We start from the raw sequence: 227,931 nt of genomic DNA on the forward strand, positions 1-227,931 counted from the left end.
ATCTGAAGATAGCCGTCGACCGCGGCCACCTTCGCGCCGCTGCCGGTCGACAGCGACGCCGTGCCCTGGTCGAACGGATGCACGGGCGTGTCGGTCGGCGTCCATGCATGGCGCGCCAGCAGTTCGCGATACCCGCCGCGAATCACGAAGCCGCCGCATTTTTCCGCGTACGCGTCGCGCCGCATCCGGTACGCGCGCGGCAGGTCGTACCACGGCAGCTTCGGCAGGTCGTGATGCACGAGGTGATAGTTGTTGTTCAGGTACAGCAGCCGCATCGCGAAGCCGGCTTCGTTGATCACGATGCGCGCCTTCGGATGTCGCGCCGCGCGGTGCTCGAACAGCGAACGGATCATCGCGAGCGACAGCGCCGGCCACGTGACCGCCAGCAGGTAGTACCACCACGGCACGCCGATCGCCCATTGCAGCCATGCGAGCAGCGCGACCACGCAGGCGACGTGCGTGATCCACATCCGCAGATAGCGGAAGTCGCCGCGCCGGAATGTGCGGAACGTGTCGACGAACATCGCGACGACGCTCACGGGCGGCCCGAACACGAGCCGTCCGACGAAGGTGGTGCGCGCAACCGTCAGTGCGCGACGCCAGCGCGGCAGCCGCGCCCACTGCTCGCGCGACACGTAGTTCGTTTCCGGGTCGACGCCCGGCACGGTCAGGTCCTCGTCGCGGTGATGATCGAGGTGCGTGTCGCGGTACAGCGTGTACGGATACCAGATCGTCAGCGGCGGATAGCCGAGCAGCCGGTTCACGAACGCGGAACGCGTCGGATGGCCATGCAGCAGTTCGTGCTGCAGCGACATGTGCCACGCGCCGAGCAGGATCAGCGGCGGCGTCGCGGCCGCGAGCGGCAGGCGTTCGGCGCGCACGAGCAGCAGCACGGCGAGCCAGCCGCCGTAGATCGCGACGACAAGCAGCCAGGTCGGCCACTCGGTGCGGGCTGTGAAGCGGGCGTCGAGCGTGGCGATCGCGCGCGCGTGGTCGACGTCGAAGTATTCGGCCATGGTGCTGAGGCGGGATGAAACGGGTAGTGCGGGCGATGCGGGAAGCGGACGAGCGCGCCGGTGCGGGGCGCGATGCGATGGGCCGACAGGCGTCGCGGCTCGCGATCGACCGCTACAGCGGCATGCGACCGCGTTGCGACAGTGGAACGCTAACCGGGCTGCATCGTCAGACCAACCAAGCAATTCGCATTTGCTTATCGCCGCGCGGCCGATAAGCATTGGCAGCCTCCGCCCGGTGCCGAACCTCGCGGAAATGTGGGCGAACCGGCTTTCTTACGGGCACATCCGATGCGTAGAATGCACGAATGAGCCAATGGATCGCCGGACTGCCGATGTACAACGTGACGCCGCGCCACGCCGCACTGTGGCGTGCGTTGCTGCGTGACGCGCTCGATGCATTCGCGCGCGCCGGCGGGCCTCCCGGCGTCGTGCTGCTGGATGAACCGTTCGGCGATCTGCACGCGCTGTGGCGGCGCAACGACCTGCTGTTGTCGCAGACGTGCGGCTATCCGTACCGGATGCTCGGCTTGCGCGATGCCGTGCACCTGATCGCGACGCCGGCCTTCGATGCGCCCGGCTGCGACGGCGCGCGCTACAGCAGCGTGCTTGCCGTGTCGGCGCGCGTGCATGCGGGCGGTGCGACGATGCTGGCGGCGTGTCGCGGATTGCGGGCCGCATTCAACGGCGACGATTCGCACAGCGGGATGAACGCGTTCCGGCATGCGGTCGCGCCGCATGCGCATGACGGACGTTTCTTCGGTTCGGTCATGTCGTTCGGCTCGCACCTGAACGTGCTGCGCGCATTGGCGGCCGGCGATGCCGATTGCGCGGCGATCGACTGCGTGACGTTCGCGTACGTGCGCGATGCGTTGCCCGAGCTGTTGAACGAGATCCGGATCGTCGGCATGACGGCGTCGGCGCCGGGGTTGCCGTTGATTGCGTCGAAGGCGCTGGAATGGGGGCGGGTGGAGGCGTTGCGGGATGCGCTCGATCACGCGGTCGCGGTCGATCCGGAGCGGGCGAACGTGCTGCGGCTGAAGGGATTCGAGCGCCTGCCGCCGGGCGCATACGACACGATTGCCCGGTTCGCACGGGACGCGGCCGCGCAGGGGTATCCCGAGCTGAGGTGATGCGGCGGCGCGGCTGCCGTGACAGCCGCGCCGCTCGAAATTACTCCTCGTCCATCAACCGGACCTTGACCCGCTTGCCCTTGATCTTCCCCGCATTGAGCTTGCGCAGCGCGTCGTGCGCGACGCCGCGCTCGATCGCGACATAGGTCGAGAACTCGGTCACGTTGATCTTGCCGATCTGCTTGCCGTCGAACCCCGCATCGCCGGTCAGCGCGCCGAGCACGTCGCCCGGCCGGATCTTGTCCTTGCGCCCGCCGAGGATCTGCAGCGTTTCCATCGGCGGCAGCAGCGTGTCGTTGCCGGCCGGCTTCAGTTCCGCGAGCGGATGCCATTCGACTTCGCGCTTCAGCGCCTGCTCGATCGCGCCCACGCGACCCATCTCGTCCATGCTGGCGAGGCTCAGCGCCCAGCCTTCCTGATCCGCGCGGCCGGTGCGGCCGATGCGGTGCACGTGCACCTCGGGGTCGGGCGTCACGTCGACGTTGATCACCGCCTCGAGCTGCGCGATATCGAGCCCGCGCGCGGCGACGTCGGTCGCGACCAGCACCGAGCAGCTGCGGTTCGCGAACTGGATCAGCACCTGGTCGCGCTCGCGCTGGTCGAGCTCGCCGTGCAGCGCGAGCGCGTGGAAGCCCTGCGCGTGCAGCACGTCGAGCAGGTCGCGGCATTGCTGCTTGGTATTGCAGAACGCGATCGTGCTCACCGGCCGGTAGTGGTTCAGCAGCTGGCCGACCGCGTGCAGACGTTCGGTTTCCGCCACTTCATAGAAGCGCTGGCGGATCTTGCTGTTGTCGTGGCGCTCCTCGAGCTTCACTTCCTTCGGATTGCGCAGGAACTGCTGGCTCAGCTTCGCGATGCCGTCCGGATAGGTCGCCGAGAACAGCAGCGTCTGGCGCGTCGTCGGACACATCCGCGCGACCTTCGCGATGTCGTCGAAGAAGCCCATGTCGAGCATCCGGTCGGCTTCGTCGAGCACGAGCGTGTTCAGCGCGTCGAGCTTCAGGTTGCCGCGGTCGAGGTGATCCATGATGCGCCCGGGCGTGCCGACGACGATATGCGCGCCGTGTTCGAGGCTCTGCGCTTGCGGACGCATCGGCGTGCCGCCGCACAGCGTCAGCACCTTCACGTTCTCCTCGGCGCGCGCGAGGCGGCGCACTTCCTGCGCGACCTGGTCGGCGAGCTCGCGCGTCGGGCACAGGACCATCGCCTGCACGTCGAAGCGGCGCGTGTCGAGGCGCGCCAGCAGCGCGAGCGAGAACGCGGCGGTCTTGCCGCTGCCCGTCTTCGCCTGCGCGATCAGGTCGTGGCCGGCCAGCGCGATCGGCAGGCTCGCGGCCTGGATCGGCGTCATGTCGACGTAGCCGAGCTGCGTAAGGTTCGCGAGCGCGGCGGGCGTGAGTGGCAGCGCGCTGAAGGGCGTGGCGGTCGGCTCGGTCATTCCACGTCTCCGAGGTAAGGGCGGCCGGCCATCTGCTCGTAGACGACCGTGCCGTCTTCCGCGTCGAAGCGCTCGAGATAGTTGCGCGCGCCGCATAGCGGGCAGCGGAACAGCAGCCCCTGGCCTTCGTCCTTGATCACGACGTCGGACGTCTCCCACTGCGTGCCGCAGCTCTGGTTTCTGCAGGTAAACACGGTCATTCTCCAGCTGAATTCGGTTGGTGGCGCGCCCGGCGGGCGCGGCAACGGGGTGCGGCGCTCGCGCGGTTCGGGCGCGGGCCGCACCGGCGGTCGCGTGGACCGCGTCGATGCGGATGGTGGATCGGGGGCGACAGCGTCGCGCGTGCCCGCAATTCTAGCGGATGCGGGCGGCCGGCGGCGGAGGGGCGGTAGCGGTCTATCGGCAATGGCCCGGCTGGCGGCGGAGGGGCGGTAGCGGATGACCGGTCGCGGACGGCCGGTCGCGGACGGTCGGCGGCGGCTGTCCAGCGGCGGAGGGCCGGCAGCGGGGTGCCGGTGCCGCTGGCGGAGGGCCGCTAGCGGTCCATCGGCAGTGCCCGGGCCGGCTGTCGGCAACCGGCGAGGACGCCCCGCCGATCGGTGCGTGGCGGCCCCCCACACCAGCCATGTAAAACGGCCGCCCCGGAGGGCGGCCGTGCGATGCGATGAAACGGGGCCGGACGCGTTACAGCGCCATGTCGGCCGATGCCTTCGCGGGGCGCGCCGGGGCCGAGCCCGTCGCCTGCGACGGCGTCGTCAGGTCGATCTTCGGCGGCGGCGACAACTGCAGCACGTCGCTCGTATAGGTCCATTCCTCGACGACCTTCGCCGGGCTGTCGTTCAGCTTCGTGCCGTAGCTCGGCACGATCTGGCGCATCTTCTGCTGCCATTCCGGCGTCGCGACCTTGTCCTTGAACACCTTCTGCATCAGGTTCAGCATGATCGGCGCCGCCGTCGACGCGCCCGGCGATGCGCCGAGCAGGCCCGCGATGCTGCCGTCCTGCGAGCTGACGATCTCGGTGCCGAGCTTCAGCACGCCGCCCTTCTTCGGGTCGCGCTTGATGATCTGCACGCGCTGACCGGCCTGCCACAGGCGCCAGTCTTCCTTCTTCGCGTCGGGGAAATATTCCTTCAGCGCGTTGAAACGGTCGTCGTCGGACAGCATCAGCTGGCCGGCCAGGTACTGGACCAGCGGGAATTCGTCGACGCCCACGCGCATCATCGGCGCGACGTTGTGCAGGTTGGTGCTCTTCGCGAGGTCGAAGTACGAGCCGTTCTTCAGGAACTTGGTCGAGAACGTCGCGAACGGCCCGAACAGGATGATCTTCTTGCCGTCGATGATTCGCGTGTCGAGGTGCGGCACCGACATCGGCGGCGAGCCGACCGACGCCTTGCCGTACGCCTTCGCGAGGTGCCGCTTCACGACCTCGGGGTTGTCGGTCACGAGGAACGAGCCGCCGACCGGGAACGCGCCGTAGTCCTTCGCCTCGGGGATGCCCGACGCCTGCAGCAGATGCAGCGCACCGCCGCCCGCGCCGATGAACACGAACTTCGCGTCGACGGCCTGCGGCGGTTCATCCGAGTGCAGCTTGACCCACGACACGTGCCACGTGCCGTCCGCGTTGCGCGAGATCTCACGCACTTCGCTCGACAGCGACAGCGTGAAGTTCGGCTGCGTCTTCAGGTAGCCGACGAACTGGCGCGTGATCTCGCCGAAGTTCACGTCGGTGCCGATCGGCGTCCAGGTGGCGGCGACTTTCTGCGAGCGGTCGCGGCCTTCCATCATCAGCGGCACCCACCGCTTGATCTGGTCGTAGTCTTCCGAATACTGCATCCCGCGGAACAGCGGGCTCGCCTGCAGCGCGTCGTAGCGCTTCTTCAGGAAGCGGACGTTGTCGTCGCCCCACACGAAGCTCATGTGCGGCGTCGAGTTGATGAACGAATGCGGGTTCTTCAGCACGCCCTGGCGCACCTGCCAGGCCCAGAACTGGCGCGAGATCTGGAACGACTCGTTGATCTCGATCGCCTTCGAGATGTCGACCTTGCCGTCCGCCTTCTCCGGCGTGTAGTTCAGCTCGGCGAGCGCCGAGTGGCCGGTGCCCGCGTTGTTCCAGCCGTTCGAGCTTTCCAGCGCGACGCCGTCGAGGCGCTCGACCATCGTCATCGACCAGTCGGGCTGGAGCTCGTGCAGCCAGACGCCGAGCGTCGAGCTCATGATGCCGCCGCCCACCAGCAGGACGTCGACCTTCTTCGTATCGGCGGCGTGCGCGGACGACGCGGCGACGCACAGCGCGAGCGCCGACAGTATTACCCGTAACGTTTTGATCACAACAGATCCCTCTTCAACTTTGAATGCATCGGTTTGCCATGCCGCCGGGCCGACGCCGAATCGCAACCGGCTCGCGCATCCGGAGATCCGGACCGCGAATCCGGAATTCCGGATCGACCGTGTTCGCCGTTGCATTTGCGCACGCGCAGCCGTCGCGAAGGACACCTTCGGATCGGCTTGCCGCAGGCAGGCGAATGCGTGCGTCGCGATGGCGCGCAACGCGCCGGGGCCCTCGCTGCAAGCCTGCGCGGAAGGCGCTTCGGGCTGCGTGGAAAGAGGCCGCGCGCGACGCGTTTTGCGGGGGCGGTATGGCAAGGGGCGCGTAATGTAACCGAACTCGTTTGCTGTGTCACAAACGAAAAATGCCCTTGTTTTTGTGGGGTTTTTTGCGTGTCCGGGATTCCGGAACGACGGTCGCCGGAACCGGAAAAGATGTGGATAACCGGGCGGGAGCGGGATGGAATGCGGGCGCGTCATGTCGCGGCATCGCGCCGCGACATGATCGCTTTACGGCAGGTCAGGTCACGTCACTTCGCGAAATTGTTGTGGCAAAACTGCTCGTACGCTTGCGCCGAATTCGCGAACCCCTTCTGCTTCGCGAGCTCCCACGGGCGTTCGCATTGCTGGGTCTGTTCGCACCACGAATAGCCGGCCGAGCCGATGCAGCCGTGCGCGTCGCGATCGCCGCCGACCATCGGCGGGGCGGCCGGCGTGGCAGGTTGCGCGGGCGTCGACGAAGCGGCCGGTGCGGACGATTGCGCCGCACAGCCGCCCAATGCGAGTGCGCAGGCGATCGTTGCGGCAAGCGAGGCGGAAGGTAGAAGACGTTTCATAGGATTGCGCTCCATGAAGTGACGATCGACAGCGGATGCCCGCGCGCGGGCGCATGACAACACGAACGATCACGCATCCGGCACCGGCACGCGCGACGAGAACTTGACCTCGCGCAGCGCGAGGCTCGACTGGATCGACGACACGCCGGCCTGCTTTCTCAGCACGCGTTCGACGAATTCCGCGTACGCGTCGAGATCGGCCGCGACGACCTGCAGGATGTAGTCGGCCGCGCCGGTGATTTTGTGGCACGACGTCACTTCGTCGTGACGCCGCATCACCTCCTCGAAGTGATCCGGATCCTGGTCCGAATGCATGTTGAACGTGACCTGCACGAACGCGAACACGTTCATGCCGAGCGCGCGCCGGTCGAGGTTCGCCTGGTAGCCGGTGATCACGTGCTCGTCCTCGAGCCGCTTGCGGCGGCGCCAGCACGGCGTGACGCTCAACGACAGCTTCTCGCCGAGCGTCGCGTTCGACAGCGCGCCGTCTTCCTGCAGCAGCCGGAGCATCGCGCGGTCGACGCCGTCCAGTTCCACCGAAGCGCGATTTTTGCTCATTGTCGGGTCTCCGTAGGCGGTTTTCTCAAAATTGTACGAAACGAAGGGGTGGAAAGCAAAGTTATTGCCGGCCGGCATCAATAGACTGTTTTCACCCTTCACAGCCTTCACTGCAACGGTCAACCATGCTCACGGTCTACAGCAGCGATCACCATCTGCATCGCGGCGTCGAACTGAAGGACGGCGCGATCACCGAGTCGTTCGAGAACCCCCTGCGCGCCGAGACGGTGCTCGCGCAGGTGCGCGCGGCCGGCCTCGGCGACGTGATCGCGCCGCGCGCGTTCGACCGCGCGTGCTATGCCGGCGCGCACAGCGCGCGCTATGTCGAGTTTCTCGTCGGCGCGTGGGACGAATGGACCGCGACCGGCCGTACCTGCCAGGCGCTGCCGCTCGTGTGGCCGGTGCGCGCGATGCCGTCGTCGGCGACGCTGCCCGAGTTCATCGACGGCAAGCTCGGCTTCTTCGCGATGGACGCCGGCGCGCCGATCAACGCCGGCACGTGGGACGCGGTGAGCGCGAGCGCGAACTCGGCGCTCACGGGCGCCGACCTGCTGTCGAACGGCGGCGCGCGCGCGGCGTTCGCGCTGTGCCGCCCGCCCGGCCACCATGCGGGCCGCGAGTACATGGGCGGCTACTGCTACCTGAACAACGCGGCGATCGCCGCGCAGCACGGCATCGCGAGCGGCGCGTCGCGCGTCGCGGTGCTCGACGTCGACTTCCACCACGGCAACGGCACGCAGGACATCTTCTACGACCGCGCGGACGTGCTGTTCGCGTCGATCCACGGCGAGCCGCCGGTGTCGTATCCGTACTTCTCCGGCTACGCGCACGAGCGCGGCAGCGGCGCGGGCGAGGGTTTCAACCTGAACCTGCCGCTGCCGAAGGGCACGCAGTGGGACACCTACGCGACGGCGCTCGACCACGCAGCCGCCGCGATCGCCGCGCATGCGCCCGACCTGCTCGTCGTGTCGCTCGGCGTCGACACGTTCGAGCATGACCCGATCAGTCATTTCCGCCTGCGCTCGCCCGACTACCTGCGCGTCGGCGAAGCGCTCGCGCGCCTGAACCTGCCGACGCTGTTCGTGATGGAAGGCGGCTACATGGTCGAGGAAATCGGTATCAACGCGGTGAACGTGCTGCTCGGTTTCGAAGGGCGTGCGTGACCGTATCGCTTTGCCTTTGATGAACGACGATCCCGTCACGAACGAAGCGCGACAACGAAGGAGACGAACATGAATCGACATCGGAACAAGGCGGCATGCGCAATCGCGGCCGCGCTGGCGTGCGCATGGTCCGCGCTGCCCGCGCATGCGGACGAGATCGTGCGCATCGGGCACGTCGCGCCGCTGACCGGTGCGATCGCGCACCTCGGCAAGGACAGCGAGAACGGCGCGCGGCTCGCGGTCGAGGAGATCAATGCGAAGGGGCTCGTGATCGGCGGCAGGAAGGTCACGCTGCAACTCGACGCGCAGGATGACGCGGCCGACCCGCGCCAGGCGACGCAGGTCGCGCAGAAGCTCGTCGACGACAAGGTGGTCGGCGTCGTCGGCCATCACAACTCGGGCACGTCGATTCCGGCGTCGAAGATCTACAGCGATGCGGGCATCGTGCAGATCTCGCCGGCCGCGACCAACCCGATGTACACGCAGCAGGGCTTCAAGACGACCTATCGCGTCGTCGCGACCGATGCGCAGCAAGGGCCCGCGCTGGCGATGTATGCGGCGAAGAAGCTGGGCATCAGGACGGTGGCCGTGGTCGACGATTCGACCGCGTACGGCCAGGGCCTCGCGAACGAGTTCGAGAAGAAGGCGAAGGCGCTCGGCCTGAAGGTGATGTCGCACGACGCGACCAACGACAAGGCGGTCGACTTCCGCGCGATTCTCACGAAGATCAAGGGCGAGAATCCGGACGCGATCATGTACGGCGGGATGGATGCGACGGGCGGCCCGCTCGCGAAGCAGGCACGTCAGCTCGGCCTGCGCGCGAAGATTCTTGCCGGCGACGGCGTGTGCTCGACCGACCTGCCGAAGCTAGCGGGTCCGGCGTCGGACAATGTCGTGTGCTCGGAAGCCGGCATCGCGCTCGAGAAGATGCCGGGTGGCGTGGCGTTCGTGAAGCGTTACGAAGCGCGCTATCACCAGCCGATGCAGGTGTATGCGCCGTTCTCGTACGACGCGGTGTACATCATCGTCGACGCGATGCAGCGCGCGAATTCGACGGACCCGGCCAGGGTGCTGGCCGCGATGCCGGCGACCGACTATCGCGGCGTGATCGGCGAAACGCGCTTCACGCCGCAGGGCGACCTGAAGCACGGCGCGATCTCGGTGTTCACGTACAGGAGCGGCAGGAAGGCGCTGCTCGATATCGTCAGGATGTGACGGAGGCGGGGCACGGCGCGCCGCGCGCCCCGACGTGTCATGACGCCTGGACGCGGCGCGGCTCGACCTGCTGCGGCCGCCGTTCGACGTCGTGCACGATGTGCAGCTCGCGCGTGCGGATCGGCAGCGCGCAGTCCGCGTCGGCGAGCGTCTTGCGCACCTGGCGCGCGAGGCGCCAGCGCATCGCCCAGAACTTGTCCGTGTGCGTCCACACGCGCATGTTCGCGACCGCCGTGCTGTCGTCGAAGCGCATCACCATCACGTCCGGCGCGGGATCCTGCAGCACGTCGGGATCGGCTTCGGCCAGCGCGCGCAGCGCATCGAGCGCGCGATCGATGTCGTCGTGCACGGACACTTCCACTTCGAGATCGAGACGGCGGGTCGGATTGCGCGTGTAGTTGCGGATCGCGCTGCCCCACAGCGCGCTGTTCGGCACGTATTCGCAGATGCCGTCCGGCTTCGTCAGCCGCGTCATGAAGAGCCCGACCTCGTCCACCGTCCCCGCGACACCCGTGCCGCCGTCGATGTAGTCGCCCACCTTGAACGGCCGCAGCAGCAACAGCATGATGCCGGCCGCGATGTTCTGCATCGTGCCTTGCAGCGCGAGCCCGATCGCGAGGCCGGCCGCGCCGAGCACCGCGACGATGCTCGCGGTTTCGATGCCGAGCTGTGAAAGCGCACCGACGATCGCGACGATGCGGATGCCCCACACGGCGACGTCGCAGAGGATCGGCCGCAGCGTGTCGTCGACGCGCTCCTTGTTCGTGAGCAGCCGGCTCAGCCAGTTGCCGATGCGCTTCGACAGCCACCAGCCCGCGACGAGTAGCGCGAGGGCGGCGCAGAGCCTGAGCGAAAGCGTGGACAACGCGTTCCACAGGAACGTCCAGCGTTCCGGATGAAGATGATCGAGAAACATGACGGGATTCCGGTTTGAGGACAGAAGGCACGACGGGTGGCGTCGTCCGCCGTGATCGGGCGGGCATCCGCTCGTGCGTCGGCCGCCCTCGACTGTACACGCCATGGCGTAGTTCGCGCGAATGCATGGGGGCCGGATCTCACGCGTCAGCGCCGTGAAAATCGCGATTTGGTGTGTGTACTAATCGAGTATTCAAACAAATCGGACTCGTCCTATTTAGCTATGTTGGCCGTGCCGATACACTCGCTTCCAGGCTACCGGATCGCGATGATCGTTCCTCCGCGATAACCGGTTTTCCCCCTCCTTTTTCATTGATAGCGAGTGACGACGCAATGCGGCTTGACCTGTGTTTACGTCTCGCACGCGAACAAGGTCGGCCCGCGCGCTGCGGCGCCATCCGCTTTCCGATTCGCCGCGCGCTGGTGCGCGGTGTCGTTGCCGCGGCGTGGCTTGCCGGCATGCAGGGTGCGGTGGCGTGGGCAGCTTCCGATGCCATGCCGTTTTCGCCCATGACTGCGCAAGCGGCCGACCTTGTCGACGTGCCTTTTTTCAATTCCGCCCGGACCATCTGGGGCGGCTTGCTGGCATCGACTGACGTGCCGCGTGTCGCGCTGGAGCCGCATGGGACGAGCGCTTCGGTCACGTTCACGATGCGTACCGGTGCATGTGCGCCGTACGTCGTCCTCTGCGATGCGGCGCGCGATGCAATCGAGCGCGATTACGCGGCCCGCTTCGCGTACGGTTTTGCGTCGCCGCTTCCGGCAATCGGCGCTGCGCCGGCGTCCGACGCGCGTCCTGTCGATCTGGCGTCCGCCGAGCCGTTCGTGCTCGCGGAGCAGGAGCGCGGCACGCGAGCCGGCGTGATCACCGGCAGCCTGCGCGCGTCGCTCGCGCGCGCCGATCTGCCCGCCGACGTCGCGGCGCAGGTCACGCGCATGCTGGCCGGGCGGATCGATTCGGCGCAGCGCGGCGCGATGGGCGATACCTTCCGCGTCGCCTTCGAACCGGACGACAGCGCAGCCGTGCCGGGCCGCGTGCGCGTGACTGCGCTCGACATCCGCTTTCGCGGCCAGCGTGTCGCGGCCGTGTGGTTCGCGCCGCAGGCGGGCTCGCCAGGCGCGTACTACGATCTCGACGGCATGCCGCTCGCCGGTGCGCAGTTCGCGATGCCGGTCAACGCGACGCGAATCAGCTCGCAATTTGGCGCGCGCGTGCATCCGGTCACGGGCGCGCGTCACGTCCATTCCGGTGTGGATCTGGCCGCGCCCACGGGCCGTGCCGTCCACGCGTCGGAGCGCGGGGTCGTGACTTTCATCGGCACCGAGCCGGGCGGCTACGGCAAGTACGTGGTGATTCGGCACGACGGCGGCTATGCGTCGTACTACGCGCACCTGTCGGCGTTCGAGCCGACGCTGCGAACCGGCGCGCGGGTCGTGCGCGGCCAGCGTGTCGGCGCGGTCGGCAGCACGGGCACCGCGACCGGCCCGCATCTGCACTTCGAGGTGCGGCGACATGCCCGCCTCGTCGATCCGATCGAACTGGTGCAGGCGGCCAGGGCGGCGAAACTGAAGGGCGAGCAGCGGGTCGCGTTCAATCGCGTGGCTCACGCCGCGCGCACGCAGCTGGCTGCGGCCACGTTGGCACCGTCGCTCGCGATGTCGCAGCACGGCGCACCGAGCGACGGCTGACCGTCGAGCTGGGGCGGTCGCCGCCGGGGGGGGGGCGGCGCGCACATCTATGCTGCGTACCGATGCGAACCGCCACGCCGGGCGGCGTGGCGATGATTGGCAGGACGCGGCTGCTTAGCCGAGCGGCCAGTTCAGGATTGCGATGCCGTCGTTGTAATCGCCGTCCGTTCCGTCTTCCGACCCGACGAGCCCGAAGTAGGTCTTCTTGAAGATGTCGACCTGACGCGAACCGATCTTCGACGGTTTGCCGTTCGCCGTCACCACCACGCGCACCTTCCCTTTGCCCGAGTTCACGATCTGCGTGTTCAGGTTCGCGTCCTGCGTGCCCGCGCCCTGGAACGTCGCGGCCGGCTTCGGGTTGTCGTCGACATAGACTTCGATCGTCTGCTGCGCGGACGAATTGACCAGCGCCGTCACGCCGAACGCGATGTTCGGCGGCAGGTTGAAGATGCCGTCGCGTTCGCCGCCGCCGGTCGTCGTGCCCGGCTGGGTGGGCTCCGGTTGCGGCGTTGCCTTCGAGAAGTAATTGACCACCGCGCCGACGCCGAACTTTGCCGCGGCCCCCGGCAGCACGCCGGGCGCGCCCGCCCACGTGACCGTGCAGGCGATCACCTGCCCCGCTGCATCGGCCTTCACCTTGTTCTGCCAGCTGCCGACGTCGAAGCTGTACGGGATGGTCGCGATGTCGACGAACACATCGTATTGCGGCAGCTTTTCCACGAGCTGCGTGGTCATGAACTGGCGCATCCGGTCGAGCACCGCCTGGTCGCCGTTCGCCTGTACGGCGGTTGCATCGTTGCCGGCGAGTTGCAGCAGTGCGTAAAGATCGTCATGGGTAAACGGTTGTGACATGTCGTCCTCGTCTCGATGATAGGTCTCGCGTCGCGCGGCCGGCGAGTGGTCCCGCCGTTGTCGCGCACGGAGTACAGCGTGGGACTGCAAATGACTGCTCGATTGAATCGATTCGCAATGCGTGGATGGCCCCGGCGCCATCGCGGGTTCGACAGCGGCGCGCGGGTTTTCGTCCTGCGCGCCGGCCGAGGTCGGTCGTCAAGCGCGCGTCAGGTCAGCCGATCGGCCACTGGAGCACGACGATGCCGTCGTTGTAGTCGCTGTCGTGACCGTCTTCCGACACGACGATCCCGAAGTTGACCGTGAACGGCGAGCCGTCCGACTTCTTGCCGGTGATCGGCGCGAGGCGCGCATCGGTGGCGGACGCCTTGCCGTTCACCGTCACTTCGAAGCGGAGCTTGCCGTTGCCCGAATTCAGCGTGGCCTCGCGCGGGCCGTCGCGCGTGGTCAGCTTGTGATAAGCGGCCGGTTCCTTGCTGTCTCCGATAAACAGCTTGATGTGCTGCTGCTCGGCGGCATTCGCGAAGAAAATCGCGCGGAAGTCGGTGTTCGGCGGGATCGAAAACTCGCCGGCGCGATTCGAGGATGTTTGATTGTCGGCCATGTTTCCTCCTGAAGATCGATGGATAAGGCACTTCACCGTGTCGCGCAAACGTTTGCTGTTTTAAACACGGCTCGGCCAGCATGGCGAAAAATAAATAGAAAAATATTCGGCCTGGAATGGAAATTGTTCAGAAAATCGAAAGCTGAAACAGTTCGATTTAATGGCGTGAATTCGATTGATTGTCGATCGACATAATCGCGAAATTATATCGACGCATGTCGCGAATTATTGAATGATGGGCGGCGCAGGCCGGAATGGAGGGAGGATCCGGCTTCGGAGCAGGCGCTCGGCGTTCGCATATGGCAGCGTGTTGTTTCAACATCGTCTTCTCTGTCGTGGCCGCGCCCACCGGCCACCACCGAACGCCCACACCGAAGCCGGATCGCAACGGGAGGGGTGTGCGGCGCCGGCGAAGGTTAGATGACCAGCTCACTCCGAACTTGAACAAGACATTCCGCCGACGCCACACCCGATAAGCATATCGACCCGCCGTCGCGGCGCCTATCGGACGAGGCTGATTCTTGCGTGCGATGTTGAAACGCGCCGGCCTGACATACCTGACAGGCGATCAATTTCGAGATTAGCGGTATCGTGCACGCAACGCGTGCGCCCGATGTTCGGCGCTTTTTTGATTCAACCGGCCCATTGCGGGGCCCTCACGAGGACAGTGCGATGACGAAACCCGATATTCTGAAAGGCGATATCAAGGAGCAGGCCCAGGAAGCAGACCGTCACAACCTGGCGCGGCCCGCGGTGAATGGCGCACTGTGGGCGCGCGGCCTGACGACGCAGCGCGTGGCCGACCTGTTCAGGACGCTGCCCGGCCTGCCGGGACACTGGATGCAGCTGCAGAACGAAGTCAACGCCGGGAATCGCTATTTCTATGGCGTTCAGAACGGTCACCAGACCACCGATGAAGGCAAGGAACTGATCCGCTGGATCGCCGACGCGGTGGTCAGCGCGGCGCAGAAGGCCGGGTTCGATTTTCCGTTGCAGCAGCTTCGGTTTACGGCCGATACCGGGTGGCTGAAGCTGCAGCGCGTGTCGGGGCGGGTGATGGTGTTGTCGCGGCCTTGAGATCGAAGGCGTACGCCGCGACGCCGGATCATCCGCGGATCGGCGGCGCTAGCGTGTCGATGGCGGTCTGTCGCGATCGTCGCGGTTGCCTGAGCACGAACGCCATCGGCAAGCCGAACAGCAGAATCCATCGCACCGTGTAGTACACCATGACGTTCGAGTCGAACAAAAAGAACAGGAACGGCAGCGGCCACATCACGGCCTGTAGCGGCAGCCATCTGCGAGAACGGATTCCCGTGTTGTTTTGCACGACAAGCAGAATGGCGGGAATCGCAAACGACAAAACGAACCCGGCGATGCCGAAGTTCACCAGGAATTCCCCCGGCATGCCGAACAACAGGGTTGTCTTGTCGAGCGCGGTGCGCTCGAAATCGCGCATGATCTCGGATTTTTCCAGCGCGAACGTGTCGGGGCGATCACTCCACAGCGCACTTGGAACGATCGACGCGATCGCACCGACGAAGCTTCGCCCCATCGGGTACGCATAGGTCGGTTGCGTGACCGTATCGATCGCCAGTGCCTGCACGTCGAAGCGCGACAGGTCCCGAAACAGGAACACGCTGACCGGCCCCATGCTCAACTCGAGATCGCGCTGCTCGGCAAACCGCTGCGACAGATTCGCGATGTCGTCGTAGCCGAGGCCGAATTTCAACGGCATCAGCAGCAGGCCGGTCAGTGCCACGCCGATACCGGCGATCCGGATCGTGCGCGGCCTGATTCGCGCGATGAAGCTGTGATGGATGAACAGTGCGAACACCAGCACGAAGACGACACCCTGGCGACTCCCCGCGATGCCGGACGACAGCCAGCCCAGCACGCCGAGCTGAACGAAGGCCACGGCCGTCAGCACGACGCTGCGACGGCGTCGCATCATGAGGCAGACGAATATCCATAGCGGCGACGTGTTGGCCAGCGCCTGTATGACGCCCAAACCGCGAAACGGATCGTTGTCGGTGCCGGTTTGCTCGACGCGTGTGTCGTACAACTCGACGATTCGTGCGTAACCGCCCAGCTTGACGTAGATGAACGCGAGCGCGCCGAGCGACAGCAGCGCGAACAGATAGGCGAGACTGCTGACGCGCATGCCGGGTTCGAACGGCAAGCGGGCGTTGCCGAGGCGGCTTGCGTTGAGGTCGAGCGTCAGCTTGACGACCAGCACGCCGGCGAGGCTCAGGAAATACCACAGCGCGACGGCCGGATCGTCTTGCGGCAACAGTCGCAGATAGATCTCGTCTACCGCCAGCAGTTGCCACAGCGGGAACACGCCGAGAATGAAGAACAGAAAGATCCGGAACCAGCGTACGGTCGGGGTTCTCGGACGAATGGCGGCGATCGCCAGCATTAGCGCGACGTTCAGTAGCAGCAGCACGCCATGCATGCGCTGGGTAATCAGCAGCGTCGCGACGATCGCGGCAAGTGCGCCGACGGCGAACGTCGTCCACATCATGTGCCGGTGGTCGCCTGTCCGGCGCACCGCGAGGTTCGAACGCAAGAAATTCATCGGGATTGTCCGTCGATCGCCCAACCGCTGTAGTAGCCGTACTCGTTGCCGCGGCCCGGTTCTGTCACCGGCAGCTCGCCCGCACACTCGAGCACGACCCGCTCGTCACGAACGATCGAGAACGTCGGCAGCCCGGGCGTGCTCGGGACATCGACGAACGAAATTCCGGCCGGTAGCGGCCGGCGATCCTCGCGTGCGTTCTGGCCGATCTTCAGCAATGCGGGGCCGGTCAGGAATACACACACGAAAATGCGATCGACGAGCGGCCCGTGCGGCATGCGCGGCGACCCGTATGTCGACGCCGAAGGACCATCGGCGGCAACTTCGCGTTGCCCCGCCAAGCCCGGACGATAGAAAAAGAACAGCTCGTCGCGCACGATCGGCGGTTCGCTGCCCGTCTTGAACCAGCGGATGTAATGACGCGACGCGCGCAGATAGCCTTCGTGGCTCAGGATCGGGCCGAAGCGCGCGTCATACACGCTGGCCTGCCGGGCGCCCCCGGTCGGCGCGACATACGTCGATTCCGCCCAGTCGTTCCAGGTCACGATCTGCACCCAGGTCGCGCGCGACTCGATCGCCGCGCGCCATTCTTCCGCCATGCCGGCGAACCCGCGCGTCTCGAACGCGCGATAGTTCGTGCCTTGCGGCAAACCCCGGTAGTAAGGCGTCACGGGCGCCATGAAGACCTTGCCGGCGTTGCGCAACGCGGGGGCCAGTGCGCGCGTGGAGCGGGCCAGCAGCGACGGTGCGCCCGCCGCACCGAAATAGAAATAGCCGTCCGCGGAACGGATTTTTCCGACGATCTCGGCCGCCACGCTTGCGTCGATTTCCCGTTCTCCGGTGCTCGGAGACAGATGCGGGACAAAATACGCACCAAGGCGTCTGGCGGTCTCGATCAGCGATCGTGCGCCGGCGCCATGCCGGCCGCCCAGCGCGTACGCGGACAGCACGGGTCGTCCGTCCACCGTCAGCTGCGCGCGGCGTCCGCGAACCGTCCGGATGATGTCCGCGAGTTCGTCCTGTGCGTTGCCGTCGGCGGACACGAACAACTTGAACGCGCCGTCGAACCGGTCGGCCGCGTCGTAGATCGTCTCGACCCGCCGCTTGTAGTACGGCTCGGAAGCGTGCCACCCGCCGCAATTCAGTGCGAAGCCGTCGATGCCGGCCGCCATCGCGTCACGCATTTCCTGCGCATATTGTTCGGGGCCGGCCGTCTTTCCGCCTCTCGGCCACGCCACCATGTAGTGGGCGAAAACCCGGCGAGGGCCCGGCGCGTCGCTCGTCTCGCGGGTACGTGCGCGAAGCAGCCCGCCCGGGGCCAGCGCGGTCGCGACCGTCGTCGTGATGAAGGATCGTCGTTTCATGGCTGCTCCCGCCCGGCGGTCGCCGGAAGCGGCGCGGCGTGCGTGGCGTGACGCGTCAGCAGGACACATGACGACGACAGGATGACGAACGCCGCCGCGCCGACGCCGCAAATCGCGCCATAGGCGCCCAACTTCCAGCCGAACGCCGCGACCAGCGCGAGCGTGAGGACAGCCTCGAACGACGCCATCTTCATGAACGCGCGCCGGCTCCGCGCATATAGCCACAGCGACAGGATCCTGCAGAGAAACACGAGGCAGGCGCCCAGCAGCACGGCGAACACGAACGCAAACTGATTGACCCGGCTGCCGAGCGAATGTACCGGAAACAGCTGTATCTCCAGCAATGCATACGATGCGGCGGGGAGAACGATCAACCCCGCCAGCACGCTCGCCGAGAGCTTGCGTGCGAACCCGGGTGCGCCGATCAATCGAAGCGCCCGCCCGCCGCTTCCACTGATCGCCAGCGAAACCGATTGGCCGAAATTGAAGGCCAGGTTGTTGAAGCCTTTGGCAACGCGATACAGCGCGGCGCCGGCCGGCCCGGCCACGGCGGAAACGATCAGCACGTCGAGGTGCTTGGCGCCGGACAGCACCGCGTTCGCATACCAGCTGCTCAGCATTTCGCCGCGCGCCTGCGCGATAAAGTCGCGATACCAACGCAGCCCGCCGCCAACGGTGGGCGGATATCGGCTCGGTTCCGGACCGGTCGTGCCGCAGCGCGTCACCCACAGGTAGGTAGCAAGCAGCAGCGCGCCATACGCGGCTTCGACCAGCAGCAGCAGATCGGGAAGATGGCTGCGCAAGCCGTGGTATTCGGCGAGCACCGCGATGACAGCCAGGCGCGAAAGCGCCGAGATCGTCGAGATGATCAACACGACGCCATTGCGCCGGGTCACCCGGAAGAATCCGAGCGCAAAGTGCGACAGCCCATAACAAACGGGCGCGAGGACAAGCATTGCGGTCCAGTTCGGCAGCGCGATCGAGCCGGTTCGGCCCAGCAGCGCGCAAGCCAGACAGAACAGCACGGTCGAACCGAATGCGCTGACGCAGTCGAGCCGAAGCAGGTTCGGAAACCGTGCCCGGATGCGATCGATCGTGTAGATGCGCGCGGACCCGAAGTTGAAGGCGTCGATGGCGACGTAGAACAGCGCCAGCAACGCATACGAGCGACCGACGAGCACGGGGTCGAGGAGATGCAGCGCCAGTGCCGCCACGACGAAATTCACCAGGGCCGGCAAGCCGGCGCTGGCGACGACATGGATCAAGTCGGCGTTCAGGCGGCGCATCGCTCGACCAGGTAACGGCAGTACACGTCGTACTTTGCCTGCAGCGCCGAATGGGAAAACGCGGCGGCTTTCGCCTGCTGCCGGATGCGCATGTCGACGAGCTGGGCGCGGTCGCGGGCGACCGCCTCGACCGCACCGACGATCGCGTCGACCGAGCCGGCCCGGATCACGTCGCTCGCAGGCAGCACTTCCGGTATTCCGCCCACGCCGGTTCCGAGCACGGGCGTGCCGACTGCCATCGCTTCCAGCATCGCGCGCGGCATCCCTTCCTGAAGCGAGGGCAGCACGAACAGATCGTGTTCGGCGACGGTCGCGCAGGCTGTTTCCGACGAGACCTGTCCGCGGAATGCGACGACGTTGGCGATGCCCAGCGTATGGGCCAGCGCCTCCAGTTCTCCGCGCAACGCACCGTCGCCGACGAGCGTCAGCACGACGGGCACGTTCTTGCGTTTCAGGCGCGACACGGCTTCTAGCAGCGCCACGTGCCCCTTGCTCCGGTTGTGCATCATCGAGACGTTGATCAGCCGCAATGACCCGGGCCGCGCGAGCGCGTCGGGGTCGCGGGCCGCGAAGAGTCCGTTCGGCAGGAAGGCGTCGCTGAAGCCGAACGAATCGGCGCGCGAGCGCGCCGGATACTTCGCCTGCAAATAGGTTTCGGTCACGTATCGCACGCTTTGCGCGCGCCGCGCGGCGAGCGCGGTCGAGCTGCAATGGATCCATTTCGCGACGCGGCGCAACGGATGGGTGGACGCATCCTTGCTGAAGTAATCCTCCGGATCGGCAACGATTTCGGCCGAGAACGGCTTTCTCGTGATCCAGCACAGCAGCAGTGCGAGTGTTGCCACATTGCCCGGAAAGCGGATCATCAGTGTTTGCGCGCTCCGGATGACGCGGAACAGCCGTACCGCTGTACGCGGCAAGCCCGTCAGCCAGCGGCGGCCGCCGCGAATGGCGCCCAGGTCGACGAACGACGTGCGCGGCCCGGTGACGACGGAGCCGATCGGCTGGGCTTTCGGAAACGCGCGTGCGACGATGCGCACCGCGTCGAAATGCTGCGCGAACCGGTTCGCGAACTTCTCGTGGCCCATATGAGGACTGTAGATTTCGTCGCCGACGCGCGAAAAATTACCGTCCATCACAAAGGTGATTGAACTGCTCGATTTCATGACGGATCCTTTCGATCATCTCGTTGTAGCGCGTCGCGTCTGCCGTGCGCAGCGCCTGCCAGTACGTGCCGTCGTCGTGCGCAAGCTCGCGAGCGAGCGCGGCGACGCGGCCTGCGTCGAAGTCGCTGGCGTGCACCACGTAGCGCGACAGGCCGAGGTCGTCGTATGCAGCCTGACCTTTGCGCTCGTACGCGATATGAATGCTCGGCACGCCGGCCAGCACGCTTTCGAGGCTGCCGTGCAGCCGGACGGAGACGACCACCGGGCGCTCGCGCGCGACGAGCGTCGCCAGATCGTCGACCTGCTCGACATCGAACGTGTCGCGATAGAACGTGTCGTCGCCGTTGCCGCGGCCGCTGCTTTGCAGCGCGAATCCCGCGTTCGGCAGCAGCTTCGCGACGCAACGCAGACGGCTGACGTAGTCGTCGCGATACGGTTTGCCCTTCAGGTCGCGGAACACGAACCGGATCGGGCGGGAGTGTTCGGCACGACGCTCCGCGTCCGGCTCGGTGCGCGGTGTCCGGCCGATCTCGAGCACGACGAGGTCCCCCGTGCGAATGCCGTGCGGGTGTGCAAGCTCGTCGACGCTCTGGTCGTCGCGCAGGAACACGACGTCCACGCAACGCCGGACCAACGCCGCCAGCAGCGTGCCCGGCAGCGACTTCAGCGGACCGATGCTCTGCGGCAGATAGATCGATCGCTTCGAGCGCCGCAACGCCGTGCAGGCCAGCTGGCTGCCGTGCGCGACGAGCGATTTCCAGCCCTCCATGCCGCTGGACGCGCGCAGGTAACCGCCGCCCACGCCGAAGAACAGCGCCGGCCTCGCGCGGCCGAAGCGGCGCACCGATTCGATGCAGAAACGGGCCAGCGACCAGAGGCGGATGTTCGCGTCGTCGAGATAGCCGCGGAACGATGCCGGATCGAGGCAGACGATCGTGACGACGCCGTCGATGCCGGCGGCGCGGATCGCCTTCAGGCTCAACTTGACCAGCAGGCCGTCGCCGCTGTTTCGCGAGCTGTATGCGTGCAACAGATAAACGTCAGGCTTGTTCATAGATCCGCATCAGCGATTTCAGGAAATGTTCCTGCCTGAAGGTCTGGTCGAACACGTGCCGGGCGTTCTCACCCATGCGCCGGCATTTGTCGACCGTCAGGCGGTTCAGGTTGTCGGCGAGGCATTGCCCGGTGAGCTCGGTGAGGATGATCCCGTTGTAGCCATGGATCACCTGCTCGGGCAGCGAGCTTTCGCCGGAGACGACGAGCACCTTGCCGGCGCGCATCGCCTCGATCGGCACGAGTGCGAGCCCTTCCCAGCGGGACGGCACGATCACGACGTCCATCGCCTGCATGGCGCTCTTGGTCGCGGCTGCATCGACCCAGCCGTGGTAGACGATCCGGTCGTCGCCGGCCCGCTCCGCCGCGACGCCGCCGCGCACCGCCATGCCGTACACGTTGATCTCGATGTCCGGCTTCAGCGCCGGCACCGCGTCGAGTACGACGTCGAAACCCTTCTGGTAATCGAGGCGGCCGAAATAGCCGACGCGTATCGTCGAGCTGCCGGACGGACGATCGAGAGCGGCCCTGGCCTCGTCGCCGGCAATGCCCGTGTAGACGAGGTCGACCTTCGACATCGGCAGCCGGTACTTGCGTGCCGCGCGCAATTCTTCCAGCGACATGCAGACGATCCGATCGCATCGAGTCGCCAGCAGGCGCTCGGTCAGCGCGTAGCCCAGCCGCGTGACGGAGCCGACGTCCTTCTTCAGGAACGCCCACGCGTGGGGGGTGTACAGGACCTTCGCGTGTCGATGCCGGCGCAGGCGCACGTACACGCCGGGGAACGTGCTGTGGCAATGGATCACGTCCGGACCGATGGCCTTCAGCAATGCGCGGATCTCGCGCGCGACCCTGGCGATGCGCGCCGGATGCCGGCTCGACCGGTATCCGATCAACGTCAGCCCGTCGACGCCGGGCGTGCCGGTCATCTTGTCGGGATCGCAAATCAGCAGGACCTCATTGCCCATCGCGATCTGCTCGCGAGCCAGCGCGCCGACATAGGTGGCGATACCGCCCACCCAGGTTTCCACGACATGCACGATCTTCATGACGCCTCCCGCTCGCGCGTTGCGGGCGCGTCGTTCGCTTCGGTCGCACCGTACGGCGCATAGCGATACGCGCCGTATCGGGTGCGATAGCCGAATGCGCGCGTGTCGATGCCGTTGAAGAGGACGCCGAGCAAGCCCGACGAAATCCTGTTCAGCTGCTTCGCCGATTCGGCGATCTCGTCGATCGTCGTTTGTCTCGCGCGGGTCACGAGGAAGGTCGTTGCGCAGTGCGGCGCCAGAATGCTGGCGTCCGCCACCGCGAGCACCGGCGGCGTGTCGATGATCACGACGTCGTAGGCGGCGCTCATCTCGTCGAGCAACCGGATCGTCGATTCACCCAGCAGCAGCTCCGAGGTGGATTGCGACGCGGCGCCCGTCGGGATGAAGTCCAATCCTTTGGAGACGCCGTGCCGCGTGGCGTCCTGCAACGAGACGCGGCCCGTCAGCAGGTCGGATAGCCCGGGTGCGCTCCGCACGCCGAACGAATCGTGCAGATGACCGCGCCGCATATCCGCATCGATCAGCAGCACGCGATGGCCGGCGGCGGCCATCACGGCAGCCAGGTTGGCCGACACGAAGGACTTGCCGACACCGGGGCTCGGCCCTGTCAGCAGCACCCGGTTGTTGTTCGCGTCGAGCAGGGTCAGGCCGAGGGCCGTGCGCAGGCTTTTCAGGCTCTCGATGGCGGCATCGGCGGGGCTCTCGTTGGCCAGCAGCGACGGGATGTACCCGCGCCGCGCGGCCGTTGCGGCGGCGGTCCGCTGCATCGGCGAATCGGGGATCGTGCCGTAGACGCTCAATCCGGTGCGGCGCTCGATGTCGCTCGAGTCCTTCACGCCGCCGAACAGCGACTCGCGCGCGACCGCTGCCGTGACGCCCAGCATCACGCCGAGAATGGCTGAGAGCGCGAGAATCAACGCCTTGCGCGGTTCGACCGGCTCTTCCGGGACGGGCGCGTTGTCCACTTCGCGAACGTTGCCCACCTTGCCGGCCGACACCAGCCGGAGCTGCTGGATATTGTTCAGTACGCCGACGTACATTTCGTTGCCGACTTCGACATCGCGACGAAGCCGGAGCTCGTCCTGTTCGATATCGGGGAACGCGCGCAGGCGTGCCGACAGCCCGTCGATCTTCTGTTTCGCGCCATCGATCTGACGATCGAGCGCCTGCATCTCGGGATGGCCGGCCGCGAACCGGGTCGACGCCTCCGCGCGCTTTTGCTGCAACGCCAGCAGCGTCGCCTGGGTTGCGATGCTGTCCTGCAGGTAGGCCTGCGCTTCGATGCCGAGGTCGAACGTGCCGCGCTTGCGCCGCATCGCGTTGTATTTCGCTTCGGCCTGTTCCAGGTTCTGTTTCAGTTGCGGCGCCACGTTCTCGAGGAACGCGAGGGACTTCTCCGCCTCAGCTGATTTCCGCTTGACGTTCTGCGCGACATACGCCGTGCCGATCGTATTCAGGATGTTCGCCACCGTGTCGGGATCCTCACCCTTCAGCGACACGTTGATGACGTTGCTCTGCTTGCGAATCTCCGACACGGTCAGGTGTTTCTGCAACCGCTGCAGCGTCTTCAGTTCGGAATGACGTTCCACCTGGAACACCGCACCCGGTCGCGCATGGAGTGCGTCGACGCGGATCCGGAACGTGCCGCCGGCCTGCGTCGACTCGACGAGCTGCCCGAGCGCGCCTTCGATCGGCTGGTCGAGATCGCCGTTTTCCAGCCGGAAGCGGCCATCGGGCAGCGCCGTCAGTTCGAACCGGTCGCCCTCGAAGGTTTTCGGCACGTCGAACGTGCCGATCTCGATCGACTCGGTACCCCAGCCGTATCCGCCGAACCCGAACAACCCGGGCCGGGACAGGCCGTGTGCGCGCGCGGCGATCGCCTTGCCGATCAACGGGAAGCGCTTCGGTGCCGCGTCGATATACAGGCGCAGGTTCTTGACGGCATGGCCGACGACCATTCTCGACTGGAGGATCTCGATCTCGGCCGCCGCCTGGATTTTGCCGTCGAAGAGCGACGACACGCTACCGAGCAGCGAGTCGGCCCCGCCCGTGCTGTCTTCGACCTGAATCAGCAGATTCGACGCGTAGATCGGGCGGGCCAGCAACGCATACGCCGCGCCCGCGGCGAACACGGCCGCCGCGATGCCGGCCACCAGCCAGCGGTTCGTCAGCAGCAGATCGACATACCGCACGAGTTCCGGCTCGTCGCCCAGGTCTGCTTCGGGTAACGGGTTCGGTGCTTTGTTCATGGAAATTCCGTTCATCATTCGATGCTCATCTCAGTGCCTGGATCTTCGGCACCCACGCGTTCACGCCTCGGTCGATCAGGGAATAGGCATGCCTGAACGCATCGATCGGCTTCAGGTACGGATCCGGCACATCGATGCCGTTCCGTCCGTCGAGCTGGAACACGCGCCCGAGCGAAAATGGATGGCGCTCGACGATCTCGCGCTGCTGGCCGGCTTCCATCGTCAGCACGATGTCCGCATGACGTACCAGTGCCGCGGTGAGCTGCTGCGCGCGATGCGCGGAAATGTCGATCCCGGCTTCGGCCGACACGGATGACGCGAGCGCGTGCGCCGGGGCCCCGACGAGCGCCGACGTGCCGGCGGAGACCACCTCGATACCCGGCAGTCGCGACCGCAGCAGCCCCTCGCCGATAGGGCTGCGGCAGATGTTTCCGGTGCACACGACGAGAATGGTTCGAATCATTTTTCCTCCGGCTTTTCTGTTGTGAATGCCGTATCGATGGCTTTCGGTCATTTCGTGACGATCGCGCCCGTCAACCCGGCATTGATCGCCGGCAACAACAGATTCAGCACGCGGCTGAAGCGGACGAGGCTGTTGCTGTCCACGTAGACGACATCCTTCGGCTGAAGGTCGAACTGATTGGCGAGCACCATCGCGACGGGCGAGCTTGCGTCGAGGTGGAACACGCGCGGCGCGTCGCTCGACGCACCGCGGATCACGTAGAGTTGCGCGGCGTCGGCGCTCGCGCTGTTGAAGCTGCCTGCTTGCGACAGCGCGTCGCTCAGCGTCAGCCGGCCCGTGCGCAACGGCAGCGCGGTGACCGGCCGGGTCACTTCGCCCATCACGTAGACGCCGTTCTCCTCGCGCGGCAGCACGCGCAACAGATCGCCGTCGCGCAGCAGCAGGCCGGCGGGATTCGTGCCGCGCGCCAGCATGCCGGGCAGGTCGAGCGGATACGAGACGCCGCCGCGCACCAGCACGAGGCGGCTCTGATCGGCCGCCGGCAGGAAGCCGCCCGCGCGGCCGACTGCTTCGTACAGCGTCATCGGCACGTCGTTGACCGGAACCGTGCCGGGCGTGCGCACCTCGCCGTCGACATGAACGTGCTTCGCGCGGAACGACGCGACGCGCACCGTGACCTTCGGCGTGACGAAGTAGTGCGCGAGCGCGGCCGAGATCGCGCGGCGTGCGCCGTCGACGGTCAGGCCCGCGACCGGCACGTTGCCGGCATAGGGCACCTGCACGTTGCCCGCGTCGTCGATCACGAACCCTTGCGGTGGATCGGACGGCCGCACGTTGGTCTGCTGCAACGGCCCCTGCGCGATGGTCAGCTCCGGGTGGTCCCAGACGGTCACCTGCAGCACGTCGCCCGCGCCGAGCGTATAGGCGGCGGGGCGGCCGAGCAGCGCATCGACCTGGTTCTCGGCGGCCGCGTGCGCGTCGGCCTTCAACTGGCGGATCAGCGTCGCGTCGATTTCGGAGATCGGTACCGGCGGCGTCGCGGCAGGTGCCGGCGCGTTGCCGTTCGAACCAGGCAGGCCGGTCGTGGCAGGCATCTTCATCCCGGGCGCGAGCGCACAGCCCGACAACACCGCGCAGCAAAGCACGCCGACGCAAGCGCGCACGGTGCCACGCGCAGGCGATGGGGCGTTCGCGGACGTGCGATGGCGGCGACCGCCGAAGGATCGGAACAGAGATAACTTCAAGATGGAGCCTATTCGGACGTGTGAAGCGGGTGGACGATCTGTATGCGGCACTCAGTACGCGTTCTGATGACCGAATCCGTGCAACACCGTCGCACCGATGATTCGCAGATCGAGCGCGAACGACCAGTTGCGCAGGTAGTAGAGGTCGTACTCGACGCGGGACTGCATGCTTTCGAGTTGTTCGGTCGCGCCGCGCAGCCCGTTGACTTGCGCCCAGCCGGTGATGCCGGGCTTGATCCGGTATCGGTGGATGTAGCCGTCGACGAGCGTGCGGTACTGCGCGTCGTGCTCCACCGCATGCGGGCGCGGGCCGACCACCGACATGTCGCCGAACAGCACGTTGACGAACTGCGGCAGCTCGTCGAGGCTCGTGCGCCGCAGGAACGCGCCGACCTTCGTCACGCGCGGGTCGTTGCGCGTGGCCTGCGCGACCGTGCCGGCTGGTTCGACATGCACGCGCATCGTGCGGAACTTGTAGATGTCGAAGGTCTGGCCATCCGCGCCGCGCCGCTTCTGCGTGAACAGCACGGGCCCCGGCGACGTCAGCTTGATGACCGCGGCGACGACGAGCAGCAGCGGCATCAGCCCGACCAGCACGACGGCCGCGAACGCACGGTCGAAGATCGCCTTCGCGAGCCGTGCACCGCGCGACAGCGGCGGTGCGGCCAGCGAGATCGCCGGTTCGCCGAGGATGTCTTCGACACGGCTGCCGAACAGCGCATGCTTGCTGACGTCCGGCATCAGGCGCAGTTCGACGAAATCGTGGCGGAATTCGTCGATCACGCGGGTGATCGTGGCGTCGTCGTCGAGCGGCAGCGCGATCCAGATCTCGTCCACGCGTTCGGTGCGGGCAAGGGCGGCGAACGAGGCAAGATCGGTGGCGACGAAAGCGCCTCCGCCGAACGGGGCCGCGTGCTCGGTGGTGCGATACGCGCCGACGAACCGGTAGCGCGACGCGCCGGCCGTGTCGATCGAATCGGCGAGGCGTTCGAGCCATTCACCGCCGCCGACGATCGCGACGCGGGATGGCGTGCACGGCACATGGAGGCTACGGTGGCGTGCGACGCTCAGCCCGAGCCGGAACACGGCGAGCGCGATCGCGACGCCGAGCGTCCAGCAGAAAAGCCAGACCAGCAACGTCATCGTGACGGATGTCAGTGCGATCATCATCAGTAGAACGAAGCCTTGAACGACAAACCAAAGCGCGAGGGTGCGCAGAGCGTAACGCGTGGCCGGACGCGTCCGGCCGTCGAGGCCGATGTCGGCCAGCCGCAACACGAACGCCGCGAGCAGCGCGCTGGCGCCGATCAGGATCCATTCGGTTCGGACTGCGGCGAGATTCCACATCGAACCTGGGTGCGTGATGCCCGCGATGACGATGATAAGGAGGACATCGACGGCGCATATGGCTCTTGTTGCGCTACCTTTTTCCTGCTTGCGTTTCATACCTATGTTCATTCAGCTTGATGCACGGTCAATCCGGTGTTGCGGCATGGACTGATCGCTGGCGTATCGGGTGAACCAGATCTGACATCGATATTTAAAAATGACAGTTGGCAAGGAAGAAACCGAGTTTATGGGGGGGGCCATCTCGGAACCATCAGACAACGTGTCGTCCGCCGAAGAAAACAGATAGGACAAGTACTATTTCGTTGCGCGTGCCTGGGCGGTGAAACAACGAAACGTCGGGGTAGGGGCGAGGGGAGAGCGGGCTCGATGTAAGACCCGTCCGATGAAGATCGGTGTCGTCTACGCTTCTAATACGAGCGTTTCATCCGACACGAAGTACTGAAAGGGGGTGATGCTGATTGCCGCGATTGATCTTCCACGCGACAACGTGCAACCACTCTAGCCGAGGTTGGGCGCTGTCAGATGTTGATTAGGTGCGCTTTCATTGGCGCGGGTCGTCGGCCGATGCCTTGCTTGCCCGCAGCCCCGTTGATTTCGGGGGAACCGCGCTGGCTGGCCGAATCGTCCATTCGTTGCAGATGTGTTAGAAACCGTGTCGGTCGAACGCTTCGGCACGTCGGCCGCACGTCGCACGAGGATGTCATTCGCGTCGTGCGACGTGCATTCGCACTCAGGCGCCAAGCGTGGCGATCAGGGATGCAAGCCCGCGCTCACGGTGTCCTTTAGCCGCGCGGCGGTGATCTCGCCCATGTGCGATTCGACGAGGTTGCCTTTCGCGTCGAAGAAGAGCGTCGTCGGCAGCCCGCGCGAACCGTAGGCCTGCATCGCGTGCAGCGTGCGATCGAGCAGCACGTGATCGAACCGCAGCCCTTTCTGTTCGAGGAACGCGCGCACTGTCTGCGCATCTTCGCCCTGGTTGACCATCAGCACCGTCATCCCCGGATGATCCTGCTGCGCTTGCGCGAGGATCGGCATTTCGCGCTGGCACGGCGGGCACCACGTCGCCCACAGGTTCACGACGACGGGCTTGCCCGCGAAGCGTTGCGCGGGCACCGGCGTGGCGTCGAGCGCCTCGAGCTGCAACGCGGCAAGCGGCGGCGCACTGCGCTGCAACGTCGCGAGCGTGCCTTGCGCGATGCCCCATGCGGCGAGCCCCGCGAGCATGCCGGCCATCACCGGGCGACGCAGCGCGGGCAGGCGGCGCAGTCGCCAGCCGGCGAACACGAGCGCGGCGGCGACGCCGATGCGCCAGTCGAAGCCGCCGTCGCCGAGCGCGACGATCGAGCGCGGGGCGGCTGAATACTCGGACCACCATTGACCGACGTAACCGACACGCGCTGCGATCAGGCCGAGCAGCAGCGTGTCGAGGATCAGGCTCGCGGCGCTCTTGTGCTGGCCGTCCGGCGGGCGGCGCTGCATGAAACGGGCGACGAGCCATGCGATCAGCGCGGCGACGGCTACAGCGATGACGCGGATCGAGAAGGGACCGATGCTCAACATAGGAAGGAAAGAGAATGACGTGACCGGGCTCGGGGCAGGCGGGAAGATTGTCGACCGCAGACAGAGAAGCCATCAACGGGCGGGCGGCGTTTCGACACGATGTCGTGCATGCGGGTTCCCTTCGCGGTCCGCGCGCGGCGCCGTCACCGGCATTGCCGCGTCGCTAGCCGCCGAGTCGATAGGCGGTAAAGAACTCGTACCACGGCGACCCTTGCGCGACCGGCACGCCGAGCGCCGACGTGCGCTGCTTCAACGCGGTGAACACGTCGTTGATGCGCGCGGCCTGCGCGGCCTCGCCGAACGGATGCGGCTTTGCCCGGCCGGCCGCGAATGCGCCGTAGGCGATCGCGAGCAGGCGCGCGCTGTCGTCGATCGCGAAGATCGAGCCGTTGATTGCTTCGACGAAGCGCGGCCGGTCCGCTTCGCGCGAGGTGGCGATGCACTGGAACACGATCGCCGACACTTCGTGGAGGTCGTTCTCACGCAGCAAATCGGGCAGGCGCGCGGCGATCCGGTCGGCCGGTTCGTCATGCAGCGCCGCGCCGAAATCGAGCACGGCGGCCATCGGATTGCGGTCCTGCTTCATGCGATCGAGCGCCGACGCAGTCGACGCGGCCGCCGCTTGCGCGTCGTCGCCAGGCGCGGCCCGCAGCACGTCGGCCACCTGCTGCCGCCACTCCGGAAAAATCATCCGCACGTTGCCGAACTGCTCGCCGCCCGGCGCGGCCGGATTCCACCGGTAGACGATCGTGCCGCCGTGAATGAACGGCGAATACAGGTGCTCGGCCGTTTGCGGCAGCGGCCGCCGGTTGATCGGCAGCCACGCGAGCGTCAGCCAGTCGTAGCGGCCAGTGGCGGGCACCGACGGGCTCGAACTCGCGACGACCTGCCAGGTGCCGCGGTTCGCGTAGCGCCGGCGTGCATCGGGCACCGCGACGGTCTGCTGTTTCGCGGTATCGAAGTAGGTGGTGCCGGTTACGTTTTCGCCGCTGTCCGGGGCCGGCGTGATGGTGGCGATGACCCACGAGGCGCCGTCGGCCGAACGATAGTCGGCCGGCTGCAGCGTGGCGACGTCGTGCACCATGCGCGTTTCGGCGGCGACGGGGCTCGGCGGGAGATGGGCGGGACCGGCGACGATGCTCGGCATGGACAACCCTCGGAATCGGGTGCGTATCGGCGGATGGGGCCGATACGTGGCGGCGCATGGTATTGCTACATAACTGTAGGACGCCGTGGCCGGAAACGGAAACCAGCCGAGATGGGCTCCGGCGACGCCAGCGACGGCAGCGACGGCAGCGACGCCAGCGGCTCCAGCGATGCCAGCGATGCCAGCGGCGCGGACAGCGCCAAGCCCCGCTCACGCGCTCCGCCACTTCGGCTTACCATGCGCACGTGGGCCGGAACGCCCCCCGCCGATCGAGATCGAACATGACCGACACGAAAGCCATCACAGCGCACTGGACGCACGTCGCCGACCAATGGATCGACTGGGCCGGCAGGCCGGGCCACGATGCGTTCTGGAAGTATCGCGAGGGGCTGGCCGCCTACCTCGGCCGCGGAGCGGGCCGCGCACTGGAGATCGGCTGCGGCGAGGGCCGCGTGAGCCGCGAGTTGAAGGCGCTCGGCTACGATGTGACCGCGAGCGACGCGGTGCCCGCGATGCTCGACGCCGCGCGTCGCGCGGATTCCGCGCACCGCTACGCGCTCGCCGACGCCGCAGCGCTGCCGTTCGATCCGGCCAGCTTCGATGTCGTGATGGCATACAACGTGCTGATGGACCTCGACGACATGGCCGCCGCGCTGCGCGAGGCGCGCCGCGTGCTGAAGCCGGGCGGGCTGCTGTTCGTGTCGCTCGTGCATCCGTTCCGCGATCGCGGCCGTTTCGCGGGGCCGCAACCCGACGCGCCATTCGTGCTGGAAGGCACGTATTTCGGCAGCGAGCATTTCGAAGGCGTGGAAACGCGCGACGGGCTGTCGATGCACTTCGCGGGCTGGTCGCTGCCGCTTCAGGCCTACATGGATGCGCTGGAGTCGGCTGGCTTCGCGATCGTGTCGCTGCGCGAACCGCTGCCCGACCGCGCCGACACGGACACGCTGAAGCAGTGGTCACGCGTTCCGCTGTTCCTGTGGATCAAGGCGCGGCCGCTGGATTGAAGCCGTGGCGGCCGCGCTGCGTGCCGCACGATCAGCGCGGCAGGACCTTCCGATAGATCACGAATCCGCTCTTTTCCGCGACCGTGTCGTACAGCCGCATCGCCGTGTGATTCGTTTCGTGCGTCTGCCAGTACACGCGTTCGGCGCGATGCGCCTGTGCGGCGTCGTACACGGCTTCGATCAATGCGCGGCCCACGCCCTTGCCGCGTTCGCTGTCGAGCGTGAAGAGATCCTGCAGATAGCAGGTCGGCCCGGCCAGCGTCGTGCTGCGGTGATACAGGAAATGCACGAGCCCAACGAGCCGGCCATCGCGTTCCGCGACGCGCGCATGCACGGGCTCGTAGCCGTCGAAGAAGCGCGACCACGTGAGCTGCGTGATCTCGCGCGGCAGCGCGGTGTCGCCGAAGCGGCCGTAGAAGCGGTTGTAGCCGTCCCACAGCGGCAGCCAATTGTCGAAATCGTCTTCCCGCACGGGGCGTACGGTCAGGCCGGCGTCGGTAGCGTTCATGGTCGCGAACCTCGTCGATGATGTTGGAATGAAGCGTTGCCAGCGCGGCCGGCAACGGGAGCAGATCGTTACGATAGAAAGTTCGTGGCACCATGTGTAGACCCATGACATCTACACAATCTGGAGCCACGATGGATTACGCCGTGTTGCTGTCGACCTTCGAGCGCGAGGCGGGGCCGCATGCGGCTGCGCGGATGTCGCAGCAGCAGCGGCTGTACGCATGCCTGCGCGATGCGATCCTGGGCGGCCGGATCGCCGAAGGCGCGCGGCTCGCTGCGTCGCGCACACTCGCCGACGAGCTCGGCATCGCGCGCAACTCGGTGCTGTACGCGTACGAGCGGCTCGCGTCGGAAGGGTTCGTGACCGGCTCGCGGCAGGGCACCGTGGTCGCGCGGGTGGGCCTGCGCGGGTCGCGGGTCGCCGCCGCGGCGCCCGCCGGCGATACGACGGTGCTGTCGCGGCGCGTCGCGCGGGCCGAGCGCGCGACGAGCGGCCTCGACGAATCGCTGCCGTTCATGCCGGGCGCGCCGGCCGTCGACGAATTCCCGCTCGCGCAGTGGCGTCGCTGCATCGAACGGGCATGGCGCAACGCCGGGCCGGCGCAACTCGGCTATCAGTCGGCCGAAGGCGATGCGGTGCTGCGGGACGCGATCGCAGGCTATCTGCGTGCGTCGCGCGGCGTGCGCTGCGACGCCGCGCAGGTGATCGTCACCGACGGCACGCAAGGCGCGCTCGACCTGTGCGCCCGCGCGTTGGCGGACGCGGGCGATGTCGCGTGGATCGAGAACCCCGGCTATCAAGGTGCGCGCAACGCGTTTCTCGCGGCCGACCTGCGTGTCGAACCGATCGGCGTCGATGCGCAGGGGCTCGCGCCGCATCCGGACGACTGGCGCGATCGTGCGCCGAAGCTCGTCTACATCACGCCGTCGCATCAGTATCCGCTCGGCGCGGTGATGAGCCTCGAACGGCGGCTCGCGCTCGTCGCACAGGCACGCGCGGCCGGCGCGTGGATCGTCGAGGACGACTACGACAGCGAGTTCCGCCACCATGGCACGTCGCACGCGGCCGTGCAGGGGCTCGCCGACGATGCACCCGTGATCTATCTCGGCACCTTCAGCAAGGTGATGTTTCCCGCGTTGCGGCTCGGCTTCATGGTCGTGCCGCCCACGCTCGCGCAGCCGCTGCGCGACGCGGCGGGCGCGCTGATGCTGCAGGGCCGCGCGGTCGAGCAGCGCGCGCTCGCGGATTTCATCGACGCGGGGCATTTCACGCGGCATCTGCGGCGCATGCGTCGCGTCTATGCGGAGCGGCGCGACGCGTTGCACGATGCGCTGGCGCGGCGGCTGGGCACGCGGCTGACGGTGTCGGGCGGCGCCGGCGGCATGCATCTGTCCGCGCGGCTCGACGTGCCGGTGGCCGACACGGAACTGAGCCGCGTCGCGCAGGCGCACGGGCTGATCCTGCGGCCGCTGTCGTCGTTCTGCATGCCGGGCACCGCGCACGGCTACAACGGGCTCGTGCTCGGCTACGGCGGCGTGCCGGCCGAGCGGATGGACGCGCTCGCACGCCGGATCGGCGAGATGATCGACCGCGTGCTGGCCGCGCGGTGACGGGCGTCGCGCCGCGTTCCGATGGCGTCGCGGCGCGACGGCGCGCGGTAGCGCTTACCCGCGCATCGGCGGATTGACGCGCGCGAACGCGTCCTGCCGGCGATACGGGAAATACGGATACGGCGCTTCGACCGCACTCGCCGCATCGAGCTTCGCGATTTGCGCGTCGGTCAGCGACCAGCCCACCGCGCCGAGGTTCTGGCGCAGCTGTTCCTCGTTGCGCGCGCCGACGATCACCGACGACACGGTCGGCCGTTGCAACAGCCAGTTCAGCGCGATCTGCGGGACGGTCTTGCCGGTTTCCTCCGCGATCGCGTCGAGCGCATCGACCACGTCGTACAGCCGCTCGTCGTCGACCGGCGGCCCGAAGCCGGCCGTGTCGTGCAGGCGGCTGCCTTCGGGCAGCGGCGCGTTGCGGCGGATCTTGCCGGTGAGCCGGCCCCAGCCGAGCGGGCTCCACACCAGCGCGCCGAGGCCCTGGTCCGCGCCGAGCGGCATCAGGTCCCACTCGTAGTCGCGGCCGACGAGCGAGTAATAGACCTGGTTCGCGACGTAGCGCGACCAGCCGTGCCGGTCGGCCGCCGCAAGCGACTTCATGATCTGCCAGCCGGCAAAATTCGATACGCCGATGTAGCGCAGCTTGCCCGCGCGCACCAGGTCGTCCAGCGTCGACATCACTTCCTCGACCGGCGTGGCCGCGTCGAACGCGTGAAGCTGCAGCAGGTCGATGTAGTCGGTGCCGAGCCGGCGCAGCGCGTCGTCTACCGCGCGGATCAGCCTCGCGCGCGACGTGCCGGCGTCGTTCGGCCCGTCGCCGGTCGGCAGGCCCGTCTTCGTCGAGATCAACACCTGGTCGCGCCGTCCGTGGATCGCGGCGCCGAGCACGCGCTCGGAGGCGCCGTCGGAATACACGTCGGCCGTGTCGAACAGGTTGACGCCGGCATCGAGGCAGATGTCGATCAGGCGGCGCGCTTCGTCGACGCCCGTGTTGCCCCATGCGCCGAACAACGGGCCGGTGCCGCCGAACGTGCCTGCGCCGAAGCTCAGCACGGGAACCTTGAGGCCGGAGCGGCCGAGCGTGCGGTATTCCATGTCGTGTGCCCTCTCTGGATCGGAAGCCGGCGCGAGTGGGCGCCGGCAAGGTGGATCCTCACTCTAGCGCTTGCGGTTCGGCCGGATAATTGGGCAGACTTCGAAAATATCATTCGGAGAAAGCGAAGAATGCTGCTCGATAACCTCGCGCTGTTCCTGCGCATCGTGGAAAAGGGCGGGCTGGCCGCGGCCGGCCGCGAGGTCGGCCTGTCGCCGGCCACGGTCTCCGAGCGGCTGGCGGCGCTCGAGAGCCATTACGGCGCGGCGCTGCTCACGCGCACGACCCGCGCGATCAGCCTGACCGACGAGGGCCGCACGCTGGTCGCCGGCGCGCGGCGCCTGCTGGCCGAAGCGGACGAGCTCGAAAGCCGCGTGCGGCTCGGCGCGCAGACGCTGTCGGGGCCCGTGCGGCTCAGCGCGCCGGCCGACCTCGGGCAGGCGCGCGTCGTGCCCGTCGTCGACGCGTTCCTGGCCGAGCATCCGGGCGTCACGGTCGACCTGCATCTCGGCGACGGCTACGTCGATCTCGTCGGGCAGGGCCTCGATTTCGCGATCCGGCGCGGCACGCTCGCCGACAGCGCGCTGCGCAGCCGCTCACTCGGCCGTTCGCGCCGCGTGGTGTGCGCCGCGCCCGCCTATCTCGCCGCGCACGGCACGCCGCGGCATCCGGACGAACTCGCCGCGCACGACTGCATCGTGATGCGTTTCGGTCAGGAGCTGTATGCCGAGTGGCCGTTCCGCATCGACGACGCGCTGAAGCGCGTGATGGTGCGCGGCCGGCGCGTGGCCAACGACGGGGCGCTCGTGCGCGCGTGGTGCGTCGCGGGGCACGGCATCGCGCTGAAGTCGCTGCTCGACGTCGAGCAGGATCTGGCGTCCGGTGCGCTCGTCGAGATCCTGCGCGACTTCTCGCCGGGAGAAGTCGACCTGCAGATCGTTTATCCGGGCGGCGCCGCGCAGCCGCGGCGCGTGCGGGCGCTGATCGAGCGGCTGGCGCAGGCGCTGGCAGCAGCGGAATGATCGCAACCGGATCGCGTCGCGCCGGATGCCTCTGCGTACCGGACGCGACGTGATGACGGCGGATGCGGTGCGATGGCGGACGAAGCCGCTGCCAGCAACGACAGCGAACGCAGAAACCGCTGGCCGGACCGGTTGTCCACGTTTCGTCATTTAGCTAATATTCGAAACGTCAAACGAAACCGCAACCCATGGACGACGTCACCCGCATCAGCGCACTGGCCAACGAAAGTCGTCTCGCCGTGATGCGCTGGCTCAAGCAGCCGCGCGAGCATTTTCCGCCGCAGCCGCACGGCGACTTCGACGAACTCGGCGTGTGCTGCACCTACATCACCGAGAAGCTCGGCATCGCGCCGGCGACGACCACGCGGCACATGCGCATCCTCGCGGATGCCGGGCTCGTGCAGGCGACGCGCGTCGGCAAGTTCACGTACTACAGGCGGATCGACGATGCGCTGCATCAGTTGGGCCGCGATCTCCTGCAACTCTGACCTTCACCGAGGCAATTGACATGGATGAACTCGCCCTGCTGGCCGACGCCGACCGGCGCGCGCATGCGTATCTCGCAGCCACGAACGAACGGCGCGCGTATCCCGACGCGGCCGCGCTCGCCGGTCTTGCGGCGTTCGACGAGCCGCTGCCCGACACGGGCCGTCCGGCCGACGACGTGCTGCGCCTGCTCGACGAGCGCGGCACGCCCGCGACCGTCGCGTCGAACGGCCCGAACTACTTCGGCTTCGTGATCGGCGCGACGCTGCCGGCCGCGGCGGCGGCCGAGCGGCTGATGCTCGCGTGGGATCAGTGCGCGTCGTCGTTCGCCAATTCGCCGGTGGCCGCGACGATCGAGCGGCAGGCCGCGCGCTGGATCGTCGACGTGCTCGGGCTGCCCGAGGGCAGCGCGGTCGGCTTCGGCACGAGCGCGACGGCCTGCACGCTCGTCGCGCTGGTCGTCGCGCGGCGTGCGCTGCTCGCCCGCAAGGGCTGGGACGTCGACGAGGACGGCCTCATCGGCGCGCCCGAGGTCAAGGTGGTGGTCTCCGAGCTCGTGCACGTCACGGTGAAGAAGGCGCTGCGCGTGCTCGGCTTCGGGATGAAGCGCGTCATCGTCGCGCCGGTCGACACGCACGGCCGCATCGACCCGGCGCAGTTGCCGCCGCTCGACGACATGACGATCCTCTGCGTGCAGGCCGGCGAAGTGAACACCGGCGAATTCGATCCGTTCGCGGCGCTGATTCCGCCCGCGAAGGCCGCCGGTGCGTGGGTGCACGTGGACGGCGCGTTCGGGTTGTGGGCGCGCGCGTCGTCCAAGCGCGCGCTGACCAACGGCATCGACGGCGCGGACAGCTGGACGACCGACGGCCACAAGTGGCTCAACACGCCGTACGACGGCGCGATGGTGATCTGCCGCGACGCGGCCGCGCTGGCGACCGCGATGAACAGCGACGCCGTCTACCTGAGCGGCGCGCAGGACGCGCAGAAGAACCTGAACCTCGAATTCTCGCGGCGCGCGCGCGGCATTCCGGTGTGGGCCGCGCTGCGCGCGCTCGGCCGCGCCGGCGTGGCGACGATGATCGAGCGGCATTGCGCGCAGGCTGCGCGCGTCGCGGACGGCCTGCGCGCGGCCGGCTACGACGTGCTGAACCGCGTCGTGCTGAACCAGGTGCTCGTGCGCGCCGGCACCGACGACGAGACGGCGGCGATCCTTCAGGCCGCGCAGGATTCGGGCGATGTGTGGTTCGGGCAGACCGTGTGGCAGGGGCGGCCGGCGTTCCGGATCAGCGTGTCGTCGTGGCGCACGGAGGACGAACACATCGATCGTCTCGTCGCGTTGCTGACGAAGCTGCGCGGCGTGCACGTGGGCTGAGCGGCGGCGGCGCGCGACCTTGGCGCGGCACTTGCATTGCGCATGCGTCGCCAACCCGCGGAAGAAGCTGTCTCATTGTGCCTCAGACCGGGCAGTGGTGTGCGGCTATGCCGACGCGCGCATACACGTTTCTCATCCGCATGAAAATGCCGGACAATAACGCGGCATGCGCGCCGCGCCGGCCCGGGCGGCACGTTCAACCGCTGCATCACGCTGACGAGATCCCCATGTCCACGACACCTCCCCGGGAACTGCTGAAAGCCGCCGACATCGCGAAGATGGAACCGACGCGCGCGGTGCATTCGCTGAATCCCAATGCCGTTCGCCTCAAAAGGCAGCTCAGCGACCTGACCGGCCTCACGCAAATCGGCGCTCACCTGCTCACGCTGATGCCCGGTCACGAATCGGCCGAATATCACCGTCACCTGTACGAGGAAGAATGCGTGTACGTGCTGTCCGGCACCGGCACGGCCACGATCGGTGAACGCGCTTTCGACATCGGGCCGGGCGATTTTCTCGGCTTTCCGCGCGGCGGCGATGCACACACGTTGCAGAATACCGGCGACGTGCCGCTGCAACTGTTCATCGCCGGCCAGCGCCTCGAACACGACGTGTGCGAATACCCGAGAATCGGCAAGCGGCTTTACATCGCCGGCGAACTCGAGGATTTCGTCGATCTGCCGAAACGGCCGTAGACGGCACACATTCGCATCGGCCGCCGCCGCGCCTATGATGCAGGAACGCTACTCACGGGATTCCACGCCATGGACGCGCCGCATCCGCCGATGAATGCCCCGATTTCCGAAACGGAACCTGAAACCGAAACCATCGCCGAGCCGCGCGCGTCGCGTGTGCATCGGCCTGTCGCGCTCGTCACCGGATCGACGTCGGGGATCGGCGCGGCCATCGCACGGCGCCTGTCGGCGGATGGCTATGCGGTGATCCTGCATTCGCGCAGCTCCGCCGAGACCGGTCGCGCGATGGCGGCCGAGCTCGGCGCGAGCTACGTGCAGGCCGATCTCGCCGACGATGCGCAACGCGTGAAGTTGATCCGCGACGCGCTCGCGGTGCACGGGCGGCTCGACGTGCTGGTCAACAATGCGGGCGCGAGCCGCGTGATTCCGCACGACGATCTCGCCGCCGCGACGCCCGACGTGTGGCGCGAGATGCACGAGATCAACGTGATCGCGCCGTTCCGGCTCGTCGCGGAAGCGCAGCCCGCGCTGCTCGAAGCGGCGTCGAGCGGGCGCGCCGGGTGCGTGATCAACGTCAGCTCGCATGCGGGCGTGCGGCCGAAGGGCGCGTCGATTCCGTACGCGGCGGCGAAGGCCGCGCTCAATCACACGACGCGCCTGCTCGCGCGCACGCTCGCGCCGGCGATTCGCGTCAACGCGGTGGCGCCGGGGCTCGTCGATACGCCGCTGACGGCCGACTGGACCGAAGCGCAGCAGCTCTGGCACGAGCGTGCGCCGATGCGCCGCGCGGCGACGCCGGACGACGTCGCGCAGACGGTCGCGATGCTCGTCGCGTCCGACTACGTGACGGGCGAGATCGTGATGCTCGACGGGGGAATGAACCTGACGTGATGCGGTGCGGTAACGTCGTGATCCGGCGGCGCGGCGAGGCCGCCGACCGGTCTCGATCCGGCGTCGTTCGCCGGCGGCCGCTGCCTGCCGGCGCGATCGTACCGTTCAGCCCAGGTTCGCCCGCAGCCGCGCGAGCGCGTGGTCGTGCGTGCGTTCGAACTTCAGCGGCGTGACCGCGATATAGCCTTCGCCGAGCGCGACCGTTTCCGAATCCGCATCGTCGTCGCGCGGTGCGCGCGTCAGCTTCAGCCAGTGGTATTCGATATCGCGCGGATCGCGCCCCGACACGATGTCGACGCCCTGCAGCGTGCCGGCGCCCTGGTTCGTCACCTTCAGGCCGCGCACGTCGTCGGCCGGCCGGGGCGGGAAATTCACGTTGAGGCACGCATCGCGGTCCCAGCCGGCCGCGACGAGCCGGCGAATCACGTCCGGCGCGTGCGTGCGCGCCGTATTCCACGGCACGTCGTTGCGGTCGCTGAATGCCTGGCTCAGCGCGATCGCCGGCACGCCGACCAGCATGCTCGTCATCGCCGCGCCGACGGTGCCGGAGAACACCGTTTCGGTGCCGAGGTTCGCGCCGCGATTCACGCCGGACAGCACGAAGTCGGGCCGCGCGTCCTTCATCAGGTGGCTGACCGCGATCGCGACGCAATCGCCCGGCGTGCCGCGCACGGCGAAGCGGCGCTCGCCCTTGCGATGCACGCGCAGCGGTTCGTGCAGGCTCAGCGAATGCGACGTGCCGCTCTGGTCTTCCGCCGGTGCGACGATCCACACTTCGCGCGCCAGTTGCGTGGCGACCTGTTCGAGCACTTCAAGGCCGGGGGCGTCGAATCCGTCGTCGTTGGTGAGCAGGACGCGGTCGAACAGCGGGCGGGTTTCTTGCATCGGGATGATCCTCGCAGGTAGGCAATGAGAGGGGAAAGGCATCGCGGGTACACCCGGAAGGCTAGCATTGCGTCGTGATGCGTGTCGTGCCGTGCAGTGCCGCGCCCTGCGCGCGCATGCGAAAACGGGCGCATGACGCGAAAACGGGCGCATCACGCGCCCGTTCGTTGGTTCGATGTGTGCCGCCTGCGCGGCGGGCCGGACCGCGTTACCCGAGCAGATGCCGCAGCAGCCCGGCCGACACGACGCCGACGATGACGGTCGGCAGGATCGACAGGCGCGTTGCCGCGATCAGCGTGACGGCGAGCGCGAGCAGGTCGGCCGGGCGCGTCGACACGAAGGCCGGTGCGATCACCGAGATCAGCACGCAACCGGGCACGTTCTCCATCACCGATGCCATCCGCGGGCTCAGCGTGCGATTGCGCAGCAGCACGTAGCCGAGCACGCGCGACAGGTAGGTCGTCGACGCCATCAGCACGATGGTCGCCACCGTCGCGAAATCAGGCAGCATCGCGCGGCTCCCACAGCAGCGCGGCGATCAGCCCCGCGCACGCGCCGGCCGCGACGTACCACGCGCCGGGCACGGCCAGGTGCGTGGCGGCTGCGACGACGAGGCTCACGAACCACGGACGGCTCGCGCGCATGCCCTTCCACATCCCGCGCAGCAGCACCAGAAACACGGCCGTAAACGCCATGTCGAAGCCGTACTGCTCGACGTTGCCGATCGTCGGGCCGACCGCCGCGCCGAGCGTCGTCATCGAGATCCACGTCAGGTACAGCCCCGAGCACACGCCCGCGTAGTAGCGGACGCTGATGTGCGTGGCCGAGCGCGAGCGCGCGTCGGCGAGCGACATCGCCCAGCTTTCGTCGCACATGAAGAACAGCGCGGCGAACGCGCGGCGGCGCGGCAGGCGCCGGATATACGGCGCGAACGCAGCGCCCATCAGGATATGGCGCGAATTCACGAGAAACGACATCGCGACGATCAGCGCGATGTGCGGCGGCGACGTCCACAGATGGATCGCCGCGAATTCGGAGCCGCCGCCGAAATTGAGGCCCGTCATCATCGGGACCTCGAACAGGCTCAGCCCTTTTTGCGCGGCCTGCGCGCCGAGCACCAGCGCGAACGGCACGAAACCCAGCATGACGGGCAGCGCCGCGCGCAATCCGCGACCCATCTCGGCGACATGGGCGGACTTGTCGCGAAGCCCGGACGACGTTGAAACGCTACTGCTCATTACTCCTCCTTGGGGACGAGGATTGTCTGCTTTTTTGACTCGAATCGGGTTGCGTTGTGGCCAGATCTTCCGGAGAATTTGGCATTGAATCAGCGTTTTTCAATTTTTTTGGAATTGGGTGCCAATGAAGCTCGACGCTATCGACCGGCGGATCCTGAGCGCGCTGCAGCGCGATGGCCGCATGCAGAACGTGGAACTCGCGCACGAGGTCGGGCTGTCGCCGTCGCCGTGCCTGCGGCGCGTGCGGCTGCTCGAGGAAGCGGGCGTGATCGAGAAGTACGTGGCCGTGCTGAACCCGGCGAAGGTCGGCAAGGGGCTGACGATCTTCACGCGCGTATGGCTGAAGGGGCAGGACGCGGAGTCCGTGAACCGCTTCTCCGAGGCCGTCCAGCAGATGCCGGAAGTGGTCGAGTGCCACCTGATGGCCGGCGACTGCGATTTCCTGTTGCGCGTGGTGGCGGCCGACATCGACGACTACCGGCGCTTCCAGATGGAATACCTGACGCGCATTCCGGGCGTGCTGAGCGTGAAGACCGATATCCCGATGCAGAAGGTCAAGCTCACGTCGGCGCTGCCGACGTAAGCGGCGCGAACGCGCGACGACGATTCGGCGGATCGTCACCAGCCAGTGACAATCGGCCGATACACTGGCGGGACAAGCCGCTTCGCCGCGCACCGTTGCATCGCGGTGCGCCTTCGATGCTCTAGCAACTAACGGTCAACCGCAAGGCGATCGGACAGGCGCGCTGCGCGCGACGCGATCCGCCGGGCGGTGCTTTTTTCTGGTCGAGTCATTCATGCAGCCATTCAACACGCCATGGAATTCGCTGGAAATCGTCAAGCTCGTGCTCGGTGTGCTGACGCCGTTGTCGGTCGCGTGTCTCGGCTGGCTCGTCGCGCGCCGGCTGAAGCGGCTCGAGCTCGTGCAGTGGACCAACCAGCGGCTGATCGAGAAGCGGCTCACGCTGTACGACACGGTCGCGCCGCAGCTCAATGCGCTGCTGTGCTTCTACACGTGGATTGGCTACTGGAAGGACATTTCGCCGGACGACGTGATCCGCGCGAAGCGCGACCTCGACCGCACGTTTCACATCTACCGCTACCTGTTCGACGAGGACGTGTACGACGCGTATCACACGTTCATTCACGCGCTGTTCGAGATGCATACGGGGCCGGGGCGCGACGCGCGGATTCGTTCGCTGATCCAGGCGCCGGACGGTGACCGCAGCGTGCACGGCACGTACGAATGGAACGCGGCGTGGGCCGAGCGGTTCTCGACCGCGAACGTGACGGACAAGGCCGACGTGGTGCTGCACTACACGCGGCTGATGGAGCGGCTGCGCGTCGCGCTCGGCGCGAATCGCTGACGATCGCGCAGGCGCACGCCCGTGCGCTACGCGTCGGTACCGGAATTCGCTACCCGGCGGCGCGGATGGATTCCCTCACGCACATCGCGGATGCGCGATGCGGCCGCGGCTGACATGCTCGTGGCCATGTCCACTCGCGTGAGGTTCGCATGTTCATCGAAACGGGTTCTCGGTCGCCTGCGATACGCCGGCCGGGCGTGCGCAGGCGGCGCCTTTTCGCTGTGGGTACGGCCGGTCCGGACACGATGCCGTTGCCGGCCGAACCCGAGATCGGCGACATCGTCTTCATCCGCGTGACGGTGCGGCCGTTTCTCGAAGTGGCGAGCGCGACGCGCTCGTGGACGAATCACGTGGGGATCGTCGTCGGCGAGCGCGGCGGCGAGCCGCTCGTCGCGGAGAGCACGTTTCCGCTGTCGCGCGTGACGACCATGTCACGGTTTCTCGCGCGCTCGGATCGCGGCGCGTGTGTGATCGCGCGCTTGAAGCAGCCGCTCGACGCCGCGCAACGGCGCCGGCTCGTCGACGCGGCCATGCGCCGGCTCGGCGTGGTTTACGACACCGGCTTCAATCTCGCGTCGCGCCGGCAGTTCTGCTCGCGTTTCGTGCGCGAAGTGGTGCGCGATGCGACGCGGATCGTGCTCGGTGACGTTGAGACGTTCGATGCGCTGCTGCGTCGCAATCCCGACCATCCGCTGGGGTTCTGGAAGATCTGGTATTTCGGCCGGATTCCGTGGCAGCGCCGTACGGTGACGCCGGCGAGCTTGCTCGATAGCGGTGAGTTGCGCGTGGTGATGGATACGCGTGGGCGCGATGCCGGCGCGCGGGAGCCGCGAGGTTCGGAAGATGCGGAAATCGACGGCGCGTATGACCGTTGACGCGGCACTTTCCGGGTGTTGAACGACGGTGGCGTGTGGTGGGTAGGCCGCTCAAACGACGGGCGGCCGGGTACGACGCATCAAGCGAACGAGATCACGAGTTTCTTGCCGCAAGCTGCCGCGTATTTGCGCAGCGTATCGATGGACGGTGAATGCTGGCCCGTTGCGAGCGCGCGCTCGAGTCTTGTCACCGCCGGTGCTTTCGTCCCCATGCGCTCGGCCACGTCGGCTTGCGACAGGCCGGCGTCTCGCCGGGCAGCGAGCATCACGTCGAGCAGGGCGAGTTCTTCGCGGTTCAGCCGTTCGTATTCGGCGCGCACGTCGGGGTTCGACAACGCGCGCTCGCGCAGCTCCTTATACGTTGCCATCTTGAACCTCCTTGAGTCGACGTGATGCCCCCCGTCTACACGCGCATTGACGAGCTCAGGTACGAGGTAGGCCGAACAGTAACAAATATGTTATGTCGATGCAAATGGAGTGTCCGGCCGCGGCGTTGGTGGCGCAGCTTGGAAGCGCCGGCAGAGTCAATTCCGTCCCGCCACCGCGAGCCGCGCGGCGAGCCCGACGAATACCGTGCCGAGCAGATACTGCGGCAGCTTCGACGGCCGGCGGCGCGCGCCGATCCGCTGGCTCAACCGGCTCGCGGACAGGATCACCGCGCCGTTGACCACGAGCCCGATCAGGTTGAGCACCGTCGCGAGCATGAGAATCTGCACGGCGATCGAGCCGTGTTCGGGACGCACGAACTGCGGGAACAGCGCGAGGACGAACAGCGCCATCTTCGGATTCAGCAGGTTCGTCGTCAGGCCCTGGCGGAAGATCGCGGCGGTCGAATGGCGGCGCGGCGACGCGACCGGCGACAGCGCAGTCGCATCCGAACGGAACGTCTTCCACGCGAGATAAAGCAGGTAGGCGGCACCCGCGAAGCGCACGGCGTCATAGGCGAGCGGCACCGCGACGAAGAGCTGCGACAGCCCGAGCGCGGCAGCGAGTGCATGGCAGTAGGTGCCGGCCTGAATGCCCGCGAGCGTGGCGAACCCCGCGCGGCGGCCCTGGCTCACGCTGCGCGATGCGATCAGCAGCATGTCGGGGCCGGGTGTGACGGTCAGCGCGAGGCACGCGCCGGAGAACAGTGCGAGCGTGGAGAGGTCGATCATGGAAGTCCCGTCGTGCCGGAGTGGCGTGAAAGGGAGATCAGTGTAGGAGTGCGTCCGGCGCGGGTCAATTGACCGAACGGCCGATGATTCGATGTGCCGGCACAGCCGATCGAAAACGGATTCACTCCGTTTTCGGCGCGCCGACGAACTCATGCCAAGCGCGCCACGCGCGAATCGAGCGCACGCGCCGCCGCGCCCGTTACTGCTTCCTGCAAGCCACCTGATAATCGATCACGGTATTCGCCGACGGCGTGTCGGGCTCACCGCCGGCCGTCGTCACGCCGAGCACGCCGGCCGCGCTCCGATACCGCAGCGCGCAATACCCCATGCCGGTGCCCGAGCATGCTTCGGCTTCGATGATCCCGTGTTTCGCGAGCGTGGCCGCGCCATCCATCTCGTTCGGTTTTTCGTGCGGACGCAGCGGCTGCCAGCCGTGCGAGATCAGGATCTTGCGTGCCTTGTCGAGCGGTTTGCCGTACACGTTGGGCACGACTGCACGGCCGTGACAGTACGTGCGTTCCGCGGCAACCGCGGTCAGCCGCAAGCCGCCATTCTCCTCGCGCAACTCGCCGACCGGCGCCGACGGACCATCGCCGCCCCAGACCAGCAGCGCGCCGCTTTCCAGCGGCTCGACCGAGCCGAGTTGCCAGCCGGCCGCGCGCGCCGTATAGCCGAGCGCGACGAGCGTCGTGCCGTCGAAGACGCCGATATTTGCGTTGCGCGCAAAGCAGATCGCGCTCGTCCCCGGCTTGAACCCGCTCGCGAACGTGACGACCGTATAGCGGCCGAGCGGCGCCTCGGACGTCACGATCCAGCCGAGCTTCGTGACGTCGCGGCCGGCCGCGGTGGTGGTCTTCGCGCGATATTGCGCACAAAACGCGTCGAGCGTGCCGTTCTCGGGCGAGTGCGGCAGCGCGCCGAGCGCAACCAGCGACGCGCCGGCGATATCGGAAGCGGTCCGCAGCGCCTCGGCCTCGGCCGACGCCGCGCCGCCGAACATGACGCACGCGAGTGCCGCGAGCGATGCGACGCGGCGGGCCAACGGCTGGGCAGCGATGCGGCGCACGTCGGCTCAGCCCTGCGCGATCACGTCGATCCGCAGTGCTTCGCCACCGTCGACGATCGCCAGCAGACGATCGACGTTCGGGTGCGCACCCGGGCGGTTACGCGCGTCGGCGGTGTGCTCCGCGAACACCGCGAGACCGTGTTCGGCGGCCTTCGCATCGAGCGTACCGAATGCCTGCTTCAGATAGTTGTACACCGCGAGCGAACCCTGCTTGCCCGGCTGGTTCTCGATGCTCGCGACCACGTCGCCGTTCGCGCCGACGAGATCGATCCGTGCGATGCCGTCGATGGGCGGCAGTTGCGCGAGGTTGTCCTTGAATACTTGGGTCGGTTGAATCACTGAAACACTCCGTCGGTTCGGTCATGGGCCAATCGGGCCGTATCTTATCCGATCGTCATCCGGCCGACCGGCCGCGCTGCACCGGCGAGCTACGCCGCACTGTCCGCCACCGTCGGCATCGCGCGGGCTTTTCCGCTAGAGTAAGAGATCACCGGCCGCATCCGCCGCCCACGCCGGCACGCGGCGGCCACATCCCGCCATTGCATTGCACACGAGGGCCCCGATGGACATTGAGCAACGCTACACCGCCAATGCGCCGACGCGCGCGGAAGTCGACGCACTGGCCGGTATCACCGTCATCGAATTCGGCGCGAACTGGTGCGGGATCTGCGCGAGCGCGCAGCCCGCGATCGTCGCGTCGCTCTCCGCGCATCCGGCCGTGCGGCATCTGAAGATCGAGGACGGCCCGGGCCGGCCGCTCGGCCGGTCGTTCCGCGTGAAGCTGTGGCCGACATTGATATTCATGCGCGACGGGGTCGAAGTCGCGCGCGTCGTGCGCCCCGTCGACGCGAAGCAGATCGAAGCCGAAGGCTTCGCCGCACTCGCCTGAGGTGGCCATCATGCAACAGGCCATCACGCACATCGGCGTTGAAACGCACGGGAGCGGCCTCGTCGAGTTCACATCGCAGGCGCGTGCGTTCGTCGACCAGCAGGCAATCCGCACCGGGTTGCTGACCGTGTTCTGCCGCCATACGTCCGCGTCGCTGCTGATCCAGGAGAACGCGGATCCGTCGGTGCAGCGCGATCTCGAACGCTACTTCGCAACGATCGCGCCCGAGGACGACACGCGTTACGAGCACGACACCGAAGGGCCCGACGACATGCCCGCGCATCTGCGCACCGCGCTCACGCAGGTGCAGCTGTCGATCCCGGTCGAGCATGGACGCATGGTGCTCGGCACCTGGCAGGGCATCTACCTGTTCGAGCATCGTCGCGCGGCGCATCGGCGCGACATCGTGCTGCATTTGATCGGCGAATGAGCGCGGGAGCGCAAACGAACGGGCAGGCCGGCGTGCGCCGCAGCGCGGCCGCGTTCAGCCGAACAGCTTCTCGACGAGCGCGCCGAGTTCGCGCAGGTGAACGGGCTTCGGCAGGAACGCGTCGAACACCTGTTGCTTCTCGCGCAACGCGGCCGATTCGTACGCGCTGACGCCGAGGATCGACGCAAACCGGCCGTCGTCGTCCGGTTGCGCGACCATCCGGATGCGCCGCGCGACTTCGAAGCCGCTCAGGTCCGGCAGTTCGAGATCGAGCACGACGAGGTCGTACCGCGCGTCGCCGAAACGCGCGACGCCTTCGTGCCCGGTGCCGCACAGATCGGCGTCGACGCCGAGCGCCGACAGCATCGCGCCGAGCGTTTCGCGCGCATTGTCGTTGTCGTCGACCACGAGCGCGCGGCGGTTGCGACGCACGTCGACGGCTTGCCATGCGGGCGCGTCGCCGGCCGTGTCGGCGGCATCCGGCGCCTCGGCCGGCAGCGTGACGACGAACTCGCTGCCTTCGCCGACGGCACTGCGCACGTCCACATGGCCGCGCAGCGTCGTCACGATCTCGCGCACGACGGCGAGCCCCATTCCGATGCCGTCCACATGCAGGCCGACCGCGTCGTTCGCACGGTAGAACGGCTCGAAGATCTTCGGCAGATGCTGCTTCGCGATACCGGCGCCGGTATCGCGCACCGCAAGTTTCAACTGCCGGCCGGCCGGCGTGTCGACGAGCCGGATCGATACGTGGATCGATCCGTCGACGGTGTACTTCACCGAATTCTCGATCAGGTTGGACAGCACCTGCCGCAACAGCTTGCGATCGGAGCGGATCGCGAGGTCGTGCGGCTCGACCAGCTGCGAGATCGCGATCCGTTTGGCCGCGATCTTCGCGCGCAGCGGATCGAGCACCTCGGCGAGCAGCGACGCCATGCCGACCGTTTCGGCTTCGGCGAGACGCTTGGTCGAGCGCAGCTTGATGTAGTCGGTCAGGTCCTTGACCAGCGCCTCGAGCGACGACGCCGAATTCTGCAGCCGCCGGATCGTCTTCAGGTTCGCGTCGGATTGCGGCCGCGCGAGCAGGATCTCGATCGACCCGCAGATTGCCTGCAGCGGCGTGCGCAGTTCATGACTGACCATCCCGAGGAACGCATTCTTCGCCTCGATCATCTCGAACGCGCGATCGGATGCCTTGCGTTCCGCATCGAGCGCCGCGTCCTGGCGTTCGAGTAGGTCGTCGCGCGTGCGCATCGTATAGAACAGCAGCAGGAACAGCGCGCACAGGATCACGCCGAGGATGATGCCGAGCGACAGGATCGCGCGCTGCTTTTCCTTCAGCTGATGGAACGTGAAGTCGCGCTGCGCCATCTCGATCGCGCGGAAGTAGTTCGCGAGGCCGTTGACCTTCGGCCAGTGCGCATTGACCTCGTCGATCACGCGCTGTGCGTCGTTCGGTGCGTCGCGCAACAGCGGCACGTCGCGCTTCAGGCGCGCCATGAATTCGCCGAGCGCCGCGATCTCGCCGCGCGCGCGCGGGATGCGCAGCCAGTATTGGGACACCTCGGACGGCCGCTGCAGGAAGCCGAACGACACCGACAGGCTGTCGAGCTGCATCTGCACGTGGTCGTAGTTGTCGTCCACGTGCGTGGCATAGAGAATCAGCTGGCGGTCGAAGCGCGTGTAGACGTTGCGGTATTGCGCGGCGGTCCAGAACACGCCTTCACGCGGCCCTTCGAGCACGCCCTCGTTGACCGACGTCGCGAGCAGGTCCCACAGCAGGAATGCCCACGCGGCGAATCCCAGGATCCACAGCGATCCCAGGACCAGGATGATTTTTCTGTTCTTCCACCGCCCGCGCTTCATGTCGCCCGCTTACTTCACGGTCAGGCCGATGATCTGCCACGCGAACTTGGCTTCGCCGAGCGGCGTCTTCAGCTCGTCCGGATACTGGTCGCGCGGATACATGATCCACAGCGGCCCGTAGTTGTCGTTGCCGAGCACCTTGCCGTTCATCGTGCGCGCAAGGATCACGCCGTACTTGTCGGCATCCGACACGGGGATCGTGAACGTGTACTCGTCGATGCAGCGGAACTCGATCTGCGTGCCGTGCGCGTCGACGGTCTTCAGCACGTCGGACAGGCGCGGGCCGGTGAAGGTCGCCTTCGGCGTCCAGCTCGTCGACGTGACGATCGTGTACTGCGGCAGCGCCATCAGCGCCTGCTCGGAAAAGACGAACGTCGTGTTGCCGGGCTGGTTGCTGCGGCCGATCTTGCCGTCGACGGTGAACGTGAACGACGCGCCCCAGCACGCGGCGGCCATGCCGAGCAGGCCAGCCGCGACCAGGCTCTTGATCCGGATCGTCGAGATTCGCATGTGTTTCCCCTTGGTCGTGTTCGTGTTCGTGTGAAGGTGGGTGTTCGTTGTGGTCTCAGCTCGCGACGGCGGCGCCCGCGCCGCTCGCGGCGGCCGGCAGCGCGATCTTCAGTTCGCGTGCGACTTCGGCGAACAGGATCGGCAGGCGCACCGGCTTTTCCTCGCAGCGCGCGTTGTAGTGCGACACGATGTGCGCAATCTCGTCCTCGCTCGCCTCGCCGGTGGAGATCTTGCCGGTCAGCAGGAAGATCGGCGCGCCGCCGTTTTCGCTCGAGCGGATGCCGCGCACGAGTTCGGCGGCCGTCTGGTCGCCGAGCATCCAGTCGAGGATGTAGCCGTCGAAGTCCTCGACTTCCAGCGCCTTGCGGAACGACGCGCCGTCAAAATAGGGCACCGCGTTCACGCCTTTTTCGATGAAGTATTCGCACACGGTTTCGGCGACGTCCTGCGAATCGTCGACCACCGCGATCCGCGCGGCATAGACGGCCGGCTGGCTCGAGCGCAGCTCGATGACGTCGACCGGATAGGTGCGGCCTTCGCGCGCGTGCTCGCGTTCGGTGACGATCCATTCGCCCTGCCACTGCAACGCGACGAAATCCGTTTCGATCTGGCTGCTGGCCTTCGCCGAGATCGCCGCGCGGCAGCGAAAGCGGCGCGATTCGATCACGAGCGTCGCGTCGATCATTTCGGCGGCGGCCGGTTGCGTGCCCTTGTCGTCGAGCAGGATCGCGGGCGGCACGCCGAAGTGCGTCGCGATGTCCTGCAACTGCGACAGGTTCCACGGGATCAGGCCTTTCATCTTGCGCGTAACGACCGAGAAACTGAGGCCCAGCACGTTCGCGATCGTCGTGTTGTGACTACGCGGCGGAATGCCGTTGCGCGTCAGCAGATCGCGCACCTTGGTGGCGGTGATGAGATCGACGTTGGCCTGCTCGCTAGTGGACATCTCGAAAGGGTCTCCTGGGTTTTAGCGACGAAGAGCATATTCAAAAGTGACGCGATACGCAAACTTTGAAATCGCGATTGACCTTGACATGCCATATTTCTCCATTATTATTGCTCACCACGTCACTATTGTTTGTCGCGTCAGGTTTGGAGGCCGGTATCGAACACGGTCATCTGGCGAAAAGCGGCAGCCAGAGCGTGACTGAACGATTCAAAGAGAGAGCCTGAGAGAGCCTTGGACTGCGTGTCGGCGTTGGCGAATTGTATTCGCCTCGCCGCACGCAAACCGGGTACGCGCTCGCGGGGGTGGGATAGCGCGAAGCAGTGCGGCGCAGATAAAACGTGGGGAACGCACACATGTATCGCCGTTTGCTGGCACCGGGGCTGCTGTTGCTGTTGGCCGCGTGCGCGCAGGATCCGTCCGTTACACGCAACACGGTGCGGATCTGCGATGACACCGGTTGTTCCGATCGCCCTAAAGATCAGGTGTCCTATCAAAAAAGGGACGATGCGGACGACCGCGAAGATCCGCGTATCGTCGCGCTGAAGCAGGCCGCGAAGGCGCAGCCCAAGGCCGCCTACGACCTCGGCCTGCGTTATTTCCGCGGCGACGGCGTGCGCCAGGACAGCTATCAGGCACTGAAGTGGATGCGCGACGCCGCCGAGCGCGGCGACCTGAACGCGCAGAAGGCCCTCGGCAGTTTCTACCTGTTCGGCCTCGAGGAGATGGGCTCCGATCCGCGCGAAGCGGACAAGTGGCTGTCGATCGCGGCGAGCCGCGGCGACAAGGAATCGAAAAAGCTGCTCGAGCTCGCCCGCAAGGCCAAGAAGGAAGACGAGGAAGACTGGAAATGGCGCACGCAATGGCGTGACGTCTATTACGGCTACTGGTACTCGGGCTATCCGTACTACGGCGTCTGGAATCAGACGTACTGGTACTACTGACCGGACCGAAAGCAACGGGGAGCTGCAGCGGGGAGACCACCATCGCGCAGCCACGCCGGGGGGCTTATCGAAGTTCGCACGAACATATAAGCCGAACAACGACTCTATCGATCGATAACGACATGAAGACCAACCTTTCCCAACGTCTCACTCAAGGTGCGCTGGTTGCAGCGCTTTGCGCGTCGGTCGCCGGCTGCGGCGGCGTGGTGACGCCCGGCGGCCAGAACGCGGGCGTGTCCGGCGCCGCGGCGGGCGGTGCGAGCGCCGGCGCCGATACGACGCTGCAGCGCTGCACGTCGCCGCTCGGCACGATCGCCGTCGACGACGGCCGCAACGCCGACTGGTGGGGCCCGTTCGGCAGCGCGACCAAGATGACGACCATCGACCCGCTGCTGCGCCTGGCCGTGCAGCAGTCGAACTGCTTCGTGATCACGTCGATCGGCAACCAGAAGAGCGACGCGCGCCTGTCGCGCATCACGCAGTTGCAGCGCAACTCGGGCGAATACCGTGCGGGCTCGAAGCAGCAGAAGGGCCAGCGCGTCGCGGCCGACTACTACATGGAACCGCAGATCGTGATCAACGATTCGGCGGTCGGCGGCATCGGCAGCATGATCGGCGGGCTGATCGGCAACAGCGCGGTCGCGGCGGTGGCCGGCCATCTGCAGACGAAGGCATCGGTCGTGACGCTGACGCTGTTCGACGTGCGTTCGGCCGTGCAGATCGCGGCGTCGGAAGGCAGCTCGACGGCGACCAACTACGGCGCGGCGCTGGGCGGATTCGGCGGTGGCGTGGGCGGCGCGCTGTCGGGCTTCTCGGCGACGCCGGAAGGCAAGGCGACCGTCGTCGCGTTCATCGACGCGTACAACAAGATGGTCGTCGCACTGCGCAGCTACAAGGCGCAGGACGTCAAGGGCGGCCTTGGCCGCGGCGGCCAGTTGCAGGTCAATTGAGGTTCCGGGCCGGCGGTGCGTGCCGCCGGCGGCAATGCAGCAGGCCCCTTTCTATTTCAAGCCGGCGAACTGCACGGGTTTCCTGTGCACGACGCTGAATCCGTTCACGCAGAACTGAGCGGGCGCTACCGACCCGGCGCGCATCGCGCGGGCCGAACCGGGTACGTTGGGTGCGCCGCATCGTCCATGAATTGCATCTCCTGCCGTCGGCTTGCCGGCGCAATTGTATTGGCGCGCGCGGACGGGGAGCGATGTCACGACTTGTCCGAGGGGACAAGACGTTATGGGCGATTGCGCCGCTAGGATTCGTTCGAGTTCAAAACAAGCATTGAAACAAATCGGACATGTACTAAAAGGATAATACACAACTGATTTTCGCAGTGTCGTTTGGCATGATCGGGATGTCTCTATCCCGAATGCATCCATCGTGACGCCCAGCCCGGCAGGGAATCTGCCGCATGTCCGCATCCCCGGGCGCCGTCACGCCGAGCCATGCCATACAGCACGCTTCAGTCCATTCGCCGCTACCAGAGCATTTCGATGTTCGGTGGCGGCATCGTCGTCACGATCCTGATCCTGATCGCCTGCGGGCTCGGGATCACGTCGATCGTTTACGGCTATCTGGACGGTGAGCGGCGCAATTTCCTGAACGGCGTCGAAGAGGCAGTCGACGAGGTGCAGGTGGCCGAGACGTCGTTCCGCAACGGCGTCGCGAACACGCAGCTGATCTGGCACGAGCTCGGCGCGGCGCCTCCCGATGTCGTGAATGAGTTTTTCGCCAACGGCCAGCAGCTCGCGATCAAGCCGTATCCGTCGCTCGTGGTCGGCGTGCCGGGACAAACCGGGCAGCGCGACGAGGTGGCGCGTTATCTCGCGCTGTCGTTCCTGCTGTCGCGCATCGGCGCGGCGAGTTCACTCAATCGCGGGCGCACGCTCGAGGGCTACCACTACAGTACGCGCACGGGCATGTTCGGCTTCGTGCCGCATCTGTCGCGCGACAATCCCGCGCTCGCGACGCCCGACGCACGCGCGCGCGTCCTCGCGGCGCTGCACGTCGATTTCGACGGCCCGGCGCCGACCGACGGTCGTCCCCACGTTCGCTGGCTGCCGCCCTACATCAATCCCGTGACGGGGCAGGCGCGTATCCGGATCGCCGCCGAAGCGCGCGCCGACGGCCGGCCATTCGCGGTGCTCGTCACCGAATACGCACCGGAATACCTGCTGTCGTGGCTGCCCGGGCGCGGGCCGGCCGGCGTGTTCTTCATCGCGTCGGCGGACAACCGGCTGATCGCGATCGACCCCGGCGTCGAGCGGACCAACGCGCTGACCGAGCGCCTGCTGAATCTCGATGTCGCACATGCCGACCGGGCAGCCGACGAGCCGCTCTTTCGCGACGGCGCGATCGTGTTCCGCTCGCGGCTCGCGGCCACCGGCTGGACGATCGCCTATGTACTGTCGTGGGCCGACGTGGCGGCCGGCATCGGCGTGCAGGCCGGCGCGCTCGCGGCGTCGACGCTCGTCGCGATCGTCGTGATGTGGCTGCTGCTCGTGCGATTCCACCGGCGCGTGCTCGTGCCGGTCTACGCGCGTTCGGCCCGCGTGTTCGAGAGCGAGGCGCTGTGCCGCAGCGTGATCGCGATGGCGCCGGTCGGCATCGGCCTCGTGTCGCTGTCCGACCGCCGCGTGATGCTCGCGAGCGACGTGCTGGCGCAGATGCTCGTCCCGCACGGCGGCGATCACCACGCGTTGGCCGCGCAGGCGCTGGCGCAATACGACGCGTTCGTCGCGAACGGCGGCTCGGGCCGCACGATGATGACCGAGCTCGTGATCGATGCGCACGGCGACGCGCCGCTGCACCTGGAGGTCATCGCGCACAGCGCGCGTTACCAGGGCGAGGACGTGCTGATCGCGATTTTCGCCGATACGACCGCGCAGCGCCGGCTCGTGCATCAGCTCGAGGAAGCCGTGCGCGCGGCCGATTCGGCGAATGCGGCCAAGTCGTCGTTTCTCGCCGCGACGAGCCACGAGATCCGCACGCCGCTCAACGTGATCCTCGGCAACCTCGAGCTGCTCGAGCGCACGGCGCTCGATGCGTCGCAGCAGAGTCGCGTGCAGACGCTGCGCGCATCGGCCGAGGGCCTGCTCGCGATCGTCAGCGACATCCTCGATTTCTCGAAGATCGAGGCCGGTGCGATGACGGTCGAGTCGATCGAGTTCGATGTGATCGCGGTGATCGAGCGCGAACTGGCGGCGTTCGCCCCCGTCGCGAGGGCGAAAGGGTTGCCGCTGTTCGCCGATATCGATGCGAGCGCGGGGCAGCGTATGCGCGGTGATCCGACGCGGCTCGCGCAGGTGGTCGGCAACTTGCTCGGCAACGCGATCAAGTTCACCAGCGAAGGGCGCATCGTCGCGCGCGTGGCGGTGGGCCACGACGTGGGCGGGAGGCCCGAGCTCGCGATCGGCATCGAAGATACGGGCATCGGAATCGATCCCGCGCAACATGCGAGGCTGTTCAAGCCGTTCTCGCAGGTCGACGCGTCGATCACGCGGCGCTACGGCGGCACGGGGCTCGGGCTCGCGCTGTGCGATCGGCTGGTCGCGGCGATGGGCGGGACGATTTCGGTCCACAGCGCGCCGGGCATCGGCAGCCTGTTCACCGTCCGCCTGCCGCTGCGCATGGGCATCGTGCCGAAATCGCCGGTGGTTGCCGGCGACAGGCGGACGCTGATCGTCGTGTCGCCGGAGGACGCATGGCGCGCGTTCGCCTTTCCGCATCTGCGTGCATGGGGTTTCGATGTCGCGATGCATCCAAGTCCGATCGGGATAGCCGCCGGGTGCCTCGTGCGTGCTCATGCGATCGTACTCTTCGGCGATTCGGACCAATGGCGACGGGAGGAGCTCGACAGTCTCGGCGGCGGCACGCCGGTCGTGCTCGCCACGCCGGACGGTCCGCTGCAGCCCGACGTCGCGGGTCGCACGATCCGCGTGTCGAGCTATTCGCTGAACGGGCTGCGCACGGCGATCGAGCAGGCGCGCGTCGCGACTGCCGAGCAGCGGCCCGCGCCTGCCGGCAAAGCCGGTGATGGGCAACCCGAGACGGCTTCCGGCGCGCGTGTGCCACGCGTGCTGGTCGCCGACGATGCGTCGGTCAACGGGTCGATCTTTCGGGAGCAGCTCGATGTGCTCGGCTGCGTGGTGCGGTGCGTGTCGTCCGGGGGGGCCGCGCTCGATACGCTCGCGAACGGTGCATGGGACGTGCTGCTGCTCGGCGCCGACCTGCCCGACATGTCGGCCGGGGAACTGGCGGAAGCCGTCCATGCGCGCGCGCTGCCGTGCGACATGATCGTCGTCGCATCGCATCTGGCGCCCGACGACGCGCAGCGTTACGCCGCATCGAACGTCGAGTGCGTGTTGACGAAGCCGGTGACGTTGGCCGACCTGCGTCGCGCGCTCGCGCGCGTCGCGCGACAGCGCGGAATCGCGTTTTCTGCCGCCGCGGCGGACGAACGGCCAGCGTCGAGAGCAATGGCGGCCGCGGTGGCCCACTGGCCGGGAAGATAAAAAAAGCGACGCCATGGCGGCATAGATCGCCCAGCGTTCAAAACGGGGAAGGCAGACACGCCGCATCGCATAGATGCCGCGTGATTTCGACTGAAGAAGGAAGGGTAAGGCCGTGCGCTATATGGGAAAGGTGTTCGGGCTGCTGCTTGGATTTGCGACGCTGCCGGAGAAATCCAGACGGGATTTCCTCACGAAGCTGAATGAATTCATGATGATGTCGCCGTCGCAGAAGCGGCGGGCCATCACCGAGTGGCAGCATGTCGCGGATGACGGGTCGGGCGAACCGGACAAGTCCGTGGCCAAACGTTAGGAAGCGGCCAAGGCCGTTTCGCGGGACGGGATGGATCGACGGTATGGGGAAGGCCGTCGATCGGATGTGCGTGGGCGGCGAATCGGCGCACGTGCCGCCGCCGTTGCGATGCCGTGTCCGGGCCAAGCGTACGGCGCGCCGGCGGTTGTCGAAGCCCGGCGGGCGCGGTCCGGCGCAAGCGGCCGCACGTCGATTTCCCGCGGCGACGCGGAACCCGTCTATTATCTTAAAATTACGCTGCGCACCGCCCGATTCGCAGAACATCGCAACGCGACCGTGTCGCGAGATGGATTCGAATCCCGGCGCGTCGCACAACATCGCACGTCGGGCCGCGTGTATCGGGAGAAGAATATAGATGGATGAATTTTTTGTGCGAGTGATGGTGGCGGACGATCATCCTTCGTCCGCACTCGGGATGTCGCAGGCACTCGCGGGTAGCAGCACGATCAAGCTGCTCGGCACCGTGTCGAATTCGACCGACCTGGTGGCGATGCTCGACGTACAGCAGAGCGACGTGCTCGTCGTCGATTATGTGATGCCGGGCGGCAAGTATGGCGACGGTCTCGCGTTGTTGTCGTTTCTGCAGCGTCGCTATCCCGCGCTTCATCTCGTGACGATCACGATGATCGACAATCCGAGCGTGCTGCATGCGATTCAGCGGCAGGGCGTCGGGTGCATCCTCAGCAAGTCCGACGCGATCTCGCATCTGGTCGGTGCGGTTCACGCGGCTTATGTCGGTGCGAATTATCTGTCGCCGTTCGTCAAGCAATTGCTGGAGGGCACCGAGACGTCGCCGGGCACGCGCACGCTGACGGCCCGCGAAATCGAGGTCGTGCGACTTTACGGCGCCGGCCTGACGGTTGGCGAGATCGCCGTCCAGCTTCACCGGAGCAAGCAGACGATCAGCTCGCAGAAGTCGAGCGCGATGAAGAAGCTCGGCATCGTCCGCGACGCGGACCTGATCCGCTATGCGAGCGAGGGCCAGCTGCCCGAAATGCCCGGGACCGATGCGTAGACGGGTAACCGGCGGGCGGTACCGAGTGACCCGGCCGGCGCATGACGCCGTGCCGGCGCCGAGTCGACTTCGACGATCCGTATGCCCACCAAACTGAAAGCGCTGATTGCGAACGCCACCGCCACCGCGGGCCGCAAGCCGTTCGAGCCGGGGCGCGTGCGCCGCCAGCAGCAATGGCTGCTGTATGCAAGCGGCGCGGCGATCACGGTGTTCGTGCTGGTGTGCACGGCACTTGTCGCGCGACTCGACCTGCAGGAATCGCTTGCGCAGTACCGGTCGGGGTTCCTGATCCGCAAGGCCGAACTGCTCGCAGAGATGGAGGTGGTCAGGGCACTCCAGGTTCGCTACGTCGAAAACCTCGAGGTGATCGCCGGCCATGGCCCGACCGTGCCGCCCGATAGGCTCGGGAAGCTTGTCGACGATCGCGGCCGGATTGTCGCCGTCGGCCACGCGGGGCGTGTGGCGTTTGCCACTTTCGCGGTCGCTGCGTCACCGCAACCGGAGAAGGCCTACGCGCCGTTGCTTCTCAAGTTGCTCGCGCAGGGCGAGATCACGGGCAACATGCCGCCGCAACAGGCCGGCGACCCGGGAATGGGGGCGTATATCGTCGATCCGGACGGCAATTTTGTCGTGGTGACGGGGTATCCGCTGGTCAAGCAGGTGCTGGCGCTGCCGGCCGGCTTCGACATCAAGGCATTGATTCGGCAATTGCAACCGCCGCCCGACTTCGTGTCGATGGCGTCGGCATCGGATGGCCGGGAGGTTCTGCTCGATCGGCGCGACGATCCGTTGACCGGACGCCCGACACTGCGGTTCGTGCAGGCGGTGCGCGACCCGCAGGGCAAGCCGATCGCATGGTTCGTCGCGGTCAGCCGGCCGGAGATCGACGATTTTCTGCGTTCTTCGTCCGCCGGCAAGGATTACGCGCTCGTCAGCCCGGCGGGACAGGTTCTGACCGGCCGCGAGGTCGCCCCCGCGCTGACGGCCCGTGCGCTCGACTATGCGCGCAAGGCGGGCAGAGAACGGGCGGCCGCCCATCGCGTCGGCACGAATATCGTCATCGGCGACCGGATGCCGGGGTTCCGCGAGGTGTTGACCGCGACCTTCTCGTGGCGCAGCCTGTTCGATGACATGGCCGGCCGCCTGGGGATCGCAATCGGTCTCGCGCTGCTGGCGATCGGAACGGTGTGGTTCGCGATCGTCATGTTCGACCGGCGCGCGCTGCGCCCGGCGAACCGTCGTGCAATCCGGCTGATCGAAAGCGAGGCGCTGAACCGCACGCTGATTCGCACGGCGCCGGCCGGGCTCATGCTGCTGTCGCTCGCCAACGGCGACACGATGGTGCGCAACGAGGCCGCGCAGGCCTACGGCGACACCGATGCGGCGGCGTCGCTCGGCAAACGCATCTGGCAGGCCTATCACCGCAGTATCTCGGGCGGCCGGGCGCCGCGCGTCGTCACGCACGAATTGTCGGTCAGCCTGCCCGGCGGCGGGACGACCTATCTCGCCGCGCATATCGTCCGTACGCGCTATCGCGGCGTCGATGTGTTGCTCTGCACGCTGACCGACATCACCGCGCGCAAGCAGATGGAAGACAAGCTGCGCGAGGCCCGGGAGGCGGCGGACGATGCGAACAAGGCGAAGTCGACGTTTCTCGCGACGATGAGCCACGAGATCCGCACGCCGCTGAACGCGATCGTCGGCAATCTGGAATTGATGGAGCGCGCGCCGTTGCCGGCCGAGGAGCAGCGACGCCTGCAGACGGTGATGTCGTCGTCGGATGCGTTGCTGCGCGTGATCAACGACGTGCTCGATCTGTCGAAGGTCGAATCGAACCAGATGGTGCTGGAGGCCGTGTCGTTCGATTTGCGTGCGGTTCTGCGCGACGTCGCGGCGATTTTCCATCCGCTTGCCGCGGCCCGGCATCTCGCGCTCGAATGCAGGATCGACCCGCAACTGGCCGATGGCTATGTCGGCGACCCGACTCGCCTGCGTCAGATCGTGTCGAATCTCGTCAGCAACGCAATCAAATTTACCGAGCGCGGCAGCGTGACAATCGAGGCGCGACCGACGGGCACCGTCGGCCAAGCGCGTGGCGTCGAGGTGGTGGTACGCGACACCGGTATCGGCATCGCGCCGGAGAGCCTGCCGACGTTGTTCGACGTGTATGTCCAGACCGATGCGTCGATCTACCGGCGCTTCGGCGGCACGGGGCTCGGACTGCCGTTGTGCCGGCGCCTCGCGCGGCTCATGCATGGCGACCTGGCGGTCGAAGCCCGGCCGGGCCAGGGCGCGACGTTCATCGTGTCGCTGCCGCTGGCCGCCGCCCCGTCCGGATGGCGCGTCGCGTTCGACGAGACGGAATCCACCGCGTCGTCGTTGCCGGCATACGCGGACGACGAGACTCCGCTGCGCGTGCTCGTCGCGGAGGATCATCCGGCGAGCCGCGCGCTGCTGCGCGATCAGCTCGATGCGCTGCATTGCGACGCCATGCTCGTCGCGAACGGTGTCGAAGCGATGCGCGCGTTCTTCGCGCATCCGTTCGACGTGGTGCTCACCGATCTCGGCATGCCGGAACTCGACGGCTTCGCGCTCGCGAACTTCCTGCGCGAGCAGGGGGCGAAGGTGCCGGTGATCGCGATGACCGCGCATGCGACCGAGGAGGATCGGCGGCGCTGCGCGCAGACGGGCGTCGCGGAGGTCGTGCTCAAGCCGCTGTCGATCGATGCGCTCGACGCGGTGCTGAGGCGGCATGCGCTGCGGGGCGAGCGGGGCGGATCATCCACGGATCACGGCAAGCAGTTGGTGATCACCGAGGAGATCCGGCAGAAGCTGCGCGCGTCGACGCTGCATTCGCTGGCGGTGATCGGCGATGCGTTGCAGCGTGACGACGCCGATTCGATCAAGATCGAACTCCATTCGATGCGCGGCGGCTTCGCGATCGCCGGCGACATCGACGCGCGCGACGCGTGTGCGGATGTGGAAACGGCCGTGAATGCGGGCGGGGTGGATGCAGTGAAGGCCGGCTGGCCGGATTTCCAGGGCGCCATCGCGCGCGCGCTGGATCGGCTGCGTCACTGATGCCGCGCAGGCCGGCGCTTGAAGCGCGGCATCCCGACATCCCCGTCGGAACCATTCGACTGAATACTGTGCGGTGGCGCGCTGCCTGACGATTCCGGGTCGATTATCGACACCTGTCCGGGTGGGCGATATTGGACACGGCGGGGCAGAAGCCGGGACACAGCGATTCGTGATCGATGCGACGAGCAGGCGTGGCGAGGCACGCATGTCGGGCAGACGGGTCGTACGCCGTTGCCCGACACTGTGCAATCGGATGGTTTTCCGAACGACGAAGGAGCCGCGGAAGCCGGCATGATTCAGTTGCGCATCATGCGACTTCCGCGGTCTTCGTCGATCAGTTGATCGGCTTGCGGCCCGAACCGACGAGCGGCATCGACGGATCGCGCTGGGACGCGGTGTTGCCGATCAGCGTGCCCGCGTTGAAGCCTACCAGTGCACCGTAGTTCTGGCCGGCGTTCGCCGCGACCACGATCCGGCTGCCGGTCGACGATTGGCCGATGTAGCCAAAGCTGCTTCCGGCGAGCCCGCCGAGCGTCGCCGAGACGCCGCCCGACACCGTGCCGCTCGACGACGCGCGCAGGATGGTGCCGTAGTGCTTGCCGGCGAAGCCGCCCACGTGGCTGAAATCGCCGCCATGAACGTTGCCGGTGGCACTGGAGTCGGTGACGGTGCCGGCCAGTTGGCCGACCAGCCCGCCAACCGCGCTGTCTGCGCCCGCTTCGACGTTACCGGCGGCCTTCGATTGCGTCACCTGTCCGGCGTTCATCCCGATCAGTCCGCCCGCAGACGACGACCGGCCGGCTCGCACCTTGCCCGTTGCGGAGGACGCGGCGATCGTGCCCGTGTTGTGGCCGACCAGCCCACCGGCCTCGCCGTTGTTCCCCGTCGTCACGTCGCCCGATGCCTGGGATTGCCGGATCGTGCCGCGGTTGTCGCCCGCGAGGCCGCCCACGAGGCCGTTGTCGCCGGCCAGAACCGTGCCGGATGCACGCGACGCGTTGATGGTGCCGCCGTCGTTCGTGCCCACGAGCCCGCCGGCCGAGCTGCGGTTGGCCGCGTGCACGTTGCCGGTTGCGCGCGACGCGTCGATCTTGCCCCGGTTGACGCCGGCGAGCCCGCCGACGATGCTGTCGTCGTTCGCGTTGACGCTGCCTTCGGCCGATGCCGTATCGAGGTTGCCACTGTTCCAGCCGACCAGACCGCCGGCCCACGAGCGGCGGCCGGTCGTCACGTTGCCGTGCGCCTGTGCCGAATGGATCTGCGCCGTGTTGATGCCGGCGAGGCCGCCGGCTTTGCTGTCGTCGCCTGCGTTGACGTTGCCCGTCGCGGTTGCCGTATCGAGCATGCCGGTGTTGTTTCCGACGAAGCCGCCGGCACTGCTCGAACGGCCCGCCGAGACGTTGCCGTGCGCCTGCGACGCGCCGATCGTGCTGCTGTTCGAGCCGGCGAAGCCGCCGACCCGTGCGCGATCGCCTGCCACCACATCGCCGTCGGCGCTCGACGCGTCGATTTCGCCGAAGTTGTAGCCGGCGAATCCGCCCGCGACGCCATCGTTCCCGACCGTGACCTTGCCGCTTGCCTGGGCGTTGCGAACGGCGCCGAAGTTGAGCGCGACGAGGCCGCCCGCGCCGGCGTTGTTGCGCGCCGTGACGGACGAACGGGACGACGAGTTGGAAATGACGCCGTTGCCTTCGTTGATGCCGACCAGGCCGCCCGCCATCCCGGAGTCACCCGTCGCGATCACGTTTCCGGCGCTGGACGAGGCGTCGATCAGGCCGTCGTTGTCGCCGACGAGACCGCCTGCCGTGCCGGTGCCGTCGATGGTGACGCGCATGTTCGCATGGCCGTCGCGGATCGTCGCGACCTTGCCGTTCTGCCCGACGTTTTCGCCGACGAGGCCGCCCAGCGACGCCGTATTGTTATCGCCATAGACCTGCCCGGACGCGCTGACGTGCTCGAGCGTGCCGCCGCGATTCGCGCCGACGAGGCCGCCTGCGGCCGAGAGGTTGTAGGCATGAACGGACACGTCGTGTGCGGCGACGTTCGTGACGGTGCCGGTGTTGTAGCCCGCCAGCGCGCCGACGGTGCCACCCGTTCCGCCCGCCGTTGCCGTGATGTCGCGGAGCGCCAGATTGGCGATCTGCCCCGTGTTGGCGGCGAACAGGCCGACGTTCGCCGTGCCGTTGTAGATCGACAGCCGCTGGATCGTGTTGCCGAACCCGTCGAACACGCCGGAGAACGCGTTGTCGCCGCCGATGCTGCGGAATTTCGCGTTGGCGCCGTCGACTGCATTGCCGAGCACGTAGCGGCCCTTCAGGTTCGTGTCGACGTTGCGCAGGTCGGCGAGCGTATGCAGCACCTTGTAGTCCTCGCCGTTCGAGCGATACGACGCGTCCTCGCCCGACAGCGTCACGACGGCCTTGTCGTTCGAGAGCGTATGGCCATCGCGCGCATTCAGTTCCAGATGTGCGTGGCGACCGGTGAGGCTGACCGCGTCGTCGATCCGGATCTGCTTCGCGGCGTTCACCTGCAGGCGCGCAGCGTTCCCGGATGCGGACACGTTGTTGTGCAGGTTCACGTCGCCCGTGGCCGACGTCAGCGTGAGCGCGTTGTCGCTGTTCCACGCGACCGGGCCGCCGACCGTCAGGTCGTGCCGCGTATTCGTCAGTGCGACGTTGGTCGTGCCGAGGTTGCGCGACAGCGTGTCGGCCGCGATCGACTGGTCGGCGCCGTTCACGCCTGCGTTGGCGGCTTCGATCGCCCACGTGCCTGCGCCGTTGCCTGCACGCGTATCGACTTGCGCGTCGCCCGCGACGTTCACGCGTTCGCCGCGGGTCGTGACCGAGCCGGCCGGCGCGCCGGATTCGGCCGTGCTCGCGTCGAGCTTGCCGCCGACCTGCACGGTGCCGCCGTCGAGCGTGATCTTGCCGCCGCGCGCGTTCAGGCCGCGTGCCTCGATCGTGCCGGTGTTGTTGACCACCGAGTCGAGCAGATTGCCCGCCGCGCGCGCGGTCATCAGTACCTGGCCGCCGTCGGCCTTCAGCAGGCCGCCGTTGCTGGCCTGTGCGTCGACCGCGCCGCCGTCGACCTGCACGTTGAGCAGGCCGTTGCCGTCGAAGTTGACCGTGAAGGCGTTGCCGGCGCCGAGCGCGACGCTGCCCATTTTGGCCTGGATGACGCCGTTGTTGGCCACGCGCGCACCGAGCAGCGCGATGCTGCCGCCGTCGGCGGCGGTGAGCGTGCCGTGGTTGACCACGGCCTGCTTCGACGCGCCGGAGAAGCGGTAGTTGCCGGCGAGGAAGTCGGCGTCGGAGAGGTTCTGGGTCGATGCGACGAGGCCGCCGACGTTGACCTGGGCGCCGGCGCCGAACATCACGCCGTTGGGGTTGACGAGGAAGACGCGGCCGTTGGCGGAGATCTGGCCGTCGATCTGGCTGCCGTTGCCGCCGATCACGCGGTTCAGCGCGAGGGACTTGTCGGTGGGCTGGTGGAACGAGACGCGCTCGCCGTTGGCGACGCTGAAGTCCTGCCAGTTGGTGATGAGCTTGTCGGAGTGCTGGTTGATGTTCATCGTGCGACCGTCGTCGGTGCGCACGATGTCGGCCTTGCCGGAGGTGATGGCTTCGCCGGAAGGCAGCGCGAAGGCGGGCAGGGCGACGAGGCCGAGCAGCGAGGCGGTGGCGGCGGCGAGACGCTTGCCGCTACCGGTCTTGCCGCGACGTCGCGCGGTTTCCCCGACCGCGGTCCAGCATTGCTGCGTCTGGTTCCATACCAGTGCATAGGTCTTGTTCATCGTTCTCGTTTCCTTAACGTTGGGTGGGTGAAACGATTTGGCATTTTTCGAATAGAGGATCGAAGTCGATCGCTCGACGAGGGCCGGCGCGCCCCGGATGTCGAAACAATTGGTTTAGGGGTACGACGGGTTTTCTCCAGTGCGCTGCGACAAGAAGAACGGCCGGCAGATCGAGGGGGCGGCACGGATTCGCGATGAACCGCGAACCCATGCCGCTGACTGCGGGTCGGGGCGTTACTTCACGGGGCCCATGATCTTCTTGCCGTCGATCGTGCCGTTCGGGCTATTGGTGCCAATCGTCATGACGTTGGCAGCCGGGCCGGAGGTCGAGCTCGATTCGATGCTGCCGTCGTTAAACCAGACGAGACCGCCGACGAACGGCAAATTACCGGTGAAGGTCGCCGTCGACGTCGAATGACGGATCGCGCCATAGTTGGCGGCCACGAGGCCGCCGACAGCCGATTGGGTGCCGGCGATCGTTGCCGACGACGACGCGTACTCGATGCGCCCCTTGGCTTCGTTGACGCCGACGAGGCCGCCAATCATCGAGAGAGGCGTCGTGTAGTTGCCGCTCGCCGACAGTTTGCCGCTTGCCGTCGCGTGTTCGATCGTGCCGAAGTTGCGTCCGACGAGGCCGCCGATACTGCTCCCCGGGCCCCCCGAAGCCGTGACGTTGGCCGACACGTTGTACAGCGTGCCGTAGTTGCTGCCGACGAGGCCGCCGACGTTCATGTAGCCGCCGCCGGCCACCCGGCCCCGGCTGGACGAGTTCTCGATGGTCGCGCTGTTCTTGCCGACGAGCCCGCCGATGCTTTGCGCATTGGCTGCGGGATAGCTGGCATGCGCGAGCGAGATGTCGACGTTGGCGTGACTGTTCGTGATGGTCGATTTGCCCGTGTTCTCGCCGACGAGGCCGCCGATGCTGAGCGTGTCCGGCCGCCCGGACACCCGGCCGTCGAAGCGGAGGTTGTCGAGCGTGCCGTCGCGGTTGAGGCCGACGAGGCCGCCTACCATGCCGTACTCGCCGGCGTTGTTGGCGACGGTCATGTTCTTCGCATCGACGTTCCGGATCAGGCCGCCGATGTTGATGCCGACGAGGCCGCCGAGCATGGGGCTGTAGGCGCCCGCGGTCGTGCTCGCGGTGATGGCATCGAGCTTCAGGTTCTCGATCGATCCGATGTTCATCGCGAACAGACCAACCGCCATATTGCCGGGGTTCGTGACGTTCAGGCGGCTGAGCGTGTTGCCGAGACCGTCGAACGCACCGGTGAAGTAGCGATTGCCGCCGATGCTGCGGAAGTTTGCGTTGGCGCCGTCGATCGCATTGCCGAGCACGTAGCGGCCCTTCAGGTTCGTGTCGACGTTGCGCAGGTCGTCGAGCGTGTGCAGCACCTTGTAGTCCTGGCCGTTCGAGCTGTACGACGCGTTCTGGCCGGACAGCGTCACGACGGCCTTGTCGTTGGAGAGCGAGTGACCATTGCGCGAATTCAGTTCGAGATGCGCGTGGCGACCGGTCAGCTTGATGGCATCCTTCACGTCGATGCGATTCGCGGCGTTGACCGACAGGCTGGCGTTGTCGCCGGTTGCGGCAATGGCCTGCTGGAGATCGACGCTGCCGTTCTTCGACGTCAGCGTGAGCGCGTTGTCGCTGTTCCACGCGACCGGGCCGCCGACCGTCAGGTCGTGCCGCGTATTCGTCAGTGCGACGTTGGTCGTGCCGAGGTTGCGCGACAGCGTGTCGGCCGCGATCGACTGGTCGGCGCCGTTCACGCCTGCGTTGGCGGCTTCGATCGCCCACGTGCCTGCGCCGTTGCCTGCACGCGTATCGACTTGCGCGTCGCCCGCGACGTTCACGCGTTCGCCGCGGGTCGTGACCGAGCCGGCCGGTGCGCCGGATTCGGCCGTGCTCGCGTCGAGCTTGCCGCCGACCTGCACGGTGCCGCCGTCGAGCGTGATCTTGCCGCCGCGCGCGTTCAGGCCGCGTGCCTCGATCGTGCCGGTGTTGTTGACCACCGAGTCGAGCAGATTGCCCGCCGCGCGCGCGGTCATCAGTACCTGGCTGCCGTCGGCCTTCAGCAGGCCGCCGTTGCTGGCCTGTGCGTCGACCGCGCCGCCGTCGACCTGCACGTTGAGCAGGCCGTTGCCGTCGAAGTTGACCGTGAATGCGTTGCCGGCGCCGAGTGCGACGCTGCCCATTTTGGCCTGGATCACGCCGTTGTTGGTCACGCGCGCGCCGAGCAGCGCGATGCTGCCGCCGTCGGCGGCGGTGAGCGTGCCGTGGTTGACCACGGCCTGCTTCGACGCGCCGGAGAAGCGGTAGTTGCCGGCGAGGAAGTCGGCGTCGGAGAGGTTCTGGGTCGATGCGACGAGGCCGCCGACGTTGACCTGGGCGCCGGCGCCGAACATCACGCCGTTGGGGTTGACGAGGAAGACGCGGCCGTTGGCGGAGATCTGGCCGTCGATCTGGCTGCCGTTGCCGCCGATCACGCGGTTCAGCGCGAGGGACTTGTCGGTGGGCTGGTGGAACGAGACGCGCTCGCCGTTGGCGACGCTGAAGTCCTGCCAGTTGGTGATGAGCTTGTCGGAGTGCTGGTTGATGTTCATCGTGCGACCGTCGTCGGTGCGCACGATGTCGGCCTTGCCGGAGGTGATGGCTTCGCCGGAAGGCAGCGCGAAGGCGGGCAGGGCGACGAGGCCGAGCAGCGAGGCGGTGGCGGCGGCGAGACGCTTGCCGCTACCGGTCTTGCCGCGACGTCGCGCGGTTTCCCCGACCGCGGTCCAGCATTGCTGCGTCTGGTTCCATACCAGTGCATAGGTCTTGTTCATCGTTCTTGTTTCCTCATGGTTGAATCGATTCGGTATGTGTGTGGATATGATCTGCATACCTGATGAATCGATGGAGGCGGTCGTAAATGATCGCCCGTTCGGAGTGAGGCCGGCCCGGTTGAGGCCGCCCGACACTACTATCCGGCGGAGTGAGGCTCGTCGCCGGACAGCTCTTGCGGCCGCTCAGAAATACTGCGCGGCCTGTAACCAGACGCTGGGCCCTCGCGTGACCGTGGGTACGTCGTCGGCCGTACCGAGCGGCCACGCTGCCGTCAGGCTGACCTGATGCTTCGCGGCATACCAGGTCAGTCCGACACCCGTGGCGGAAAGCTGCAGCGTGTTGAGCTCGTTGCTGCGCCATGGCTGCTTGTTGATCTGCATCCGTCCGGTGTCGACGAACGTACTCAGTTGCCAGCCCGGCGCGGCGAGGTAGCGAAGCTCGGCCGTGGCCTGCCAGCCCTGGTCTCCGCTGCCCGCGCTGAGGGCATAGGCGCGCACGCCGTAGGGGCCGCCGAGGGTGAATTTCTCCGATGCGTCGAGATTGCGCGATGCGAGCTGTGCGCTGAACTGTGTATAGAACTGGAACCGGGCGCCGAGCGCTTGCAGGCGCAGCGCATTCAGGCTCAGCTTCGTGAAGCTGCCGTGCGTCTTCGCGAAGGTATTCATTTCAAGCGGATCGTTGCCGCGCATGCGGCCGACGCCCAACGTGGCCGAGAACGAATTGCGGCCGCCGCCGAATGCGTCGTCTTCGTTGTAGCCGCTGACGGAGAACGACCACAGGCCCACGTTCTTGTCGCCGACGAATTCGAATACGCCGTAGTCGTCGTGGAGGTTCTTGTTTTCGTAGAGCACTTGCGCGGTGACGTTCGCGCGGCGAGTGCGCACCAGCGGCTGCGTCACGAACGCGCTCTGGACGCTCGCGCGACCGTGATAGCCGAACGGCCGGAACGTGCCGTTGAGCCGATAGGCCATTTCGGAATAGCCGACGCCGACCCGTGTCGACGCCGGGCCGACCGGGAGCTGGTAAGCCGCGCGGTAGTAACGCTGGTTCGTATTGCTGGTCAGCCCGCGCAACGTGAGTTGATCGCCGAGTGTCAGCGGCGAATTAACGGTGAGACTGCCGGTTGCGCGATAGTGGCCCGTGAGCGGATCGCCGAAATTGTCGAGTTCCACCGAGCCGGTGGCGAATCGGCCGCGTTCCGCATCGATCACGAGATCGGTCGTGCCGGGCTGAGCGCCGGCGCGCAGCGTGCCTCGCGCATCGACGCCGGGCAGCTCGTCGAGCAGCATCAGGCTGCGCTCGAGATCGGCTCCGCGCACGACGGCGCCCGGCTGCAATGCCCCGAGCGGCTGGCCCAGCACGCCGTCGAGCACGCGCGAGCGGTTATGCAGTTCGATGTGCCCGTAGCGGCCTTCGGAGATGGCGATGCGCACGACGCCGTTTTCGATGTCCTGGTGCGGCAGGTACGCGCGCGCCAGGACGTAGCCGTGTTCGCGGTAATAGGTGGTGATGCGGCCGGCTGCCTGCTGTAGCTCGGCGAAGCTCAGGTCGCGGCCGACGAGATCGTCGAGCAGCGTGCGCAGGCGTGCGGTGTCGATCGCCCGGTTGCCTTCGATGTCGAACGCGTGGACCGACACGCGCGGGCCTGCTTCGGACGCGGCTGGGGCCGGCTCGTCGCGCCGGGCCGGAATCGCAAGATCGGGCGCGGCCGGAGCCGGCAATGCCGGGCGAACCGTTTCGACGTCGCGCAACGACTGGCCCGCGCCCGGCAATTGCGCATGCGCCACGCCGTGCAGCGAAAGGGCGGCGCCGGTCGCGCATGCCGCCCGGATCGCCGAACGGGTGAGCGGGCCGGCGCGCCGCACGGTCGGGCCGCGAAGCGATGGCGAGCGGACAGCGTGCGATGCGTGTGCCTGTGTGGGTTCGTCACGGACGCCGCGTAAGGCGATGACAGAGCTGACTGAGCGGATTTTCCACCTCGGATGCGTTGGCCTGCGAGCCGGTGCGTGGATATCCGCCCCGATCGATTGATATGCCGGGGATGCTACGGATCGGTGCCGCCCGTGAATATTGAACAAGTACGAGCGAAGTACGAAGATTCGTCGGTTTTGTCGGATTTTTTGAATTTTGATGCGATTCGCTACCGGGTGACGACGCCGAGGATCAGGACGGGACCGATACGCAGCATCCGCGCGGGCGCAGTTGGTTCAGTGTTCGATGCGCCGGCCCGTATCTCGAATACGGCGGCGAGGGCGGCGTGCCACGCCCTGTCCTGCACGCTGGTGCTGGTTGATGCGGGTAAGTGTGCCGACGGAAATCGGCATGCCATACGGCAGGCCCGATGCAGTGGTCATGACATCGCGCAGGTTGACGGTGGCAATGCGGCCGGCGCTTTGCAGGAACGGGCCGGCGCCGTCTGGCCGGGATCGAAGATGATCGGGCGGCCGATCGTGTCGCCGGGCACGCGGCGGTCGCCTGGATCACACGGAATGCCCATTCCAGTCCGCTTCGCTGCATCCGTTGGATGTGGAGCCGCTATCTGTCGACCAACAGCAGGTTCCTGGTGATGCTGGCGAGCGCGTATGTGTCCCGGTTGATTCGGCGAAAGGGAGCGTTCGACACACGGTAGATCCGTTTTGGCCGCATGCGTGCTGGTCGTATCTGCTTGCCAGACAGGTCAGCAGGAGGATTGCGCCACTATCGATCGAACTTCGGAGGTTCAGGTGCCTGCTTTGCAGGACAGCCATGAGTTCATGGAGCAACCCCGCCCGATCGCCTCAACCCTCCCGAAAAATCCCGCTATACGCGCTCAACGCCGGCACGCCGCCGAGATGCGCATACAGCACCTTCGACCCGGGCTCGAATTCCCCGCGCCGCACCTTGTCGATCATCCCGTGCATCGACTTCCCCTCGTAGACGGGATCGGTCAGCATCCCCTCGAGCCGTGCACACAAGCGAATCGCCTCCAGCGTGCCATCGTTCGGCAATCCGTATTCCGGGCCGGCATAGCGCGTGTCGAGCACCACGTCCGCTTCGGTGATCGGCCTGCCGAGATCGACGAGTTCGGCGGTGTGCCGCGCGATGCGCTTGATCTGCTCGTGCGTGCGCTCGGGCGTGGCCGATGCGTCGATGCCAATTACCCGATCCGCGCGCCCGTCGGCCGCGAAGCCGACGACCATTCCCGCCTGCGTGCTGCCCGTCACCGAGCAGACCACGACATAGTCGAACTTGAACCCGAGCTGTGCTTCCTGCTCGCGCACTTCTTCCGCGAAGCCGACGAACCCGAGACCGCCGAGCGGATGCTCGGAACACCCGGCCGGAATCGGATACGGCTTGCCGCCCGCCTGCCGCACGCTCTCCATCGCTTCTTCCCAGCTGCGGCGAATGCCGATGTCGAAGCCGTCGGACACGAGCCGCACGTCCGCGCCCATCATGCGCGACAACTGGATGTTGCCGACCCGGTCGTACACCGGATCGTCGTAGTTGACCCAGTGCTCCTGCACGAGCACGCATTTCATCCCGAGATGCGCGGCGACGGCGGCGACCTGGCGGGTCTGGTTCGACTGCACGCCGCCGATCGACACGAGCGTATCCGCGCCCTGTGCGAGCGCATCCGGGACGAGGTATTCGAGCTTGCGTGTCTTGTTGCCGCCGAACGCGAGGCCGCTGTTGCAGTCCTCGCGCTTCGCATACAGCTCGACCTTGCCGCCGAGATGCGCGCTCAGGCGCTTGAGCGGCTGGATCGGCGTCGGGCCGAACGTGAGCGGATAACGGGGAAAGCGTTGCAGGTTCATCGACAAGCTCCGGATAGCGGTGGGCGGAAGATCGGACCGTTCGGGCGCGGCTGGCGCGCCATGTTCCGATGGAAAAATGATAGGCAGGACCGCGAGAAATGAGCTTGCGAAATAAATGGCACAGACCTACGTTATCGATTGAACGAAGGTGAAACGAATAATTTTGATTCGTGAAATCAACAGGAGACGCAATGAAATTAGATCGAAGCAGCGCATCGCCGGCCGATGCCGCGCCGGCGCTCGATCGCATCGACCGAGCGATCCTCAGGCAGTTGCAGCAGGACGCGTCGATCTCGAACGTGAGCCTCGCCGCGAAGGTGAAGCTGAGCGCACCGGCGTGCCTGCGGCGGGTCGAGCGGCTGAAGGAAATGGGGCTGATCCGCGGCATCGTCGCGCTGCTCGATCCGAAGCCGCTCGGTGCCGGGATGCTGGTCGTGATCGGCTTCGTGCTCGATCGTTCGACGCCGGAGGCGTTCGCCGCATTCGAGAAGGCCGCGCAGAAAGTGTCGGGGTGCGTCGAATGCCACGTGGTGACCGGCGAATTCGACTATTTCATGCTGGTGCGCACGCGAGACAACGACAGCTTCAACCGGCTGCACGCCGAACAGCTGCTGTACCTGCCCGGCGTGCGGCAGGTGCGCTCGTTCATGGTGCTCAAGGAGATTCTGTCGACGCATGCGCTGCCGTTGTAGGCCCGACGGCGCGACTCGCACTCGCCGTCCCGACGAGCCGCCGACGGCCGGGGCCGGGCGCGGATCGACCTTCCGGCGCGACTCGCGACGCAACGATGACGCCTGCCCCACATCGCCAAAAACGGCCGAACGGCAGCGCTTCCGGGCACGATTGCGTCATCACGACGTTGCTTCGAACGATCGCGTATGCTCGTTCCGTCAGCGGCGATGGCGGCTGCCGTAGCCGGATCAATCGTGTAACGACCGAACGACGAGCGAGGGCATGATGGCAAGACAGACGATGGCGGAATACCTGGCGAAGACGCTGGCGGCAGCGGGCGTCGAGCGCATCTGGGGCGTGACGGGCGACAGCCTGAACGGGTTGTCGTTCAGCCTGAGCCAGATGGGCTCGATCCGCTGGATGCATACGCGTCACGAGGAAAGCGCCGCGTTCGCGGCCGGCGCGGATGCGGCATCGACCGGCCGGCTCGCGGTGTGCGCGGGCAGTTGCGGCCCCGGCAACCTGCACCTGATCAACGGCTTGTACGACTGCCACCGCAATCACCAGCCGGTGCTCGCGATCGCCGCGCACATTCCGTCGACCGAGATCGGTCTCGGCTACTTCCAGGAAACCCATCCGCAGGAACTGTTCCGCGAATGCAGCCATTTCGCGGAACTCGTGACCAACGCGTCCCAGTTCCCGCGCGTGCTCGCCCGCGCGATGCGCACGGCGATCGAGGAACGCGGCGTCGCGGTGATCGTGCTGCCGGGCGACATCGCGCTCGGCGACGGCCCCGAAGAAGCGCCCGCGTGGAGCGAATCGGCGCCGCCGTCGATCCTGCCGGCCGACGCCGATCTCGACCGGCTCGCGGCGCTGCTCAATGCATCGGACGCGGTCACGCTGCTGTGCGGCAGCGGCACGCAGGGCGCGCACGACGAAGTGGTCGCGCTGGCCGACACGCTCGGCGCGCCGGTCGTGCATGCGCTGCGCGGCAAGCAGTTCGTCGAATGGGACAACCCGTTCGACGTCGGGATGACGGGGCTGATCGGCTTCAGCTCGGGCTATCACGCGATGGAATCGTGCGACACGCTGCTGATGCTCGGCACGGATTTCCCGTACCGCCCGTTCTATCCGGCCAACGCGAAGATCGTGCAGATCGACTGGAAGGGCTCGCAGCTCGGCCATCGCGCGCCGCTCGCGCTCGGGCTCGTCGGCACCGTGAAGGAAACGATCGCGGCGCTGCTGCCGCGCCTCACGCGCAAGACGCAGCGGCGCTTCCTCGAGAATGCGCTGAAGCACTACGCGGCCGCGCGAAAGGGGCTCGACGATCTCGCGGTGGCGGAGCCGCCGGGCCGCGCGATCCATCCGCAATACCTGACGAAGATCGTCGACGAAGTCGCGGCCGACGACGCGATCTTCACGGCCGACGTCGGCACGCCCACATTGTGGGCCGCGCGCTACCTGACGATGAACGGCAAGCGCCAGCTGCACGGCTCGTTCAATCACGGCTCGATGGCCAACGCGATGCCGCAGGCGCTCGGCGCGCAGGGCGCGCATCCGGGGCGGCAGGTCGTGTCGCTGTCGGGCGACGGCGGGCTGTCGATGCTGCTCGGCGATCTGCTGAGCGCGCGGCAACTCAACCTGCCGATCAAGATCGTCGTCTACAACAACAGCCTGCTCGGCTTCGTGTCGATGGAACTGAAGGCGGCCGGCTATCTCGACACGAACGTCGACCTGAGCCCGACCGACTTCGCGGCGATCGCGAAGGGCGCGGGGATCTTCAGTGTGCGCGTCGAGCATTCGGAGAACGTCGAGCACGCGCTGCGCACCGCGTTCGCGCACGACGGGCCGGCGGTCGTCGACGTCGTCACGTCGAAGTACGAACTCGCGATGCCGCCGAAGATCGAGATCGCGCATGCGAAGGGGTTCAGCCTGTTCATGCTGCGCGCGATCCTGAGCGGGCGCGGCGACGAGATCGTCGAGCTGGCGCGGACCAACCTGCGGTGAGGTGGCGGGGCGGCGCGAACCGTCAGTCGGTCAACGTGTCGCCCCCTGCAGCCGTCCATTCGCGCACGGCCTGCACGAACAGTCGCAGTGCGGCCGGCGGATGGTGGATCCGACCCGATGACCGGTTGCGGGCGATCGCGGCGTCGTTCGTCGCGTTGTCGAGATCGGCGACGGCGGCCCGCACGCGCAGCAGCACGTCGGCGAGCGCTACCCCGCGCAGCTTCAGCAGCGCGTCGACCGCTGAGTGGGTGTTCGGCGGCGGCATACCCGCCTCGATGGCGCAATCAGGCACAATCTTCATGTCGCCTTAAGTTTGCGTTTCCTAGAATCCTTTGATCGCCGCTTCGCCGCGGCGGATCGATTTGTCGAGGAGGATGCACGTGAAAATGCCCGGTGTCGTCGTACCCCTGTTCCCAACCCTCATCGGCACCTCGAAGCTGAACGCGCAACCGCGCAAGGTGGGCCGATGATCTGGCCGAACGCGTTGCGCGTCTCGGCATTGTTCGTACGCGAGTGGGTCGGCCGCCCGGCCGCGGTGGGCGCGTTGTGCCCGAGTTCCCGGCATCTGGCGCGCGAGATGGCCGATGTGGTGCCGGATGGCGACGGGCTCGTCGTCGAGCTCGGCGGCGGCACCGGCGCGATCACCGCCGCGCTGCTCGAGCGCGGCGTCGCGCCGCGGCGCCTCGTCGTCGTGGAGCGGTCGCCGGCGTTCGTGCAGCACCTGCGGCGGCGCTTTCCCGGTATCTCGATCGTGTCGGGCGACGCTCGACAGCTCGAGCGGCTGCTGCCGAGCGACGCGCGGGTCGACGCGATCGTGTCGTGCCTGCCGCTGCGTACGCTGCCGCGCCAGGATGTGACGGCGATCGTCAGTCAGTGCCAACGCGTGCTGGCGGTCGACGGGGTGATGATCCAGTTCACCTACGACCTGCGCTCGCCCGACCGTCATCCGCTCGGCGATCCGGCATTTGTTGCCGACGCCAGCCGGATCGTGTGGGCAAATATTCCGCCCGCGCGCATCGTGACGATGCGTCGCGCCGCCATCGGAGAGGTGGCGTGATGCCGGTGTGATACCGCGCTTCCTTTCATCGACCCTGCAAGTGCTTCCGGATGCGGCTCATGCCGCAGCGTCCGGCATGCGTGCCGCAGGTCGCGACGCGGCCTGCCGAATGAAGCGGTCGAGCGGCGTTGCGTAGCCGCGCGCGATGACCGCGCTCAATGCAGCCGACAACACCAGATAGGCGACGAGCAACACGAGCTTTTCGTCGCCGTGCATGGCGGACGGCGGCCACACCGTGCGCAGCGCGCCGAGCGCGATCAGGTGGAACAGGTACAGCTCGTAGCTGAGCCGGCCGCTCCAGCGCAGCGGCGCGAGCACGCGGGGCTGCGCGCGCTCGCCGTGAGCATGCGCGCCGATCAGCAGCACGGCGGTGCCGAGCGCCATCGCGGATACGCCGAGCACATGGCTTTGCGCAATCGGCCATGCGAGATAAAGCACGGTCATGGCGATCGCCGTCAGCCATTGCACCGGCGCGGCCGCGAGCCGCCGCCAGCCTGCGCGCCCGGCCAGCAACGCGGTGCAGCAGCCGATCGCGATGCCGTCGAAGCACGCGAAATACGCATACAGAAACCCGCCTTCGTCGTCCGCATGCGTGAAGCGGTACACGGGACCGATCGCGGCGATCGCCAGCCAGAATACGAACAGGCGCGCGTCGCGGCGCAGCGCGATGCACAGCAGCGGAAACGACAGGTAGAACACCTCTTCGACCGACAGCGACCACAGCACGCCGAGCGCATAGTTGACCCATCCGTATGCGCCGATCAGCACGTTCATCCAGAACGTCAGCGAAGCGAGATTCACGAGCCAGAACGACACGGCGATACCCTGCGGCGCATGGTTCGCGAAGATCGGCACGCCGGCCGCCGCCAGCGCGTTGACGAGCGCGAGCAGCAGGAGCAGGCAGGGGACGATGCGCGCGATCCGCGAGATATAGAACGCGCGCACGTCCACCGCGCCCAGACTGCCCCAGCGGCGGCGTGCATTCGACGTGATCAGGTAGCCGGAGATCACGAAGAACATCGTCACGCCGTAGTTGCCGTTGCGGACCACCGCATGCACGGCATCCCAGCCGAACATGTGCGCGATGGACGTGTCGCGCAGCGAATACGGAATGTTGAAGTGATGCAGCAGGACGAGCAGGATCGACACGCCGCGCAGCATGTCGATCCGCGCATTGCGCGGGCCGGCGCTCATCGCGGCTGCAGGGCGTGCGCCTGCGGGAGCGCGTTGCCTGAACCGGGGCCAGTGTCGGGTCGTGCGTCGAGCAGCGTGAGGTGCCGGTGTTTCAAGCGAGACTCCATCGGATCGGGGCGGGGCTGAATTCGCCGGATGCAAGCGGGGTCCGGCATCGCGGACGCCGAACATCGAGGCGGCACACAGTGTATCGGCGCAGCGTGGGCGGTGGTCCTGTCAGCGTTGACGGGCACCGGCAGCGCAGCCCGCATGCCGTTTTTTGCACCGCAACCCCGTTTTTTTGCACGGTATTGATGCGGTGCCTTCTAAACTGGGTTCGTCAGGCCGGGAACACCGATTGCTTGCAGTCGATTCGTCGCCGTTTTATCGGCCGCCGGGCTCCGCCGGCCGGTCGCAGCGGACGTTTGTGCGCCGCGTCGAATGCGGCGCTGCCTTCGCCAAGGAGGATCCATGTACCTCACGGAAGAAGTACACACCGCGCGTCCCGCTAGCCGTCGCGTGCGCGTGGTGACACTGCCGTCGGGCAGACAGCTCGCCCGGCAGTTGCTGGTGACGGTTCGCGCGGCGGACGTGCTGCTGCGCCAGGCGATCCGGTTGCCGGATCGCCATCAATGGTCGGTCGACATCGAACGTGTCGACGCGGCCGGCGGCCCGCTGGCCGCGTGGGATTCGCACGTGACGTTTCGCGTCGCGAAGGTATTCGAGCCCGGCGTCGATGCGAACACGCGCGCCGGCGATCCCGAGCAGGTCGCGGTCGAGATCCGGCTGTTTTTGCCCGAGCAGGCGTATATGGGCGAGCAGCGCGTCGGCATCTTCGGTCGACGCCACGGCAACCGGTTCGGCGCGACGCTGTCGGTGACGGCCGGGTCGCAGTGGGGCGGCCGCCGCAACGAATGCGTTCCGCCGGCCACGCGGCACGTGCACGGCGACACGCTCGAGGCGCTCGTCGACACCGTGGCAGGCATCGTCAACGCCGCGTTGCTCGCAGCCGGCCATCCGCAGCCGGGCGGTTCGTGACGGCGCTGCCGGCGCCCGCCCGCTCACACTTCAGGCATCGCCGGCCTGACCGGTTTGCCGCTGCAGGTCTTCCATCAACTGATCCGCGAGAAAGTCGCATGGCGGACGCTTCGATTTCGTGCTGCGCGCGAGGATCAGCTCGAGCGGCGGCAGGTCGGGCAACCCGTGCGAGCGGCCGAGCATCGACAGTTGCGCGGGAATCGCGCAGCGCGCGAGCGGCGCGACCGCAAGGCCTGCCTCGACCATGCTGAGCAACCCGAGCAGGCTCGGGCTTTCATAGGAAGTGCGGAACGGCAGCTTCGCGCGTTCGAGGCTGCGGATCGCGTTCTCGCGCGCGACGCTGCCCGGCATGAACACCGCGATCGGCAGCGGCCGTTCTTCCCAAACGCGCGGCCCGTTCGTCATCGCGGCCCACGCCATCGGCTCGTGGCGGATGAAGTCGCCGGACAGCCCCTTGATGCGCGTGCCGCATACGAGATCGACGGTGCCCTCCTTCAGGAGCGGCGCGAGCGCGCTGCTCGGCAGCCCGATCACCTGGATCTCGACCTTCGGATAGGTCGCCGAGAACTTCTTCAGCACCGACGGCAGCAGCGACGACGCATAGTCGTCCGGCACGCCGATCACCACCTTACCGGTCACTTCCGGCCGCACCACGGCCGCCCACGCCTCGTCGCGCAGCGCCAGCATTCGTCTGGCGAATCCCAGCAGGACCTCGCCTTCGCGCGTCAGCACGATGCTGCGCGGCTTGCGCACGAACAGCGGCCGGCCGATCGCGTCCTCGAGGCTCTTGATCTGCATGCTCACGGCCGACTGCGAGCGGTTCACCGCTTCGGCCGCGCGGGTCATGTTGCCCGTTTCCGCGACGGCGACGACGGTGGCCAGCACGTCGTGATCGAGCATCTTCATCGGTATCAGGAAAACTGAACGTAACGATCAGCATTATGCGTTTTTATTGTCGCTATGTGTCTGCCATAGTGGAATCGAGCCCGCCGTATCGTTCGATGTGGTCGGGCAATCAAGCCGGCGTGCCGGCATGCGGCGTTGAACAGGGAAGAGTGGTGTACCGATGATGGATCATCCGTTGCGCGCCGCACTGGCCGCCGAATTGCATGCCCGGCCATTCCTGCGGCTCGCCGAGGCCGTGTCGCTCACGCATTACGCGATCTATACCGACGGCCAGCCCGACATCCACGAAACGCTGCTGCACGCGCTGTGCCGCGACACCGGCATCGCCGTGCCGCAAGACGGCGCGACCCACTACGCGGTGCAGTCGCCGTGCGGCTGGCATCTGAAGTGGGAGCGCCACACCGAATTCTCGACCTTCACGTTCGTCGCGCCGCGTCGCGACACCGGCTATTTCGACGATCTCGCGATCGACGGGATTCCGGCCGCCTGGTTCGCGCGGCTCGCGGGCATCCGCTTTGTCGCGGTGCGCATGGAGTTGCTGTCGGGCGACGCCGCGCGGCTCGTGTGCGGCGACCTGCGCCGCTGGATCGACGGGCCCGCGCTCGTCGGCAGCAACGTGCTCGGCGGCGGCAAGGTGTTCTGCGACTGGCATGTGCGCGACGACGGCTTCATGCGCTTTCTCGTCGTCGACGAGGATTTCCGCGAGGAGCAGGGCGGGCGGCTGCTGCAGCGTCTGTATGAAATCGAGACGTACCGGATGATGGCGCTGCTCGCGTTGCCGGTCGCGCGGCGGATGAGCCGCGAACTCGACGAGATTCACGCGGCGCTGCATGCGCTGATGCAGCGGATGGACGCGAGCGGCGCCGAAGGCGACGACGCTGCCCTGCTCGTGAAGCTCACGCATCTGGCGGTGCGGGTCGAAGCGCTGTCGGGGTCCGGAGGCCGCTTCAGCGCGTCGCGCGCATACGAAAAGCTCGTGCTGGCGCGCATCCACGAATTGCGCGAGGAGCGCATCGAAGGGATGCCGACGATCGCGGAATTCATGGAGCGGCGCTTCGCGCCGGCGATGGAAACCTGCCGCAGCGTGTGGGCGCGCCATGAGCAGATCGCCGCGCGGATTGCGCGAGCGGTCGACCTGCTGCGCACGCGCGTGAATCTTGCGCAGGAAAAGGACGTGACGCGGCTGCTGGTCGGTATGGAGCGGACCGCACGCAATCAGCTTCATCTGCAGCACGCCGTCGAAGGGCTGTCGGTGGCAGCCATTTCGTACTACGTGTTGTCGCTTGCGACCGCGGCGTTCAAGGCGCTGCACGTGATGAACCTGCCGGTCGATCCCGAACTGGCGGAAGGCCTGCTGATCGCGCCGGTCGTGTTCGCGGTGATTCACATCACGCGACGCACGCGCGCGCAGCTCGCGCGGTCGGAGGCCGCGCATGATGGTGCATCCGTGCCGACGGTGCATGCGGCGGCGTTGAAGCAGGCGAATTAGAACATCAATGACATATCAAAAGGAGTGGAGATGACTTTTACGCAAACGCAAGCTCAGTTTTTCACTGGCCTCGATGCATTCGACGAGCCGATGTGGGACGAATCCGGCGCGCCGGAAGAAGTGCACGTGACGTCGTATCAGGCCGTGCTGCAGGAGCCGATGACGTCGCTCGTCGGCAGCACGATGGATCGGCCGGATGTCGCGGCGGTGGCGATTCTTGGGTATAACTGACGCGGGATTGAATGTGGGCGCCACCCGGTCGCGTGCGCGCCGGGTGGTTTCGCATTGCCTGCCGGCGTGGCAGGGGATGGTATTGCTTCGGGCAGCTGCTCAGTCGCCGGAGAGATCGCCGATCGAAGCGCCGTGCGGAATCTGGCCCGATGTGACCTGCCTGACGTATTCGTCCTGCGTATCCTTGATGTTCTTCGACACATTGGCGAGGACTTTCTTGACGTAGTCCTTTGCCGCGTCGGTCTTGCGCGCGACCCAGCCTTTCTCCTCGATTTCGCGAAGCTGCATGAATACGCCGTCGCCGAGCGACACATTGTTGAGCCGGGTAATCGTGTTGTGCACGAAGTTGTCGAAGAACGCGATCACTTCTGGTGACAGCTTCGGCGGATGTACCCATGCGGTAGCCAATGCGCGCACCGTCTTGTCCGAAATGTCGTCGACCGTACGGCGCTCGCCGAAGGTGAGCTGCGGAACCTTGGAGGTAGGATCCTGGCTCTTGTAGTACCAGTCACGGCCTTCGTAGTTCGGCAACCCACCACCGTGCGGGAAGACGGCGTTGTAGACGTTGGCGTCCACGGTGTTGATGAACAGGTTGTTGCCGGTACTTTCGTGCGCAGTGCGATCGTGGACATGACGTGCCCATGACACGAACAATTTCTGGTGTTCGAGGAAGTGCGTTTCGAGTGGGCCGTTCGATTTCGGCAGCATGGCGGTATACGCGCCGAACAGGTCGTTGACGTTGAGATCCTTGCCGTTGACATTGACGGTCTTCCGATAGTCGAATTCGCGTGCGGCTATTGGCGAGACCGTCCGCAACTTCGCAAGCGGCAGCATCGGTACGCCGGCCGACCACGCGCGGTCCAGCATGTTGCGGGCGGATACGCGCGCGAGTTCGGCCGATTTCTGATCCTCTCCTTCAACGAATCCGCCGCCGACATCCGACTGACTGCCGGGATAGACGATTTCCTGAAGATTGGCGTGATCCGCCGATTTTCGGGGCGAATCCAGATTCTTGTAAAAGCGCAGCTCGGTCGCGGCGACGTGGTGGACGATCGACTTGAATTCCTTCTGGATATCGAATTGACCGAGCGATTGCTTGGACAGTGCGACGAAAAGGCTCAATCCCTTGATGCTGAGGCTGGCGACTTTCCCCTCTCCGGGAACGACACCCAGCACCGGCGCGACGACTTTGGCGAAAATCGAATCCGCGTATGAAGTCGATACGCAGTCGAAGAGTCCCATGAAATCGAACTGGACTTCGATTCCGTCGTAAGTGATTTTCCCGTCCTTCTTCTTGCAGGCCTTTTCGATCAGTTCGTTCGCGAACTTCCGGGCAATGACGCCGCCACGGTCATAGCCGAACAGTGACACACGGATGCGCTTGATTTCGCGATTGTCGGCTGCCCGTGCATGATCGACGTTGCCCTTGAAATCGGCGATCGCCTTGTTGACGCGTGCATCGAAACCCGTGCCCATGTAGCCGGCCGCGAATTCGCTGTCGCGGACGACCGGGACGGAGTCTGCCGCGATCGTCACGGCGGCCGGCAGCAGATCGGCGCCGACTTTCTTAGGCGTCAGCGATTTCCTGATCTGGCCTCGCGCGGTCTCGCCCGCATGGTCCAGTCCGTCCAGGATCGACGACTTGCCTCGCGTCAGCAGGCCTTTGTCCGCAGCGGTGTCGCGAAATCGCTGGCCAATGTCGGCGGCGATCTTCTTGCCCGGCTCCTTGATCACCTTGCTGTCGGCTTCCTTGAGGAGTGCGTTGCTGGAGTCGGTCACGATCTTCTTGGCCGTACCGACGGTTTTCACCGACAGGTCGCGACCCATGCCCTCGTAATACATCTTGTAGATGCCGAACTCGTCGCTGCTGTCCGCATGCGCGTTGAAGAGGCGCGCGATATTCGACAGTCGATCGGTGTCAGTCATTCCTTGCGCGAAACCGTCGAAGAAGAAGCTTTGATAGATCTCCTGATTGCAGCGGAAGCACGGACTCGGCGGATCGGCCGGCAATTGAGCACTGACGCTCGCGGCGCGTGCGATGCGAGACGCTGCGGCGCCGGATTCGGATTGGTTTTGCGTGGCACCTTGCGCGGCTGCGGTTCCATTCGGCATGATTTCCTCGCTCGACTAGTTGTTGGCGCGCATGCGCGGCATCGTCGGATACTTGACCCATTGGGCTTCAATCTTGCGGCCGGACAGAAAATGAAACTCGATATAGCCGTCACGCTTGTCCGGCAACTCCGGGACGGCGATGTCCGTCTCGTAGATTTCCGGCGACATGTTCTTTGCATCTTCCTCAGGCGTCAGATCGTATGTGACCTTGAGGTGCCAGGTCTTCTTGTTGCGCGGCACTTCCATGCAGCAGACCGTACCGCCGCCACCGCCGAACTGGCGGGCGTGCACGCTGCCGGCGCCGAAGCCGTCGACGACAAAGTTGTAGACGCCACGGTCGGTGTAGTTGAAACCCACCACGTGATAGGGGCCGTAGCTGGCGGTCTGTGCATGCACCCACCATGCGCCACCCAGCAGCACGACGGCGACGACGATCGGGTTGCGAATGAGGCGGCGAAGAAAATTCGGCATGTCGTTGTTCCTGTCGTTTAATTCGTCGCGAACGACGCATTGCTAGTTGTATTTGCGTTGCGTGGATCTGTCGGGGACTCGACCCATTTGGCTTCGATCTTGCGATCAGGCAGGAAATGGAATTCGATGTATCCCTGCGATTTGTTCGGCAAGGCTGGTACAGGAATGTCCGTTTCGTAAACGTCAGACGGCAAGTTGTTCTTGTACTGCTCCTGGGTCAACTCGTACTCGATCTTGACGTGCCAGATCTTTTTGCCCCGCGGGACTTCCATGCAGCATACGGACTTCCCGCCGCCGCCAGGTTTGTGGGCGGTAGAGCCGCCGGCCCCGAATCCGTCGATCGTGAAACTGTAGATGCTTCTGTCCGTATAGTTGTATCCGATGACGCGATACGGGCCGTAGTTCGCGGTTTGCGCATGCGCCCAACATGCCCCGCCAAGTAGCAGCACGGCGATCCCGATCGGGTTGTGAATGAGGCGGCGAAGAAGATCCTGCATATTGGTGTTCCAGCCGCTCAGTTCGTCGTGGACGACGCGTTGTGCGTTGTACTCGAGTTGTGCAGGCCCGCCGGATACTTTACCCATTTGGCTTCGATCCGGCGATCAGGCAGAAAATGAAATTCGATGTATCCGTCGTGTTTGTTGAGCAACGATGGGGCAGGAATGTCAGTTTCGTATACGTCGTTCGGCAAATCTTTTTTGTACTGCTCCTGTGTCAGTTCGTAGGCGATCTTGATATGCCACATTTTCCCGTTTCGCGGCACGCTCATGCAACATACCGTTCCTCCACCGCCACTGGATTCATGCGCGTTGACACCGCCGGCTCCGAATCCATCGATCGTAAAAAACGCAATGCTTCGATCGGTGTAGTTGAAACCCACGACGCGATAAGGACCGTAGCTTGCCATCTGCGCGTGCGTACCCCATGAACCCGCGAGCAGCAATGCCGCGATCGCGATCGGGTTACGAATGAGGCGGTGCAGAAAATTCAACATGTCGATGTTCTTGCCACTCAGTTCGCAGACAACGCATTGCCCGTGGTATTCGGGTTGCGTGGATCTGTCGGGGATGCTGCCCATCGCGCCTCGATCTTATGTTCCGGTCGGAAGTAAAACTCGATATACCCACCATGCTTGTCGGGAAGCGGCGGAATGGCGATGTCCGTTTCGAAAACGTCGTTAGGCAGATTGTTCCTGTACTGCTCGGGCGTCAATTCGTACCGAAGCTTGATGTGCCAGGTCTTCTTGTTGCGCGGGACTTCCATGCAGCACACGGTTCCACCGCCACCACCGGCTTGGTGTGCGCGAACGTTACCTGCACCAAATCCGTCAATGTTGACGCTGTAGATACTGCGATCGGCGAAGTTGTATCCGATGACGCGGTATGGGCCATAGCTCTGAATCTGAGCATGCACCCACCACGCGCTACCAAGTAGTCCGACGGCGACCACGATCGGTTTGCGAACGATACGGCGCATCACGCTCAACATGTCCATGATTCCATCGATCGATCCATCAAATTCGCCCGTCTAGCGGGTGTCCGGAACATGCGCGCCGATCGGGCGAGCAACCCATTGCGAGACAATTTTCCTGTCGGGAAGAAAGTGGAACGCGACTTATCCGCAATGCTTGCCCGGCAGTGTGGGTATCGGAATATCTGCCTCGTAAATTTCATTCGGTCGATTTCGTTGCGCCTCTTCGCGAGTCAGGTCGTACGCGATCCCGATGTGCCCGGTTTCTTTCCCGGCGGTACCTCGAGACAGCATACGATGCCGCTGCCGCCTTGTGACTCATTCGCATACGCGCCTCCGGCTCCGAAATCATCGATCTGATTGACGTAAGCCGCACGGACGTCGCGAGCGCCCCCGGGGCCGGAGGCGTACGCGTGGGCCGCGCACCCGCAAGCCCGCCTCGCGTCGCGCAAACGCCTGACGCGCTATAGTCGTGCGACACCCGCTGCGGACGCTCCGCAAGTCCGGCCGTCCATTCACGCACGCCTTCATTCCATGACCGCGCATCCCGCCGTTTCCGTTCAGTTGACCGACACCGAGCAGCCGTCCGCCCGCGACTTCATCAGCCGCAAGCTCGGCGAATTCAATCACGCGATGACGGGCCGCGCCGACACGGCGGCGCTCGACGTCTACGTGACCGATCCCGCGACCGGCGAGGTATTGGGTGGCCTCACCGGGCGGACGTCGCTCGGCTTGTTCTTCATCGATCTCTTCTACCTGCCGGAATCGCTGCGCGGCGGCGGCTTTGGCAGCAGGCTGCTGCACGACGCCGAAGCGGAGGCGAAGCGGCGCGGCTGCGCGCGCGCAGTGCTGTACACGATCACCTTCCAGGCGCCGGATTTCTCCCGCAAGCACGGCTACGAGGTATTCGGCGAAGTGCCGTGCGAGCCGGAAGGCGCGGCGCGCGTGTTCATGGTCAAGACGCTTTGAGCGACATCGCCCGAGTCACCGCCCCGGCGTCGCGCGCTCGACGATCATGTCATACAGCGCCTGCGCCGCGGGCGACAACTGCGCGGCTTTGCGCTTGACCAGCACGAGCGTGCGCGACACCGACGGTTCGACGAGCTCGATCGTGCGGATCATCGGATACGCGTTCTTCTGGACCGCGAGCTTCGGCACCACGGCCGCGCCAAGACCTTCCGCGACAAGCCCGAGCGCGGTCGAACTGCGCTGCACCTCGTAGAACGAATGCAGCGACACGCCGCTCGTCTTCAGCGCACCGTCGAGCAGCCCGCGATTGCCGCTCACTTCGCCCGCGAAGATCAGCGGATGCGGCTGCAGCGCCGCCCAGCGGATCCGCCGCCGCTTCGCGAGCGGATGATCGTCGCGGCAGACGAGCACGTACGGATCATGCGTGAGCGGCACGCTGACGAGTTCGGGATGCTGGTCGCCGGCGATGCTGATCCCGAATTCCGCTTCACGCCGCAGCACGGCTTGCAGCACCGACGCCGATGCATGATCGAGGATCTTCACGCGATCGTGCGGCCGGTGCCCGGAGAACGCGCGCAGAATGCGGGGGAGATACTGCACGCCGACGGTCGGCACACATGCGATCGTCACGTCGCCGCGCTGGCTCAGGCCCGTCTCGCGGATTTCGGTCAGCGCATCCGACAGCTCGTTCAGCAGGCGGCGGGCCTGCGGCAGGAAACGTCGGCCGATTTCGGTGAGGGTGGTGCGGCGCGTCGTGCGCTCGACCAGCGCGACGCCGAGAAACAACTCGAGCTTGCGCAACCGTTGCGTGATCGCCGTTTGCGTGACGTGCAGCGTGTCGGCGGCCTGCCTGAAGCTGCCGCCATCGGCGATCGCGACGAAAGCCTGGACACCAAGCGTATCGATTTTCATCAGAAATATGAATCAATGGCGATATTGAATTCATTTTACTGACGAACGCCGAAATCGCAGAATGTGTTGCATCGCCGGCTGTCTATCTCCCGACGCCGTCCACGCCGACCAGGAGGCCTACCGTGACGACCCCACCCGATCAATACGCGAAACAGTATGTGCGATTCGAAGACGAACGCACACGGCCTGTGCGCGACCTGCTCGCCGCGGTGCCCGATACGCCGATCCGTACCGCGATCGACGTCGGATGCGGGCCGGGCAATTCGACCGAGGCGCTGATTGCGCGTGCGCCCGACGCGACGGTCCGCGGCATCGACGCGTCGCCGGACATGATCGCGGCTGCACGCAAGCGCCTGCCCGCGCTGCGTTTTGATCTGGCGGATGTTTCGACCTGGAGCGATCCGGGCGGCTATGACCTGATTCTGTCGAACGCGGTGCTGCAGTGGGTGCCCGCGCACGACACGCTGTTTCCGTCACTCGTCGGCTGGCTCGCGCCGGGCGGCCATCTCGCGGTGCAGATGCCCGACAATCTCGACGAACCCGCGCACCGGCTGATGCGCGAGGTCGCCGCGGCCGGGCCGTGGGCGGACAAGCTGCAAGACGCAGCGCGCACCGAGCGGTTCGATGCGCGGTACTACTACACGTTGCTGTCGCCGATGTGTTCGCGAGTCGATGTATGGCGCACGACTTACTATCATCCGTTGAGCGGCGGCGCCGCTGCGGTCGTCGAATGGTTCAAGGGCAGCGCGCTGCGGCCGTTCCTCGCGGCGCTGGACGACGACAGCGAACGCGACGCGTTCATCGCGCGCTATCGCGATGCGCTCACGGGACCGGACGGCTATCCGGTGCTCGACACCGGCACCGTGCTGCTGCCGTTTCCGCGACTGTTCATCGTCGCGACACGGAAGTAATGCAACAGCAAGATTGATGTCGGGGCGGTAGGTTGTAGCGCGTCAGGACAACGGCCGCATCGATTCCGGATCGACGGTCCGGCTCTTCGCGGTCTGGCCGTCGCGCAGATCCTTGTACCAGAACAGCGCGACTTCCCCGTCGTTCACGCCGTCGGCGTACAGGAAGCGGTCGTGGCCGCCCACGACGAAGCCCGCGCGGGCGTACGTGCAGCAGGCCGCGACGTTGTTCGCCTGCGTTTCCAGCCGCATGAAGCCGAACCCACGGCTGCGCGCCCACGCTTCCGCGGCCGCCAGCAGGTACTGACCGATTCCTTGCCGCCGGCACGCGCGATCGACCGCGAGTTCCGCGATCTCGGCCATCCCGTTCCAGCTTTCGGTGATCGCGACGAAACCGGCGAGCCGCCCGCCTGCGGTCGCGCGGAACAGCGCGGTGCCGCCGCACGCCTCGCGCGCCCAGCCGGCCGGATCGAAGCCGTAGTCCTTGCGTCGCACGGGCAGCGCGCGCAAATCGAGCAGATCCCGGTACGGCGCGTTCAGTTCCCACGCGATCTCGAACGAGAAGTCGCATCCGTTCAGTTCGTCGGCGGGCAGATCGACCGCCTGTTCGATGCTGATGTGCTCGGCTCGGTCCATGTGTCGGTGTCCTGTCTCGAGTGGCTGCGCTCGCACAATCCTTCCCCCCCGCGGCGCCGTTCAACGCCCGATTATGCGGGATATCGGCGCGGACCTCGCCGCAGTTCGGTTGTCACCATCGGATTGGGATTTGTCGACGGTTCTGCACGCGCCTGTGGAAGAGGGTAGAGAGGAATCCGAATAATGGAATGCCGATTGATGCAAACTCGACGCGGCGGCGCTGCCGTCGTCGATCAACAGTGCAACGTACGGTTCGCGGCTCAGCAGCGGGCGGCCGATTCGGGCGTGTGCTGCTCGATCACGTGTTCGACGCATGGCCCGAGCAGCAGCACGTCGACGCGCTCCAGCGCGGTGACCGCGCCGCGCATCGCGGCAAGATAGCGGTACCGTGAATTGCTCATACCGTCATACCGAATCCACGCCACCCGATTGCTTGCGAACCTTGTGCGTGGCGTCCCGCCCTCCGACTATGCTGAATTGTCTGCGGCCGGATTTCCGCGCCGCAACGCGGGGAACCGGCGATGGCGGGAGGGTGCGATGAGCGAGCAAAGCAATGTGCAACTGGTGCAGGAGGCGTACGCGGCGTTCGGCCGGGGTGATATCGGCGGCGTCCTGCAGACGCTGTCCGAAAACATCGACTGGTTCATCCCGGGGCCGGCCGACGTCGTACCGTTCGTCGGCAGGAGACGCGGGCCGCGAGACGTCGCGACGTTCTTCGCTGCGCTTGCGGCGACGCAGACCGCGGAACGGTTTGAGCCGCTCGAGTTCATCGCCAGCGGCAAGCGGGTCGTCGTGCTCGGCACGCAGCGCTGGCATGTGCTGTCGACCGGGCGCACGTACGAGGACGACTGGGTGCACGTGTTCACTATCGAAAGCGGGAAGATCGCGAAGTTTGCCGAGTACCACGATACCGCCGCCGAAGCGGCCGCACATCGTTACTGACAGCGCCGCGCGCAGCTGGCTGCCGAGGAAACCCGGTCGTCGCCAACGGTCCGAACGGCCGCCCTGGTCAAACGATCGCCCGCATCGCGTGGCGCAGTTGCCGATAGCCGCGCAGGTACGGGGAAAAGCGATCGATCGTAGAGGGTGAGCGCGGGCGCGAAAATCTTGAAGTCACAACGTTCGCATCGACGAATCTCAACGCGCATGGCGCGTCGCAACCGTCTCATCGGCGCGCTCAGCCAACGAACGCGCCCCATGCGGCGAGCTCGCGCTTCGTGCGCACGCCGAGCTTCGCGAACGCGCGCTTCACGTACGATTCGGCCGACGCGACCCGCACGCCGAGGATCTCGGCGGTCTCCGGCACGGTCTTGCCGGAGATCAGGTGCTTGCAGGTTTCGTATTCACGCTTCGACAGTTTCACGCCGTCGGCCGCGATCCGCGCATCGAACTGCGCGAGCGGATGCACGTCGGGCGTCGGATGCGCGATGCGCCGCGCGGCGGTGGTCGACGCGTGCAGTTCGAGCAACGGGAACAGCACGTCGCTGATGCTGCGAAAGCGGCTCATCTCGGCGAGCGTGAACGGCGGACGGTCGCGGCCGCGTTCGAGCGCGATCGAATGCTGCGCATAGCGGGTGCCGCGCGCGAGCACGCATTCGTGGCCGATACGCACGTCGTCGAACAGTCGCTGGCGGAACTCGCCCGGAGGGATCGCCGCGATGTCGCGCACGACGAGCAGCGTGCCCGTCTTGCCGCGCAGCCCCGCGAACAGCGGATCGCTGTCGAAAAAGCGCTCGTAGTAGAGCGTCATCACGTCGGAGATTTCGGCGGTATCAGTCCCGGCGCCGATGCCGCTGCTGCCGATCCATTCGCAGCGATAGCCGGTCGGCATCGCGCCATCGACGCGCGAACGTTCGATGTGCGCGACGTCGAGCGGCACCACATCGTTCAGCAGTTGCGCGAGACGCGGCACGAAGTGCGGCGTGCCGACCGTCTCGATCAATTCGCCGAGCGCCTTGAACGACACGTTGAAGCGATCGGTGTCGCGGTGGGAGGAGTTCACGTCGGGCAGCATGCGGTTCGCCGATGAAAAGCGGGCGCGATTCTAGCGCCGGAAGCCGAAATCGTCATTCAGGGGAAATACCGGCAGGTGTCTTGTCAGCCGTCCTGCCCCGGAAAACGCAGCTTGTCCCCCAACGAAGGGGCATACCGGGGCAGTATAAATGGGTAACGACGAGCAACGTGGAATGCGACGCCGACATCGAATGGATCGGCGAGATGACGCGTGACCGCGAGCGCGGACGGCATAGCGGCGGCGACGATTCCGATCCTGTCGCGCGGGCATCACGGCTACCTGCCCGCGCATGATGCGGAGCAAGTCGAGCAGCGCGGGCTCGTGAAGGCCGTCGCCGGCACGACCTTCGGCTTCGACGTGTGCCGCTGCATCTCGCGATGGATGCGCAGCGCGAGCGACAAGCCGATCGTCAACGCGTTCGGAGCGAGGATCTGCTGCGCGCGTCCAACATCGACGCGGTCGCGCTGCCCGCGTAGCCCGCGCGACGACTCAGGCGTCGATGCGTTCGACCTTGCCGACCAGCAGCCCGTACGACAGGCTGCCCGCGAGCGCCATCGCGGCGATATAGGTGATCGCGCGCGAGAAGTCCGCGCCGTCGACGAGCAGGCCGATCACGATCGGCGTCGCGATCGCGGACAGGTTGCCGATCAGGTTGAACACGCCACCCGTGAGGCCGAGTAGCCGCGCGGGCGCGAGGCCCGACACGAGCGACCACGTGATCGACGCGAAGCCGTTGCCGAAGAATGCGATCGTCATGAACGCGATCACCCAGCCCGTCGACGTGACATAGTTCGCGCCGATGATGCAGGTCGAGATCAGCAGTCCCGAGATGATCGGCAGCTTGCGCGCGAAGCCCTGCGACGCGCCGCGCCGCATCAGCCAGTCCGACAGCACGCCCGAGCACAGCACGCCGACGAACGCGGCGAGAAACGGCAGCGACGCGAGAAAGCCCGACTTGATGAAATCCATCCCGCGATACTTGACGAGGTAAGTCGGGAACCACGTGAGGAAGAACCACAGCGTCGAGTTCAGCGCGAACTGGCCGAGATAGATGCCCCACAGCTTGCGCCGGCCGAGCACGACGCCGAGGTCGCGCCACGTCGACGGCGTGCGTTCGGTGCGCGCGGCGACGCGGTCCTCGAGATCGACGAGGCCGCCGCCGTCGCGGATCAGCGTGATCTCGGCCGTGTTGACACCGCGAAACGCGCGCGGCTCGCGATACACGGCATACCAGATCGCGGCCCATGCGATGCCGACGAGCCCGGTCGCGACGAACACCATGTGCCAGCCGAGATGCACTTGCAGCCATGCAAGCACCGGCGTGAGGAACGCGAGGCCGACGAACTGCCCGGACGTGTAGCCGCCGATCGCGCTGGCGCGCTCGCGGGTCGGGAACCACGTCGTGACCACGCGATTGTTGATCGGATAGGCCGGCGCTTCGAGCGCGCCCACCGCGAGCCGCAGCACGACCAGCCCGACGAACGAGCCGGCGAAGCCGAGCAGCAGCGTCGCGGCCGACCACAGCGCGAGCGCGCCCGCATACAGCACGCGCGGTGACACCTTGTCGACGAGCCAGCCGCCGGGGATCTGCATCAACGCATAGGTCCAGCCGAACGCGGAAAACACGAGGCCCGCGCGAACCGGGTCGATGTTCAATTCCTTGAACAGCGCGGGCGCGGCGATCGACAGGTTGCTGCGGTCGAGATAGTTGATCACCACCGTGACGAACAGCAGCGCGAGGATGATCAGGCGCTTGCGGCTCGGCGGCGTGGTGAAGGTGGCGGCTGCGGGCGCGGACGCGCGGGCTGCGGAATCGTGGGCGGTGTCAGCGCGCGTGTGCGCCGACGGGCTGGCATGCGTGCGTGACGCGGAATGGGCCACGGTCGTCTCCTGTGTTCTGTGCCGGCCGACACCCGCGAGGTGGTGCGGCCGGATCCAATGGCATTGGGCGAACGTTAGGGCCGTGGAGCGAAGCGCGTCAACATTTGGACAGGCATCCCTATTAATGGGACATGATGCGCTCAGTATGTGGGAAAGGGCGGTGCGCGTGGAGAAGGCCGGCACCGCATCGTGGCTCAGTTGCCGGTCGCTTCCTTCGCGCTGACCCAGCCCTGCGAGCTGCCGCCGCGCGGATTGCGATACAGCACCTTCAGCCACTGGAAGTCGGCGCTGGCGTCGATCAGTTCCAGCGTATCGCCGGCGACGACATAGCGGCGCGTCGGCGCGTCGTTCATCGCGTCGTGCAACGGCAGGCGCGCCGGGCGCACCTTGAACGTGACCTTGCCGCCGCCGTATGCGTCGGGGCGGCGCGAGACGCGCTTGCCGTGCGCGTCATAGGTCAGCAGCATCGACGGCGGGCCCGAGTCGCCGTCGAACAGTTCGTGCAGATCGTCCGGAATCGCGTCGCTGGACTGATGGAGATACATCCGGCCGGTGCCGTCGAAGCGGTAGGCGTCGGTGTACCAGATCGGCCCGCCCCGGCACGAGCTGTACAGCGTGCGCTCGTTCGGCTTCGCCTGGACGTTGATCAGATCGTCGCAGTTGCCGTGCGGCATGCTGGCCGCCGGCAGGTTCAGCGGCTCGAACCGCTGATGCGCGGCGTCATACAGGAAGATGCCGGAGCGCTCGTTGACCATCCCGAGCGGCGCATAGGCGGCGAGATCGCGGTGGCCGTCGAAGTTGTAGTCGTCGGACGTAAGCCGGTAGTGGCCTTCCTCGTCGGAGATGCCGACGTCGAGCACCTGCGTTTTGCCGCTCGGCAGGAAGCGGATCGTGATGCGCGTGCCGTCGGCGTGTTCGACACGGGCCGTGACGGCGTCGTTGACCTTGAACGTGAGCAGCGGTTTGGCCGCATGCGCGGAGGCAGCCGACGCGCAGCACGCGATCAGCAGCGCGCAGCGGCGGAGGAGCGGTTGGATTCGCGGAGTGCGTGTCATGAGCGGAGTTCGAACGCGTGGGCGGGATGGTGTGTCGAGCCGGCCAGCTTACGCGCTTGCGCTGTCGTCGCGATACCCGCTCTTGCCGTCGAAGATTTCCTTCAACGCGGCGCGCAGCGCGACCGGATCATGCTCGCCGGGCGCGAGATGGATCACGTAATGCGTATGGCCGTCGAGACGTGCTGCGGTACGTGCGTCGAGCTCGACGTCAATCGTGTCGCCCGTCAGACGCACCGACAGATCGTTCACGTGCGCGGTGAGCTGGTCGCGCACCATCACCTCGACCTTCGTATCCTCCGGAAAGCGCAGCAGCGAGAAGCAATAGTTCTGCTCCGCGTCGTGGCAATAGATGTTCGCGCAGCTTTCATCGTCGTCGATGTCGGACGCGGCCGCGCCGACGGTGGCGTGTAGTTCCATGATGTTTCTCTGATGTTGAGTCAATTGTGCAGGGCCGCTTGCGTCGCGACGCCGCAGTGCGCATCGCGCGCCTTCAGCCACAACCCGAATTCGCGCATGACCTCGACGACGGGCCGTAGCCGGTCGCCGTCCGCGGTCAGATCGTACTCGACGCGCACCGGCACTTCCGGATACACGGTGCGCCGTACGAAGCCGGCTTCCTCGAGCGCGCGCAGATCGAGCGTCAGCATCCGTTGCGAGATACCGGGCATGTCGCGGCGCAAGTCGCTGAAGCGTCTGGGCCCGTCGAGCAGATACGACACGATCAGCAGTCGCCAGCGGCCGCCGAGCATGCGCATCGCCTCTTCCACCGAACATCCTGTCGCACTCGTTTTCATGCTGCTGGCCCTGATAGGTAACCTTTTTGTGACTACGGCACAAACGACTGCCGTCTTTCGCGCGTCGCGCAGATGCGAGATATTAGCGCCCGCGTCGCGACGAATCGATAGTCCAACCACCAACCAACCCAGGAAAGCGCATGAAGCTCTATCACGCTCCCGGCAGCTGTTCGCAGGCGATCCGCATCGTGCTGCGCGAAGCGGGCCTCGACGCGCAGATCGTCACGGTCGACGCGCGCAAGCATCGCATCGACGACGGCCGCGACTTCCATGACGTCAACGCGCTCGGCTACGTGCCGCTGCTCGAACTCGACGACGGCACGATGCTGCGCGAAGGGCCGGTGATCGCGCAGTATCTCGCCGACCGACGCCCGGAAGCGGCGCTCGCGCCCGCGTACGGCACGCTCGCACGCTATCGGGTGATGGAGTGGCTGAACTTTGTCGGCACCGAAATCCACAAGGGCTTCATTCCGCTGTTATATGCGGTGCAGGCGGGGAAATATGTCGAGCCGGTGCGGCAGAAGCTCGACGGTCGTTTCGCGTGGATCGACCGGCAGCTCGACGGCAACGCGTACTTGACGGGCGACACATTCACGATCGCCGACGCGTACCTGTTCGCGGTGACGGGCTGGGGCAAGGCCGCTTGGATGCGCTCGGTGTACAACGCGGATATCGACCTGAGCCGCCATGCGAACCTGCGCGCGTGGTACGAGCGGGTGCGGGCCCGGCCGGCCGTACAGCAGGTGCTCGCCGCGGACGGCCTGACCAGCTAGCGAGCCGGGCGGCCCGGGAGACGTACGAAGCCGTACATATCGCCCGGCCCCGCCGCCATTCGCCGCGCTATAATCGCCGCCATGAAATGGCTTCGGACCTTCATCCTGCTGCTGCTTTGCGCGGTGCTGCCCGTCAGTGGGCTGGCAGCCAGCGGGCTGACCGGTGAATGTCCGATGCAGTCCACGATGTCGATGGATGCGGACGCGGGCATGAGCATGTCCGCCGACATGAGCGGCTGCGATTCGATGAAGGCATCGGCCGCCGACAGCACCAAGGCGAAAGCGAAAGGCATGGCCTGCAAGCTGACCGCCCAGTGTCAGTTCGGCAGTCTCTATCACCCCGCCGCTCGTGCCGACGTCGGCCGCCCCGCTGCATTCACCAGTACGATCGTCTTCCACTACGCGCAGTCCGTCCCGATCCGCGACCCGAACGGGTTGTGGCGCCCACCCCGCATCAATTGATCCCGATTTGACCGGTTCACCGCCGAGGCGGTGAGGTTCGTCCTGCATTCAGGACGTGGAGCCCATTCGGGTTCCGACTTGGGGTTACACCATGTCATTCGATCTCTGCACGCCGCACGCGCGGCGTGCGCGTCGGCGCGCGCCCATGCTTGGCGCGGCGCTGCTGGTTGCGGGCGCCGCCCACGCGCAGTTGGCGCCTGTCACGCTGGACGCCGCGCTGCAGTCCGCCACCGAACATTCCGCGTCGATGCAGGCCGCACAGGCTTCCGTGCGAGCCAGTTCCGAGGCAGCAGTCAAGGCCGGCCAATTGCCCGACCCGTTGCTGAAGGCCGGCATCGACAATCTGCCGGTCAACGGCGGGCAGCGATTCACAGTCGGCCAGGACTTCATGACGATGCGCCGCATCGGCATCGAACAGGAATGGGTGTCGGGCGACAAGCGGCGCCTGCGCACGGCGCTCGCCAACGAACAGGTCGGGCGCGAGCGCGCCGGCTATCTCGCGCAACTCGCCAGCGTGCGTCAGCAGACGGCCGCGGCGTGGCTGAACGCGATCTACGCGAAGCAGGCGCTTGCGCTTCAGCAGGTGTTGCTCGATCACATGAGCCATGAGCTCGAGGCGATCAAGGCGTCGTATCGCGGCGCGAAGGCGGGTGCGGGCGACGTCGTCCAGGCGCGGGCGATGCTCGCGCAGACCCAGGATCAGCTGCTGAAGGCGCAGGAGGCCTACCAGACCGCGCGCATCGCGTTGTCGCGCTGGACCGCCGCGCCCGTCGACGACGTCGCGGGAACGCCGCCGGCCGCGGAATCGTTCGTATCGTCGTTGCCGCCGGATGAATTGAGGTTGTCGCAGCCGACGCTCATCACCGCGGCGGGCGACATTGCCGTCGCCGAAGCCGACACCGCGGTGGCGAACAGCGAGCGCAGCCCCAACTGGACGTGGGAAGTCGCGTACCAGCAGCGGGGCGGCGCGTATTCGAACATGGTGTCCTTCGGCGTGACGATCCCGCTGCCGCTGAACCGCAAGAACCGGCAGAACCGCGACGTCGCCGAGAAGGCTGCGCTCGCGACGAAAGCGGGGCTGATGTACGAGGACACGCTGCGCCAGGTGCAGGCTGATATCCGCATGCAGTCGGCAACGCTCGCGAGCGGCCGCGCGCGGATCGCGAACCTGCGCGACGCGCTGCTGCCGGCCGCGGAGCAGCGCGTCCAGCTTGCCGACGCCGCATACCGCGCCGGCACGGGGTCGCTCGCCGACACGTTCGCCGTGCGCCGCGCGCAACTCGATGCGCAACTGCAGGTGCTTGATGTTCGCCGCGAGGTTTCGCAGACCTGGGCGCGGCTCGAATATCAGGTCGTGCCGCCGACCCTCGCCGCCGCACAATGAAGGAGAACGACATGACGAAGCAAACGCTCGTCCGCGCCGTCCTGCTGGCGTGCGCCGCCGTGGCGCTCGTCGGCGCGGGTTACGTCGCGGGCGCACGCCGTGCGGCAAGCGCGGCGCCAGAGGCCGCCGCTGCGTCGCCGGCCAGATCCGACCCGACGTCCGGACGCAAGGTGCTGTACTGGCACGATCCGATGGTGCCGAACCAGCACTTCGACAAGCCGGGGAAGTCGCCGTTCATGGACATGCAGCTGCAACCCGTCTATGCGGACGAAGGCGGCGGCACGTCGGGCGTTCGGATCGATCCGGGCCTGCAGCAGAATCTCGGCATCCGCTATGCGGCCGTCCGGCGTCAGGAAGCGGCCGGCGGATTCGATGCGGTCGGCACCACCCAGTTCGATGAGGCGCGCACGGACGTCGTGCAGTCGCGCGTGACGGGCTACATCGATCGCCTGTACGCGCGGGCGCCGATGCAGCGCATCGACAAGGGCGCGCCGATCGCGTCGCTGTACGTGCCGGACTGGCTCGCGCCGCAGGAGGAATACCTGGCGCTGAAGCGCGGCGGGATGGACCGCGACCTGCTGGACGCATCGCGCGCGCGCATGCGCGCGCTGTCAATTCCGGACGGCATGATCGCGAGTCTCGATCGCACGGGCCGCGTGCAGACCCACGTCGTACTGGCCGCGCCGGAAACCGGCGTCGTCAGCGAGCTGAACGTGCGCGACGGCGCAATGGTCACGCCGGGGCAGACGCTCGCGAGGATTTCCGGTTTGTCGACGCTGTGGCTGATCGTCGAGATTCCCGAAGCGCTGGCGTTGAACGTACAGCCGGGGATGCAGGTCGACGCGACGTTCGCGGGCGATCCGTCGCGGCACTTCGCGGGTCGCATCCGCGAGATCCTGCCGGGCATCAGCACGAGCAGCCGAACGCTGCAGGCGCGGCTCGAGATCGACAACGCATCGCTGAAGCTGACGCCCGGCATGCTGATGCGCGTACGCGTCGCCGACCCGAAGGCGGCACCGCGTCTGCTCGTGCCGTCGGAGGCGGTGATCGCCACCGGCAAGCGCACGATCGTGATCGTGAAGCGCGGCGACGGCAGCCTGCAGCCGGTGACGGTGACGCTCGGCAACGACGTCGGCAGCGATACGGAAGTGCTCGCCGGGTTGAGCGACGGCGATACGGTCGTCGCATCGGGGCAGTTCCTGATCGATTCCGAAGCGAGCCTCAAGTCCGTGCTGCCGCGACTGGCAAGCAGCGCCGGCGCCGGCGCGAGCGGGGCCGCGCCCGCGTCGGCACCGAAGGCGGCGTCGACGACGTATGAGACCACCGGCAAGGTCGAAAGCGTGACGGCCGACGACATCACGTTCTCGCATCGGCCCGTGCCCGCGCTCGGCTGGGGCGCGATGACGATGACCTTCGGCAAGCCGTCCGCGACCGCGTTCCCGGACGTGAAGCCGGGCCAGACGGCGCGCTTCGCGTTCGTGCAGAGCGACGACGGCTACCGGCTGACGAAGGTCGATCCGCTGGGGGGCAAGCCATGATCGCGCACGTGATTCGCTGGTCCGTCCGCAACCGCTTCCTGGTGCTGCTCGCGACCGTTCTGCTTGCGGCGTGGGGTGTCCATGCGCTGCGGCAGACGCCGCTCGACGCGCTGCCCGACCTGTCGGACACGCAGGTCATCGTCAAGGCGTCGTACCCGGGCAAGGCGCCGCAGATCGTCGAGGACCAGGTGACCTACCCGCTGACGACGACGCTGCTCGGCGTGCCGGGTGCGAAAACCGTCCGCGCGTACTCGTCGTTCGGCGATGCGTTCGTCTACGTATTGTTCGACGACCATACCGACCCGTACTGGGCACGTTCGCGCGTGCTCGAATACCTGAGCCAGGTGCAGAGCCGGCTGCCCGCGGGCGCGACCGTGTCGCTCGGGCCGGATGCGACCGGGGTCGGGTGGGTGTACGAGTACGCGCTTGTGGACCGCACCGGCCGCCACGACCCCGGCCAACTGCGCGCGCTCAACGACTGGTTCCTGAAATTCGAGCTGAAGGCGGTGCCGGACGTGTCGGAAGTCGCGAGCATCGGGGGGATGGTGCGCCAGTACCAGATCGTGCTCGATCCGGACAAGCTGCGTGCGTACGGCATCACCCAGGCGGCGGTCGCGGACGCGCTCGGCAAGGCGAACCAGGCATCGGGCGGCTCGGTCGTCGAGCTGGCCGAGTCGGAGTACATGGTGCGTTCGTCCGGCTACCTGCGCACGCTCGACGACTTCCGGCACGTCGTGCTGCGCACCGACGAGGCGGGCACGCCGGTGCTGCTCGGCGACGTCGCGCGCATCCAGGTCGGCCCCGCGATGCGGCGCGGGATCGCGGAACTGAACGGCCAGGGCGAGGTGACGGGCGGCGTCGTCGTGATGCGCTCGGGCAAGAATGCGCTGACGACAATCGACGCGGTGAAGGCGAAGCTCGCCGCGCTGAAGCGCTCGCTGCCGCCCGGCGTCGAGATCGTCACGACCTACGATCGCTCGCAGCTGATCGAGCGCGCGGTGGACAACCTCAGGGACAAGCTGATCGAGGAATTCGTGATCGTCGGGATCGTCTGTGCGGTGTTCCTGTTCCATCTGCGCAGCGCGTTGGTCGCGATCCTGGCGCTGCCGCTCGGCGTGCTGACTGCGTTCATCGTGATGCGTTATCAGGGCGTGAATGCGAACCTGATGTCGCTGGGCGGCATCGCGATCGCGATCGGCGCAATGATCGACGCGGCGATCGTGATGATCGAGAACGCGCACAAGCATCTGGAGGCATACGGCGATGCGCATCCGGGCGAGCCGATCACGACCGCGCGCCGCTGGGAGCTGGTCACGGCGTCGGCCGCCGAGGTCGGGCCGGCGCTGTTCTTCTCGCTGCTGATCATCACGCTGTCGTTCATTCCGGTGTTTTCGCTCGAAGGGCAGGAGGGCAAGCTGTTCGCGCCGCTCGCGTTCACGAAGACCTACACGATCGCCGCCGCGGCCGGTCTCTCGGTCACGCTGGTGCCGGTGCTGATGGGATATCTCGTGCGCGGCCGCATTCCGCTCGAGCACGCGAACCCGATCAACCGCGTGCTGATCCGCGTGTACCGGCCGCTGCTCGAAGCGACGCTGCGGCGCCCGTGGTTCGCGATCGGTGTTGCCGTCGTCGCGCTGTTGCTGACGGCCGTGCCGGTGTCGCGGCTCGGCGGCGAGTTCATGCCGCCGCTCGACGAGGGCGACCTGCTGTATATGCCGACCGCATTGCCGGGCATCTCGGCCGACAAGGCGAGCGAGCTGCTGCAGCAGACCGACCGGCTGATCAAGACCGTGCCCGAGGTCGAAACGGTGTTCGGCAAGTCGGGGCGCGCGGATACGGCGACCGATCCCGCGCCGCTCGAGATGTTCGAAACGACGATCCGCTTCAAGCCCCGCAGCGCGTGGCGGCCGGGGATGACGCCCGAGAAGCTCGTCGACGCGCTCGATCGCACGGTGAAGGTGCCGGGGCTGTCGAACGTGTGGGTGCCGCCGATCCGCAACCGGCTCGACATGTTGTCCACCGGCATCAAGACGCCCGTCGGCGTGAAGATCTCCGGACCGGACCTGCCGGGGATCGACGCGATCGCGACGCAGGTCGAGGCGGTGGTGAAGCACGTGCCGGGCGTCACGTCCGCGCTCGCGGAACGGCTCAACGGCGGACGCTACATCGACGTCGACATCGACCGGCTCGCGGCCGCGCGCTACGGGCTGTCGGTGGCCGATATCCAGTCGGTCGTGTCGTCGGCGATCGGCGGCGAGGACGTCGGCGAGGTGATTGCGGGGCGCGAGCGCTTTTCGATCAACATCCGCTATCCGCGCGAGATTCGCGATTCGCTCGAGAACCTGCGGCAGTTGCCGGTCGTCACCGCACGGGGCGCACAGCTTCGTCTCGGCGACGTCGCACGCGTCGTGATCGCCGACGGGCCGCCGATGATCCGCAGCGAGAATGCGCGGCTGTCCGGCTACGTGTACGTCGACATTCGCGGCACCGATCTGCGCACCGCGGTTCGCGCGATGCAGCAGGCGGTCGCGCAGCAGGTCGCGTTGCCGCCCGGCTATTCGATCGCATGGTCGGGGCAGTTCGAATATCTCGAACGCGCGGCGGCAACGCTGCGCACCGTGGTGCCGGTTACGCTCGCCGTGATCTTCGTGCTGCTGTTCCTCACGTTCGGCTCGGCAGCCGATGCGCTGCTGCTGATGTCGACAGTGCCGTTCGCGCTGGTCGGCGGCTTCTGGCTCGTCTGGGCGCTCGGCCACGCGGTGTCGGTCGCGACATCGGTGGGCTTCATCGCGCTGGCGGGCGTGGCCGCCGAGTTCGGCGTGGTGATGCTGCTGTACCTGGAGGGCGCGCTGCGGCGCCGCCTCGATGCCGGCGAGCCGCTGACCGATGCCGTGCTGCTCGATGCGATTCGCGAAGGCGCGGTGCTGCGCGTGCGGCCGAAGGCGATGACGGTGGCCGTCGTGCTTGCCGGCCTCGTGCCCATCATGATCGGACACGGCGCCGGCTCCGAAGTGATGCAGCGCATCGCCGCGCCGATGGTCGGCGGCATGGTCACCGCACCGCTGCTGTCGATGTTCGTCATTCCCGCCGCATGGCTTTTGCGGCAGCGCCGTCGGGTGCGCAGCGCCAGCCGCCGGCGGCACTCCGATGCAGTTCCTCACGGCATGAACGTGCCGTCCAACCCCACTGGAGAATCACGATGAAGATGAATCAACTGATCGTCACTGCCGCCGCCGCTCTCGCGACCGGGGCGTTCGCCGTACCCGCGCTTGCCGCGGGCGACATGTCGGGCATGGAGATGTCCGGCATGAAGATGTCGTCCGGCGGCGCGGCCGAATCGGGCACGGCGCTGACCGATGCGGAAGTGAAGAAGGTCGATGCCGCGAGCGGCAAAATTACGCTGAAGCACGGCGCGCTGCAGAACGTCGACATGCCGTCGATGACGATGGCGTTCAAGGCGAAGGACGCGGCGATGCTCGCCGAGGTTCATGCGGGCGACAAGGTGAGGGTGCGCGTCGAGCGCGTCAACGGCACGCTGACGATCGTCAGGCTCGAGAAGGCATCGTAAGCGCGGCAATGCGGGCGGCGCAGCCGCCGGCAGCGACGGCCGCGGCTCACGATGCGGCTTCGTGAGCCGCGGTCGGGCGCGTGGATGCGCCCGACGTTGCCCGATCGTGCGCGATGTCGCGTTTCAGCGCGTCAGCGTCACGAACAGATAGCCGACGTAACCAGCCCCGTTCGCGAGCAACGCCCAGATCGCGAGCCCGTGCGCGCGGGCATTGACGCGCAGCCACGCCGCCGCCGCGAGCGTGATGATCACGCCGGTCAGCACTTCGGGCCGCGGCTCCCACGGCGTCAGCATGATGCCGATCGCCGGCAGCAGCGTGCCCTGGAACACCATCGCGCCGGTGATGTTGCCGAACGCGAGCGTGTCTTTCTTGCGGCGGATCCACAGCACGCTGTTGACCTTCTCGGGCAACTCCGTTGCGATCGGCACGATGATCAGCGACAGCAGCAGCGCGGAGATGCCGAGCACGTGCGACACGCCTTCGACGCCGTGAATGAAGCCCTTCGCACCGCCGACGAGCAGCGCGACGCCGATCGCGAGCTGCAGCGCGATGGTCGCGAGGTTGGTGGGCAGCCCGATGCGCGACAGGAACATCGCGTGCGGCGCTTCGGTGCCGTGCCCGGCATCGACGAGTTGCGTCGACGCGCGGAACGTCATCACGACATACAGCACGTAGATGCCGACCAGCATCGCGGCGAGCAGCGCGCGGATGCCCCACACGTGATGCGGGACGAACATCGCGATGGTGGCGAGCGCGAACGCGGCGATGAAGTAGTTCAGGTCGCGCACGAAGCCGGTGCGCTCGGGCTTGATCGTGCCGGTCAGGCCGCGCGAACGGATCACGGCGATCGTCATCAGGAAGGTCGTCAGCGTCGCGAGCATCAGCGGCGCGCCGAGAATCGCGCCGACGCCGATTTCCTCGTTCACGGCCGCATTCGACGTGCCGCCCGCGAGCGCGAGCAGCGGCACCATCGTTTCGGGCAGCGCGGTGCCGACGGCCGCGAACAGCGAACCGGTGACGCCTTCGGAAATCTTCAGCCGTTCGCCGAGATGTTCGAGCGCGTTCGTGAAGAACTCGGCGGCGACCAGAATGACGATCAGCATGAACGCCAGTTCGACGAGCATCAACGTCATGCGGCACCTCCGCAGGCAGGCATGCAGGCGGTCATGGAACGGATGAAACGCGAAGGACAGGCAACGAGGAACATGGGGACTCCGTGGTCGGACGTGGACGAACCATGACGCATCTGCCGACGTCCGACCAGGAGCGGCGCGATGCGTCGATGGTCTCGCCAGACCGATTCGGCCGAACGCGCCACGGCCGCAGGCCGAGTATGTTGACGTGTTCGCTTTCCGGGGGATGGAAAGCAGGCTACTCCCCAAAGACGAAGGGCAGTCTAGCCGAGCCGGCCGCTTTCGGCAAGCTTGTGCGGCCACACCCTTTCATTCGGAAAGGCAGGTCGAGCGACAGCGGATGCGCATGCCGTAGCGGGGAAGCAATCGGCGTGCGCGGGCGTCACGCGCGTGTCACGCAGCGCGGGCCGGGAAATACAGCGCGAACGTCGTGCGGCCGTCGCGGCTCTCGACCTCGACCTTGCCGCGGTGCAGCTCGATGATCGACTTGACGATCGCAAGCCCGAGCCCGGCGTTGCGCGCCGCGCCGTGTCGCGACGAATCGATCCGGTAGAAGCGCTCGAAGATCCGCTCGATCTGCTCGGGCGGAATCGCGGCGCCCCGGTTCGTGACTTCGACGACCGCGTAGCCGGGCCGCGTCGATACGGTCAGCTCGATCGTCGACCCGGCTTGCGCGTGTTCGAGCGCATTCGACGCGAGATTGCTGACGGCGCGCCGGAACAGCGTCGCGTCCGCGACGACCGGCGCTTCGCCCTGCACGGCGAGATGCACGCCGGCCTCGTCGGCCAGCGCCTGGAAATACGACGCGAGCCGGCGCAGCTCGGCGCCCGCATCGAGTTCGACGGTCTTCAGGTGCTGCCGCGCATTGTCGGTGCGCGCGAGAAACAGCATGTTCTCGATCATCCGCTGCAACCGTTCGCATTCCTCGATGTTCGAATCGATCAGCGCCTCGTATTCCTCGGTGGTGCGGGCGCGCGACAGCGTGACCTGCGACGAGCTGATCACGTTCGCGAGCGGCGTGCGCATGTCGTGCGCGAGATCGGACGAGAACTGCGACAGCCGCACGAACGCGCGCTCGAGCCGATCGAGCATCCGGTTGACCGACGTGGCCAGCTCGTGCAGTTCGACCGGGCCGCCGCGTGCATCGAGACGCGCGTTCAGGTTGTGTGCCTCGATGCGCGAGGTCTGCCGGCCGAGACTCTCGACCGGGCGCAGGCCGCGGGACGCGACCGCGTAGCCGAGTGCGCCGACCAGCAGCGCGCCGAGGGCGGCCGCGAGCCAGATGTCGACGCGATAGCTTTCCAGCAGCGACTGACGATCGGTCGCCGTGCGCGCGAGCGCGACCTGGATGGTTTCGCCCGATGGCAGCGTGGCGCGCGCACGCACGCAGCGCGACGTGCCGATGCCAGGCGGCGCGCAGGTGAACGGGCTCGCTGCCATGGCCGCTGCGTCGGCCGGCCGCGGCCGCGCGATCACCGACGCGAGCGTGTTGCCGGCTTCGTCGGTGTGTTCGACGAGCGGACGGTTCGCGGCGTCGTAGATGCCGAGATAGACACCCGGATGCGACAGCAGCACTTCATGGAAGACGGCCGGATCGGCGCGCAATGCCGCCGTCGACCCGCTCGAGCGCGCGAGCTGCAGGAACTGGTTGAGCTTGCCGGCGATCTCGATGTCGTCGCGCCGGGTCAGCTCGGCGGACAGCGAGCGATACAGGTACGCGCCGGTCAGCGCGAACACGAGCGCGGCGACGGCGGCGAACGCGAGCGTCAGGCGCCGGAGCAGCGAATACGGCGCGGGGCCGCCGGTCACGAGCGATCCTCGAGCACGTAACCCATGCCGCGGATCGTGTGGATCAGCTTCTTCTCGTACGCGTTGTCGATCTTCGCGCGCAGGCGCTTGATCGCCGCATCGACGACGTTCGTGTCGCTGTCGAAATTCATGTCCCAGATCTGCGACGTGATGAAGGTGCGCGTCAGCACCTCGCCTTCGCGTTCCGCGAGCAGCTGCAGCAGCGCGAATTCCTGCGCGGTCAGGTCGATGCGGTTGTCCGCGCGCCGTACCCGGCGCTTGATCAGGTCGACCTCGAGATCGGCGACCTGCAGGAAGTCGCGTGCATTGCGCGGCGCGCGCCGCAGCAGTGAACGGATACGGGCGAGGAACTCCGCATACGCGAACGGCTTGAGCAGGTAGTCGTCGGCGCCCAGCTCGAGCCCCGTGACCTTGTCCTCGATCGCATCGCGCGCCGTCAGCAGCAGGACCGGCGTCTGCTTCTGCGCGCGCAGCCGCCGGAGCACCTCGAAGCCGTCCAGCTCGGGCAGCATCACGTCGAGCACGACGAGATCGAAATCCTCGTGCAGCGCGAGGAACAGCCCGTCCTTGCCGTTCTCGGCCACATCGACCGTATAGCTCGCCTCCGCCAGCCCCTTGCGCAGGTAGGACGCCATCTTGGGTTCGTCTTCGACTATCAGTATCCGCATGGTGGAGCAGGCCGTTCGTGATTCATCCGTGATTTCAGCCGGTCAGTGTAACGCGTGAGCTTAGGGCGCCGCGCGTGCGCGAAAGATGACCGGCGGATGACGGAATTGTCATGAAGCGCGCTCGCCGTGCGACGCCCGCGTTTCATGAAAAACCGGTCATGTTTCGGCCATGTCGTCGTCACGACGGCGGCGATAAGCTGCGGTGGTCTTGTGTCCGGAGCGCGCCGTCGCGGTGTCGCTCCCGTTCATCCGGTCGTAGCCTGCCTGATTCCGCATCCATGTCGTACTGGCGCAAATTCATCCTCGTCGTGCTGCTGGCGCTGAGCCTGCCGATCCAGTCGTTCGCGACCGTGTCGATGCAGTGCGCGGGCGCTGCCGCTGCCGTGCCGCATGGGGAGCATGAAGCGAGCGCCGATCATCCGGCCGCGTCGCTTGCGATGCAGAGCGCGCAGGGTGGCGAGCATGCGCACGACGACCACGCACGACATGCATCGTCGTGTTCGTCGTGCGGGGCCTGCTGCTTCGGCACCGGCATGGCCGATCCACCCGCGGCGTCCGTGGCGTCGGGTATCGGTATCGCGTTCGTCGCTTTCGCGCCGTCGCCGGTCGTCGTGTCGTTCCTGACCGGCGGCATCGAGCGGCCGCCGCGCCGGCTTCCCGTCTAGTCCTTGCCCTCTTCCGCGGCCGACCGGCCGCGATCCGCAAACCGTGCCGGCGGTCATTCGATGCCCGTCGCACGACACACGACGAGAAACACCCATGCGATTGATCATTGCGGCGCTGCTTGGCGCGGCGGCCCTCGTGCCGTCGCTCGCGCCTGCGCAAACTCCGCGTCCCGATCCGGCCGATGCCGCAGCGCCTGTGTCGGACGTCGCCGTGCCGTCCGCGTTCGACGGCTACGTGCGGTATCGGGACGATGCAGGCCCGGGCTGGAAACAACTGAATCGCGACGTGATGGAGCGGCCCGCGAAGGGGCACGCGAAGTCCGGAAGCGCGAAGCCCGAAAACACGGCGGGCGGAGCGGCCCATTCGATGCACGGAGAGGCCGCGCAATGACGAGACTTGCGATGTCACCGCGAATCGGCGCGACCGCGCTCGTGCTGGCCTTCCTCGCCGGCTGTACGACGTTCTCGAAGGACGGCGGCTTCGACGCCGTGTCGTCCGCCGCATCGGAGCGGATCGGGAAAGACGCCGTGATCGTCAGGACCGACGCCGACCGCGACGCCGTCGACGCGCGCACGAAGGAACTGCTCGCGAAACCGCTGTCGATGGACGACGCGGTGCAGCTCGCGCTGCTGAACAACCGCGGCCTGCAGGCGTCGTACGCGGCGCTCGGGCTGTCGGAGGCCGATCTCGTGCAGGCCGGCCGGCTGCCGAACCCGCGCTTCTCGTTCAGCCGCACGCGGGCCGGCGACGGCGAGCTGAGCCTCGGCCGCACGTTCTCGGCCAACGTATTCGCGCTGCTGACCCTGCCGCTCGCGACGAACATCGAACGCCGCCGCTTCGAGCAGACCAAGCTCGAGACGGCCGACGCGATGCTGAAGGTCGCGGCCGACGCGCGCCGCGCGTATGTCGAGGCCGTGGCCGCCGAACAGGCCGCGAACTATGCGCGGCAGGTGCGCGACGCCGCGAGCGCCGCCGCCGAACTCGCGCTGCGCATGCGCCAGGCCGGCAACTTCAGCCGGCTCGACTACGCACGCGAACAGGCGTTCCATGCGGACGCGGTCGCCCAGCAGGCGAAGGCGCAGCAGCAGGCCGTGGCCGCACGCGAGAAGCTCACACGGGCGATGGGGCTGTGGGGCGAGCGCACGCGCTACGCGCTGCCCGAGCGTCTGCCCGACCTGCCGAAGTCGCGTCCGGACCTGCCCGATCTCGAACGCTACGCGATGAGCAACCGTCTCGACATCCAGGCCGCGAAGCTGCAGACGCAGGGTGTCGCGTCGTCGCTCGGACTCAGCAAGGCGACGCGCTTCGTCAACGCGGTCGATCTCGGCTACGTGAACAACTACGAGACCGACAAGGGGCACGAGCACGGCTACGAGATCAGCGTCGAGATTCCGCTGTTCGACTGGGGTGGCGCGAAGGTCGCGCGGGCCGAGGCCGTCTACATGCAGTCGGCGAACCGGCTCGCGCAGACCGCGATCGACGCCCGCTCGGAAGTGCGCCAATCGTACGCGGCGTACACGACAAGCTACGACGTCGCGACGCACTATCGCGACGAAGTCGTGCCGCTGCGCAAGACGATCTCGGACGAGTTGCTGCTGCGCTACAACGGGATGCTCGCGAGCGTGTTCGAGCTGCTCACCGATGCGCGCGAACAGGTCGGCGCGGTCAACGGCTACATCGATGCGCTGAAGGACTACTGGCTCGCCGAAACCGATCTGCAGATGGCCGTCGGCGGCCGGCTGCCGACCTCGCAGCCGGCGCCGCAGTCGACCTCGCAGCCGACCTCGCAGCCGGCGCCGCGCGCGGCCGCGCCGGCCGCATCCGCACCCGACGCTGCACCGCAGCCGGCTTCCTCTCCCGTGGCGCAACCGGCGCCCGCAACGCATCCGGAAGGTCATTGACATGGTGTCCCGTCGACAATTTCTCAGCGGCTCGGGCGCCGCGCTGCTCGGTGCGGCGATGGTCAGCAAGGCCGGCGCCGCGTCGCTGCCCGAAGCGCCCACGATGGCGAAGGCCGGCACGCAGCCGCCGCTCGTGCCGCCCAACGGCCGTCCGTACACGCCCGTCGCGACGCTGAACGGCTGGACGCTGCCGTGGCGGATGAAGAACGGCTGGAAGGAATTCCACCTGACGGCCGAGCCGGTCGTGCGCGAGATGGCGCCCGGGATGAACGCGAACCTGTGGGGCTACAACGGCCAGTCGCCGGGCCCGACGATCGAGGCCGTCGAGGGCGACAAGGTCCGCATCTTCGTGACCAACCGCCTGCCCGAGCACACGACGATCCACTGGCACGGGCTGCGGCTGCCCAACGGGATGGACGGCGTCGGCGGCCTCACGCAGCCGCATATCCCGCCGGGCAAGACCTTCGTCTACGAGTTCCAGCTGGAGGCCCACGGCACGTTCATGTATCACCCGCACGCCGACGAGATGGTGCAGATGGCGATGGGGATGATGGGGATGTTCATCGTGCACCCGAAGGACCGCGCGACGATGCCGGTCGATCGCGACTTCGTGTTCCTGCTCTCCGCGTACGACATCGACCCGGGCAGCTACACGCCGCGCGTGAACGAGATGACGGACTTCAACATGTGGACGTTCAATTCGCGCGTGTTCCCGGGCATCGACCCGCTGCCGGTGCGGGCGGGCGACCGCGTGCGGATTCGTTTCGGAAACCTGACGATGACGAATCATCCGATCCACCTGCACGGCTACAGCTTCGAGGTTGCCGGCACCGACGGCGGCTGGATTCCGCCGGCGGCGCGCTGGCCGGAGGTGACGGCCGACGTCGCGGTCGGCCAGATGCGCGCGATCGAGTTCACCGCCGATCGCCCCGGCGACTGGGCGTTCCATTGCCACAAGTCGCATCACACGATGAATGCGATGGGCCATCAGGTGCCGAACCTCATCGGCGTGCCGCAGAAGGATCTCGCGCAGCGCATCGGCAAGCTCGTGCCCGACTACATGGCGATGGGCAGCACCGGCGGCGCGATGGGCGGCATGGAGATGCCGCTGCCCGACAACACGCTGCCGATGATGACGGGCACCGGGCCGTTCGGGCCGCTGGAGATGGGCGGCATGTTCACGGTGCTGAAGGTCCGGCAGGGGCTCGGCCGCAACGACTATCGCGATCCGGGCTGGTTCCGGCATCCGAAGGGCACCGTCGCCTACGAATACACCGGCGAATTGCCGGACGGCTGAGCGGCGGCCAACAGTGGCAAGCGGTGGCCGCGCGGTGCGGCCGCCGGTTTCATTTCACTCACTCTGGATGGAGCAGGCATGATGAAGAAGGGACTGGTTTCGATTGCAACGGGTTGCGTGCTGGTGTTTTCCACGGCGGCGTACGCGGCCGGCGACATGGCCGGCATGGAGATGGGCGGCAACGCGAAGCAGGGCGCCGACGCGACGCGCAAGATGTCGCACGGCGAGATCCGCAAGGTCGACACGGCCGCGGGCAAGCTGACGATCAAGCACGGCCCGCTCGAGAACCTCGGGATGGACGCGATGACGATGGTGTTCAAGGTCAAGGACCCGGCGATGCTCACGCAGGTCAAGGCCGGCGACAAGATCGACTTCGTCGCCGAGGACGTGGACGGCGCGTTGACCGTCGTCGAACTGCGCAAGCCGTGATGCCGGGGCGGAACATGCACACGAAGATCACGATGCTCACGCGGTTCGTCCGCGGCGTCCGCTTCGTCGCGGCCGGCGCGCTGATCGCCGCCGCGCCGGTTGCGGCCTGGGCGCACGGCAAGCTGGAGAGCGCGACGCCCGCGACCGGCAGCACGGTCGACACCGCGCCCGACACGTTGCGGCTCGCGTTCAACGAAGACCTCGAGCCCACCTTCAGTTCGGTGAAGGTGTCGGACGCGAACGGCAAGCCCGTCGCGCACGACAGCGCGAAGGTCGATCCGGCGACGCCGCGCGTGATGACCGTCGCGATGCCGAAGCTCGCGCCGGGTGCGTACACGGTGCAATGGGTGGCGATGACGGCCGACGCGCATCGCACCAAAGGCACCTATACGTTCAAGGTGAAAGGGTGAACGAAGGCTTCGTCGGCATGCTGCGGCTGGTTGCCGTGGCGATCCAGAACGCCGGGTTTGCCGTCGTCGTCGGCACGCTGCTCGGCAGCCGCTGGCTCGCGCGGGGCGAGTCGGCGTGGCAGCACGGCATCGCGCGGCGGCTCCTCGCGACGCTGCGCGGTGCGTCCGTCGTGTCGCTGCTCGCGAGCATCACGGCGTTCTGGGCGCACTGCGCGTTGATGAGCGAAGTGCCGCTGCTCGACGCGTGGCCGTCCGTGCGCGCGATGCTCGCCGGCACGGGGTTCGGTCATGCGTGGCTGGCCGGCGCCGTGTTCATGCTCGCGGTCGTGATCCTGTCGTTCGTTCGGCGCGCGACCGACACGCGCTTTCCGTTCGCGATCTGGGCCGCGCTCGCATGCGTCGCGCTGGCACGCAGCAACGGCGGCCATCCGGTCGACGCGGGGCTGTTCAGCGTGCCGGTGTGGGTCGACTGGCTGCATCTGCTGGCGATCAGCGCGTGGGTCGGGCTCGTGCTCGTGACGGCGTTCGGCGTGATGCCGCGATTCACCGGGATGCCCGCGAGCGAGCGCACGACCGGCGCGTCGTTCGTGCAGTCGCTTTCCGATGCGTCGACGCTTGCACTGGCCGTGCTGTTCGCGACCGGTGCCTACAACGGCTGGCGCGGCGTCGATACGCCGGACAACCTGCTCGCATCGACGTACGGGCAGATCCTGCTGCTCAAGCTCGCGCTCGTGCTGATCGCGGCGGCGCTCGGCGGACACAACCGGTTCTTCGGGATGCCGAAGCTGCTGGCCGCGCTGAAGGATCCGGCGGCCGCGATGCCGGTCGTCGCGTTGCGCGGGTTCGGCGCGGTGCTGCGGATCGAGGCGGTCGTGCTCGCCGGCGTGCTGATGGTGGCGGCCGTACTCGTGTCGAGCGCATTGCCGGGGACGGTCTAGCGTCGCGGCTGGCTGGGTGGTGACGCCGGCAGCGGGAAATCGTCGGAACGGGGCCGGCGTTTGTTGGACGATTTCCCGCTTTTCGAGCGCGAGCGCGCAGCGATACCGGCAATTACATATACCTGTCTTCCGGTTACTAAAAACTGTCACCGAGCGCCGCTAAGCTTTCGCCACCCTCACAACCGGGATTCCCCGTCATGCGCTCGACAATCCGCCTGTTTGCCCCGCTATTGCTGCTGCCCACGCTTGCCGCACCGGTCCTCGCGGCGACCGCCGCTCCCGTCAGCCCGAACTGCGGCGGCAGCACGACGCCGATCGCCGACATCCAGGGGCCGGGCGCGCCGTCGCCGCTCGCGGGCCAGAACGCGTCGATCGAAGCGGTCGTCACGGCCGATTTCGGCGGCACGGACGGCTTCGGCGGCTTCTTCGTCCAGCAGGCGGACCCGCAGCGGCGCAACCAACCGGGCGTGTCCGAAGGCCTGTTCGTCTATGCGCCGAAAGTACGCGCGAAGGCCGGCGATCTCGTGCACGTGACGGGCAAGGTCGAGGAGAAATACGGGCAGACGCAGCTCACGCTGTCGGGCGCGATCGCGGTGTGCGCGAACGGCCAGACGGTCACGCCGGCGACGCTCACGCTGCCGGTCGACAGCCCGAGCGCATTCGCCGCATATGAAGGGATGCTGGTGCGCCTGCCGCAGACGCTCACCGTCACCGACAACTACGAGCTCGGCCGCTACGGCAGCACGATGCTAAGCAACGGCCGGCTGCGCACGCTGACGAGCGTGGTGCCGCCGTCGCAGGCGCAGACGCAGATCGATGCGAACGCACGCAACCGGCTGATTCTCGACGACGGCTCGAACAAGCAGAACCCGGCGAGCGTGCCGTATCCGGCGCCGGAACTGTCGGCCGCGAACACGCTGCGCTCGGGCTACACCGTGCGCAACGTCGAAGGCGTGCTCGAGGTGCGCTACGGCGCATGGCGCGTGCAGCCGCTGCCCGGCGCGGCCGCGCCGACGTTCGATACGCGCTCGAACCCGCGCACCAACGCACCGGCACGCGATCCGAAATCGAACCTGCGCGTCGCGTCGTTCAACGTCCTCAACTACTTCAACGGCAACGGCATGGGCGGCGGCTTCGACGATCCGAACAATCGCGGCGCGAAGAGCTTCCAGGAATTCCAGCGTCAGGAAGCGAAGATCGTCAGCGCGCTGAAGGCGCTCGACGCCGACGTGATCGGCCTGATGGAAATCCAGAACAACGGCTACGGCGAACTGAGCGCGGTGCGCCAGCTGGCGGCGAAGCTCGGCAGCAACTGGCGCGTGGTCGATCCGGGCACGTCGCGCCTCGGCGGCGACGCGATCACGGTCGCGATGATCTACGACAGCCGCACGGTCGAACCGGTCGGCCGCGCGTCGACGCTCGCGATCGACGACAAGAACCGCCAGCCGCTCGCGCAGTCGTTCCGCCGCGTCGGCGGCAACAAGCAGGCGCTGACGATCGCGGTCAACCACCTGAAGTCGAAGAACTGCCCGGACGCGGCGAACGACGATCTCGACCAGGGCGACGGCCAGGGCTGCTGGAACCCGACGCGCACGCGCGCGGCGGCGAAGCTGGCCGACTGGCTCGCCGGCACGCCGACGGGCGTCGCGGGGCAGGGCACGCTGCTGATCGGCGACTTCAACAGCTACACGCATGAAGACCCGATCCGCCTGCTTGAAGCGCGCGGCTACCGCAACCTCGTGTCGCGCTGGATCGGCGCCAATGCGTACAGCTACGTGTACAACGGCGAAGCCGGCTACCTCGATCACGCGCTCGCATCGTTGCCGCTCGCGTCGCACGTGAAGGCCGTGCACGAATGGCACATCAACGCGGATGAGCCGCTCGCGCTGCAGTATACGCTCGCGTACAAGTCGGCCGAGCAGCAGAAGACGTACTACGCGCCGGATGCGTATCGCTCGTCGGATCACGATCCGGTGCTGATCGATATCGCGCTGCCGGGCGGCGGGCGCTGATCGCCGCTCGAGCGTTCGAGCGTTCGAGCGTTTGAATGATGGCGTGCGGCGTTGCCGCACGTCGTCGCGTGAGCGGGGGCGTCGCCGCTCGCTCGTGCGGCCTCTCCATTCTCCACGCATCACGTGCCCGATGCGCGATTGCCGCAATGCAATTCGCAATCCGCAATGCGCGGGGCGAATGATTGCTTCTTCCTTGTGAATAACCCGCGTCTTACGCAGCCGAGCGACGTTATTCCGATATCGGGTAAATAATTCCGTCGCCCATCCTGAAAATCGGTATTTCGTGGATAGAGCCGGATTTTATTCAGCAATTCGCGTCAATCGGCTTCAGGTAATTAAAATGAAAGAATAACCCTGTCGATTTGAAGGAATCCCACGCACGTGGCTAATGCCAGAAAAGGGTTATGCAACGTGCAACAAAGCCGCGGCATTCCGGGGAATACCACTCGCAGGGCGTGCCGGCTGCGAACAATCGCATTTTCTTTCAAAATCCAGACACTGATCTCCGTTCGCATCATCGGAGATTTTTTAATATCCGAATGATCTTTGACAACGCGCCGCAACACCGCCTATTTTTGTGGTGTCGTAAATTTAGGTAATACAAAAGTCGTCAAAACTGCAAGGGGGCGGCGTTCCCGCATCATTCTCCGCCAGCAGTTTGCTGTGTCTGTATCAAGTTCAGTCTCTCGAAGAAGTCCAATCCCCAACCGCCGTCTGCCGATCGTGCAACGCGAGTGGCGGGTGTGCCTGCGCGTTTTTCGCCGGCGATGGCGGCCTGTGTGTGAAGCGATATTCGACCCACAAGGACAGAGGCATGCAACCAGACAGGAGCAGTACCGGCAGCCGCCGCGAACGCCGCGGCCGGCTGGCCGGGCTAGGCGCATTGACCGTCTTGACCATGGTGCTCGCGAGCTGCGGCGGCGACGATTCGTCGTCGGTCGGCGCGTCGAGCCTCGCGCAGGCCACCGCCAGCCAGCAGGCCGGCGCGCAGCAGGCGGCCGGCAATCAGACGCCCGCGGCGAACCAGCCTTACGTCGACCCCGTTGCCTATTCGATGAACGCGACCGACGGCCTCGCGCCCGGGCAGGTGTCGGAGAAGGCTGCGGTAATGCATTACCAGTGGAAATCCGGCGGCACGACGGTCAACTACACGACGACCACCGGCCACCTGACCGCGCAGGACGCGAACGGCAACGCTGAGGCGTCGATGTCGTATGTCGCGTACACCGCGCCGAGCACGAACGGCAAGCCGCGTCCCGTCACGTTCGTCTATAACGGCGGCCCCGGCTCGTCGTCGATCTGGCTGCGGCTCGGCTCGTTCGCGCCGACGCGCGTCGCGACGCCCGATCCGCTGTTCGGCACCAACTGGCCGAACTATCCGCTCGTCGACAACGCGGAAAGCCTGATCGACACCACCGATCTCGTGTTCATCGACCCGCCGGGAACCGGGCTGTCGGAAGCCGTGTTGCCGAACACCAACCAGAAGTACTGGGGCTCCGACGCGGACGTCAACGTCATGCGCGACTTCATCCAGCGCTACCTGAACGTGAACGGCCGCGGCACGTCGCCGATCTACCTGTACGGCGAATCGTACGGCACGCCGCGCACCGACATGCTCGCGCTGGCGCTCGAATCGGCCGGCGTGCACCTCACAGGTATCGTGCTGCAGTCGGCGATTCTGAACTACTTCGCGGATGCGGTGGAGGCGGTGGCGATCACGCAGTCGACCGAAGGGCTGCTGCTCGACACCGATACCGTGGCCGGCTATCTGCCCGGCTATGCGGCGGTCGCGGCGTACTTCAACCAGGTGTCGCCGGCGCCGGTCAACCCATTCCTGTATGCACTGCAGACCGAACTGTTCACCACGCTAATCTACAACCAGCTGCAGAAGTATTCGCAGTCGTGGGTGCTGAGCCAGCTCGGCATTCCGGATGCGCTCGGCACGCCGGTGTTCCCGAGCGATGCGACGCTGAAGCTGTGGTCGATCCCGTCGAGCCTCACGCAACAGGCGCTGCGCGACTACTTCAACGCGAACCCGTTCGGCACGAACCTGGTGCCCGGCACGACGATCGGCCGCTACGACGGACGCGTGTCGTTGCCGAACAGCGATCCGCGGCTGCAGGCGGACGGCGACCCGTCGGACATCCTGATCTCGCAGCCGTTCACGAACGCGCTCGCGACGCAGATGCCCGACTACCTCGGCTACACCGCGCCGAACGCGACCTACCTGCCGTTGAACGACAACATCATCCAGGTGTGGGACTTCTCGCATGACGGCCAGCCGATGCCCGACACGATCCCCGATCTGCTCGGCGCGCTGCAGCTCAATCCGAAGCTCCAGGTGCTCGCGGAGAACGGCCTCCACGATCTGGCCACGCCGTTCTTCAACACGGAGAAGCAGCTCGCCCGTCTGCAGACGGTGAAGGGCCTGAATCCGAAGCTGCAGGTGAACTTCTTCCAGGGCGGACACATGACGTATCTGGATGACGTGGCGCGTCCGCAGATGAAGCGCGACCTGGCGACGTTCTACAAGGGCGCGCGGATTCCGACGGCGCTGACGCTGAAGACCCTGCCGCCGCCGTGGCCGGACGAGAATCCGGCCGGCACGCCGACCGGCAGCACGCCGGGCGCGACGGCCGCGACTTCGCTGGCAGCGGCACCGTAAACGACGGACTCCTTGCGAAAAGGAACCCTCTATTCATCCATTGAATGCGAGTGATCATGTCTCCAATCAACTTGATGCGACGTATGTGTTCGTTGATCGTCCTCGGTGCGGTGATGAGCGCCGCGCATGCGCTGCCGCCGCAGGCGGTGGCCCCGGTGAAGCTGCCGCACGGCGGCCACGGCGTCGACGGTCCGTTCTTTCCGTCGACCCGCGTGGCGCCCGTATTGCCGTCGACCGGCGCGACGCTGCAGCAGCAGGCGCAGAAGCGCGTCGATGCCCGGCTCGGCGGCAACACGGTGCTGGGCAACGGTGCGGCTGTGACGAAAGCGCAGGCGCAGAGCAGCGGACTCGGGTTCGTCGCGAAGCACTTCGACGAGATCGATGCGAAACACACCGGTCGCGTGACGATGAGCGATGTGCGGCAGTTCATCCAGCAGCGGCAGGTGCAGGCGCAGCAGGAACAGCAGGAGTGACGGTGTAGTGAGTTCGTGCGCGGGAGGGTGGCCGGTGCCGGTTCGGTGCCGGCTGCCCAACCGCGGCGGCGATTTGCTTTCAACCTGCCGCGGCGCACGTTCGGCTGCGGCTTTCTTCATGGAGGTTCGGCACGCACGCGCGTAACGCGAAGCCGCGTCACGTGTCACGCATCACGCCTCGCACGATCGACGCTCACGCTTCCCGCTGCGCGTAGCGCCTCGCCGTCGCCGACGGCAACTCGCCGAACATCGCGCGATAGTCCTGCGCGAAACTGCTCAGGTGCCAGAAGCCCCACTTCGTCGCGGCCGACGTCACCGGGCCGCCGAGCCGCAGCTCGCGGCGAACGTGATTGAGCCGAACGGCGCGCAGGTAGGCGATCGGATTCAGATTGAGCGTGTCGTGGAACGCGTATTGCACGGTACGCCGGCTGATGCCGAGCTGCACGCACAGCTCGGCGATCGACAGCGGGCACGTCGACGCATCCTGGAGCCGCGCCTGCGCCGCGTTGACGAGCGACCAGTACTTCGTCGAACGCGTCGCGAGGGCTTCCGCGTCCGGCGCGGGCATCGTCATCGCTTCGGAAATCGCATACAGCACGGTCCGCTCGAGCAGTTCGATCCGATCCTGCGTCGTCACGTCGTCGGCCGGCGTGCTCTTCGCGGCCGCGGCCATCGCATGGCGCAGCAGGTGACGCAGGCGATCCGCGACCTGGGCCGTCATCGGGATCAGCGGTGCGAAGGTGCGGGCCCGCAGCGACGCGGCGAACGTGCGCAGCGCTGGCGTCGACAGCTTGTCGGGCGCGATCTCGACGTTCACCAGCACATGCCGGTCCGGAGAATAGAACTCGAACATGGGCTGGCTCGAGAACACGTGGAGGCTGTCGCGCCCGCTCTTTTCGCCGCACATGCGCGCATGGCCTTCGAGCTCCAGCGGCACGGCCACGGCGACACGATCCGACGGCACCGCGCCCTGTTGCAGGATCACCTTGTCGAGGTCTTCGACCAGCAGCCGGATGCCGCCGAGCGACACGATGGACGACGAGCCATGAAACCGGCCGCCCGAGATCTGCGTGTAGTTGAGGTGCCAGCCGTCGAAGATCCGTGCCTGCTCCTCCACGTCGGTGAACGCGCAGAACGTCACCCTCCGCGCGAGCGGCGGCGCGCCGGAGTAATCGCTCGGATCGGCAGACGGCGTCATCGGAGTCGGGAGGGGAGCGGGCGGATCGATTCATTGTAGTCGCTGCACGCGCCGGTCAAAAAACCCCGGAGAAAACCCTCGCTTGCCGAAATCCGATAGTGCAAAGCCGGCCGGCGAAATATCGTTGGCGTGAACACGACGCATCGCGCCGGCATCGGGGCCGGCCCGCGCACTTCAGGAGAGACGTTGATGGAGCTTCCACGTGGCGGATTCTGGCGGAACTGGGTCGGCAATCAGTCGTGCGTCGCCGCGCACATGGCGGCGCCCACCAGCGAGGCGGAGATTGCCGAGCTGGTGCATGCCGCGACGAGCCGGGGCAAGAACGTCCGCTGCGCGGGATCGGGGCATTCGTTCACGCCCATCGTCGCGACGAGCGGCCTGCTGCTGTCGCTGAAGGACTACCACGGCATCGTCGCGGTCGACGAGCGGCAGAAGCGCGTGACGGTGAAGGCCGGCACGCGGATCAACGCGGTCACGCAGCATCTGAAGCAAATCGGCTTCTCGCTCGTCAACCAGGGCGACATCGATTCGCAGGCCATAGCCGGTGCGTTGGCGACGGGCACGCACGGCACCGGGACGACGCTGAGCAATCTGTCGTCGCAGGTGGTCGGGATGCGCATCATTCGCCCCGACGGCTCGATCATGGAAGTGAGCGACAAGCAGGACCTCGACCTGCTGCACGCGACGCAGGTGAATATCGGCATGTTCGGCGTGGTCTCCGAGCTGACGCTGCAGGTGACCGACGCGTTCTGGCTGCACGAGCGCGTGTGGCGCGAGGACTTCGACGCGCTGATGGAACGTTACGACGAACTCGCGGCGACGCACCGGCATTTCGGTTTCTTCTGGTGCCCGACGTCCGAAAGCCGCCACCTGTACTGCCTGCCCGACACCACCGCGGTGTCGAATTCGAAGAAGGACTACGACGTGTGCGAAGTGAAGGTGATGGACGTCACCGACGCGCGCACGTACCACGAAGGCGAGCACGAGAAGATCGCGTACAGCTCGGAGGTCTACGCGATCCATTACATCGCAAACTTCCACGAACTCGAATACGCGGTGCCCGCCGAACACGGCAAGGAAGCGCTGCGCCGCGTGCGTGACCTGATCCTCACGAAGCATCGGGACTGCATCTTCCCGGTCGAGTACCGCTTCACGAAGGGCGATCCGGCATGGATCAGCCCGTTCAATCACCAGGACAGCGTGACCATCTCGTGCTCGGGCGGTCCGAACGGCGTCGACTACTGGCCGTTCCTGAAGGATGTCGACGACATCCTGCGCGACTACGGCTCGCGTCCGCACTGGGGCAAGCTGCACTTCACGAACCGCGACGACGTGGACCGCTGGTTCCCCAAGGCCGAGGCGTTCCGCGAACTGCGCCGCAGCGTGGACCCGGAAGGCCGTTTCCTCAACGATCATCTTCGGACCCTGTTCAGCTGAGGGATCCTGACGAATCACACTGGAGAACGACGCATGAATGCCAAGATTGACGGTCGCCTTGCCGGCAAGGTCGCCATCGTGAGCGGCGGCGCGGGCGGATGCGGCGCCGCCGCGTCCGAGCTGTTCGCCGCGCAGGGCGCGAAGGTGGCGATCATCGACCGCGACGGCGACGCGGCCGACACGCTCGCGTCGCGCTTGCGCGATGCCGGCCTGCACGCGATCGGCCTGCAAGCCGACGTGTCGAAGCAGGCGGACGTGCAGAGCGCGGTCGATGCGGCCCGCGCGCAGTACGGCAACGCGGACATCCTGTTCAATCATGCGGGCACGCTGATCGTCAAACCGTTCCTCGACATCGAGGAGTCGGAATGGGACTGGCTGATGGGCGTGAACGTGAAGAGCATGTTCCTGATGACGAAGGCGGTGCTGCCGCAGATGCTGGAAAAAGGGCGCGGCAGCATCGTGTGTACGTCGTCGATCTCGGCCGTCTTCGCGACGCCCGGCGAGGTGCTGTATGACGCGACCAAGGGCGCATGCCAGATGTTCGCGCGGGCGATCGCCGTCGAATACCGCGACCGCGGCATCCGCTGCAACGCATTGGCGCCCGGGTTCATCCGCACGCCGCACGGGATGCGCGAGCTGAAGGATCTGCAGGCGATGGGCGTGGACGCGACCGAGGCGGCCATCGCGGTGCAGCAGGGCCGGCTGTGCGAGCCGTCGGAAGTGGCCGCGGCCGCGCTGTTCCTTGCGTCCGACGAATCGAGCTTCGTCAACGGTACCCAGCTGTTCGTCGACAACTGTTTTTCCGCCGTTTAGGCCCCCATATACGCAAGAAGCCGACGGGCTGGCGCGACCACTCCGGGAACGGCAGGTTCGGTCGAAGGTGCCGCAGCGATGCGGACCTTCGATTTTTTTTGGCCGGGCGTCGCGCGATGCGTCCTAGCGGAATGTCGCAATCCTTCTATCTGAACGCCGTGGCCTCTGCTGGAATGGCAACGACGAGTCACCGTTCAGCCGGCTTCGCGACGCGGCATGGTTGTCGACGTCATCGAGCGCCGGTTCGGCGCTCGGCTTCGCGGGTCCGGGCAAGTCCGGCATACCAGGATCAATCCATCACTCTCTTCTGATCAATCATCATGTTCAATCGCACTACCAGCACCGTCGCCAACGTCGATCCCGAACTCTGGACTGCCATTCAGGACGAGAACCGCCGCCAGGAAGACCACATCGAGCTGATCGCGTCGGAAAACTACACGAGCCCGGCCGTGATGGCCGCGCAGGGCTCGCAGCTCACGAACAAGTACGCGGAAGGTTATCCGGGCAAGCGCTACTACGGCGGCTGTGAATACGTCGACGTGGTCGAGCAGCTGGCGATCGATCGTGTGAAGCAGCTGTTCGGCGCGGAAGCCGCGAACGTGCAGCCGAACTCGGGTTCGCAGGCGAACCAGGGCGTGTTCTTCGCGATGCTCAAGCCGGGCGACACGATCATGGGCATGAGCCTCGCGCACGGTGGTCACCTGACGCACGGCTCGCCGGTGAACATGTCGGGCAAGTGGTTCAACGTGGTGAGCTACGGGCTGAACGAGCAGGAAGACATCGACTACGACGCGGCCGAGCAGCTCGCACAGGAACACAAGCCGAAGCTGATCGTCGCGGGCGCATCGGCGTTCGCGCTGAAGATCGACTTCGAGCGTCTGGCGAAGATCGCGAAGTCGGTCGGTGCGTACCTGATGGTCGACATGGCGCACTACGCCGGCCTGATCGCAGCGGGCGTGTATCCGAACCCGGTGCCGCACGCCGACTTCGTGACGACGACGACGCACAAGAGCCTGCGCGGCCCGCGCGGCGGCGTGATCCTGATGAAGTCGGAATACGAGAAGCCGATCAACTCGGCGATCTTCCCGGGCATCCAGGGTGGCCCGCTGATGCACGTGATCGCGGCGAAGGCCGTGGCGTTCAAGGAAGCGCTGTCGCCGGAATTCAAGGCGTACCAGGAAAAGGTGGTCGAGAACGCGCGCGTGCTGGCTGAAACGCTGGTCAAGCGCGGGCTGCGGATCGTGTCGGGCCGCACCGAAAGCCACGTGATGCTGGTGGACCTGCGCGCGAAGAACATCACGGGCAAGGCGGCGGAAGCGGCGCTGGGCGCTGCGCACATCACGGTGAACAAGAACGCGATCCCGAACGATCCGGAAAAGCCGTTCGTGACGAGCGGCATCCGCCTGGGTTCGCCGGCGATGACGACGCGCGGCTTCGGCCCGGCGGAAGCCGAACTGGTCGGCAACCTGATCGCCGACGTGCTGGAAGCGCCGGAAGATGCGGCGACGATCGAGCGCGTTCGCGGGCGCGTCGCGGAGTTGACGCAGCGTTTCCCGGTCTACGGCTGACGCGCTGCAATCGGGCAGCCGGTCGGGCGTTCAACTGCTCAGGCGGTTGAATCTCGTCCGGTCCGAAGCGATGTAAAAAAATCCGGCTCGCCGTGTATGTGCGAGCCGGATTTTTTGCATTGTAATCCTACGTATGAGCCGCTATCGCTTCACACCGACGCATCGACGTTCGCCTCGAGTTCGCGAATGCGCGCGTCGTTGTGCGTGTCCTTGAGCACCGGCGGGCCCGCGAACGACTTGCGCACACCGAAGCCGTACCAGATCACCATCAGCACGACCACGAACGCAACCAGCACGTAGAGCACCTTCTCGTTCGGCGGCTGGATGCCGACGTAAGCCAGCACGCAGGCGCCCACCAGCCCGAGCAACGCGCACGGCTTCGACCAGATGCCGAGCTGGAACGGGCCTTTTTCGGTCCACGTGCGCCCTTCGGCGAGCATCCCGGAGCCGATCGGCATCGCATACGAGATGAACAGGAACACGGCGCTGCCCGCGCTCAACACCGAGAACGCGTCGCCGTACAGCGTGACGACGATCGCGAGCACGGCGCACGTCCAGATCGCGGGGCCGGGCGTCCGATGGTTGTGATTCACGCTGCGCAGCAGTTTCGACGCCGGCAGCCCGCCGTCGCGCGCAAACGCATACACCATGCGCGACGTCGACATGATCGCGGCGAGCCCGCACACGTAGTTGATGAAGAACATCGCGAGTTCGAGGCACACGCGCAAGGTCTTCGGAATCGGCGCGAGGATCGCTTCGAAGAAGCCGGTGCCCTGTTTCATCGCGGCCGTCAGGTCCGGCATCACCAGCACGAACGTGCACACCATCACGTAGCCGAACACCGCGGACCAGAACACCGAGCCGATGATGCCGCGCGGCACGTTCTTCGCCGCGTTGTGGGTCTCTTCGGACGTGTGCGCGGACGCGTCGAAGCCCGTGATCGTGTAGGTCACCAGCAGCAGGCCGGACAGGAACGCGAGCGGCAGCGTCTGTTTCGGCCATGCGCCGCCGTCGACGCCGGTGAAGTTCGTGAAGGTGACGAGCCGATGCAGGTCGAACGCGACCGGCGAGTAGACGAGCAGCGACACGACCAGCGCGATCGTCACGACGAAGATCAGGTAGCCGGACAGGTCGGTGATCTTGCTCGCGATCTTGATGCCGCGTGCGTTCAGCATCGCCTGCGACAGCGTGATGAACGCGATGAACGCGGTCTGATGCCACCACGTCAGGCTGTCCGAAGTGACGCCGAACATCGGGGCGATCAGCGTCTTGAAGAACGGATCATAGGTGCCGAAATTGATCGCGGCGATCACGAAGATCAGGCCGATCAGGTTGAGCCACGCCGTCATCCACCCCCATTGCTTCCCGCCGAGGATGGCGCCCCAGTGATAGAGGCCGCCGGCGGTGGGGAACGCCGATGCGATCTGCGACATCGACACTGCGACGATCAGCGCGAACAGCGAGCCGAGCGGCCAGCCGAGGCCGATCGATGCGCCGCCGGCGGCGGAAAACGCGAGCTGAAACGCCGTGATGCCGCCCGACAGAATGCAGATCACCGAAAACGACACGGCGAAGTTCGAGAAGCCGCTCATGCGTCTCGACAGCTCCTGCGCATATCCCATCTTGTGGAGAAGGCTTACGTCACTGTCGGTGCCTGAGTCAGGCTGGATTTTCGCGTCCATGTTCGCTCCGTCACGAATGTCCTGCATGGCAGGACCGTCATCGCTGCCCGGGCCCGGCATTGCGGCCCGCCCCTGGAATTCGTCGGCGGCACGCGACGTCATGGGTGAATGACACGTCGCTTTCCGGTCCGATGCGGGAACGGTATGAAGCCAAATCTCGCGACGCTATCGGATTTCGGCAATGCACCGGAAAGTCTGGACGGATGCACCTTTCGGGGGCGTCGAGGGGGGGGCTGATGCGGCTTGGGTCGGCGATCGCCGTTATGTGATGGAGGGGAATGCGATGACGGCGACTGGCGTGGCCGCGTCGGTTCGCGCGTCGATTGCATTGGTGAATGCGTTGGCGGGATCGGCGGCGGGGCGCAACGTCGGCGCGGATGGATGGAGCGATGTGCACGACGGCAGCCGGGTCGGGTTGACCGCACGTGCCGTTGCGACTGCGCCGACGAATCGCGTCACGTTCTGGCGGTATCGGACCTTCGATTGGCCGGTCGCGAGCGGCTTCGACGAACTCCCCGATGGTGCTCACCGCCGATGCGTGGGTGCGGACATCGCGCAGCGATGTTGGCGCAACGGCGGATGCGCAAGTACGTTGCGACGCGCTGCTGCCCGGTGTGCTCGCAGACGTCGTGGCGCGCTACGGCGACGCGACGTCAGACTGGGTGGCGCTGCAACTGGAGCGGGTGAAGTAGGGGGAGAACTGGCGCGTCGCCCGACGCGAACCGCGCTTCGCCGCGCGGAAACGGCGTTGCGCTCAGGCCGTCGCCGTCCGCCGCGCCGTCAGCCGGTTCCACAGCATCCCGGAGCGGCTTCCGCTGCGGCAATACGCGAGCACGGGCTTCGGCAGCGCATCGACCAGTGCGCCGAACGCGTCGACTTCCGCATCGCCGATCCGGTCGCGTTCGACCGGCAGATAGCGCGCGTCGAGGCCGAGTTCGCGCGCGGCGGCCGCGATCTCGTCGAAGGCCGGTTGATCGGCGCCTTCGCCGTCCGGCCGGTTGCAGATCACCGCGCGAAAGCCTGCATTGCGGATCGCTTTCAGGTCCGCCGCCGTGATCTGTCGCGACGCGGTGAACCCGGTGGCGGCCGCGGCCCGGCATTGCTCGATCGCGCGCGCGAAACACGCGACCGCGAAATCGACGTCCTGCTCGGTCGTGAAGCGGCCGAAGCTGATACGCACCGTGCGGCCGGCGGTTTCCGCATCGAGACCGATCGCGGTCAGCACGTGGGACGGCGCGCCGCTCGTCGAATTGCATGCGGAGGTCGACGACACGGCAAGCGAATCGCCGAGCATGAACGGGAAGAAGCCCGGCGCGTTCACCGTGAGGCTCAACGTGTGCGGGATGCGGCGCGCCGCTGCCGCGTTGTGCGTGATGTCGCCGAGCGCGTGCAGCGCGTCCTTCAGGCGCGCGCTGAGTGCCGCGATCCGCTCGGCTTCGCGCTCGAGCTTGTCGGCGGCCAGCTCGCACGCGGTGCCCATCCCGACGATCTGATGCGTCGCGAGCGTGCCCGAGCGCAGGCCGCGTTCGTGCCCGCCGCCGTGAATCTGCGGCGCGATGCGATCGGCGATGTCGCGACGGACGAACAGCGCGCCGATACCCTTCGGGCCATACACCTTGTGCGCGGACATCGACAGCAGGTCGATGCCGAGCGCGCGCACGTCGATCGGCGTCTTGCCCAGCGCCTGCGCGGCGTCGACGTGCAGCAGCGCGCCCGCCGCATGCACGATGCGCGAGATCGCGCCGATGTCCGTCAGCGTGCCGAGCTCGTTGTTGACGAGCATCAGCGACACGAGGCCCGTATCGGGGCGGATCGCCGCGGCCACGGCGTCGACGGTGATTTCGCCGTCGGCGGTGGGGCTCAGGTAAGCGGCCGTCATCCCGCGCTTCGTCAGGTTCGCCATCGTGTCGAGGATGGCCTTGTGTTCGATGCGGCTCGTGATCAGATGGCGCTTGTCGGTCGCGGCTTCCGCGTAGCCCTTCAGCGCGAGGTTGTTCGATTCGGTGGCGCCCGACGTCCAGATGATCTCGTCGGCATGCGCGCCGATCAGCGCGGCAACCTGCGCGCGTGCGTGCTCGACTTTTTCCTTCGCCAGCCGGCCGGCGGCGTGCGAGCTCGACGCGGGATTGCCGAAGATGCCGTCGGCGCCGAGGCAGGCCGTCATCGCTTCGATCACGCGGGGATCCGCAGGGGTGGTGGCTGCGTAGTCGAGGTAGTGCAGCGGGGTGGTATCGCTCATGTCCTTCTCTTGCTCTTCTCTTCGGAATGGGAGAAATGATACGAGGTCGGGCGGGGAAAAAGGATCCAAAAGCGGCTGGGAATTTAGCTTGATATGGAATATGAATCTATCTGACTCCGATATTGGGGGATGAATTTCTTTCTTGGGATGGCGGGGCATCGGGGATTGGTCATACGGATGCCCGCATGGCGCGGCGCATCCAGGTTGCGCCTGGGCCGGCTTGCGACCGACCGAATGCCATTAGCGCGTCGGTCAGGCCGGCTCGTTTTGATCGGGCCGGTTGGATAAACGATACGCGTCCTGCACCCATGCGTGCAGCGCGCGCTCGTATTTCGCCGGGATCGTGATCGTCACCGTGGTGAGGCGTGTGACGTTACCCGGCAGGTCCAGATACCGCTGCCACGCCTTGCGAACGAGTTGAGACATTGCGGAGCGGTTCATGCCCAGCTTCGCGGCCAGTTCGCGCTGCGGGCGGCCCTTCACGAAAATCTCGTGCAGCGCCCACTGGTTCACCGGCTTGATGCGGGTATCTTGAAGCCGCAACAGCCGGAACTGTTCGGCGGTCATGCGTCGTGTCTTCTGCATTCAAATTCGCCCCGAATTCGGAAGTGAAGAAATCAGTTTCGCGCCGCAGGTCGTTTCGTCACCATCGAACGCGGCGGCTTGGCCTTCAATGTTGAAGGCCGGGTCGCCTGCCGCAATCGTGCAGGCGCCGTGGATCGGACACGAGCAGGCGTCGCCGAAGCGCGCGACCGCGCGCCCCATGACCTTGCTGATTCCGGCTCCGGATTCGACCCGGCCGCCGTGGGTATGCATGTCGCCTACGCGGATGATTCCTCGCATATGACTCGTCCTCCGAATGATTCGTGTGGTGGTCGCGTGTTGCTCGCGCTGTGCCGCGGAGCCGGTTTGCATCACCACGAATAACCCTGCATGCCGTAATCGACATCGTGTCGGCGTCCCCACCACGGCAGGTATGCATTGTTTCCGCCGCGCGCGCGGAACCAGTCCTTGGTCGGGTCGATCGGCGTGAGATTCGATGGCGGCCTGACGACGACGGCCACGGGGTGTTCAGCGTCGGTCGTGCCGGCGACCAATGCGTTGCCGCCGAAGTGGTTGATCCGGCCGATCGCGAGCGCGACGTCGGTCAATGCGCTGCCTGTTCCCATGTCGCCGAGCAGGGCGGCGGTGTTGAATGTCTGCTTCTTGTGGTCGTATTCCGGGAGCGTTTCGGTCAAGGTTTGCGCGAGGGCGGCGACGCGTGAGGACGCTGCATCGCTGCCGTGGCCTGCATCGTGAACGATGTAATTCAGGTCAGTGACCGCGACGCCGGCATTGCGGGCCGCTTGGGCGATGGTTGCCTTCCACGCCTGTACGGCGCGAGTCGTGCCGACCTTCGGGGCAAATGCTTTCGTGTCGCCGGCCGCGGCCTTGCCGATCCACGCGAGTGGTTCGCGCTCGGTGTTGAAGTTCGGGCCGGCGAGGAACAGCACGACAAGGTTTTCGTTGATCTGCGCATCCGTGGGCGGGAAGTTGGGGGCGTCCCAGTTCATTGCCCACGCGGTCTTGTCGGGGTTTGCCTGCAAGTAGTCCAACGCGTTGTTCAGCGATGTAAAGCCGGCGTTCGCGCCGCCTTGCGTGATCTGGATATCAGGGGGTGTGTCGCGGCTCCAAAGGGTCTTGGGTGATGGTGGACCGATTTCAAAGCATTGGAGAAACTCATTGGTGAAGTACGTCTTCGCTTCGATCGGATCAAGCCTTGGAGGCAGCGCGAGCTCGATATGTATTCCGGCAAGCTCGCGCCAATCTTTGGGATTCTCGGATTTCACGGTGTAGAAATAGCTCGCGTTCGCGAAGTAGCGCGAACGCATCAACACGAGAAACTTGCTTACGTACTTGTGGTAGAAACCCTTGAATGTTTCCGTGCCACGATTGCCGTACACCAACGCCCCGATTGATCGAAGCGACGAAAATTTTTCGGGTTTGGTGCGCACCATGTCGTCATTCTTGTTCGGTGTCGAAAGTCCTTGCGTCCACAACAATTGCCATTCGGTCGGATAGTCCATGCGTTGCAACGGATTCAACCACATCAGGCCGACGACCTGAGCGACAAACGGCTTGGCCAGTTCTTCAATTTCTGGTTCAGCCGGCTTTAGCGCAGGCGCGGCTTGCACCGGGCGCATCACCGCCGTAGTGAACAGAAACACCATGAGCGCGGCAAGGCCGGGAACGATAACGAATCGTTTCATCCAATCTCCCATTTCCAAATGTGCTGGGTCGGGTTGTTCGACATGCGCCATCAGCGAGGCCATGAGCACTGTGGTGATGAGCCATGTCGAAAAAGCGATGGCGACGCGTCGCGGCCGCGTGGCGATCAGGGACTTCATACGAAACCCCCGGCCTTCAAATAAAACTCGCCTTCACGTTCGTCCGTGATCGCCTCGGGTATCTTTCCTTCGCCATTCGTGGCATGTGCCCATTCGTGCATCGACATTCGATCAAGCATTCCGTATTTAAAGTAGTTGGCGTACGGCTTGTTCGGATTGGAATCGGGAATGCCGTCTCCCATCCGCCAATCGGCCTCGATCCGCAAGCCGTAAAGTTGATCGGGCGTCAAGTAGCACAAGCCCACCGCAACGTCATACGCAAGCGCCTTCTCGGCATGCTCCGGATTGGTCATCGTCGTAGAGTGGTTGGTCGGGCTATTGGTCGCACCACGATCGAGCCAGTCGACGATCTGCTTGTCGCGCCATTCCTTGTAGCCCTCGGGCATCGCACTTTTGCCGTCCTCGCCGATCACGTGCCCGTCGCGATCGAGCCATTCCGTATTCAGCGTTCGACGCGCTTCCATGCGCATCAACGCGCGATCTTCATAGCGCTGTCCGGCTTCCGTTTCCGCCGTACCCTGCGCGACGCTATCCGCGTTCTTTGCGTTGTATTGGTCGTACGGATCGTCGGCCCGCTTGTCCGCATCGGACTTGCTCGCGTCGCGCCACGCGGCTGGTGGATCGTTGCCTTCGTTGAAGTCACTTGTCGCGTCGCCGTCCTTTGTTTCGACGGGCTTGCCGAATCGCAGCGCCTTCGGCGGAAACGGATCGTCTAGTGCCGGCGCATCTGCCACCACGGTCCAGCCTTTCGGCGGATCGGCATTTACACGCAGCATGTTCAACGCGGAGCTGATACCGGTCACGACGAACATCAGGGGCGCTGTCACGAGCGTAGCGGCCACGCCCAAGACAGACTCATTACCCTTGATCGCGCCGATCAGATTGAACTTGGCGGGCGGCGATGGCGGGTACCAGAAGCCCGGTTTTGTTCCTTGCTTGCCATGCCGCCAGTCGTCTTCCCAATACCGATACGGTTTCTGCACGCCGACCGGAAAACCTGATGCGAACACGCGCTGTGTCAGGATGCCCGCCGCACCGATATCCTCAAGTTCGTGCTTGCTGATCCCGCGCCAGCCGATGCCTTGCACCGTCACCGCCGAAATCACCTGATCATGTGGACAGCAATACGCGGTGACGCGGCCATACGTCGACCCATTCAAGCCGTGCCGCGCGCGATCCTCTTGCGCCGCATACGACCGGTTGCTCGTGGGCGATACCCGCTCGTTTGCCATGTCTTCATCGATCTTGCCTGCTAGCAACTCATGCTCCTTGCGAGCGCCGATGATCGATAGAAACTTGCCGAAGGTCTTCGTGCGCGCGGCATAGGTCTGCCGTCCGCGATGACCGCTCGCGTCTTTCGTCGCGCGTTGAGACCATGTATCCATGAACGTGTCGGATTTGTACGGGCCGTCCGCATTCGCAAGGCTATACGGCGCATTCGCCAGTACGTAGGCATCTGCCACGCAATGCCCGGTGCGTCCCCACGGATCTTCGACATCGGGGAAGGTGTCGCCGAAGAACGCTGCTGTCAGGCCGACGATGTTGCCCTGGCTATGACATACGACGGTGATCGGTACATCAGCCTGCATGCGGCGGATCGACTCGATCAGCCTGGCCAATCGCAACGCCGCGAGCACGCCATACGCGCGAGGCGGCGCGCGGTACAGCGGCCGATTGGTTGGATTGATGCCCTGCACTGTCATCCACCCCATCGTTCGATCATCCAGACCGCCGTGCCAGAGATCGGGCAGGCTTGCGCAGCCGTTCGTGAATGGGCCGCCTCCCCAATAGTCCTTCTCGTTCAGAAAGATCTTGTCGCCATACTCCTTCAGTTCGGCCGCGGTCGCCCGATAGCCCCATCGAAAATGAATCACAGGCGAAAACGATGGATCCGGATTGATGTAATTGTCCGGCAGAAAATCGGGATTCAAGAACCCATCCGGCGTCACGCTTTCCGTGTACTTCGCGGGCGTCAGTTGCCCCGCATCGACGCCGTGATACATCATCTGATCGTCCAGCCGCCCGAGCCGCCGATTCATCCCTTTGCACAGCCCTTGCTCCGTTGCATCGAACCATTCGCCCTCCGAGTTGACGCCGTGCACGAAGATCACGATGCCGGGCAACGGCAATTGCTTGATGCAGATCAGCGGCGTGTTCTTTGCAAACATCGTTACGCCTTCGCCGCGGCCGACGACGATCTGCGGCGGCGCCGGCCGCGGCGCAGGAACGTCGGGAGCATCGGCTTTCGTCGCGGGTTGGTCGCCAGGAGTGGCCGCTACCGTCACCGGATCAAGAAATGAATCGCTCATTCAAACTCCTGCGCATTCCTATACGTTTTTCTTGATGAACCGCACCGCCAGTCTCTCGAACTGATCGGCATCGACCGCTGGCAGTTGGCCGGCCACGTCGCTCGATACGTTCGATACCGGCCCGGATGGCTTTTGAATTTCGCCTTCGAATCCCGTCGCCGCGTGGCCGTCCGTCGCGCGGACCAGCTTTGGCACGCGGCCAAGCGTGTCCTGAGCGAATATCGGCATGTCCGCGCTCATGCTCGCCGGACCATCCCACGCATGACCGGCCGACTTCACCGTGAAAGTGCCGGGACATCCCAGCTCGATATCGCCGCCGCGCAGCCGGAGATACGCGCCACCGGACGTAACGAGCACGACTTCATCGCTAGCGGTGCCGACGAGCTTCCCGCCCGCTGCGGTCAATTGAATGTTCTTCGCCGAGTCGACGCGCGTATCGTCGTTCTGCGACTGGATCGTGACCTTCCCCTGATTCGCGATCGCCGACACGCCGTCGCCGTGCGCAAACATCGCGACGCCGCGACCGGCATGCAGATTGATGCGCTCGCCGCTCGTGACTTGCACATGTTGCTGCGCGACCTGATCGATGTTCTCGCCCGCATGGATCACGTGCGTTTTGGGCGTGACGTGGAGCGCCCCGGACTGCGCGCCGAATGCGAGCAGCGCGCACGCATCGTCGGCCGCGCCGCCGGGCGTCCAGTTACGGAATGCACTGGCGACGTTGTCCTGACCGCTGGTGTCCGCGGCCTGCCCGCCGTGCTGGCCGGCGTAATCGCCGAGCGATTTGAAGAGTTCGGTGCATTGATCGAGCAGGCGAACCAGTTCATCGCGATCGAGCTGACCACCGCTGGCCCGTGTGCGCGCATAGGTCGACAGCAGGATGCCGCGGGCGGCGCGCAACGCGGCGGCGGCGTCGGTGCGCAGCTCCGCGCCTTCGCCGCGCGCCTCCGCATGTCCGTTTTCTCGCGGCTGCGTCAGATACCCGAGATTCAATTCGGTGTGCGCATGTTCGCTCGCCAACTGCGCCGAGATTTGCGACGGCGTGTCGTCCAGACGAAGCTGGTTATAACGCCTGCCGTTGATTTCCTTGGTCTTGATGCCGGAGAGGAAACGGTTGCCGGGAAGCGCGCCGGTATGACTGAAGGTCGCTGGCGGGTTCGCGCCATTGCTCAGGACACCGATGATGACCAACCGGTCCGGGTCGCCTGCAAGACATCCCAACAGGACTTCCATGCCGACGCGGGGCAGGAAGAGCGTCCCGAAGTTGCCACCCGCCAGATTTGCCCCGACACGAACGGGTGCACTGTCACCGGCCCGGCCGTTCGTTCCGGCGCCTTGCGCGTGCGCATGATCGGCCGGATCGTAACCGTGGATCCGCACGCGCACGCGGCCGGCGCTGTCGCAAAACACTTCCTCGCCCTGCATGCCGACGATCGTGCCGGTCAGCAGGTGAACCGGCGGCACATCGATCTTCGGATCGTAGGCGGGCTTGAGCGGCACGCCGCGCCGCACGCACGTGAATCGGTTCTCGTAGCGCGTGTCGGTTTGCTCCGACGGATCGGCAAGTGTGGGCGGAGCGGTTTGCGTCAGGTTACGGCTCGCTGCGAAAAGTCCCTGCGCCCGACTCGTCAGCTGCGTTGGCAGGTTGTTCCGGATATCGTGTCGAACCGACGTGACGACAAACCGACGATGCTCGATCGGCTTCATATCCAGCTCCGGGTCGCCCGTCAGCGTGAACCAGTGGCCGACCGGTAAATCGCGCACGTTGCTGACCCCGTCGTATCGCTCGGCTTCGAACTGGTGAGCCAGTATCCGGTCGCGCGTGATGCGGTCGTGATCGGTCCACGAATCGCCGACGTGCGGGATGTCGATTGCGACGTCGGTCAGCAGGTGTGCCAGATCGTTTCCCGATTCACCCTGATGGAGGCTGGCGACGGCCGTTGAATCGTCGATGCGAGCCGTCTTGTAGTCCCACGACGGACGGCGGACCTTGCCGGACGACAGGCGCTGGCGGTGCGCAAAGAGCGTCACCGTGTCGCGCTGCGCAGCGCCTGCGTCGCGAGGGTGAAGGCGCAGCGCACCGGCCGGTGCCTCCTTCAGGCAATGCGGATCGTCGCAAAATACGAGCGTGTGAACCGGCTGCTCGTCGGCCATGCCGTGCACGCGTCCGACTGGTTCGGCCTTCGCGAAGACCGTGATGCCTTCCCGGCGCAGCAGACGCCGGATGAAGCGCGCGTCCGATTCATTGACCTGCCGCGTGAGCTCGCGCACCGGATAGCGATCGGCCTGCAGCCCGGACAGGTCGAAATCGAATGCGCGCGCGAGTGCGTAGCTGCGCTGTTTCCATTCGTTCATCAGCGTCGTGAGGATTTCCGTCACGCTGCGCGAGCGGAATACGCGGGCGTTCGTGCGCCCCTCCATCAACGACAGCGCGTCACACACCTGCAATTGATAGACGGTCAGCTCGCCGTCGGATTGTCCGGTCCGCACTTCGCGCACGATCGCATTGATCGCGCGTACGCCGCCCCGATCGGTTGTCACCCGAACCGACACGGGCAGCCCGAGAAACAGCGCCGGCGACAGATGGTCGTGGGTGGATACGCAGGTCAGCTGCCCTTCGATTCCGGACATCAGCCCTTCATGGATATCGGCGTGATGGAGCGCCAGCAGATGGCCGACCGCGCGTTGCGCGCGCCCGAAATGGAGATCGACCGGCCGCGGGTTCCCGTCAATCAGACCAGACGCAAAATTACGGAGCGTTTTTGCTATCGACATCACGCTAATCTCATTGCTATGTTTCAGAATTCGGATTTATCTGAAATTGAATATCGGTAGGGTTAAGGGCGGAAATCCGATAAATCGCGCGGCGGAGATTAGCAAGTTTTTCTGGCTCGGAGAATATATTTTTATTTTGGGATTGCGAGATTTATCTTTAAGAAACAGTATTTTGCGTTTTTGGCGATCGGTTCGTTTTTTAAAAATCTTATGTCGATATGCGATTGATGCTGTCCCGACAATTGTTCGGGGAACCGAGAGGGTGAAATCGGTTTCTTTTGTCCGATTAAAGCAGGTGTGGATTTTTAAAAACTCGATTTGTCAGACATAAAGGCGAACGACTGCCTGTTGCAGTATCGGAAAAGACGCGAACGGGATCGCACTCGTGCCTGCGCAGGCAATGTGCGCGAACGCATGATGTCTATGAGGGATTCCCCCGTAACACGCCGGTGAACGTCACGTCGACGCCCGCAGCCCGTCGCCCGGCGCTTTCCCGCCGACGCTTCCACCTCCCGCTCCCGATTATTTGCGTTTCGCGAATGGCGCGTTCGCCGGTTGTTCCATACCCGATCGGCGGCCGCGCACCTATCGTTCGGGCGTCGGCTGATTGAATTCGACGCCTGCAACCGGAAAGGCGGCCGCCATTTCCTCGCGACTCGCGTCGCATCGCACACAAGACAACGGACCTGGCTTCATGCACCGACGCTGCGGCGCGTGCACGCGGACCAATCCACGGAGACAGACATGAAAGCAAACGAGTGGGATACCTCCTATGAGTGGAAGGCGGTGACGCTGCTGGCGCTCGGTTTCGGGCTGGTCGGCCTCGACCGCTGGCTCATCGCGCCGCTGTTCCCGTCGATCATGAAGGACCTGAACCTGACCGCGCAGGACGTCGGCAACTGCATCGGCGTGCTCGGCCTGTCGTGGGGCATCTTCGCGGCGCTGATGGGCGGCATCTCGGACAAGATCGGCCGCCGCAAGGTGCTGATCCCCGCCATCGTCGCGTTCTCGCTGCTGTCCGGCTTCTCGGGGCTCGCGGGCGGGCTGCTCGGCCTGATCGCGATCCGCGGGCTGATGGGCGTGGCCGAGGGTTCGTTCTGCCCGACCAGCTTCGCGGCGACCGCCGACGCGTCGCACCCGCGGCGGCGCGGCCTGAACCTCGGGCTGCAGCAAAGCGGCTTCGCGCTGTTCGGGCTGGCGCTGTCGCCGATCATCGCGACCCAGTTGCTCAATGTCGTGTCGTGGCGCTGGGTGTTCGCGCTCGTGGCGCTTCCCGGGCTGATCCTCGGCGCGATCATGTTCTTCGTGATCCGCGAACCGAAGCGCACCAAGGAGGTTGCGTCGGAACACGCGCCGGCCTCGCTCGGCCATGTGCTCAAGAGCCGCAACATCCTCGTCGCGATGGCCGCGCTTTGTTGCGCGATGACCGGCGTGTTCGTGCTCGGCGCGCTGCTGCCGCTGTACCTGACGGACTACCTGTCGCTCGGCACGCAGAAGATGGGCCTCGTGGTGTCGGCGATCGGCTTCGGCGGCTTTCTCGGGCAGTTCGGGCTGCCGGGCCTGTCCGACCTGGTGGGGCGGCGCCTCGCGAGCATCGTCGGCTTCGCCGGCACGGCGGTGATGCTCTACATTTTCCGCGGGCTCGGCCCGCAGCCGGTCATGTTGTTCGTCGTCCTGTTCGTCGCGTCGTTCTTCACGCTCGGGCTGGTGTCGCTGCTGTCGGGCCCGGTTGCGACCGAAGCCGCGCCCGTCGGGCTCGTGTCGACGTCGATCGGCGTGGTGGTCGGCTGCGGCGAGATCTTCGGCGGCGGCATCGCGCCGGCGCTGGGCGGCTACGTCGCCGCGCACTTCGGGATCCAGAACATTCTGTGGCTGCCGATGATTGCGGTGCTGCTCGGCATCGTGGTCAGCATGCTGCTGCGGGAAACCGCGCCGGCCGTGCTGCAGCGCCGCGTGGGCGTGCAGCCGGAGCTGACGGCGGGCGAGCAGCCGTAACGTGCCGCTCGGTCGCATCGGCGCCCGCGCCCGGCGGCCCTGCGAGATTGACACCTGCCGGGTGACAGTGTGACGCTTTGCGCATGCTCCAATCGGCCGGCAGGTGCGGTTAGACTGGCGGTTTCGCTTCCCGGAAAAGGCGCCGCATGGACCGCTTTCTGAGCATCGAGGCATTCGTCAGGGTCGCGGAGGCGAGCAGTTTTGCGGAAGCGGCGCGACAGCTTGGGGTCACCAGTTCGGTCGTGACGAACCGCATCCAGCAGCTGGAGAAGTTCGTCAACGCGCCGCTGTTCCATCGCAGCACGCGCCACGTGCGGCTGTCCGACGTGGGCGAGACCTTCTACCGCGAATGCGCGGAGGTGGTCGGGCGCGTCAACGAGCTGACCGACCAGATGCGCGAACTGCGCGCGACCCCGACCGGGCGGCTGCGCATCCAGATGCTGCCCGGCTTCGCGCTCGATCACTTCGGCGTGCCGCTTGCCGAATTCAATCGGCGCTACCCGGGCATCCAGCTCGACATCATCGTCAACGACCGTGTGGTGGACCCTGTCGAAGAAGGGTTCGACATCGCGTTCCAGATCTTCCCGCCGATTTCCGAGTCGCTGATCGAGCGGCGCCTGTTCGTGGTCCGACGCCTGTTCTGCGCATCGCCCGAGTATCTCGACGCGCATGGTGCGCCACAACATCCGCGCGAATTGCTGCAGCACACGACCGCGCTGTATTCGGGTTATCCATCACGCAACCGCTGGACCATGACGCGCGGCGACGAGGTCGTCGAAATGGAGTTGCCCGGCATGATCCGCTCGAACTCCGTGCATTTGCTGCGGGAGTACGCGCTGACGGGCGGCGGCGTCGTGTGCCTGCCCACGCTGGTCGCGAGCGAGGCGCTCGTCGCGGGCCGGCTGGTGCCCATCCTCACCGACTTCCAGATCGCGCCGTTGAGCTTCGCCGCCGTCTATCCCGCAACGCAGCGACAGGCGTTGAAGGTGAAAGCGCTGGTCGAATTCCTCGCCGAATACATCGGCGACGAGTCGCCGTGGGACCGTCCGCTGCTGGAGCGCGGCTGGGTCCGTTGAGCCGGGCGATTATTCGCGAAACGCAAATGCCGTAGTCGCGCTCCGTTGCCTTGTTGAGGGGCGCCCTTGCCCCTAGAGTTGAATCCAACAAGCGGTACAACTCAGGAGACAGCAATGACCGACACGGCATTCCACACCGTCTTTGGCTCGCTCGACAGCTACACCAAGGGCGAGATCGAAATCACCACCGGCAGCGCGCAGCACTACGCCTTCTCGAACGTGTTCGAGGTGGCATCGAAGTCGGCCCCCTACGAGAAAGTCGTCGCCGGCAAGAACCTCGAATACGTGATCGAAGTGCTGCGCACCGACGGCCAGTCGCCGTGGTTTGCCTGCGCGCACGACGAGTTCGCGATCCAGATGGACGGCGAAGTCCGCATCGAATTCATCAAGCTCGACAACCCGCCGACCACCGGCCGCGGCACCGTGAGCGCCGGCACGCAGCCGGCGGGCCGCGAGATGGGCTACGTCGTCCTGCGCAAGGGGCATCAGGCGCTGCTGCCGGCCGGCTGCGCGTATCGGTTCGCCGCCGACAAGCCGGGCGTCGCGCTCGTGCAGACCGTGCTCGGCGAACTGTCCGTCGAGAAGTGGGCCGACATCTGCCTGCACTGACCGATCCGACCGCCCCCCATTCGACTATTCCAGGAGACACGTGATGGCCACCCTCGAGACCCTCGATCTTTCCGCCGGCTTCGCCGCCGATCTGGTGCAAGCCACCGAAGCCGATGCCGTCACCGGCTACCGCCGCTTCCACCTCGGCGCGTTCGCGTTCCAGCGCGACGAGTACTTCGTGAAAATCAGCTGGCCGGCGAAGGGCAGCACGCGCACGCATGCGATCCCCGCGGACGCGTTTTTGCGCGCGATGATGCGTGACGTGGCGTGGGGCTTCTTCTACGGCTGGGTGAATTTCGATCACGTGTTCGGCACGCGCAATCACTACGGCAAGGTGGACGTCTATGCCGGCACATTCAACGGAATCCTGAAGGAAGCCGGCGTCGACTATACCGAGACCTTCGAAACGCCGACGATCATGGCGACCTTCAAGGCGATGCTGCACGACTGGACCAACGAAGGCTTCGACCCGTTCGCGGCGCCCGAGGAAACCGGCACGGCATTCGGCCGCAAGCATGGCGAGAACGGTGCGGCGATCGAGCGCACGCGCATCGCGACGCGCCGCATGCCGGGCCTCGAAGGCGACTCGCCGCTGCGCGACGAACTGCCGGTCAACCGCGCGTTCCGCGACGTCGGGCAGGACGAGCCCGAGGTGCATGTGAAGCCCGGCTTCGAAGGCGAGCTGCACGCGTTCAACCTGTTCAAGTACCTGTCGCGCTCGGACGTGACGTGGAATCCGTCGGTCACCTCCGTGTGCGGGCGCAGCCTGTTCTGCCCGACCACCGAGGAATTCATCCTGCCGGTGTTCCACGGCAACGACCGCGTCGAATGGTTCCTGCAACTGTCCGACGAAATCGTGTGGGACATCGGCGACAAGAACACCGGTGCGCCGCGCGCACGCATCACGATGCGGGCCGGCGACATCTGCGCGATGCCCGCGGACATCCGGCACCAGGGCTACTCGACGAAGCGTTCGATGCTGCTCGTCTGGGAAAACGCGACGCCGGACCTTCCGCAGCGATACGAGAGCGGCGAGCTTGCGCCGTATCCGATCGAATTCTAAGCAGCGCATGCGCGCGATACCGAGGACGATTCATGCAAACCCAACTCTTCATCGACGGCCGCTTCGTTGACGCCGTCGAGCGTGGCACGATCGACGTGCTCAATCCGCACGACGGCTCGCTGATCACGGCAATCGCCGCAGCCACCGCGGCGGACGTGGACCTGGCCGTCGCCGCCGCCACCCGCGCGTTCCCGAAGTGGTCGGCCATGCCGGCGGCGGAACGCGGCCGGCTGCTGCTGCGTCTGGCCGACGCGATCGAAGCCAACGCGGAGGAACTCGCGCAGCTCGAATCGCTGGACACCGGCCACCCGATCCGCGATTCGCGCGCGCTCGACGTGCCGCGCACGGCAGGATGCTTCCGCTACTTCGGCGGGATGGCCGACAAGCTGCAGGGCTCGGTGATTCCGGTCGAAACCGGCTTCCTGAACTACGTGCAGCGCGCGCCGATCGGCGTCGTCGGCCAGATCGTGCCGTGGAATTTCCCGCTGATGTTCACGAGCTGGAAGATGGGCCCGGCGCTGGCCGCGGGCAACACGGTGGTGCTCAAGCCGTCGGAGATCACGCCGCTGTCGACGCTGCGTATCGTCGAACTGATGGCCGAGGTCGGGTTCCCGGCCGGCGTCGTCAACATCGTCCCCGGTTATGGGCATACGGCGGGCCAGCGGCTCGCCGAACATCCCGGTGTCGGGAAGATCGCGTTCACCGGGTCGACGGCGACGGGCCGCCGGATCGTCGAGGCATCGCAGGGCAACCTGAAGCGCGTGCAGCTGGAGCTGGGCGGCAAGGGCGCGAACATCGTGTTCGACGATGCGAACCTCGACGCCGCCATCAACGGCGCCGCGTGGGCGATCTTCCACAACCAGGGGCAAGCGTGCATCGCGGGTTCGCGTCTCGTGCTGCACGAACGCATCGCCGATGCGTTCCTCGAACGTTTCGTGTCGCTGGCGTCGTCGATCCGCGTCGGCAATCCGCTGGACCCGGACACCGAGATGGGGCCGCTCACGTCGAAGCAGCATCTCGACCGCGTGCTGTCGTTCGTCGACGTCGCGCGCGAGCAGGGCGGCCGTGTGCTCACGGGTGGCAGCGTGCCGCAGGATGCGGCGCTCGCCAACGGCTACTACGTGCGCCCGACGGTCATCGAAGCGAAGAGCGCGGCGGACCGCGTCGCACAGGAGGAAGTGTTCGGCCCGTTCGTCACCGTGCTGCGCTTCGGCAGCGACGAGGAAGCGCTGTCGATCGCCAACGCGACCGAATACGGGCTCGGCAGCGGCCTCTGGACCAACGATCTGTCCCGCGCGCACAGGATGGCGGCGCGGATCGACGCGGGCATGTGCTGGATCAACTGCTACAAGCGCGTCAATCCGGGCAGCCCGTTCGGCGGCGTTGGCCAGTCTGGCTACGGCCGCGAGATGGGCTTCGAGGCGATGCACGACTACACCGAAGCGCGCTCGGTGTGGGTCAACGTCGACGGCAACGTGCCGCCGCATTTCAAACGCTGAGGCCGACATGGAGCGCTTCGTCTATCAGGGAACGCCGTCGCGCGTCGTGTTCGAATGGGGCGCGCTCGAGCGGCTGCCCGACGAGCTGTCCGCGCTCGGCGCGCACCGCGCGCTGATTCTGTCGACGCCCGAGCAGCAGCCGCTCGCCGAACGGGTCAGCGGCGTGCTCGGCGAGCGGGCGGCCGGCATATGCGCGCAGGCCGTGATGCACGTGCCGATCGAGGTCGCCCGTGCGGCGCGCGAGCGGGCGGCCGAGCTGGGCGCGGACTGCTGCATCGCGATCGGCGGCGGCTCGACGATCGGGCTCGGCAAGGCGATTGCGCTCGAAGCGTCGCTGCCGATCCTCGCCGTGCCGACGACCTACGCGGGCTCGGAGATGACGCCGATCTACGGGCTCACGGAAGGCCGGCTGAAGCGCACCGGGCGCGATGCGCGCGTGCTGCCGCGTACGGTGCTCTACGACCCGTCCCTGACGTTGTCGCTGCCGCCGGGGATTTCGGCGGCGTCCGGCGTCAACGCGATGGCGCATGCGGTCGAAGCGCTCTATGCGGAAGATGCGAATCCGGTGATCAGCCTGATGGCCGAGGAGTCGATTCGTGCGCTCGGCGAGGCGCTGCCGGCGATCGTGCGCGCGCCCGACGACCGCGAGATGCGAAGCCGCGCGTTGTACGGCGCATGGCTTGCCGGCACGTGTCTCGGCGCGGTCGGCATGGCGCTGCACCACAAGCTCTGTCATACGCTCGGCGGCACCTTCAACCTGCCGCACGCGCAGACCCACGCCGCGATGTTGCCGCATACCGCGCACTACAACCATGCCGCGGCGCCCGACGCGCTGCGCCGGGTCGCGAGGGCGCTGGGCGGCACCGACGCGGCCGACGCCGGCCCGCTGTTGTTCCGGTTGAATCGGCAGCTCGGCCTGTCGGCGGCGCTTGCCGATATCGGGATGCCGGAAGCGGGCCTCGACGAAGCCGCCGACCTCGCATGCCGGAACCCCTACGCGAATCCGCGGCCGATCGAACGCGCGCCGATTCGCGAATTGCTTCAGCGTGCGTGGCAAGGGCACGCGCCGCAGTGAGCGGCCGGCCGCATCCAAGGAGACGAACGTGACGAATGAACATCATGACGGCGACACCCGGCTGACCGAGCAGGTCGTCGCCAGCTTCGACGGTACGCCGAACCCGCGCTTGCGCGTGCTGATGCAGAGCCTCGTGCGGCACCTGCATGCGTTTGTCCGTGAAACGGAGCTGACCGAGGCCGAGTGGATGACCGCGATCCGCTTCCTGACCGAAACCGGGCAGATGTGCGACGACGTCGTGCGCCAGGAATTCATCCTGTTGTCGGACACGCTGGGCGTGTCGATGCTGGTCGATGCGATCAACCACCGTTTCGCCACCGGCGCGACGGAAACGACCGTGTTCGGGCCGTTCTACATCGAGGGCATGCCTGAGCGTGCGTATGGCGAGAACATGGCGTTCACGCCCGGCACGCCGGTCGTCGTGCAGGGTCGCGTGCTCGGCACCGACGGTGCGCCGGTGCCGGGCGCCGTGCTCGACGTGTGGCAGACCGCGGACAACGGCATGTATTCCGGACAGGACAAGGCACAGCCGCACGGCAATCTGCGCGGCCGCTACCGGACCGATGCCGAAGGCCGTTATGCGATCACGACGATTCTGCCGGTCAGCTATCCGATTCCGACCGACGGCCCGGTCGGCAAGATGCTCGATGCCACCGGACGCCATCCGTGGCGGCCCGCGCACCTGCACTTCATGATCGACGCGCCGGGCTACCGCAAGCTCGTCACGCACCTGTTCGACGAGGAGGATGCGTATCTGAAGTCGGATGCCGTGTTCGGCGTGAAGCCGTCGCTGATGGTCGCCTATCGGCCGCGTGCGGCGGACGATGAACTTGCGCGCCGGTTCGGGTTGAGCGGCGCGTACCGCGAAGCGACGTATGACTTCGTGCTCGACCGGAGCTGACCGACATGGCTCGATTTTTCGCGGTGTTTGCGACCGACCAGCCCGGGATGCGCGACGTGCGCGACCGCGTGCGCGCCACGCATCGGACCTACCTGCGTTCCGCCGCGCAGCACGGCGTCTATGTGCGGCTCGGCGGGCCGACGCTCGATCCGCAGGGCGATGCGATGAACGGCACGCTGCTCGTCATCGAGGCGGACGACATCGATGCGGTGATGCAGTTCGTCGGCAACGATCCGTACGTGAAGGAAGGGCTGTTCTCGCGGGTCGAGGTTCGTCCGTGGGACTGGAGCCTCGGCAATCCCGAGCGGAGAGTGTGAGTTATGGGCGCCACGCAACTCTGTCGCTTCTCCGAGGTGCCCGACGGCGGGGCGCGGGTCGTCGACGAGGCGGGCATCGGGCAACCCGTCATCGTCGTGCGGCGCGGGAAGCAGGTGTGGGCGTACGTGAACCGTTGTCCGCATTTTTCGGTTCCGCTCGATTTCGTGCCGGGCAACGTTTCCTGTTACCGGTCGCAGGTGCTGATGTGCGCGCATCACAGTGCGCTGTTCCGGTTCGACGATGGTGTGTGCATCGATGGACCGTGCTCGGGTGCCGGGCTGGAAGCCGTGGCGGTCGAGGTGGATTCTGCGGCGTGGGTGGTCTGTCGAGGCGCTTGAGTCGAAAGGTGGGATTGCCCAACCGTGTTCGGGTGATCGGACAAGCGAATCGAGGTGGATGAAATCGGGAATGAGCGGGATTTCATTCATTCTTTCCAATCAGTAAAACTAAGTAATTTTCCGACCCGGATGAAAGAGAAACCGGGCTGGGGAAGTCGTTGTTTCACGAAACATCGGTCGAGTACCCGCGACACAGTGGGCGGCCGTTCGCATTGACAGAAAAAAGACGGAGACACCATGAAACTCAGGTTTGGAGCAGCCGCGATGCTTGTCATCGCGCAGGGCGCGTACGCGCAAAGCAGCGTGACCTTGTTCGGTCTGATCGACAGCGGCATCTCGTATGTCAGCAACGAGGGCGGTGGGAAGAACGTCAAGTTCGACGACGGCATCTTCACGCCGAACCTGTTCGGCTTGCGCGGCACCGAGGATCTCGGCGACGGATATCGTGCGACGTTCGCGCTCGTGAACCAGTTCTCGATGGCCAACGGCAGCATCATCGGCACCGGGATCTTCGGCCGCAATGCGTACGTCGGGATCGAGAGCGACCGCTTCGGCAACATCACGCTCGGGAACCAGTACGACTTCATGGTCGATTCCCTGTTTGCGAAGGGGAACGCGATTTCGATGGATATCAGCGGGCTGTACGGGTTCAGGAATGGCCCGTTCCAGCGTCTTGCGCTGCCGAACAATCCGACCGGCGCATTCGATTGGGATCGAACGGCGGGCAGCAAGCCGGTGGCGAATTCGGTCAAATACAGTTCGCCGACGATTGCCGGTTTCTCCGGCGGCGTGATGTATGCGTTCGGCGGCGTGGCCGGTTCCATCGGCGCGGACAACGCCGTGAGCGCCGGGTTGAACTACGAAGTCGGTGCGTTCGGTATCGGCGCGGCCTATACGAACGAAAAGTACGGTCCGGCGCCCGGCACACCGTCGACCAGTGTGCGCAATTGGGGCGTCGGGATGCACTATGACTTCGGCGCGGTGACCGCGAAGGCGTTGCTGACCACCGTCCACAATTCGTTCAACGACGCCGGTGTGTGGATGGCTGAAGCCGGTGGCATGTGGCGCATCAGGCCGGACGTGTTTCTCGGCGCGAAGTACATGTACATGAAGGGCAACGAAGCCGTGAACGACAACCACGCGCATCAGGTCAGCGTCGCGCTTCAATACCTGCTGTCGAAGCGGACGATGGTGTATGTGTCCGGCGACTATCAACGCGCGAACAGCGGCGCGAACGCGCAGATCAACGGCGTGCTCGACCCGAACGGCGCGTCGAGTTCAGCGACCCAGGCGGTGGCGCGGATCGGGTTGCATACGATGTTTTGACGGACGCGGCGGCGGCGCGCGGGTCAGCCGGTGGCGGGGCGGAGCTTGCGTCAAGCTCCGCATGGCGCTGGGCTACCTCGCCGTCGCGGCGTTCTCTTTGGCTTTGTCCTGCTCCGCCGCCAGCGCCGCATCCGCGGCCTGTGCGCGCTGGATGGCCGGGCGTGCCAGGATGCGATCGATGTACGCGCGGATGCGCGGCGTCTCGGGGATCAGCTTGAACATCGTGGTCCAGTTCAGCGCTGCGCCCCACAATACATCGGCTGCCGTGAAGCGCTCGCCCAGCAGGTACGGCCCCTTTGCCAGTTGCGCATCGAGCGCGTTGATGACGGTATCGAAATCGCCGTAGGGCGACGTCGAGTAGGGTACGGGCGGACGATTCATCGAGCGATCGACGATGGCCGGCTCGAAGCACGAACCGTAGAACGTCATCCAGCGCAGGTACGGTCCGCGCAGCGCGTCGCCCGGCGCCGGCGACAGGCCGGCTTCCGGATATAGTTCGGCCGCGTACAGGTAGACGGCGGGCTGCTCGGTGACGATCACGTCGCCGTGACGCAACGCGGGAACCTTGCCCAGCGGATTGATGGCGAGGTAAGCGGATTCGTGATGCTTGCCGGTCGACAGATCGAACGCGTGCAGTTCATAGTCGGCGCCCAGTTGCTCCAGCAGCATGCGAACGCCCGCCGATCGGCTGCGTGGGGAGTGGAACAGGGTCAGGTGGCGGTCTTGCGGCATCGCGGGCTCCGGTGTGCATTCGGGACAAGGTTTCCAATGTAGGTGGGTTGCCGGCCGCCGTCTTGGAAAAATCCGCTGTGGCGGTGCATCATTACGCAATCCTTCCACCCGTTCGTCACCATGGCCGACTTGCGTAACGTGACCGACCCGCCCAAGGGCGTCGTCGGCCCGAAAGCCTTCAACCAGCGCTTCCGCCTGAATCGCTATTACCCGTGTGCCGAACTGGCCGGGGTGCTCGATCACCACTGGGTCGTCGAATGGGATCTGCGCGGCCAGCCGCCGTACGTGCAGCGCACGCTGCCGTATCCGTGCGTGAACCTGGTGTTCGACCGGCGACACACGGGGATCTTCGGTGTGGTGTCAGGCGCGTTCGAGACGACGCTGGCCGGGGCCGGGAAGGTGATCGGCATGCGGTTTCGGCCCGGTGCGTTTCGCGCGTTCCTCGGCAAACCCGTGCATGTGCTGACCGACAAGGTGGTGCCGGTGTCGACGCTGCTCGACTGCGGCGATGCGGAAGCCGAAAACGCCGTGCTCGGCGGCGAGGATGATGCCGCGATGGTGGCGGCGGCCGAGGCGCTGCTGTTGCGCGTGCTGCCGCCGGCGGATCCGCAGGTCGAGCGCATTCATGCCATTTTGCGGATCCTGCAGCAGGACCTCGCGCTGACGCAGGTGCGCGATCTGGCCGAGCGTGCGGGGTTGAGCGAGCGCACGCTGCAGCAGCTCTTTTCCACCCATGTGGGGGTGACGCCGAAGTGGGTGATCTGCCGATACCGCTTGCACGAGGCCGCCGACAAGCTCGCCGGCGGCGGGCCGGTCGATCTCGCGGAACTGGCTCATGCGCTCGGGTATTTCGATCAGGCGCATTTCACGCGCGATTTCCGCAAGCTGGTGGGGAAGGCGCCGGCGGAGTATCGGCGGGACGATCGGCAGCAGTGAGATGGCGGGTGCGGCTTCGTGACGGGCAACCGAATGTCATTGCCTGCCGCATGTCGGGCGGCTGCTCGCCGGTCGTGGATTGTCGGATTGTTGTAGTCCGGGCAATACGATAGTGTGGCGTGCTGGCCTGCCGCCGAGCTGCAATTGAACCTACGATGTGTCGCGTAGGCGACCGGTGAGCTCGAACGGTTGGCGCGCTGCCCATCAATTTCATCCTGCCGATCGCGTGGTCGGCCGGTCAGTCAGATAATCAGGAGTCTGTCGTGTTTTACCGGAAATCCATGTTGGGTCGTCGGAATGTCGTGTGCGTTGCCGCCGTGGCGATCATGCTGGCGCAAGTCGCGGCGCGTGCAGAGGCCGCCAATGTCGGCGACACGGCGAGCGCTGCGTCCGCCGTGTCGCCCGACACATCGCCCGCGCGGCCGATTGTCGGCGACGATCCGGTTGCCATTCGGGACGCGCTCCAGAAGCAGCACATCAAAAGCGCGGCCCCGTCCTTGAGCGACCGCGTTCGCAGCCTGGTGCCCGGTGGTGCCGACCAACATGGCCGGAACGCCGACCTGGCCGCGGTCAATCTGGATCGTGAGGTTACTTTCCTGGTGCCGGTGTCGTACGGGCTGCTGTATCAGTCGAAGAAGCATGTGTTGAAGGTGGACGTCGACCTGATCGACAGCGACGGCGAAGGCCGCAAAGGCATCCTGCTCAAAAAGAGCATCACCGGGAAGCGCGGGCGAGGGCTCGTGATCGCGGCCGAGGCGAAGGCGAAAGGCTATATCCAGCAGATCGACATCATCGAGCTCGATCCCGGAAAAGGCGGGAAGTCGACCGTTCGCGGGCGTGTGAACCTTTCGCCGGCCGCGTATGCACAAACGCATGGTCAGTTCGCGATCGCTATTTCCGGGCGACTGGTCCGGCCGTATCTGACGGAGCACGTCGAGCACGCCGAGCCGAGCAACGACGAACCGACCGACATCACGACGAGGACTTCCCGGTTGTATCTGGATGTCGAATCGATTTCGCTGGTGAGCCCGGCGAGTGGGGCGGTGGTGTTGAAGAAGTTGAGTTTGTCGAAGTAGGGGGGGCGTTGTGCGGGGTAGTTCGGGAGTGCTGATGCCGGGGCGTTAAGTGAAACTTTCCGAAGTTGCCAGTGTGCTGAGTTGCATTAGTTCTAGTTACACGTCACCATCGTTGAAAAGTCGACGGCTCGCTCGACATGTGCGGCCGCATCCAATCGGGTCGTTGTTTGCGTGCACGTCCTGAATATCAGTACCCGCGTCCTTTTCTATAGTTTCGGTTACGGCAGCCCCACGCTCGCATCAGCGGAACCGGTTGAGAGCACGATTTTGATGGTTGAAGGTAAGCCCTACCCTTTGAGGAAAGGCTTCACCACACTCCAAGATTGGGATTACGCGTTTCTTCAGCGCTTCCTCGACAGCGAAAAGGCAAATCTTTTCTTTGCTCGATCTGTCGTTATTGGCGAGAGCCCAGCAGAAGCTATTCTGCTCCTGACGCTAACCATCGCCGCTGGATGCTTGCTTATTGCTGATGCGTTTTCAAGCAAAGGTCCATTTGCTCGGAAAAGATTCCGACTGCCTGCCCGAATGCTTGCGCTAGTTCGCCTTGCTCTTCAGGTGATTTACCTCGAATTACACATACTCGGTATTCCCGCGAACTGCTCGGCGAGATTTTCGCTGCGGACGGAAGTACACACTGTGGCGGCGTCGTGGCCGAAGCGGACGATGCGGCACTAGCCGCTAAGGAAACTGCGGCCTTTTCGTCTATCACTCTAGTGTTTTTTACGGATAGCGATACCTTTGTGTGCAAATCTGACGTGTATTGGAGGGATTTACCTTGTGCGGTGGTGTAATTCTGCAGTGAATTCAGTAAATCCTGTTCCGACGGGGCACTGAGTGTTACAGCAGTTAGCGCAGCTCGGAGGTCAAGGCTTACTTTTTCAACATAACTATTAGTGAGATGAGGGATGGCGGCATAGAGAGACATTATCTCTGGGTGGATTTGTTGGCGAGCGTCTGCTGGAAGAGCATCCAGTAAAGCTGGGTCAATTGGATCGAGCAAATCCCTCGCGCAGCGCATTCTTTGAGCGGCTCGGTCGAAGGCCAACGACTGCACGCTGGGCTGGTAATGATTATCTAGTGCAACGCTGCCAGCAGCTATTCCGGCACCGACATTTCTCAAGGCGATGCTGCTCGCGGCGACACCGCCAACCGCAAGAAGACTCCCATAAAACAAGAGCTCATGCGTTATCATTTTTGCATAATCACGGTGCCGGCTTGCGGTATTCAATTTTTCAGTGAGTCCAAAAACCAGGTTTCTAGCATCATCTACGGTCAGAGGAACAGCGGTCAGCTTCGCTCCATCATTGACGAGCGCACGTTGGTCTTCGGCATTAAACATGGGATATAACCACGAATCCGACGCGCAACCACTAGCTAGGAGTGCAACTGAAGAAAGAAAAATAGTCTTTTTCATCATTGGCGCCGACAAATATGCGTCATATAGAAATCTTTGCGTACGACGAGAATCGCTATATCGTTGGCCACGCATTCTGGACCGTAATTTGAATCGATTGATTTGCTAGTCGAACCGCATTGATGCGGACCATCAGCGCGTCAAATGCAACTTTGCTATTAAGTATCTCGTTTTGAGCCATCAATGTGCCAACGAGAATGCAACCCTCAGTGTCCTTCGGAAAGTTTCCTACATGAATACGAACTCCGGAGAATCCGGGGACATTGTCTAGTAGAGGTGTGTAGTATTGGTCACGATAAAAATACGTCACTTCGACGTTGTATGTGCCAATAGGAATCGCAGTTGAGCCAAAAACCTTCCAGGCGCTCACTGGCACATTAGGCTGCTCGCGGTACACAGGCTCTAAGGTGTACGAGAAAAAACAGTCGTCAATGAATAGCTTTCCTTCAGTGGATTGCGGCGTCTTCGTGACGCGTTGCAGTAGAAGATTCACTGCAGTTCCCCTTTTCTTGTCGTTGTGATGCGGACGCCGGCGGTTTTGGATAACGTCCTCGGCCAAACTTGAATATTGGTGGTTGAACTGTCAAAGTTGAGAAATCGCATCCCAGACAAACTGGTCAACGGTATCGTCGTTAACGTAGAAGTGAATCTCGGTTATGTTATTTCTATCTGCGGCAGTGGCATATTGTCGAATTTCCTGAGAGCTATTTACCGAACCGAGCTCGCCGGCCATCGGGAATATTTTTCCAGTTTCGGCGCCGATATTTTTCCACGCATTTAGCGAGGCGATGTAGTTAGATAACGGGCCCGCGCCAACGGATATTGGCCCATGGTCTGTATCAGTCCTCCAGTAGGCCTGAGGGTAGACGGCGTCGGAATATTGCAGAAACGTAGTCCAAGGAAGAGTCGGATAAGGCTTTGCCGCCAAGTAGTGTGAGGTAACACCAAACAGCATCGCCGGATTTGCTTGGCGGATAGTTGAGCAATAGTCGTCTGCTATGTTAGCTAATCCAGATTGGTTCCAGTTGTAAAGCGAACGGCTATTCCCCTCTGGGTCAACGATAAATCCGTCCAACCCTAGTTGGACAATCTTTGCCGTATCTAGGGCCTGTCGATGTGCCGCATCGGCGTCGGTCGGCGGATATCGCCATCCGAGGACGTCGATGTTATTTTGTTTCATTCTCGGAATAAGATCAGAGAAATTGGTGTAGCTTGTACGGACGCAAACGGCTCCAAACCCACACTGATTTGCCTTTCGAATTAATGCATCAATATTGGGCACGTCGATTGCCCACAAAATTTTTCGATAAGGCATCGCTTTCTCCGAGGTGAGATGAAGGTCGAGTATGTGAGATATTTATCTTTGTATTGCATAATCTCCGGGGGGCTGCCTTCAACCCTATTTATGGATGCATTCATTGAGATAAGAGTATTGATAGGGTATTTGTGCGGCTTTTTCAAGTATTTTTTTCATGAAAAAGGTGGTGTCGGTAAAAATAACCGCATCTTTGTTGATGCTGGGTATGTGAAATATTAGTGAAATGTTTATGAAAGAAACATGAGAAATGGGGCTTGATGGTGGGTTCGTTGAACAGGCTGTTGAAATACGTTCCGCAGACGTCATCCGAGCGGAACGTAAACGATGAAGCAAGGAATCGAACAACACTGAGAGCGAAGCGATGCGCTGAGCGCACGGCTAAGCACGAGCGAAACTTTCGACTTCAAACGGCGATAGGGCTCCTGAACGAGACCGACATCCAAGTAGACGTTGGCCTCCCTTAGTGACAACATTGTCTATTGGCCGGAAAATATTGTCCCGACTGGCGAGACCGATGATAAACGTAAAGCGACGACTCAACTGTATCGCTCGTCCGACTGTTAGATAAACGACAAGAAAATGAGAGTAAAGCTAAAGAGTCCAGACAGACCACGATAATGCGACCGTAATGTCGTCGCCGACGCTGTTCGCCCTGACGAGGCTACGGCGCGACACGAACCACTGTCGATGTGGAGTTGGCGTCGACGTCGCGTTGACCGTGTTCGTCACGCTTGCCGGTGTAGATCTTCATTTCAGCGACAACGGATACCGTATCGCCGGCACGGACGACAACTGTTTGCATATCGTGCATTTCCGCGTTCGGCAGAAACTCGTAGCTATCTCCGGCAAGTTTCAGGAGGTCAACACTCGCAAGAAGTTGACCTTCATCTTCATGGAAGACCGTGCCCAGCTTCGCGTCGGCGCCAACCTACGAATACGAAGCTGATAAGAGTCGTGTTTGCTAGCGCTCAGCTCAAATGCCGCAGGCCTCGGATTTTTCGACGTCGCATGAATAACTAGCAGCCGGAGGCTGTCGTGGTGCGGGAGCAATTGGGTTTCCAGCGTAATGTTGTCCTGCCAGTCCGTCGAGCCGCCGAGCCAGAACACCCCGAGCGCCCAAGTGCCCGGGCACAAGATTGCGATGCAAGAAAGTCCCTTCAGAACAAAGTCAGCGATTTCGACGGCCCGTTTCATGGTCGCTCTACTCTTTCGATGCAACCCTGCGCCGACTGTGTATCGGACAGCGCGTGTTCCCGACGCCGCAGCTCGGTGGCGCTTACTCGATTGCCGTCAGCCAACTCGAATACGCGCGTCGCAGTCTAGTACGTACAGTCGATGACAAACGGAGTTATTGACGCTGCGCCAACCGAAGCAGTACTGCAAGCTTCGGCCACGGCATTGACGCATGCTTCGAAAGTCTCGCCAGCAACGAGTCGTCGCGTGTCCGATTTCCGAGGGTCGTCCGTAGTCCATCTATTGCACATGAACCACATGACGAGGTAGATCGAAGGTGGCGTCGTATGCATTCATGTAATTGTCGCGCAATTGTATGGTCGGAGCGGTTAGCAATTCTGCATTCCAAAAACCTTTGACCTCAATTACAAGCCGCAGAATGCGGCACTCGCGTCGCATTGAGGCCGGGCAATTTCACTATGACAAGCGTGCGGAGCATTAGCAAATGCCCTTGTGGTGCGACCACGACGTGTATGACTGTAAAAGTAGAGAGACTCGCATGCGGCTTACCATTGACCTTACTTTTCCTTGTGCAACAATTGGTTGGCTACAAATTCGAAAAATAGAAGCCGCAAAATTTGCGTTATCTCACACGGCAAATTTGCGACTTCTATTTCATTTTTTCATGACTGCTGAGATACATTAATTCTGGTTACACGTCCCTGCTAGTTCTGGTTACGCCAGAAATGCATCGTAAAATCAATGGCTTACGCGCCCGGCGAGACAGCGTCAAATCGTACGGATGTTTGCCTGTCTACCGCCCACATCCGAACACGCGCTTTTGCATTGGTTTGAGTTACGTACTCTGGTAGCGGGAACTGCTCGGGCGGCTCTCCTGGACTGAGTTTCCCGTTACCGTCTTGAGTCATAGTTCGTTCGCGATTCATAGGTGTTGCCGAAATTGCTTTAGGGTCCGGCACATAGCAAGAAAATGAAAGCGACACCGCACCGCGTGTGCCAGCCCCGTCTATCTCGCCCACAGCGCAGCTTCGTTGGTCCAAAGCATCGCGGTTGGAGTCTCCGGTTTGAGCCTCTAGCGCGCACGCACTTATGGACAGACGCACTGTGCTCCTCCCACCGGAAGAACCTCAAGCAGCGATGATGCTTGATAGTCCTCCATCGCCGTGCGAAGAGTTCTACCGGCGCCCTCGCTCCGCCCTCTCGCCCGCACAATATCACCTACCCGTCGTACGCTGCCCGCTCCAATATGACAACAAGAGATTCAGATTCCGGCACGACCGCCGGTGGAACTGACGCGAGTAACAGTCCAACTCCGACATAAGGAAGGCCTCCGTCGGCGACCCCTTCAGGCTGCATGTGTGGTCCATGTTTCGGTTACGATAGCTTTCAATAGATAAATCGCACGCCACCTTTCCATGTTGACTGAAAGCACCGCAATTCAGCCTCCGAACACCTCGCAAGGGTTCGAGGATTTTTGCCACATTGTCTACGGCACTATATTCAATGACCCGACAGCGACCAAGAATGGGCGGTCTGGACAAAAACAATATGGAGTGGACGTCTTTGTAAGAGCCGGGGAGCGTCGCTTTGGGATTCAGTGTAAACAGAAATCATTTGCGAAGCTGACCCAAAAAATCATTGACGCGGAAGTGGCTGCCGCCGACAAGGGGCTCGTTGAGAAACGTCTCCCCGTGATAAGCGAACTCATCATCGCGACGACCGCCGCGAACGACGCAAAGCTGATTGCGTACGCCGCCAAACTTACGGACGACCGTAAGCAAGCAGGTAAGTTCGCAGTCAATCTAGCGTTCTGGGATACGCTCCAGGTGCTCGTCAAGAGCAATCCGTCGCTGCAATGGCAGTACGCCCCGCACATGGCCGGCGGCGCCATTTTCGAGTTCTCCCGCAAGCAGGATGAAATATCGCGGAAGCTGGATGACCATCGGGAAGTGCTCCAAGTCGTGGCGGCAGCCACCACCGCGGCGGCGTCAAATGGACGGGTATCAACCAACTCGATTCCAGATGCGCGCCTCGATTCGCTTGACAAGCTCGTAGACAGCCAGCTCGACGGCGTCAAGAAGATGCTAATGGAGGGTCGTTTTGCTGCCGCGCTAGAGTCACTTACATCTCTTGGGCAGAACCTCGGTGCCTTCGATATCTACCAGCGGTCCCGGTGGTTGAGCCAGCGTGCTCATTGCTATTGGCAGCAAGAATCCCTCGAGTTTGCCGCCAAAGATTTTGATAGCGCCTACGGCCTAACTCCTGCCGATGACAAGACCGCGAGCAACCACATTCGAAGTGCTCTGCTGCGTCAACAGTATGACCGTGCCCTAGAGTTGGCCAGTGAGGCACGTCTCACCTTTCCCGCGTCGGCCAACGTTTTTAGCGTCTGGGCCGAAGCGGCGGAGCGCTGTGGCAAACGCCCAGTCTGGGAGCACGACGTTCCGCCTGAATTCCGCGACGATGCGGACGTCCTGCATGTCTTCGGTTGGCAAGCACTTCTCGCCGGAGAACTTTCTGCAGCTGCGGAATTTTCAAAGAAGGTCGCTGACAAGGGTACGCCCACGTTTGAACAAGCTAGTTTGCGCCTGCTCGCATTGGTAAACATGGCAACAGCCAATGGCGTCTTTGCCGGCGCCGGGATTGTTTCCGAGCAAATGCTGCATGAACTGGCCGAGACGTTACAGTTTTTCGAACCCGTCGATAAGCACATCTGGAACCGTCAGGGCGGACTGTCGACAGCAATGACCGTCGCCTGCATTGGGTACGCATACCTAATGACAGGCAAGCCGGAAGAGGCGAAGAAATTTCTACTGAAAGGTGTGCAGTGCTTTCCCGCTGAAGGACAACTCGCGCGCATCTGTCTGGAGGCAATAGTCAAAGCCGACGGCAATATCACCGCTGGCTACAAGTTCGGCTCCGAACATGTCGAGGTCCTCGACGAACAGGGACAAATGATGGTCGCCGAAATGGCGGCCGAGACTGGCGACATCGCGACATTGGAGCGTATCAGTACGATTCTTCGTGAGCGCAATACAAATGACGTGGAATGCGACGAAGAGCTGCGGGCATTCGAATGGCTTGCTCTCGTAGCCAGCGGAAACGACGAGCAGCTTGACGCAGTTTTAACGTTCGATGCTTTTAGCTCCATGACATCGAAGGTAGCGAAAGTCATCGTAGCGAATATTGCATTTCGACGAAAGGCAACTTGGGCAATCGACGCAGTGCAGTCACTCGAGAAAACCTTGCATGACGAAAGCCCGACGCGCGAAGTCATCATGGTATCCCGCGCCTGTATTGCAGTTGGCCTCTATAGCGAAGCTGCCAAGCGGCTCGGCAAGATACTCCCGCGAGGCATCGTAAGCGAGCCTCACAAGCTTTTGTTCGAAGCGTTGGTAAAAGGTGGTTCTCGGCGGAAAGCACTGCGAATGCTCGAGGAGTTCCCCTCAACTGCTATCGATGATGCCGATATTCGCGCATTAGCGCTGGAGTTGGCGGAAGGCGCCAACGATTGGACGGAACTATCGCGGCTCAGTGACCTTCAATTGAAGGCGAACCCCGGGCGTGCTGAGGCCTGGACTTTCCGGGCTGCGGTACTGCTACGCCAGCGCCAACCCCAAGCGGTACAACGCCTCATCCGAGGGCAAATTCCATTGGACCTACAAGGCTCAACGAAGAGCCGTGCGCAATTAGCCAGATTTGAAATCGAGTTCGGCAATCCGGAGCGTGGCTTCAAGCGCCTATATCAAGTATTTCGCCGCTCACTTGCCGACGTGGATGTGGCAAGCATCTATCTTGGCAACGTCCTTACCATGCAGCCGGAACGGCGCCCGAGCAAACCTCTGGGCGTTGGTCCCGCCACGGCAGTCACGTTATCAGTCGGCAACACAACGCGTCAGCTCATCATCGACCCAGCCGACCTGACTGATTTGCCCAAGGCGGCTCACTTCATATCGGTTTCGGACCCGACCTACACCGTACTCGAAGGCAAAATGTTGGGCGACGCCATTCAACTTGTGGATGGACTAGGAATCGCCCACGACTATACCGTCGTCGACATCAATTCCGGGTATATGGCTCTAGCTGCACACGCCGAGAAACTTGTTCGCGAGTCGGTCGTCCCCGGTGGACCAATAACGTCCATCGAAATGCAGACGCGCGAGGACGGTCAGCTCGACCTTAGCCTGATGCAATCGATGCTTCGAGCACGCACCGAGCGAATAAAGCTAGCGCTCGACGGATACGCCCAAGGTCAAGCCACCATCGGAGTCGTTGCCAAGCTCCTCGGAGTGTCCCCTCTCGTCATGGCTGCTGACTGGCCTGCAGAGCCCGGACCAAAACTCTACGCCTGTAGCGGAGTCTTCGAGGAACAGGCCGCTTCTGAGGAATTACTCAAGTCATGGGAGGGTCCGCTCGTCGTGGACTTGACTGCCATAAACGAATTGGTCGTAAACGGCATGGAGTCAGCACTCTCGCTAGTTAAGCCGGTGTACATATCTACCTCCTCGGTAGAAGTGCTTGATAGGCTCATCGAGGTCGCGGCCACCGATAGAGCGGTAGGCCATATGAGCGAGACGAACGGGCAGATTACGATGGTTCATTATGGAGAGAGTTATCACGAAGGGCGTAGAGCCTATCTCGAGAAGCTTCGCAAGTGCGTCGACGAGCATTGCGAAATCGCTCCGTCCTGGGGCGCCGAGGAGTTACCTGAAGACCTTCCCCGTTTCGCGGAGGTGCTGGATAGCGAGTCCTACGACACGCTACTTCTCTGCCTGGAAAAACAGGCGCTGCTGTTGACGCTAGATGGCCGTCTGCGCGAGCTTGGCAAAGTCGTGGCAAACATTCGCGGAGTATGGCCTCAACTGTTTTGCAGCGTTGCAACTCAGCGCGGCCACTGTACTCGAGAGTCGTATCACCGGTTCGTAATGTCAGGAATCGCTAGACGAAGGACGCATACTGCAATCACGGCAGGTGACGTGGTATGGACTGCGCATGACCCATTTGGGCCCACGAATGGCACATTCGGCATGCTTCTGCGCTACATATCAGAACGCTCCGTTGAGGCTTTGAGCACTGCTCGCGTCATTGCCGACGCAGCGATATATATCCTCACTCATGGAGCAACCGCGCAAGCCGTATTTCAGTTCATCGAAACGGCATTCGCCCCCTTGTTTACAAGGGACGACGTAGACGCGGATTCTCTGGAGAGACTGTTGGCGATTCGCCTAGTCGAGGCCATACAGACGCTGTTTAATTCCAACACCCCTAACATCTACCTTCAGTCCGTACTAGATTCACAAAGCGAGCGGTGGCAAGGCTTCATTGAGGAAACAGTCCGAAAGGCTCGCATGCTAGCGACCGAGACCCCGGTAGACGCACTGTGCGACAAATCGGTTCCGGTCATTGCGATGTACGTCACGAGGTATCCGTGTTACATCGCCACGCGGTCAGCACAGGATTCCATGACATGAACCATGTAGCTGTCGGCGCGCCAAGCTCCCCGGAGCCATCCTCGCCCAGGACATAGTCTTCTCATTGTCCACCGAGTGTCGCCGCTCAAACTTTGGCGTTACGCAACCTCAGCGCGTTCGAGATGACAGACGCGGAACTCAAACTCATCGCAAGCGCCGCAATCATCGGCGAGAGCAGCAATCCTGTGAACGGATAAAGCACCCCGGCCGCCAACGGAACCCCAAGCGCGTTGTACACGAACGCGAAGCCGAGGTTCTGCTTCATGTTCGCGACAGTTGCCTCGGAAAGCTCTCGCGCCCGTGCGATGCCGCGCAAGTCGCCTTTGACGAGCGTCACTTGCGCGCTGCTCATCGCCACGTCCGTGCCTGTTCCCATGGCAACGCCGACATCGGCTTTCGCGAGCGCCGGGGCGTCGTTGATACCGTCGCCAGCCATCGCCACAACATGCCGGGCCTGCTGGAGCTTCGTCACCAAGTCGAGCTTGTCGGCCGGCTTGACCTCTCCGTGATATTCGTCGATACCGAGTCTCTCAGCAACGGCCTTGGCAGTTACCACCCCATCGCCGGTCGCCATAACGACTCGGATGCCGTTCTCCTTCAACGTCGCAAGCGCCTCCGGCGTGGTGGTCTTGATTGGGTCAGCGACCGCAAGCAAACCGGCCAAACGGCCATCGACGGACAGGTACATGACACTCGCACCTTGCGCTCGCATACGGTCTGCTTCATTCGCTAGCGACTCGACGGACACCTGGTCAGTCTGCATGAGCGCGGTATTGCCCAACGCCAGCTGTCGACCGGCGACCAGCCCGCGCACGCCGATGCCCGTCGCGGATTCGAATTTTTCCGCTCGGTCCAGCTGCAACCCTTTCTCGCGTGCCGCGGCGACGATTGCAGCCGCGAGCGGATGTTCGCTGCCTTGGTCTAGACTGGCGGCCAGGCGAAGCACTTCATCGGCCGAGTGTCCGTTCGTTCCGACGGCCCGCTCGAACGCAGGACGCCCTTCGGTCAGCGTCCCGGTCTTGTCCACAATCAGGATATCGACCTTTCGCAAATTCTCGATGGCAGCGGCGTCCCGAAAGAGAACCCCCGTGGTAGCACCTTTGCCACTCGCCACCATGATGGACATCGGTGTCGCGAGGCCCAACGCGCAGGGGCACGCAATAATGAGCACCGCCACTGCGTTGATGAGGCCGAACACCCAGCTGGGCTCGGGCCCGAAGATGCCCCATACGAAGAACGTCAGAAGAGCGGCGCTGACGACTCCGACGACAAACACGCCAGCCACCTTGTCGGCCATCCGCTGCATGGGTGCCCGGGACCGCTGCGCCTGCGCGACCATCTGCACGATTTGCGACAGCACCGTCTCGGAGCCGACCTTTTCCGAGCGGATGATGAGACTGCCTGTCGCGTTCATCGTCGCGCCGATGACGTGGTCGCCAACGCGCTTCGTGACGGGAATGGGCTCGCCGGTGATCATGGACTCGTCCAGCGAACTCGAGCCATCGGTCACCACGCCGTCCGTGGGGACTTTCTCGCCGGGCCGCACGCGAAGCAGGTTTCCGACATGTACATGGGACAACGGAATGTCTTCCTCGGAACCGTCCGGGTTGATGCGTCGGGCCGTCTTGGGGGCGAGCCCGAGCAGCGCCTTGATGGCGGCGGACGTTTGCGAGCGGGCCTTCAGTTCGAGCAACTGCCCGAGAAGCGTCAGCGAAATGATGACTGCCGCCGCTTCGAAATACACGCTGACTCGGCCGTGCTCGCTGTACGTTTCAGGAAACACGCGAGGGAAGAGGGTAGCGATGACACTGTAGATATACGCGGCACCTGTCCCGAGCCCGATGAGCGTCCACATGTTGGGGCTGCGGTTCATGAATGAGCGAATGCACCGCGCGAAAAACGGTAGGCCGGCCCACAGGATGACCGGCGTGGAGACGATGAACTCGACCCAGCTTTCGGTGCCGGCATCCATCAGTTTCAGGCGATGGCCGAACATCGCCAGCACGAAAACGACGACGGTCAGTGGCAACGTCCACCAGAATCGGCGTCGGAAATCGACCAGTTCCGGATTCTCGCCTTCGTCGACGCTGGGCAGAATCGGTTCCAGCGTCATGCCGCACTTCGGACATTGCCCCGGATGGTCCTGGCGAATCTCCGGGTGCATCGGGCACGTGTAGATGGTGCCCTCAGGCACTGCTCGTGGCTGTTCAATGGTCGAGGGCTCGACGTACTTGGACGGCGCAGCCTGGAATTTCGTCAAGCAAGCTTGGCTGCAGAACGCGTACCACTTGCCATTGTGTTCGCGACGGAAGCGTGACCCATCGGCCACCGTCATTCCACAGACGGGGTCGCGAAGCGTATCCCCGGTACGAACGTGCTCGTCCTGGCCCTCATGGTGATGAGCATGTGCGTCGTGTCCGTGCCCGGCGGAATGGTCGTGCTTGTCCGTCTCACGTGCGTGATGCCCGCCCGATGACAAGTGCTCGGAAATCCGTTGGCGGTAAAGCTTGTCTTCGCCAGGTTGACCGCTCATTTGACGCTCCTTTGCTCACCCATTCCGCTCCCATTGGACTCGTCGCCCTGCGCATTCGGTATTGCCGTGACGGCGGTGCTACCACGTGCGTCGCCTTTACCGAGGCCAGCCGGTAGTGAGACTATATTGCCAAATCATCAGAGGGCGCCATCGGCGACGCCTCGATGTGTTGAGCAATGCGTCAGTTCTGTCCACGGAGGCGGTTGTGTAACCACGCGAAGAAGGCGCCGGCTGCAAAGAACCAGACCGCAAACACGAAGGCCGGATAGATAACCAACCACCAGGACACTGGCTCGGCCGTCTGAAGGCGCCGGAAATCGAGTCCGTGAAAAAGAGCGTTCATGAAATTCATGAAGGGTTCAGGAAGTGCCATCCATACCAGTGTGCATAGGACATAGAAGAGCACAACCGTGGCTGAAAGCGTCACGCCAGTCTTGAAGGGCTTCATTGCAGCTCCTCATCCCGGAAGATTACGATTGAGTTCGGCAACAGCGGTCGGCTATGGGTGAGCCGCTTGATTTCAATGTACTTGGGCCGGGCGTTTCCCAAAAAAATTAGGTACAAAGCGCGGCGTGCGTGCTGCGTATTCACGCCACGCCGCGCCGAACTGCATTTCCGAATCGCGCTCCTCTTGTATGGCTAGTCGAACGTACATGAAAACCAGAATGGGAAACATAGCCAGGGTCACGAGCGTGGGCCATTGGAGCAGGAAACCCACCATGATGACGACGAACCCGACATATTGAGGATGTCGGATTTTCGAGTAGGGTCCGGTGGTGGCCAACTCGTTGCTATGCTGAGCCTCATACAGTACGTGCCACGCGGTGGACAACAAGTAGAAGCCGCCCAATATCAGGAAGAAGCTGAGAAGATGCGGAAGTCCGCCATGCGGGTCGCCGTGTCTGCCGGTCAAGGTCCACCAGAGGTGTCCTGCATCGTGCGACAGCAAATTTGTTTGCGGAAACCGCGTCTGCAACCAGCCCGACAGCAAATAGATGGTGAGGGGGAACCCATACATTTCGACGAATAGCGCGACGATGAAGGCCGAGAATCCGCCGAACGTTCGCCAGTCTCGCTTTGTCGCCGGCTTGAAGAAGCTGAACGCGAAGATGATGAAGACAAGAGAATTGATCGCGACGAGGCCCCATAGCCCATAACCGTCACCGATGGTGGTCATGACCGTCTCCCGAATCAGGACGCCCCTCGGTCGGTTTCGTCCCATGGTGCCCGTGCCCATGGTGCATAAACAGATGCATCAGCGGGCACGAGAGCAACAGCAGATATGGCAACACCCCAAGGAAGTGGGCGCGGTGTTCGGAAAGCAGGAGGAATAGTGCTATTGCAGCGAACGCTACGAGTGCAACGGCTGACCGCGATTTCCAGAACGGCCGAGCGCCATGTGAGCTGTCATCCATGTCCTGCCTCCCATCTGGAACGGTCTTACTTCTCGGCCGGATGCTCCTGCGCAGCCTGGCGGTCCATCATTGCCTGCATCATCATTTCCATCATGTCCATGCGCTTTTCCATGCTTTCGTGTCGCGACGACATCGGCATGCCGGATGAATTGGCACCCATCATTCCCATCATGCTCATACCGTTCTGCATGACTTTCATCTGCTCGTCCATCAGGGCGGCGCGCTCCTGAGGCGTCTTCGCGTTCATCATCTTTTCGTGCATGGCACGCATGCTCTGCATTTGGTCGTCCGCTTCGCGGTTCGTCTTGCTTGGCGCTTTTGCGGCCGCTTTACCGGGATGATGGGCGTCGTGGGCTGCATTGTCGGCGACTGACGGCGTACCGGCGATTGCAACGGCACTGACCATGCCGAGCGTCGCAATTGCGATTGCGAGTTTTTTCGGGAATGCCATCCTGTTCTCCACGAGCATAGTTTTAGAAAGCCAGTTGAATTCCGGAATCACTCTATGCTCGCGCCCCTTCGAGGGCTTGACGTGGCTCAACAAATCGCGAGCCGAATTCTTCATATGTAGCATGGTCGTGGCGCGAGCCTGCGACACGGCGGGGTATCGCCACAGCCATGCTCGACAACGCAGCATTGACGTGCATCAACGCTGCGCCCGCCCGGCTACTTACGATAGACAGTGCACCCGTGAGCGGAATGCCGCGGAATATCGAGCAGAGGCGCGTCCATGGTGGAAAAATCGGCAGCAATCTCCGCGCGGCGCAGTCTGGCCCGCGCACTTCTGGCGGCCGCACTGGCGGTGTCCCTGCTTGCTCTCGCTGGATGCGGCTATAACGCGATCCAGACTGAAGACGAGCAGGTGAAGGCCAGTTGGTCAGAAGTTCTAAATCAGTATCAACGGCGTGCCGACCTTGTCCCCAATCTCGTCAACACGGTGAAGGGGTACGCGAACCAGGAAAAGGAAGTGCTCGTCAGTGTGACGGAGGCCCGGGCGCAAGTGGGCTCGATTCGCGCCACGCCCGAACTTCTTGCCGACCCGCAGGCGTTCGCAAAGTTCGAGGCGGCGCAGGGGCAACTCACGTCGTCTCTGTCACGTCTGCTCGTGGTATCGGAGAACTATCCGCAATTGAAGTCGGATGCGAACTTCCGCGACCTGCAGGCGCAGCTCGAGGGTACGGAAAATCGTATTGCCGTCGCCCGCAATCGATACATTCGCTCCGTCCAGACGTACAACACGACGGTACGTTCGTTCCCGAATAATTTGACTGCAAAGGCGTTCGGCTATCTGGAACGACCCAACTTCTCGGTAAGCAACGAAGCCGAGATTTCCAAGCCGCCGCGGGTCGACTTCGGCTCGACGCCGGCATCTGCAGGCAGGGCTTCCAATTGAACGTGTTCCGACTGGCGATGGCCGTCGTCTTCGCCTTCTTTGTGTTGGGTGGAGTTCGCGCCCACGCGGACGCCGTTGTCCCGCCGCTGACATCGAGAGTAACCGATGAGACTGGAACCCTGACCAGCGACCAGAAGGCTGGCCTTGAGCAGACGTTGAAAGAGTTCGAAGCGAAAAAGGGAACGCAGATTTCGGTTCTTGTTGTTCCAACCACGGCGCCGGAAACCATCGAACAGTATTCGATGCGAGTCGTCGAGCAATGGAAGCTTGGGCGCAAGAACGTCGACGACGGGGCGCTCCTGATTATCGCCAAGAACGACCGAACGCTTCGAATCGAGGTTGGATACGGCCTCGAAGGCGTGCTCACCGACGCGACGAGCAATCGCATCATCAACGAGGCAATCGTTCCCCGGTTCCGAAACGGCGATTTCTACGGCGGCATCACTGCGGGCCTCGACGGCATGATGCGCGTCACAAGCGGCGAGCAGTTGCCCCCGCCGCAGCGGCGAGATCGGGCAAGCGACGGCGCCGGACGGTTACTTCCGGTTTTCTTCCTCCTGACGGTCATGGCCGGCGGCCTCCTGCGCGCCATGCTCGGGAGATTGCCGGGGGCCGCCGTTACAGGCGGAGTCGTTGGTGTACTCGCGTGGGTTTTGTCGGGGGCGCTTTTTGTCGCTATCGCGGCAGGACTGATGGCGCTGCTCTTCACGTTGCTGGGGGGCGGGATGGGAGCGGTTGGAGGGCGCTTCATTGGCGGTAGCGGTGGGCGTTTCGGTAGTGATTCGAATCGCGACATCTTTCGCGGAGGCGGTGGAGGCTTTGGCGGCGGTGGCGCATCGGGACGGTGGTGAGCATGGACCTGAAACGCCTCTTTCGGCATCTTTTCACGACCCACTGGCGGGTCAACAGCGCATTTTCATGGCAAGCACTTATCGCTATTGAAGAGGCTGTACGTACCAGTCATCGCGCGCACGTGGGTCAAGTCAGGTTTGCTGTAGAGGGGGCGTTGCACATCGGCGCCTTGCTGAAGGGCACATCTGCGAGGGACCGTGCCATCGAGGTGTTCTCGGACCTCCGGGTTTGGGACACGGAGCACAACAACGGCATTCTTATCTATCTGCTTCTTGCGGACCGCGACGTCGAAATCGTTGTGGATCGAGGCATACACGCCAAGGTGGATGGCCGCGAATGGGAGGCGATTTGCCAAGCCATGGAGGCCCATTTCCGGCAAGGAGATTACCGGTCCGGTGCGCTGCGGGGTGTCGAGCAGGTTACCGAGCTGTTGAGAAAACACTTTCCAGCTCACGGTCCGCGGCGTGATGACCTTTCGAGTTCGCCCGTCGTGATGTGAGGCCTTGACTTCATATCGCTCCTCCGGAGCGGTAATCTGCGAATTTTGTGAGAAACCGTTGGCTCCGAGGTTGCCAAATACCCAATCGCCCCCGCCCCCCTCATTCCACCGTCACCGACTTAGCCAAATTCCTAGGCTTATCAATATCCGTCCCCCGCGCCAACGCCGCGTGATAAGCCAGCAATTGCATCGGCACCGTATGCAGAATCGGCGACAGCGGCCCGTAGTACTCGTTGAGCCGAATGACCTCGATCCCTTCACTCGGCACCAACCCGCAGTCCACATCCGCGAACACAAAAAGCCTGCCATTGCGCGCACTGACTTCATGCATGTTCGACCGAAGCTTCTCGAGCAGCGCATCATTCGGCGCCACCGCAATAACCGGCATTTCATTACTGACCAACGCCAGCGGCCCGTGCTTCAACTCCCCGGCGGGATAAGCCTCCGCGTGGATATACGAAATCTCCTTCATCTTCAGCGCGCCTTCGAGCGCGATCGGATAATGCATCCCGCGTCCGAGAAACAGCATGTTGTCGCGTCGCGCGAGCAACTCCGACCAGCCCATGATCTGCGGCTCCAGCGCGAGCACCTTCGACATCGCATCGGGCAGATGCCGCAGCGCACGCAGATGCGCCTTCTCCTCGTCATCGCTCAACCGCCCGCGCACCTGTGCAAGCGCCAGCGTGAGCAGAAACAACGCGACGAGCTGCGTCGTGAACGCCTTCGTCGACGCCACGCCGATCTCGATCCCCGCACGCGTGACGAACTGCAGCGCGCATTCGCGCATCAGCGCACTCGTCGCGACGTTGCAGATCGCGAGCGTATGCATCATCCCGCGCTGCTTCGCAACATGCACGGCGCCGAGCACGTCGGCCGTCTCGCCGCTCTGCGACACCGCGACGACCAGCGTGCGCGGATTCGGCACGCTGTCGCGATAACGAAACTCGCTCGCAATCTCGACACTCGCCGGCAGCTTCGCGATGCTCTCGATCCAGTACTTCGCGGTCAGCGCCGCGTGATAACTGCCGCCGCACGCGAGCAGCAACACTGAATCGACATCGTTGAACACGCGCCACGCGCCGTCGCCGAACAGCTCCGGCATGATCGACGCGACGTCGAGCAGCGTATCGGCCACGGCCTGCGGCTGCTCGAAGATTTCCTTCTGCATGTAGTAGCGATACGACCCAAGATCGGCCGCGCCGCTGTGCGCCGCCACCCGCTGCACCGCGCGCTCGACGCGCTGGCCGGCCGCATCGACGATCCAGTAGCGATGCAGCTGGATATCGGCGACATCACCGTTCTCCAGATACGCGATGCGATCGGTGATGCCCGACAACGCGATCGCATCCGACGCGAGGAAATTCTCGCCTTCGCCGACACCGACGACGAGCGGCATCCCGTCGCGCGCACCGACGATCCGGTGCGGCTCGTCGCGGCACATCACCGCGATCGCGTAGCTGCCGCGCAGTCGCGCAACCGCGCGGCGCACCGCGTCGAACAGGTCGCCGTCGTACAGGTGATCGATCAGGTGCGCGATCGCCTCGCTGTCGGTCTGGCTCGCGAACACGTAGCCGTGCGCCTGCAGCTCCGCGCGCAGTTGATCGCAGTTCTCGATGATCCCGTTGTGCGACAGCGCGATGCGCGCGTTGTCGTCGCTCGGCGAGAAGTGCGGATGCGCGTTGAGCGTGATGGGCGCGCCGTGCGTCGCCCAGCGCGTATGCGCGATGCCGGTATAGCCCGACAGCGCTTGCGCGGCGATCTCGCGCTGCAGGTTGGCGACGCGGTCGACGCTGCGCGCGCGTGCCAGCGCTCGGTCGCGATAGACCACGACGCCGCACGAATCGTAGCCGCGGTATTCGAGCCGCTTCAGCCCGTCGACGAGGTTCGCCAGGATGTCCCGCTGGGCAACCGCCCCGACAATTCCACACATATCGCGCTCCGTTAATGTCCTGTCTGGACCCGTGACAGCGATGGTAGAGGCGAGTCTATGGAATTAAATTTCAAAATACGTCGATAAATGAAACGAGACGGCGATCGGCTATCATGTTGAAATTAAATTTCACACCGTGACCGGAAGGAGCCGCCGATGGCCGGCATCACGCTCGATGATCTCGACCTGCGCATTCTCGCGATCCTGCAGGACGACGCGTCGGTGTCGAACCTGCAACTGGCCGAGCGTGCGCTGTCGTCGCCGCCGACCTGCATGCGTCGCGTGCGGCGGCTGACGGAGGCGGGCGTGATCCGCCGCCAGGTCGCGGTGCTCGATCCGGTCGCGATCGGCACGGCGGTCACGGCGTTGATCGAGATCAGCCTCGACCGGCAGACGGCCGAAGACTACGACGCGTTCGAAGCCTACGTGTGTGCGGAGCCGGCGGTCACGCAGTGCTACCGCGTGTCGCCGGGGCCCGATTTCGTGGTGATTGCCGATCTGGCCGACGTCGCCGAATACGACGCGTTCGCACGGCGGCTGTTCACTGGCGCCTCGAACGTGCGCAACGTGCGGACGTTCTTCTCGACGCATCGCGCGAAGTTCGAGGCGAACGCGCGAGTCGCGCATGCGATGCGCAAGCGCGCATAGCGTGAGGTGAACGCGTCATTCGTCTTACGTCACACCGTTGCGCCCGCATCGGCCAGTTGCAGCGGCTTCCCATATCCGAAGCAATGCGCGGGCTCCGGAAACACGCGGTGCCGCACGTCATGCGCGTACTGGCGGATCGCGTCGCGCATCACCGCATTCGCATCCGCGTAACGCTTCACGAAGCGCGGCGTGTACGCATCGAACGCGCCGATCATGTCCTCGGTCACGAGCACTTGCCCGTCGCACGCGGGCGATGCGCCGATGCCGATCGTCGGGATCGTCAGCGTTCCGGTCAGGTGGCGCGCGAGCGCCTCGGCAATGCCTTCGATCACGACGCTGAACGCGCCGGCCCGTTCGGCCGCACACGCGGCGTCGAACACCTGCGCGGCCGAATGCGGGTCCATCCCCTGCGCGCGAAAGCCGCCCGTCGCGTTGGCCTGCTGCGGCATGAGGCCGACATGCGCCATCACCGGAATGCCGCGCTCGGTCAGGAAGCGGATCGTATCGGTCATCTCGCAGCCGCCTTCGAGCTTCACGGCCTGCGCGCCGGTTTCGGCGAGCAGCCGCGCGGCGGAGCGGTACGCCTGCGCGGGCGATTCCTGGAACGTGGAGAACGGCAGGTCGACGACGACGCACGCCTGCGCGGCGCCGCGCACGACGGCCGCGCCGTGTGCAATCATCATGTCGAGCGTGACGCGCAGCGTATCGGGCATCCCGTACAGCACCATGCCGACGGAGTCGCCGACGATGATCACGTCGGCCACGTCGTCGACGAGTTTTGCCATTGGCGCGGAATACGCGGTCAGCGACACGAGGCTGCCGATCCCTTTGGTCGAGCGGATCGCGGTGACGGTCTTGCGGGTGGTGCGGGTAGGAGCGCTCATGAACGGAAGCCGTGTGAAAGAAGAGCCGCCACGGTAGCATCGCGCTCGTTCGTGCAATGACCTTCGGAGGACGTCTTATGTTGCTGGCGGGACAACCCGGCGACCCATACGCAGTGCCGCCGATGGCGCGCCTGCCGAGGCCGCTATACGTGCGCGCCTTCGGGATTCCCGGCAACGTGAGCGTCGATGCGCACAGTCATCCGTGGGCCCAGCTCATGTATGCGACGAGCGGCGTGCTCGAGGTGTCGACGCCGTCGGGCCGGCAACTGCTGCCGCCGCACTATGCGATGTGGATTCCGCCGCACGTGCCGCATGCGGTATCGACGCGCGATTGCGTCGCGTTCCACAGCCTGTATCTCGATGCGGCGATCGCACGGAGCGACGTGAACGACGATTGCACGATCCTCTGCATGACGCCGCTGTTGCGCGAGCTGGTGATCGCGACTCGCGAATTGCCGGTGAATTACGACGAGACGGGGCCGGACGGTGCGCTCGTGTGCGTGATCGCGGACCGGATCGCCCGCATGCAGCCCGCGCCGCTCACGGTGCCGCTGCCGCGCGATCCGCGCCTGCTGAAAATCGCGCGCGCATTGCATGCGGCGCCGGGCGATACGCGCAGTCTCGACGAATGGGGCCATCAGGTCGGCGCGACGCGGCGCACGCTGTCGCGGCTGTTCCGGCAGGACACGGGGCTGTCGTTCACCGAATGGCGGCAGGCCGTGCGGCTGCTCGCGTCGCTGCCGCTACTCGACGCGGGCGAGCCGATCGGCACGGTGGCCGCGCGACTGGGTTACGACTCGACATCGTCGTTCATCGCGCTGTTCCAGGCGAAATTCCGCGTGACGCCCGGCGCGTATGCGAAGCGTGAAGCGCGTCGGCCCGTGTTGAGCGCGTGACGCGCGGCATGGTTCAGAACGCGAGCGTCTGCTGCACCGCCTGACGCTCGCCGCGCGCGAACCCGGCGCCTTCGAGCGACAACAACGCGCGTTTCCGTTCAATCCCGCCCGCATAACCAGTCAGGCTGCCCGACGCGCCGATCACGCGATGGCACGGCACCATGATCGACACCGGATTGCGGCCGACCGCGCCGCCGACGGCACGCGCGGCACTCATCGGCAGCCCGACGCGTTCGGTGATGTCGCCGTACGACACGAGCTCGCCGAACGGAATCGCGAGCAGTTCCTTCCACACGCTGCGCTGAAACGCGGTGCCGCGCAGATGAATCGGCACCGAGAAGGTTTCGCGCGTGCCGGTGAAATATTCGGCGACTTCTTCGGCAACCTTGCGCACGAGCGGCGACGCGTTGCGTGCGTCCGCGTCTGCATCCACCGCGATCGCCAGCGACGGATAGTATTTCTGGCCGACGAAGAACAGGCCCGTCAGCGCATCGTCCTCGATACGAATGGCGATGTCGCCCAGCGGGCTCGGAATCATATGAGCGAGAGTCATCGCGAAGCTTCTCCATGAAGGCGCCACACATGCAGTGCGGCATACGCGCGCCACGGCGCCCAACGCGCCGCATCGGGCGCGGATGACGCGGATGACGCGATGCGCGGGCGTTCGGCGGCGACGCGCGGCGCGAGCCACGCGTCGTCGGCGGGGAACGCGTTCGGCCAAGCCATCGCACGCATCGCGACGTACTGCACCGCGCGTTCGTCGAAGCCGGACAGCGCGCGCAATGCGGCGAGCGTCGCATCGAGCGGCGCCATCGGTTCGAGCGCGAGCGTGCCGTCTGCAACGACGCGGGCCAGTGACACGATCGCCCGCGCGGCCTCGCGTGTCACGCCGATTGCTTCGAGCGCCGGCGGCGGCGCGACCGCCAGTATCGCAGCTGAAGGCAACGCATGCGTGAGGCCGGGCGCGGCGTCGGCGACCGGCGTACCGAAGCGTTTGGCAACCCGCGTCAGCACCGGGCCTGCGTGCGTCGCGGCCAGATGCTCGCCCGCGAGCGCACGGATCGCGATCTCGAGCCCGTCGAACGCGCCGGGTACGCGCAGACCGGGCGAGCCGTGCGCGAGTGCGCCGAGATGCGCGTCGATCACGTCGGGGCGGCTGTCGAGATCGAACAGCCGCCGCACGCGCGCGAGCACGGCCGGCACGACGGGCGTCAGCGCGGGCGACACGGTGACTGCGAGCGCGAACCGCTGCGGCACGTGCGTGACGGACAGCCAGCCCGTCACAAGACCGCTGCCGTTCGGCAGTGCGACGACGCGCGCATAGCCCTGTGCGTCGATCCGCTCGACGCCGTCGATCTGCCGCTGCGCGAGAAAGCGCATCAACTCGGGCCACGCGAACGGCGGCCGGTACGGCAGCGGGAACGTCATGTCGCCGCCGGCCGCTGCGCCGGCGCCCTTGCGCAGGCGCAGCGGATTGAGGCCGTAGCGTTGCCGGAACAAGTCGTTCAAGCGCCGCACGCTGCCAAACCCGGCGGTCGACGCGACGACGGCCACCGGCAGCGCGGTATCGGTCAGGAGGCGCTTGGCCATCAGCAGCCGGTGCGTCTGCGCGAACTCGACCGGCGAGACGCCGAACTGCGCGGCGAAGATCCGGCGCAGGTGGCGCTCGGTCACGCCGACGCGCTGCGCGAGCGCGTTGACCGAGCGCTCGTCCAGGAAACCGTCCTCGATCAGCGTGGCGGCCGCGTCGGCGAGATTGCCGGACAGGTCGAGCAGCCCGTGGCCGGGCGCGAGCTCGGGCCGGCAGCGCATGCACGGCCGAAAGCCGGCTTTTTCCGCGGCGGCGGCGCTCGCGTAATAGCTGCAGTTGCGCGCCTTCGGCGGTTTCACCGGACAAACGGGGCGGCAATACACCCCCGTCGTGGCCACGCCGACGAAGAACCAGCCGTCGAACCGGCGGTTCCGCGAAAGCAGGGCTGCGTAGCAGGTGTCGGGATCGAGGCGCATGCGACGACTGTAAACCATCGCCGCCGCCGATTCTGGCCGGAATCGGACCTGTGTCTCGCCGCACGGGTTCGCGTCATGCCCCCGTTTTGCCCGCAGGAAAATTCCGGAAAAACGGTTAATGCCAATCTGCGAAACAGTCGTCTCTTTTTGCGCGGCCAATTTCGAGATGACTCATCGAAATCCCCGACTGACACGGCACCGACCCACGCCATATGCTTTGAAAAACGTTTTCCACGACTCGACAGGCAATCGGCCGCGCCACGAAAGGGCGGGCCGCCGCCCGTCCCGGCGCCCGTCGCCGGTCACGGACAGGCAACAATCTGCGGCGCGACGGGCGCGGCCGCGCATCGGAGACACTCATGCAATCTGCCGTCGTCGGCGCGGTGCGCGCCGCCGCCAGCCGCTACCGCTGGACCGTCTGTGCGCTGCTGTTCTTCGCGACCGTCATCAACTACATGGATCGCCAGATCCTCGGCCTGCTCGCGCCGATGCTCCAGCACGACATCGGCTGGAGCCAGGTGCAGTACGGCCGCATCGTGATGGCGTTTTCCGCGTTCTACGCGATCGGCCTGCTGTGCTTCGGTCGCATCGTCGACTGGCTCGGCACGCGCATCTCGTATGCGGTCGCGATGCTGGTATGGAGCATCGCGGCGATGATGCACGCGATGGTCGGCTCGGTGATGGGCTTCGCGGCGGTGCGCGCGTTGCTCGGGATCGGCGAGGGCGGCAACTTCCCGGCCGCGATCAAGACCACGGCCGAATGGTTTCCGCGCCGCGAGCGCGCGCTCGCCACCGGCATCTTCAACTCGGGCGCGAACATCGGTGCGGTGTTCGCGCCCGCGATCATCCCGGCGATCGCGGTGGCCTACGGGTGGCGCGCGGCGTTCGTGATCGTCGGCGCGATCGGCATCGTGTGGCTCGCGGTGTGGCTGGTGCTGTATCGCAAGGCCGACACGCGCGCACTCGCCGACGCCTACGACGAGCCGCGCGACGAAGCCGAAGCGCTCGACGCGGCGAACGTGAACGCCGGCGCGCCGCGCTGGGGCGAGCTGATCCGCAAGCGCGAGACGTGGGCGTTCCTGATCGGCAAGTTCCTGACGGATCCAGTGTGGTGGTTCTATCTGTTCTGGCTGCCGAAGTGGCTCAACGAGTCGCGCGGGATGGACATGCAGCATATCGGCCTGCCGCTCGTGTGCATCTATGCGCTGACGACGATCGGCAGCATCGGCGGCGGCTGGCTGTCGTCGGCGTTGCTGCGCGCGGGCTGGAGCGTGAACGGCGCGCGCAAGACGGCGATGCTGATCTGCGCATGCTGCGTGCTGCCGATCGCGTTCGTGTCGCAGGTGCAGAACCTGTGGATCGCGGTGCTGATCGTCGGCCTCGCCGCGGCCGCGCACCAAGGCTGGTCGGCGAACCTGTTCACGACGGCGTCCGACCTGTTCCCGCGCCGTGCGGTCGCGTCGGTGGTCGGCATCGGCGGGATGGCCGGCTCGATCGGCGGCGTGCTGTTCTCGGAAGTGATCGGCCAGGTGCTGCAACGCACGGGCCACTACTGGGTGCTGTTCGCGATCGGCGCGCTGGCCTACCTGCTCGCGCTGGCGGTCATGCACATGCTCACGCCGAAGATGAAGCCCGCGAAGCTCGACGCGTAATTGCATGTTCGCATGTTGGCAAACGAACGCGCCGCCCGGAGGCGGCGCGCTTTCATGTGCGGGGCACGCAAGCGCTGGGTGGCGCAGAGGGCGCGTGCGTCAGCCGACCGCGGCCGTCGATGCGCGCATGATCAGCCGCGGCTCGAACGTCGAATAGCTTGCGTCGGTGCGTCCGGCGAGCGCGTCGATCAACTTCTGCATCGCGAGCTCGCCCATGTTCTCGCTCTGGATGTCGATGGTGGTCAGCGCGGGCGCCGCGTATTCGCCGTACGGCACGTTGTCGACGCCGGCGACCGACACGTCCTGCGGCAGCCGGAATCCGAGCGACGCGGCTTCCTTCATGAAGCCGAGCGCGATCAGGTCGTTGTAGCAGATCACGGCCTGCGGACGCTGCGGCCCGAGCATCACGCGCGAGCATGCGCGCTCGCCGGCCTCGGCGGTGGGCGCGTGCGCATCGTGCACGTCGAGCGTGAGGCCCGCTTCGGCGAGACAGTCGCGCGCGCCCTGGATCCGTTCGTCGTTCACGCGCGCCGGCCCGAAGCCGAGGTACGCGATGTGCGTATGGCCGAGATTGAGCAGGTGACGCGCGAGCATGTAGGTGGCGAGCCGGTTGTCGATGCCGACGCTCGGAATCGACAGGCCGGGGCTGCGCCGCAGCAGCACGAGCGGCTTGTGCAGGTCGAGCATCCAGCCGGCTTCCTCGTCGGGCATCCGCGTGCTGACGATCAGCCCGTCGACGCGCTGCGCGAGCGCCTCGATCAGCGAGCGTTCGCGCGCCTGATTCTCTTCGGTATCGACGAGCAGCAGCGTGTAGTCATGCTGGAGCGCGACGCGGTTCGCGCCTTTGACGACGTTCGTGAAATACGGGTTGCTGATATCGAGGATCACGACGCCGATGGTGCGCGTGCGTCCGGTGATCATCGAACGCGCGAGCGGGTTCGAACGATAGCCGAGCCGCTCGATCGATTCCTTGAGCCGCGCCTCGACGGCCGGCGAAAAGCGCTGGGTGCCGTTCACGTACTTGGATACCGTCGCGACCGACACGCCGGCTTCCGCCGCCACGTCGCGGATCGTCGGGGAAACTTTTTTCATGAAGAGGGTAACGTTTTCGTTCCGTTGCCCCGGATTGTGGCAGAAAAAGCCGGCGCCCGGCCACCGGCCGATATCGGGAAAATGCGGATGGCTGCGGGCAGGTTCAAGCATTGACGGTCAGCTTTTGTCCCGCGTATAGTTGGAAAACGTTTTCCGCTTTCGGCTGATTTCACCGACTTCGGGCAACTTCCCGGACACCCTTCAGGACAGATTCAAGGAGACTCGATGAACGCCTCATCCACCGGCGCACGCAAGCCGTTCGGGCGCCTGCTGCTGACCGGCGCGGCCGGCAACCTCGGCCGCCAGGTGCGCGGCGCGCTGGCGAACTGGGCCGACGTCGTGCGCGTGAGCGACATCGCCGCGCTGGACGACGCGGCCCCGCACGAAGAAACCCGTGTCGTCGACCTGGCCGACCGGCCGGCGGTGATGGAACTCGTCGACGGCGTCGACGCGATCGTCCATCTCGGCGGCATTTCGGTCGACGCGCCGTTCGACGATCTCGTCGATGCGAACATCACCGGCACGTACAACCTGTACGAAGCCGCGCGCAAGCACGGCGTGAAGCGGATCGTGTTCGCGAGCTCGAACCATGCGATCGGTTTCCATCCGGTCACGGAAGTGCTCGATGCCGATTCGCCGCAGCGCCCGGACAGTCTCTATGGCGTGACGAAGTGCTTCGGCGAGTCGCTGTCGCGCTACTACTTCGACCGCTTCGGGATCGAGACGGTGTGCCTGCGGATCGGCTCGTCGTTCGAGGCGCCGAAGAACCCGCGCATGCTCGTGACGTTCCTCAGCTATCGCGACTTCATCGAGCTCGTGCGCTGCTCGCTGCTGACGAACCGCGTCGGGCACGCGATCGTCTACGGCGTGTCCGACAACCCGGTGAAGTGGTGGGACAACACGAAGGCCGGCTTTCTCGGCTTCCGGCCGCAGGACAGCTCCGCGCAGTTCGCGGGGATGTTCCCGCTCACCGCGCCGACCGCCGACTACGACGATCCCGCGCAGCGCTACCAGGGCGGCGGGTTCGTCGTCGGCGAGCCGATGGAGCGCAACGCGAAGTAAGCGCCGCGCACGGCGTGGCTCAGCGCAGGATGTCAGTCGCCTTGTGCCGTTCATCCACGCCGTCGATCAGGATCAACGGGCCGCTTGCGTGCCGCGCGCGCAGCGGCTGGATCTGCTGGTAAGCGTCCGATTCGTACCATGCGCGGGCGGTGTCGAGGTCGGGAAACGCGATCGCGATCAGGTCGCCGCGCCACTCGCCTTCGCGCACGTCGGCCCGTGCGCCGTGAATGACGAAATGGCCGTCGAACGGCGCGAGCGTGCCGTCGATGCGCTCGAGGTAGTCGACGATGTCGTCGCACATGTGAACGTCGTGCAGGTGGGCGATGGCGTAGGCGGTCATGGCGGGCTCCGGGGTGTCGATGCAATGCGTCGATCGATTCGTTGATCGATGCGGCCATGATCGGCGCGCGGGCGGCGCGCGTCGATTACCTGCGACGTAAGCAAATCCATCCGGCCGGGCGCGTCATGCGCGCTTGCGCATCAGTCGCGGATGCGGCACCGCCTCGGGTGCCGGCGCCGACTCAGCCGCTTCCTTGCCTAGCTTGTCGAGCATGCGTTGCGCGGCGCCCGCGCAATCCTCGACGGCCTCCGATCCGCTGGAAGAACAAGGCGCTGCGCGCGCTGGTGTCGCAGCAGATGGCCGCGCAGTGCCAGACGCGGCGCTACCGCAAGTGGATGGCGGGGCGGGCGGCGCGTTAGGCGCGACGGCGATGCGTCGTGCGGCCTGATGCGGGCTCAGACCGGATACGCATCGTCGACCTTCAGGTTCGCGAGCCGGAACAGCGTGCGCAGCGTCTGCGGATGAATGTCGCGGCGCGCGGCGAGCGACGTCAGCATGAAGTCGAGCACCTTCGCGTAACGCAGCAGCACGAGGCAGCGCGCGAGGTCCGCATTGCCGCCGCGCATGCCTTCGGCGAAGTGGACCATCTGGGTCGACAGCGAGCGTGCCATCTCGAGTTCCATCTGCTGTTTTTCGGTCCATTCGAGCTGCGGCTGTTCGAGCAGTTTCGCGAGAAAGAGCTGGAACGACGTATCGGATGAGTTGGGCAGCGCATCCATGGGGAGCCTCGTTGCTTGCGTGGATCGTTCGGGCGTATCCGCTGGACGGATCGCGATCCGGTTCATGTCCGCGCCGTCCGGTGACGCGGTTGTCGCTGCAATGCGAATGCAGGTTTCGTACCAGCGGCGCGATCCGAGTGTCGAGCCATGTCGACGCGGGGCGCGGCCGCGGTCATCGCGTCCCGCCGGTGCTGGCTTGCGTGGAAAATCGACGAAGGGGTCCATACGCTGCGCGCGGTCGCGATCGATCGCGCATCAGGGCCCGGACGGATGAAATGCTTCAGCGATGTAACGTAACGCCGGGTGGAAACCGGTTGCATGTTTCGGTCGACGGATCGCCGGCATGGCGCGACGCCTGTGTGTCGGCGGCGTCCCGCCGCCGCAGGCGGCTGCGTGCCGCGCGCCGCGACCACGTCCGCCGCACCATCGAATGTCGCGGCACCTGCGCCGGATGTTTCATATCCGAGACGTTTCCGCGCGAGGCGATCCCAATGCGTATGCGTATCCAACCGACGTCGCCCGCGCGATCCAACTGGCCCTGCGAATAACCGGACAATTGTGCATGGGCAGCCGCGCCGTGTTTGCGAACAATCTCCGCATCATCCCTGCGAGGTTCGACATGAGCGTCCACGCCTTCTTCTCGGCCAACCTGCTGCTCGCGTACACGGCTTATTTCATCGGCACGGCCAGCCCCGGCCCGAGCAATCTCGCGATCATGTCGGTCGCCGCGAACCATGGCCGCAAGGCGGCGCTCGCGTTCGCGCTGGGCGTCATCTCGGGATCGATGTTCTGGGCGACGGTGGCCGCGCTGGGTGTGTCGGCGGCGCTGCTCGCATGGTCGAAGCTGCTGGTCGCGATCAAGCTGTTCGGCGGCGCGTATCTGTTGTGGCTCGCGTTCAAGTCGGGCCGCACCGCGTGGTCGGCCAGATCGGCCGATACGCTGAAGGCGGCGCCCGAGCAGAACCTGTCGCGCCTCTACGCGCGCGGCGCGATGCTGCACCTGACGAATCCGAAAGCGATCCTGGTGTGGGTCTCGATCGTCGCGCTCTCGTCGAACGGCGCGGGCGCGTCGCACGGCGCTGTCGTGCCGGGCTGCATCGCGATCGGATGTGTGGTGTTCGGCGGCTACGCGCTGGTGTTCTCGACCGATAGCGCACGCCGGCTGTACGTGCGCGGCCGGCGCGCGATGGAAGCATGTCTCGCGGTGGTGTTCGGCGTGGCGGGCGTCCGGTTGCTGGCGTCGAACGTATAGGGCGGCGCGGCGCGAAACGGTGGCGCGCGCAGCGCCGCGTCGGCGTTCCCCGTCCGCGCGTGCCGCGCACGCGCAAAAAAGCCGCTGCACCGGCGCGGGCAGCGGCTTGTTCCGGGCACCTTGCTTCAGAAAATGAAGCCGGTGTTGATGAACTTCGAATAGTGATCCGACACGATCGAATCGAGCAGCTGCTTGCTGCCTTCGGTCTGCTTGGCCGCGACCATCGAGCGGATCGAGAACGCGCGCAGCGCATCGGTCACCGACAGCGTGCCTTCCGCCGAGTCCTTGCGACCCGCGAACGGGAACACGTCCGGCCCGCGCTGGCACTGGCAGTTGATGTTCACGCGGCAGACCTGGTTCACGAGCGGATCGACGAGCGCACCGATCTGCGCCGGATCCGAACCGAAGATGCTGACCTGCTGGCCGTGGTCCGACGTCGTCACGTAGTCGAGCGCGGTTTCGACGTCGTCGAACGGCGCGACCGGAATGATCGGCCCGAACTGCTCCTCGCGATACAGCTTCATGCCTTCGGACACCGGATACACGACGGCCGGATAGAACAGCGTCTTGCTGAACTCGCCGCCCGAGTGGTTGACGACCTGCGCGCCCTTGGCTTTCGCGTCGTCGATCGCGTCGGTCATGTACGCGGTGCGATGCATGCCCGGCAGCGGCGTGATGCTGACGCCTTTCTCCCACGGCATGCCGATCTTCAGCTGTTCGAGCGCGGCGGTGAAGCGCTTCAGGAACTCGTCGACGATCGAGCGATGCACGAGCAGCATCTTCAGCGCGGTACAGCGCTGGCCGTTGAACGACAGCGCGCCGAGCAGGCACTCCTTCACGGTGAGGTCGAGATCGGCGTCGGGCAGCACGATCGCGGCGTTCTTCGCGTCGAGGCCGAGGATCGCGCGCAGCCGGTGCGACTTCGGATGCTGCTTCTTCAGGTGATCGGCGACCTTGCTCGACCCGATCAGCGCGAGCACGTTGATCTTGCCCGACGCGAGCATGTGCGGCACGACCACCGCGCCCGGCGCGTAGATCGTGTTGATCACGCCTTTCGGGAACGCGTCGCGGAACGCCTCGAGCAGCGGCTCGAACAGCAGCGTGCCGTACTGAGGCGGCTTGAACACCACGGTGTTGCCCATCAGCAGCGCGGGGATCAGCGTCGCGAACGTTTCGTTCAGCGGATAGTTGTACGGCCCCATGCACAGCACGACGCCGAGCGGCGTGCGGCGGATCTGGCCGATCGTGCCTTCCGCGATCACGAAGCGCGAGTTCGCGTTGTCGAGCTCCTTCAGTGCGTCGATCGTCTGCGTCATGTACGTGACGGTGCGATCGAACTCCTTCTGCGAATCGGCGAGGCTCTTGCCGATCTCCCACATGATCAGGTTCACCACCAGCTCGCGCTGCGCGACCATCCGCTTGATGAAGTCCTGCATGCACGCGATGCGCTGCTCGACCTTCATCGTCGGCCACTCGCCGCGGCCCGAGTCGTACGCGCGCACCGCGGCGTCGAGCGCCGCGTCGCTTTCCGTCTCGCCCATCACCGGATAGCTGCCGATCTCCATCTGCGCGACGCTGCCGTCCGGCTGGCGCACGCACACGGGCGACAGCACCGTTTTGGTCGTGCCGTCCCACGGGCGCAACTCGCCGTCGACCAGCGACACGCGCTGATGGATCGGGGCGGCGAGCCGGAACTCGGTGGGGATGTCTTGATAGGCGGGAAATAGCTGCTGCAGGGAGGCGGAATCGGGCATGACGGTCTCGTTTGACAGGTGTCCGGAAAGGACGGGCGATGCGGAATCCTGAGCTGAATGATCCTCGATCCTTGAATCGGCATGATGACGCGCGCACGTCGTGACGTCACGCTACGTCACGCGATGGTGTGGCCGAAACCCGGATTGGAACCAGTTCCATTTAAAAGGAACGCCGAGCCGATTGCAACATTTACCGAACGCGATCGTTCGATGCGTAAGCATTCTGTAGGACTGTTTCCAAATGCCGGAAATAAGCCGATCGGTGCGTTCGCAAACGTTTCACGGCGGCCGGTTTGGGCGGATAATGGCCACGCGCGGCGCAGAAAAATTGCCCGGGGACCTGAGAGAAAACATAAGCAGTGAAGAAACGAGAGAAGGTGCCGCCGCGCTGCCGAAGCGAGGTCGGCTGCCCGGAGCGCCGGGTCGGGGTTGCCCGCCCGGCGCGCACCGGACCTGTCGCGGTACGCCGCGATCATTCGACGTCTTCGTCATCCTCCGCATCGAGATCGTCTTCCTCCCCGTCCCGCCCCGGCGCCGCATACGCGCTCGCCTGTTCCAGCAACCACGCGCGAAACGACTCCAGCGGCTTGCTGTGGCTGAGCTCCGTCGGATACACGAGGTAGTACGCCGAATCGCCGACCGTCGCCGCGTCGCACGGCACGACGAGGCCGAGTTGCTGCAACTGCTCCTCGACGAAGAACTTCGGCACGAGCGCGATGCCGAGCCCGGCCGCGGCCGCGCTGATCAGCATCGTGTGGAGTTCGTAGCGCACACCCTGCATCGTGCGGATGTCCTCGACGCCGTGCGTCTCGAACCATTGCGCCCATGCGCCGGGGCGCGTCGTCGAGTGGAGCAGCGGATACGCGAGCAGATCCTCCACGCGTTCGACCGGCCCGTCGAGCAGCGCGGGCGAGCAGATCGGCACGACTTCCTCGCCGAACAGATAGTCGGACGACGTGCCGGGCCAGGTCGGCTTGCCGTAATGGATCGCGGCTTCGAAGTGCGTGTCCTCGAACGAGAACAGGTCGGTGCGGCTGCCCATGTTCACGCGCACGTCCGGCGTGCGGTCGTAGAAGCTCTTGATGCGCGGGATCAGCCAGTGCGACGCGAAGGTGGGCAGCACGGCCAGCTCCAGATAGCCACCGCCGCTGCCGTGCGCGATGATCGACAGCGTGTCGCGATCGAGCGCCTCCAGCGCGCGCCGCACCTGCGTTCCGTACAGCTTGCCGGCGCGCGTCAGCACGACGCGCTGCTTCACGCGCGCGAACAGCCGCACGCCGAGGCTCGCTTCGAGCGTCGCGATCTGCCGCGATACCGCGCTTTCGGTCAGGAACAGCTCCTTCGCCGCGTGCGTGAAGCTCTCGTGGCGCGCCGCGGCTTCGAAAGCCACGAGCGCACCCATGTTGGGGATCTTGAATTTGCGCATGAATTTGTCTGACGAAGGAGCCGCCTGAAGCGGGCCGGCGAACGCGTGCGGGAACCGTGAATAATTCCAAAAACTCATCACATGTCAATTTAATCTCGCTTTACGCCCGGCTGCAACCCTTTGAATAATGCATCCCACGCAAGGTCAGGCGCCCGCTGGGCGGCCGGCCAACCGAGATGCCGGCACGTTTTTGCCGGCGATCCCCCGACACGAGAATCCTGATGCGCAATCCGAATATCGACAGCCTGCTGACGAAGCTGCTGGGACAGGCAAAGACCGACGCCCTGTTCGCGACCCTGAACATGCCGGCCATCCTCGACGAATGGGAAACCGACGTCGTCACGCGCGCGGAAATCGCGCAGGCGATGAACATGGCGCTGTTCGAAGGGCTGCTCGAGCGTTCGGCGAATGGCCGCGCGTACACCGCCGAAGCCATCGAAAACGGCGGTTCGGTCTACTTCGACCACGGCGCGCTGCGCACGGTGCGCTGGCCGCACACGGGTGCGCTGCCGCCGGGCGAGGCCGCGTTCACGCGGATCCTGCGTCCGCTCGGCTTCCGCCTGAACGGGCGTTATCCGCTCGACAAGCTCGGCATGACCGGCCGCGCGTACGCGCATGAAGACGCGCCGGACGAGATCGCGCAGTTCTTCGTCAGCGAACTGCATCCGGAACGGTTCTCGAAGGAATTCCAGCAGGCCGTGACGAACGTCGTGAGCTCGTCGCGCGATCCGCTGTCGCCGGCGGCCGTCGCGCTGCTGTGGGAGATCGAGCGCGAAGGCTGGCTGCCGCTCGACGCCGCGCATGCGCTGCTGCCCGAGATCGTCGGCGCGTTCGCGCGCCAGCACGACGTGCCGAACGAACTCGACTACGAAACGCTGCTGCTCGAATCGGCCGAGATGGCATGGATCGCGACCGAAGGCAATGCGTTCAACCATGCGACCGATCGCGTGACCGATGTGTTCAAGCTGTCCGACGACGAGAAGGCGAAGGGGCGGCCGATGAAGCCGGAAGTCGAGCGCTCGCGTTCGGGCCGCGTGTTCCAGACCGCGTATCGCGCGGACATCGTCGAGCGCGAGTTCCGCACGCGCGACGGCGGCACGGTGAAGCGCAACGTGCCGGGCTCGTTCTATGAATTCATCACGCGCCGTCGCACGTTCGACCAGGCGGCGCGGCGCTGGGTGACGGACCTGCGTTTCGACGCGGGCAACGCGCAGGGCATCTTCAAGATGACGGCGAACGCGGCGAAGTAAGCGCGACGCACGCAAGACAAAAGGGCCGGCGGCTGATGACAGCCGCCGGCCCTTTTGCGTTGCATGAGCGCGTCGAGCGTCAGAACAGATGCGTGATCAGGTAGAACAGCACCAGCACGCCGAGCGGTACGCCCAACAGCCATGCGATCAGATACTTGCCCATGTCGTGGTCCTCCGCGTGGCCGCGACGCGGGACGCGTCGCGGCGTGTGAGGAGACTGACGCGTTACAGCTCGCGATCGAACTCCTTCATTTGTTTCTCGGCTTCGTCGCGCGCGATCCCGTAACGCTCCTGGATCTTGCCGACCACATAGTCGCGATTACCTTCGGCGACGGCCAGGTCATCGTCGGTCAGCTTGCCCCACTTGGCCTTCAGCTTGCCCGACAACTGCTTCCACTGACCCTTGATCTTGTCTTCGTTCATGGTGTGCTCCTGTCGTAAAGGGAGAAAAGTGCGGCGCCAGGCCGCGTGACACCTCAGGCCTTCGCCTTCAGGCCGGATGCGTCGACGTGCTTCACGCCCTTCACCGAGCGTGTCACGGCGATCGCTTTCTTGACCGCGAGCTTCGAATGCAGCACGCCCGTCAGCGTGACGACGCCGTCCACCGTCTTCACGTCGATGTCCGTGCTCTTCACGCCTTTGGTGGTCGCGAGTTCGCTCTTCACCTTGGTCGTGATCCATGTATCGGTCACGGGCTGATCCGATTCGGCCTTCATGGATTTCTCGGTCGACGACGCCTGTGCGTACGCGGTCGTGAGCGGTGCGCCAGCGAGCAGGAAAGCCGCGCTGACGGCGAGCAGCGTCGAAAGGTGCGAGGTCTTGTTCATTGATGTTCTCCTTCGAGTGGCGTGAGTGAATGAATGCGAATGCAATGCGAGTGCAATGCGAATGCGGATCGCGCCGCGCGTTATCGCGTCATCGCGCGATCGGCGTGTCGTAGCCCGGCTCGCGCGGCGGCATGTCCGGGCGCGGTACGTCGGGTGGTTGGGGCACAGGCGGGTCGGTGCCGGGCGACGGTTCGGGCGGATGGTCCGGAGCCGGTTCGGGCCGCGTCGGATCAGGTGTCTGATGCAGCTTCATCGGGTCGTCCTCCTCTGCAGTAGTTCAGCGCGTGAGCGCCGATGCAGTACCAGCGTACCGGCGCGAACGCACGCATGCATCGCGCAAATTCACCGGGTTGCCTAGTGCGTTTGCACGGGGACGGAACGGCCGAGCGGGAACGGGAAATGCGCCGATAGACGTGCGAGGCGCGATGGCATGCGCGGGTGCCGCCATGCGCGCCGCTTGGCGGGATAGCGCACGCTGGCGGCGTGGCACGCGAATGTACTATTGCGCATGGTGCATCCAGGCGTGCCGAGCGCAGCGACGGCACGCGACCATCGCGACACGCGCCGGGCCGGCGCACGTCGGCGCCTGATGGCGCGGATGCAGCCGAACCGGCAACCATGCACACGACGTGGACGACCCTTCAATGGACGATCGAGTAAACGAACAGACGCTCAAGTCGCATACCGACCGGCGTCAGCTGTACCAGATCATCGCGGGGCTCACCGAAGGCGTGATCCTCATCGAACCCGACCAGCGCATCGTGTGGGCGAACGAGGCCGCGCTCGCGATGCACGGCGTGACCGAGCTCGACGCGCTCGGCGCGGACGTGACCGAATATCGCGAGCGCTTCCGGCTGCGTTACCGGAACAACAATCCGGTAGGCGACGGCCACTATCCGATGGATCGCGTGATCGCGGGCGAGGAGTTCAGCGACGTGACGGTCGAAGTCGAATCGGCCGCCGACGAGAACGTGAGCTGGGTCCACCGGATCCGCAGCCTCGTGCTGACGAACGCTGCCGGCGAGCCCGACTGTCTCGCGCTCGTGCTGCACGACGCGACCGAATGGGCGAGCGCCGAGGAGCGCTTCGAGCTCACGTTCAACGCGAACCCGGCGCCGGCCGTGATCTGCCGGCTCGACGACCTGCGCTACGTGAAGGTCAATCAAGGCTTCCTCGACATGACGGGCCACGCACGCGACGACGTGCTCGGCCGCTCCGTCTACGAAGTCGACGTGCTCGATCAGGCCGAACATCGCGAACTCGCGATCGAGCGGCTCGGCGAGGGCGCGACGATCCCGCAGATGGAGGCCGTGCTCAAGCGGGCGGACGGCGGCACCAAGGCGGTCGTCGTCGCCGGGCAGCCGATCGACATGAACGGCGAAGCGTGCATGCTGTTCACGTTCATGGATCTCGAGCCGCGCAAGCAGGCCGAGCTCGCGCTGCGGCAGAGCGAGGAGTGCTTCGCGAAGGCGTTCAGGATGGCGCCGGTCGCGACCGCGATCGTCACGGCCGACCGCTTCGAACTGCTCGACGTGAACGACGCCTTCGTCGCGATGGCCGGCCATGCGCGCGACGATCTGCTCGGCAAGTCCGCGGACGAGATCGGGCTGTGGGCCGAGCGCGGTGCGCGCCAGCAGATCGACAGTGCGCTTGCGCGCGACGGCAACGTGCGCAACGCGGACGTGCAGATCCGCACGGGCGATGGCGACGTGCGCGATTGCGTGGTGTCGGCCGAACCGGTCGCGATTCACGGGCAGGATTGCCTGCTGATCGCGTTGCTCGACATCAGCGATCGCAAGCGTACCGAGATGGAGCTCGTCTACGCGATCGAGACCGCGATGCAGGATGCGTCGTGGTTCAGCCGCACGCTGATCGAGAAACTGGCGAACGTGCGGCGCGAGAATGCGCCGGACGCGGGCGCGCAGCTGTCGGATCTCACCGCGCGCGAGCGCGACGTGTTCGACCTGCTGTGTCACGGCCTCGCCGACAAGGAGATCGCCGGCCGCCTCGGGCTCGCGCCGAACACCGTCCGCAATCATGTCGCGACGATCTACGCGAAGCTCGACGTGCATAGCCGCGGCGAGGCGATCGTGTGGGCGCGCGAGCGTGGGATCGTCGGTGCGGCCGATGCGAACGGCGCGCGTGGCGACAAGGGCGCCGAGAAGGGCGGCGCGAACGTCAAGGGCTGACGCCGAGCGCGGGCCGTCTCCCCATCGGTGCGAATGCACCATGCAGGCTGGTGCATCCGCATCTGCCGCGCGTGGCGCGCGGCTGCGATCCTGTCCACTCGGCGGGGCGACGCGGGCTGCGGCACCGTCGGCTCTCTCCCCAATTCGTTGCAGGAGACGACCATGGACAGGAATCGCATCGAAGGCAAGCTCAAACAACTGAAAGGTTCGGTCAAGGAAGCACTCGGCAAGGTGACGGGCGACCGCGCGACGGAGGCGGAAGGCGTGGCGGAACAGCAGGCCGGCAAGATCCAGGAGAAGGCCGGCGAAGCGGCCGACGAAGTGCGCCGTCATACGGGCAGCGACCGGCACTGAGCGCCGTTGACTCATCGCGCGTTGTGTCGACGCCGTGTGACGTAGCGATGATTCTCCATCGGCATCACCCCGCGCGGCCTTGATTCGAAGGCGTTTTCGCGCATTCCGCCCGATCTTTCTCCTTCCCGGCCCGCCATCGCGCGGGCCGGCGCCGTCCGTGCAGATGGAACTTGATGACAATTCCTCACAACGTAGTTCCGATATTTCGTTTGCTGCACGCGTATTGGCTACCCACAATCGGTTCACCTCTTTCGCGCTGACAGGTTCTTCGGAGACGGAACCGCGGTGATCGCCCGGCAAGCCATGCGCCTTGGCGCAGCTCCGGCGACAGCAGAATTCACCGGCACGCGGGAGGTCGCCGCCGCGCGATGGTCGTGCGGCGCATCCGACCCATACAAGAAGGATTGGCCGATGACGTTCCGCATTCGTTCGCTTTCCGGCATTGCACTGACCGCCGCGATCCTCGCGTTACAGACGGGCGCGGCCCACGCGCAGGAGACGGTCGTCAAGGTCGGCGTGGCCGTGCCGCTGACGGGCGGCGGCGCCGCGTACGGCAAGGACATCGAGAACGGCGTGCGTATGGCCGTCGACGAGGCGAACGCCGCGCATACGACGATCGGCGGCAAGCCGGTGAAGTTCGTCGTCGCGTCGCAGGACGACCAGAGCGATCCGCGCATCGGCGTACAGGCCGCGCAGCAACTGACCGACGCGCAAGTGGCCGTCGTGATCGGCCACTTCAATTCGGGCACGACGCTGCCCGCGTCGAAGATTTACGCGAAGGCCGGCATTCCGATGATCACGCCGTCGGCGACCAATCCCGACATTACGCGCGCCGGGCTCGGCACCGTGTACCGCGTGATCGCCACCGACGCGCAGAACGCCGGCAACGCCGGCGCCTATGCGGCGAGCGTGACCAAGGCGAAGCGCATCGCGATCATCGACGACCGCACCGCGTTCGGCCAGGGCGAAGCCGACGAGTTCGAGAAGGCCGCGAAGGCGAACGGCGGCACGATCGTCGCGCGCGAATTCACGAACGACAAGGCCGTCGACTTCAGCGCGCAGCTCACGAAGATCAAGAGCACGAATGCCGACCTGGTGTTCTTCGGCGGCCTCGACGCGCAGTCCGCGATGCTCGTCAAGCGCATGCGCCAGCTCGGCATCCGCGCGCAGTTTCTGGCGGGCGGCGGCGTGATGAACGCGAACTTCATCAAGCTCGCCGGCAACGCGGCCGAAGGCGCGTCCGTGTGGGAGTACGGTCAGCCGCTGTCGCGTCTCGCGAAGGGCAAGCAGTTCGAAACGAAATTCAAGCAGAAGTACGGCGTCGACATGCTCGCGTATGCGCCGTTCGCGTACGACGCGACGTGGATCGCGATCAACGCGATGCAGAAGGCGAACTCGACGAAGCCGGCCGATTTCAATGGCGCGCTGAAGGGCACGCGCTACGACGGCATCACCGGCACGATTGCGTTCACGAACACGGGCGACCTGAAGAACCCGAGCTCGACGCTGTATGAAGTGAAGAACGCCGCGTGGCAGCCCGTCACCACGCAAACGGCGGACTGAATACCCGAACGCGCGCGGACTTTCGCGGCGACGCCCAACGTGCTGAAATACCCAAGGCGATCGAATGCGGTCGCCGCGCATGTCGGGGCGATTCGCCGGGCGGTCCGCACGCCCGGCGCCGCGCGCGACGCGGCACGAACAACCTTCGGGCGCGGCCGGCTGGCCGCGCCTTTCACGTGTAACTGGAGTCAGTCGTGAGTTCTCAAGTCGTCATCGTCGGCGGTGGTGTGATCGGCAGCTCGATCGCCTATTTCCTGCGTGCTACCGATCCGACGGTGTCTGTGACCGTCATCGAACGCGATCCGACCTATGCGAGGTCGTCGTCGGCGTTGTCGGCCGCATCGATTCGCCAGCAGTTCTCCACGCCGCTGTCGATCGAGATGTCGCTGTTCGGGATCGACTTCCTGCGCACGATCGGCGAGCGGCTCGAGGTCGACGGCACGCGGCCGTCGATCGATCTGCACGAAGGCGGTTACCTGTTCCTCGCGACGCCGGCAGGCGATGCAACGCTGCGCGAGAACCATGCGCTGCAGACGAAGCTCGGGGCCGATATCCGCTTGATGGATCGCGATGCGCTGCGCGCGAAGTTTCCGTGGCTGAACGTCGACGATCTCGTGTCGGGTGCTTATGGCGCGAGCGGCGAAGGATGGTTCGACGGCTATGGGCTCGTGCAGGCGCTGCGCAAGAAGGCGCAGGCACTGGGTGCGCGCTACGTGCCGGCCGACGTGACCGGCGTGGTTCGCGACGGTCGCAAGGTCACGCATGTGATGACGAGCGACGGCGAGCGCTACGCGTGCGACACGCTCGTCAACGCGGCGGGCGCGTGGACGCGCACGCTGTCGTCGATGATGGGCATCGACATTCCCGTGTATGCGCGGCGTCGCAGCATCTTCAACGTGTCGTCGCCGGCGCAGCTCACCGGGTGTCCGCTGCTGATCGATCCGACCGGCGTGTATTTCCGGCCGGAAGGGCGCACGTATATCTGCGGGACGTCGCCGAGCCCGGATCGCGATCCGGACGATCTGCCGCTCGACGAGGTCGATCACGATTTGTTCGACGAGGTGATCTGGCCGACGCTCGCGAATCGCGTGCCGGCGTTCGAAGCGCTGCGCGTGGAGAACTGCTGGTCCGGGTACTACGAGTACAACGTGTTCGATCACAACGCGATCATCGGGTATCACCCCGAGCTCGATAACGTCGTGTTCGCGAACGGCTATAGCGGGCACGGGCTGCAGCAGGGGCCCGCGACCGGGCGTGGGGTGAGTGAGTTGATTCTGGGCGGGCGGTATGAATCGCTCGACCTGTCGTCGCTCGGCTGGGAGCGCGTGCTCGAAAACCGGCCGATCGTCGAAAAGAACGTCGTGTAGCGCGGCGTGACCGCCCGGTGTGGGGTGGGCGGGATTCTCCTTGTGTCTCAATCTGATTGGCCCGGCTTTGCCGGGCTTTTTTTGTTCTTTGGGGGTTATGGGTGGGGGGCCGGGAGGCGGTCGGCATTCGGGCAGGAGCGAACGGTCGCTATTACGAATACTCGAAGAAGCTCAGTTGCACGCATGCGCTTCAGAGATGTGCACGGGCTCCGTTGCCACTCCTGCATTGTCGGCGAGCAAACGTCGCAGATGAATCTGCGCGGAACCGGGGCCACTTATCAAGACCTCATAATCCCGACCAGCTTGCGGAACAAAAGTGCCAGCACCTGGTGCATAGGTTACCCAGTAAGCTTGGGCGTTGATCATGGTCGTCTCAGTGATTTGAGCGCTAATTGTCAACGGTTGGCCGGCAGGAACAATCCATTCTTGATAATAGCGATAGGCATCAGAAGGTAAGGGCATCCCGACAGTTTTATTGACCATTGCGGAAAGTCCTGGCTTAGATACCAGGCGGCTGGGTTCAGGATACCCACCCCAAAGCCCTTGCTTCGGCGTACAAGCCGTGTTGTAGTGAAAGTATACGGTTGCACCCCAATACACGCGAATTCGGGCTTCCCTATCAGGCTGCCAAGCGGTTGGGTTCGATTGAGGGGACGCACAGGCGCCGAGCACTATAGGAGCGAAGAGCGCGCAAAAGAATGTAATACGACTGTTCATAGAGAAGAACGGTGGTTATTCGTGGCGAGCGAAAATACCTTAGGCCGTGGTTACTGTCACTCAGCATCGATCGAGTGTGCGTCTGCTTGCGAGTGGTCCGACCGACCGCTTCGGCTCGGCGGCCGCCAGTCGCCCGCCACCCCGATGCGAACAGACCGGGTTCGGCCAGAAGGCGACCTTTGTTCGCGGCGCGGTCATGACAATCGGGCGCCAGTACCTCTTCGGAACCGGCCGTTCGAACCGCCAGAACCCCCACGTCGTCTCAGAGTGGGCTACTGCCGACTCACACTTGGGAGATGGCAATTCATGCACAATGTCGAACCGTCGCCCTTTTGGCCGGAATCGGCGTTCAAACAGCGTGAGGTTCCGCAGACGATTGTCCGTTCGTTCACACTTTCGCACGAACTGACTGCCCCAACTGAGCTGCGACCCAGCGATAGGGCCACCACTTTGCTGCCCGCTCCTCACGTGCGTGGGAACCGCGTATAAGCCCTTCAACTCATGCGAACGTTCTTGTTATGCCAGAAGATTTCGAAGTTCACGGCCCGCACGATCATGCAGTAGAGCACCATGCGGCGCATGGAGAAGACCACGGAGCGGCGCGCATCGCCGTGATGACTGCTGTCCTGGCCTGCATCGGCGCGATTTCCGCATACCAGAGCGGTGCGGACGAGAATTTCGCGCTGCTGCACAAGAACGAGGCCGCGATCCAGAAAACCGAGGCAGCTAACCTGTGGGCCTATTACCAAGCGAAGGGCGAAAAGCAGAATCTAGCCGAGCTCGGTGCGGCCTTGAGCCAGGAAGCGTCGCCGCAAAGAAAGCGTTTCGAAGCGGACGCGGCGCGGTATCGCGAAGAGAAGGAGCCGATCCGCAATCGCGCCGAAGTGCTCGAGCAAGAAGTCGTGAAAAGCAATGCTGCGAGCGAGGAGCGGCTACACCGGCACCATCGTTGGGCGCAGGCCACTACCATCATCCAGATCTCGATCGCGCTTGCTGCGATCACGATTCTCACGCGGCGGAAATGGATGCAACGCCTGTCGATGGGTGCTGCCGCGATCGGCGTCGTCTTGGCAGGGCTGGCGTTCTTCGGTGTGTAGCGGCCCGATGAGGGGCGTTTGTCGGCCAGTTTCAGACGCTCGATCAAGAGGGTTAAATCGCAGACAATCTTGAGCACCTGCTTGCCTTTGGTCAATAACGATGAAAGTTTCGAGAGATTTCGGGATCGTTGTCCGACGGGCTGCGCTAGCGGCCAAGAACGTCGAGCTATCCACGGTTCTGGCCGAGTTCAATTTTCGGGAATATTTTGACGCATCCGATAGCCTTATATCACTTGGCCCGTTCTTTGGGGGTGATGCGGCCGACGAGTGTACGAGATCACTGGAGCGGCTTGGGCTGACATACATCGACGACTTTTTTGTCTTCGAGGCGTTTGTGCCTGACTGGTGTTCGTTTGAAGTATTTTGACATGCGTGCCAATATCGAGCCCCCGAGGACGGCTATCGGCCAACTTCAGACGTTCGACAGCGCCGCCAGGCGAAGGGCAGCCGGAACGAGTACTGTGCATTATTTAGACGCGGCTTTTAGGCGTGAAGGGGAATAAGAGGTGGGCTCATGGGTCCGATGCAAGTGTGATCAACTCGTTCACAAAAACCTGTTTTGCGGAACAGGCATATCTCTGCTCGCGACGGAAGAGTTCCTCGATGACGATCATGTCGCAAAAAGCGCAGGTGACCTGATCTCTGATCTCATCCGGCGGTCGGAACTTCTGCTCACATGCTGGAACTGTGGACGAAAAATCTTGGTGAGGGAGACCAAAGACGTGTTCGAGGTCCGGTTCTTCAAGCCGGAACAAGACGGGTAAATGTAAATCTGCAGTGGACTCGCACGGCACATCGAACGGCCGCTTCGAGACTCATTGAAGGACCGCAATAGGTCGGCTACAGCCGAACGCATCGGGCGGCTTCCGGCCAGAACCGGACTGTCGACATCGATGTCCGGTTCATTGACAATCGTTACGTAAGTCGTCGGCGCACACGCCGAATTCCGATTTAGCAGAATCCCAGCCAAAGCCATGATCGGAGTGAGTCGAAGAAGATAAAGAGGAGGCTGACCCGTACTTTGAAATTGCCCCAGTGATGGGGTTTCCAGCGGGAGATGGCCTCCATGGTCGCGGAAGAAATTATATCTAGGTTTGAAAATGGTGCGCCAAGTGGATGCGTAAATCTTTTGTTTTTTGACCGTGCTGACGGAGAGACTGAAGGCAGCTATTACATACATGGGCAAAAGAAGGACTTCGAAAATGATACGGAGTTCTTGGTAAAGTCATTGCGCGACCTCGCAGTGGATATTGAATGGGGAGAGGCCCCCCTGATCGATCTTGAAATCCATCCGTGCGAGCGCGCGTTGCGGATGCCGCGATATGTAAAACCCGGCGAATTCCTGTGTTTTCCATCTCTTGAAATATTGGGCTTTATTCCGCCGGTAAAAATAGAGATGACGTATTTCGTCGAACCGAAAATTTATCGGTGTTGAAGAATGCTTTTTATGTGAGACGGATGACGAATATGTACTTTTATATTGGTACACGACAGGCTAACTCAGCGCTCGACACCGACGCTGTGCGTCTGCTTCGGAGCAAGACGACAGGCCCCCTCGCCGGGTTGAGCCAGTCGCAGTCCGCCGTGGCTGCGGCCGGCCGAGTCCGGCCACTTGCGGTCGCTCGACCGCGCTCTCGGGCGGACATTCGAACGTCAGTTCCGCTCAGCTATCAGACTCTGCCCTGTCGAAATGTGCCGTCCTGCTTCGGCGGCCCAATTGAGAGGCTCCAATCCTTCTCCCCGCCAGGGAAGTAGGGTTTGCAAATCAACGACCGGCAAGCTACGAGTTCGCGTCGGGGTGCTGGCTGTCGAAACTCCGCCTCGCTTCTCGGAAGCGGTCCGCATTCTCGACGATCCAGGTCCACAACGGGACCATGCGAACGAGCAGGTCCATGCCCGTGTCGGATAACTCGTATTCGACTCTAGGGGGCACTTCATCGAAATCGTGACGGAGCACCAGGCCGTCCCGTTCGAGTTGTCGTAACGTGCGCGTCAACATCCGCTGAGTCACCCCATGCATGCGCCTGCCGATTTCGGCATGGCGCAGCCTGCCGTACACGCCGAGCGTGTGGATGACACCGAGCGACCAACGACTTCCGGCGTGTGCGAGCACCTCCCGCCGCAGCCCGTCATCATCGTCTCGCAGGCCGTCGCATACGGTCTGCGAATATTGAAGAAGTTCGTCTCGGTCCAACTATCTGGCTCCCAGTATCACGCATGTACCTTCTTTCATACACGTCCACGCACCGCTAGACTGCGTGCAACGCATTCCTTAGCAGGCTAGACGATGAACCAAACAGATCCTAACGCTACGTCTCAAAACATTCTCGTGCTCGGTGCTGGCGAACTCGGCCTCCCGGTGCTACGCAATCTTGCGCGTCGAGCGAGGGACATCGCGGGCGCGAAGATCAGCGTGCTACTGCGCGCGAGCGCCGTCGAGTCCAGCGCACCCGCCAAGCGGCATGATATCGCGGAGATTCGAGATCTCGGGATCGAGATCGTCGTAGGCGATTTCGTGAAGAGCTCCGTCGACGAGCTCGCCGCCTTGTTTGCGCGATATGACACGGTAATCGGTTGCGCTGGCATTACAGCCGGAATCGACACGCCGATGAAGTTGGCGCGGGCTGCGTTGCAGGCGCGCATCCCGCGGTACTTCCCGTGGCAGTTCGGGGTCGATTTCGACGTGATCGGCCGCGGCAGTCCGCAGGACATCTTCGACGCACAGCTGGACGTGCGCGAGTTGCTGCGCAGTCAGCACGAGACCGAGTGGGTCATCATCTCGACTGGCATGTTCATGAGCTACCTGTTCGAGCCGGAATTCGGTGTCGTCGACCTGCAGAACGACGAAGTCCACGCGCTGGGCAGCCTCGACACCGCCGTGACGCTGACGACGCCCGATGATATCGGTGTGCTGACCGCCGCGATCACGTTCGCCCAACCCCGTATCCGGAACGAGATCGTGTATCTGGCCGGCGACACCGTGACTTACGCGGAGGTTGCAGACAAGCTGCAAGCGGGCCTCGGCCGGCCGTTCAGCCGTTCGGTGTGGAGCGAGCGGTATCTGCTGGATGAGCTGGCGCGCGACCCGAACAATATGATGCGCAAGTATCGTGCGGCTTTTGCTCAAGGGCGCGGTGTCGCATGGGACAAGAGTGGGACGTTCAACCAACGCCACGCCATTCCGGTCACCGACGTGGCATCGTGGATCAATGCAAGCCTTGTTTCGGGCCGCGGCGAGTAATCGTGAGCCCGGCCATCCAGGCTAACCGTATCGAGGATCGTTCCCCCGAGCAGAATAAGCCCGACCCCGACCGATGGGTGCGGGGTCCTGTATTCCGTACTGACTTCAGCCGAATTTTGCTCGGCGAAGTCGGGGTGTGAAAGCGATGCGGCAGCTGGCCGAAGATGCTTGTTAGCGGTCGTATGGCGCGGAGGATTAGAGGACGGGTTTGGGTCGGAAAGCGCCGTTCGTCTCCCCACAGCTAGCGGACCCTGAACGTCTGCAACTTAGCAGAGAGAAGCCGTTCCGCCGGCGCTCGTTGTCGCTCAACTCGGCACGGAAGAATACAACGGCCGTTCGCGTAGACCTTTGCTAGAAGAAGTCAGCGCAGAATGCGACGGTTCGACGATTGACTCGTGTGCCGCAGGTTCATCCATTCGAACGCACGTCTCACTCGACCGGCGGAACCGCGCCTTCTGACAAGGTTTTGACGAGCCTCTTGCGACGTCGTTCGAGATCCGCGATCTGACGATCGATAGCTTCGAGGCGTTGCCGCTGGATATCGGTGATCTGGTCGCACGAACGCGCGCCTTCGATCAGAAGCATGCAGTCCGGGAAGCCGAGAATGTCTTCAATGGTGAAACCGGTCGCGATCATGCGCCGGATCTGCTTGACCTGCGTGACCGCCCTGTCGGGGAACATCCGGTATCCATTGTCCGCGCGCACCGACGCGAGCAAACCGTGTTTGTCGTAGTGACGGATCGATCGCACGCTTACGCCGGTGCGTTGCGAAACTTCTCCGATAGTCAGCAGTTCCTTCGAGGGCATCTTGTTCATGAAAAGCAGACTAGCACAAAGCGCTTGACTCTGACATTAGTGTCAGGGTTCAGAATGGCCGGACGATTCACCTTGAGGCCTTCTTCATGCTCACCCGAATGCTCAGATACCTGCTGGCCGCCGCAGTCTCCGCGGCAACGTTATTTGCGGCGATACCTGCTACGGTCGCTGCTCCGACAAGCTATATGGTTACATCGAAGGATGGTGTAAGGCTTTCGGTTCAGGAAAGCGGCAACCCCAACGGCCCACCAGTCATTTTCATTCACGGCTTGCTTGGCAGTCGCCTGAACTGGGAAGCGCAAGTGCAAAGCCCCGAATTGCGCGAATACCGGATCATCACCTACGATCTGCGCGGCCACGGCCTGTCGGATAAACCATCTGGCGCCACGCCGTATCACGATGGACGCCGGTGGGCCGACGACCTCGAAGCAGTCATCGACGGCTCGCATGCGAGAAAACCCGTTGTGGTGGGTTGGTCGCTTGGCGGTGTGGTGATATCGAACTACCTCGCAACGTATGGCGATGACAACATCGCCGGCGCCGTATACGTCGATGGTGTCGTCGAACTCGCGCCGGGTCAGATCGTTGATCATCCCGCGGTCTATCGGGACATGAATTCGCCGGACCTGAAAACACATCTCGATGGCGAGCGTACCTTCATTGGGCTGTGCTTTAACCGTCGTCCGGATGCCGACACTTTCAGCCGATTGCTCGCCAACGCCGCGCTGGCATCGTGGGACATGCAGAAGGAAATTCCGACGATGACGGTGTTTGCCGCCGAGGCGCTCAGCAAGACACGCGTGCCGTTGCTATTCATATACGGCGGCCGCGATGCGCTGGTCGACACGCCCACGACGCTGGCTCGCGCGACGGCGTTGAATCCTCGCATCCAGAGCAAAGTGTACGTCGATGCGGGTCACGCACCGTTCATCGAGGAACCCGATCGCTTCAATCACGATCTGGCGGAGTTCGTCAGGTCGGCGTCCGGGAAATGAAGCACTGATGCTTTGACCCGCACGCACTTCACGCCAGCAAGCACGCGATCAGATCATGCGTCGTGCGCACCTCGTACTTCCGCAGCAAGCTCGCGCGATGGATGTCGACCGTGCGCGGGCTGATGTTCAGCTCCTTGCCGATTTCCTTGCTCGTCAGGCCGTGAACCAGGAATGCCGCGACGTCGCGCTCGCGATCGGTCAGCGTGCTCGTGACGTCGGGATGCTTTGCGCTCTCCGACAGATCGGTGAAGGTCCACACGGCCAGCTCGAACGGCCGCTTCGAGTTGTATCCGAAGCCGCACACGGTGACCCAGAAATGGCTGCCGTCGACACGGCGCATGATGCGATCGTCGCTGAACCCGGCATGTTTCGCGAGCAGCGGCGCGAGGCGCCGGCCGGTCGTAGCGAAGTCCTTCTGCTGCGGGTACAGCTTCGCGAACGACTGGTCGATGATGTCGTCGCGGGTCGCCCTGAACAGTTGCAGCGCCATCTCGTTGCACTCGACCATGATCCGCTCCCTGGCCACGATCGCCGCGACGGGCAGATGTCGGAAGAGATCTTCGTAATCGAGACGGGGCGTCGTGTCGGTCATGTTCGGCATCGTGTCGACGGGCCCGAACCGCGTTCGGACCAAGGCTATCGGGCAGGTTCGCTCCTGCCGGATTGTAGCGCTTGCCGAACACTCATCCGACTTGAAAGACGCAGCACTCGTGTCCTTCGCCCGCGCACTGGACTTCGGCCGAGTGCGCGCGCGGGCCCTTGGCAGCCGGGTCGGCCGCGGTGTCGTTGACCCAGTCCATCGCACCGGCGAACCAGCCCGCGAACATGTAGCACAGCTTGCCGTGCTTGTCGGGCTGGGCCAGGACGAACGACGAATGGTGCAGATGGATGCGCGCATGCGACGTTGCCGGATCGGCCTCGACGAGGGTGAACAAGCCCCAGCCGCGCTGCGACAGCCGCTTCAGATAATGCTCGAACACGGCCATGCCGCCGATTCCGTGCTGCGTCGCTTCCTTGTCGCACCAGTGATAGGCCGACTTGTAGCCGGCCGTGTAGAGAATCGACGCATAGGCTTCGCGGCCGAGCGCCTGTTCGACAGCGACATGATTGTTCGTGAAGAAGTGGCGCGGCACGTACAGCATCGGCAGCGCGTCGGTCGTCCAGACACCGGTATCCGGATCGACGTCGATGGGCAGTTGCGGGTGCATGGCGGGTGCGTTGATATTTGGGGAATTCAACCGTTCCAGACTTCCCCGAATACCCGCAGCCAGTTTTCGCCCATCACCTTCTTGATGCGCGATTCGCTCCAGCCGGCACGCTGCATCGCGGCCGTGAGGTTCGGGAATTCGCCGATCGTTCGGATACCTTGCGGATTGACGACCTTGCCGAAGTCCGTCAGACGACGATAGCGGCCCTTGTCGTGCGTGATCCAGTCGAAGAACTCGGTGCTGTAGCCCTGCGTGAAGTCCGTGCCGATACCGACTTTGTCTTCGCCGATCACGTCGATCACGTATTCGATCGCTTCGAGATAATCGTCGATCGTCGCGTCGGCACCGCGCCGCAGGAACGGCATGAACATCGTGACGCCCACGAAGCCGTTGGCCTCCGCGATCTCGCGCAGTTGATCGTCCGTCTTGTTGCGCGGATGCTCTTTCAGGCCGGACGGGCAGCAGTGCGAGTAGGTGACCGGCTTCTTCGAACAGGCGATCGCGTCGGACGACGTCTTCGCGCCGACGTGCGAAAGATCCACCATGATGCCGACCCGGTTCATCTCCTGAATCACTTCGCGGCCATAGCCGGACAATCCGCCGTCCGGTTCGTAGGAGCCCGTGCCGACGAGGTTCTGCGTGTTGTAGCAGAGCTGCACCACGTTCACGCCGAGTTCCTTGAACACTTCGATGTAGCCGAGGTTGTCCTCGAACGCATACGAGTTCTGGAAGCCGAAGATGATGCCCGTCTTGTTCTCTTTCTTCGCGCGCAGGATGTCGTCCGTCGTGCGCACCAGCGTGAGGATTTCACTGTATTCGCGGATGTGCTGCTTCATTTCCGCGATGTTGTCGATCGTCTTCTGGAAGTCGTCCCACACGGAGACCGTGCAGTTGACGGCCGTGACGCCGCCCTTGCGCATGTCTTCGAACACCGAGCGCTCGAACTTGGAAATGTTCAGGCCGTCGATGATGATGCTGGATTCATGAAGGCTGGTCATCGTGTCGCTCCGTGTGTTGATGTTGTGCGGGACGGCCGCTCAAACGGCGCGTTCGACGCCGCGCTTCGCGGACTGGGCGGCTCTCCCCGTTGCCGGGCCGGCTTCCTCGAGTGCCGTCTTCGACGTTTCCGGCAGCGACAGACCGCCGATCATCGCGAAGATCGACACGGCGATCAGGTAGTACGCAGGCGACAGGTTGGTTCCGGTCGCGGAGATCAGCCACGTGGCGACGAGCGGGGCGGTGCCGCCGAAGATCGTGTACGCAAGGTTGTACGTGATCGCGGACGCCGTATAGCGGGTTTTCGTCGCGAACACTTCCGACATCAACGGCGCCGTCACCACGCCCGAGAACACAGCGCCGATCGCGAGCAGCGCGACGCCGAGCAGCGAGTGCGACAACACGCCCGAGCCGCCCAGCGAGAAGGCCGGATACACCGACACGATGATGAAGATGCCGGTCGTGGCGATCGTCGCGCGGCGGCCGACGAGGTCGGAGAAGAGGCCGGCGACCGGGCACAATGCCGCGGCGAAGAGGAGAGCCAGCACCGTGACGAGGAGCGACGTGCCGCGCGACAGGTGCCCGGCCACTTGCAGGTAGGTCGCGAAATACGTGGTGAACGTGTAGAAGGACAGCGCCGTCACCGACACGAACGCGCCGAGCTTCAGGATATTCCTTGATTGCGAATGCAGCGTTTCCATCAGAGGGGCGTGCGCGATGTCGTGCTTGCCTTCGAGCGCCTGGAACGCGGGCGTTTCATTCAGGTTGACGCGCAGGTAGACGCCGATGAGGCCGACCGGCGCCGCGATCAGGAACGGCACGCGCCAGCCCCACTCGATCATCGCCTGCGACGACAGCGACGACTCGAGCAGATAGGCGACCACCGCCGCACAGGCAAACGACGAGAACGTCGATACCGGCACGAAGCTGCCGAAGAATGCGCGGCGGCGGCGCGGCGCATGTTCCATCACGTACGCGCATGCGCCGGCGTATTCGCCGCCGGCGGAAAATCCCTGCACGCAGCGGATGATCGTGAGCAGCAACGGCGCCCAGTAGCCGATGCTCGCGTAGGTCGGCAGCAGGCCGATCAACGTCGTCGAGCCGGCCATCATCAGAATCGTCAGCGCAAGCGTGCGCTTGCGGCCGATCCGGTCGCCGATGACGCCGAAGATGAGCCCGCCGAGCGGGCGGAATGCGAAGGCCACCGCGAAGACGGCGAATGTCTTCAGGAGTCCGATCGTCGGATCGCCGCTCGGGAAGAATTCGCGGGTCAGGATGGTGGCGAGAAAGCCGTATGCGGCGAAATCGAACCATTCGACGAAATTGCCGATCGACGCTGCAGCGATCACGCGTCGTAACGTTCTGGTGTCGACGTCCTGGGTGGTCATGGTCGTGTCCTCTTCGTGTGGGGCGCTTTGGGTCGCGTCGAAACCCATGGTAGGGAGGACAATTACCTAGGTCTATACGTGTCAATTACCTAGGTAATCGGGGGCGGGGTGGGGGCGTGCGGGCCGATGTCAGGTAGCTATTTACCGGAAGAGAACCTGAACATCGGCGCAAACCCGCCGCCAATTAATGACCAAACCGCAAGACCTAGTGCATAGATATCGTTTGCGGCGGCGTTAATGACTATCGACAATCGTGGCTCGAATTCCCGCCCATGCGCCAGAAGCGCCCTGGGCGGGCGGCACCTGTCGGCTATCCCGGCCGTCCGTGCGATCCAGCTCACGACGACATGTACGCGTTTACGCCCTCATTCCAGAATCCTGCCGGTTCGCCGATCCGCGAGCTGTTCAAGTACCTCTCCGAGCCGGGGATGATTTCGTTCGCGGGCGGCTATCCGGCCAGCGACCTGTTCGACGTCGACGGCCTGAACACGGCCGCCGAACGCGCGTACGCCCAGCCGGTGCGCTGCCTGCAATACGGCCCGACCGACGGCCTTGCCGAACTGAAGCAGCAACTGATTGCGTTGATGGCGCGCCGCAACGTCGCGTGCACACCGGCCGAACTGCTCGTCACGACCGGCTCGCAGCAGGGCCTCGACCTGCTGCTGCGCGTGATGGTCGCGTCGGGCGACGTCGTGCTGACCGAACAGCCCGCTTATCCGGCGACGCTGTCGGCGATGCGTCTGCAGCAAGCGCGCATCGTCACGATCCCGGTCGACGGTGAAGGCCTCGACGTCGACCGCCTCGCGTCGCAACTCGCGTCCGGCGCGATCGCGCAGCCGAAACTGCTCTACACCGTCCCGACCTTCGCGAACCCGACCGGCGCGACGCTCACGCGCGAACGCCGGCTGAAGCTGCTGCGTCTCGCGGTGCAATACCGTTTCCTGATCATCGAGGACGATCCTTACGGCGACCTGCGTTTCGCGGGCGAACCGGTGCCGTCGATGCTCGCGCTCGCGAACGAAGTCGAAGGCGCGCGCGACTGGATCGTGCATTTCGCGAGCCTGTCGAAAATCGTCGCGCCCGGGCTGCGCGTGGGCTGGACGATCGCGCCGGCCGAGATCGCGCGACGCTGCGTGATCGCGAAGCAGACGGTCGACCTGTGCAGCACGCCGTGGACGCAAGCGACCGCCGCCGAATATCTCGCCGACGGCGCGCTCGAACGCCATCTGCCGCGCATCACGGCGGCCTACCAGCGCAAATGCGACGCGATGTGCGACGCACTGCACGACGGTTTCGGCGATGCGATCACGTTCCATCGCCCCGAAGGCGGGATGTTCGTGTGGGCGCGGATTGGCGCGGTATCGTCGGACGTGCTGCTGCAACAGGCGATCGCGAACAAGGTCGTCTTCGTGCCGGGCAAGGCGTTCTTCGCGGACAACGTCGACCCTGCATCGCTGCGGCTGTCGTTCGCCGCGCCCGACGTCGACGCGATCCGGGAAGGCGTGGCGCGCCTGGTGCGCGCATATGGTGCGGCGCTGGCCGCGTGAGGAGACACACATGAACATCGTCATCAATGACACCGCATGGCTGGATGAAGCGCCGGGCATGGCCGATATCCGTCCCGTCGAGCACAAGTCGTCGCAGATCGGCGCGGGGCCGCAATACGTCGCGGACGTGCTCGGCCGCTTCGGCGCGGATTGGACCGACACGAGCGACGCCGCACCGGTCGTCCTCGGCTATAACTGAACCGCGCGGCGGCGGGTTTGCAACGGATATCGTGGGCGCGTCGCGAGCTTCGCCACTGAAGAAACGGTTAAGCTAGCGCGACCGAATCCCGCAAGATCGCCGCGCCATCATGTCCGATCCCGCTTCCGAATCGCTCACGCAAACCTACGACCGTCTCTGGTCGTGCCTCGAGTCCGGCGTCGGCACGCAGCGCTCGCCGTTCACGATGATGCAGGCCGCGACGCTCGGCCTCGACGGCGCGCCGAAGGTGCGCACGATCGTGTTGCGGCAAGTGAGCCGCGCCGATCGTCTGCTGGCGTTCCATACGGATGCGCGGTCGGAGAAGGTGGCGGAGCTGCGCCGCGATCCTCGCATCGCCGTCGTCGCGAACGATCTCGACGCGCTCGTGCAGATTCGCGCGGAAGGCGTCGCATCGATCTGCGACGACGAAGCGCAACGGCGCGCGATCTGGCAATCGAGCCGTCCGCATACGTTGCTGCTGTATCGCGCACCGTTGCGGCCGGGCACGCCGATCGAGTCGCCTGAAGAAGCGCACGTCACGCCCAGCCCGGGCGACGCCCCCACCGACGACGGCTATCGGAACTTCTGCCTCGTCCACGTCACGGTAACGCGCATCGACTGGCTCGAACTTGCCCGCAGCGGTCATCGCCGTGCGATCTTCGACGTGACCGACGACGGCTACGAAGGCCGCTGGATCGCCCCCTGACGTCGACGTTCGCCCGCCCGCTACAAACGGGTACAAATCAGACACATCCCGGATACATCAGACCTTTCAAATGGGTGAACGCCGCGTGAACGCCGCGTGCCCGAATGAAAGCGAAGGCGCGCCCGGGCGCGCGGCATGTTCACTTTCAACCTCACGAAAGGAGATGCCGAGCGATGTCTTCCACACCGTTTTCCCCGATGCGTCGGCACCTGCTGGCCACGTCCGTGGCCGCGGGTGTATCCGCGATGCTGCCCACCGCGCTGCATGCGGCAACCGGCGACACCGGCATACGCCCGTTCACCGCCCATATCCCCGATGACGCACTGGTCGACCTGCGCCGTCGCATCACCGCGACACGCTGGCCGGGCCGCGAGACCGTCGCCGACGAATCGCAGGGCGTGCGGCTCGCGCGCATGCAGGCGCTGCTGCGCTACTGGGGCACCGACTACGACTGGCGCAAAGGCGAGGCGCGCCTGAACGGCTTCCCGATGTTCATCACGGAAATCGACGGGCTCGACATTCATTTCATCCACGTCAGGTCGCGGCACGCGAATGCGATGCCGATGATCATGACGCACGGCTGGCCCGGTTCGGTCTTCGAGCTGGTGAAGGCGATCGGCCCGCTGACCGATCCGACCGCGCACGGTGCGAGTGCCGACGACGCGTTCCACGTCGTCGTGCCGTCGCTGCCGGGCTTCGGTTTCTCGGGCCGCCCGACGAAGACGGGCTGGGGCTCCGACCACATCGCGCGCGCATGGGGCGAGCTGATGGCGCGCCTCGGCTATACGCGCTTCGTGTCGCAGGGCGGCGACTGCGGCTCGGTGATCTCGCACCGGATGGCGATGCAGCGCGTGCAGGGCCTGGCCGGGATTCACGTGAACATGCCGGCGACGGTGCCGCCGGACATCGCGACGCTGCTCCAGGTCGACGCGCCGGCCCCGGCATCGCTGTCGCCGAAGGAGAAGGCCGCGTACGAGAAGCTCGCGACGTTCTATCGCGACAACTGCGGCTACTCGGCGATGATGGTCACGCGTCCGCAGACGGTCGGCTACGCGCTGGCCGATTCGCCGTCGGGGCAGGCCGCGTGGATGTACGACAAGATCTCGCAGTGGACGTACAGCGGCGGCGTACCCGAACGTTCAATTCCGCGCGACGAGATTCTCGACGATATTTCGTTGTACTGGCTGACCAACACGGCGACGTCCTCCGCGCAGATCTACTGGGAGGATCACTCGAACAACTTCAACGCGGTGGACATCTCGCTGCCGGCCGCGATTACGGTGTTTCCCGGCGAGATCTATCAGGCGCCGCGCAGCTGGGCCGAGCGCAGCTATCACAACCTGATCTACTTCAACGAAGTCGACAAGGGCGGCCATTTCGCGGCATGGGAAGAGCCGGAGCTGTTCGCACGCGAAGTGCGTGCCGGGTTCCGGCCGTTGCGTCGCGCGTAAGCGCGGCTCGACGGGCGCGCGCGGGCCGGTTGCGATGCCGGCCTGCGTCCGTTGCCGCATCGGTGCAAGCGGGCGCGTGTGTTGCGCGGCCCCCGAAACGCATCGCGTCGCGGGCGTTTTTTGAATCGCTCTGTGTCGTATCCGAACACAGATACGTTGGGATACAAAGCGTCTGAATGGTTCGGATATAAATCCGGTGAAGCGATTCACACGGCGGCGCGGAGCGATGCGCGGCCTGCGTGAACGGCGATACCGGAGCGCCCGCACCTGCCGTGGGCCCCTTACTTAGCGATCGACAATGGAGAACCAGTCATGCCTGATACCGTGAATAGCCGCCGCCGCCTGATCCTGGGTACGACAATCGCAAGCCTGAGCCTCGCCGACCTCGGCTTCAGCTCGCTGGCGCACGCGCAGTCGGCGCCCGATGTACCGACGAACCGCGCGGCCGGCGCGGCGTCGCTCGGCACCATCCACCAGATCGACGCGGGCGTGCTGAACGTCGGGTATGCGGATCTCGGGCCGAAGAACGGCCCCGTCGTGTTCCTGCTGCACGGCTGGCCGTACGACATCTACAGCTACGCGGACGTCGCGCCGCTACTCACGGCGGCCGGCTATCGCGTGATCGTGCCGTACCTGCGCGGCTACGGATCGACGACGTTCCGCTCGGCCGACACGCTGCGCAACGGCCAGCAGGCGGTGACGGCCGTCGACATCGTCGCGCTGATGGATGCGCTGAAGATCGACCGTGCGATATTCGGCGGCTACGACTGGGGCGCACGCACGGCCGACGTCATCGCGGCGCTGTGGCCGCAGCGCGTGAAGGCGCTGGTGTCGGTGAGCGGCTACCTGATCGGCAGCCAGCAGGCGAACACCAAGCCGCTGCCGCCGCAGGCCGAACTCCAGTGGTGGTATCAGTTCTACTTCTCGACCGAGCGCGGCGCGCTCGGCTATGCGGAGAACCTCGATGCGTTCAACAAGCTGATCTGGCGGCTCGCATCGCCGAAGTGGCAGTTCTCCGACGAAACCTTCGCGCGCAGCGCCGCGGCGTTCCAGAATCCCGACCACGTGGCGGTCGTGATCCACAACTATCGCTGGCGCCTCGGTCTCGCGAAGGGCGAAGCGAAATACGACGACATCGAGCGGCGGCTCGCGGCCGGCCCGGTCATCACCGTGCCGACGATCACGATGGAAGGTGACGCGAACGGCGCGCCGCATCCGGCCCCGGCCGCGTATGCGAAGAAGTTCACCGGCAAGTACCAGCACCGCACGATCACCGGCGGCATCGGCCACAACCTGCCGCAGGAAGCGCCGCAGGCGTTCGCAGAGGCGATCCTGCAAGTGGAGCATCTGTGATGCGGGCGCATATCGGAGTGGTGCGTCACGGCGCGCGCCGTGCGCTCGTCGCGGGTGTGTTGCTGGTCAGTGCGTTGTCGGCGAGCGGCCCGGCCGCGTTCGCGGAGCAGCCGAAGCCGGCCGCGTCGCCGATCTACGGTGTGACGATCCCGCCCGGCTACCGGAAGTGGGAAATGGTCGCGCCGGCCGAGGAAGCGGCGCCGCTCGACGAATTGCGCGTGGTGCTCGGCAACCCTGTCGCGATGCGTGCGCTCGAAAAGTCGACGCTGCCGTTTCCGGACGGCACGATCCTCGTGAAGCTCGCGTACAAGCGCAAGCAGTCGGACGAGTTCCCGCCGGCGACCGTGCCGGGCCAGGCGACCACCGTGCAGGTGATGGTGAAGGATTCGCGTCGCTATGCGTCGACGGGCGGCTGGGGCTTCGGCCGCTTCATCAACGGCGTGCCGGCCGATATCGGTCAGCACCAGACGTGCTTTGCGTGTCACCAGGCGCGCGTGAAGAATCACGACTATGTGTTCACGCGGTTGGCGCCGTGACGTGATTTGACGGGATCGGCTTGACGGAAGGGCGTGCCGCGCGAGGCACGCCTTTTTTTGTCGTGCGGGATGACGGGAGATGGATCCGCATGCGGGTTTGTATCGCACTGTGTCTGCGGCCCCTTCTGAAAAACTGGCATGCAGGAAGCACCGGTTTCGGAAACATGCCGGATACGTGGGCGGGTTCTACTGTCGACATGCAGGAAACATTCGATGCCAGCCATCTGGATCGGATGCCGAATGATCGATACACCCACTTCCTTCTAGGAGAACACTCATGAAAGTCGCTCGAATCCTCGCCGTTGCCGTCCTCGCTTCGATCCCCGCATTGTCGTTCGCCGATACCGGCCACGGCCTCACGCGTGCCGATGTGCGCGCCGATCTCGTCCGGCTCGAGAAGGCCGGCTACAGCCCGGCCAGCGGCGAAGCCAACTACCCGGACGATATCGCTGCCGCGGAGAACGCCGTTGCCGCGCAGCAGGTCGCGCGCTCGGACCAGAACGGTCCGTCGAAGTCGCAGGGCGACAACGTCGCCGCCGCATCGGTGCCGGCCGCCCGCTACGCCGCAGCCGGCGACGCACGCACGGATGCCGCCAACGGCCTGTACGCGCATTCGTGATCCGCTGCCGCGCCTGCCGAGCGCCGGCGCGGCCGCAACGTAAACATTTCAGATGTACAACACGACAGGAAGGAGCAAGACGATGGTCGGTTTGACGAAACGGGTGCTGGTGTCCGCGGCGGTGCTTGGCGGGTTGTTCGGTGCGGTCGCGGCGCAAGCTGCGCCGAAGGAGGACCTGAAGGGCACGAACGTCGTGCTGGTGCACGGCGCGTTCGCCGACGGGTCGAGCTGGAACCGCGTGATTCCGCTGCTCGAGGCGCGCGGCCTGCATGTCGTAGCGGTGCAGAATCCGCTCAGCTCGCTCGCCGACGATGCCGCCGCGACGAAGCGCGCGATCGACGAGCAGAAGGGGCCCGTCGTGCTGGTCGGCCATTCGTGGGCCGGCGTCGTGATCAGCGATGCGGGCAACGACGACAAGGTGAAGTCGCTCGTCTACGTCGCCGCGTTCGCGCCGGACAACGGCCAGTCGATCGCCGACGTCACGCAGGGGCTGCCGGCGCCGGCATGGGCCGGCGAGCTGCGCAAGGACACGGGCGGTTTCGCGACGCTGTCGGACAAGGCGATCGCGCAGGATTTCGCGCCGGACCTGTCGCCCGCGCAGCAGCGCGTCGTCGCGGCGACGCAAGGGCCGTGGTACGGTGGCTGTATTTCGCAGAAGGTCACGCAGGCCGCGTGGCATGAGAAGCCGTCGACGTTCGTCGTCGCGACGCAGGACCGGATGATCGATCCGAAGCTGCAGGAAACGATGGCGAAGCGGATCGGCGCGACGGTCGCGCGCGTGAACGGCAGCCACGTCGCGATGTTGAGCCAGCCGAAGGCCGTGGCCGACGCGATCATCGCGGCCGCGGAGCGTGCGAAGCACGATACGCAGTAAGCGATGCGGCGCCGCGATGCGAATGGCGCGCGGCGCCTCCTTCCGGCCATCCGCCTCGAAGGAAGTCCCGTTGGGGGCATGGCGGAGTTTCTCGGAGCACATTCTGATGACGCAGCAACTCTGGCAACTATCGGCGACTGAAATCGCGAAGCGGGTGCGGCAACGTGAAGTGTCCGCGCGGGAAGTGGCGGATGCGACGCTGGCCCGTCTCGATGCGGTGAACCCGGCGATCAACGCGGTGGTCGAGCATCGCCCCGACGACGTGCGGCGCCAAGCCGACGAAGTCGATCGCGCGATCGCGCGCGGCGACGATCCGGGGCCGCTCGCCGGCGTGCCCGTGACCGTGAAGATCAACGTCGACGTCGCGGAATTCGCGACGACCAACGGTACGCGCCTGCAGGAAAACCTGATCGCGAGCGCCGACAGTCCGTCGGTCTCGAACCTGAGAAAGGCCGGCGCGGTGCTGCTCGGCCGCACCAATTCGCCGACGTTCGCGCTGCGCTGGTTCACGTCGAATCTCGTGCACGGCCATACGTACAATCCGCGCAATCGGTCGCTGACGCCGGGCGGATCGAGCGGCGGCGCGGCGGCTGCCGTGGCCGCCGGGATCGGCCCGCTCGCGATCGGCACCGACATCGGCGGCTCGGTGCGTTACCCGGCCTATGCATGCGGCGTGCACGGCATCCGGCCGTCGCTCGGACGCGTGCCGGCGTTCAATGCGTCGTCGCCCGAGCGTGCGATCGGCGCGCAGTTGATGTCGACGACGGGGCCGATCGCGCGCACGATCGACGATCTCGCGCTGGCGCTGCGAGCGTTCGCCGCGCCGGACCCGCGCGACCCGTGGTACGTGTCGGTGCCGTTCGAAGGCCGCGCGGTGCCGAAGCGAGCGGCGCTGTGCGTGCGGCCGGGCGGCCTGCAGGTCGTGCCCGAAGTCGAGGCTGCGTTGCGCGATGCCGCGCGCCGGCTCGTCGATGCAGGGTGGACCGTCGATGAAATCGACGATACGCCGCCGATGCGCGAGGCCGCGTTGTTGCAGGAGCAGCTCTGGCTTGGCGACGGATTCGACGCGTTGACCAATGCGGTCGAGAGCGACGGCGATCCGGGCGCGGCCGCGGTGATCGCGGCTGTGCGCGGCAAGGTGCGCGATCTGCCGGCCGACGTGATCAGCCGCGCACTCGTGCGGCGTACGACGCTGACGCGGCAATGGCGGCTGTTTCTCGATGAATACGCGGTGCTGCTGCTGCCTGTGTCGTCGGAGTTGCCGTTCCCCGACGATCTCGACAGGCAAGGACCGGAAGGGTTCGAGCGCGTATGGGAGGCGCAGCTCACGCTGCGTGCGCTGCCGGCGATGGGGCTACCCGGGCTGGCGGTGACGACTGGGATCGTCAATGACGTGCCGGTTGGTGTGCAGGTGGTCGCCGCGCATCATCGCGAGGATTTGTGCCTGCTTGCCGGGCGCGACATCGAGGCGCGCGGCGCGGCGGTGACGGTGGTCGATCCGATCGTTTGAGGCGGCGACGGGCGTGGTGCGTCGGCGATGCACCGCGTCCGTCGGGATCGTTATTCAGGAAGCTATGCCTGTGTCCGTATCAGGAGCGGGGATGCGGCGAAAGCAGTTTCCATTCATCGTGTTCGCGGGCTGCGTCCACGACAACGCCGCTCAACGCCCCGTCAACATCCGCCCGCCAAGCCCCATCAGCAGCAGTCCGGCTGTCGTATCGAGCACGGCCTTGCGCTTGATCAGCAGCCGGCGCACGAACGGATGCGACGCGAGCAGCGCCATCGTGCAATACCACGCGCCCGAAATCCCGATCGACAGCGCGACGACCGTGAGATCGAACCATGCCGGTGTGTGGGTCGGCACCATCAGCGCGAAGACACTGCCGTAGAACGCGACGGCTTTCGGGTTCGTCATGCTGACCACATAGCCTTTCTTCGCGGCGTGCCAGCCGGAGGATGAAGCCGGCGCGGCGACGGACAACGGCTTGCGCGCGGTCAGCACCATTTTGAGGCCGAGCCAGATCAGGTAGGTCGCACCGGCCAGCCGCAGCGCGGTGTGCACCCATGCGACGTGGGTCACGAGCAGGCTCAGCCCGCCGATCGCGATCGCGGCCCAGGTGCCCGATGCGGCAGCGAGGCCGAGCCCGGTCATCACGCCGGCGCGGCGCTGCGCGACCGCGCTCGACGTGACGATCACGAAGTTCGGGCCGGGGCTGGCCACGCTCAGCAGCAGGACGCCGGCGAGCGGCAGCAGGGTGTTGATGGTGGTCGACATGGATTGGGGGCCCGTGACGCGGAATGGGCCTTCATCTTACCCCGGTCGACCTGCCGTCCCTGCGTGCGATCCAGAAAAAAACGCGTGACGACCGACGTCGCCACGCGTTGCATCACTTCGGAAACACCGCGCATGCCGGCGAACCGGCACGCCGCGGCACGTCGTCGGATCGTCGGCTCGTCAGAAATCGAACCCCGGCCCGCCGGCACCCGGGCCGCCCGGCACCGCGGCCGGCGCCGCATCCTTCGGCGCCTCGAACACCGTCGCATCGGTCGTCAGCAGCAGCCCGGCCACCGACGCCGCATTCTGCAGCGCGGTGCGCGTGACCTTGGTCGGATCGAGCACGCCCGATTCGACGAGGTCGCCGTATTCGCCGGTCTGCGCGTTGTAGCCGAAGTTGCCCGTGCCCTCCGCCACCTTCGCGACGACCACGCTTGCTTCCTCGCCCGCATTCGTGACGATCTGGCGCAGCGGTTCCTCGAGCGCGCGCAGCACGATCTTGATGCCCGCGTCCTGATCGGCATTCGCACCCTTGAGTTCGCGGATCGCCTGCCGCACGCGGATCAGCGCGACGCCGCCGCCCGGGACGATGCCTTCCTCGACGGCCGCGCGCGTCGCGTGCAGCGCGTCGTCGACGCGGTCCTTCTTCTCCTTCACCTCGATCTCGGTCGCGCCGCCGACCTTGATCACCGCGACGCCGCCCGCCAGCTTGGCCACGCGCTCCTGCAGCTTTTCACGATCGTAGTCGGAGGTCGCCTCTTCGATCTGCACGCGGATCTGCTTCACGCGCGCCTCGATGTTCTTCGCGTCGCCCGCGCCGTCGATCACGGTCGTGTTTTCCTTGCCGACCTCGATGCGCTTCGCCTGGCCGAGTTCGGCGAGCGTCGCCTTCTCGAGCGTGAGTCCTGTTTCCTCCGCGACGACTTGCCCGCCGGTCAGGATCGCGATGTCCTCGAGCATTGCCTTGCGGCGATCGCCGAAGCCCGGTGCCTTGACCGCGATCGTCTTCAGGATGCCGCGAATGTTGTTGACGACCAGCGTTGCGAGCGCTTCGCCTTCGATGTCTTCAGCGATGATCAGCAGCGGCCGGCCGGATTTCGCGACCTGTTCGAGCACCGGCAGCAGGTCGCGAATGTTCGAGATCTTCTTGTCGTGCAGCAGGATGTACGGGTTCTCGATCTCGGCGCTCTGCTTGTCGGGATTGTTGATGAAATACGGCGACAGGTAGCCGCGATCGAACTGCAACCCTTCGACGACGTCGAGCTCGTCGGCGAGCGACTTGCCGTCCTCGACGGTGATCACGCCTTCCTTGCCGACGCGGTCGATCGCTTCGGCGATGCGCTGGCCGATCGACTCCTCGCCGTTCGCGGAGATCGAGCCGACTTGCGCGATTTCCTTGTTCGTCGTGCACGGCTTGCTGATCGTCTTCAGCGCGTCGACGGCCGCTGACACGGCCTTGTCGATCCCGCGCTTCAGGTCGAGCGGATTGAGCCCGGCCGCGACGTACTTCTGGCCTTCGCGCACGATCGCCTGCGCGAGCACGGTGGCCGTCGTCGTGCCGTCGCCGGCGGCATCGCTGGTGCGCGACGCAACTTCCTTGACGAGCTGCGCGCCGATGTTCTGCAGCTTGTCCTTCAGCTCGATTTCCTTCGCGACCGACACGCCGTCCTTCGTGACGACGGGCGCGCCGAAGCTGCGCTCGAGCACGACGTTGCGGCCTTTCGGCCCGAGTGTGACTTTCACCGCGTTCGCGAGAATGTTGACGCCTTCGACCATCTTCGAACGCGCGACGTCGCTGAAAATGATTTCCTTTGCTGCCATGATTGCGCTCCGTTATTGATTGACGACCGCGACGATGTCTTCCTCGCGCAGCACGAGGAATTCGTTACCGTCCACCTTGACGGCCTGGCCTGCGTACTTGCCGAACAGCACGCGCTCGCCGACTTGCAGGTCGGGCACGAGGCGCTGGCCGTCCGCGTCCTTGCGGCCGGGGCCGACGGCGATCACTTCACCCTGGTCGGGCTTTTCCGCGGCGCTGTCGGGGATCACGATGCCCGAGGCGGTGGTGGTTTCCTGGTCGAGTCGCTTCACGATGACCCGGTCGTGCAAGGGGCGTAGGCTCATCTGTCCGTCCTGTTCTGTTGCGTCGAGATTGGTTGGCACTCTTTATCGGAGAGTGCTGACGAGTATAAGAACGCGTGGCGGCGCGATCCAATAACGGATTCGGAAAAGCATTTGCTTGGAGGCGCTATGCGGCCATCCAATGCCGAAGCCAGGCGACCGTACGCGTTTTCCCCGCCTGACGCACAATCGAGCGCGTCATGCATGCGCTGCGCGCGAGCGCGCACCGCACCGTCTTCGATTCTTTCGTCAGAGGCACGAATCATGTCATCCCGCACCTATCTCGTTACCGGCGCGTCGCGCGGCATCGGCTTCGCAACCAGCACGCTGCTCGCCCGGCGCGGCCATCGCGTCATCGGTCTCGCGCGGCATGCGCAAGGCATCGACTTTCCCGGCGAACTGATCGCGTGCGATCTCGCCGATATCGAACGGACGGCCGCGACGCTCGCCCGCATCGGCGCGTCGCACGAGATCGACGGCATCGTGAACAACGCGGGCATCGCGCTGCCACAGCCGCTCGGGAAGGTCGATTTCGCATCGCTGCAGGCGGTGTTCGACCTCAACGTGCGCGCGGCGATCCACGTCACGCAGCATTTCGCCGACGCGATGAAGGCACGCGGATATGGCCGCATCGTCAACGTATGCAGCCGCGCGATCTTCGGCAGCCTCGATCGCACCGCGTATTCGGCCGCGAAAAGCGCGCTCGTCGGTTGCACGCGTACGTGGGCGCTTGAACTCGCCGAGCACGGCGTGACGGTCAACGCGGTCGCGCCGGGCCCGATCGAGACGGAACTGTTTCGCCAGACGCGGCCAGTCGGCAGCGAAGCCGAACGCAAGGTGCTGGCAACGATCCCCGCACGCCGTCTCGGCACGCCGCACGATGTGGCCGCGGCGATCGCGTTCCTGCTGTCCGACGATGCGGCCTTCGTCACGGGGCAGGTGCTCGCGGTGGATGGCGGCGGCAGCCTCGGCGGACGCGGCTGACGCAACACAACCATCGCGGCGCAAGTCGTAAAACACGAGCCGTGCCGCATATTCCCCCACCCCCTTTGCATGTGACGAATCCGACTTTGGGCGCCGCGCAGGCGACGCTAAGATCGCCGATCCCGTAGATCGTGCGCTCAACAACAATGAAAAAGTCTGCTTCGCCCTTGCTTGCCTTCCGTTTCCGTGTGGTGAGCGCCGCGATCGCGGGTGCGCTGTCGCTCGCGTCGTGCGGCGGCGTCGACAGCGATCCGCCGCCGCAGGCGAATGCGACGCCCGCGGCCAAGCGCCCGAACATCCTCTACATCATGGCCGACGATCTCGGCTATTCCGACATCCATGCATTCGGCGGCGAGATCAACACGCCGAATCTCGACGCGCTCGTCGCGTCGGGCCGCATCCTGTCGAACCATCACACCGGCACCGTGTGCGCGATCACGCGCGCGATGCTGATTTCCGGCACCGATCACCATCTCGTCGGCGAAGGCACGATGGGCGTGCCGACCGACGAGCGGCGCGGCCTGCCAGGCTACGAGGGCTACCTGAACGATCGCGCGCTGTCGTTCGCACAACTACTGAAGGACGCCGGCTATCACACGTACATCGCGGGCAAGTGGCACATCGGCTCGGGGATCGTCGGCAGCGCGACGGGCAGCGGGCAGACGCCGGACCAATGGGGATTCGAGCGCAGCTACGTGCTGCTCGCCGGCGCCGCGACGAACCACTTCGCGCACGAACCGGCCGGCTCGTCGAACTACACGGAAGACGGCCGCTACGTGCAGCCCGGCCAGCCCGGACAACCGGGCGGCGCGGGCGGCAATCCGGCCGTGTTCTACTCGACGGACTTCTATACGCAGAAGCTGATCTCGTACATCGATTCGAACAAGCGGGACGGCAAGCCGTTCTTCGCGTATGCGGCCTACACGTCGCCGCACTGGCCGCTGCAGGTGCCGGAGCCGTGGTTGCACAAGTACGCGGGCGTGTACGACGCCGGCTACGACGCGATCCGCAACGCGCGCATCGCACGGCAGAAGGCGCTCGGTCTGATTCCGGCCGACTTCAGGCCGTTCGACGGACTGCCCGAAACGACGTCGGCGTCGCCGGCAACGGCGAACAACGGCACCGCGAACGCGAAGTACATCAGCGCCGTGCATTCGGCCGCCGACGGCTATACCGACTACGGCACCGGCAAGGTCGACAAGCTGTGGGCGAGCCTGAGCCCGGCCGAGCGCCGTGCCCAGGCGCGCTACATGGAGATCTACGCGGGGATGGTCGAGAACCTCGACTACAACATCGGCCTGCTGATCCAGCACCTGAAGGACATCGGCGAATACGACAACACGTTCATCATGTTCCAGTCGGACAACGGCGCGGAAGGCTGGCCGATCGACTCGGGCGCGGACCCGACGGCGACCGACACCGCGAACGGGCAGGAGCCGATCTATTCGACCCTCGGCACCGACAACGGCAAGCAGAACGCGCAGCGGCTGCAATACGGGCTGCGCTGGGCCGAAGTGAGCGCGGCGCCGTTCCGGCTCACGAAGGGGTATTCGGGCGAAGGCGGCGTGTCGACGCCGACGATCGTGCGCCTGCCCGGGCAGACGGAGCAGTTGCCGACGCTGCGCGCGTTCACGCACGTGACCGACAACACGGCGACGTTCCTCGCGGTCGCGGGCGTCACGCCGCCGTCGCAGCCGGCGCCGCCGCTCGTGAACACGTTGACCGGCATCGATCAGAACAAGGGCAAGGTCGTCTACAACAACCGCTATGTGTATCCGGTGACGGGCCAGTCGCTGCTGCCGGTGCTGACCGGCTCGGCGACGGGTGAAGTGCATACGGCGCCGTTCGGTGACGAAGCGTACGGCCGCGCGTACCTGCGCAGCGCCGACGGTCGCTGGAAGGCGTTGTGGACCGAGCCGCCGCTCGGCCCGCTCGATGGTCACTGGCAGCTGTATGACCTCGCGGCGGATCGCGGCGAGACGACCGACGTATCCGCGCAGAACCCGTCGGTGATCGGCACGCTGGTCGACCAGTGGAAGGCCTACATGAGCAACGTCGGCGGCGTCGAGCCGTTGCGTCCGCGCGGCTACTACTGAGGACGACACGATGCGGTTGCGCTTCTGGACGCTCGGCGCGGCGCTCGCGGCCACGCTGTTCGCGGCTGCGTTCGCGGCGGGCTATGCGAGCCCGTCGGCGTCGCCCGCCGGCGCCTTCGACGACGCGAATCGCGGCCGCCCGCTCGCGCCGCTCGGCTCGGAGCGGCAGTGCGAGCGCTACTCGGGCCTGCCCGCGGCGTGGCGTGACGATCCGAAGGCCGGGATGGTGCACCTGAGCGGCGGCGCGTTCGTGTTCGGCAGCACGCGCGGTTATGCGGACGAGCGTCCGGTCGGCGACGGCAGGACGCGCGTCGGCGGCTTCTGGATCGACCAGACCGACGTGACGATCGCGCAGTTCGCCGCCTTCGTGAAGGCGACCGGTTACGTGACCGAGGCCGAGCAGCAGGGCGGCGCGGCGGTGTTTCACGTGCCGACGCGCGACGAGCTGAATGCACGTGACCTCGCGTGGTGGAGCTGGGTGAAGGGCGCGTCGTGGCGGCAGCCGCGCGGCCCGGGCAGCAGCATCGACGGGCTCGGCAACCTGCCCGTCACGCTCGTCACGCAGCGCGACGCACTCGCGTATGCGCACTGGCTCGGCCGCGACCTGCCGACCGAAGCCGAATGGGAATACGCGGGCAAGGCCGGTCGCGACGACGCATCGCTCGACGCTGCGCCGCGCGACGCGCGGGGCAAGCCGGCCGCGAACTACTGGCAGGGTGCGTTCCCGGTGCTCGATACTGCCGAGGACGGCCATGCGGGCCTGGCGCCGGTCGGCTGCTACGCGGCGAACGGCTTCCATCTGTACGACATGATCGGCAACGCGTGGGAATGGACGAAGGATGCGTACACGGGCCCGCATCAGTCGCACACGAACGGCGACACGGCGGCCGTGGCGCCGCCGACGCGCCGGCACGACACGCCGATGGTGATCAAGGGCGGCTCGTTTCTGTGCTCGCGCGATTACTGCGTGCGTTATCGCGCGTCGTCGCGCGAACGGCAGGAAGCCGATCTCGGTGCGTCGCATATCGGATTCCGTACGATTCTGAGGGATGCATCGTGAAACGCGTCGTGCACTGCATCGCCGTGTGGCTGGCCGTTGCATGCGGCGTCGTTCAACCAGGTTCGGCCGTTGCCGCGGAAACCACCGTGCGCACGGTGCGCGTCGGCGTGACGCGCGGCGTGCATGCGGAGATTCTCGGCGCGGTGAAACGCGTCGCCGCCACGCGCGGGCTCGGTGTCGACGTCGTCGAATTCGACGAAGCGTCGCGCATCGATACCGCGCTTGCGGACGGCAAGATCGACGCGGCGAGCTTCGAGGATGCACAGCGCCTCGCCGCCACCCGCACGGAGAAAGGCTACGCGCTGAGCGCCGTCGCGCCGACCGTTACGCTGCCGATGGCGCTGTATTCGCGCAAGCTGAGGAGTCTGAATGAACTTCAGACCGGCGCGACGGTCGCGATCCCGGCCGATCCGCGCGGGATGGCGCGCTCGCTCGTGCTGCTGCAGAACGACACGCTGGTGACGCTGCGCGCGAAGGCCGGCCTGCATGCGACGCTCCGCGACGTGTCCGGCAACCGGCTCGCGCTGAAATTCGTTGCGCTGCGTCGCGACCGGCTCCATGCGGCGCTCGATTCGGCCGCGTTCGTCGCGATCGACAGTGACGACGCGACGCGCATGGGCCTGCAACCGGCGCGCGACAGCATCAACCTCGAGGACGCGCGCTCGCCGTATGCGAACGTGTTGACCGTGCGCGATGCCGATCGCACGAAGCCGTGGGTCGCGCAACTCGTCGCCGCGTATCACTCGGACGACGTCGCGCATTTCATCCTGACGCGCTATCAGGACTCGGTGCGGCGGCCGTGGTAGACGACTACCGCCTCACGGCAACGCGTGCGGCCGCTGCTGCAACAGCGCGCCGACGCTGTCGTTGCGCGAACTGTTCCGGCATCGGCATCGCTTCGTCGGCGCGCTGACGGTGCCGACCGCCACGCAGGCCACCCGCACGAATGCACCCCGCATCGACGCGTGGCTCGACGCCGTCGCGCTTACCGCGTGACGACAGTGGCACGCGATGCGTGCCTTACACTTGACGCTCTTTCAATCGTCTCCCAACGGAGCGCGCATGTACGCATCGACCTTCATTTTCCGCGCCGGGCAATACGACGACGAATTCCATCGGCTCGACCGGCAGATCGCCGACATGGCGCGCGCGACACCCGGCTATCTCGGCGAGGAAACCTGGGAGAACGCGGAAGCCGGGCTGATCCAGAATGTCTACTACTGGGAATCCGAGGCGGCGCTGCAGCAGCTGATCCAGCACCCCGCGCATCGGGAAGCGAAGGCGAAGCAGGCGCGCTGGCTGGACGGTTATCGCGTGGTCATCTCGCAGGTGCTGCGCGAGTACGGCGACGGCAAGCTCGCGCAACCGCACGCCGGGCAGCCCGCGTGACTTGAACGTCGAATCGGCGCGTCGGTCGTTCTGCGCGAACCGCTGCGCGTCCACGCACTGCGTCAAAGCGCCTCGACCAGCAACCGGTTGCTCTTTTCGCAGTACTCGTGACATGCGGCACGCGCGGCGATCGATGCGCCGTGCACGAACTTCGGCGCGTCGGCGCGGCGCGACATCGACACGACGATCGACGGCGGCGACGGCTGCAGCGGCAGCTCGACGACCTCGCCGCTCGCGATCAGCGCATCGACGAACAGCACCGGAATCGCGGCGACGCCGAAGCCGTCGCGCACGAGCTGCACGATCACCGAGATCGACGGCGAGCCGGTGATGCGCGTCTCCGACAGCGGCACGCCATGCGCGTGCGCGAGCGTGCGCACGATGTCCTCGAGCGCACGATGCGGCGCGGTGCCGCGCCCGTAGGTGAGGATCGGCCGGCGCAGCACCTGGCGCGCCAGGCCCGTGCGCGTGGTCGGCAGCAGCCCCGCGCGCGCGATCCAGCGCACCGGATAGTTCGCGAGCGCGTCGCAGACGACCGACGCCTCGTCGCTGCCCTCCACGCGAATGATCAGATCGAGCTCGCCAGCCATCAGCCGGCGCTGCAGCACGACGCTGACGTCGACGGTCAGGTCGACCTCCAGTTGCGGATAGTCGGCGGCGAGGCGGCGCAGGTAGTGCGGCAGCCAGCTGTGCACGACCGTCTCGATCACGCCGAGCCGCAGCTTGCCGCGCAGCGCGCTTTCGCCGGCCGCGGCGGCCTGCAGCTCGTGCGTCGCCTCGACGACGGCCTTCGCGTAGCCGAGCAGGTACTCGCCGTTCGGCGTGAGCCGGAACTCGCGGCTGTCGCGATCGACGAGCACGGTCTGCAATTCATCCTCGAGCGCCTTCAGGCGCTGCGAGATCGCGGCCGGCGTCGCGTGCAGCGCGGTGGCCGTCGTGCGGAAGTTGCGCAGCTTCGCGAGCGTGACGAAGGTTTCGAGAAAACGCGTGTTCATGGCGATCGGCGGGACGGTGGACGCGCAGCTTGCCGGTGAAGAAAAATGAACGGGACCGGGGAAAACCCGAGGATGCGTTAAGAAATTCTATACACCGGGCGCAAAAAAACTCGTTGGCGGCCAATTTTTTTCTTTTCTATTCTTCGCCGTAACCGCTGACGCAATTGCGTGAGCCCGACGACATCCCCGATCCGCCGACCACCATCATGACGCCTTCCGAATTCCGCCAGTCCGTACGCAGCGGCGCGTTCCGCCAGCCGACCGCCGGCCAGTGCGGCCCGTTCGCGCAAGCGAATCTCGCGATCCTGCCGAACGCGTATGCGCACGATTTCCTGCGCTTCTGCCAGGCGAACCCGAAGGCGTGCCCGCTGCTGGGCGTCGGCGAGCCGGGCGCGTTCCGGCTGGACGTGCTCGGCGAGGATCTCGACATCCGCACCGACGTGCCGAGCTACAACGTCTACCGCGACGGCCGCCTGACCGAGCGGGTCGAATCGCTCGAGGCGCTGTGGCGCGACGATTTCGTCGTATTCGCGATCGGCTGCTCGTTCTCGTTCGAGGACATGCTGGCGCGTGAAGGCATCGCGCTGCGTCATATCGAAGAGGGTCGCAACGTGCCGATGTACCGCACGTCGATTCCGAACCGCCGCGCGGGAATCTTCGGCGGCCAGCTGGTAGTGTCGATGCGGCCGCTGCGCGGCGCCGACGCGATCCGCGCGGTGCAGATCACGAGCCGGTTCCCGGGCGTGCATGGTGCGCCGGTCCATATCGGCCATCCGCGGGAATTGGGCATCGCCGATCTCGGCACGCCCGATTTCGGCGACGCGGTGACGGTGCGCGACGGCGAGCTGCCGGTGTTCTGGGCGTGCGGCGTGACGCCGCAAACCGCGCTGATGGAAGCGAAATTGCCGCTCGCGATCGCACATACGCCCGGCTACATGCTGATGACCGACATCACGAACGCGTCGCTCGCGGTGTTCTGACCCGGTCGACGCCCGCGGCCCGTACGGCCGCCGGTCCGGGCCCGACGCGGCGGAATGCCGCGAGGCGCAGACGATCCGCCCGGCCGGCGGGCGGCGGGCAGCTGCGGCCCGACTAGCGCGACGCATGTACGACCACACACGACACGCACCGCACGTACTACGAGCACGATACGCACCACAAGCACCACACGCACCACGAGCACGGCATTGACCGCACATTTCGACAGGAGCTTCACCATGGAAAGCAAGATCCTCGCGGCGCCCGCCGCCGACCCCGCGGGCCCCGCGCGCAACGGCCTGTTCGGATGGTATGCGGACGCGCAGCCGCGCGAGCGCCGCGCGTTCTGGAGCTGCAAGGTCGGCTACATGCTCGACGGGATGGACACGCAGATGCTGTCGTTCGTGATCCCGACGCTCGTCGCGACCTGGGGCATCTCGCTCGCGGACGCCGGCTTCATCGGCACGATGACGCTGCTCGCGTCGGCGGTCGGCGGCTGGCTCGCCGGCATCCTGTCCGACCGGATCGGCCGCGTGCGCACGCTGCAGCTGACCGTGCTGTGGTTCGCTGTGTTCACCGCATTGTGCGGACTCGCGCAGAACTACCACCAGCTGCTCGCGGCGCGCGCGCTGATGGGCTTCGGCTTCGGCGGCGAATGGACGGCCGGCGCGGTGCTGATCGGCGAGGTGATCCGCGCGCGCGATCGCGGCAAGGCGGTCGGCCTCGTGCAGTCGGGCTGGGCGATCGGCTGGGGGCTGTCGGCGCTGCTGTATGCGCTGCTGTTCTCGGTGCTGCCGGCCGAACAGGCCTGGCGCGCGCTGTTCCTCATCGGCCTCGCGCCGGCGCTGCTGGTGGTCGTGATCCGCCGCTACGTGAAGGAACCGGACGTCTACGAGAAGGAGAAGGCCGCACAGGCGCAGGTGGCCGGCACCCCGCGCCTCACGGAAATCTTCGCGCCGCAGCTGCTGTCGACGACGCTGCGCGCGGCGCTGCTGACGACCGGCGCGCAGGGCGGCTACTACGCGATCACGACCTGGCTGCCGACGTTCCTGAAGACGGAGCGTCACCTGACCGTGATGGGCACGGGCGGCTATCTCGCGACGATCATCATCGGCTCGTGGGTCGGCTACCTGACGAGCGCCTACCTGACCGACCGCCTCGGCCGCAAGCCGAACTTCATCCTGTTCGCGCTCGGCTCGATGGTGATCGCGTTCGCCTATACGTCGCCGGTGCTGAACCTCACGAACGCGTCGATGCTGTGGCTCGGCTTCCCGCTGGGGTTCTTCGCGTCGGGCATCTTCTCCGGGATGGGCGCGTTCCTCACCGAGCTGTTCCCGACACGGGTGCGCGGCTCGGGGCAGGGCTTCTGCTACAACGTGGGCCGCGCGGTCGGCGCACTGTTCCCGTTCCTGATCGGCGCGCTGTCGAAGCACTACGGGCTCGGCGCGAGCATCGGCATCTTCGCGGTCGCCGCGTACGGCGTGATGATCGTCGCCGCGCTGACGCTGCCCGAAACCCGCGGCCGCGAACTCGACGCCGCGTAAGCGGGCGCCGGCCCGCCGCCTAACCTCTTCCCTTTGATCGAAGCCCTCACGCGGCGCGCGACGCGCGCCGTGCGGCGGCGCTCGTCCATCGCTTCAACGACGCATCGAGTTCATCGCCATGACTGATCGACACACTTTCCCCGTTTCCTCCGACGCCGCGCGCTGGCAATTCTGGATCGACCGCGGCGGCACCTTCACCGACATCGTCGCGCGCCGGCCCGACGGCTCGCTCGTCACGCACAAGCTGCTGTCGGAGAATCCCGAGCAGTATCGCGATGCGGCCGTGGCCGGCATCCGCCACCTGCTCGGCCTGACCGACGGCGAGCCGATCACGCCCGAACGCGTCGACATGGTGAAGATGGGCACGACGGTCGCGACCAACGCGCTGCTCGAACGCAAGGGCGAACGCACCGCGCTCGCGACGACGCGCGGCTTTCGCGACGTGCTGCGCATCGCCTACCAGAACCGGCCGCGCCTGTTCGATCTCGACATCGTGCTGCCCGATGCGCTGTACGAGACCGTCGTCGAGGTCGACGAGCGGGTCGGTGCGCACGGCGACGTCGTCGTGCCGCTCGACGTGCAAAGTGCGGAAGCGGCGCTGCGCCGCGTGTTCGACTCGGGCGTGCAGGCGCTGGCCATCGTGCTGATCCACGGCTATCGCTACACCGCGCACGAGCGCGCGCTGGCCGAACTCGCACGCCGGATCGGCTTCACGCAGGTGTCCGTGTCGCACGAGGTGTCGCCGCTGATGAAGATGGTGTCGCGCGGCGACACGACCGTGGTCGACGCGTACCTGTCGCCGATCCTGCGCCGCTATGTCGAGCAGGTCGCGCACGAGATGCCCGGCGTGAACCTGCAGTTCATGCAGAGCAGCGGCGGCCTGACGCGCGCCGATGCGTTCCAGGGCAAGGACGCGATCCTGTCCGGCCCGGCCGGAGGCATCGTCGGGATGGTGCGCGCCGCGCGCGCGGCCGGCTTCGACCGCGTGATCGGCTTCGACATGGGCGGCACGTCGACCGACGTGTCGCACTACAACGGCGAATTCGAGCGCGTGTTCGAGACGCAGGTGGCCGGCGTGCGGATGCGCGCGCCGATGATGAGCATCCACACGGTCGCGGCCGGCGGCGGCTCGGTGCTCGGCTTCGACGGCGCGCGGCTGCGCGTCGGGCCCGAATCGGCCGGCGCGAATCCGGGGCCGGCCGCGTACCGGCGCGGCGGCCCGCTGACCGTGACCGACTGCAACGTGATGCTCGGCAAGATCCAGCCCGATCATTTCCCGCGCGTGTTCGGCCCGCATGCGAACGAACCGCTCGACCGCGACGGCGTCGCCGCGAAATTCGCGGCGCTCGCCGACGAGATCCACGCCGCGACCGGGCGGCGCGAGACGCCCGAGGCGCTGGCCGAAGGATTCCTCGAGATCGCGATCGGCAGCATGGCGAACGCGATCAAGAAGATTTCGGTGCAGCGCGGCCACGACGTGTCGCGCTACGTGCTGACGACCTTCGGCGGCGCGGGCGGCCAGCACGCGTGCGGCGTGGCCGACGCGCTCGGCATGACGCAGGTGTTCGCGCATCCGCTCGCGGGCGTGCTGTCCGCCTACGGGATGGGCCTCGCCGACCAAACCGCGATGCGCGAGCGCGCGGTGGAAGCGGTGCTGTCGGACGCGTCGCTGCCGGCGCTGAACGCGACGCTCGACCGGCTGACCGACGACGCGGTCGGCGCGCTGCTCGAACAGGGCGTGCCGCCGGAACGCATCGCGACCGAGCGGCGCGTGCACTTGCGCTACCAGGGCACCGATTCCGCGCTCGACGTGCCGGCCGGCAGCGTCGCCGCGATGCAGCAGGCGTTCGAAGCCGCGTACCGGCAGCGTTACGCGTTCCTGATGCCCGGCACGCCGCTGGTCGCCGAACTGGCCTCGGTCGAGGCGATCGGCCGCTCCGATGCGCCCGTCGAGATCGCGCCGCTCGCGCCGCGCGACGAGGGCGCGGCGCCGCAGGCCCACAGCGCGGTGCGGTTCCATTCCGGCGGTCAATGGCACGACGCGGCGCTGTACGTGCGTGACACGCTGCTCGCCGGCGACACGATCGACGGCCCGGCGATCGTCGCGGAGCAGAACGGCACGACCGTCGTCGAACCCGGCTGGCGCGCGCGAATGACCGCGCAGGGCAACCTCGTGCTGACGCGCACGACACCGCTGCCGACGCGCCGCTCGCTCGGCACCGACGCCGATCCGGTGCGGCTCGAGATCTTCAACAACCTGTTCATGTCGATCGCCGAGCAAATGGGGCTGCGGCTGCAGAACACCGCGTACTCGGTGAACATCAAGGAGCGGCTCGACTTCTCGTGCGCGATCTTCGACGGCGACGGCAACCTGATCGCGAACGCGCCGCACATGCCCGTGCATCTGGGGTCGATGGGCGAGAGCATCCGCACGGTGATCGAGCGCAACCGCGGCCGCATGCGCGACGGCGATGTGTTCATGCTGAACGACCCGTATCACGGCGGCACGCACCTGCCCGACGTCACCGTCATCACACCGGTGTTCGCGGACGGCTCGGACACCCCACTGTTCTACGTCGGCTCGCGCGGCCATCACGCGGACATCGGCGGCACGACGCCGGGCTCGATGCCGCCCGATTCGACGCACATCGACGAAGAGGGCGTGCTGATCGACAACTGGCAGCTCGTGTCGGCCGGCGTGCTGCGCGATGCGGACACGCGCGCGCTGCTCTCGTCGGGCCGCTACCCGGCGCGCAACGTCGAGCAGAACATGGCCGACCTGCGCGCGCAGGTCGCCGCGAACCAGAAGGGCGTCGACGAGTTGCGGCGGATGGTCGCCCAGTTCGGCCGCGACGTCGTGCTCGCGTTCATGGGGCACGTGCAGGACAACGCGGAAGAGGCGGTGCGGCGCGTGATCGGCGCGCTGCAGGACGGCGCGTACCGCTATCCGCTCGACAACGGCGCGGAGATTCGCGTCGCGATCCGCGTCGACCGCGCGGCGCGGCGTGCCGAGATCGATTTCACCGGTACCTCCGCGCAGCTCGACAACAACTTCAACGCGCCGAAGGCCGTCTGCATGGCCGCGGTGCTGTACGTGTTCCGTACGCTGGTCGGCGACGACATCCCGTTGAACGCCGGCTGCCTGAAGCCGCTCACCGTGATCGTGCCGGCGCGCTCGATGCTGAATCCCGAGTATCCGGCGGCGGTCGTGTCGGGCAACGTCGAGACGTCGTCGGCGGTCACCAACGCGCTGTACGGCGCGCTCGGCTGCGTCGCGTCGAGCCAGGGAACGATGAATAACTTCACATTCGGTAACGCTCGATACCAGTACTACGAGACGATCGCGGGCGGCAGCGGCGCGGGTGACGGCTTCGCGGGTGTCGGCGCGGTGCAGACGCACATGACGAACTCGCGTCTGACCGATCCGGAAGTGCTCGAATGGCGCTACCCGGTGCGGCTCGACTCGCACCGGCTGCGCGCGGGCTCGGGCGGCGGTGGGCGCTGGCGCGGCGGCGACGGCGCGGTGCGGCGGATCCGCTTTCTCGAGCCGATGACCGCGTCGATCCTGTCGAACAACCGGATCCATGCGCCGTTCGGCGCGGCGGGCGGCGAGGCCGGCGCGCTCGGCCGCAACACGATCGAGCGGGCCGACGGCACGGTCGAGACGCTCGCGCATATCGGCCGCGCGCAGATGGCGCCGGGCGACGTGTTCGTCGTCGAAACGCCGGGCGGCGGCGGCTACGGCGCGGCGGGCTGAGCGGGCGCCCCGCAACGCGTGCGGAAGCGGTGCGGCGGCGTGCACGCCGCACGGTTTTCGCGCGTGGCGGTGGGGCGGTCGTACCGGTTCCATTCAGGGCTGTGCAAAGCTGCGGGGGCCCCGGCGATATATTCACTTGCATTGATCCGCGCGCTATTGCCACGCGTATGGGAATAAAGACGGGCATTCCCGTCGTAAACGGAAATGGAAATTCCCCGCTTCCGCGCTCGACTCGAGGCGCCCCGACCCCTGCGGAACGCCTTGGGGTCGAGCGGTACGGGGCGGCCGGGATTCCCCGCAAACGCCCGTCCGACGGGGCACTCCGCCGATCCTGCCGCCCCGCTTCGGGGCCCTGCGCCCGCCCGCGCCCACCCCGCCAATCACGAAAAAGCCGCCGTGCCAATCGAGTCCCGATTCCTTGACACTCTCTGCCGAATGTGAGTGCCATTCTTGATCGTCATTTGATAAGATGGCTTACACATTCGTTTGGAAAACCTGCGCGCGAATGCGCAACCGCCGGGTCGCATTGGTTGGAAACAAATACGGAACGAGGGCCGCTGTCACGGCCATTACGACTGCCCCGCCGGATCCGCGCGCTGCGCGTCCGGGAATTGGGGTCAGCCAACTCGCCTCCGTCTACACTGTGCGTTTTTTCTGGATCGGGGCGTGTCCATGGATGACGAAAACGATAGCGAGGTGCTTGAAGCGCACGTCGGTACGCGCAGCCCCTGCTGGCGTCTCGGCAGCGACAGCAATGCGCTCGAGCTGGCGGCCGTCCGCGGCTTGACCAACGTCGCGGTGGCGCTGACCGGCGAGCAGGCCGCGCGAATTCGCGCGCTCACCGGCGTCACGTCGCACCTCGTGCTCGACCTTGCGCTGTTCGGCGACACGGTCACCCTCCACCTGGTCGGCAGGAAGGTCGATACGTCGAACTGGGCCGGCACGGCGTCCGCCTATTCCGATACCGCGTCGGTCGCGACCGACCTGTCGCACGGGCTCGCGTTCGCCGAGCAGGTCGTGTCCGAAGTGAATTCGCTCGTCGTGATCCTCGACCGCAACGGCATGGTGCAGCGCTTCAACCGCCTGTGCGAGGAAGTGACGGGCAAGCGCGAGGTCGACGTGATCGGCCGCAGCGCGTTCGAGCTGTTCATGAGCCCCGAGCAGGGCGCGCAGTCGCGCAGCAACATCACCGGCTTTTTCGCGAGCAACCGTTCGTTCGCGGTCGAGCGCTACATCAACACGGTCAACGGGCCGCGCCTGTTCCAGTTCCGCAACAAGTTCGTGCAGAGCGGCAGCGGCGCCGACGAGCAGTATCTGATCTGCTCGGGCATCGACGTCACCGAGGAGCGCAACGCGCAGCAGCGGCTCACCGAACTCGCGAACACCGACATGCTGACCGGCCTGCCGAACCGCCACGCGATCAGCGAGCGCATCGGCGCGGCGCTGGCCGCGGATCGCACCGACATGCGCGGCCAGGTCGGCATCCTGTTCCTCGATCTCGACAACTTCAAGCGCGTCAACGATCACTACGGGCACATCACCGGCGACCGCCTGCTGCAGGACGTGTCCACGATCATCAGCGGCTGCCTGCCGTCGGGTGCGACGCTCGCGCGGCTCGGCGGCGACGAATTCCTGGTGCTGTTCGAGCACGGCACGCGGCCGCTGCTCGAAGCGACCTCGCAGATCATCCTCGAACGGCTGCGCACGCCGATCCACCTCGGGCTGATGGAGATCTACACGAGCTGCTCGATCGGCATCGCGATGTATCCGCAGCACGGTGATTCGCTCGAAACGCTGATCCGCAGCGCCGACACCGCGATGTACGTCGCGAAGGAAGAGGGCAAGCATACGTACCGCGTGTTCTCGCTGGAGATGAACCAGAAGGTCGCGAAGTACATGTGGCTCGACACGAACCTGCGCAAGGCGCTCGAGGAAGAGCAGTTCGTGCTGCACTACCAGCCGGTCGTCGACCTCGCGAGCGGCGACGTACGCAGCGTCGAGGCGCTGATCCGCTGGCAGTCGCCCGATCGCGGGCTCGTCGCGCCGATCGAGTTCATCCACTTCGCGGAGGAGTCGGGGCTGATCGCGCCGCTCGGACGCTGGGTGATGCGCACCGCGGCAGCGCAGGCCGCCGCATGGAAGGCGAAGGGGCTCGGCGTGCGGGTCGCGGTGAACGTGTCCGCGCGGCAACTGCAGGACATGAACATCGTCCATCAGTTCGCATCGATTCTCGCCAGCGCGGGGCTGAAGCCGAGCCTCGTCGACATCGAGCTCACCGAAAGCAGCTTCATCGAGGATGAGGAAACGGCACACGAGCTGATGAAGGAATTCCGCCAGCTCGGCGCGAAGATTCACCTCGACGATTTCGGCACCGGCTATTCGTCGCTGTCGCAACTGTCGCGGCTGCCGCTCGATTCGATCAAGCTCGATCGCAGCTTCATCACGGGCATCGATCGCAATCCGCGCTCGCAGGCGCTGGTGCGCTCGGTCGTGTCGCTCGCGAAGGCGCTGAGTTTCGCGGTCGTCGCCGAAGGCGTCGAGACGCCCGGGGAGGCGGAATTCCTGAAGCAGGTCGACGTCGACTACGCGCAGGGTTTCTACTTCGCGCGGCCGATGCCGGCCCAGGCGTTCGAGGGCTGGCTCGCGGAAACGAGAAAGCTCAGGCTGATCGCCTGAGCCTGCCCGCATCACGGAGCGCGCCGCCCGCCACGCGGCGGCGCGCTCCATTCACATCACACCGTGCGCAGCTTCGACACGCGCCGGTTCTGCAGCATCACCAGACGTTCCATGTACGCGAGATCCTTCGGCTCGATCGTGAACGCCGCGTGAACCCATTCCTCGGTGATGTCCATGAGCTCGGAACGCGTGATCTGGAACACGCGCTCGCGTGCGCGCAGCATCGCGCGGATGCCGTTCAGCTTCGGCTTCGTCACGTCGATGAAGGTGCGCGTCGCGAGATACGCGTCGCCCGCGTCGAACGTCTGGTCGACCAGCCCGCGATCCTCGTACCACTCGGCCGCATGCGCCTCGCCGGACGAGATCAGCGATTCCGCGAGCCCGCGGTCTGCCTTGCGCGCGACCAGCGAATAGCCGCCCATGCCCGGGAACAGGTTGAACGCGATCTCGGGAAAGCCGAGCTTCGCGCCCTTCTGCGCAAGCATGTAGTGGTGCGCGAGGGCGGCCTCGAAGCCGCCGCCCAGCGCGCTGCCCTCGACCATCGCGATCGAGATCGAACCGGTGCCGAAGCCCGTGTAGATCTCGTACACGCCATCGATGCACGAGCGGGCATAGGCCATCAACTGATCGCGGCGACCGCTGCGGATCGCGTCGACGAAGAAGCTCAGGTCGCCGCCGACGTTGAACAGCTCGGGCACGAGCGAACCCGTCACCCAGAAGTCGAACGGCAGGCCGGAGTCGCGTGCGACGCGCGCGAGATGGATGATGTCGGTGACGAGTTGCTGGTTGAAGCACGGCCGCGGCTCCGATCGCAGCATCATCCACATGATGTTGCGGCCTTCTTCGTAGAACGCGGTGAGTTGCGTGAGTTCACCTGCTTCGTAAAACGGACGGCACGCCGGATGAGATTGGAGTTGCATGGTATGTCCTCGTGAGATGTGGTTTTGCAAAGAGCGCCGCGGCCGGTGCCGTGGACAACTGCCCCCGCACGGCGCCGGCCGCGAGGCACCGCCATTGTTGCGCGCACACAAAAGCCGAAATGCGGGGAAAAACGCACGACGGGGACGAGGAGGGGTATCGCGGTCGGTGTGAGGCGTGTGGACTGTGCGAATGGCGGGAGCGATGCGATCGATGGGATCGCTTGGCGGGAGGACGTGGGGGAGGTGTGGCACGGAAGTGTGACGATGCGGCGACAATCGATGCGCGCATGCCGTACGGAAGACGTGTCGCGTGTCGGTCGTTTACGCGATCAAAGCGATGCCGCGCCGTCGATCACGTCTCATGGAATGTGCGGACTGGTGCCGCGACTGTGCGTCGGTTAGTGTTGGAGGATGACGCCGCCGCTACCGCATGGCGTTGACCCGATGCGTGACCGACACGGACGCGAACAATCTGCGGAAGAGGATGGAGTTGCGGCTGCGACGCGACAACGTCGACTGCACGATCACGAACTACGTGGGCACCGCGCTGAAGTTCGCGCTGGCCTACGCGAACGAACAGGAGCGTGACAAGCGTGTCGGCGTCGCATGCTGATGCATCGATCTCGCGACACACACATACGCCCATTCCTGTGCCGGAAACTTGAATGCATCGCAACGTGACATAAAATAAAAGCAGGCATTCGTGCCATCCGGTTTCTACGCCGCAAACGAACCCGGCCGCGCGATACGCGCAGCGTGCCGGACGAATCTTCTATTGAGAAGAACGGAGGATGGCCACAGACCTCGCCGCGACCGGCGGTTGCTATCGCCGCACGATCTCGCGGCGATGACGAGGGAAAAACGACGATGATGGTTACATTCCGATCCTCCGCCGCCCCGGACATCGTGATGTTGCGCGATCTGGCGGAGTACCTGCTGGGCCTCGTCGGCAAGGCGCTCGACGTGCGCGGGGTCATTTCCCCTGACGAATTGCCGGACGCGATCGCGCGGCTCGAGCTGGCGATCACGGATGACGTGTCGCGGGAAAGCGCGCACGAGCATTCAACGCAGGCGCTGCGCAGCGAACTGTCGCCGCATGCGGGCGGGCTCGCGCAATGCGCGTGGCCGCTGCTGGACATGATGCGTGCGGCCCACGAACAGGGCCGTCACGTGATGTGGAGTGTGTAGGCGCGCGACGCGCGCCGGCTGCCCGGGAACCGGACCTCCGCTGCAAGGCCGACGGCCTGGCGTCGCAAGACGCCATACCGTCGGCCGATTTTTTTGCGCGGAGCGCTTTCCGCTTACGAATGGTGGTGCGTATGCGAGCGTGCCGAGCGCCGCGACGGGCGGTGCAAGAGCCGGTCGCGTATGCGCTCGCGGCTGCGCTGTTCCGCGAAGAACAGCACCGCGAACATGAGGACCGCGAGCAGCAGGATGGTCGCGACGATACCGTTTTCCATGTCGCCTCCGGTGGGTGGGGAGCGAGAGATGCCATGGCCCGGTGTCAGCCGACCGGCATGGGCATCAAGAGGCCGGCGAGCAGATGCGCGTTGCGCCGGCCGCGGCCGGCATCGCGCCAGCGTTGAAGCGCTGGGCCAGTGCAATCGCGACCCCGCACGCATCCGCGTCGTTGCGGAACACGTGGTGCGTGGGATCGAGCAGATGCGCGTCGCTCCGGCCGCCGCCGCCATCGCGCCAGCACATGATGACGCGCGGCGGGTACTTCACGCCGAGCGCGAAGCCTTCGCCGGCCACCGGATCGACCCGCACGTCCGCGCGGCTCTCATCTTGATGGTAGGTCACGGAAAGCGACGACTCCATCCCGATTCCCTGCACGGACGCCACCCGTTCCGACCCCGCGCCGCAAACCAGCACGTGCCGGCACGCGCGGGGCCCACGAACGAGTGCCGCGCCGCGTTCACGTCAGCATCGGCATCGCTTCGATCAGTGCAATCCCGAGCAGCGCGCCGATCGCGGCGCCGACCAGCTTCGGATGCCACCGCTCGAGATGCAACGCGGTGAGCAGCGCCCCGATCAGGATCACGCCCAGCAGCGCGAACGCGATCACGAGATAACCGATTTCGAAATCGTTGTTGATCAGCATGATGTCTCCTTCCCCATGTAAGCGTGTCGAATGCGCCGGATCGTCATTCGTTTCGGCGACGTCGCACGCACGCGTACCTGGCTGAATTATATATCACAACGTGATATAAAAAGCGGTCACACGCGGAGCAGGTCGTGAAAGTGCGGCAACGCCCCAGCATTCCCGCGTGCCGCGCTTCCCCGCCCGCATGTTGCGCCGCGGCGTGGCCGGCCGCCCAGCGGCTTGACGCTCGCGGACACGTCACCCACACTGAATTGAACGACCGGGCGCGGCGCGCGGATGCGTGCCCGTCGCGTCCCGACATGAACACGAACGCGCGGAGAGCTTCGACGTGGTGCGTTTTCCGTTCCGAGCGACCGGCCGCCTGCCGGGCCGCGCCGCCGCGTTCGCGGTGGCCGTCGCCGCCGTCGCGCTCGCGCGTCCCGCGTTGGCCGACTCGGGCGACGAAGCGCCCGTCACGCTCGTCAGCGATGTGCACCTGTTCGTGATCCAGCGCGACGGCTCGCTCGACGAGGAAGACGATTCGACACTGCGCGCGAACGATGCGAACGGGATCGACGCGATCGCGCAGCGCTATGTCTGGTTCGACAAGAACCTGGAGAAGGTCGAGCTGGTCGCGGCGGAAACGATCGATCGCGGCGGCGTCGCGCATCCGGTCGGGCCAGACGGCATCCGCGATGTCCAGGAGCCGCGTTCGGCCGGCGCGCCGACGTTCCAGGACGGCCTGCTGCGCACCGTCGTGTTTCCGGGCGTCGAGGCCGGGTCGAGCACGCGCATCGCGTTCCGCAAGGCGCGCACGAAGCCCGTCAACGCCGGTTACTTCGGCTACTACGTCGAACCGTCGCGCGAGCCGGTGGAGAACCAGCGGCTGATCTTCGACGTGCCGGCGGACATGCCGCTGCGTGCGGACGCGCGCGGCTACGTCGCGCTGCCGCCGGTCACGGCGAACGGCCGCACGCGCTACGAGTTCGCATACCGGCACGGCCCGTACGACCGGATCGAGAGCGGCTCGGTCGGCTATCCGACCTACGGCGACCGGCTCGTGGTGTCCACGCTGCCCGACTATGCGGCGTTCGCCGCGCGCTACCGCAACGCTGCCGTCGATCCGGGCTTGAACGATCCGGCCGTCGTGCAGCTGGCGCGCGCGCTCACCGCCGACGTCGCCGATCCGCACGACAAGGCGCGCCGCCTGTACGACTGGGTGCAAGCGAACGTGCGTTACGTCGCGATTTTTCTCGGTGAGACGGCCGCCGCGCCGCATCGCGTGACGGACATCCTGCGCAACCGCTACGGCGACTGCAAGGACCACGTCGCGCTGTTCGGCGCGTTGCTCGCGGCGGTCGGCATCCGCAGCGAACCGGTGCTGATCAACCTCGGCTCCGTGTACGCGCTGCCCTCCGTGCCCGGCTACGGCGCGGGCGCGATCAACCACGCAATCACGTGGCTGCCCGGTCTCGGCCTCTACGCGGACACCACGACGAGCGGCATCGCGTTCGGCTACCTGCCGCCGATCGTGATGGACCGGCCGGCGTTGCTCGTCGACACCGGCGTGCTGTCGCGCACGCCGGCCACGCAGCCGAAGCGCCGCACCGCGCGCGTGGAGATCGATGCGGCGCAACCGGGCGCCGCGCGGTTTCACGCGCTCGTCGTGGACGACGGCTGGACCGCGGAGCTCGAACGCACGCTGTTTCGCCGCGCGCCGCCCGAGCGCTTGCGGCAGCTCGCAAACGAACGGCTGAGGCAAAGCGGCTTGCGGGGCCGCGCACGAATCTCGACCGGCGATCGCCGCGCGACGGACGGGCCGTTCGACGTGACGTACGACGGCACGCTCGATCACGTCGTGTGGCCGGACGGCACGACCGCCGTGCCCGCGCTGTCGAGCATCACGGGCGGTATCGCGACGCAGGTCGAGGGGTGGCTGGCCGAACCGGTGCGCACGCAGCCGTGGGTGTGTCTCGGCGGCACGTTCGACGAGACCGGCGAGATCGCGCTGCCGGCCGGCGTCGCGGTGACCGACCTGCCGACCGATACGGCCGTGCACGACCGCTTCGTCGACTTCACGTCGCATTACGTGTTCGATGCGGCCGCGCACGTCGTGCAGGTCACGCGCCGGCTGACGGCGACGTTCGGCCGGCAGGTCTGCACGCCTGACGAGTTCACGGCGCTGCGCGCGTCGCTCGAACGTATCGAGCGCGACACGCAGGCGCAGATCGTCGTACGGGCAAGGCAACGTTGAACGCCGGGCGCGGCGCATGCGGCGCTCGGCACGATCGGACGCGCGGCCGAACTCGGCCGACGCGCGGGAGACGGACATGACGAAGCGGGAAGACGAGATCGCCGACCTGTCGAAGGAATTGCTGGGCCGGATCGTGCAGGGCGCGATGATGAGCGGCGCGCCGGTGGATGCGCAACAGTGCGCGGCGCTGGCCGTGCGCTGCGCGACGGCGCTGGTCGATCGGCTTGAAGCACGCAGCGGCTGAGCGGAATCGACGCAGGCGAAGACGGATTGAGCGAAGCCGGGGCGACTCGACAGATGTTCGCCAGGGCCCGCGTTGTACGTGACGCGTTACACGTCGGCGTGCGTGTCGCCTTCCGCGCGCACCGCGCCCGGCGGCCGCCCGACCACGCGCTTGAACGCCCGGCTGAACGCGGCGAGCGACCCGTAGCCGAGCCGGTACGCCACGGCCTCGATCGTCTCGCGGTCGCGTGCGATCCATTGCGCGGCGAGCCGCATCCGCAGCTCGGTCAGGTAGCGCACGGGCGTCATCCCGGTGGCCGCGAGAAAGCGCTCCGCGAATACCGAGCGCGATACGCCCGCTTCGGCGGCCAGTTCCGACACGCTCCAGTTGCGCCCCGGATCGCGATGCAGCGCGACGATCGCGCGGCCGAGCTTCGGTTCGCGCAGCGCCTGTACCCAGCCCGTCGCATCGCCGCATCCGCACTCGACCCAGCCGCGCACGATGAACGCGGCGACCACGTCCGCGAGCCGCGCGAGGATACCCGCGAAGCCCGCGCGTTCGGAGCACGATTCGCGCTCCATTGCGTCGAGCATCGGGCGGATTTCCGGGTAGCGCGCGAGCAGCGTGCCGACGTGCATGAACTCCGGCATCGTCCCGACGAGCGGCTGCATGCCGCCGAGATCGAGCTCCATGCACGCGCTGAAGATCAGCGCGTCGCCGGCGGCCGGCTCCGCCGCGGCGCACGACGTCGCGGCCACCGACGCGACCGTGTCGCAGATCTTCGCGACCTCGAACCCGCCGATCTCGCGGCACGGCGCATCCGGATCGGACACCAGCGCATGCGTGCCGCCGTGCGGCAGCAGGATCGCGTCGCCGGCCTCGAGCCGCACCGTCGTGCCGGCCGCGTCGCGCAGCAGCACGGGCCCGCGCCCGACGAAATGGAACTGCGCGCGGCCCGGCGCATGGCCGAAGCTCAGCCCGAACGGCCGCGGCACCTGGATCCGGCGATACTGCACGCCGCTCAGGCGCATGCCCAGCAGCAACTCGCTGACGAGGTCGTGCACGTTGGGCACGGGGGGAAGCAGGGGCTCGGCCATTTTGAGATTCGGACGATCGATCAATAAGAACGGATTGTATGTCATAGACCGTCCTGCCGTGGTTCCCTACGATAGGCCGTCATCAGTATTTTCCCTATCCCACTCGGAACGACGCATGAATCCCGGAATCTCCTCTGCCGCCGCCCCGGCGGCTCCCCGCGCCCCGGCCTGGGGTGCCGTCTTCGCGATGACGCTCGGCGTGTTCGGCCTCGTCACCGCCGAATTCCTGCCCGCGAGCCTGCTCACGCCGATGGCCGACAGCCTCGGCGTGACCGAAGGCGTGGCCGGCCAGGCCGTCACGGCCACTGCGACCGTCGCGCTCGTCACGAGCCTGCTGATCTCCGCGCTGACGCGCACGATCGACCGCCGGCGCGTGCTGCTCGCGTTCTCCGTGCTGCTCGTCGCCTCGAATCTCGCGGTTGCGTTCGCGCCCAACCTGACGACGCTGCTGATCGGCCGCGTCGTGCTCGGCGTCGCGCTCGGCGGCTTCTGGACGATGGCGACGGCCACCGCGATGCGGCTCGTGCCGACCGCGATGGTGCCGCGCGCGCTGTCGATCATCTTCAGCGGCGTGGCGGTCGCGACGATCGCATCGGCGCCGATGGGCAGCTATTTCGGGCACCTGATCGGCTGGCGCAACGTGTTCCTGATCGCGGCGGCGCTCGGCGGCGTCGCGTTCGTGTCGCAGGTGATGACGCTGCCGTCGATGCCGCCGAGCGG

Annotated in this window: 207 protein-coding genes, 3 pseudogenes and 1 riboswitch (2 of these 211 running past the window's edge); of the genes and pseudogenes, 109 read left to right on the plus strand and 101 right to left on the minus strand. The window is 65.5% G+C overall.

All coding sequences use genetic code 11. From position 1 onward, the window contains the following. Positions 1 to 1,016, minus strand: partial view of a fatty acid desaturase gene (locus ACP26O_RS23295; protein WP_175664421.1) — the 5' portion only. Its footprint begins 10 nt before the window's first position; only the first 1,016 of its 1,026 coding nucleotides appear in the window; the start codon lies at positions 1,014 to 1,016; the stop codon falls past the left edge of the window. 305 nt (positions 1,017 to 1,321) lie between these two features. Here ACP26O_RS23295 and ACP26O_RS23300 point away from each other — a divergent pair, with 305 nt between their 5' ends. Next, the gene (locus ACP26O_RS23300) at positions 1,322 to 2,146 is read left to right on the plus strand and encodes a phosphate/phosphite/phosphonate ABC transporter substrate-binding protein (RefSeq protein ID WP_175664422.1); all 825 of its coding nucleotides are present in this window, start codon (positions 1,322 to 1,324) and stop codon (positions 2,144 to 2,146) included. A 40-nt stretch (positions 2,147 to 2,186) separates the two neighbouring features. On the opposite strand, the gene dbpA is transcribed toward ACP26O_RS23300, so the two are convergent. The 5 genes from dbpA to ACP26O_RS23325 all read right to left on the minus strand — a co-directional run bounded on the left by dbpA (position 2,187) and on the right by ACP26O_RS23325 (position 7,303). Further along, the gene (dbpA, locus tag ACP26O_RS23305; protein WP_011660030.1) at positions 2,187 to 3,584 is read right to left on the minus strand and encodes an ATP-dependent RNA helicase DbpA; all 1,398 of its coding nucleotides are present in this window, start codon (positions 3,582 to 3,584) and stop codon (positions 2,187 to 2,189) included. Then, positions 3,581 to 3,778: a hypothetical protein gene (locus tag ACP26O_RS23310; protein WP_006756243.1), complete on the minus strand. Its 198-nt coding sequence runs from the start codon at positions 3,776 to 3,778 to the stop codon at positions 3,581 to 3,583. The genes dbpA and ACP26O_RS23310 overlap by 4 nt, the downstream gene beginning before the upstream one ends. Positions 3,779 to 4,268: 490 nt before the next feature. Beyond that, the gene (mqo, locus tag ACP26O_RS23315) at positions 4,269 to 5,912 is read right to left on the minus strand and encodes a malate dehydrogenase (quinone) (protein WP_175664423.1); all 1,644 of its coding nucleotides are present in this window, start codon (positions 5,910 to 5,912) and stop codon (positions 4,269 to 4,271) included. 527 nt (positions 5,913 to 6,439) lie between these two features. After that, positions 6,440 to 6,745 carry a hypothetical protein gene (locus tag ACP26O_RS23320; RefSeq protein ID WP_175659846.1) on the minus strand — a complete coding sequence of 102 codons (306 nt, stop codon included), beginning with the start codon at positions 6,743 to 6,745 and terminating at the stop codon, positions 6,440 to 6,442. Positions 6,746 to 6,814: 69 nt separating this feature from the next. Then, on the minus strand, positions 6,815 to 7,303 hold the full coding sequence (locus ACP26O_RS23325; protein WP_105833634.1) for an Lrp/AsnC family transcriptional regulator: 489 nt from the start codon (positions 7,301 to 7,303) through the stop codon (positions 6,815 to 6,817). A gap of 125 nt (positions 7,304 to 7,428) precedes the next feature. Between ACP26O_RS23325 and ACP26O_RS23330 the strand changes: the two genes are divergently transcribed. Both ACP26O_RS23330 and ACP26O_RS23335 read left to right on the plus strand, forming a co-directional pair. Continuing rightward, positions 7,429 to 8,466 (plus strand): histone deacetylase family protein, encoded by a 1,038-nt coding sequence (locus ACP26O_RS23330; protein WP_175664424.1) that lies wholly within the window; start codon positions 7,429 to 7,431, stop codon positions 8,464 to 8,466. Between the two features lie 69 nt (positions 8,467 to 8,535). Beyond that, positions 8,536 to 9,681, plus strand: a complete 1,146-nt coding sequence (locus ACP26O_RS23335; RefSeq protein ID WP_426356329.1) for a branched-chain amino acid ABC transporter substrate-binding protein — start codon at positions 8,536 to 8,538, stop codon at positions 9,679 to 9,681. 37 nt (positions 9,682 to 9,718) lie between these two features. Here ACP26O_RS23335 and ACP26O_RS23340 read toward each other — a convergent pair whose 3' ends face one another. Continuing rightward, positions 9,719 to 10,597, minus strand: coding sequence for a mechanosensitive ion channel family protein (locus ACP26O_RS23340; RefSeq protein ID WP_175664426.1), 879 nt, complete (start codon positions 10,595 to 10,597; stop codon positions 9,719 to 9,721). Between the two features lie 332 nt (positions 10,598 to 10,929). On the opposite strand from ACP26O_RS23340, the gene ACP26O_RS23345 reads away from it, so the two are divergent. After that, positions 10,930 to 12,285 (plus strand): M23 family metallopeptidase, encoded by a 1,356-nt coding sequence (locus ACP26O_RS23345; protein WP_175664427.1) that lies wholly within the window; start codon positions 10,930 to 10,932, stop codon positions 12,283 to 12,285. Between the two features lie 114 nt (positions 12,286 to 12,399). Here the strand turns inward: ACP26O_RS23345 and ACP26O_RS23350 are convergent, their stop codons facing one another. Together ACP26O_RS23350 and ACP26O_RS23355 are read right to left on the minus strand one after the other, a co-directional pair. Continuing rightward, positions 12,400 to 13,137, minus strand: a complete 738-nt coding sequence (locus ACP26O_RS23350) for a fucose-binding lectin II (protein WP_011660040.1) — start codon at positions 13,135 to 13,137, stop codon at positions 12,400 to 12,402. 214 nt (positions 13,138 to 13,351) lie between these two features. Beyond that, complete coding sequence (locus ACP26O_RS23355) at positions 13,352 to 13,741, minus strand: fucose-binding lectin II (RefSeq protein WP_175659840.1); 390 nt, start codon at positions 13,739 to 13,741, stop codon at positions 13,352 to 13,354. Positions 13,742 to 14,413: 672 nt separating this feature from the next. Between ACP26O_RS23355 and ACP26O_RS23360 the strand changes: the two genes are divergently transcribed. Then, complete coding sequence (locus ACP26O_RS23360) at positions 14,414 to 14,818, plus strand: hypothetical protein (RefSeq protein WP_006756235.1); 405 nt, start codon at positions 14,414 to 14,416, stop codon at positions 14,816 to 14,818. A gap of 28 nt (positions 14,819 to 14,846) precedes the next feature. Here ACP26O_RS23360 and ACP26O_RS23365 read toward each other — a convergent pair whose 3' ends face one another. From ACP26O_RS23365 to ACP26O_RS23420, 12 genes are all read right to left on the minus strand, one after another. After that, on the minus strand, positions 14,847 to 16,406 hold the full coding sequence (locus ACP26O_RS23365; protein ID WP_244098994.1) for a hypothetical protein: 1,560 nt from the start codon (positions 16,404 to 16,406) through the stop codon (positions 14,847 to 14,849). Next, positions 16,316 to 17,683 carry a glycoside hydrolase family 71 protein gene (locus ACP26O_RS23370; protein WP_175664428.1) on the minus strand — a complete coding sequence of 456 codons (1,368 nt, stop codon included), beginning with the start codon at positions 17,681 to 17,683 and terminating at the stop codon, positions 16,316 to 16,318. Before ACP26O_RS23370 ends, ACP26O_RS23365 begins: the two co-directional genes overlap by 91 nt. Then, positions 17,680 to 18,969: a hypothetical protein gene (locus tag ACP26O_RS23375; protein ID WP_426356330.1), complete on the minus strand. Its 1,290-nt coding sequence runs from the start codon at positions 18,967 to 18,969 to the stop codon at positions 17,680 to 17,682. The genes ACP26O_RS23370 and ACP26O_RS23375 overlap by 4 nt, the downstream gene beginning before the upstream one ends. Further along, positions 18,957 to 20,105 (minus strand): glycosyltransferase family 4 protein, encoded by a 1,149-nt coding sequence (locus ACP26O_RS23380; protein ID WP_175664430.1) that lies wholly within the window; start codon positions 20,103 to 20,105, stop codon positions 18,957 to 18,959. The genes ACP26O_RS23375 and ACP26O_RS23380 overlap by 13 nt, the downstream gene beginning before the upstream one ends. After that, positions 20,095 to 21,189, minus strand: a complete 1,095-nt coding sequence (locus ACP26O_RS23385; RefSeq protein WP_175664431.1) for a polysaccharide pyruvyl transferase family protein — start codon at positions 21,187 to 21,189, stop codon at positions 20,095 to 20,097. The genes ACP26O_RS23380 and ACP26O_RS23385 overlap by 11 nt, the downstream gene beginning before the upstream one ends. Continuing rightward, entirely contained in the window at positions 21,176 to 22,237 is a 1,062-nt protein-coding gene (locus tag ACP26O_RS23390) for a glycosyltransferase family 4 protein (RefSeq protein ID WP_175664432.1), read from the minus strand. Before ACP26O_RS23390 ends, ACP26O_RS23385 begins: the two co-directional genes overlap by 14 nt. After that, complete coding sequence (locus ACP26O_RS23395; RefSeq protein WP_244098995.1) at positions 22,234 to 24,486, minus strand: polysaccharide biosynthesis tyrosine autokinase; 2,253 nt, start codon at positions 24,484 to 24,486, stop codon at positions 22,234 to 22,236. Before ACP26O_RS23395 ends, ACP26O_RS23390 begins: the two co-directional genes overlap by 4 nt. A gap of 25 nt (positions 24,487 to 24,511) precedes the next feature. After that, on the minus strand, positions 24,512 to 24,949 hold the full coding sequence (locus ACP26O_RS23400; protein WP_105833646.1) for a low molecular weight protein-tyrosine-phosphatase: 438 nt from the start codon (positions 24,947 to 24,949) through the stop codon (positions 24,512 to 24,514). Between the two features lie 47 nt (positions 24,950 to 24,996). After that, the gene (locus ACP26O_RS23405) at positions 24,997 to 26,049 is read right to left on the minus strand and encodes a polysaccharide biosynthesis/export family protein (protein ID WP_175664434.1); all 1,053 of its coding nucleotides are present in this window, start codon (positions 26,047 to 26,049) and stop codon (positions 24,997 to 24,999) included. Between the two features lie 195 nt (positions 26,050 to 26,244). Beyond that, entirely contained in the window at positions 26,245 to 27,540 is a 1,296-nt protein-coding gene (locus tag ACP26O_RS23410) for an undecaprenyl-phosphate glucose phosphotransferase (RefSeq protein ID WP_244098996.1), read from the minus strand. A 753-nt stretch (positions 27,541 to 28,293) separates the two neighbouring features. Continuing rightward, entirely contained in the window at positions 28,294 to 29,103 is an 810-nt protein-coding gene (locus tag ACP26O_RS23415; RefSeq protein WP_175664436.1) for a TlpA family protein disulfide reductase, read from the minus strand. A gap of 163 nt (positions 29,104 to 29,266) precedes the next feature. Further along, positions 29,267 to 30,250 (minus strand): hypothetical protein, encoded by a 984-nt coding sequence (locus ACP26O_RS23420; RefSeq protein ID WP_175664437.1) that lies wholly within the window; start codon positions 30,248 to 30,250, stop codon positions 29,267 to 29,269. A gap of 281 nt (positions 30,251 to 30,531) precedes the next feature. Between ACP26O_RS23420 and ACP26O_RS23425 the strand changes: the two genes are divergently transcribed. Beyond that, positions 30,532 to 31,257, plus strand: a complete 726-nt coding sequence (locus tag ACP26O_RS23425; protein ID WP_165752365.1) for a class I SAM-dependent methyltransferase — start codon at positions 30,532 to 30,534, stop codon at positions 31,255 to 31,257. Between the two features lie 31 nt (positions 31,258 to 31,288). Here ACP26O_RS23425 and ACP26O_RS23430 read toward each other — a convergent pair whose 3' ends face one another. Then, positions 31,289 to 31,765, minus strand: coding sequence for a GNAT family N-acetyltransferase (locus tag ACP26O_RS23430; RefSeq protein ID WP_175664438.1), 477 nt, complete (start codon positions 31,763 to 31,765; stop codon positions 31,289 to 31,291). Between the two features lie 131 nt (positions 31,766 to 31,896). On the opposite strand from ACP26O_RS23430, the gene ACP26O_RS23435 reads away from it, so the two are divergent. Then, positions 31,897 to 33,375 (plus strand): PLP-dependent aminotransferase family protein, encoded by a 1,479-nt coding sequence (locus ACP26O_RS23435; RefSeq protein ID WP_175664439.1) that lies wholly within the window; start codon positions 31,897 to 31,899, stop codon positions 33,373 to 33,375. A 54-nt stretch (positions 33,376 to 33,429) separates the two neighbouring features. Here ACP26O_RS23435 and ACP26O_RS23440 read toward each other — a convergent pair whose 3' ends face one another. Continuing rightward, complete coding sequence (locus tag ACP26O_RS23440; RefSeq protein ID WP_426356331.1) at positions 33,430 to 34,467, minus strand: aldo/keto reductase; 1,038 nt, start codon at positions 34,465 to 34,467, stop codon at positions 33,430 to 33,432. A 129-nt stretch (positions 34,468 to 34,596) separates the two neighbouring features. Here ACP26O_RS23440 and ACP26O_RS23445 point away from each other — a divergent pair, with 129 nt between their 5' ends. From ACP26O_RS23445 to ACP26O_RS23465, 5 genes are all read left to right on the plus strand, one after another. Continuing rightward, on the plus strand, positions 34,597 to 35,487 hold the full coding sequence (locus ACP26O_RS23445) for a LysR family transcriptional regulator (RefSeq protein WP_126226425.1): 891 nt from the start codon (positions 34,597 to 34,599) through the stop codon (positions 35,485 to 35,487). A gap of 188 nt (positions 35,488 to 35,675) precedes the next feature. After that, positions 35,676 to 35,975, plus strand: coding sequence for an ArsR/SmtB family transcription factor (locus tag ACP26O_RS23450; protein ID WP_012365181.1), 300 nt, complete (start codon positions 35,676 to 35,678; stop codon positions 35,973 to 35,975). Between the two features lie 20 nt (positions 35,976 to 35,995). Next, positions 35,996 to 37,348, plus strand: a complete 1,353-nt coding sequence (locus ACP26O_RS23455; protein ID WP_175664441.1) for a pyridoxal phosphate-dependent decarboxylase family protein — start codon at positions 35,996 to 35,998, stop codon at positions 37,346 to 37,348. A 227-nt stretch (positions 37,349 to 37,575) separates the two neighbouring features. Beyond that, positions 37,576 to 38,043 (plus strand): cupin domain-containing protein, encoded by a 468-nt coding sequence (locus ACP26O_RS23460; protein WP_011660063.1) that lies wholly within the window; start codon positions 37,576 to 37,578, stop codon positions 38,041 to 38,043. A 69-nt stretch (positions 38,044 to 38,112) separates the two neighbouring features. Beyond that, positions 38,113 to 38,934, plus strand: coding sequence for an SDR family NAD(P)-dependent oxidoreductase (locus ACP26O_RS23465; RefSeq protein ID WP_175664442.1), 822 nt, complete (start codon positions 38,113 to 38,115; stop codon positions 38,932 to 38,934). Positions 38,935 to 39,039: 105 nt separating this feature from the next. Here the strand turns inward: ACP26O_RS23465 and surE are convergent, their stop codons facing one another. The 3 genes from surE to ACP26O_RS23480 all read right to left on the minus strand — a co-directional run bounded on the left by surE (position 39,040) and on the right by ACP26O_RS23480 (position 41,057). Further along, positions 39,040 to 39,819, minus strand: a complete 780-nt coding sequence (gene surE / locus ACP26O_RS23470; protein ID WP_175664443.1) for a 5'/3'-nucleotidase SurE — start codon at positions 39,817 to 39,819, stop codon at positions 39,040 to 39,042. A 208-nt stretch (positions 39,820 to 40,027) separates the two neighbouring features. Further along, positions 40,028 to 40,330, minus strand: coding sequence for an AzlD family protein (locus tag ACP26O_RS23475; protein ID WP_162999222.1), 303 nt, complete (start codon positions 40,328 to 40,330; stop codon positions 40,028 to 40,030). Beyond that, a complete protein-coding gene (locus ACP26O_RS23480) occupies positions 40,320 to 41,057 on the minus strand; it encodes an AzlC family ABC transporter permease (protein ID WP_175664444.1) in 738 nt (245 codons plus the stop codon). Before ACP26O_RS23480 ends, ACP26O_RS23475 begins: the two co-directional genes overlap by 11 nt. 124 nt (positions 41,058 to 41,181) lie before the next feature. Here ACP26O_RS23480 and ACP26O_RS23485 point away from each other — a divergent pair, with 124 nt between their 5' ends. The 3 genes from ACP26O_RS23485 (at position 41,182) to ACP26O_RS23495 (ending at position 43,299) form a co-directional block, all read left to right on the plus strand. Then, positions 41,182 to 41,640: an Lrp/AsnC family transcriptional regulator gene (locus tag ACP26O_RS23485; protein ID WP_059237883.1), complete on the plus strand. Its 459-nt coding sequence runs from the start codon at positions 41,182 to 41,184 to the stop codon at positions 41,638 to 41,640. 214 nt (positions 41,641 to 41,854) lie between these two features. Continuing rightward, complete coding sequence (locus ACP26O_RS23490) at positions 41,855 to 42,424, plus strand: hypothetical protein (RefSeq protein WP_105833660.1); 570 nt, start codon at positions 41,855 to 41,857, stop codon at positions 42,422 to 42,424. A gap of 149 nt (positions 42,425 to 42,573) precedes the next feature. Next, complete coding sequence (locus ACP26O_RS23495; protein ID WP_175664445.1) at positions 42,574 to 43,299, plus strand: YebB family permuted papain-like enzyme; 726 nt, start codon at positions 42,574 to 42,576, stop codon at positions 43,297 to 43,299. Between the two features lie 80 nt (positions 43,300 to 43,379). Here the strand turns inward: ACP26O_RS23495 and ACP26O_RS23500 are convergent, their stop codons facing one another. The 4 genes from ACP26O_RS23500 to ACP26O_RS23515 all read right to left on the minus strand — a co-directional run bounded on the left by ACP26O_RS23500 (position 43,380) and on the right by ACP26O_RS23515 (position 45,861). Beyond that, the gene (locus ACP26O_RS23500) at positions 43,380 to 43,667 is read right to left on the minus strand and encodes a helix-turn-helix domain-containing protein (RefSeq protein WP_006761397.1); all 288 of its coding nucleotides are present in this window, start codon (positions 43,665 to 43,667) and stop codon (positions 43,380 to 43,382) included. Between the two features lie 156 nt (positions 43,668 to 43,823). Then, on the minus strand, positions 43,824 to 44,456 hold the full coding sequence (locus ACP26O_RS23505; RefSeq protein ID WP_175664446.1) for a LysE family translocator: 633 nt from the start codon (positions 44,454 to 44,456) through the stop codon (positions 43,824 to 43,826). 199 nt (positions 44,457 to 44,655) lie between these two features. Further along, positions 44,656 to 45,456 carry a hypothetical protein gene (locus ACP26O_RS23510; protein WP_244098999.1) on the minus strand — a complete coding sequence of 267 codons (801 nt, stop codon included), beginning with the start codon at positions 45,454 to 45,456 and terminating at the stop codon, positions 44,656 to 44,658. A 72-nt stretch (positions 45,457 to 45,528) separates the two neighbouring features. Then, a complete protein-coding gene (locus ACP26O_RS23515; RefSeq protein WP_006760903.1) occupies positions 45,529 to 45,861 on the minus strand; it encodes a DUF2322 family protein in 333 nt (110 codons plus the stop codon). 223 nt (positions 45,862 to 46,084) lie between these two features. Here ACP26O_RS23515 and ACP26O_RS23520 point away from each other — a divergent pair, with 223 nt between their 5' ends. Next, positions 46,085 to 46,411 carry a thioredoxin family protein gene (locus tag ACP26O_RS23520; protein WP_175664448.1) on the plus strand — a complete coding sequence of 109 codons (327 nt, stop codon included), beginning with the start codon at positions 46,085 to 46,087 and terminating at the stop codon, positions 46,409 to 46,411. A gap of 10 nt (positions 46,412 to 46,421) precedes the next feature. Beyond that, entirely contained in the window at positions 46,422 to 46,841 is a 420-nt protein-coding gene (locus ACP26O_RS23525; RefSeq protein ID WP_175664449.1) for a secondary thiamine-phosphate synthase enzyme YjbQ, read from the plus strand. A gap of 54 nt (positions 46,842 to 46,895) precedes the next feature. Here the strand turns inward: ACP26O_RS23525 and atsR are convergent, their stop codons facing one another. From atsR to ACP26O_RS23540, 3 genes are read right to left on the minus strand one after another with little or no spacing between them, the layout of a single operon-like run. After that, the gene (atsR, locus tag ACP26O_RS23530) at positions 46,896 to 48,707 is read right to left on the minus strand and encodes a hybrid sensor histidine kinase/response regulator AtsR (protein ID WP_175664450.1); all 1,812 of its coding nucleotides are present in this window, start codon (positions 48,705 to 48,707) and stop codon (positions 46,896 to 46,898) included. 9 nt (positions 48,708 to 48,716) lie between these two features. Further along, entirely contained in the window at positions 48,717 to 49,217 is a 501-nt protein-coding gene (locus tag ACP26O_RS23535) for a molybdopterin-dependent oxidoreductase (RefSeq protein ID WP_175664451.1), read from the minus strand. 55 nt (positions 49,218 to 49,272) lie between these two features. Then, a complete protein-coding gene (locus ACP26O_RS23540) occupies positions 49,273 to 50,163 on the minus strand; it encodes a helix-turn-helix domain-containing protein (RefSeq protein ID WP_175664452.1) in 891 nt (296 codons plus the stop codon). Between the two features lie 356 nt (positions 50,164 to 50,519). On the opposite strand from ACP26O_RS23540, the gene ACP26O_RS23545 reads away from it, so the two are divergent. From ACP26O_RS23545 to ACP26O_RS23570, 6 genes are all read left to right on the plus strand, one after another. Further along, a complete protein-coding gene (locus ACP26O_RS23545) occupies positions 50,520 to 51,107 on the plus strand; it encodes a tetratricopeptide repeat protein (RefSeq protein ID WP_011660078.1) in 588 nt (195 codons plus the stop codon). A 122-nt stretch (positions 51,108 to 51,229) separates the two neighbouring features. Next, a complete protein-coding gene (locus tag ACP26O_RS23550) occupies positions 51,230 to 52,057 on the plus strand; it encodes a hypothetical protein (RefSeq protein WP_011660079.1) in 828 nt (275 codons plus the stop codon). A gap of 492 nt (positions 52,058 to 52,549) precedes the next feature. Continuing rightward, entirely contained in the window at positions 52,550 to 55,618 is a 3,069-nt protein-coding gene (locus tag ACP26O_RS23555; protein WP_175664453.1) for an ATP-binding protein, read from the plus strand. A 121-nt stretch (positions 55,619 to 55,739) separates the two neighbouring features. Continuing rightward, entirely contained in the window at positions 55,740 to 55,928 is a 189-nt protein-coding gene (locus tag ACP26O_RS23560; protein WP_168736183.1) for a hypothetical protein, read from the plus strand. Positions 55,929 to 56,283: 355 nt separating this feature from the next. After that, positions 56,284 to 56,943, plus strand: coding sequence for a response regulator (locus tag ACP26O_RS23565; RefSeq protein ID WP_011660082.1), 660 nt, complete (start codon positions 56,284 to 56,286; stop codon positions 56,941 to 56,943). Between the two features lie 81 nt (positions 56,944 to 57,024). Beyond that, positions 57,025 to 60,024, plus strand: coding sequence for an ATP-binding protein (locus ACP26O_RS23570; protein ID WP_175664454.1), 3,000 nt, complete (start codon positions 57,025 to 57,027; stop codon positions 60,022 to 60,024). 334 nt (positions 60,025 to 60,358) lie between these two features. Here the strand turns inward: ACP26O_RS23570 and ACP26O_RS23575 are convergent, their stop codons facing one another. The 3 genes from ACP26O_RS23575 to ACP26O_RS23585 all read right to left on the minus strand — a co-directional run bounded on the left by ACP26O_RS23575 (position 60,359) and on the right by ACP26O_RS23585 (position 68,509). Continuing rightward, complete coding sequence (locus ACP26O_RS23575; RefSeq protein WP_175664455.1) at positions 60,359 to 63,817, minus strand: GLUG motif-containing protein; 3,459 nt, start codon at positions 63,815 to 63,817, stop codon at positions 60,359 to 60,361. Between the two features lie 234 nt (positions 63,818 to 64,051). Beyond that, positions 64,052 to 66,643, minus strand: a complete 2,592-nt coding sequence (locus ACP26O_RS23580; RefSeq protein ID WP_175701260.1) for a GLUG motif-containing protein — start codon at positions 66,641 to 66,643, stop codon at positions 64,052 to 64,054. A 183-nt stretch (positions 66,644 to 66,826) separates the two neighbouring features. Next, positions 66,827 to 68,509: a ShlB/FhaC/HecB family hemolysin secretion/activation protein gene (locus ACP26O_RS23585; RefSeq protein WP_244098997.1), complete on the minus strand. Its 1,683-nt coding sequence runs from the start codon at positions 68,507 to 68,509 to the stop codon at positions 66,827 to 66,829. A 198-nt stretch (positions 68,510 to 68,707) separates the two neighbouring features. Here ACP26O_RS23585 and ACP26O_RS23590 point away from each other — a divergent pair, with 198 nt between their 5' ends. Next, on the plus strand, positions 68,708 to 69,211 hold the full coding sequence (locus ACP26O_RS23590; RefSeq protein ID WP_175664456.1) for a hypothetical protein: 504 nt from the start codon (positions 68,708 to 68,710) through the stop codon (positions 69,209 to 69,211). 210 nt (positions 69,212 to 69,421) lie between these two features. On the opposite strand, the gene ACP26O_RS23595 is transcribed toward ACP26O_RS23590, so the two are convergent. After that, on the minus strand, positions 69,422 to 70,438 hold the full coding sequence (locus ACP26O_RS23595) for a 1-aminocyclopropane-1-carboxylate deaminase (protein ID WP_175664457.1): 1,017 nt from the start codon (positions 70,436 to 70,438) through the stop codon (positions 69,422 to 69,424). Positions 70,439 to 70,629: 191 nt separating this feature from the next. Between ACP26O_RS23595 and ACP26O_RS23600 the strand changes: the two genes are divergently transcribed. Next, the gene (locus ACP26O_RS23600) at positions 70,630 to 71,130 is read left to right on the plus strand and encodes an Lrp/AsnC family transcriptional regulator (protein ID WP_175664458.1); all 501 of its coding nucleotides are present in this window, start codon (positions 70,630 to 70,632) and stop codon (positions 71,128 to 71,130) included. 265 nt (positions 71,131 to 71,395) lie between these two features. Beyond that, complete coding sequence (gene poxB, locus ACP26O_RS23605; protein ID WP_012365219.1) at positions 71,396 to 73,117, plus strand: ubiquinone-dependent pyruvate dehydrogenase; 1,722 nt, start codon at positions 71,396 to 71,398, stop codon at positions 73,115 to 73,117. Between the two features lie 22 nt (positions 73,118 to 73,139). Here poxB and ACP26O_RS23610 read toward each other — a convergent pair whose 3' ends face one another. Continuing rightward, the gene (locus ACP26O_RS23610) at positions 73,140 to 73,382 is read right to left on the minus strand and encodes a hypothetical protein (RefSeq protein WP_175664459.1); all 243 of its coding nucleotides are present in this window, start codon (positions 73,380 to 73,382) and stop codon (positions 73,140 to 73,142) included. Between the two features lie 201 nt (positions 73,383 to 73,583). Here ACP26O_RS23610 and ACP26O_RS23615 point away from each other — a divergent pair, with 201 nt between their 5' ends. Further along, positions 73,584 to 74,174 carry a class I SAM-dependent methyltransferase gene (locus ACP26O_RS23615; protein WP_012365221.1) on the plus strand — a complete coding sequence of 197 codons (591 nt, stop codon included), beginning with the start codon at positions 73,584 to 73,586 and terminating at the stop codon, positions 74,172 to 74,174. Positions 74,175 to 74,231: 57 nt separating this feature from the next. Here ACP26O_RS23615 and ACP26O_RS23620 read toward each other — a convergent pair whose 3' ends face one another. Continuing rightward, positions 74,232 to 75,368, minus strand: a complete 1,137-nt coding sequence (locus ACP26O_RS23620) for an acyltransferase family protein (protein ID WP_175664460.1) — start codon at positions 75,366 to 75,368, stop codon at positions 74,232 to 74,234. Between the two features lie 450 nt (positions 75,369 to 75,818). On the opposite strand from ACP26O_RS23620, the gene ACP26O_RS23625 reads away from it, so the two are divergent. Continuing rightward, complete coding sequence (locus ACP26O_RS23625) at positions 75,819 to 76,385, plus strand: hypothetical protein (protein WP_126226448.1); 567 nt, start codon at positions 75,819 to 75,821, stop codon at positions 76,383 to 76,385. A gap of 30 nt (positions 76,386 to 76,415) precedes the next feature. Here the strand turns inward: ACP26O_RS23625 and ACP26O_RS23630 are convergent, their stop codons facing one another. Further along, a complete protein-coding gene (locus ACP26O_RS23630; protein ID WP_012365223.1) occupies positions 76,416 to 77,291 on the minus strand; it encodes a LysR family transcriptional regulator in 876 nt (291 codons plus the stop codon). A gap of 160 nt (positions 77,292 to 77,451) precedes the next feature. Between ACP26O_RS23630 and ACP26O_RS23635 the strand changes: the two genes are divergently transcribed. Together ACP26O_RS23635 and ACP26O_RS23640 are read left to right on the plus strand one after the other, a co-directional pair. Continuing rightward, a complete protein-coding gene (locus tag ACP26O_RS23635; protein ID WP_165752392.1) occupies positions 77,452 to 78,780 on the plus strand; it encodes a DUF3422 family protein in 1,329 nt (442 codons plus the stop codon). Between the two features lie 30 nt (positions 78,781 to 78,810). Beyond that, positions 78,811 to 79,011 (plus strand): hypothetical protein, encoded by a 201-nt coding sequence (locus ACP26O_RS23640; protein ID WP_175664461.1) that lies wholly within the window; start codon positions 78,811 to 78,813, stop codon positions 79,009 to 79,011. 99 nt (positions 79,012 to 79,110) lie between these two features. On the opposite strand, the gene ACP26O_RS23645 is transcribed toward ACP26O_RS23640, so the two are convergent. The 5 genes from ACP26O_RS23645 to ACP26O_RS23665 are packed head-to-tail and all read right to left on the minus strand — an operon-like array spanning position 79,111 to position 83,088. Continuing rightward, the gene (locus tag ACP26O_RS23645) at positions 79,111 to 81,123 is read right to left on the minus strand and encodes a phospholipase effector Tle1 domain-containing protein (protein WP_175664462.1); all 2,013 of its coding nucleotides are present in this window, start codon (positions 81,121 to 81,123) and stop codon (positions 79,111 to 79,113) included. A 15-nt stretch (positions 81,124 to 81,138) separates the two neighbouring features. Further along, a complete protein-coding gene (locus tag ACP26O_RS23650) occupies positions 81,139 to 81,594 on the minus strand; it encodes a DUF3304 domain-containing protein (protein ID WP_012365227.1) in 456 nt (151 codons plus the stop codon). Between the two features lie 17 nt (positions 81,595 to 81,611). Beyond that, complete coding sequence (locus ACP26O_RS23655; RefSeq protein ID WP_175664499.1) at positions 81,612 to 82,091, minus strand: DUF3304 domain-containing protein; 480 nt, start codon at positions 82,089 to 82,091, stop codon at positions 81,612 to 81,614. Positions 82,092 to 82,108: 17 nt separating this feature from the next. Next, positions 82,109 to 82,588: a DUF3304 domain-containing protein gene (locus tag ACP26O_RS23660; RefSeq protein ID WP_175664463.1), complete on the minus strand. Its 480-nt coding sequence runs from the start codon at positions 82,586 to 82,588 to the stop codon at positions 82,109 to 82,111. A 17-nt stretch (positions 82,589 to 82,605) separates the two neighbouring features. Next, positions 82,606 to 83,088: a DUF3304 domain-containing protein gene (locus ACP26O_RS23665; RefSeq protein WP_175664464.1), complete on the minus strand. Its 483-nt coding sequence runs from the start codon at positions 83,086 to 83,088 to the stop codon at positions 82,606 to 82,608. Between the two features lie 510 nt (positions 83,089 to 83,598). Between ACP26O_RS23665 and ACP26O_RS23670 the strand changes: the two genes are divergently transcribed. Next, positions 83,599 to 84,033 carry a GNAT family N-acetyltransferase gene (locus ACP26O_RS23670; protein ID WP_175664465.1) on the plus strand — a complete coding sequence of 145 codons (435 nt, stop codon included), beginning with the start codon at positions 83,599 to 83,601 and terminating at the stop codon, positions 84,031 to 84,033. Between the two features lie 15 nt (positions 84,034 to 84,048). Here ACP26O_RS23670 and ACP26O_RS23675 read toward each other — a convergent pair whose 3' ends face one another. Then, positions 84,049 to 84,945, minus strand: coding sequence for a LysR family transcriptional regulator (locus ACP26O_RS23675; RefSeq protein WP_175664466.1), 897 nt, complete (start codon positions 84,943 to 84,945; stop codon positions 84,049 to 84,051). A 122-nt stretch (positions 84,946 to 85,067) separates the two neighbouring features. Here ACP26O_RS23675 and tam point away from each other — a divergent pair, with 122 nt between their 5' ends. After that, positions 85,068 to 85,856, plus strand: coding sequence for a trans-aconitate 2-methyltransferase (gene tam / locus ACP26O_RS23680; protein WP_175664467.1), 789 nt, complete (start codon positions 85,068 to 85,070; stop codon positions 85,854 to 85,856). A 42-nt stretch (positions 85,857 to 85,898) separates the two neighbouring features. Here the strand turns inward: tam and ACP26O_RS23685 are convergent, their stop codons facing one another. Further along, positions 85,899 to 86,489 (minus strand): GNAT family N-acetyltransferase, encoded by a 591-nt coding sequence (locus tag ACP26O_RS23685; protein ID WP_011660099.1) that lies wholly within the window; start codon positions 86,487 to 86,489, stop codon positions 85,899 to 85,901. 260 nt (positions 86,490 to 86,749) lie between these two features. Then, positions 86,750 to 86,890, minus strand: coding sequence for a hypothetical protein (locus ACP26O_RS23690; protein ID WP_175664195.1), 141 nt, complete (start codon positions 86,888 to 86,890; stop codon positions 86,750 to 86,752). 136 nt (positions 86,891 to 87,026) lie between these two features. Here ACP26O_RS23690 and ACP26O_RS23695 point away from each other — a divergent pair, with 136 nt between their 5' ends. Next, a complete protein-coding gene (locus ACP26O_RS23695) occupies positions 87,027 to 87,431 on the plus strand; it encodes a nuclear transport factor 2 family protein (RefSeq protein ID WP_138849892.1) in 405 nt (134 codons plus the stop codon). A 235-nt stretch (positions 87,432 to 87,666) separates the two neighbouring features. Here ACP26O_RS23695 and ACP26O_RS23700 read toward each other — a convergent pair whose 3' ends face one another. Further along, entirely contained in the window at positions 87,667 to 88,503 is an 837-nt protein-coding gene (locus tag ACP26O_RS23700) for a helix-turn-helix transcriptional regulator (RefSeq protein WP_175664468.1), read from the minus strand. A 207-nt stretch (positions 88,504 to 88,710) separates the two neighbouring features. On the opposite strand from ACP26O_RS23700, the pseudogene ACP26O_RS23705 reads away from it, so the two are divergent. Further along, positions 88,711 to 88,979 (plus strand): annotated as a pseudogene (locus ACP26O_RS23705) (LysR family transcriptional regulator); the annotation flags it as partial. A 13-nt stretch (positions 88,980 to 88,992) separates the two neighbouring features. On the opposite strand, the gene ACP26O_RS23710 reads toward ACP26O_RS23705, so the two are convergent. The 4 genes from ACP26O_RS23710 to ACP26O_RS23725 all read right to left on the minus strand — a co-directional run bounded on the left by ACP26O_RS23710 (position 88,993) and on the right by ACP26O_RS23725 (position 92,233). Continuing rightward, positions 88,993 to 90,384, minus strand: coding sequence for an MFS transporter (locus ACP26O_RS23710; RefSeq protein ID WP_175664469.1), 1,392 nt, complete (start codon positions 90,382 to 90,384; stop codon positions 88,993 to 88,995). 194 nt (positions 90,385 to 90,578) lie between these two features. Next, positions 90,579 to 91,439 (minus strand): XAC2610-related protein, encoded by an 861-nt coding sequence (locus ACP26O_RS23715; protein ID WP_175664470.1) that lies wholly within the window; start codon positions 91,437 to 91,439, stop codon positions 90,579 to 90,581. Between the two features lie 48 nt (positions 91,440 to 91,487). Beyond that, positions 91,488 to 91,856, minus strand: a complete 369-nt coding sequence (locus tag ACP26O_RS23720) for a hypothetical protein (protein ID WP_175664471.1) — start codon at positions 91,854 to 91,856, stop codon at positions 91,488 to 91,490. A gap of 20 nt (positions 91,857 to 91,876) precedes the next feature. Further along, positions 91,877 to 92,233, minus strand: a complete 357-nt coding sequence (locus ACP26O_RS23725) for a winged helix-turn-helix transcriptional regulator (RefSeq protein ID WP_175656866.1) — start codon at positions 92,231 to 92,233, stop codon at positions 91,877 to 91,879. Positions 92,234 to 92,373: 140 nt separating this feature from the next. Here ACP26O_RS23725 and gstA point away from each other — a divergent pair, with 140 nt between their 5' ends. The 6 genes from gstA (at position 92,374) to ACP26O_RS23755 (ending at position 99,958) form a co-directional block, all read left to right on the plus strand. Then, complete coding sequence (gene gstA, locus ACP26O_RS23730; RefSeq protein ID WP_175664472.1) at positions 92,374 to 93,006, plus strand: glutathione transferase GstA; 633 nt, start codon at positions 92,374 to 92,376, stop codon at positions 93,004 to 93,006. 81 nt (positions 93,007 to 93,087) lie between these two features. Next, a complete protein-coding gene (locus tag ACP26O_RS23735) occupies positions 93,088 to 93,468 on the plus strand; it encodes a hypothetical protein (protein ID WP_105833700.1) in 381 nt (126 codons plus the stop codon). Positions 93,469 to 93,559: 91 nt separating this feature from the next. Next, positions 93,560 to 94,852, plus strand: a complete 1,293-nt coding sequence (locus ACP26O_RS23740) for a TolC family protein (protein WP_011660109.1) — start codon at positions 93,560 to 93,562, stop codon at positions 94,850 to 94,852. Positions 94,853 to 94,863: 11 nt separating this feature from the next. Beyond that, on the plus strand, positions 94,864 to 96,390 hold the full coding sequence (locus ACP26O_RS23745; protein ID WP_175664473.1) for an efflux RND transporter periplasmic adaptor subunit: 1,527 nt from the start codon (positions 94,864 to 94,866) through the stop codon (positions 96,388 to 96,390). Then, positions 96,387 to 99,593 (plus strand): efflux RND transporter permease subunit, encoded by a 3,207-nt coding sequence (locus ACP26O_RS23750; RefSeq protein WP_175664474.1) that lies wholly within the window; start codon positions 96,387 to 96,389, stop codon positions 99,591 to 99,593. Before ACP26O_RS23745 ends, ACP26O_RS23750 begins: the two co-directional genes overlap by 4 nt. Next, positions 99,590 to 99,958 carry a copper-binding protein gene (locus tag ACP26O_RS23755; protein WP_175664475.1) on the plus strand — a complete coding sequence of 123 codons (369 nt, stop codon included), beginning with the start codon at positions 99,590 to 99,592 and terminating at the stop codon, positions 99,956 to 99,958. Before ACP26O_RS23750 ends, ACP26O_RS23755 begins: the two co-directional genes overlap by 4 nt. Positions 99,959 to 100,081: 123 nt before the next feature. Here ACP26O_RS23755 and ACP26O_RS23760 read toward each other — a convergent pair whose 3' ends face one another. From ACP26O_RS23760 to ACP26O_RS23770, 3 genes are all read right to left on the minus strand, one after another. Next, complete coding sequence (locus tag ACP26O_RS23760) at positions 100,082 to 101,092, minus strand: sodium:calcium antiporter (protein ID WP_126226469.1); 1,011 nt, start codon at positions 101,090 to 101,092, stop codon at positions 100,082 to 100,084. A gap of 82 nt (positions 101,093 to 101,174) precedes the next feature. Further along, a riboswitch (yybP-ykoY riboswitch) is annotated at positions 101,175 to 101,351 on the minus strand. Between the two features lie 134 nt (positions 101,352 to 101,485). Further along, positions 101,486 to 102,901, minus strand: coding sequence for a heavy metal sensor histidine kinase (locus ACP26O_RS23765; RefSeq protein WP_175664476.1), 1,416 nt, complete (start codon positions 102,899 to 102,901; stop codon positions 101,486 to 101,488). Further along, on the minus strand, positions 102,898 to 103,569 hold the full coding sequence (locus ACP26O_RS23770) for a heavy metal response regulator transcription factor (protein WP_012365252.1): 672 nt from the start codon (positions 103,567 to 103,569) through the stop codon (positions 102,898 to 102,900). Before ACP26O_RS23770 ends, ACP26O_RS23765 begins: the two co-directional genes overlap by 4 nt. A 278-nt stretch (positions 103,570 to 103,847) precedes the next feature. Between ACP26O_RS23770 and ACP26O_RS23775 the strand changes: the two genes are divergently transcribed. From ACP26O_RS23775 to ACP26O_RS23820, 10 genes are all read left to right on the plus strand, one after another. Further along, on the plus strand, positions 103,848 to 104,234 hold the full coding sequence (locus ACP26O_RS23775; protein WP_175659791.1) for a hypothetical protein: 387 nt from the start codon (positions 103,848 to 103,850) through the stop codon (positions 104,232 to 104,234). A gap of 94 nt (positions 104,235 to 104,328) precedes the next feature. Further along, the gene (locus ACP26O_RS23780) at positions 104,329 to 104,625 is read left to right on the plus strand and encodes a hypothetical protein (protein ID WP_175659790.1); all 297 of its coding nucleotides are present in this window, start codon (positions 104,329 to 104,331) and stop codon (positions 104,623 to 104,625) included. Continuing rightward, the gene (locus ACP26O_RS23785) at positions 104,622 to 106,136 is read left to right on the plus strand and encodes a TolC family protein (RefSeq protein ID WP_175664477.1); all 1,515 of its coding nucleotides are present in this window, start codon (positions 104,622 to 104,624) and stop codon (positions 106,134 to 106,136) included. Before ACP26O_RS23780 ends, ACP26O_RS23785 begins: the two co-directional genes overlap by 4 nt. Before the next feature lies 1 nt (position 106,137). After that, a complete protein-coding gene (locus ACP26O_RS23790; protein WP_175659788.1) occupies positions 106,138 to 107,433 on the plus strand; it encodes a multicopper oxidase family protein in 1,296 nt (431 codons plus the stop codon). Positions 107,434 to 107,514: 81 nt separating this feature from the next. Further along, the gene (locus tag ACP26O_RS23795; RefSeq protein ID WP_175664500.1) at positions 107,515 to 107,862 is read left to right on the plus strand and encodes a copper-binding protein; all 348 of its coding nucleotides are present in this window, start codon (positions 107,515 to 107,517) and stop codon (positions 107,860 to 107,862) included. A 14-nt stretch (positions 107,863 to 107,876) separates the two neighbouring features. After that, positions 107,877 to 108,272, plus strand: coding sequence for a copper homeostasis periplasmic binding protein CopC (gene copC, locus ACP26O_RS23800; protein WP_011660121.1), 396 nt, complete (start codon positions 107,877 to 107,879; stop codon positions 108,270 to 108,272). After that, complete coding sequence (locus tag ACP26O_RS23805; RefSeq protein WP_175664478.1) at positions 108,269 to 109,210, plus strand: CopD family protein; 942 nt, start codon at positions 108,269 to 108,271, stop codon at positions 109,208 to 109,210. The genes copC and ACP26O_RS23805 overlap by 4 nt, the downstream gene beginning before the upstream one ends. 197 nt (positions 109,211 to 109,407) lie before the next feature. Further along, a complete protein-coding gene (locus ACP26O_RS23810; RefSeq protein ID WP_175664479.1) occupies positions 109,408 to 111,222 on the plus strand; it encodes an ExeM/NucH family extracellular endonuclease in 1,815 nt (604 codons plus the stop codon). Between the two features lie 814 nt (positions 111,223 to 112,036). Beyond that, positions 112,037 to 113,887, plus strand: a complete 1,851-nt coding sequence (locus ACP26O_RS23815; RefSeq protein WP_175664480.1) for a S10 family serine carboxypeptidase-like protein — start codon at positions 112,037 to 112,039, stop codon at positions 113,885 to 113,887. Between the two features lie 44 nt (positions 113,888 to 113,931). Beyond that, positions 113,932 to 114,360, plus strand: a complete 429-nt coding sequence (locus tag ACP26O_RS23820; protein ID WP_050810674.1) for a hypothetical protein — start codon at positions 113,932 to 113,934, stop codon at positions 114,358 to 114,360. A 193-nt stretch (positions 114,361 to 114,553) separates the two neighbouring features. On the opposite strand, the gene ACP26O_RS23825 is transcribed toward ACP26O_RS23820, so the two are convergent. After that, positions 114,554 to 115,558, minus strand: coding sequence for a helix-turn-helix domain-containing protein (locus tag ACP26O_RS23825; RefSeq protein ID WP_175664481.1), 1,005 nt, complete (start codon positions 115,556 to 115,558; stop codon positions 114,554 to 114,556). Between the two features lie 189 nt (positions 115,559 to 115,747). Here ACP26O_RS23825 and ACP26O_RS23830 point away from each other — a divergent pair, with 189 nt between their 5' ends. The 3 genes from ACP26O_RS23830 to glyA all read left to right on the plus strand — a co-directional run bounded on the left by ACP26O_RS23830 (position 115,748) and on the right by glyA (position 119,376). Next, positions 115,748 to 116,995 carry a D-arabinono-1,4-lactone oxidase gene (locus ACP26O_RS23830; protein ID WP_175664482.1) on the plus strand — a complete coding sequence of 416 codons (1,248 nt, stop codon included), beginning with the start codon at positions 115,748 to 115,750 and terminating at the stop codon, positions 116,993 to 116,995. 33 nt (positions 116,996 to 117,028) lie between these two features. Beyond that, entirely contained in the window at positions 117,029 to 117,808 is a 780-nt protein-coding gene (locus tag ACP26O_RS23835; protein ID WP_175664483.1) for an SDR family NAD(P)-dependent oxidoreductase, read from the plus strand. Between the two features lie 320 nt (positions 117,809 to 118,128). Continuing rightward, positions 118,129 to 119,376 carry a serine hydroxymethyltransferase gene (gene glyA, locus ACP26O_RS23840; RefSeq protein WP_126226483.1) on the plus strand — a complete coding sequence of 416 codons (1,248 nt, stop codon included), beginning with the start codon at positions 118,129 to 118,131 and terminating at the stop codon, positions 119,374 to 119,376. 149 nt (positions 119,377 to 119,525) lie between these two features. On the opposite strand, the gene ACP26O_RS23845 is transcribed toward glyA, so the two are convergent. Beyond that, the gene (locus ACP26O_RS23845) at positions 119,526 to 121,058 is read right to left on the minus strand and encodes an amino acid permease (RefSeq protein WP_175666047.1); all 1,533 of its coding nucleotides are present in this window, start codon (positions 121,056 to 121,058) and stop codon (positions 119,526 to 119,528) included. Positions 121,059 to 121,293: 235 nt separating this feature from the next. Here ACP26O_RS23845 and ACP26O_RS23850 point away from each other — a divergent pair. Then, positions 121,294 to 121,750, plus strand: a pseudogene (locus ACP26O_RS23850) (DJ-1/PfpI family protein); the annotation flags it as partial. Positions 121,751 to 121,812: 62 nt separating this feature from the next. Here ACP26O_RS23850 and ACP26O_RS23855 read toward each other — a convergent pair. From ACP26O_RS23855 to ACP26O_RS23880, 6 genes are all read right to left on the minus strand, one after another. Beyond that, positions 121,813 to 123,297: an aminotransferase class V-fold PLP-dependent enzyme gene (locus tag ACP26O_RS23855; protein WP_175666048.1), complete on the minus strand. Its 1,485-nt coding sequence runs from the start codon at positions 123,295 to 123,297 to the stop codon at positions 121,813 to 121,815. A 252-nt stretch (positions 123,298 to 123,549) separates the two neighbouring features. Next, positions 123,550 to 123,864: a TrfB-related DNA-binding protein gene (locus ACP26O_RS23860; protein WP_244099059.1), complete on the minus strand. Its 315-nt coding sequence runs from the start codon at positions 123,862 to 123,864 to the stop codon at positions 123,550 to 123,552. Between the two features lie 18 nt (positions 123,865 to 123,882). Then, positions 123,883 to 124,140: a PAAR domain-containing protein gene (locus tag ACP26O_RS23865; protein ID WP_011660133.1), complete on the minus strand. Its 258-nt coding sequence runs from the start codon at positions 124,138 to 124,140 to the stop codon at positions 123,883 to 123,885. Between the two features lie 71 nt (positions 124,141 to 124,211). Then, entirely contained in the window at positions 124,212 to 125,684 is a 1,473-nt protein-coding gene (locus tag ACP26O_RS23870; RefSeq protein WP_425101421.1) for a virulence factor, read from the minus strand. Further along, on the minus strand, positions 125,681 to 127,993 hold the full coding sequence (locus ACP26O_RS23875; RefSeq protein ID WP_175666050.1) for a T6SS effector phospholipase Tle3 domain-containing protein: 2,313 nt from the start codon (positions 127,991 to 127,993) through the stop codon (positions 125,681 to 125,683). Before ACP26O_RS23875 ends, ACP26O_RS23870 begins: the two co-directional genes overlap by 4 nt. An 18-nt stretch (positions 127,994 to 128,011) precedes the next feature. Continuing rightward, complete coding sequence (locus ACP26O_RS23880; RefSeq protein WP_175666051.1) at positions 128,012 to 130,768, minus strand: type VI secretion system Vgr family protein; 2,757 nt, start codon at positions 130,766 to 130,768, stop codon at positions 128,012 to 128,014. 744 nt (positions 130,769 to 131,512) lie between these two features. Between ACP26O_RS23880 and ACP26O_RS23885 the strand changes: the two genes are divergently transcribed. The 10 genes from ACP26O_RS23885 (at position 131,513) to ACP26O_RS23930 (ending at position 140,968) form a co-directional block, all read left to right on the plus strand. Next, positions 131,513 to 132,763: an MFS transporter gene (locus ACP26O_RS23885; RefSeq protein WP_175666052.1), complete on the plus strand. Its 1,251-nt coding sequence runs from the start codon at positions 131,513 to 131,515 to the stop codon at positions 132,761 to 132,763. Between the two features lie 146 nt (positions 132,764 to 132,909). After that, the gene (locus ACP26O_RS23890; protein ID WP_175701407.1) at positions 132,910 to 133,839 is read left to right on the plus strand and encodes a LysR family transcriptional regulator; all 930 of its coding nucleotides are present in this window, start codon (positions 132,910 to 132,912) and stop codon (positions 133,837 to 133,839) included. 114 nt (positions 133,840 to 133,953) lie between these two features. Next, positions 133,954 to 134,448: a hydroxyquinol 1,2-dioxygenase gene (locus ACP26O_RS23895; protein ID WP_175666054.1), complete on the plus strand. Its 495-nt coding sequence runs from the start codon at positions 133,954 to 133,956 to the stop codon at positions 134,446 to 134,448. A gap of 43 nt (positions 134,449 to 134,491) precedes the next feature. Then, positions 134,492 to 135,511 (plus strand): hydroxyquinol 1,2-dioxygenase, encoded by a 1,020-nt coding sequence (locus tag ACP26O_RS23900; protein ID WP_126226489.1) that lies wholly within the window; start codon positions 134,492 to 134,494, stop codon positions 135,509 to 135,511. 32 nt (positions 135,512 to 135,543) lie between these two features. Continuing rightward, complete coding sequence (locus ACP26O_RS23905; protein ID WP_175666055.1) at positions 135,544 to 137,010, plus strand: aldehyde dehydrogenase family protein; 1,467 nt, start codon at positions 135,544 to 135,546, stop codon at positions 137,008 to 137,010. 7 nt (positions 137,011 to 137,017) lie between these two features. Next, positions 137,018 to 138,085 (plus strand): maleylacetate reductase, encoded by a 1,068-nt coding sequence (locus tag ACP26O_RS23910; RefSeq protein ID WP_175666056.1) that lies wholly within the window; start codon positions 137,018 to 137,020, stop codon positions 138,083 to 138,085. Positions 138,086 to 138,113: 28 nt separating this feature from the next. Next, a complete protein-coding gene (locus ACP26O_RS23915) occupies positions 138,114 to 138,986 on the plus strand; it encodes an intradiol ring-cleavage dioxygenase (RefSeq protein ID WP_166721632.1) in 873 nt (290 codons plus the stop codon). Between the two features lie 5 nt (positions 138,987 to 138,991). After that, positions 138,992 to 139,303 carry a YciI family protein gene (locus ACP26O_RS23920; protein ID WP_012365279.1) on the plus strand — a complete coding sequence of 104 codons (312 nt, stop codon included), beginning with the start codon at positions 138,992 to 138,994 and terminating at the stop codon, positions 139,301 to 139,303. A gap of 3 nt (positions 139,304 to 139,306) precedes the next feature. Beyond that, on the plus strand, positions 139,307 to 139,642 hold the full coding sequence (locus ACP26O_RS23925) for a Rieske (2Fe-2S) protein (RefSeq protein ID WP_175666057.1): 336 nt from the start codon (positions 139,307 to 139,309) through the stop codon (positions 139,640 to 139,642). A 237-nt stretch (positions 139,643 to 139,879) separates the two neighbouring features. After that, complete coding sequence (locus ACP26O_RS23930) at positions 139,880 to 140,968, plus strand: porin (protein ID WP_175666058.1); 1,089 nt, start codon at positions 139,880 to 139,882, stop codon at positions 140,966 to 140,968. Positions 140,969 to 141,040: 72 nt separating this feature from the next. On the opposite strand, the gene ACP26O_RS23935 is transcribed toward ACP26O_RS23930, so the two are convergent. Then, positions 141,041 to 141,700 carry a glutathione S-transferase family protein gene (locus ACP26O_RS23935; RefSeq protein ID WP_175666059.1) on the minus strand — a complete coding sequence of 220 codons (660 nt, stop codon included), beginning with the start codon at positions 141,698 to 141,700 and terminating at the stop codon, positions 141,041 to 141,043. Between the two features lie 120 nt (positions 141,701 to 141,820). On the opposite strand from ACP26O_RS23935, the gene ACP26O_RS23940 reads away from it, so the two are divergent. Continuing rightward, positions 141,821 to 142,636 carry an AraC family transcriptional regulator gene (locus ACP26O_RS23940; RefSeq protein ID WP_175666060.1) on the plus strand — a complete coding sequence of 272 codons (816 nt, stop codon included), beginning with the start codon at positions 141,821 to 141,823 and terminating at the stop codon, positions 142,634 to 142,636. Positions 142,637 to 142,899: 263 nt separating this feature from the next. Then, positions 142,900 to 143,712, plus strand: a complete 813-nt coding sequence (locus tag ACP26O_RS23945) for a hypothetical protein (protein WP_175666061.1) — start codon at positions 142,900 to 142,902, stop codon at positions 143,710 to 143,712. 460 nt (positions 143,713 to 144,172) lie between these two features. On the opposite strand, the gene ACP26O_RS23950 is transcribed toward ACP26O_RS23945, so the two are convergent. From ACP26O_RS23950 to ACP26O_RS23960, 3 genes are all read right to left on the minus strand, one after another. Continuing rightward, positions 144,173 to 145,126, minus strand: a complete 954-nt coding sequence (locus tag ACP26O_RS23950) for a hypothetical protein (protein WP_175666062.1) — start codon at positions 145,124 to 145,126, stop codon at positions 144,173 to 144,175. 55 nt (positions 145,127 to 145,181) lie between these two features. Further along, on the minus strand, positions 145,182 to 145,619 hold the full coding sequence (locus ACP26O_RS23955) for a DUF5675 family protein (protein WP_175666063.1): 438 nt from the start codon (positions 145,617 to 145,619) through the stop codon (positions 145,182 to 145,184). 90 nt (positions 145,620 to 145,709) lie between these two features. Continuing rightward, positions 145,710 to 146,441 carry a hypothetical protein gene (locus ACP26O_RS23960; protein ID WP_175666064.1) on the minus strand — a complete coding sequence of 244 codons (732 nt, stop codon included), beginning with the start codon at positions 146,439 to 146,441 and terminating at the stop codon, positions 145,710 to 145,712. 631 nt (positions 146,442 to 147,072) lie between these two features. Here ACP26O_RS23960 and ACP26O_RS23965 point away from each other — a divergent pair. Both ACP26O_RS23965 and ACP26O_RS23970 read left to right on the plus strand, forming a co-directional pair. Next, positions 147,073 to 147,390: a hypothetical protein gene (locus tag ACP26O_RS23965; RefSeq protein WP_175666065.1), complete on the plus strand. Its 318-nt coding sequence runs from the start codon at positions 147,073 to 147,075 to the stop codon at positions 147,388 to 147,390. Between the two features lie 1,663 nt (positions 147,391 to 149,053). Beyond that, entirely contained in the window at positions 149,054 to 153,109 is a 4,056-nt protein-coding gene (locus tag ACP26O_RS23970) for a tetratricopeptide repeat protein (RefSeq protein ID WP_175666066.1), read from the plus strand. 85 nt (positions 153,110 to 153,194) lie between these two features. Here ACP26O_RS23970 and ACP26O_RS23975 read toward each other — a convergent pair whose 3' ends face one another. The 5 genes from ACP26O_RS23975 to ACP26O_RS23995 all read right to left on the minus strand — a co-directional run bounded on the left by ACP26O_RS23975 (position 153,195) and on the right by ACP26O_RS23995 (position 157,508). Then, positions 153,195 to 155,642, minus strand: coding sequence for a heavy metal translocating P-type ATPase (locus ACP26O_RS23975; protein WP_175666067.1), 2,448 nt, complete (start codon positions 155,640 to 155,642; stop codon positions 153,195 to 153,197). Positions 155,643 to 155,823: 181 nt separating this feature from the next. Further along, complete coding sequence (locus tag ACP26O_RS23980; protein ID WP_175666068.1) at positions 155,824 to 156,090, minus strand: DUF5676 family membrane protein; 267 nt, start codon at positions 156,088 to 156,090, stop codon at positions 155,824 to 155,826. Positions 156,091 to 156,162: 72 nt separating this feature from the next. Continuing rightward, positions 156,163 to 156,819 carry a methyltransferase family protein gene (locus ACP26O_RS23985; protein ID WP_175666069.1) on the minus strand — a complete coding sequence of 219 codons (657 nt, stop codon included), beginning with the start codon at positions 156,817 to 156,819 and terminating at the stop codon, positions 156,163 to 156,165. Then, positions 156,803 to 157,057: a DUF2933 domain-containing protein gene (locus ACP26O_RS23990; protein ID WP_175666070.1), complete on the minus strand. Its 255-nt coding sequence runs from the start codon at positions 157,055 to 157,057 to the stop codon at positions 156,803 to 156,805. Before ACP26O_RS23990 ends, ACP26O_RS23985 begins: the two co-directional genes overlap by 17 nt. Before the next feature lie 25 nt (positions 157,058 to 157,082). After that, positions 157,083 to 157,508, minus strand: coding sequence for a hypothetical protein (locus ACP26O_RS23995; RefSeq protein WP_175666071.1), 426 nt, complete (start codon positions 157,506 to 157,508; stop codon positions 157,083 to 157,085). A gap of 279 nt (positions 157,509 to 157,787) precedes the next feature. On the opposite strand from ACP26O_RS23995, the gene ACP26O_RS24000 reads away from it, so the two are divergent. Genes ACP26O_RS24000 through ACP26O_RS24010 form a run of 3 tightly spaced genes read left to right on the plus strand, consistent with a single transcriptional unit; the run spans position 157,788 to position 159,801 of the window. After that, positions 157,788 to 158,450, plus strand: a complete 663-nt coding sequence (locus ACP26O_RS24000; protein WP_244099061.1) for a LemA family protein — start codon at positions 157,788 to 157,790, stop codon at positions 158,448 to 158,450. A 17-nt stretch (positions 158,451 to 158,467) separates the two neighbouring features. Beyond that, positions 158,468 to 159,301 carry a TPM domain-containing protein gene (locus ACP26O_RS24005; RefSeq protein ID WP_175666072.1) on the plus strand — a complete coding sequence of 278 codons (834 nt, stop codon included), beginning with the start codon at positions 158,468 to 158,470 and terminating at the stop codon, positions 159,299 to 159,301. A 2-nt stretch (positions 159,302 to 159,303) separates the two neighbouring features. Next, complete coding sequence (locus ACP26O_RS24010) at positions 159,304 to 159,801, plus strand: TPM domain-containing protein (protein ID WP_175666073.1); 498 nt, start codon at positions 159,304 to 159,306, stop codon at positions 159,799 to 159,801. A 100-nt stretch (positions 159,802 to 159,901) separates the two neighbouring features. On the opposite strand, the gene glmS is transcribed toward ACP26O_RS24010, so the two are convergent. Beyond that, positions 159,902 to 161,731 carry a glutamine--fructose-6-phosphate transaminase (isomerizing) gene (gene glmS / locus ACP26O_RS24015; RefSeq protein ID WP_175666074.1) on the minus strand — a complete coding sequence of 610 codons (1,830 nt, stop codon included), beginning with the start codon at positions 161,729 to 161,731 and terminating at the stop codon, positions 159,902 to 159,904. A 156-nt stretch (positions 161,732 to 161,887) separates the two neighbouring features. On the opposite strand from glmS, the gene ACP26O_RS24020 reads away from it, so the two are divergent. Further along, positions 161,888 to 162,379, plus strand: a complete 492-nt coding sequence (locus ACP26O_RS24020; RefSeq protein WP_138849935.1) for an Lrp/AsnC family transcriptional regulator — start codon at positions 161,888 to 161,890, stop codon at positions 162,377 to 162,379. 29 nt (positions 162,380 to 162,408) lie between these two features. Here ACP26O_RS24020 and panB read toward each other — a convergent pair whose 3' ends face one another. Further along, entirely contained in the window at positions 162,409 to 163,263 is an 855-nt protein-coding gene (gene panB / locus ACP26O_RS24025) for a 3-methyl-2-oxobutanoate hydroxymethyltransferase (protein WP_175666075.1), read from the minus strand. A gap of 77 nt (positions 163,264 to 163,340) precedes the next feature. Between panB and ACP26O_RS24030 the strand changes: the two genes are divergently transcribed. Beyond that, the gene (locus ACP26O_RS24030) at positions 163,341 to 164,159 is read left to right on the plus strand and encodes an AraC family transcriptional regulator (RefSeq protein WP_165752430.1); all 819 of its coding nucleotides are present in this window, start codon (positions 163,341 to 163,343) and stop codon (positions 164,157 to 164,159) included. Between the two features lie 13 nt (positions 164,160 to 164,172). Here ACP26O_RS24030 and ACP26O_RS24035 read toward each other — a convergent pair whose 3' ends face one another. Both ACP26O_RS24035 and ACP26O_RS24040 read right to left on the minus strand, forming a co-directional pair. Beyond that, positions 164,173 to 164,712, minus strand: a complete 540-nt coding sequence (locus tag ACP26O_RS24035) for a methylated-DNA--[protein]-cysteine S-methyltransferase (RefSeq protein ID WP_175666076.1) — start codon at positions 164,710 to 164,712, stop codon at positions 164,173 to 164,175. Then, positions 164,709 to 166,184, minus strand: a complete 1,476-nt coding sequence (locus ACP26O_RS24040; protein ID WP_175666077.1) for a DNA-3-methyladenine glycosylase 2 family protein — start codon at positions 166,182 to 166,184, stop codon at positions 164,709 to 164,711. The genes ACP26O_RS24035 and ACP26O_RS24040 overlap by 4 nt, the downstream gene beginning before the upstream one ends. A gap of 341 nt (positions 166,185 to 166,525) precedes the next feature. Between ACP26O_RS24040 and ACP26O_RS24045 the strand changes: the two genes are divergently transcribed. Continuing rightward, the gene (locus tag ACP26O_RS24045; RefSeq protein WP_175666078.1) at positions 166,526 to 167,818 is read left to right on the plus strand and encodes an MFS transporter; all 1,293 of its coding nucleotides are present in this window, start codon (positions 166,526 to 166,528) and stop codon (positions 167,816 to 167,818) included. Between the two features lie 99 nt (positions 167,819 to 167,917). Here the strand turns inward: ACP26O_RS24045 and ACP26O_RS24050 are convergent, their stop codons facing one another. Beyond that, positions 167,918 to 169,021, minus strand: coding sequence for a LacI family DNA-binding transcriptional regulator (locus tag ACP26O_RS24050; RefSeq protein WP_175666079.1), 1,104 nt, complete (start codon positions 169,019 to 169,021; stop codon positions 167,918 to 167,920). A gap of 114 nt (positions 169,022 to 169,135) precedes the next feature. On the opposite strand from ACP26O_RS24050, the gene ACP26O_RS24055 reads away from it, so the two are divergent. After that, on the plus strand, positions 169,136 to 169,972 hold the full coding sequence (locus ACP26O_RS24055; RefSeq protein ID WP_175666080.1) for an NAD-dependent epimerase/dehydratase family protein: 837 nt from the start codon (positions 169,136 to 169,138) through the stop codon (positions 169,970 to 169,972). A 19-nt stretch (positions 169,973 to 169,991) separates the two neighbouring features. On the opposite strand, the gene ACP26O_RS24060 is transcribed toward ACP26O_RS24055, so the two are convergent. Both ACP26O_RS24060 and ACP26O_RS24065 read right to left on the minus strand, forming a co-directional pair. Further along, a complete protein-coding gene (locus tag ACP26O_RS24060; RefSeq protein ID WP_175666081.1) occupies positions 169,992 to 170,312 on the minus strand; it encodes a DUF1330 domain-containing protein in 321 nt (106 codons plus the stop codon). Positions 170,313 to 170,707: 395 nt separating this feature from the next. After that, on the minus strand, positions 170,708 to 171,031 hold the full coding sequence (locus ACP26O_RS24065; protein WP_006749566.1) for a hypothetical protein: 324 nt from the start codon (positions 171,029 to 171,031) through the stop codon (positions 170,708 to 170,710). Between the two features lie 619 nt (positions 171,032 to 171,650). Between ACP26O_RS24065 and ACP26O_RS24070 the strand changes: the two genes are divergently transcribed. Further along, entirely contained in the window at positions 171,651 to 172,283 is a 633-nt protein-coding gene (locus ACP26O_RS24070; RefSeq protein ID WP_175662720.1) for a LysE family translocator, read from the plus strand. Positions 172,284 to 172,408: 125 nt separating this feature from the next. Here ACP26O_RS24070 and ACP26O_RS24075 read toward each other — a convergent pair whose 3' ends face one another. Together ACP26O_RS24075 and ACP26O_RS24080 are read right to left on the minus strand one after the other, a co-directional pair. Then, entirely contained in the window at positions 172,409 to 174,037 is a 1,629-nt protein-coding gene (locus tag ACP26O_RS24075) for an NADP-dependent glyceraldehyde-3-phosphate dehydrogenase (RefSeq protein ID WP_175666082.1), read from the minus strand. 472 nt (positions 174,038 to 174,509) lie between these two features. Continuing rightward, positions 174,510 to 175,463 carry a LysR family transcriptional regulator gene (locus tag ACP26O_RS24080; RefSeq protein ID WP_006749569.1) on the minus strand — a complete coding sequence of 318 codons (954 nt, stop codon included), beginning with the start codon at positions 175,461 to 175,463 and terminating at the stop codon, positions 174,510 to 174,512. A gap of 221 nt (positions 175,464 to 175,684) precedes the next feature. Between ACP26O_RS24080 and ACP26O_RS24085 the strand changes: the two genes are divergently transcribed. Beyond that, the gene (locus ACP26O_RS24085; protein ID WP_175662722.1) at positions 175,685 to 176,713 is read left to right on the plus strand and encodes a DUF1338 domain-containing protein; all 1,029 of its coding nucleotides are present in this window, start codon (positions 175,685 to 175,687) and stop codon (positions 176,711 to 176,713) included. A gap of 225 nt (positions 176,714 to 176,938) precedes the next feature. Here ACP26O_RS24085 and ACP26O_RS24090 read toward each other — a convergent pair whose 3' ends face one another. The 3 genes from ACP26O_RS24090 to ACP26O_RS24100 all read right to left on the minus strand — a co-directional run bounded on the left by ACP26O_RS24090 (position 176,939) and on the right by ACP26O_RS24100 (position 177,793). Continuing rightward, a complete protein-coding gene (locus ACP26O_RS24090) occupies positions 176,939 to 177,136 on the minus strand; it encodes a CsbD family protein (RefSeq protein WP_011660169.1) in 198 nt (65 codons plus the stop codon). Positions 177,137 to 177,189: 53 nt separating this feature from the next. Then, positions 177,190 to 177,540: a BON domain-containing protein gene (locus ACP26O_RS24095; RefSeq protein WP_011660170.1), complete on the minus strand. Its 351-nt coding sequence runs from the start codon at positions 177,538 to 177,540 to the stop codon at positions 177,190 to 177,192. A gap of 88 nt (positions 177,541 to 177,628) precedes the next feature. Further along, a complete protein-coding gene (locus tag ACP26O_RS24100; RefSeq protein WP_006749573.1) occupies positions 177,629 to 177,793 on the minus strand; it encodes a hypothetical protein in 165 nt (54 codons plus the stop codon). 391 nt (positions 177,794 to 178,184) lie between these two features. On the opposite strand from ACP26O_RS24100, the gene ACP26O_RS24105 reads away from it, so the two are divergent. The 4 genes from ACP26O_RS24105 to ACP26O_RS24120 all read left to right on the plus strand — a co-directional run bounded on the left by ACP26O_RS24105 (position 178,185) and on the right by ACP26O_RS24120 (position 183,013). Further along, a complete protein-coding gene (locus ACP26O_RS24105; protein WP_138849947.1) occupies positions 178,185 to 179,729 on the plus strand; it encodes a helix-turn-helix transcriptional regulator in 1,545 nt (514 codons plus the stop codon). A gap of 162 nt (positions 179,730 to 179,891) precedes the next feature. Continuing rightward, on the plus strand, positions 179,892 to 180,083 hold the full coding sequence (locus tag ACP26O_RS24110; RefSeq protein WP_105831675.1) for a CsbD family protein: 192 nt from the start codon (positions 179,892 to 179,894) through the stop codon (positions 180,081 to 180,083). Positions 180,084 to 180,494: 411 nt separating this feature from the next. Next, complete coding sequence (locus ACP26O_RS24115; protein WP_175666083.1) at positions 180,495 to 181,646, plus strand: branched-chain amino acid ABC transporter substrate-binding protein; 1,152 nt, start codon at positions 180,495 to 180,497, stop codon at positions 181,644 to 181,646. Between the two features lie 194 nt (positions 181,647 to 181,840). Beyond that, positions 181,841 to 183,013, plus strand: coding sequence for an NAD(P)/FAD-dependent oxidoreductase (locus ACP26O_RS24120; RefSeq protein ID WP_006749577.1), 1,173 nt, complete (start codon positions 181,841 to 181,843; stop codon positions 183,011 to 183,013). 171 nt (positions 183,014 to 183,184) lie between these two features. Here ACP26O_RS24120 and ACP26O_RS24125 read toward each other — a convergent pair whose 3' ends face one another. Beyond that, positions 183,185 to 183,496 (minus strand): hypothetical protein, encoded by a 312-nt coding sequence (locus ACP26O_RS24125; protein WP_175666084.1) that lies wholly within the window; start codon positions 183,494 to 183,496, stop codon positions 183,185 to 183,187. A gap of 752 nt (positions 183,497 to 184,248) precedes the next feature. Between ACP26O_RS24125 and ACP26O_RS24130 the strand changes: the two genes are divergently transcribed. Both ACP26O_RS24130 and ACP26O_RS24135 read left to right on the plus strand, forming a co-directional pair. Next, the gene (locus ACP26O_RS24130) at positions 184,249 to 184,827 is read left to right on the plus strand and encodes a DUF4337 domain-containing protein (RefSeq protein WP_175666085.1); all 579 of its coding nucleotides are present in this window, start codon (positions 184,249 to 184,251) and stop codon (positions 184,825 to 184,827) included. A 1,066-nt stretch (positions 184,828 to 185,893) separates the two neighbouring features. Beyond that, entirely contained in the window at positions 185,894 to 186,262 is a 369-nt protein-coding gene (locus ACP26O_RS24135) for a hypothetical protein (RefSeq protein WP_175666086.1), read from the plus strand. 345 nt (positions 186,263 to 186,607) lie between these two features. Here ACP26O_RS24135 and ACP26O_RS24140 read toward each other — a convergent pair whose 3' ends face one another. Beyond that, positions 186,608 to 187,021 carry a winged helix-turn-helix transcriptional regulator gene (locus ACP26O_RS24140; protein WP_165752447.1) on the minus strand — a complete coding sequence of 138 codons (414 nt, stop codon included), beginning with the start codon at positions 187,019 to 187,021 and terminating at the stop codon, positions 186,608 to 186,610. A gap of 93 nt (positions 187,022 to 187,114) precedes the next feature. Here ACP26O_RS24140 and ACP26O_RS24145 point away from each other — a divergent pair, with 93 nt between their 5' ends. Continuing rightward, positions 187,115 to 188,068: an aromatic alcohol reductase gene (locus ACP26O_RS24145; RefSeq protein ID WP_175666087.1), complete on the plus strand. Its 954-nt coding sequence runs from the start codon at positions 187,115 to 187,117 to the stop codon at positions 188,066 to 188,068. Positions 188,069 to 188,497: 429 nt separating this feature from the next. Here ACP26O_RS24145 and ACP26O_RS24150 read toward each other — a convergent pair whose 3' ends face one another. Then, positions 188,498 to 188,884, minus strand: coding sequence for a MerR family transcriptional regulator (locus tag ACP26O_RS24150; protein ID WP_175666088.1), 387 nt, complete (start codon positions 188,882 to 188,884; stop codon positions 188,498 to 188,500). Positions 188,885 to 188,970: 86 nt separating this feature from the next. Here ACP26O_RS24150 and ACP26O_RS24155 point away from each other — a divergent pair, with 86 nt between their 5' ends. Next, positions 188,971 to 189,879 (plus strand): alpha/beta fold hydrolase, encoded by a 909-nt coding sequence (locus ACP26O_RS24155; protein ID WP_175666089.1) that lies wholly within the window; start codon positions 188,971 to 188,973, stop codon positions 189,877 to 189,879. Positions 189,880 to 189,907: 28 nt separating this feature from the next. Here the strand turns inward: ACP26O_RS24155 and ACP26O_RS24160 are convergent, their stop codons facing one another. The 4 genes from ACP26O_RS24160 to ACP26O_RS24175 form a co-directional block, all read right to left on the minus strand. Beyond that, positions 189,908 to 190,480, minus strand: coding sequence for a PAS and helix-turn-helix domain-containing protein (locus ACP26O_RS24160; RefSeq protein WP_175666090.1), 573 nt, complete (start codon positions 190,478 to 190,480; stop codon positions 189,908 to 189,910). Positions 190,481 to 190,562: 82 nt separating this feature from the next. Continuing rightward, positions 190,563 to 191,087, minus strand: coding sequence for a DUF5943 domain-containing protein (locus ACP26O_RS24165; RefSeq protein ID WP_175666091.1), 525 nt, complete (start codon positions 191,085 to 191,087; stop codon positions 190,563 to 190,565). A gap of 26 nt (positions 191,088 to 191,113) precedes the next feature. Continuing rightward, positions 191,114 to 192,085, minus strand: a complete 972-nt coding sequence (locus ACP26O_RS24170; protein ID WP_175666092.1) for a dipeptidase — start codon at positions 192,083 to 192,085, stop codon at positions 191,114 to 191,116. Positions 192,086 to 192,124: 39 nt separating this feature from the next. After that, the gene (locus tag ACP26O_RS24175) at positions 192,125 to 193,471 is read right to left on the minus strand and encodes an MFS transporter (RefSeq protein WP_126226517.1); all 1,347 of its coding nucleotides are present in this window, start codon (positions 193,469 to 193,471) and stop codon (positions 192,125 to 192,127) included. A gap of 347 nt (positions 193,472 to 193,818) precedes the next feature. On the opposite strand from ACP26O_RS24175, the gene ACP26O_RS24180 reads away from it, so the two are divergent. From ACP26O_RS24180 to ACP26O_RS24220, 9 genes are all read left to right on the plus strand, one after another. Continuing rightward, positions 193,819 to 195,018 carry a PLP-dependent aminotransferase family protein gene (locus tag ACP26O_RS24180; protein ID WP_175666093.1) on the plus strand — a complete coding sequence of 400 codons (1,200 nt, stop codon included), beginning with the start codon at positions 193,819 to 193,821 and terminating at the stop codon, positions 195,016 to 195,018. A gap of 10 nt (positions 195,019 to 195,028) precedes the next feature. After that, positions 195,029 to 195,217, plus strand: a complete 189-nt coding sequence (locus tag ACP26O_RS24185; protein WP_175666094.1) for a hypothetical protein — start codon at positions 195,029 to 195,031, stop codon at positions 195,215 to 195,217. Positions 195,218 to 195,326: 109 nt separating this feature from the next. Beyond that, positions 195,327 to 195,923, plus strand: a complete 597-nt coding sequence (locus tag ACP26O_RS24190) for a pyridoxamine 5'-phosphate oxidase family protein (RefSeq protein ID WP_175666095.1) — start codon at positions 195,327 to 195,329, stop codon at positions 195,921 to 195,923. Between the two features lie 173 nt (positions 195,924 to 196,096). Beyond that, positions 196,097 to 197,374, plus strand: a complete 1,278-nt coding sequence (locus ACP26O_RS24195) for an epoxide hydrolase family protein (RefSeq protein ID WP_006749613.1) — start codon at positions 196,097 to 196,099, stop codon at positions 197,372 to 197,374. Positions 197,375 to 197,686: 312 nt separating this feature from the next. Further along, on the plus strand, positions 197,687 to 198,727 hold the full coding sequence (locus ACP26O_RS24200) for an alpha/beta fold hydrolase (protein WP_175666096.1): 1,041 nt from the start codon (positions 197,687 to 197,689) through the stop codon (positions 198,725 to 198,727). After that, a complete protein-coding gene (locus ACP26O_RS24205; RefSeq protein WP_175666097.1) occupies positions 198,727 to 199,263 on the plus strand; it encodes a cytochrome P460 family protein in 537 nt (178 codons plus the stop codon). The genes ACP26O_RS24200 and ACP26O_RS24205 overlap by 1 nt, the downstream gene beginning before the upstream one ends. A 277-nt stretch (positions 199,264 to 199,540) precedes the next feature. Further along, positions 199,541 to 199,882, plus strand: coding sequence for a DUF4148 domain-containing protein (locus ACP26O_RS24210; RefSeq protein WP_012365340.1), 342 nt, complete (start codon positions 199,541 to 199,543; stop codon positions 199,880 to 199,882). Between the two features lie 82 nt (positions 199,883 to 199,964). Further along, entirely contained in the window at positions 199,965 to 200,756 is a 792-nt protein-coding gene (locus ACP26O_RS24215) for an alpha/beta fold hydrolase (RefSeq protein WP_012365341.1), read from the plus strand. A 106-nt stretch (positions 200,757 to 200,862) separates the two neighbouring features. Next, complete coding sequence (locus tag ACP26O_RS24220) at positions 200,863 to 202,266, plus strand: amidase family protein (RefSeq protein ID WP_175666098.1); 1,404 nt, start codon at positions 200,863 to 200,865, stop codon at positions 202,264 to 202,266. Positions 202,267 to 202,416: 150 nt separating this feature from the next. Here the strand turns inward: ACP26O_RS24220 and ACP26O_RS24225 are convergent, their stop codons facing one another. The 3 genes from ACP26O_RS24225 to ACP26O_RS24235 form a co-directional block, all read right to left on the minus strand. Continuing rightward, positions 202,417 to 203,031 (minus strand): LysE family translocator, encoded by a 615-nt coding sequence (locus tag ACP26O_RS24225; protein WP_175666099.1) that lies wholly within the window; start codon positions 203,029 to 203,031, stop codon positions 202,417 to 202,419. Between the two features lie 180 nt (positions 203,032 to 203,211). Continuing rightward, complete coding sequence (gene groL, locus ACP26O_RS24230) at positions 203,212 to 204,852, minus strand: chaperonin GroEL (RefSeq protein ID WP_426356332.1); 1,641 nt, start codon at positions 204,850 to 204,852, stop codon at positions 203,212 to 203,214. Positions 204,853 to 204,864: 12 nt separating this feature from the next. Continuing rightward, on the minus strand, positions 204,865 to 205,155 hold the full coding sequence (locus ACP26O_RS24235; RefSeq protein WP_006749630.1) for a co-chaperone GroES: 291 nt from the start codon (positions 205,153 to 205,155) through the stop codon (positions 204,865 to 204,867). Between the two features lie 261 nt (positions 205,156 to 205,416). Between ACP26O_RS24235 and ACP26O_RS24240 the strand changes: the two genes are divergently transcribed. The 6 genes and pseudogenes from ACP26O_RS24240 (at position 205,417) to ACP26O_RS24265 (ending at position 210,681) form a co-directional block, all read left to right on the plus strand. Further along, entirely contained in the window at positions 205,417 to 206,136 is a 720-nt protein-coding gene (locus ACP26O_RS24240) for an SDR family oxidoreductase (RefSeq protein ID WP_175666101.1), read from the plus strand. 146 nt (positions 206,137 to 206,282) lie between these two features. After that, on the plus strand, positions 206,283 to 208,232 hold the full coding sequence (locus tag ACP26O_RS24245; RefSeq protein WP_426356333.1) for an arylsulfatase: 1,950 nt from the start codon (positions 206,283 to 206,285) through the stop codon (positions 208,230 to 208,232). 10 nt (positions 208,233 to 208,242) lie between these two features. Then, positions 208,243 to 209,292, plus strand: coding sequence for a formylglycine-generating enzyme family protein (locus ACP26O_RS24250; RefSeq protein WP_175666103.1), 1,050 nt, complete (start codon positions 208,243 to 208,245; stop codon positions 209,290 to 209,292). Continuing rightward, positions 209,289 to 210,098, plus strand: a complete 810-nt coding sequence (locus ACP26O_RS24255) for a MetQ/NlpA family lipoprotein (protein WP_175666104.1) — start codon at positions 209,289 to 209,291, stop codon at positions 210,096 to 210,098. The genes ACP26O_RS24250 and ACP26O_RS24255 overlap by 4 nt, the downstream gene beginning before the upstream one ends. Continuing rightward, positions 210,005 to 210,210: pseudogene (locus tag ACP26O_RS24260) on the plus strand (flagellin N-methylase); the annotation flags it as partial. The gene ACP26O_RS24255 and the pseudogene ACP26O_RS24260, both read left to right, overlap by 94 nt. A 144-nt stretch (positions 210,211 to 210,354) precedes the next feature. After that, entirely contained in the window at positions 210,355 to 210,681 is a 327-nt protein-coding gene (locus ACP26O_RS24265) for an antibiotic biosynthesis monooxygenase family protein (RefSeq protein ID WP_011660203.1), read from the plus strand. Positions 210,682 to 210,743: 62 nt separating this feature from the next. Here the strand turns inward: ACP26O_RS24265 and ACP26O_RS24270 are convergent, their stop codons facing one another. Further along, complete coding sequence (locus ACP26O_RS24270) at positions 210,744 to 211,676, minus strand: LysR family transcriptional regulator (protein ID WP_175666105.1); 933 nt, start codon at positions 211,674 to 211,676, stop codon at positions 210,744 to 210,746. Between the two features lie 206 nt (positions 211,677 to 211,882). Here ACP26O_RS24270 and ACP26O_RS24275 point away from each other — a divergent pair, with 206 nt between their 5' ends. The 4 genes from ACP26O_RS24275 to pdeR all read left to right on the plus strand — a co-directional run bounded on the left by ACP26O_RS24275 (position 211,883) and on the right by pdeR (position 220,631). Next, positions 211,883 to 212,656, plus strand: coding sequence for a putative hydro-lyase (locus ACP26O_RS24275; RefSeq protein WP_006749638.1), 774 nt, complete (start codon positions 211,883 to 211,885; stop codon positions 212,654 to 212,656). 237 nt (positions 212,657 to 212,893) lie between these two features. Then, positions 212,894 to 214,198: an MFS transporter gene (locus tag ACP26O_RS24280; protein WP_175666106.1), complete on the plus strand. Its 1,305-nt coding sequence runs from the start codon at positions 212,894 to 212,896 to the stop codon at positions 214,196 to 214,198. Between the two features lie 118 nt (positions 214,199 to 214,316). Continuing rightward, entirely contained in the window at positions 214,317 to 217,955 is a 3,639-nt protein-coding gene (locus tag ACP26O_RS24285; RefSeq protein ID WP_175666107.1) for a hydantoinase B/oxoprolinase family protein, read from the plus strand. A gap of 672 nt (positions 217,956 to 218,627) precedes the next feature. Then, positions 218,628 to 220,631, plus strand: a complete 2,004-nt coding sequence (gene pdeR, locus ACP26O_RS24290) for a cyclic di-GMP phosphodiesterase (protein ID WP_175666108.1) — start codon at positions 218,628 to 218,630, stop codon at positions 220,629 to 220,631. Between the two features lie 56 nt (positions 220,632 to 220,687). On the opposite strand, the gene ACP26O_RS24295 is transcribed toward pdeR, so the two are convergent. Then, entirely contained in the window at positions 220,688 to 221,551 is an 864-nt protein-coding gene (locus tag ACP26O_RS24295; RefSeq protein ID WP_105831642.1) for a crotonase/enoyl-CoA hydratase family protein, read from the minus strand. Positions 221,552 to 221,981: 430 nt separating this feature from the next. On the opposite strand from ACP26O_RS24295, the gene ACP26O_RS24300 reads away from it, so the two are divergent. Both ACP26O_RS24300 and ACP26O_RS24305 read left to right on the plus strand, forming a co-directional pair. After that, positions 221,982 to 222,164, plus strand: a complete 183-nt coding sequence (locus tag ACP26O_RS24300; RefSeq protein WP_175666109.1) for a hypothetical protein — start codon at positions 221,982 to 221,984, stop codon at positions 222,162 to 222,164. Between the two features lie 254 nt (positions 222,165 to 222,418). After that, on the plus strand, positions 222,419 to 222,739 hold the full coding sequence (locus tag ACP26O_RS24305) for a DUF1840 domain-containing protein (RefSeq protein ID WP_175666110.1): 321 nt from the start codon (positions 222,419 to 222,421) through the stop codon (positions 222,737 to 222,739). Between the two features lie 113 nt (positions 222,740 to 222,852). On the opposite strand, the gene ACP26O_RS24310 is transcribed toward ACP26O_RS24305, so the two are convergent. The 3 genes from ACP26O_RS24310 to ACP26O_RS24320 form a co-directional block, all read right to left on the minus strand. Next, positions 222,853 to 223,011: a hypothetical protein gene (locus ACP26O_RS24310; RefSeq protein ID WP_006749645.1), complete on the minus strand. Its 159-nt coding sequence runs from the start codon at positions 223,009 to 223,011 to the stop codon at positions 222,853 to 222,855. A gap of 64 nt (positions 223,012 to 223,075) precedes the next feature. Then, on the minus strand, positions 223,076 to 223,354 hold the full coding sequence (locus tag ACP26O_RS24315; RefSeq protein WP_244099062.1) for a hypothetical protein: 279 nt from the start codon (positions 223,352 to 223,354) through the stop codon (positions 223,076 to 223,078). A gap of 115 nt (positions 223,355 to 223,469) precedes the next feature. Continuing rightward, complete coding sequence (locus ACP26O_RS24320; protein ID WP_006749647.1) at positions 223,470 to 223,655, minus strand: hypothetical protein; 186 nt, start codon at positions 223,653 to 223,655, stop codon at positions 223,470 to 223,472. Between the two features lie 331 nt (positions 223,656 to 223,986). Between ACP26O_RS24320 and ACP26O_RS24325 the strand changes: the two genes are divergently transcribed. Together ACP26O_RS24325 and ACP26O_RS24330 are read left to right on the plus strand one after the other, a co-directional pair. Continuing rightward, on the plus strand, positions 223,987 to 225,891 hold the full coding sequence (locus ACP26O_RS24325; protein WP_175666112.1) for a DUF3857 domain-containing transglutaminase family protein: 1,905 nt from the start codon (positions 223,987 to 223,989) through the stop codon (positions 225,889 to 225,891). 76 nt (positions 225,892 to 225,967) lie between these two features. After that, on the plus strand, positions 225,968 to 226,135 hold the full coding sequence (locus tag ACP26O_RS24330; RefSeq protein ID WP_006749649.1) for a hypothetical protein: 168 nt from the start codon (positions 225,968 to 225,970) through the stop codon (positions 226,133 to 226,135). Between the two features lie 86 nt (positions 226,136 to 226,221). On the opposite strand, the gene ACP26O_RS24335 is transcribed toward ACP26O_RS24330, so the two are convergent. Then, complete coding sequence (locus ACP26O_RS24335) at positions 226,222 to 227,256, minus strand: AraC family transcriptional regulator (RefSeq protein ID WP_175666113.1); 1,035 nt, start codon at positions 227,254 to 227,256, stop codon at positions 226,222 to 226,224. A gap of 70 nt (positions 227,257 to 227,326) precedes the next feature. On the opposite strand from ACP26O_RS24335, the gene ACP26O_RS24340 reads away from it, so the two are divergent. Then, a protein-coding gene (locus ACP26O_RS24340) for an MFS transporter (RefSeq protein WP_175666114.1) crosses the window boundary here: on the plus strand, positions 227,327 to 227,931 show its beginning. It continues 607 nt past the right edge of the window; only the first 605 of its 1,212 coding nucleotides appear in the window; it begins with the start codon at positions 227,327 to 227,329; its stop codon lies off the right edge, out of view.

It is taken from the genome of Burkholderia sp. R-40 (assembly GCF_049942845.1).
Lineage (GTDB): Bacteria > Pseudomonadota > Gammaproteobacteria > Burkholderiales > Burkholderiaceae > Burkholderia > Burkholderia ambifaria.

Coding starts and splice junctions, on each gene's coding strand:
- ACP26O_RS23300 (WP_175664422.1), top strand. CDS start 1,322: ATGAGCCAATGGATCGCCGGACTGCCGATGTACAACGTGACGCCGCGC.
- dbpA (WP_011660030.1), bottom strand. CDS start 3,584: ATGACCGAGCCGACCGCCACGCCCTTCAGCGCGCTGCCACTCACGCCC.
- ACP26O_RS23320 (WP_175659846.1), bottom strand. CDS start 6,745: ATGAAACGTCTTCTACCTTCCGCCTCGCTTGCCGCAACGATCGCCTGC.
- ACP26O_RS23325 (WP_105833634.1), bottom strand. CDS start 7,303: ATGAGCAAAAATCGCGCTTCGGTGGAACTGGACGGCGTCGACCGCGCG.
- ACP26O_RS23330 (WP_175664424.1), top strand. CDS start 7,429: ATGCTCACGGTCTACAGCAGCGATCACCATCTGCATCGCGGCGTCGAA.
- ACP26O_RS23335 (WP_426356329.1), top strand. CDS start 8,536: ATGAATCGACATCGGAACAAGGCGGCATGCGCAATCGCGGCCGCGCTG.
- ACP26O_RS23340 (WP_175664426.1), bottom strand. CDS start 10,597: ATGTTTCTCGATCATCTTCATCCGGAACGCTGGACGTTCCTGTGGAAC.
- ACP26O_RS23345 (WP_175664427.1), top strand. CDS start 10,930: ATGCGGCTTGACCTGTGTTTACGTCTCGCACGCGAACAAGGTCGGCCC.
- ACP26O_RS23350 (WP_011660040.1), bottom strand. CDS start 13,137: ATGTCACAACCGTTTACCCATGACGATCTTTACGCACTGCTGCAACTC.
- ACP26O_RS23355 (WP_175659840.1), bottom strand. CDS start 13,741: ATGGCCGACAATCAAACATCCTCGAATCGCGCCGGCGAGTTTTCGATC.
- ACP26O_RS23360 (WP_006756235.1), top strand. CDS start 14,414: ATGACGAAACCCGATATTCTGAAAGGCGATATCAAGGAGCAGGCCCAG.
- ACP26O_RS23370 (WP_175664428.1), bottom strand. CDS start 17,683: ATGAAACGACGATCCTTCATCACGACGACGGTCGCGACCGCGCTGGCC.
- ACP26O_RS23375 (WP_426356330.1), bottom strand. CDS start 18,969: ATGCGCCGCCTGAACGCCGACTTGATCCATGTCGTCGCCAGCGCCGGC.
- ACP26O_RS23380 (WP_175664430.1), bottom strand. CDS start 20,105: ATGGACGGTAATTTTTCGCGCGTCGGCGACGAAATCTACAGTCCTCAT.
- ACP26O_RS23385 (WP_175664431.1), bottom strand. CDS start 21,189: ATGAACAAGCCTGACGTTTATCTGTTGCACGCATACAGCTCGCGAAAC.
- ACP26O_RS23390 (WP_175664432.1), bottom strand. CDS start 22,237: ATGAAGATCGTGCATGTCGTGGAAACCTGGGTGGGCGGTATCGCCACC.
- ACP26O_RS23395 (WP_244098995.1), bottom strand. CDS start 24,486: ATGAACAAAGCACCGAACCCGTTACCCGAAGCAGACCTGGGCGACGAG.
- ACP26O_RS23400 (WP_105833646.1), bottom strand. CDS start 24,949: ATGATTCGAACCATTCTCGTCGTGTGCACCGGAAACATCTGCCGCAGC.
- ACP26O_RS23405 (WP_175664434.1), bottom strand. CDS start 26,049: ATGAAGATGCCTGCCACGACCGGCCTGCCTGGTTCGAACGGCAACGCG.
- ACP26O_RS23410 (WP_244098996.1), bottom strand. CDS start 27,540: ATGTGGAATCTCGCCGCAGTCCGAACCGAATGGATCCTGATCGGCGCC.
- ACP26O_RS23415 (WP_175664436.1), bottom strand. CDS start 29,103: ATGTTGAGCATCGGTCCCTTCTCGATCCGCGTCATCGCTGTAGCCGTC.
- ACP26O_RS23420 (WP_175664437.1), bottom strand. CDS start 30,250: ATGCCGAGCATCGTCGCCGGTCCCGCCCATCTCCCGCCGAGCCCCGTC.
- ACP26O_RS23425 (WP_165752365.1), top strand. CDS start 30,532: ATGACCGACACGAAAGCCATCACAGCGCACTGGACGCACGTCGCCGAC.
- ACP26O_RS23430 (WP_175664438.1), bottom strand. CDS start 31,765: ATGAACGCTACCGACGCCGGCCTGACCGTACGCCCCGTGCGGGAAGAC.
- ACP26O_RS23435 (WP_175664439.1), top strand. CDS start 31,897: ATGGATTACGCCGTGTTGCTGTCGACCTTCGAGCGCGAGGCGGGGCCG.
- ACP26O_RS23440 (WP_426356331.1), bottom strand. CDS start 34,467: ATGGAATACCGCACGCTCGGCCGCTCCGGCCTCAAGGTTCCCGTGCTG.
- ACP26O_RS23445 (WP_126226425.1), top strand. CDS start 34,597: ATGCTGCTCGATAACCTCGCGCTGTTCCTGCGCATCGTGGAAAAGGGC.
- ACP26O_RS23450 (WP_012365181.1), top strand. CDS start 35,676: ATGGACGACGTCACCCGCATCAGCGCACTGGCCAACGAAAGTCGTCTC.
- ACP26O_RS23455 (WP_175664441.1), top strand. CDS start 35,996: ATGGATGAACTCGCCCTGCTGGCCGACGCCGACCGGCGCGCGCATGCG.
- ACP26O_RS23460 (WP_011660063.1), top strand. CDS start 37,576: ATGTCCACGACACCTCCCCGGGAACTGCTGAAAGCCGCCGACATCGCG.
- ACP26O_RS23465 (WP_175664442.1), top strand. CDS start 38,113: ATGGACGCGCCGCATCCGCCGATGAATGCCCCGATTTCCGAAACGGAA.
- surE (WP_175664443.1), bottom strand. CDS start 39,819: ATGCAAGAAACCCGCCCGCTGTTCGACCGCGTCCTGCTCACCAACGAC.
- ACP26O_RS23475 (WP_162999222.1), bottom strand. CDS start 40,330: ATGCTGCCTGATTTCGCGACGGTGGCGACCATCGTGCTGATGGCGTCG.
- ACP26O_RS23480 (WP_175664444.1), bottom strand. CDS start 41,057: ATGAGCAGTAGCGTTTCAACGTCGTCCGGGCTTCGCGACAAGTCCGCC.
- ACP26O_RS23485 (WP_059237883.1), top strand. CDS start 41,182: ATGAAGCTCGACGCTATCGACCGGCGGATCCTGAGCGCGCTGCAGCGC.
- ACP26O_RS23490 (WP_105833660.1), top strand. CDS start 41,855: ATGCAGCCATTCAACACGCCATGGAATTCGCTGGAAATCGTCAAGCTC.
- ACP26O_RS23495 (WP_175664445.1), top strand. CDS start 42,574: ATGTTCATCGAAACGGGTTCTCGGTCGCCTGCGATACGCCGGCCGGGC.
- ACP26O_RS23500 (WP_006761397.1), bottom strand. CDS start 43,667: ATGGCAACGTATAAGGAGCTGCGCGAGCGCGCGTTGTCGAACCCCGAC.
- ACP26O_RS23505 (WP_175664446.1), bottom strand. CDS start 44,456: ATGATCGACCTCTCCACGCTCGCACTGTTCTCCGGCGCGTGCCTCGCG.
- ACP26O_RS23510 (WP_244098999.1), bottom strand. CDS start 45,456: ATGTTCGGCGGCGCGGCGTCGGCCGAGGCCGAGGCGCTGCGGACCGCT.
- ACP26O_RS23520 (WP_175664448.1), top strand. CDS start 46,085: ATGGACATTGAGCAACGCTACACCGCCAATGCGCCGACGCGCGCGGAA.
- ACP26O_RS23525 (WP_175664449.1), top strand. CDS start 46,422: ATGCAACAGGCCATCACGCACATCGGCGTTGAAACGCACGGGAGCGGC.
- atsR (WP_175664450.1), bottom strand. CDS start 48,707: ATGAAGCGCGGGCGGTGGAAGAACAGAAAAATCATCCTGGTCCTGGGA.
- ACP26O_RS23535 (WP_175664451.1), bottom strand. CDS start 49,217: ATGCGAATCTCGACGATCCGGATCAAGAGCCTGGTCGCGGCTGGCCTG.
- ACP26O_RS23540 (WP_175664452.1), bottom strand. CDS start 50,163: ATGTCCACTAGCGAGCAGGCCAACGTCGATCTCATCACCGCCACCAAG.
- ACP26O_RS23545 (WP_011660078.1), top strand. CDS start 50,520: ATGTATCGCCGTTTGCTGGCACCGGGGCTGCTGTTGCTGTTGGCCGCG.
- ACP26O_RS23550 (WP_011660079.1), top strand. CDS start 51,230: ATGAAGACCAACCTTTCCCAACGTCTCACTCAAGGTGCGCTGGTTGCA.
- ACP26O_RS23555 (WP_175664453.1), top strand. CDS start 52,550: ATGCCATACAGCACGCTTCAGTCCATTCGCCGCTACCAGAGCATTTCG.
- ACP26O_RS23560 (WP_168736183.1), top strand. CDS start 55,740: ATGGGAAAGGTGTTCGGGCTGCTGCTTGGATTTGCGACGCTGCCGGAG.
- ACP26O_RS23565 (WP_011660082.1), top strand. CDS start 56,284: ATGGATGAATTTTTTGTGCGAGTGATGGTGGCGGACGATCATCCTTCG.
- ACP26O_RS23570 (WP_175664454.1), top strand. CDS start 57,025: ATGCCCACCAAACTGAAAGCGCTGATTGCGAACGCCACCGCCACCGCG.
- ACP26O_RS23575 (WP_175664455.1), bottom strand. CDS start 63,817: ATGAACAAGACCTATGCACTGGTATGGAACCAGACGCAGCAATGCTGG.
- ACP26O_RS23580 (WP_175701260.1), bottom strand. CDS start 66,643: ATGAACAAGACCTATGCACTGGTATGGAACCAGACGCAGCAATGCTGG.
- ACP26O_RS23595 (WP_175664457.1), bottom strand. CDS start 70,438: ATGAACCTGCAACGCTTTCCCCGTTATCCGCTCACGTTCGGCCCGACG.
- ACP26O_RS23600 (WP_175664458.1), top strand. CDS start 70,630: ATGAAATTAGATCGAAGCAGCGCATCGCCGGCCGATGCCGCGCCGGCG.
- poxB (WP_012365219.1), top strand. CDS start 71,396: ATGGCAAGACAGACGATGGCGGAATACCTGGCGAAGACGCTGGCGGCA.
- ACP26O_RS23610 (WP_175664459.1), bottom strand. CDS start 73,382: ATGCCGCCGCCGAACACCCACTCAGCGGTCGACGCGCTGCTGAAGCTG.
- ACP26O_RS23615 (WP_012365221.1), top strand. CDS start 73,584: ATGATCTGGCCGAACGCGTTGCGCGTCTCGGCATTGTTCGTACGCGAG.
- ACP26O_RS23620 (WP_175664460.1), bottom strand. CDS start 75,368: ATGAGCGCCGGCCCGCGCAATGCGCGGATCGACATGCTGCGCGGCGTG.
- ACP26O_RS23625 (WP_126226448.1), top strand. CDS start 75,819: ATGTACCTCACGGAAGAAGTACACACCGCGCGTCCCGCTAGCCGTCGC.
- ACP26O_RS23630 (WP_012365223.1), bottom strand. CDS start 77,291: ATGAAGATGCTCGATCACGACGTGCTGGCCACCGTCGTCGCCGTCGCG.
- ACP26O_RS23635 (WP_165752392.1), top strand. CDS start 77,452: ATGATGGATCATCCGTTGCGCGCCGCACTGGCCGCCGAATTGCATGCC.
- ACP26O_RS23640 (WP_175664461.1), top strand. CDS start 78,811: ATGACTTTTACGCAAACGCAAGCTCAGTTTTTCACTGGCCTCGATGCA.
- ACP26O_RS23645 (WP_175664462.1), bottom strand. CDS start 81,123: ATGCCGAATGGAACCGCAGCCGCGCAAGGTGCCACGCAAAACCAATCC.
- ACP26O_RS23650 (WP_012365227.1), bottom strand. CDS start 81,594: ATGCCGAATTTTCTTCGCCGCCTCATTCGCAACCCGATCGTCGTCGCC.
- ACP26O_RS23655 (WP_175664499.1), bottom strand. CDS start 82,091: ATGCAGGATCTTCTTCGCCGCCTCATTCACAACCCGATCGGGATCGCC.
- ACP26O_RS23660 (WP_175664463.1), bottom strand. CDS start 82,588: ATGTTGAATTTTCTGCACCGCCTCATTCGTAACCCGATCGCGATCGCG.
- ACP26O_RS23665 (WP_175664464.1), bottom strand. CDS start 83,088: ATGGACATGTTGAGCGTGATGCGCCGTATCGTTCGCAAACCGATCGTG.
- ACP26O_RS23670 (WP_175664465.1), top strand. CDS start 83,599: ATGACCGCGCATCCCGCCGTTTCCGTTCAGTTGACCGACACCGAGCAG.
- ACP26O_RS23675 (WP_175664466.1), bottom strand. CDS start 84,945: ATGAAAATCGATACGCTTGGTGTCCAGGCTTTCGTCGCGATCGCCGAT.
- ACP26O_RS23685 (WP_011660099.1), bottom strand. CDS start 86,489: ATGGACCGAGCCGAGCACATCAGCATCGAACAGGCGGTCGATCTGCCC.
- ACP26O_RS23690 (WP_175664195.1), bottom strand. CDS start 86,890: ATGAGCAATTCACGGTACCGCTATCTTGCCGCGATGCGCGGCGCGGTC.
- ACP26O_RS23695 (WP_138849892.1), top strand. CDS start 87,027: ATGAGCGAGCAAAGCAATGTGCAACTGGTGCAGGAGGCGTACGCGGCG.
- ACP26O_RS23700 (WP_175664468.1), bottom strand. CDS start 88,503: ATGCTGCCCGACGTGAACTCCTCCCACCGCGACACCGATCGCTTCAAC.
- ACP26O_RS23715 (WP_175664470.1), bottom strand. CDS start 91,439: ATGACACGCACTCCGCGAATCCAACCGCTCCTCCGCCGCTGCGCGCTG.
- ACP26O_RS23720 (WP_175664471.1), bottom strand. CDS start 91,856: ATGGAACTACACGCCACCGTCGGCGCGGCCGCGTCCGACATCGACGAC.
- ACP26O_RS23725 (WP_175656866.1), bottom strand. CDS start 92,233: ATGAAAACGAGTGCGACAGGATGTTCGGTGGAAGAGGCGATGCGCATG.
- gstA (WP_175664472.1), top strand. CDS start 92,374: ATGAAGCTCTATCACGCTCCCGGCAGCTGTTCGCAGGCGATCCGCATC.
- ACP26O_RS23735 (WP_105833700.1), top strand. CDS start 93,088: ATGAAATGGCTTCGGACCTTCATCCTGCTGCTGCTTTGCGCGGTGCTG.
- ACP26O_RS23740 (WP_011660109.1), top strand. CDS start 93,560: ATGTCATTCGATCTCTGCACGCCGCACGCGCGGCGTGCGCGTCGGCGC.
- ACP26O_RS23745 (WP_175664473.1), top strand. CDS start 94,864: ATGACGAAGCAAACGCTCGTCCGCGCCGTCCTGCTGGCGTGCGCCGCC.
- ACP26O_RS23750 (WP_175664474.1), top strand. CDS start 96,387: ATGATCGCGCACGTGATTCGCTGGTCCGTCCGCAACCGCTTCCTGGTG.
- ACP26O_RS23755 (WP_175664475.1), top strand. CDS start 99,590: ATGAAGATGAATCAACTGATCGTCACTGCCGCCGCCGCTCTCGCGACC.
- ACP26O_RS23760 (WP_126226469.1), bottom strand. CDS start 101,092: ATGACGTTGATGCTCGTCGAACTGGCGTTCATGCTGATCGTCATTCTG.
- ACP26O_RS23770 (WP_012365252.1), bottom strand. CDS start 103,569: ATGCGGATACTGATAGTCGAAGACGAACCCAAGATGGCGTCCTACCTG.
- ACP26O_RS23775 (WP_175659791.1), top strand. CDS start 103,848: ATGTCGTACTGGCGCAAATTCATCCTCGTCGTGCTGCTGGCGCTGAGC.
- ACP26O_RS23780 (WP_175659790.1), top strand. CDS start 104,329: ATGCGATTGATCATTGCGGCGCTGCTTGGCGCGGCGGCCCTCGTGCCG.
- ACP26O_RS23785 (WP_175664477.1), top strand. CDS start 104,622: ATGACGAGACTTGCGATGTCACCGCGAATCGGCGCGACCGCGCTCGTG.
- ACP26O_RS23790 (WP_175659788.1), top strand. CDS start 106,138: ATGGTGTCCCGTCGACAATTTCTCAGCGGCTCGGGCGCCGCGCTGCTC.
- ACP26O_RS23795 (WP_175664500.1), top strand. CDS start 107,515: ATGAAGAAGGGACTGGTTTCGATTGCAACGGGTTGCGTGCTGGTGTTT.
- copC (WP_011660121.1), top strand. CDS start 107,877: ATGCACACGAAGATCACGATGCTCACGCGGTTCGTCCGCGGCGTCCGC.
- ACP26O_RS23810 (WP_175664479.1), top strand. CDS start 109,408: ATGCGCTCGACAATCCGCCTGTTTGCCCCGCTATTGCTGCTGCCCACG.
- ACP26O_RS23815 (WP_175664480.1), top strand. CDS start 112,037: ATGCAACCAGACAGGAGCAGTACCGGCAGCCGCCGCGAACGCCGCGGC.
- ACP26O_RS23820 (WP_050810674.1), top strand. CDS start 113,932: ATGCGAGTGATCATGTCTCCAATCAACTTGATGCGACGTATGTGTTCG.
- ACP26O_RS23825 (WP_175664481.1), bottom strand. CDS start 115,558: ATGACGCCGTCTGCCGATCCGAGCGATTACTCCGGCGCGCCGCCGCTC.
- ACP26O_RS23830 (WP_175664482.1), top strand. CDS start 115,748: ATGGAGCTTCCACGTGGCGGATTCTGGCGGAACTGGGTCGGCAATCAG.
- ACP26O_RS23835 (WP_175664483.1), top strand. CDS start 117,029: ATGAATGCCAAGATTGACGGTCGCCTTGCCGGCAAGGTCGCCATCGTG.
- glyA (WP_126226483.1), top strand. CDS start 118,129: ATGTTCAATCGCACTACCAGCACCGTCGCCAACGTCGATCCCGAACTC.
- ACP26O_RS23845 (WP_175666047.1), bottom strand. CDS start 121,058: ATGGACGCGAAAATCCAGCCTGACTCAGGCACCGACAGTGACGTAAGC.
- ACP26O_RS23855 (WP_175666048.1), bottom strand. CDS start 123,297: ATGAGCGATACCACCCCGCTGCACTACCTCGACTACGCAGCCACCACC.
- ACP26O_RS23860 (WP_244099059.1), bottom strand. CDS start 123,864: ATGACCGCCGAACAGTTCCGGCTGTTGCGGCTTCAAGATACCCGCATC.
- ACP26O_RS23865 (WP_011660133.1), bottom strand. CDS start 124,140: ATGCGAGGAATCATCCGCGTAGGCGACATGCATACCCACGGCGGCCGG.
- ACP26O_RS23870 (WP_425101421.1), bottom strand. CDS start 125,684: ATGAAGTCCCTGATCGCCACGCGGCCGCGACGCGTCGCCATCGCTTTT.
- ACP26O_RS23875 (WP_175666050.1), bottom strand. CDS start 127,993: ATGAGCGATTCATTTCTTGATCCGGTGACGGTAGCGGCCACTCCTGGC.
- ACP26O_RS23880 (WP_175666051.1), bottom strand. CDS start 130,768: ATGTCGATAGCAAAAACGCTCCGTAATTTTGCGTCTGGTCTGATTGAC.
- ACP26O_RS23885 (WP_175666052.1), top strand. CDS start 131,513: ATGAAAGCAAACGAGTGGGATACCTCCTATGAGTGGAAGGCGGTGACG.
- ACP26O_RS23890 (WP_175701407.1), top strand. CDS start 132,910: ATGGACCGCTTTCTGAGCATCGAGGCATTCGTCAGGGTCGCGGAGGCG.
- ACP26O_RS23895 (WP_175666054.1), top strand. CDS start 133,954: ATGACCGACACGGCATTCCACACCGTCTTTGGCTCGCTCGACAGCTAC.
- ACP26O_RS23900 (WP_126226489.1), top strand. CDS start 134,492: ATGGCCACCCTCGAGACCCTCGATCTTTCCGCCGGCTTCGCCGCCGAT.
- ACP26O_RS23905 (WP_175666055.1), top strand. CDS start 135,544: ATGCAAACCCAACTCTTCATCGACGGCCGCTTCGTTGACGCCGTCGAG.
- ACP26O_RS23910 (WP_175666056.1), top strand. CDS start 137,018: ATGGAGCGCTTCGTCTATCAGGGAACGCCGTCGCGCGTCGTGTTCGAA.
- ACP26O_RS23920 (WP_012365279.1), top strand. CDS start 138,992: ATGGCTCGATTTTTCGCGGTGTTTGCGACCGACCAGCCCGGGATGCGC.
- ACP26O_RS23925 (WP_175666057.1), top strand. CDS start 139,307: ATGGGCGCCACGCAACTCTGTCGCTTCTCCGAGGTGCCCGACGGCGGG.
- ACP26O_RS23930 (WP_175666058.1), top strand. CDS start 139,880: ATGAAACTCAGGTTTGGAGCAGCCGCGATGCTTGTCATCGCGCAGGGC.
- ACP26O_RS23935 (WP_175666059.1), bottom strand. CDS start 141,700: ATGCCGCAAGACCGCCACCTGACCCTGTTCCACTCCCCACGCAGCCGA.
- ACP26O_RS23940 (WP_175666060.1), top strand. CDS start 141,821: ATGGCCGACTTGCGTAACGTGACCGACCCGCCCAAGGGCGTCGTCGGC.
- ACP26O_RS23950 (WP_175666062.1), bottom strand. CDS start 145,126: ATGAAAAAGACTATTTTTCTTTCTTCAGTTGCACTCCTAGCTAGTGGT.
- ACP26O_RS23960 (WP_175666064.1), bottom strand. CDS start 146,441: ATGCCTTATCGAAAAATTTTGTGGGCAATCGACGTGCCCAATATTGAT.
- ACP26O_RS23965 (WP_175666065.1), top strand. CDS start 147,073: ATGTCGTCGCCGACGCTGTTCGCCCTGACGAGGCTACGGCGCGACACG.
- ACP26O_RS23970 (WP_175666066.1), top strand. CDS start 149,054: ATGTTGACTGAAAGCACCGCAATTCAGCCTCCGAACACCTCGCAAGGG.
- ACP26O_RS23975 (WP_175666067.1), bottom strand. CDS start 155,642: ATGAGCGGTCAACCTGGCGAAGACAAGCTTTACCGCCAACGGATTTCC.
- ACP26O_RS23980 (WP_175666068.1), bottom strand. CDS start 156,090: ATGAAGCCCTTCAAGACTGGCGTGACGCTTTCAGCCACGGTTGTGCTC.
- ACP26O_RS23985 (WP_175666069.1), bottom strand. CDS start 156,819: ATGACCACCATCGGTGACGGTTATGGGCTATGGGGCCTCGTCGCGATC.
- ACP26O_RS23990 (WP_175666070.1), bottom strand. CDS start 157,057: ATGGATGACAGCTCACATGGCGCTCGGCCGTTCTGGAAATCGCGGTCA.
- ACP26O_RS23995 (WP_175666071.1), bottom strand. CDS start 157,508: ATGGCATTCCCGAAAAAACTCGCAATCGCAATTGCGACGCTCGGCATG.
- ACP26O_RS24000 (WP_244099061.1), top strand. CDS start 157,788: ATGGTGGAAAAATCGGCAGCAATCTCCGCGCGGCGCAGTCTGGCCCGC.
- ACP26O_RS24005 (WP_175666072.1), top strand. CDS start 158,468: ATGGCCGTCGTCTTCGCCTTCTTTGTGTTGGGTGGAGTTCGCGCCCAC.
- ACP26O_RS24010 (WP_175666073.1), top strand. CDS start 159,304: ATGGACCTGAAACGCCTCTTTCGGCATCTTTTCACGACCCACTGGCGG.
- glmS (WP_175666074.1), bottom strand. CDS start 161,731: ATGTGTGGAATTGTCGGGGCGGTTGCCCAGCGGGACATCCTGGCGAAC.
- ACP26O_RS24020 (WP_138849935.1), top strand. CDS start 161,888: ATGGCCGGCATCACGCTCGATGATCTCGACCTGCGCATTCTCGCGATC.
- panB (WP_175666075.1), bottom strand. CDS start 163,263: ATGAGCGCTCCTACCCGCACCACCCGCAAGACCGTCACCGCGATCCGC.
- ACP26O_RS24030 (WP_165752430.1), top strand. CDS start 163,341: ATGTTGCTGGCGGGACAACCCGGCGACCCATACGCAGTGCCGCCGATG.
- ACP26O_RS24035 (WP_175666076.1), bottom strand. CDS start 164,712: ATGACTCTCGCTCATATGATTCCGAGCCCGCTGGGCGACATCGCCATT.
- ACP26O_RS24040 (WP_175666077.1), bottom strand. CDS start 166,184: ATGGTTTACAGTCGTCGCATGCGCCTCGATCCCGACACCTGCTACGCA.
- ACP26O_RS24045 (WP_175666078.1), top strand. CDS start 166,526: ATGCAATCTGCCGTCGTCGGCGCGGTGCGCGCCGCCGCCAGCCGCTAC.
- ACP26O_RS24050 (WP_175666079.1), bottom strand. CDS start 169,021: ATGCTTGAACCTGCCCGCAGCCATCCGCATTTTCCCGATATCGGCCGG.
- ACP26O_RS24055 (WP_175666080.1), top strand. CDS start 169,136: ATGAACGCCTCATCCACCGGCGCACGCAAGCCGTTCGGGCGCCTGCTG.
- ACP26O_RS24060 (WP_175666081.1), bottom strand. CDS start 170,312: ATGACCGCCTACGCCATCGCCCACCTGCACGACGTTCACATGTGCGAC.
- ACP26O_RS24065 (WP_006749566.1), bottom strand. CDS start 171,031: ATGGATGCGCTGCCCAACTCATCCGATACGTCGTTCCAGCTCTTTCTC.
- ACP26O_RS24070 (WP_175662720.1), top strand. CDS start 171,651: ATGAGCGTCCACGCCTTCTTCTCGGCCAACCTGCTGCTCGCGTACACG.
- ACP26O_RS24075 (WP_175666082.1), bottom strand. CDS start 174,037: ATGCCCGATTCCGCCTCCCTGCAGCAGCTATTTCCCGCCTATCAAGAC.
- ACP26O_RS24080 (WP_006749569.1), bottom strand. CDS start 175,463: ATGCGCAAATTCAAGATCCCCAACATGGGTGCGCTCGTGGCTTTCGAA.
- ACP26O_RS24085 (WP_175662722.1), top strand. CDS start 175,685: ATGCGCAATCCGAATATCGACAGCCTGCTGACGAAGCTGCTGGGACAG.
- ACP26O_RS24090 (WP_011660169.1), bottom strand. CDS start 177,136: ATGAACGAAGACAAGATCAAGGGTCAGTGGAAGCAGTTGTCGGGCAAG.
- ACP26O_RS24095 (WP_011660170.1), bottom strand. CDS start 177,540: ATGAACAAGACCTCGCACCTTTCGACGCTGCTCGCCGTCAGCGCGGCT.
- ACP26O_RS24100 (WP_006749573.1), bottom strand. CDS start 177,793: ATGAAGCTGCATCAGACACCTGATCCGACGCGGCCCGAACCGGCTCCG.
- ACP26O_RS24105 (WP_138849947.1), top strand. CDS start 178,185: ATGGACGATCGAGTAAACGAACAGACGCTCAAGTCGCATACCGACCGG.
- ACP26O_RS24110 (WP_105831675.1), top strand. CDS start 179,892: ATGGACAGGAATCGCATCGAAGGCAAGCTCAAACAACTGAAAGGTTCG.
- ACP26O_RS24115 (WP_175666083.1), top strand. CDS start 180,495: ATGACGTTCCGCATTCGTTCGCTTTCCGGCATTGCACTGACCGCCGCG.
- ACP26O_RS24125 (WP_175666084.1), bottom strand. CDS start 183,496: ATGGTCAATAAAACTGTCGGGATGCCCTTACCTTCTGATGCCTATCGC.
- ACP26O_RS24130 (WP_175666085.1), top strand. CDS start 184,249: ATGCCAGAAGATTTCGAAGTTCACGGCCCGCACGATCATGCAGTAGAG.
- ACP26O_RS24135 (WP_175666086.1), top strand. CDS start 185,894: ATGGTCGCGGAAGAAATTATATCTAGGTTTGAAAATGGTGCGCCAAGT.
- ACP26O_RS24145 (WP_175666087.1), top strand. CDS start 187,115: ATGAACCAAACAGATCCTAACGCTACGTCTCAAAACATTCTCGTGCTC.
- ACP26O_RS24150 (WP_175666088.1), bottom strand. CDS start 188,884: ATGAACAAGATGCCCTCGAAGGAACTGCTGACTATCGGAGAAGTTTCG.
- ACP26O_RS24155 (WP_175666089.1), top strand. CDS start 188,971: ATGCTCACCCGAATGCTCAGATACCTGCTGGCCGCCGCAGTCTCCGCG.
- ACP26O_RS24160 (WP_175666090.1), bottom strand. CDS start 190,480: ATGCCGAACATGACCGACACGACGCCCCGTCTCGATTACGAAGATCTC.
- ACP26O_RS24165 (WP_175666091.1), bottom strand. CDS start 191,087: ATGCACCCGCAACTGCCCATCGACGTCGATCCGGATACCGGTGTCTGG.
- ACP26O_RS24170 (WP_175666092.1), bottom strand. CDS start 192,085: ATGACCAGCCTTCATGAATCCAGCATCATCATCGACGGCCTGAACATT.
- ACP26O_RS24175 (WP_126226517.1), bottom strand. CDS start 193,471: ATGACCACCCAGGACGTCGACACCAGAACGTTACGACGCGTGATCGCT.
- ACP26O_RS24180 (WP_175666093.1), top strand. CDS start 193,819: ATGTACGCGTTTACGCCCTCATTCCAGAATCCTGCCGGTTCGCCGATC.
- ACP26O_RS24185 (WP_175666094.1), top strand. CDS start 195,029: ATGAACATCGTCATCAATGACACCGCATGGCTGGATGAAGCGCCGGGC.
- ACP26O_RS24190 (WP_175666095.1), top strand. CDS start 195,327: ATGTCCGATCCCGCTTCCGAATCGCTCACGCAAACCTACGACCGTCTC.
- ACP26O_RS24195 (WP_006749613.1), top strand. CDS start 196,097: ATGTCTTCCACACCGTTTTCCCCGATGCGTCGGCACCTGCTGGCCACG.
- ACP26O_RS24200 (WP_175666096.1), top strand. CDS start 197,687: ATGCCTGATACCGTGAATAGCCGCCGCCGCCTGATCCTGGGTACGACA.
- ACP26O_RS24205 (WP_175666097.1), top strand. CDS start 198,727: ATGCGGGCGCATATCGGAGTGGTGCGTCACGGCGCGCGCCGTGCGCTC.
- ACP26O_RS24210 (WP_012365340.1), top strand. CDS start 199,541: ATGAAAGTCGCTCGAATCCTCGCCGTTGCCGTCCTCGCTTCGATCCCC.
- ACP26O_RS24215 (WP_012365341.1), top strand. CDS start 199,965: ATGGTCGGTTTGACGAAACGGGTGCTGGTGTCCGCGGCGGTGCTTGGC.
- ACP26O_RS24220 (WP_175666098.1), top strand. CDS start 200,863: ATGACGCAGCAACTCTGGCAACTATCGGCGACTGAAATCGCGAAGCGG.
- ACP26O_RS24225 (WP_175666099.1), bottom strand. CDS start 203,031: ATGTCGACCACCATCAACACCCTGCTGCCGCTCGCCGGCGTCCTGCTG.
- groL (WP_426356332.1), bottom strand. CDS start 204,852: ATGGCAGCAAAGGAAATCATTTTCAGCGACGTCGCGCGTTCGAAGATG.
- ACP26O_RS24235 (WP_006749630.1), bottom strand. CDS start 205,155: ATGAGCCTACGCCCCTTGCACGACCGGGTCATCGTGAAGCGACTCGAC.
- ACP26O_RS24240 (WP_175666101.1), top strand. CDS start 205,417: ATGTCATCCCGCACCTATCTCGTTACCGGCGCGTCGCGCGGCATCGGC.
- ACP26O_RS24245 (WP_426356333.1), top strand. CDS start 206,283: ATGAAAAAGTCTGCTTCGCCCTTGCTTGCCTTCCGTTTCCGTGTGGTG.
- ACP26O_RS24250 (WP_175666103.1), top strand. CDS start 208,243: ATGCGGTTGCGCTTCTGGACGCTCGGCGCGGCGCTCGCGGCCACGCTG.
- ACP26O_RS24265 (WP_011660203.1), top strand. CDS start 210,355: ATGTACGCATCGACCTTCATTTTCCGCGCCGGGCAATACGACGACGAA.
- ACP26O_RS24270 (WP_175666105.1), bottom strand. CDS start 211,676: ATGAACACGCGTTTTCTCGAAACCTTCGTCACGCTCGCGAAGCTGCGC.
- ACP26O_RS24275 (WP_006749638.1), top strand. CDS start 211,883: ATGACGCCTTCCGAATTCCGCCAGTCCGTACGCAGCGGCGCGTTCCGC.
- ACP26O_RS24280 (WP_175666106.1), top strand. CDS start 212,894: ATGGAAAGCAAGATCCTCGCGGCGCCCGCCGCCGACCCCGCGGGCCCC.
- ACP26O_RS24285 (WP_175666107.1), top strand. CDS start 214,317: ATGACTGATCGACACACTTTCCCCGTTTCCTCCGACGCCGCGCGCTGG.
- pdeR (WP_175666108.1), top strand. CDS start 218,628: ATGGATGACGAAAACGATAGCGAGGTGCTTGAAGCGCACGTCGGTACG.
- ACP26O_RS24295 (WP_105831642.1), bottom strand. CDS start 221,551: ATGCAACTCCAATCTCATCCGGCGTGCCGTCCGTTTTACGAAGCAGGT.
- ACP26O_RS24300 (WP_175666109.1), top strand. CDS start 221,982: ATGGCGTTGACCCGATGCGTGACCGACACGGACGCGAACAATCTGCGG.
- ACP26O_RS24305 (WP_175666110.1), top strand. CDS start 222,419: ATGATGGTTACATTCCGATCCTCCGCCGCCCCGGACATCGTGATGTTG.
- ACP26O_RS24310 (WP_006749645.1), bottom strand. CDS start 223,011: ATGGAAAACGGTATCGTCGCGACCATCCTGCTGCTCGCGGTCCTCATG.
- ACP26O_RS24320 (WP_006749647.1), bottom strand. CDS start 223,655: ATGCTGATCAACAACGATTTCGAAATCGGTTATCTCGTGATCGCGTTC.
- ACP26O_RS24330 (WP_006749649.1), top strand. CDS start 225,968: ATGACGAAGCGGGAAGACGAGATCGCCGACCTGTCGAAGGAATTGCTG.
- ACP26O_RS24335 (WP_175666113.1), bottom strand. CDS start 227,256: ATGACATACAATCCGTTCTTATTGATCGATCGTCCGAATCTCAAAATG.